This is a genomic window from Bordetella avium (assembly GCF_034424645.1).
Taxonomy (GTDB): Bacteria; Pseudomonadota; Gammaproteobacteria; order Burkholderiales; family Burkholderiaceae_B; genus Bordetella; species Bordetella avium.
Genome location: NZ_CP139969.1, coordinates 1948465 through 2177716, shown reverse-complemented (window position 1 = coordinate 2177716; position 229252 = coordinate 1948465). Strand labels below are relative to the sequence as shown.

The window sequence follows — 229252 nt, the reverse complement described above, 5'->3', positions numbered from 1 at the left end:
AGGAGGACAAGTACGCCGAGGTGAGCGAGGAAAACAAGAAAGAAATGCGTTCATTCCATGAAGGAATGCGCTTGAAGGACGAACGCTTTCTCGACTTTATCAAGGAGTTCGATTCTCCCTGGTCGGTAACCATGCAGACGATCTGGCCCAATATGATCGTTCAGCGCGAGATGAATACGCTGGGTGTACGCCATATCGTGCCGAATGGCCCCAACAGCATGATCATGATGTGGACCATGTTCGGCTACGAGGATGACACCGAAGAGATGACCCAGCACCGTCTGCGTCAGGGTAATTTGATGGGGCCGTCGGGCTTCCTCGGTCTGGAGGACAACGAGGCCATGAAATTCGTTCAGGAGGGCGTGCGCCGCTCAAGCAGCGACTTGAATGTGATCAAGCTCGATGCGGATACGGTCGGTACATCGAAGGGGCTTATTTCTGAGGCGGCCATTCGCGCGATGTATCAATACTACCGCCAGGAAATGGGCTTCTAAGCCAGGCGCGCGCACCCCTTTTTCACTGCTCCATGTTTTCACGAGAACTATGACTGCTGTCGTCCAATCTCTTTTCAGGCCCAGCCGCCTGCCCGCCGCGCGAGCCATTGCTTTGCGCGCCGAAATTGAACAGTTCAATGCTGAATACTGTGCCGTGCTCGACACGGGGAGTATTGAGCAGTGGCCGGAATTCTTTACCCCTGATGCCGTGTACCTCATCACGGCGCGCGAGAACGCCGAGCAGGGTCTGCCGGTCGGCCTCGTGTATGCACAGGGCCAGAACATGATGCACGACCGCGCGGTGGCGATAGGCCGAACGCAAATGTTTGCGCCACGCTACAGCCTGCACATGGTCACGAACACCTTGGTTACCCATGAATCCGAGGCTGGAGAAATCGAAGCGCAGGCGAACTTCGTGGTTTTCCAAACGCTTGTCGAAGGGGCGACCACGGTTCACATGGCGGGAACCTATTACGATCGCTTCGTCAAAGTGGGCGGCAAGCTGCTATTGAAGGAGCGCAAGGCCATCTATGACTCCAGCCTGATCGCAAACGACTTGGTTTACCCCCTGTAAGAACAGGGAAGTTTTCAAGTCATGGATAGCGCCAGCCCCTTTTCATGCCGCCTGTGGTAGGGCATGCGGGGCGGGATGGCGCTTCAGCGTCAAAGGGCGCGCATCGGACTGCCGTACTGATGATTTTCGTCGACAAGCCTGCCCATAAGGTCCATCAGCATGACTTGCTCGGCCGGTCGAAGCGGCGCCAGCAGTCTTTCTTGAGCGCGGGCCATGCCATCGCGCAGCGCCGCCACCACCGCAGATCCTTCGTCTGTGACGTAAAGCTGCCACATCCGCTTATCAGTGGGGTTGGGACGACGCTGTAAGAAACCCCGCTCTTCCAATCGCTTTGCCACATCGGCGGTTGTGGTTCTGTCCAGGCCTATCTCCTTGCCCAGGGAAGTCTGATCCAGGCCGGGCTGAGATTCGACGACAGAAAGAATGCCGAATTGAATAGGGGTGACCTTGCGGTTCTGGCACTCCTCAAAAAACATCGCTACATGTATTTGATGGAGGCGGCGGATCAGAAAGCCCGGACGCGAGGCAAGGCGGGTGAAGTCGTGATCGGCGTCACCTTTTGTAAGGGAAAAATTATCTGTGCTTGCAGTGCTGTTTTTTACAGAGTCACTGGAGGCATCTTTGAAACTCTCGGCAGCCGACATGACTATAAAACCTGGTTAGCTAGAAAACCATGAATAAAAGGCGTAATAGAAATCTTATTTATCTTAAAGATATTACACGGATGAGCGAAAAACACAAGCAATAGATATGCCTCAACGCATTCGCCTGATCCGCATTTTTGATGGGTTTTTGATTGCGTAAGAATGCGATAGATTGCCGATGGGTTCTAGCTATTCTTATGGATTTTTATGCTGAAAATTAGTGCTTAATATATTGAAATTTTATTGGAATTTATAATTAATTTTTATATAAAAATATGTCGTGTATTTGATCATAAAATGTGATACTTATTTCAATAAAATTATTATAGTTAATTCATTAATTTTATGAAAAATTACGGCGCGGAAATCTATTGTTTTTCCCGATTTTTTGCAGATCTGGAAGTTCAAGCTAGACAAGTCTGTGAAGGCGGTTTTTCTCGCGCCCAAAAAATAATTATTACGCCGTCAAAACGGCGTCTGAGCGAGCGCTGCGCTTTGACTGTTTCGCCGCAGCCCCGCTGCTGGAGCCAAAAGCCGTTGCGCAGCAGTTGGAGCCTGCGGTGACGGCCTGGGGTTTCGACTGCGCGCAGCTCGAGCGCTACGGCCAGGCCGCGCACCACGGCGACGCCAGTAGGGATGTGTTCTGGCAGGCCGCGTTTCCCTGGTGTGTGCACGCTATCGACCTGTCCGTCCCGCCTCTGAGCGATGCGGGGCATTCCGCAGATCAGAGAACTGCCCGGCGCCTAGACCTTGGGCCGCAGGGACGGCGCGGCGCTTTGATTGATCGCTTGCGCAAGCTCAGGGGAGTGAGCGGAGTTGTGGCAGAGGGATTGCCATGTTTATGCAGGCGTTCAGCCAGCGGTGTTGCCGCCTCTCGCCATCGCTTCCCCTTAGCTTGCCAGCCGTTCGAGCATCTCGGACGCAGTCTGTTTATCAGGAGTTCGCCTGCATTCGCAGGTCGAGCCGCGGCATTGCCGTTATTTCAAGGAGCACTCGCTTCCCGCCTTCAGCTCCGAAACCCCGGATATAAGGAAATTTGATCATGAGCGCCTCTAAGTATGCCCAGCGCGTATCCGCGCACAATGCTCAGAAGGGTATGACCCGAGAAGAAAGAAAAGTCATTCTGGCTTCGTCCTTCGGCGCGCTGATGGAGTGGTATGACTTCTATATCTATGCTGCTCTGGCGGCAGTATTCGGCACATTATTTTTCCCGTCTGGAAATAGCACGGTTGCCTTCCTGGCCAGTTTGGCTACTTTTGGCGCCGGATTTTTAATCCGGCCAGTTGGAGCGCTGCTGTTCGGCCGCCTGGGAGACGTGATCGGGCGTAAATACACCTTTCTGGTCACGATCCTGCTAATGGGCATTTCCACAGTGGGCGTGGGGCTGTTGCCTACCTTCGAACATATCGGCATTGCGGCAACGGTTGCGCTCGTCTGCCTGCGTCTGCTCCAGGGTCTGGCACTGGGAGGGGAAATCGGCGGCGCTCTTACCTACGTGGCAGAGCATTCGCCTCTGCGCCGCCGCGGCTTGTACACCAGTTCTATTCAAACCACTGCGACACTGGGCTTGCTGCTCTCGCTCATAATCGTTGCGGTAGTGAAGGTCTTCGTCACCGACGAGCAGTTTCTTTCCTGGGGCTGGCGCATTCCCTTCATCGTTTCCCTGTTGATGTTGGTCGTATCGGTATACATCCGCAGCAAATTGCATGAATCGCCGGTTTTTCTTGAGATGAAATCTCGCAAGTTGATTTCGAAGTCTCCTATCCGCGATAGCTTTCTGAAGTGGGACAACCTGCGCTATGTGCTGCTGCTGTTTGTGATCTGTGCAGGCTTGGGGGCCATCTTCGGGACAGGGCATTTTTATGTCATGTTTTTCCTGAACAAGACGCTGCACCTTCCCCAGTCGACCGTGCATTGGATTATGGGTGCGGTGCTGATCGTGGCAACGCCCTGCTATTTGCTGTTTGGCTGGCTCTCGGACCGTATCGGTCGCAAATACATTCTTGTCACGGCCTGCGTGTTGGCGGCGCTCACTATCATGCCGATCTTCAAGGCGCTGACCCATTACGCCACGCCGGAGCTAGAGAAATTTAATCGCTCCACGACGGTGAGTATTCGCGCTGACGACTGTCATTTTTCCTTGTTTACGGCTCCTGTTACGGCCTGCGACAAGATCAAGGGCTATCTCACCGACCTAGGGGTGAGCTATGACCTCAAGCTTCAGCCTGACGCCGCTGTGCCTATTGTTCGCGTAGGCAATGAGGAAGTCGCAGGATTTGACGCAGCGGCAATCAAAAAGATGCTTGTTGCCGCAGGTTGGCCGCAGCGGCCCGATTCGAACAGTATGAACTTGCCTGCTGTGATGGTATTGGTGTTTCTGCTGGTGTTTTATCTCACGATGATCTATGGCCCCATGGGAGCCATGATGGTGGAATTATTCCCGGCCCGCATTCGCTACACATCCTTGTCGCTCCCATTCAACCTGGGGGCGGGGTGGGTGGGGGGCATGCTGCCATTCACGGTTTCCGCCATCAATGTGGCGCAGGGCAATGTTTACGCGGGTCTGTGGTATCCCGTAGTGATCTGCGCGGTGGCGGCGGTCATAGGATTCGTATTTCTGCCTGAAACAAAGGACAGAAGTCTCGACCATTGAACGCAGAGGAGCGGCTGCTTCGGAGACGCCATCGGTCTTTCCGCGAGTAGAGGGATAAAGAATGGATAACATCGACGTTTTAGTTTTGAAAGCGTTGCGCGATTGGCGAGCTTCAGGGCAACACGCGCTGCTGGCGACCGTGGTTCGAACCTGGGGCTCGTCGCCCCGTCCGGTTGGCTCCATGATGGCTTTGCGCGAGGATGGCCGCAGCGTGGGTTCCGTCTCAGGGGGGTGCATCGAGGATGATCTGATAGCCACCTATGCCGGTGCGGCGAGCGCCGCCTGTCTCATCGACCAAGCCCCAACATTGCTTCGCTACGGCATTCATGCCGACGACGCTCACCGTTTCGGGCTTCCCTGCGGCGGGACCCTGGAGCTTCTGCTCGAGTTCAATCCTGGCGCCGAAGCATTGCGCCGGCTCGTCGACTTGCTGGAAAATGGCCGGGCAGTGCAGCGGGTTGTCGAATGCGCCACGGGATCTGTCCAGCTGCGGGATAATCACGACGCTCAGCCCTTTAGCTTTGACGGCCACACACTGTCCAACCCTTTGGGTCCCGGATACCGCATGCTGCTCATTGGCGCCGGCGCGCTGGCGGAGTATCTGTCTACCATGGCGCTGTTCAGCGGATTCGCCGTGACCGTCTGTGACCCGCGTCAGGAATACATGGCGGGGTGGTCTGTTGATCACGTGACGACCACCCATGAATGTCCCGACGATGCGGTGCTGCGGTTCAAGCCCGATGCGCGCAGTTGCATCATCGCACTCACTCACGATCCCAAACTCGACGACCTGGCGTTGCTCGAGGCATTGGCAACGCCTGCCTTCTATATCGGCGCTATAGGCAGCCGGCGCAATAATGCGGCACGACGTCAGCGCATGATCGACTATTTGGATCAAACCGAAGAAAGCCTGGCACGCTTGCGCGGCCCGATTGGCATTTACATCGGTAGCAAGACGCCAGCCGAGATTGCCGTGAGCGTCATGGCTGAAGTTATGGCCGTAAAGAATGGCCTCAGGCTGCCGCGCGAGATGGACGTGGCCTATGTAAAAAACCGGCATGGTGCCGACCCCGCCGACTCGTCCTGAGTGAGGGCAGAGCAGCGCGGTGATCAGGGCGGCGGGTAGGCGCAGGGGGAGGGGCCGCCAGGCCCCATTCGTCAGCGCGTGCGGGGCGCAGCAAGGGGTCCTTGGGCTGAGCACAGTGCAAGCGATGCCCAGCCGCCCTGACTGCGCGGCTCAACAGGCAGTCCGCCAGGCAAGCGTGCAGGAGGGCGCTCGCTCCGCGTCAGGATTTCAGTCAGGGAGTGCTCTTAGGGGACGGCGATGCGCGAGCTGGAGCGAGCGCCAGGCCTTCGTGTTGCGTCACCCGTTCCAGCGCCTCTTCGAACAGGGCGCGCGAGCGCGCCGCCAAAGCTTGCAGCTCGGCATGCAGCGCCGCGTCTTGGGGGCTGCTGAGCTGGCAACTGCCGCTATAGGCCTCGAAGCTGGACAGCAGCATCAGCAACTCGGCGATATGGCGCGGGCACTCGCAGGCCAGTGTCGAGGCCATGCCGGCGATGGCGGTTAGCTGCGCATCGTCGTAGCGGCGGGCGGGCGGCTGTGTCGATGCCGTGGTGGCCGCGTTCGCTGCAGTACGCGCCGCCGCCGGGGGCGCGAGGCCCGCCGTCGCGAGCCAGGCCCCCAGGCTCTCGTCATCCGGCGGTTCGCGCAGCAGCAACACCGCCTCTCGCGCCAGTGCGGCTTTCGCGGCGGCGTTGCCAAAGCGATAGACGGCGGCGACCGATGGCGCCTGCAGGGCGGTTTGGGCGGCCCGCAGTCCGTCCAGGTTTTCAGAGAGCAGGCCGGGCGTCTGCCAGACAAGCAGGTCGTAGGGGCGGGCCAAAGCCGATTGAGCGGCCTCCTGTAGCGACTCGTGCACCGCCAGCAGTTGCACAGGGCCCCCCAACTGGAGGGCTACTGCGGGACGAGCCAGCCGCGCCGCGAATGCGGGTCCTACGACCACCAGGCGCAGCGGTCTGCGTGCGCGCTGTGCCTTGCCAGCTGCCTCGCCCACGGTGTGCTGGGCGGCCAGCGCCTCTAGGGCTTCCAAACCCAAGGGGGCGAGTGAGCCGATGGCGTGGCCCTGCTGAGTCAGCGCACGCAGCAACTGCAGGCGCTGGATGTCGGCCGGGGTGTAGAGCCGGTGGCCGGATGGGGCAGTACGGGGCTGCACAGCCTGGTAGCGCTGTTCCCAAATGCGCAGGGTCGCGACCGGCATCTGCGCCAGACGGGCCGCTGCCCCGCTTCGGAAAAGAGTTTGCCCCTCGCGAGGGCCGGGGTCTGGCTGTAAAGACATTACGGGGCGTATATGAGTTTGAATTGAGTTGATTATTGTCAAAATAACAGAATTCGTCTTATTATGAGTTCAGTATGAGTTTGATTTAAGCCTTCATGCCAGAAATCCAATCCTTCCGCCCCAAGCTGTTCTATGACGGTGGCTGTCCGATCTGCTCACGCGAGGTCGCCCTCTACCGGAGCGGTCCCGGCGCCGAGCGCCTAGACTGGGTCGACCTGTCTCAGTGTGGCACGGCAGACCTGGGCCCCGGCCTGAGCCGGGAGGCAGCTTTGGGCCGATTGCATCTGCGGCTTGCTGACGGGAGGCTGTTGAGCGGCGCGGCGGCCTTCACTGCCCTGTGGACTTTGCTGCCGCGTTGGGCCTGGCTGGGGCGCAGCTTGTCCCCCGCCCCGATGCAATGGCTGCTGGAAGCCGCATACCGGCTGTTTCTGCGCCTGCGCCGGCTATGGCGGCGGCCGCTGCGGCCATGAGCCCGCCGCGCGGTCACCGAGGCAACAAGCAGTACTTGCCCAGCAAGCCCTGTGCCCATTGTCAGCGACCCATGACCTGGCGTCGCCGCTGGGCCCGGTGCTGGGAGCAGGTCTTGTACTGTTGCGAGGCCTGCCGGCGGGCCGGTCCGGCCAAGGGCCGCTCATGAGTCATTGCCGCCATTTGGTCCTCGTGCTGGGGGATCAACTCGATATCCAGGCCGCCGCTCTGGATGGTTTCGATCCGGAGCAGGACTGCGTCTGGATGGCCGAGGCCGCCGAGGAGTCTACTCATGTCTGGTCCAGCCAGCCGCGCATTGCGCTGTTTCTGGCGGCCATGCGGCATTTTGCCGCTGTCCTGCAATCGCACGGCTGGCCGCTGCGCTATCACCGACTGGACGACGATCCTGAACCTATCAGCCTGGCCGTCTCGCTGCGGGCGGCGCTATTGGCGCTGCGCCCCGAGCGCTTAGTGATGACCGCGCCGGGCGACTGGCGCGTCTTGCAGTCTCTGCGAGCGGTCGCCACCGACCTGGGGCTGCCGCTTGAGTTGCGCGAGGACCGGCATTTTTTCAGCACGGTGCGCGAGTTCCGCGCCCACGCCCGGACGCGCAAGTCGTTGCGCCTGGAGTTTTTCTATCGCGAGCTGCGTCAGCGCCACGGCGTGCTGATGGATGAGGGCAAACCCGTGGGCGGGCGCTGGAACCTCGATGCCGACAACCGTCAGGCCTTCGGCGCCGAGGGTCCGGGGCGTTTGCCTGCGCCGCCGCGCTTCGCGCCCGATGCGCTGACGCGCGAGGTGCTGGATCTGGTTGCGCGCCGTTTTGCCCAGCACCCTGGAAGCCTGGAGGCCTTTGCCTGGCCAGTGAACCGCGAGCAGGCCTTAGCGGCGCTGCGGCAGTTCATCGAGGAGCGCCTGCCGCTGTTCGGGCCCTATGAGGATGCGCTGTGGCCGGGCGAGCCCTGGCTGTACCACTCGCAGCTATCGGCCGCGCTCAATCTGAAGCTGCTTAGTGCGCGCGAAGTGGTGCAGGCCGCCGAACTTGCTTACCGGGCGGGACGCGTGCCGCTTCAAAGTGCCGAGGGCTTCATCCGCCAGATTCTGGGCTGGCGCGAATATGTGCGCGGCCTCTATTGGACCCAGATGCCGGGCTATCTTGAACGCAATGCGCTTGGCGCGGATGAGGCGCTCCCCGCCTGGTATTGGACCGGGCAGACGCAGATGGCTTGCCTGCGCGAGGTGCTGCACCAGACCCTGGCGCTGGGCTATGCCCATCATATTCAGCGGCTGATGGTGGCTGGCCTGTTCGCCTTGCTGCTGGGCGTGCGGCCGCAGCAGCTACATGCTTGGTATCTGGCCGTTTATGTCGATGCGGTCGAATGGGTGGAGCTGCCCAACACCCTGGGTATGAGTCAGTACGCCGATGGCGGCCTGATGGCTAGCAAACCCTATGTGGCTACAGGCAAGTACATCGAGCGCATGGGCGGGCCTTGCAAGGGCTGTCGCTATGACCCGGCGCAGCGTCTGGGCGAGCAGGCCTGCCCCTACACCACGCTGTACTGGGATTTTCTGATGCGCCACGAGAAGGCTTTGGCGAGCAATAGCCGCATGGCCATGCAGGTTCGGAATTTGCAGCGTTTGTCTGACGAGGAAGCCGCAGCGATCCGCGAGCGTTCGCAGGCGCTGCGATGGGCGGCGCAGCGGCAGGAGTTGTGATGCTGCCCAGCATGCCAAAAGATGACTTTCCGCCCACACGCGAGGCGGCCTTGGCGCGGGTCGCCGCCTTCGATCCGGCGGCCTATGCGCTCACGCGCAATCATCTGGACGGTGCCGTGTCGCGCCTCTCTCCTTATCTCACTCATGGCTTGCTCAGTCTGCCTGAGCTGCTTGGGCTTAACTTGCAGCGGGATACGCAGGGCTTTTTAAACGCCGTGCAGCACCGTTGGGTGATGGAGTTAGGATGGCGGGCCTATTTTCAGCATGTTTGGGATACCCGTGGTGACGATATTTTTGCGTCGCTTCGGCCGGGACCCCGCCCTGATGAAGCCTACGCGACTGAGATGCCGCCAGACATCTGTGAGGCTCGAACCGGCTTGCCAGTCATCGACCTGGCCGTGCGCACGCTGTATGCCAGCGGCTATCTGCATAATCATGCCCGTTTGTGGCTGGCCAGCTATGTCGTGCATGCGCGTCAGGTTCACTGGCGTTGCGCGGCGGACTGGTTGCTAGGCCATTTGCTCGACGGCGATTTGGGCAGCAACCACTTGAGCTGGCAATGGGTCGCCGGCACGGCCAGCGCCAAACCCTATCTGTTTAACGCTGAGAATGTGGCGCGCTTTGCGCCCGAAGCCTGGCACAGCCCGGGCACGCCGATCGACGCGCCCTACGAGCGCTTGGACGCGATGGCGCGAGGCCTAGCGCCCTGGACAGAGGCATCGGGGGGGGGCGGGAATGGCCCCCCCTGGCCTGACGGGCCATCCGCCGTGGCTGTGCAAGCCGCCACCGGCAGAGGTGGTGCGCGGCCGTTCGGTATGGCTGGTCCATCCCTGGGCTTTGGGAGAGTTGCCAGACGATATGCCGGCCGATCGCCTTTGCGTCGGCTGGTGGCCCCAGCCTTATCATCTGCGCTGGCCCTGGAGTGAGCGCCGCTGGCGCTTTGTGGCGACGCGCATGGGGGCTGTCGCCGCTTATGACTGTTATGGCGACGGAGCGTCCCTCCTGCGCCTGCTGCAAGGCGCGCGTGATATCCAGACGCTGTCCAACCCGCATGTGCGTCACCTATTGCCGGCGGCGGTGCGGCAGCGCCCCGCGCCCACGTTGTTTCCCGTCCTCGAGCAGTCCTGTCGCTCGTTCTCGGCTTGGTGGAAGCTCAGCACTCAGGGTATTCGCCGCACAGCCGATTTGCCCGGGCTGCGCGCCTGGCAGGAGGGTCTGCGGTGAGCACGTTGTCCAGCGTCGCCGATCTTCAGACGGTGCGCGCCCTCGCGAGAACGCTGCCACGCAGCACGGGTGTCTATCTGTATTTCGGGGAGGCGACGCTGCCGCTTTATATCGGCAAGAGTGTCGATATGCGAGGGCGCTTTCTGTCGCATCTGCGCACGCCTGCGGAGGCGGCCATGATGCGCCAGGTCCGGCGGGTCGATTGCATCGAGACGGCCGGCGAGTTGGGCGCCTTGCTACTCGAGGCCAGCCTGATCAAGCAGCGCATGCCGCTGTTCAATCAACGGTTGCGGCGCACCCGGCGCCTCCATGTTCTGCGCCTGGCGTCGCTGGCTTGCGGGGGATTGCAGCCACGCATCGAGGGGCTGACGGGTACGCCGCTTGAGTGCGAAGCTGCCCGCTTCGGCCTGTTCAAATCCAGGAGCGCCGCTGTAGAGCATCTACGGTCCTTGGCGCAGGCCCATGAACTTTGCCTGGGCCTCTTGGGCATCGAGCGCATGGGCTCAAGAGGATGCTTCGGGCTTCAGCTTGGCCGCTGCCGTGGAGCCTGTGTGGGACGCGAGCCGCGGCAAACACATGACCAACGTCTGCAAGAGGCGCTCGACGCTCTTCGTGTACATGCCTGGCCCTACGCCGGGCCTATCCGCATCGTCGAAAGAGCTGGCGACTGGGTGCAAAGCCACGAGGTGCATGACTGGCGCTATCTGCACACCGATTGCAGCCGCCAAGGCCGTATCGGCGCGGGTATTCAACAGTCCTTCGATGCCGATATCTATCGGCTGCTCGTTCGCCCTATCCTGGAGCAACAGGCCGACATCGTGCAGGTGGCGGGCGAGGCGCGCTCGCTGGCGCGTCTCATGACGAGAGGCGGGGAACAAGCCGGTGCGCTCGCAGAGGCCTAGGCCGACACGGCGAGGTTGCAGTATTGTCCTTTGAAATACAGCAAGGGTTGGGCGTTTACCGCGCTTTGCGGATTGATGGCCTTGACTTCGCCAATCACAATCATATGGTCGCCGGCGGCGTGTTCAGCATGGATTTCGCAGTCCAGCCAGTGCAGGCTGCCGGCAATAATGGGATTGCCCAGCGGCGATTTTCGCCAGTCGACGCCCTGCCATTTGTCCAGGCCCCGCCGAGCGAACTGCCTGGATATTTCGGCCTGCTCGCCAGACAGGATGTTGACGGCGAAGCGCCCAGCCTGGCGGATTTTTGGGTAGCTATGCGAGCCGGACATGACGCTGAATGACACCAGTGGCGGGTTCATCGATACGCTGTAGAACGACTGGCAGGTAAAGCCAACCGCCTCCTCATCGATGTGCGCGGTGATCACCGTGATGCCGGAGGCATAGTGTCCGAGCGCATCGCGAAAGTGCAAGGGCTCGATAGCAGTGCTAGGGAGTGAAGTCATAGAGTGTAAAGACTAGGCGCTGCTGAATCCGTTCTGCATCGCAAGCGAACTGAGCGCGAACCCACCGCGAGGGATGCTGATCGGTGGCGATCAGGGCAATGCCGGCGGTGTGTCCGTGAGGGTCGTGTCGGTCGTTGCAGGCCCCGGCGTGAGCGGAGCGCCAGGGCCCATGGCGCCGCGTCAGGCGGCGATCTCTTTCCGGACGATCTCAGCGCCCGCGCTCAAGGCGCTCAGCTTGCCTCTTGCGACGTTGCGGGGCAGGGGGGCCATGCCGCAGTTGGTGCTGGGGTAAAGCTTGTCGGCGTCGACAAATTGCAGGGCCTTGCGCAGGGTGTCGGCGACTTCTTCAGGGGTTTCCACGGTGTGGGTCGCCACGTCAATCGCGCCGACCATGACTTTTTTGCCCCGAATCAGCTCGATCAGATCCATAGGCACGCGGGAGTTCTGGCATTCCAGCGAGACGATATCGATCTTGGATTGTTGCAGCTTGGGAAAGGCCTCTTCGTATTGACGCCATTCCGAACCCAGCGTTTTCTTCCAATCGGTGTTGGCCTTGATGCCGTAGCCGTAGCAGATGTGCACGGCAGTTTCGCACTTGAGTCCTTCGATTGCCCGCTCCAGGGTGGCAACGCCCCAATCATTGACCTCATCAAAGAAAACATTGAATGCGGGCTCGTCGAATTGAATGATGTCAACGCCTGCGGCTTCCAGTTCTTTGGCTTCCTGGTTGAGGATCTTGGCGAATTCCCAGGCGAGTTTTTCACGGCTCTTGTAGTGGCTGTCATAGAGCGTGTCGATCATCGTCATGGGTCCAGGCAAGGCCCATTTGATGGCTTGCGTGGTTTGTTGACGCAGAAACCTGGCGTCTTCCACGAAGACCGGCTGTTCACGGGACACGGCGCCTACGACGGTCGGTACGCTGGCGTCGTAACGGTTGCGGATTCTGACGGTCTCGCGCTTGGCGAAATCAACGCCGCTGAGGTGTTCGATGAAGGTCGTGACAAAGTGTTGCCGGGTTTGCTCGCCGTCGCTGACGATGTCGATGCCCGCGTGCTGCTGCTCTTGCAATGAGAGGCGCAGGGCATCGTGTTTGCCTTCTGCGAGTCCGTCGCCTTCCAGCTTCCAGGGTGACCAAAGCGTCTCCGGCTGCGCGAGCCAGGAGGGTTTGGGCAGGCTGCCGGCGGTCGATGTGGGGAGCAATTTTTTCATAATAGCTAAGCTTTCCTGGCTGATCACAGAGCGTAGTTGGCGGACCATTGTTCAAGCATGACTTGGTGGGGTTTGATGAAGTGCTCTTCGACAAACTTTCCCTGCTCAACGGCCAGCCGGCTGCGCTCCTCCCGGTCATAGATAATTCGAGTCAGCGAGTAGTCCTGGTGTTTCAGGCTCGGCTGATAGGCGATTCCTGCTGCGGAATTCGCGTTGTAAATTTCAGGGCGGTAGATTTTCTGGAAGGTTTCCATCGTGCTGATGGTGCTGATCAGTTCAAGATTGGTGTAATCGCTGAGCAGGTCGCCGGAAAAATAGAAAGCCAGAGGGGCGACGCTGCCATGAGGCATGAAGTAGCGCACCTTCAGCCCCATCTTCTTGAAATACGCATCAGTCAGCGAGTATTCGTTTTGTTGATACTCATAGCCCAATACCGGGTGCTGATTGGCTGTCCGGTGATAGGTCTTGGTGTTGGAAACGCTCAGGCAGATGACAGGCGGCTTGCCGAAATGCTCTTTATAAGTGCTGGAGTGCACAAAGCACTTGAAAAGCTGGCCGTGCAGATCGCCGAAATTTTCCGGGATGCTGAAATCGGGCTTGTTTTTATTGTGCTCGAGCAGCAGCACACTGAAATCATAGTCGCGGACGTAGGATGAAAAGTTATTTCCTACAATCCCTTCGATACGCGCATTTTTCTGCCGATCGATGATGCTGGTTTTGAGTATTTCAATCAGGGGGAGTCCGCTGCCGCTATTGGCGGCAGCGACATTCATTGCAACGGAAATGATCTCAAGCTCGACAGCATAACGATCCCCTTTAGGGTTGTCCCAGTGCGCCAAGGCGTTGAAGCGATTATCTATCATCCTCAAGGTGTTGCGCAGGTTCTCCTGGCGGCTGCTGCCCCGGGCAAGGTTGGCGAAGTTGGTGGTGATGCGCGTGTTGTCAGAGGGACGATAGTCTTCGTCGAAACGAATGCTTTTAATGGAAAATTCAATATCTTTATTCATTTCGACCTGGCGTCCTGATTATGAATATAAATCTTTGGATTGTTTTTTGTGGTTTTTGGATTTTTAATTATTAATTCAAATTCTTATCGTAAAGTGGTGGCGGTTCGTATTCTATGATGAATCAATAAATTAAAAAAATGAATTGATTTCATTTAAGTATTAACGATGCTCATACTGGTGCGCGTGGCAGGCTTTGCCCCTGGAACCCGACGCTGCGGAATTGGCCGGTTTCATAGGGGGTATTCCAGGTTCGAAACCCTGTCCAGGCTTGGGGCGGGCTGCCGGGTCAAACCCGCTACCTCTGTCCTAGGGGCATGGGCGACGGCCTCTTAGCAGCCGCCGCGGGTGTCTAGCAGCGTGCTTACCAGCTGATGCGTAGCCCGATCTTGCCGTCCCACTGCTGGCTCTTGCCATTGAAGGTGCGTTGATAGCCTGCGTGGGTATAAATGGACAGGTTTTTAGTGATATTGCCGGTGAGACCGACCTTGGTTTCACCCCAGGCGCCGCCCAGATCGGTTCGGAACGGGATGTATCGGTCTCTGGCATGAAAGCGGGTTTGCGTATTTCCCATAAACTCATTGCCAATAGCCAGCCGAACCGTGGCAGTGAAGGTCAATGCAGGAGGCGGCGGCCTGGATATGACGAGGCCGGAGGCCGAATCCCGGTCGAGGCTGGCGTTAAAGCGCAGGGCACCGCCGCTGAGGTGGTGCGCGCCGCCAAGCAGCGGGCGCATCAGGATAGCTTCAGCGCCGTTTCTATTTCGCTTATTGATGTGTTGCCAAGATGACGGGCCGGTCTGGCTAGCTGTCTGCCCAAGGCGCGCTCAGTTCACTTTCCATGTCATGGCGCATCGGCTGCCGGGCGTAAAGCCATGCTTGGATTCTTCGCTCAGAATCGCAGCTAGTCTCGGGTCAAGCCCGTCGTCGGTCTCGATCTGGAATCCCAGGCGGGCGTAAAACGGAGCGTTCCATGGCAGGTCTATGAATGTCGTGAGCGTGACGCAGCGCAGTCGGTGTGCCCGGGCATAGTGCTGCGCAGCCTCGATAAGCCGCCGCCCCATGCCCTGCCCCTGCATGGCCTGCATGACGGATAGTTCATGGATATGCAGGTCATTTTTGTGGCGCTCGGCGCTGAGAAAACCCACCGGCCGATGAGCGGCATCAAGCGCCAGCCAGCAGGTCGAGCACGCGATGCGCCGCCTGTGCTGCTCAATCGACATGGGAGGAGAGTCCGCCAGCCAACTCAGTGTATCGATCGCGCGGAATGCCTGGGCCGCCGATATCTCGATGGCGGGTAGCAGCGGCGCCTCATGCGCAAGAGCAAGGCGGACGATTCCAGACACGGTCATAGGGCGGTGGCGTAGTCGATGGGCTTGCGAGCCAGGGCGCAGCGTAAGCAAGCGCTCAGGGTGCGAAGGGGGCGGCTCAGCCACTGCTGCGGCCCGTCCTTGACTGACAGGCGGGAGTGTGGCGACAGCCCGCACTCCTCGCCTGCACCCTGGTGCAGGCGAGACAGAATAAGCGCTGGAAGACGGCGCCGGGCTGCCGAGCTTGAGCCTGCGGGTGCTATTGCGCCCGTCCTGCCTCCTCAGGGCAAGACGGGCGAGTCGTGCAAGCGCAGGCGCTCAGCCAGGGCGCTTAGGCATCAGGGAAAGAAACTCGCGGCGCAAAGCCGGGTCTTCGAGGAAGCGGCCGCGCATCACGCTGCTCACCATGCGAGCGCCATCATCTTTGGTGCCTCGCCAGTGCATGCAGTAATGATCGGCTTCCATGACGACGGCAATGCCATCCGGGCCGATTTTTTCTTCGAGCAGGTCGGCAATTTGCTTGACCGCCTCTTCCTGGATTTGCGGCCGGGCCATGACCCAGTTGAGCAGCCGGGCATATTTGGACAGGCCGGGCAGATTCGAATTGGCATTCGGCAGAATGCCAATCCAGGCATGCCCCATGATGGGGCAGAGATGATGCGAGCAGGCGCTTCTTACCCGGAGCGGACCGATCAGTGTTAGCTCGTTCAGATGCCCGACATTCGGGAACTCTGTAATCGGCGGAGGTGGCTCATAACGTCCCGAAAACACTTCTTTGACAAACATTTTCGCCACGCGCTTCGCGGTTTCATGCGTGTTGTGGTCATTGTCGACGTCAATGACCAGGGCCCGCAGGGCGTTCTCGATATGAAGCGCGACTTCCTGTTGCAAACCGTCGGCCTCGCCTTCGCGCAGATGGGCGGCGATATTGTCGTTGGCACGAAAAGACACGCCGGCCTTGCGCAAGCGCTGTCTGATGACCTGTGACAGTGGCGTGCCTTCCCGGGTTTCTGCCGTGATGCCGGGTTGTGAATCGATAAGGGCGCCCATGAGCTACTCCTAAAAAAATGTCGCCGACATGTGCCGTTTTAGCCGCGGCCTTGCTTGATGTCAGAAAGGGACCAACCCTCGTGCTCAACCACGGCGGCCAGTGCATCTTCAAAAAGCGCCGCGGCTTGATTCGCCGCATCGCCAAGATAGTTGTGCAGTCGCGCATCAGCCGGTGAGCGAGCCTGACAGCCATCGCTGTAACGCTCGAACGCTGAAATTTGTAGCAGCAGCTCGGCCAGATGCCGGGGGCATTCGCAGGCCAGTGAGGTGGAATGGGAAGCCAAGCTTACCAGCGTCTCGTTGTCGAACCGGCGTGGTGACCGTAACCGGATCGGATCGCGGGTGGGGGCCGGGCTTGGATGGATGAGGCCCAGATACTCGGAAATGATGTCTTGCGCCTGTAGCAGGGCTTGGGGCGCCCGTTTCAGGTCGAGCTTCTCAATCCGTGCCAGCTTGCTTGCCTGTCGGCTGCCAAAGGCATAGACGACCAGCACTCGGGCGCAATCGGCGCGCCGCGCGGCAGCGGCGATTGCGAATACCGTGTCCTCGTGCAGGGCCTCAACGCGGACGATGAGGCAGTTGCTGGCGTCTCGGTCATTCGGCGCAGGAAAGCTGTCTTCAAGCGTAGTCAATGGGAAGCAGCTAAGACCGTCTGGCAGCTCGGGGAGCGCGTTGAGGTCGAATCCTATGAGGTATAGGTTCAGGCCTCGTGGCTTGTGTCGAGGCGCGGCTTCGGCGCTATTGAGCAATTGCTTAAGCTGATCGAGACCCAGATGCGCGATGGCGCTGATGGTGTGCCCCCGGTCTACCAGTGACTTGATGAGCCTCAGTCTTTGGACATCGGCCTCGGAGTACTGACGCTGGCCGGATGCGCTAGTGGGCGGGGACACCACGCCGTAGCGTTGCTCCCAGATGCGCAGGGTGGCCGCCGGCATATCGGCGAGTTTTGCCGCCTCGCCGCTGCGATAGCGTCGAACTGAATTCACAACGTCCTCCATGCTGAGCGGGCCATGTCGAAAAAGCGATTGTCGGCGCAATATTAACTCAAATATTTGTGTGAGTTAATAAAAATGACTCATAAAAAGGAGGAAAACTCAGATGAGTTGAAATATAAACTCAAAAAAGGGCTGGCGACAGCGTGAGGCACCTGGGCGGTACGCGGCTTTCTACCGCAGGGAGCGCAGTGGCCATGCTGCTTCCCTGCGAGGCCGTCTTGCCGAGTTTGGCGAGGGGGATTGCTACGCGGACGCGAGCATGCTGGGCCGCCAGGGCGTTTGCCCCGGGTCTGGCATGAGGGCTATGCTATATTTTGACCTAGGACAAATGCGGATGCTGGCGCTTTAGGCGTTCCCAGTGCTTTACCGCAGCAAGGTCTTCCCATGAGTTCAGCGTATTCGCCCTTCATGACACAACCTCTGCACGATTTGCATAACCGCTGGCCTCAGGCCGCGTCGGTGGACGACTTCCGTCACAATCTCGCGGCGGTGCAGGCGCGCATCGATGCCGCCTGCGCCCGCGTTGGGCGTAAGCCATCCGAGGTGCGTTTGCTGCCGGTCAGCAAAACCAAGCCTGAAGCCAGTTTGCGTCTGGCTTACGCTGCCGGCTGCCGCATGTTTGGCGAGAACAAAGTGCAGGAAGCCTATGGCAAGTGGGAGGGCATGCAAGATCTGCCTGATCTGGGCTGGTCGGTGATCGGCCACTTGCAAACCAATAAAGCCAAGCTGGTCGCGCGTTTCGCTGCGGAGTTCCAGGCCTTGGACAGCTTGCGGCTGGCCGAGGCGCTGGAGCGTCGTTTGCAAGCCGAGGGCCGCGCGCTCGATGTGTTTGTGCAGGTCAATACTTCCGGCGAGCCGAGCAAATATGGTTTGGCGCCGGCCGAGGTGGCGGGGTTTCTGCGGCAATTGAGCGCCTTCAGCGCGCTGCGCGTGCGCGGCTTGATGACCTTGGCGCTGTTTTCCGCCGAGGGGGAGCGGGTGCGGCAATGTTTTATGCAGTTGCGCGCTTTGCGCGAGCGGCTGCGTCAGCAGGCGCCTGGCGCCGTCAGCCTCGATGAGTTGTCCATGGGTATGTCGGGAGACTTTGAGATCGCCATCGAGGAAGGCGCTACCGTCGTGCGGGTGGGGCAGGCCATTTTCGGCGCCCGGGCCACGCCTGACGATTATTATTGGCCGGTCACGCCGCCGCAGGCGGATGACGGGCAAGCTTGAGCTGCCAGGGCATACACAGGACAGGGTCATGAGTTCCGGACAGGGATATGTCGCCAGCGGGCGGCCGTTGTTGTTTGATGTGGTGTCGGTGCAATCGCAGGTGGTTTATGGCCACGTCGGCAATAACGTGGCTGCTCCGGCCCTGCGCGCGCATGGTTTGCATCCGGGTATCGTGCCCACGGTGCTGCTGAGCAATACCCCGCACTATCCGACGCTGCATGGCGGCGCCTTGCCCCTGTCCTGGTTCGAGGGTTATTTGCAGGATTTGCAGGCCCGCGGGGCCCTACAGGCGCTGCGGGCGATTCTGGTCGGTTATCTGGGCAGCGCCGAGCAGGCTCGGGTTTTGGGGCGTTGGATTGCACGGATACGTGAAGTGCATCCTCAAGTGCTGGTCATTGTTGATCCCGTCATGGGTGACGATGATCATGGTTTGTATGTGACCGAAGGGCTGGCCGAAGCCAGCCGCGAGTGCCTGGTACCCCAGGCCCATGGCCTGACTCCGAACAGTTTCGAGCTTGGCTTGTTGACCGGTTGCGAGGTGGGCCGCGTGGATCAGGCCGTGGCGGCGGCTCGCCGCTTGTTGGCTCAGGGTTTGCGCTGGGTCGTGGTGACCAGTGCCGCGCAGCAGGACTGTCCGCCAGGTCAGGTGCAGCTTTTGGCCGTCACCGCCAGCCAGGCGCATCTCTTACGGCATCAGCGGGTGGATACGGCGCCCAAGGGCACCGGTGATCTGTTTTGCGCTGAATTGACGGCGCACCTGTTGGCTGGCGCCAGTCTGGAGCGGGCCGTCGAAGCAAGCAGCCGTTATCTGGTGCAGGCCCTGGCTTGTACCCGTCTGGCCGATAGCGCAGAACTGCTCATGCCGAGCCGCGATCCGGCCCAAGCCCAGGCTGTGCAGTGGATTCCGTTGGAGAATTGACGCGCCGTGTTCACGAGGCCTCATTGAGCAGGCCGCGTGCGGCAAGGCTGCGATGTAAATCTCTGGCCAGTTGTTCGCATTGCGCAGGCAGCAGCGTAGACAGCGTGATGCGCAAACCCTGTACCGGCGCTTGCACAGAGAACGCCTGCCCGTGGCGCAGCAGCCAACCCTGGCGGGCCAGGTCCTGGGCGACGTCCAGGTCTTGTGCCGGCAAGGGGACCCACAGGTTAAGGCCATCACCATGGGCGAGAAAGCTAATGCCTTGATTGCGCAAGGCGGCTTCAAGCGTTTGCCGCCGTTGCTGATAGTCGGCGCGCGCCGCGCTCAATTGGCGGATGCTTTCGGGATGTGTGAGGGCGGTTTCTGCCATGTCTTGTAGCAGATGGCTGACCCAGTTGGTCCCGCTGGCCAGGCGCAGCCGTAATTGCGCCGAGGTGGACGGATCGCTGGCGATGGCCGCCATGCGAAGGTCCGGGCCGAGCGCCTTGCTGAAAGAGCGTACCAGGGCCCAGCGGCCGGCCCGGCGTGGCAGCGCCGAGTAATAGGGGGATCGTGAGAGTAGTGCGAAGTGGTCGTCGATGATGAGCAGTACATCGGGATGGCGAGCGAGCAGCCGCGACACTTCACGGGCGCGTGACTCACTCATGCTGCAAGCGGTGGGGTTGTGGGCGCGCGGCGTGAGGATGACCGCCCGGGCGCCTTTGGCCAGCGCAGTTTGCAGCGCACTCGTGGCCATGCCTTGACGATCGACCGGCACGCTTAGCGCTTGAAGTCCGAGCGTACGCAAGGTGTTGATGCTGCTCAGAAAACAGGGGTTTTCAACGGCGACTTTGTCGCCAGCCACCAGGTAGGCGCCGAGCAGGCGCTCTATGGCGTCGACGGCGCCGTGAGCGAGGTCTATCTCGAAGTCGGGCGGACAGTCGGGGCTAAACCAGGTTTGAAGATAGTCACGCAGTCCGGGGTTGAGTGTGGCCTCCCCATAGAGGCGCGGCCGGTAAGCGGGCAGGGCGGCACGCGGGTCGGGCAGCCAGCAGGGATTGGGGTTGCCGCTGGCCAGATCGATGAGGGGGGAATCGGCCTGCGCGCCCTCTTGTTCGCCAGCGCTGCGGGCATCACGAATCAGCGTGCCCAGACGCCCCTGGGTCTGGGCGAGCCCGGCCAGGACCAGGCGCCGATAGGCTGCCGCCACGGTGTTGCGATTGACGCCGAGTGTGGCGGCCAGTTCGCGTACAGGGGGCAGAGAGGCGCCTGCTGGTAATCGACCGCTATGCGCCAGAGTGCGCACACAATCGAAGATCTCCGCTACGGTCTTGCCATGAAATGTCATATCGGCCCGGGCTTGTGGGTAACGCTTGGCAGGCCCGCGGCAGGGCGGGACCGTCAGCCGTGATTCTGCCATAGCGGCTTTTTTTATCGGCCAGCTCTGCGGCGTAGACGTTTTGCGCAGCACTTGCCCATCCGCTGATGCGATTCGAAAACCGCGAAAACCCCCAAGCCGCCGCTGCTTTCGCTTGTCTGTATTTCAGGCATGCAGATCGTATGAAGCCCAGAAGCGCTGATGCGGCCGCGATCGTTTGGCTCGCCGAGTATGAATAGCGGGTTCGGGTGGCGGTATCTGCCGCTCCTGGCCGCTGGCGCCGATCAGGCCTCGACTATTCAGGCCGGTTTTGAGGAAAAAGGATAGGTTTTAACAATATAATCATAAACATTGTTGGCTAATCAAAAATGGTAAAGCGCCTTCACTTCAGGCTGGACATCTTGGCGCTGGAAGGTGTCTTCAAGAAGGGGCGGGATGATTTGTCTCTCCGGGAAACGCTGGACAGAGCGCAGGTTCACCGCGAGCATCCCAAGGGCGCTTCTAAAGGCAGAACGGCAAATCGCCGCGCGCACGGGTAAGAGCGCTGCCGCGCTTGCCAGGCGCGCATCGTGTCCCCGATCCCATGAGTGCGCTGAGCACAAGTCCGAGCGGCTGAGTGTTGAATGCGCGCATGGCGACGCGGTTAGTTTTGTCTCCACGCTTGATGGCGTGACTCCCTATCTTTCTTGGCTCTCTTTCCGGACAGGCTATGCAGCGGTGTACCGGTATGGTGTGCTGAGAACCCAGTTGAAAGCAGGCGAACGCCTGCACGGCCCGCCGGTCCATGGCTTGTTGCTTGGGCCATCGTTGCACTCATCGCCTATCTGGTGCTGGCCCGGTAAGGATTGAATAAGAATGAAGTTTGAAGTTGAACGCCTGCTGGCGATGATTGAATACGCCAAGCAAACAGTCTTGATCAAAAAGACTCCGGCCCAGAACATAGCGCAGCACAAAGCGTTTGCGAGGCTCGAGGATCAGATCCTGGGGCTGCCCGGGGTCTCTTTCAATATGGCCTCGACCGACGATGACGACGAGCCCTGGCTCAGGGTCGAGCGTTTGCATGAGAGCATGCCGCCCATGCCGGCCAATCCGCATCTGGCGGCCTGGGTCGAGTTGGCGCGCAACCCCCTCACGGAGCCGGTGTTGAAGGCCGGGCTGGATGAGCAATACTTGATCGAGCAGGGGCTGCGCGAGCCGCCTGCGGCGCTTGTGCTGGCGGTGGAATCCACAGCGATCGCCAAGGCGGCGCCCAAGGCGCCGATCACGCTGGCGGAGTATGAGGATTGGCTGCAGGCCCAGGGTGAGCCGAGTCTGGCGGCCATGCTCAAGCAGTACCTCGCGGATGAGTGGCGAGCCTGGGCCAGGCAGGAAAAGGAAGTCCGCAAGAGCATCGCGCTTTACAAAGATATGTTCATGCTGTCGCAGACCCTGCAGGGGAATCTGCTCGATGCCTCGCTGGAGCTGGTGTGGGGCATAGGCATGGCGGTGCAGAAGCAGGATAGCGCCACGATTACCTATCCGCTGATCACCAAGGCGGTTGAGCTGAGCCTGGACGATCGTACGATGGCGCTGGAGGTCCGCCCTTGCGCTTCGGACCCGCGCCTGGAGTTGGAGCTGTTCGCCGCTCTGGACAACCCTGGCGTCGCGGCGTTGGAAGAGGTGGCCAAGGCCTATCTGACCGAAGGGGTCTTTATCCATCCGGGCAGTCCGGAAACCTTTGACGGTTTGCTGCGTTCTGCAACATCGATGTTGGATGCGACGGGTGCCTATCAGCCCGACTTGCCCGAAGCGCCCACTGACAGAAAGCTGCCGAAAGCCGGCCCGACTCTGGCGGTCACCGACACCTGGGCGCTCGTCGCCCGGCCGCGCGCCGCTAACCTGATGGTTCAGGATTTGAGCCGCTTTGCCAGAGTCTTGGAGAATGCGTCGGCGCCCCAAGCGCTGCCGGGAGCGTTGCGAGCGCTGTTCGTCGAACCTTCGAGCGAGCTAGAGGATGTCGAATTGCCCGCCTATCGCGGCCTGGCCGCTGTGTCGGGAAGCGGCGGGGAGGCCGGCCGCCGCCAGCCTGCTGAACTTTATTTTCCCAAGGCCTATAACGATGAGCAGGTGCAGATCGTGCAAATGCTCGACGTGCATGATGGCGTTGTCGTTCAGGGCCCGCCGGGTACGGGCAAGACGCACACCATTGCCAACGTCATTTGCCATTACCTGGCTTGCGGCAAGCGGGTGTTGGTGACCTCTATGAAGGACCCGGCGCTGGCCGTGCTTCAGGAGAAGCTGCCCGAGGCGATCCGGCCGCTGGCGATCAGCCTGCTCGCCAGCGAGGCCGATGGCATGCGCCAGTTTGATTCTGCGATCAGCAAAATCGCTGCCGAGGTCACTCGCATTGACCGGCATCAGTACAGGCAAGACATCGAAACCTATGACCGGGAAATCGATGCGACGCATGAGCGCCTGTCACGTATCGACCGTGATATTGCCAAATGGGCCCGTATCAATCTGGAAAAGCTCGATCTGGACGGGCAGTTGCTCAGTCCGCTCGAGGTGGCAGAGGAAGTGGCCAGATTCGGCGCGCAGGCAGATTGGTTTCCGGATGCGCTCACCATCGAGCCTGCTTGCGCGCCGGTGTTTGGCAACGATCTGGTGGCGGCGCTGCGTTCCGCCCGTTTGCGCTTAGGGAGCGATATTGGATACCTGGGGGCGCAGTTGGCCGATGAGGCCGCGTTTCCGGCGCCGGCGCGCTTGTATCAGGCCAATCAGGATCTGCGTTTGTACGCCGAATTAAAGGCCAAGGAAGCGGCAGGGGAGGTGCCCGCGCTGAGTGCCGGCTACAACATCGCTTTGGCGGAGACGACGCTCGGGCAACTGGGTGCTTTGCACCAGCGGTTGCGCGATATCGAGGACGAGTGCACACCCTGGGCCAAGGATCTTCAGACTTACCTGCGTAAACACCCGCGCAGCGACATGTTGGATCTGTTCATAAGCCTTCGCACCGACGTGCTGGCCGCTATCAGCGCGCACAAACAGTTTTTGATCCGGCCGGTTGCCTGCCCGGATGGGATGGAGGTCAATGTCGAGCTGTGCAAGGCCGTTGAGAACCTGGCGGCGGGCCGCAAAGCGTTTGGTCTGGCGGGTATGTTCGGCAAATCGGAAGAAAAGCGCCAGCTCGATGCTGTGACGGTGCTTGGCAGCAAACCCGGCAGCGAACAGGACTGGGTGTTGGTGAGGGCCCATCTGGCACACCTTACAGCGGTCAGAAAACTGCTGAGTCGCTGGAATACCCTGGCCCAGGAAATCCCATTGCCAAGCTGCAATCAGTTGGGCGGGATGGAGCGAGCGCTCGCGCTGATTGATAAGCTGCAAGAAAGCCGCGCCTTGGAGCGCAGCCTGATTGATGCCTTGCAGACGCTCATCCCCACCTGGGATAAGGCGGGCCAGCAGCCTTTGGCTTCGGACATGATCACAGAGGCCAGCGGCATTCTGCGGCAGCATTTGCTCAAGCACCGTCTCTCCGATGCCGCAAAGATCAAGGAAGCTCTGATCCAGGCGCTGGATGCTTGCACTGGCGAGGTGTCCGGGAGATTGCGTGATTTTGTGAATACGGAGTTCGGCTCGGCCACGCTGACGGATGCTGTGATGCAGCAGCGCTGGAGCGATCTGATGGCGCAGTTGCATCGAGCGCATGCTTTGGCGCAAGACCTGACGATGATTGCCGAGGCTACGGCCAAGATCGAGCAATGCGGCGCGCCACAGTGGGCCGCCAGGCTGCGTACCGAACCCGCAGCACCGACGCATGATGCGCTGCTGCCGGATGACTGGGCTGCCGTATGGCGTGTGCGCCGTCTGGCGAATTTCATTGAAAAGACGGATGGCCGTGCCGAACTCAAGCGTCTGAGCCTCTTGCGTGGCGAGCTGGAAAAAGACCTGTCCGCCCGCTACCAGCAGGCGGTCAGCGCCCGTACCTGGCTCAAGCTGACAGAGAGCGCGACGCCCGATGTGCGTTCGGCCCTAGAGGCCTACCGCAACGCAATCAAGAAGATCGGCAAAACCGGCACTGGGGTGCGCGCCGGGCGTTTCCGGCAGGATGCGCGTAACGCGGCCGCAGGGGCCAATAAGGCCATTCCTTGCTGGATCATGCCGCATTACCGTGTGTCGGAATCCTTGCCGGCGATTTTCGGTGATTTTGACCTGGTGATTATTGATGAGGCCTCCCAGTCTGACCTGAGCGCGCTGCCCGCTATCATGCGGGCCAAGAAGATTTTGGTGGTGGGCGACGACAAGCAGGTGTCGCCGGAAGGCGTCGGGCTGGAAGAGAGCAAAATCAAGGCGCTGCTTGAGCGTTTCCTGAGCAATCAGGTGAGAATTTTCGCTCCGCAAATGACACCGGATCGCTCGATCTATGACCTCTTTAAAGTGGTGTTTTCCAGCAGCGCGGTCATGTTGCGCGAGCATTTTCGCAGCGTAGCGCCTATCATCGAGTACTCCAAACGCGAGTTCTATGGCCACGAGTTGCGCCCTTTGCGCATGCCCACGCGGTCTGAGCGCTTGGACCCGCCTTTGATCGATGTCTATGTCGAGGACGGCGTCAAGCGGGGCGAGCTGAATGTGGCCGAAGCCAATTTCATCGTGGCCGAGATCAAGGCCATCGTCGCCAACCCGCAATTGGCCGGACGCACTATCGGCGTTGTCTCGCTCATCGGTAACAAACAGGCCCTGCATATCATGCAGCGCCTGACGGAGGAGCTGGGCGAAGAGGTGGTCACTCAGTATCAGATTACCTGCGGAGATGCGCGAAACTTCCAGGGCAAAGAACGCGACATCATGTTCCTGTCGATGATTGTCTCGCCCGATGATGCTCATCCTCAGACGCAGGTGGGCGCAGAGCAGCGCTTCAATGTGGCGGCCTCGCGGGCCCGCGACCGGATGTACCTGGTGCGCAGTGTGGAGCTGGACGATTTGCGGCCATCGGATGTGCTGCGGGCGCGGCTGATTCAGCACTTCCAGGCGCCATTTCTGCAAAACGAGCAGGACCTGGCCTCCCATCGTGAAAAATGCGAATCGGGCTTTGAACGCGAGGTTTACGACTTGCTCACTGAAAAGGGCTATCGCGTCATTCCTCAGGTGCCAGTGGGGGCTTATCGCATCGATATGGTGGTTGAGGGGGACAACGACAGCCGTCTGGCTATCGAGTGTGACGGTGACCGCTACCACGGCCCCGAGCAATGGGAGAGCGATATGCGCCGTCAACGCATTCTCGAGCGGGCGGGCTGGACGTTCTGGCGCTCGTTCGCCTCGACGTTCGTGAGGCATCGCGATGAGGTCGTTGCGGACCTGCTCGACACCCTGGCCCGTTTGGAGATTCACCCCAGTTGTGGCGATGGCGTCGTGCGCAGCATCCATACGGATCACCGTGTGGTTCAGGGGATGGCGGAACAAGGCGTTGAGCCTGGCACAGACGGTGATGCCGAGTTTGATGAGGCCTTGGCTTTACTGTCGGCTTGAGCTGTCCGCTATCCGCTGGTACGGCTCCCCCTGCGTTTCTGGCAGGGGGAGCCGCCCGCGTTTCACGCAAGGGCAGGTTTTCAGATCGCGGTTTGCGTGCGTATTGTGCCGTCGCACATCACGATGGTGAGCCGGTCGTTCCACCATTCGACCAGAAAGATCTCCTGTAGCTCCGATAGGCCGGCTTGCTGCAAATGCTGACGCAGCCAGTCATCGGATCTGTGTAGGTTCTTCAGCAGCTCTGAAAAGATCACTCCGTTCATGAGGATGATGGAGGCTGGCCGCGGACGGGCGTTTTCTTTCTCGACGATGGTGAGCTGCCCGCCCGGCTCGATCTGTAGGAAATCCACATTGGAGAACGAGAAATGACCGCTACTGCGCAACAGGCTGGCGATGCTGGGCAGGTCTATCTTGTTGCGTTTGTTGTTGATGACATCGACGCAGAACTTGCTGTCGGCAATCAGGGTGATGGGACTGCCCACAGCGAAGGCGCGGAAGAAATTCGTTTTGGCGATCAGATAGTTGAATAAATCGATGAGGCCGATGCCGATCAGCAGGCAAACGATATAGGTCACAAAAGAGATATCGCCGTTGTAGATGATGCCGCCGACAACGCCGCCCAGAATAAAATTGCCGACGAGGTCGATGGCGTTCATCTGCGAGAGTTTGGTTTTGCCGGTCAGGTTCATGTTGGTGACGATGATCAGCAGCCCCACCAGCAGCTTGAGCGCCAGAAAGAGATAATGTCCCAGCGAGTCAAAGGCATCGAACCAGTTCATGTGAGTCCTCAGGTTTGGGGGAGGCAATCAGGAACGCGCTTGCCTATGCTATCCACAAATGAACGAGGGCGCCCAGGATGAGCATTCACCCTGGGCTGGATGGTGAGATGGGCCATTTGCCGCGCAGACCGTCGGACGCAGATCGGCTTTGCTCTGGCGGCGCAGCGCAGGCTCCCCTTACCCGCGTTGTGGCGAGGGTGTCAGGCAGGGCGGGTGTGCGGTTTCTGCAAGAGCCAGTCGAGGACCTCGTCGCACAGATCGGGGATGTCGTGATAGGCGTCGGGCAGCAGCGAAACGTCGGCATGGGGTGCGAGTTTTCGCATGCGGCGCGCCGCTTGCGGGGCATTGATCAAGGCGTCCCTGCGGCCAAGAATGAGCCGCACAGGCATGCGCAGAGCCGCAAGCTGCCCGTCGCTAAGGCGCGGGATGCGCAAGGAGCGCGGCAACACCTCCTGGCGGATCAGGGTTAGCAAATTCAACAGCGGCCGCGCCTCATCGGGCGGCGGCGTGGTGCGCGGCCCGATGACCTTGGTCAGCAGCCTGTCGCGGCCCCAGCGGCCCAGCATGAGATAGGGCAGCGCCTTTAGAAAAAAAGCGCGCTGGCGGCCGATGCCGCAGGGGCTGATCAGTACTAGGCTGTCTACGCGGTCCGGGCGTCGCGCTGCGTAGTCTAGGCCAAGAAAGCCTCCTAGCGAGAGGCCTACGAAGTTGGCCGAGGCAAGCTGGAGCGCATCGAGCACATCATCCAGCCAGCGCGCCCAGGCATCCCCGGTGAGCGGGAGTTGCGTTTGCGCGCTCAGGCCGGGCTCGCCGACAAGGTCCACGACGTGGACCCGAAAGCGGCTTGACCATGTTCTGGCGTCAAACATCCAGCTCGCCGCATTACTGAGCGCGCCGTGCAGCAGGACAAGCGGTGGGGCGTCGAGCGGCCCGCAGCTGAGTACAAAGGTCGGGCCGGCGCAGGTGGGCAGATAGCGGCGCGTATTGGGTGTGGGCCAGTCAGCCAGCACGGCGCGATAAGCGCCCAACACCCGCTGGGTGGGCAAACCGGGAATGCGGCGGCTCATGACGGCGCCCTGTCATAAATCAGATGTTGAATGCCGGACAGCAGGGCGGCGGTGTCGGCGAGGCTGGCCTGCACGATGAGCTTGAGTTCGCCGCGCACCGGGTCCCAGGCGCTGTCGACACGCACCGGATCGTCGCCCGGCGCGCGCGCCGCCAGACGGGCGTGCAGGGATTGCGTGAGCGCTTGGGCGTATTCGGCGGTGCAGCCGGGCAGGTCCACGATACTGGTTACCCTTGGCGTGGCCGGGCCAGGGGTCTTGCCCAGAAAGGTATCGAGGTCATCGCCGGCGATGCGATAGGATTTGCCGATCCGTGTCGCCTTTAGGCGTTTTTCACGGATGTAGCGCAGCAGGGTTTTGGGATGAACGGCCAGACGCTGCGCGGCCTGTTCTACCGAGATAATCTCGCGGGTCATGAAGTTTCTTGGGTTAATTGCGCCGATTTATACCATAAACATGGCTTATAAAGAGCGATAAGGAGTACTAAGCACGCCGATCAGCGAGGCGCTGGCCCGTGCATCCCTTCAGGTTCGCGCGCTAGGCGGGGGCGGCAGGTCTCTCACCCCCATCGCTGCGGCTGGACCCTAATTGAGCAGGAGAGACGCTTAAGCGCTGGGTCCTGAACGCCGGGTATTTCTCAGCAGCCATAGCGCAAGCACAATGCTGACCGCACCGACGCCAGGCAGTCCGGCGAGCCAGCCTGCCTGAATAGCCAGGCCACCTGCGATGGCGCCGGCGGCCATGCCGAGCTGCAGAATGGACGAATAAAAGCTGAAGACGATGCTGGTGGATTGCGGGGCCAGGACGATGAGGCGCAGTTGTAGCGCAGGTCCGGACGACCAGGCGGCAATAGACCAGAGGATGAGCAGTGCGCACACCATCCCAGCGGTTTGCCCGAAGCACAGAAAACCCAGCAGCGTGAAGACATGGGCAATCAGGCCGCCGGTCAGTGTGGCGGCATAACCCGAGCGGTCGGCTACTCGGCCTCCCAGCTTGGAGCCCAGGATGCTGGCCAGGCCGCAGACCAGCAACATGATGCTGATCTGGCCATCCGTCATGTGCGTGATCCGTAGCAGGAAGGGGGAGATGTAGGAGTAGATGATGGAGAAAGCGCTGATCCAGAAAAACGTGATCAGGTAAATGCTTGAAACCTGCCGGTTTTTCAGCAGTTTGAGTTGTTGCGACAGCGGCATGGCTGCCTCGCCTTGGGTGGCCGGAATCGTGAAAGCCACCAAGACCAGCGATAGCAGCGTGAGCGCGCCTATTCCCCCAAATACCCAGCGCCAATCCGCCGTCGTGGAAACAAGCCGGCCCAGCGGCACGCCCACCACCAGGGCCGCACTAAAGCCGATGACGACCATCGCGATGGCGTTCCCCTTTTTGCCAGAGGGGGCGAGTGCGGCTGCCAAGGTCAGCAAGAGCACTTCCATCACGCCGCCGCTTAGCCCGCTGGCTGCCCGGGCGACGTTTAGCCATGTGTAGTGTGTCAGGCCCACCGTCGCCAGATTGACGAGGGCGAACACCAGCATGGCGCAGATCAGCACTTTCTTGCGGTCCGCCTGCGCCGTCATGGTGATGAGAACGGGTGTGCCGACCGCGAACGCGATGGAAAAAACGGTGATCAATTGTCCCACGACGGCAACCGGCAATTGCAGGTCGAGCGCGATCTGATCCAGGATGCCGGCGACGATGTATTCGGCCGTGCCGATCAGAAAACTGATGAAGGACAGTAGATAGATTTTTACTGAGTTCTGCATGGAAAGAAACGGCAAACTGCGGCATCGCCGATGGGCTGGCGCATTGTGTCGGCCTAAGGCCGAGAGGATATTAGGGCAGTCGGATTACAGCGAACGGATTGTGTCGGCGAGGTCGCGGCTAGCGCCGGGCGTCCGTTTGAAGTAGGTGAATTTGCCGATGCGCTGAGCCGTCAGGAAGCCGGCCTGTTCGAGCAGCTTCAAATGGCTGGACGCGGTGGGAGGCGATATGCCCAGGGCTTGGGCAAGATACAGACCACACACACCCGCTGCTTGGTCGTAGCAGCCCGGCCCGAAATGCCGACCCGGTTCAGCCAGCAGTTCCAGAATTTTCAGCCGTTTGGGGTTGGCCAGGGCGGTGAGTTTGGCAAGCAGCGCAGTCATAGTTAGAAGATTAGCAAATAAGCTAATTGTTTGCAGATAGCGCAGGCTGCGATGCGGGGCCGCTCGCGGCATGCAGCGCTTCGATGTGCCCTGGTCTCAATGCGTGCCGACGCTCCTTTTTTCCAGGAAGAGCAGCCAAAGACGCTGCGCCTTCTCCGAAGGGGTCGTATTGCATGACCTGCTCCTGGGGTTGCGCCGAGCCGGTGGCGCGCTTAAGAGCAAGCCGGGGCAGGCGGGTAAAATACAGCCCTTCGCCGGGCTTGCTGACGGAATTCGCGCCTGCCCGGCCTCTGGCCTGCGTCCCGCCGGCAGTCTCGCCGCCTAAGCGAGGGCGCGCCGCGACTGTTCATACCCCCTTTGCAAGGATCGTCATGTCCGCTCCCCGCCCGCCCGAAGTCTCCGGCGAGGCGGCGCCGCATTTGCGCCGCGTGTTGAAGCCGCGTCACCTCACCATGATCGCCATCGGCGGCGCCATCGGCACCGGGCTGTTCGTGGCCTCGGGGGCGACCATCGCCCAGGCTGGGCCTGGCGGCGCTTTGCTGACCTATCTCGTGATAGGCCTCATGGTGTATTTCATCATGACCAGTCTGGGCGAGTTGGCGGCCTTCATGCCGGTTTCCGGGTCATTCGCCACCTATGGCGCACGCTATGTAGACCGCGGTTTCGGTTTCGCCCTGGGATGGAATTTCTGGTTCAGTTGGGCCGTGGTGGTGGCCGTGGATCTGGTGGCCGCGCAACTGGTGATGGCCTATTGGTTGCCCGATGTGCCTGGGATCATCTGGAGCGGCGTGTTTTTGCTGCTCATGCTGGGTCTCAATGCGTTTTCGGCCAAAGGCTTTGGCGAAGGCGAATATTGGTTCTCCCTGATCAAGGTGATTGCCGTGCTGGCGTTTCTGGCGACGGGCGTGGCCATTCTGGCGGGGATCATCCATGGTGGGGACTCGCCGGGTCTTTCCAACTGGACCGTCGGTGACGCGCCTTTTGTGGGGGATTTCGCCACCCTGGTCGGCATTGCGATGGTGGTGGCCTATTCCTTCCAGGGTACTGAGCTGGTCGGCGTGGCGGCAGGCGAGTCGGAAAACCCTCGCCGCAACGTTCCCATTGCCATCCGGCAGGTGTTTTGGCGCATTCTTCTGTTTTATGTGCTGTCGATTGCCGTCATCGGCTGCCTGATTCCCTACACCGATCCGCAATTGCTGCGCAGCGATGTCAGCGATATTGCCGTCAGCCCCTTTACCTTGGTGTTCGAGCGGGCCGGCCTCCTTTCGGCCGCCTCGGTGATGAATGCCGTGATCCTCACGTCCGTCTTGTCCGCCGGCAACTCCGGCATGTATGCCGCCACCCGCATGCTGTTCAATATGGCGACCGAAGGTATGGCGCCCCGGCGCTTCGCGCGCCTAAGCCGCGGCGGTGTGCCGCGCTATGCGCTGGCGGCTACGACTGCGTTGGCGAGCCTTTGTTTGTTGAGTGCGGTCTACAGCCCGCAAAAAGTGTATATCTGGCTGCTTAACCTGGCCGGTATGACAGAGTTCATCGTCTGGCTGAGCATCGCAGTCAGCCACTATCGCTTCCGCAGAGGCTATGTGCTCCAGGGGCACGATCCGGCGCGACTGCCTTACAAGGCAGGTCTGTTTCCTTTCGGGCCTTTTTTCGCTTTTGGGCTATGTCTGGTGATCACGCTAGGGCAGAACTACGAGGCCTTCACCCATGACCGCATCGATTGGGGCGGGGCGTTTGCGACCTATCTGGGCATTCTGCTGTTTCTGGTGACCTGGGCCGCTTACCGCCTGATTCGGGGTTCGCGCTGGGTGCGTTATAGCGAGATGCGCTTTGACTACGCTGACGAGCCTGACGATCCAAAACCTTGAGGGCTCTTCACGACAGGCTCGCGGGCGCAGGGTGAGCGTGGACGACCCGGACGCTTTGTCCGGCGCTGGCGCTGTTAGCCTGCTTACCCTGGCGGTGGTTTGCTGCGGCGGTTGCCGAGCGTGAATGCCGGCAGGGGACGCACCTTTACCCTTGATCCCTATGGGGCTTGAGGGGGTATGGCCGATTCGGACGTTAAGATAGGGGATTACCCGCGCTGCCGACGCGGCGCCCGGGCTGTCCTTCACCTAGTCTGCTATCCCTATGTCTATTTCCCCAGGCATTTCCGGCGATGCCGCCGATGCCACCAGTGAACTGTCCCCTGCTCAAACCCGCCGCGCCCTCTTCGCACTGGGTGTGGGCGGTTTCGCCATCGGCACGGGCGAGTTCGTCATCATGGGCCTGTTGCCTAACGCCGCCACCGGTCTGGGCGTGTCCATTCCGCAGGCCGGCTATCTGATCAGCATTTACGCGCTGGGTGTGGTAATCGGGGCTCCCCTGCTTGCCGTGTTGGGCGCACGGCTGGCGCGTCGTAATTTCCTGATCGCTTTGATGCTGGTGTTCGCGTTCGGCAATTTTGTTAGTGCTATCGCGCCTAGCTTCGGCTCGATGGCCTGGGCGCGGTTCGCGACGGGCTTTCCTCATGGGACTTACTTCGGTGTGGCGGCGCTGGTCGCGGCCAGCCTCGTGCCGCTGTATCGGCGTGCGCAGGCGGTGGCCATGGTGTTGCTTGGCTTGACGATCGCCACGCTGGTAGGCGTGCCCATTGCGGCAGCCATCGGGCAGTGGCTGGGCTGGCGTTCGGCCTTTGCCATCGTGGGCGGGATAGGCTTGCTGACGGCATTGCTGGTCTGGCGATGGGTGCCTTATCTGCCGGGTGACAAGACCGCGAGCCCCATGCGCGAACTCAGTGCATTGCGCAACAAGCAGGTCATTCTGACCCTGGGTATCGGCGCGATCGGTTCGGGCGGTATTTTCTCCGTGTTCAGCTATATCAAGCCCACCATGATCGAGGTGGCGCATCTGCCCGAAGTGCTGGTGCCGGTCGTGCTGGCCTTATTCGGGGTAGGCATGGTCAGCGGTAATTTGCTGGGGTCGCGTTTCGCTGACCGTAATATGGAAAACACCATCCGCTACGTGCTGATCTGGGCCGCCGTGGTGATGGGGGCGTTTACGCTGACGTCGCACAGCGCCGTATTGGGTTCGCTCAATGTGCTCTTGATCGGCACGGCCGTTGCGCTGGGCGCCACCTTGCAAACGCGGCTGATGGACGTGGCTGGTGACGCCCAGACCCTGGCTGCCGCCTTGAATCATTCCGCCTTCAATGTGGCCAATGCCTTAGGCGCCTGGCTAGGCGGGGTGGCGATCGAAGCGGGCCTGGGCTGGTCGTCCACGGGCTGGGTGGGCGGCGTGCTGGCCTTGGCCGGCCTGGGCATCCATTATTGGGCTCTGGCCGATATGCGCAAGAAGACCTAAGTCGTCTCGCCAGCCTTAGCGTGGACTGACGGGGCCGCCCGCTTTCAACGAGAAGGCAGCGATGTGTTCGGAGCGGTGCTTCTCGGGCACTTGTCCCGCTTATCGATCGAGGGGGAAGGGCAGTTGGCTGGCCTTAAAGTGCAGCGTTCAGCGTATTGATAGCGGTCTGCGGAGGTTCGCTGTGCTCGAGCTGATTGGTCGATCTGGGTCTAGGCGCAGGGCAGCGCCTCCTTGATTGGGGGCTTGCAATAGCGCTGCCTATCGCCATTCATGTAAACGAAGAGGACCCCTTTGTTGCAGACGGGCGAATCCGGATGGGCGAGAGCAGGCTTACGGGCTTATTCTTCACAAAGTTAAGGTCTGTCCTTCTTGTTTATAGGACGGGTGGTAGGGGCGCACATCGCGGAAATTGGCTCTAATTTTCCCGGGCATTCTGTTATATGCGCCGCTTATCGATCCGCTCGGCAGGCGCGAACACCGAGACGTAAACCATTTCATGAGGGGCTGTCATGTCCGCCACCCTTTTTTACAAGCAAGCTGTGCCGATCAACCGTGATGCGCACCGCCATACGAAAATTCAAATCCAGCCTGGTCATTTTTCTTTCGCGCAGCAAACCAATGCGCTGCCGGTTTCGGCCAGCGAGTTCGTCGAGGCTGCGCGGCATTACCCAATTGTTTTTGTTGCCGATGAGGCGGGCGGCTTCAGTGCGGTCGCCGTGTTGGGTTTGCAGAATGGGCGCAATCTGTTCGTGACGCCGGAAGGAGAGTGGCGGGCCGACACCTACATACCGGCATTTGCGCGCCGTTATCCGTTTGTATTGGGCGCGACCGACGATGCCGGTCGTTTGGCGGTATGCCTCGACGCCAGCTATCCGGGCGTCAACGAGGCTGATGGCATCGCGCTATTTGAACAAGGCAAGGAGACGGCCTATCTGTCCCAGATGATGGAGTTTCTGGGTAATTATCAGGACGACATCGCCGCCACCGGGCGGATGGTGCAGCGTTTGAATGACCTGGGTTTGCTAGCAACCAAGACGCTCACGCTCTCGCGGCCCGAGGGTGATATTCAACTAGGCGGGTTCTGGACGGTAGACGACGATAAATTCGCCAAATTGGATGACGCGACCATTGTCGAGTTGCATCGCAGCGGGATCTTGCGTTTGCTTGAATGGCACCGGGCTTCGCTGCGTAATCTCGCGCAGCTGGCGGCCTTGTTTGAGGCAGGGCAAAAACGGTCTGCCTGAGGGTTTTCTGCGGTGTCTACGCGCTGGGCGCCAGCGCGCCTCCTGCGGCGTGGACTGTCGGCTGACTGTTCCGTTCACCGATCAAGGCGGCCTCTGCGCCTGCGCGTTTTCATCGATGTTGTGGTCGAATCCAGCGGCGGGTGCGCTGGAGGCTCGATGATCGAATCGCTGCGCACCAGCCCCGGGGTCAGCCACGACCGCTCAGGCAGGTCTGCAAGGCGCGGTTGTAGCTGTCCACCATGATTTGGGTGGTCCATGGGTTGGGGGTTGCGGGATCAAAGCCGCTCTCGTTCATGGCTTGGCGCTGGCAGTCCGCGCCAGGGGCGCGGCTGGCGAGGCCGACCGGCGCCAGATTTACCGAGGCTGGGTCCGTGGGGTCACTGCTCAAGGTGTTGGCGGAGGGCGGCCCGGCGGGCGCAGGCAGCGCAGGGTAGGCATAGGCCGGCTCATAGATAGGGCCATATTCAGGCGAGGGGCTTGAATTCGCTGACAGCAACAAGCCGGCGGTCACCAGGGCTAGCGCGCCGCCCACGATCCAGCGGTCGCTCGCTGACCAAGCGCTCGAATGGTGATGGCCGCTGCGATGGCCGTTGTAATAGCTAGGGTGGCCGCCGTGATAAGCCCAGCGAGGGCCGCCCGCCAGGGCAGGGGAAGTGGCGGTCATGGTGGCCAGAACCAGGGCGCCGCTCAGCTGCAAAAATCGGAATTTCATCGTCATGCTCCAGAGAGCCGGCCAGGGACGGCCGCTCCCAGGCGCTAATTTACTCTGGCGGCAAGGGGCGATGTGTAAGCAGAATTCAGGCAGGATGTCAGCGGGTTTCCCGCCGGTCACAGCGTTGCGACCACCACACCATCGGAATCGCGCTGAGCGCGAACAGCGCCATCATCGCAAATCCGCCCCATTGCACGGCGGGGTAGACCAGCCTGGCGGCATTGACACTGAAAAACATCAGTATGCCGCCCGACAGCATGCCATAGAGCGCGATGGCCGATGTCTGGTTGTGCGCGGGAACGCGGCGCGAGAGATAGGTCATGATGGCCGAATTGTTGCCGCCCAGCGTGAATGCCTGCAAGAGTTGAAAGGCCAGCAGCAGAGGCAGATCAATGAAAGCGGCCAAACCCAGCCAGCGCAGGGCCGTCATTGCCGCCGAAATCCAGATCAAGCGTTCGGGACCCAGCTTGGGCAGAATGCGTAGCGCCAGGAAAAAGAACGCAACCTCTGCACTGACGCCGACCGTCCATAGCAAACCGATGTCCGAGGTGGATAGACCTTGGTCCGTCCAGAACAGCGTGGCGTAGGAGTATAGAAAGCCATTGCTGGCCTGCGTCAATGAGGCGGCCAGAATACACAGCACCACAGGGCGGTCACGCAGCACCTGAAGCAAGGGCCATCCGGCGGTATCGGGCGGTCTGCGCGGCGCCACATTACCCACGCCCAGCGCGCCTAGGCAGAGCACGCAGGCCAGCGCCAGCGCCACGCTCATGATAATGATGGACAAGGGGCCGGTGCCGCGGATGATATAGCCGCCTGCCAAGGTGAAGGCAGCAAAACCGATGGAGCCCCAGACGCGCACCGTCGTATAGAGCGGGCGGCCGCCTTGCGTGGTGGCCAGGGCGATGCGGTCAAGCACGGGCTGCACAGCCGGCAGCAGTAGATTCACGCCCAGGGTGGTCCAGAACATCCAGCCGGGGGATTGTTGCCAGGGATAGAGGGCGAAGAGTAGTCCCGTCCCCACCAGGGGCAGCGCGATGAGAAGGCGCAGGCGCCCGGTCAGATCTGCAGCATGAGCGACGGCCGGCGCCGAGAGGATTTTGGGCAAAAAGGCCGTGGCAACGATCAAGCCGATCAGATTTTTGTCCAGCCCCTGGCTGGACAGCCACAGCGGGAGAAAGGGAATGCTGATACCCTGCAAGCCGTAAAACAGAAAATAGAAAGCGCGCAGCCAACCCAGCTTGTTGCCCACTTGAAGGACTCCCCCGATGCCGCGCGAGGCGCACAGCCGGGCGTGAGCATACTGCAATCCGCAAGCTCCTGTGGCTGCTTGGCTATCTCTTCTCGCGCGGCTGCGCGTTTTTTCCTTGCTTGGCTCTCATGTCTAAAGAATCCCCCGAACTGCAACTTCGCACCGCTGGCGAAGACGATGTGCCCTTTCTGCTTGATCTGCGCCGCCGCACCATGGAACCGCATCTGGTGCAGGATCACGTTCCCTTCGATGATGACATCCACATGCAGCGCATTCGCTATCACTGGGAGGACGCACGCATTGTGCTGATCGACCAGCAGCCTGCCGGTCTGTTCAAGGTGCATCTCGACGAAGAGGGCCTGTATGTGATCCAGATCCAGCTCGCGCCGGCCTGGCAGGGTCTCGGGCTGGGAGCGCGGCTGCTGAACACGGTGCTGGCGCGGGCCGACGCGCAGAAGCTGGCTGTACGGCTGGCGGTGCTCAAGAACAATCCGGCGCGGCGCTTGTATGAGCGTTTGGGTTTCCTTACTCAGGGGGAGAACGACATCGAATATCTGATGGTTCGCCAGCCGGCCAGCGCAGGCTGAGCCGGCATCGGCGCCATGCGAGCCCGCGCCAGGATTCAGAGCAGTTGCAGCGCCAGTTCGCCGCCGGCGAAGCTCGCCGTGATGCGATGGCCGGCGCCCGGGATATCAAAGGGTTGACACATCGCCCCGGTCGAGACGATGTCTCCCGCGCGCAGGGTGACGCCCCGCTCTGCGGCATGGGCGAACAAAGCCGTCAGGGATTGCACCGGATCTACGGCGTTGTCTCCGGACAGCGCTTGCGCCTTGATCTGCCCATCGACCAGCACGACTGCCGATTCTGTCACCCGCCGTATTGCATCCAGGTCCAGGCCATTACAGACCGCTTGACCGATGATCAGCGCCTCGAACCCGACATTGTCGGCCGTGAAGCTTGGCCAGCCCGCAGCCCGGCGGTCCCTGAAACGCGAGCGCACGACCTCGAAAGTCACGCAGCTGTGACGGATATCCTGTGCCTGCACCTGTCGGCCTTCGGCTGGCGCGATGTCTCGGGCGAGCACGAAAGCGATTTCGCATTCGATGGTCACGGGGTCGGCGGAAGGCAGCGTCAGGCTTGCGCCCGAGGCATGGCAGCGCCCACGCGCAATCTGGCCGACCAGCGGCCGGGGCAGGCCGGTGGCGCGCAGTTGCGCAGGACTGCCCACACCGAGTTTCCAGCCACCGCGTTCGTCGCCCGTTGCAGCAAACAAGGCGTCTTGCGCCTCATAACCCTGCTGCAAGGTCTCAGGCCGCAATGCTGCGGGCAGCTCGTCAAGCAGGGTGCCGTCCCGCCAGGTTTGCAGGAGAAGTCCGCTCGTCAAGGCCGGGTCAAATACACGGTTGCTCATACCAGGAAACACCTTAGTTGTAGGAAATGCGCCAATAGGCAGCGTAGGCGAAATCGCGCGTGCCGCGACCTGAACATCCTATTCGAAGGGGCTGCCCAGCGCATCCAGAACCTGAACTGTGGCTTCGACCACTTCCGGGCCGATGCCATCGCCGGGGATAAGGGTGGCGGGAATCTTTGTATTTGCGCGCATGCGACGCTTCTGTCAAAAGAGGGCGCTTGCAAGCTGAGATCTGGCCGATGCTGGTCTTGCCTATTTCGCCGTAACCCGGCTCCGGACAATGGCTTAAGTACTAAGATCCTAGCGCTTTAATGTTTTCTTCCACGGTACAGGCCCCAAGCCGGAACCCAGGGTTTTCCCTTGCCGGCTTTGCACTCTTTGGAGCGAGAATAAGGATAGACCTTGGTGCAAGCCGCTTGCGGGGAGGCGGATCGGTCGTCGACGAAGGGCCGGCTTGTATATCCCGGCGGTTGCTTTGCTCGCTGCGAGCATTGCGGGGTTCCGACGCCAATAAAGGAGGATGAGACCGCCAGCGTGCGGCGCAGGGGCTTTGGACAACCCTAGCCTTCAGCCCTATTCAGTCTGGGAAGTTTCTGCCGGAAGGCGGCGGCCCCCGACTATGGCTGGCAAAAAAAAACGGAGGCCTGAGCCTCCGCAAGAGAAATAGCGCCAATCTGCGAGGCGCGGCAGCAGGGCCAATCGAGCGACACGGGAACCGGCGAGAACCCGCAACGATGGTCAGGGCGCCTGCTGCGTTGCTAAATGTCTACGATTTCATCGTCGGCGCGCAGCAATTTCAATGATATAGGACAAATACTAATTTCGTCAGGACTTACGATTCATAAATTTCATTCTTACTCTCTCGTGCAAACGGGAAAAGTCTGTCCCTAATAATTGCATCGTTTGGCCGGTTATGCTTCATCCTATGAATATTGAGATTAATGAAGAGTTGCGGGTCTATATTGACCCGCTCAGTGCCGAAGAGTACGCCGCCCTGGAACGCAGCATTCTGACCGAGGGTTGCCGCGATGCCCTGGTGCTTTGGGGCAATGTCCTGGTCGATGGGCATAACCGTTATGAAATTTGCCGCAAGCACGGGATTGCGTTTCGCACCTTGCAAAACGAGCGATTTCAATCCATGGACGATGTCCGTCTTTGGATGATCGACAACCATCTAGGCCGTCGCAGTGTGTCCGACTACCAGCGCGGCGTGTTGGCCTTGCGCAAGAAACAGATTCTGCAATCGCGGGAGCAGTCGGTCCCGGCGGGCGAAGCCGCGCTGCCCGAGCCGCCCATGCCTAGCCGTCAGGAATTGGCTCGTGAAGCCCGCGTGAGCAGCAACACCCTGGCGCAGATCGAGCGCATCGAGCAGCGTGCGGTGCCTGCCCTAGTGAAGGCTGTGCGCTCGGGCGAAATTTCGATTAATGCGGCGGCGGCTGTCGCCAGTCTGCCCGAGACGCGCCAGCAGGCCGCCGCTCAGGGCGGCAAGCAGAATCTGCGTGAAGTGGCGCGCCAGGCCCGCATGGAGTTGCAGGCGGCCCGTTACGAGGCCAAGCTGCGCAAAGAGGCCGAATCGCCGCAAGCCGGCAATCAAACGCCGCCCTGGGAAGACCGGCCAGCCATTGAGGATTATCCGGCTGAGGTGGAACGCCTGACCGGCATCATCAAGCGCTTGACCGAAGAGCGCGACACGCTGAAAAAGAAGGTGATGCATCTGACGGTCGCGCTGGCGGAAGCCCGCCGCGAGCCAGACAGCCAGCCTTAGCCGCAGCGGATGGCGCTGATCTTGCCCTGCCCATCGACGATGATGTTCACGCGGCCAGGGTTGTATTCCAGTGTCATCACCTGTCCGGGCTTGAGCACGCGCACGGTGTCCGAACCGCTGCGCTTGCGGACATCGGCACTGCTTGAGTCCGTAAATGGCTGGCCGAGCCAAGATTGTGCCGATTGGGCATCGCAACTTGCACCACCAGACAGCGCGGAGTCTGAAGACAGGGCGTCTTGGGCTGGGGAGGCGGCCGGCTTGGCGGCGCAGCCGGCCAGACCAGCCAAGCTCAGGGCGAAGAGAAAGGGCAGCGATTTCCGGTTCATGAATGCTCCTTGGACGCGGACGAAACACCCATCATATCGCCTGAACGCCGCCCTGCGGGGCGCTCAGTGGCGTACGCGCCGCTCACGAACGGCGTGCGCCAGATCTTCCAACACCGGTTCGGTTTGCGTCCAGCCCAGGCAGGCATCGGTAATCGACACGCCGTGGGCCAGCGCCACGCCCGGTGTGAGGTCTTGGCGTCCAGGCTCTAGATTGCTTTCGAGCATCAGGCCGGTGATGCGTGTTTCGCCTTGGGCGATCTGCTTGGCGATGTCGCGCGCTACGTCGATCTGGCGCTCATGCGATTTGTTGGAATTGGCATGCGAGCAGTCAATCATGACCTGTTCGCGCAGCCCTGCGCGACGCAGCACTTCGCAACAGGCTTGCACGCTGGCCTGGTCGTAGTTGGGACCATTTTTGCCGCCGCGCAGAATGACGTGAGTATCGGCATTACCGCGCGTTTCGAAAATGGCGGCCATACCCATTTTGGTCATGCCCATGAAGGCATGCTTGGCGCCGGCAGCCACGATGGCGTCGGCGGCGATCTGCACGCCGCCATCCGTGCCGTTCTTGAAGCCCAGCGGGCTGCTCAGTCCCGATGCCAGCTGACGGTGGCTGGGGCTTTCGGTAGTGCGTGCGCCAATAGCGCCCCAGGCGATAAGGTCAGCGATGAATTGCGGGCTGAGCAAATCCAGAAATTCTGTGGCGATGGGCAGGCCCAGGCCTGAGATTTCCAAGAGCAGAGAGCGGGCACGCCGCAGGCCTTCATTGATGCGGAAACTGCCGTCCAGCCGCGGGTCGTTGATGTAGCCTTTCCAGCCCACCGTCGTGCGCGGCTTCTCGAAGTACACCCGCATCACGATGAGCAAATCGTCTTTCAGCGCCTCGGCGGCCGTTTTCAGCTGGCGGGCGTATGCCATCGCCTGTCCGTGGTCATGAATGGAGCAGGGCCCCACGACGACGATCAGGCGGTCATCGCGGCCATGCAGCACGTCGGCGATGCGAGCCCGGCTGGTCTCGACCAGATGCTGGACCTCGGGCGGCGTGGGCAACTCGTCGAGCAACAGGGCAGGGGATATCAGGGGACGCACTGCACCAATACGGGTGTCGTCGATGCGGGTGCTGTCCTGGGTGGCGTCGGCCTGACCGGTTTCCTGGTCATGCAAAGCGTCGTCGATGCGGGTCAAAGCAGTTCTCCGTGCGCGCTGGCGATAGACGACGATTATCGCACTTCGCCTGCCCCGCCGCCTCAGCGGCGTGCGTGCAGCGCCACCCCGCATAGCGAAGCAGGCCCTGCGAACGTGAGCGCGCGACCCGATCGCCTGGGGCCAGGACCATGCCCAGGCATACCGGGGCGCAACCAAGGAGATGGGATAGCTCGGGCATGATGGTCCTGCCGGCCCGGCGCCAGATTCAGTCAGCCACCGGTGTGCGCATCGTGACAAACTCTTCGGCGGCCGTCGGGTGCACGCCGATGGTGTCGTCGAAGACTCGTTTGGTGGCGCCTGCTTTGAGCGCCACGGCCAGACCCTGGATGATCTCCCCCGCATCCGGGCCAACCATGTGGCAGCCCAATACCCGATCCGTGTCGGCATCCACAACCAGCTTCATCAGCGTGCGCTCTTGCGAGTCCGTGAGCGTCAGCTTCATGGGCCGGAAACGGCTTTCGAAGCGTTTGACGCGATGACCGCGCTCGATGGCCTGCTCGGTGGTCAGGCCCACGGTGCCGATATTGGGCAGGCTGAACACGGCCGTCGGAATCAGGTCATAGTCGACCGGACGGTATTCCTCTGGTCGGAACAGGCGGCGCGCGACGGCCATGCCTTCGGCCAGCGCCACCGGCGTGAGCGGCACGCGGCCGATCACATCGCCCAGCGCCAGGATGGAGGGCTCGGCGGTTTCATACTGCTCGTTGACTTCGATATAGCCTTGATCATTCAGCCGAACCCGAGTGTTCTCCAGGCCCAGCTTGTCCAGCATGGCGCGGCGGCCCGTGGCGTAAAGCACGCAATCGGTTTCCAGGACGGAGCCATCTTTGAGCGTGACGGCCAGGCTGCGGTCGGCCAGTTGGTCGATGCCTGCGATTTCAGTATCAAAGCGCAGATTGATGTTCTTTTTCGATAGTTCCTCGCGCAAATGCTCGCGTACGCTTTGATCGAAACCACGCAGGAACAGCGCGCCGCGGTAGGCCAGGGTGGTGTCGGCGCCCAAGCCATTGAAAATCGAGGCGAATTCCAAGGCGATATAACCGCCGCCCACGACCAGGACACGGCGGGGGAGTTGCTTCAGGAAAAACACCTCATTAGAGGTGATGGCGTGTTCCTTGCCCGGGATGTCCGGCACGAAGGGCCAGCCGCCGGTCGCGATCAGGATGCGTTCGGCCGTGTGGCGCTTGCCGTTTATTTCGACGGTGTGCGGATCAAGCAGCCGGGCATGGCCCTCATGCAGCGTGACGCCGCTATTGACCAGCAAGTTGCGATAAATGCCGTTCAGGCGCTCGATCTCGCGATTCTTGTTCTGGATCAGGGTGTGCCAATCAAAGCTGGGGTGGCCCGGCGCCCAGCCAAAACCGCTGGACTGCTCGAAATCGTCGGCGAAATGGGCGCCGTAAACCAGCAGTTTCTTGGGCACACAGCCCACGTTCACGCAGGTGCCGCCGAGATAGCGGCTTTCCGCTACCGCCACGCGGGCGCCGAAGCCGGCCGCGAAACGTGCCGCGCGCACTCCGCCGGAGCCTGCGCCGATGACATAAAGATCGAAATCGTAAGCCATAGGTATCCTTGTTGCTATTGCCAGCGTCGCCAGCAGCTATTGCCTATTAAACCGCGTTCCGACTGCCCGTCGGATGAAATCCGCGGCTGAGAACCTGTCTTTGCCTTAGCGAGAGCTCAAATCCGACGCCTGGCCTCTTTGCTGAGCTGCGCCAGGCGCCGCGCAAGCGGATCGAACATCTCGGCGGCCGTATTGCCATATCCGAGGACCAAGCCTGTTTGCCGTGCCGTCAGGCCGAAGCTGGAAAGGGCCTGAGGCTGCATACCGTGAGCAGGCGCACTGGCGGCGATATGCTGATCATCATAGCCCTCGGGCAGGTGCAGGGTCAGATGCAGGCCGCACTGCCCGCCCAGAACCCTGTGTTCAATATCCAGGTGTCGGGTGAGGGCCGCCCGCAAGGCCTGCTGGCGTTCGCGGTAAAGCCGCCGCATGCGGCCCAAGTGGCGGCTGAATTCGCCGCTCTCGATGAAATCGGCCAGCGCCAACTGTTCATAACGGTGGCCGCCGCGCAGCAGTTCGGCGACCGCGACCTGGGTGGCATCCACCAGCCGTTCCGGCAGCACCACGAAGCCGATGCGCAATGACGGGAACATGGTTTTGCTGAAACTGCCGATGTAAACCACGGGTGAGTGCGGCGTCATGCCCTGCATGGCCGCAATAGGTTCGCCATGATGGCGGAACTCGCTGTCGTAGTCGTCTTCGATGATCCATGCGCGATGGCGCCGCGCCTGAGCAATCAGATCCAAACGCCGTGCAGCCGGCAGCACGCCGCCGCTGGGATATTGATGCGAGGGTGTGACGTAGATGAGGCGGGGCGGCGCCTCAGCCCAATCCTTTGCCTGTACATGCAGGCCCTCGGCATCGACCGGCTTGGGCCGCACATCCAGATCGCCCGCAAAAAAAGCGGTCTTGGCGCCCCGGTAGCCCGGATCTTCGATCCAGGCAATATCGCCCGGATCGGCCAGCAGCCGGACGCAAAGCGCTAATGCTTCCTGGGTGCCCTCGGTGATGATGACCTGCTCGGGCAGGCAGTGCACGCCCCGGGCAACCCCCAGATAGCGCGCGATGCTGGCCCGCAGCTCGGCCTCTCCTGCGGGTTCGCCATAGGCCAGGGCATCGCTGCCGCCGCGCCGGGTGGCGCGGTCCAGCGAGCGGCGCCAAGCGGCCAGCGGAAAATGCGATAGCGCCGGCTGGCCGGGGCGTAAGGCGAGATACGCCGCCGTGCTCCTCGGCGTGCGTAGCAGGCTGTCCAGCCGGCGGGCGAGCTGGGGTTTTTCCTGGGTGTCGCGGCGTTCTGCCGCGGGGCGCTGGCGTGATAAGGCCGCGACCCGCGTTCCCTGACGGTCGGCCAGTAGATAGCCTTCGGCCGCCAGATGTTCGTAGGCGATCGATACTGTGTTGCGCGAAATCGAGAGCGATTCGGCCAGGGTGCGTGAGGCGGGCAGCCGTGTGCCGGGCGCCAGTCGGCCCTCAAGAATGGCGCTTTTCAGGCGCTGCTGAAGTTGACGCTGCAAAGGCATTGCGCGGGCCGACAGCGGTGCGTCCAGAAGAACCAGGTGAGTGAGAGCGTCTTCCATGATGGCCAAGCGTGGCACCTATAAATTGACAAGATATGGTGCTTTCCATGATGCCACGAATCCGGCTAGAGTTGGCCATTCATGAGATTGCTGGCCGCCCGCCAACGGAGATAGGTATGACCTTGTTGAATCCTTATGAGCAACCCATCGGTGCACCCATGCCGGATTGGACGCCGCGCCTGCCGCCGCCGCGTACGCCCATCGACGGGCGCTTCTGCCGCCTGGAACCCCTGGATGCAGAGCTGCATGCGGAAGATCTGTACACGGCTTACCGCGCCGCGCCCGATGGCCGCGATTGGACCTATCTCGCAGTCGGGCCCTTTGACAGTCCGCAGCGCTACCGCGACTACTGCGAGCGGGCCTCGGCCAGCATCGACCCCTTGCATTTTGCCGTGATTGACCGTGCCAGCGGTCGCGCCGTGGGCACGCTTGCGCTGATGCGCATGGACCCGGTCAACGGGGTGATCGAAGTCGGGCATGTCACTTTCTCGCCCCTGCTCAAGCGCACGCCTATCTCTACCGAAGCGCAGTTTCTCTTGATGCGGCGTGTCTTCGACGAGCTGGGCTACCGGCGTTTCGAATGGAAGTGCGACAGCCTGAATGGCCCTTCGCGAGAGGCCGCCGCCCGCCTGGGTTTTCAGTTTGAGGGCATTTTTCGCCAGGCTGTCGTTTACAAAGGCCGTTCGCGGGATACCGCCTGGTTTTCCATCATCGATAGCGAATGGCCTGCCCTGCGCGCGGGTTTCGAGCGCTGGCTGTCGCCTGAAAATTTCGATGCAGAAGGGCGGCAGGTGGCCCGTTTGCAAAGCTTGCGGGGTAACAGGGCTTAAGGCAGTTCAGCCGGATGGTTATCCAGCGCTTGAGCAATCTGCTGGCGCAAATCCCATTCGGCCAGTTGCGCGCTGATGGGGCCGTAATAAGCGCCATCACGCGTCAGATACATGGCGGGCAGATGAAAAACCTCATAGCGCTCGACCAGCCCGCCGTTGCGCCCCGCATCCACCCAGAAAATACGTTCGACAGGCAGTTCGAAGTCCGGCAACTGCCGCCGCGCGGTACGGCAATTAGGGCAGGTCTCGCTATGAAATACGACCAAGGATAGCCCGGGCGCGTCCAGGAGCTGGCGGTCGGCGGTACTGTCGTTGATATCGATCTGATCCATGGCGGCGGCTGATCGTCAGCCGTGGCGAAAGGGTGGAGCATTGCATTATGGCACGCTGTCTGAGGTCTGCCCCTCAAGCCCGTAACACGGCCGATCGCGTTACAACCGCCCGTATCCGTTGGTAAATCCCTTTCGCCCGCTTGGATGCCTCGTCTCGCCCCAAGTATGATGGCGCCATTGCCCGGCCTCGTTCGCCGGGCCACGTTTTTTCGCGGCGCTCGCCGTCGCGGCGCAGCATTTACAGCTATTTCCAGGAGATACCCGAATGACGCAAGCTGCCGAGGCTACTCTGCCGCCTTTGAATGTTCCTTCCTATGTCAAACATGCCCGCCTGATCGATTGGGTGCAAGGCGTTGTGGCGCTGACCAAGCCTGAGCGCGTGGTCTGGTGCGACGGTTCCCAGGAGGAGGCGGACCGTCTGTGTGAGCAGATGGTGCAAGCCGGCACCATGCGCCGGCTGAATCCGGCCAAGCGTCCCAACTCTTACCTGGCCTGGTCCGACCCTTCGGATGTGGCGCGGGTCGAAGACCGCACCTTTATCTGTTCTCAGCGCGAAGAAGACGCAGGTCCGACCAATAACTGGGCTGCCCCAGCCGAGATGCGTAACACCCTGCAGGGCTTGTTCGACGGCGCCATGCGCGGCCGTACCCTGTACGTGGTGCCGTTCTCTATGGGTCCTTTGGGTTCTCCGATCGCGCACATCGGGGTGGAGCTCTCCGATAGCCCCTACGTTGCGGTCAACATGCGCATCATGACCCGCATGGGCCGCGCTGTATGGGACGTCCTGGGCGCCGACGGTGAGTTCGTGCCTTGCGTGCACAGCGTGGGGATGCCGCTGGCCGAAGGGCAGGCGGATGTCGCCTGGCCCTGCAACCCGGTCAAATACATTGTTCATTACCCCGAAACCCGCGAAATCTGGAGCTTTGGCTCGGGTTATGGCGGTAATGCATTGCTGGGCAAAAAATGCTTTGCCTTGCGTATTGCCTCGACGATGGGGCGCGATGAGGGTTGGCTTGCCGAGCACATGCTCATTTTGGGCGTCACGACGCCTAAAGGCCGTAAATTCCATGTGGCGGCGGCTTTCCCGTCGGCTTGCGGCAAGACCAATTTCGCCATGTTGATTCCGCCGTCTGGCATGGATGGCTGGAAAGTCAGCACCATCGGCGACGATATCGCCTGGATCAAGCCGGGCCAGGATGGCCGTTTGCGCGCTATCAATCCGGAAGCCGGGTATTTCGGCGTCGCGCCCGGCACCAGCGAGAAGACCAATCCCAATGCCATGGCGACGCTCAAGGCCAATGTGATTTTCACCAACGTTGCGCTGACGGATGACGGCGACGTGTGGTGGGAAGGCATGACCGACACGCCGCCCGCGCATCTGATCGATTGGCAGGGCAAGGACTGGACCCCCGAGATCGCGCGTGAGACCGGCCGCAAAGCGGCGCACCCCAACGCCCGTTTCACCGCCCCGGCCTCGCAGTGTCCCTCCATTGATCCCGAATGGGAGAACCCGCAAGGCGTAGCCATCGATGCCTTCATCTTCGGCGGGCGCCGTTCCACCACGGTTCCGCTGGTGACTGAGGCCCGCGATTGGGTCCAGGGCGTGTATATGGCCGCCACGATGGGCTCGGAAACCACGGCGGCGGCAGTCGGTCAGCAAGGCGTCGTGCGGCGTGATCCCTTCGCCATGCTGCCGTTCTGCGGTTACAACATGGCCGATTACTTCAATCACTGGCTTGCTGTGGGTCAGCGCCTGGCTGATGCGGGCGCGACTTTGCCGCGCATCTATTGCGTAAATTGGTTCCGTAAAGGCCCCAATGGCAAATTCGTCTGGCCAGGCTTCGGCGAAAACATGCGCGTACTGAAGTGGATGCTGGGCCGGCTCTCGGGCGAGGCGGGTGGTCAGGAGCAGGTCTTCGGTATTTCCCCTAGCTATGGCGACGTTGATTGGACGGGTCTGGAGTTCACGCCCGATCAATTCCAGCAAGTCATTTCGGTGGAGGCGCCGGCCTGGCGAGAAGAGCTGGCCTTGCATGGCGAACTGTTCGAACAGTTGGCCCAAGGGCTGCCGCCTGCCTTGTCCCGCGCCAAGGCGGACATCGAGCACCGTCTGGCTGCCGTCCAGGCATGACCTGTCTGCCCCCTGACGGCGGTTATTTCTGCCTGCGGGGGGTTGCGCCGGCCGGCTTTCAGCCGGCCAGCCTCGATGTGTCGCGGGGCGAGTGCATCGCCATTATGGGGGCCTCGGGCGCGGGCAAATCTCTCTATCTACGCCAAATCGCTGACCTCGACCCTGGGCAGGGCGAGATATGGCTCGACGGCGTGGCGCGCAGCAGTGTGCCGGGACCGGTCTGGAGACGCCGCGTGCGCTATTGCCAGGCCGAATCCGGCTGGTGGGATGACGCTGTGGCTGCGCATTTTCCTGAGGTGGCCACGCCTTTACTCGCCGAGCTGGGGTTGCGCCCGGATATTCTGGCTGCCTCTGTTCACGAATTGTCCACCGGCGAGCGCCAACGTCTGAGTCTCGTGCGGGCGCTGCTAGACCGACCGCAGGTGCTGTTGCTGGACGAGCCTACGGCTGCGCTGGACGAGACGGCGGGTGCACGGGTCGAGACGCTTGTTCAGCGCTTACAGAGCGAAGCTATGACGATTATTGTGGTGACACATAAGCCGGAGCAGGCCAGACGGCTCGCGACCCGGTGCTACCGGGTGCAAGATCACGCGATGACACGGCAATGGGCTCGCAAGCCGTGATGCAAGCCGTGATGCAAGCCGTGCTCGTCTTGAACCTCAGTGACCTTTTGACTGCGGCCTCGCTGGTCGCTATGAGCGCCGCCATCTCGATGGTAATGCGCTTGGGCATGGCGCGCAGCATCCTTTGGGCGGCGGCGCGCACGGTCCTGCAACTGCTTTTGGTCGGGTATATCCTGCGCAGGGTGTTTGCGCATGCCTCGCCCTGGATCACCACCGCCGTGGTGCTGGTGATGATGGCATTGGCGGCGCGCGAAGTTGCCGCCAGGCCTGCCGGGCGGCTCAGCGCGGCGGGCAATTTTCGTATCGGAGCGCTTGCCGTCATTAGCACGACGGCGGTGACGGCTTTGTTCATTCTCAGCACGGCATTACGGCCCGACCCCTGGTATGACCCACGCTATCTGATTGCTCTGGTCGGTATCGTGCTGGGTAGCGTGCTGAATGCCAGCAGTCTCGCGCTCGACAATATGTTGAAGGGCGTGCGCCGTGAGCGCGCTGCCATTGAGGCCCGTATCGCGCTGGGGGCGACACCTTGGGAGGCTTTTTCAGCGCTCATGCGAGAGTCCGTGCGCCGTGGCTTGGTGCCTGCCATCAATCAAATGGCCGCTGCTGGCGTCATTACTTTGCCCGGTATCATGACCGGACAGATTCTCGCTGGCATGGACCCGGTCCAAGCCGTGAAATACCAGATTCTCATCCTCTTTCTATTATGTGGCGCGAGCGGTCTGGCGGCGATTAGCGCGGCCTGGGCGGCCCTGCGCCACCTGACTGACGCGCGCGGCCGTCTGCGCCTGGACCGTTTGCATGACCATTGACGTTTCCGGATTTCGGGTGCAGGGGCTGGCGCCGGTGGCGCGCCCGGATGCCCGCATTCTGATTCTTGGCACGATGCCGGGTGTCGTGTCATTGGCTCGCGGTCAGTACTATGGCAACCCGCGCAATGCCTTCTGGGGCATTGCGGCAGCCCTGTTCGGAGTGGATGCCGCAGCCGATTATGATGCCCGGCTCCAGGCGCTGATGGCTGCGCGTGTTGCGCTATGGGATGTCCTGGCCGATTGCGAACGCCGCGGCAGCCTCGATTCGGCCATTGTCGCGTCCAGCGTGGCGCCCAATGACTTGCCGGGCTTTTTCGCCGCCCATCCTCAGCTGGAGGTGGTCGCCTTGAACGGAGCCAAGGCGGCCCAGCTTTACCGGCGGCATGTCGTCCACCCCGCCGGTTTGCGTCTGCTGGCGCTACCTTCGACCAGCCCTGCCCATGCCGCCCAGCGGTTTGAGGACAAATTGACCGCCTGGCGTCCGCTTATCTCCTGAGTCTGAGGCGGCAATCAAAGCCGAATGACAGCTTCCGTTTCTACACTGAGAAGAGAAAAGTCGCGGCGTCTGCCACATAGCGCGGCCCTGGCAGGCGGCGCTGGGATGCCGCGTCTGACCGGCGTTTCCAGACACCATCTCGGGGCGCCGTTTGGGAGACCTGCCTCATGACAGCTGTCTACATTGATAAGCGCTTTGATGTCACGACGCCGCTGTATTGTCGTCTGACCCCGCGAGAGTTCCAGGATCTGTTCGACTCCGAGCAAATCCGTTTTCATGGGCGGGCCACGGTATGGCCAGCCAGTCAGGCTGACGGTGGAGCCCGCATGGCCTGTGGCGTGCCGGTCCTGATTCCGCCGGTATGGCGCGAGCGGCTACAAACTCCCAGCCACGAAGCCGCCTGGGAAGATAGCCATGCCCTCATAGGCATGTTGCGCTGGTTTCTGAGTACGCCGCCTGAGCGCGAGCCTGCCAGCGTGGTCTTGCACTCCACGGTAGGGGCCGTCGCTCAGGCCGCCCAGGACAGTGACGGATTGCGTCTGGTCATCGCGCCGGTGCGTTATGTCATGCCCCCGATGCAACGGCCGGGCAGTATGCGTCTGCCGGACCTGTTCAGCGGCAAAGTACAGCGCCGCCGAGAGTGCGAGGCCCGCGTCGTCGCCATGCAAAACCGCAAGCCTCAGGGCCCTGAGGGCATTACCCGTGTAAGGCGGGTACCGGCTTTCGCGCTGGGCACCCTGGTGGGCGGTGTGGCCATGTCCTCCCTAGCGCCGCCCGAGGCCTGGGCGCTAGTCACGGAGCTGACGCAAACCCGCCTCGGCCTGCCGGTATCAACGCTGTACTGAGTGTCGGGCTGCGATGCATAGCACTAAGCGGGCACTCGGCAAGCGGGTCGCCCAGTCAGCACAAACCGCGGTATTTGCGTTCGACGCTTTAAATCCGGCTATGACTATGACGTGTCCTGCCTGCGGTCCGGCGGAATGAATCCACGACACCTGCGATCTACCCGCTACATACGAGGGGGGAACCACCGTTATTTCAGCGGTGATGGGCGATTTTTGCCCGGCATGCGGCGAGGCGGTTTTGGGAATGGACGAATCGCTACGCACCGCTGAATGGATATTGCAGCTCAATCAATCGGTGAATGCTTCCCTTCAAGCCTGTAAAAACAAAAAAGCCTTGGAACACGTTGTGTTTCCAAGGCTTTTTCGTCTGGAATTTGGTGGAGCGGAGGAGGATCGAACTCCCGACCTTCGCATTGCGAACGCGACGCTCTCCCAGCTGAGCTACCGCCCCAAATCAAGTCGCAAACTATACACGAAAACTTTATTTTTGTGTGCCGGTGCGCATCAGGGGCTGAGTTTCAACGTGGTGACGACAGGGGTGTGATCAGAGGGCTGTTCGTTGCCGCGCGGGCCTTTGTCGATGATGCAGGCTACGCAGGTTGGCTTGAGGGCGTCGGAGAGCAGGATGTGGTCGATGCGCAGGCCGGCATTGCGGCGAAAACCGAACATGCGGTAGTCCCACCAGCTAAAAGATTTTTCCGGTTGCGCAAAGAGGCGGAAGGCGTCGGTCAGGCCGAGGTCGAGCAAGGCCTGGAAGGCCTGGCGCTCCGGGGCCGAGACCAGGACCTGACCTTCCCATTTTTCGGGATTGTGTACGTCTTCGTCGGCAGGGGCGACGTTGTAGTCGCCAAGAATCGCTAGGCGCGGGTAAGTACGCAGTTCTTCTTCGAGCCAATGGCGCAGCGCGCCGAACCATTCGAGCTTGTAGGGGTATTTGTCGCTATCCAGGCTTTGGCCGTTGGGGCAGTAGGCGCTGATGACGCGCACGTCTCCAGCCGGGCTGGGCAGGGTGACGGCGATGACCCGCTGTTGCGGGTCTTCATAGCCTGGGATGTTGCGGGTGAGGGCAAAGCCGGGCTCGCGCGACAGAATAGCGACGCCGTTATAGGTTTTTTGACCGGCCCAGGCCGCGTGGTAGCCGATCTCGGTAAAGGCCTCCAGCGGAAATTTATCGTCGGCCAGTTTCAGTTCTTGCAGGCACAGGGCGTCTACGGGGTTGGCATTGAGCCAGTCTATGACTTGCGGCAGACGGACTTTGAGCGAGTTGACGTTCCAAGTGGCTAATTGCATGAATTCTGTAGATCGTTATTTGTTGCGGGTTTTCAAGGGAGTGTGGCTGGAACAATCGCTGTAGCTACTCATCTGGCTACTCGTTTTGGGCGTGGTAAGCATTGACCCCACCGATAAGTCCTGATGATACCCGCTCATGCCGTGTTCTTTCGCTGGATGTACCCGAGGCGCGGCGTTCTGGTTCGTTAGTGCTGCGGCGGATTCAAGCGCTTATAGGGCGGCGAGGGCAGGTCGGGGTGCTTGTTCTTGGTATTTTGGCGGGCGGCGGGGCAGACGAGGCTGTCCCTCGGCCTTTGGGCTTTCATGATTGTGCAGCGGACGCCGGCCATGAACTGAAGGGGTGCGGCGTAGCTTGCCGCAGCCCTATTATGAAAACGCCAGGCCGGCCTATTGCGCAGCGCGCAACAAGCGAAGACCATTGGCTACGACCAGCAGGCTGGCGCCGACATCGGCGAAGACGGCCATCCAAAGCGTGGCGTTGCCGGTGACCGCGAGCGTCAGGAATACGATTTTGATGCCCAGCGCCAGTACGATATTTTGCGTCAGCACGCGGTGGGTGGCGCGTGACAGGCGTACGAAAATGCCTATCTTGCGCAAGTCATCGTCCATGAGCGCGACGTCGGCAGTTTCGATGGCGGTGCCTGTGCCAGCCGCGCCCATGGCAAAGCCGATATCGGCCCGGGCTAGCGCAGGGGCGTCGTTGATGCCGTCTCCGACCATGCCGACCAGACCGCCCTGATTGGTTTTGGCGGCGACACGCGTCAATTTGTCTTCGGGCAGCAGATCGCCGTGCGCCTCATCGATGCCCGCCTGGGCCGCGACGGCCTGAGCCGCCCGGTTGTTGTCGCCGGTGAGCATCAGGGTCTGCACACCCAGGGCATGCAGATCTGTGATGGCGGCGGCGCTGCTGGGTTTAAGGGTGTCGGCGACGGCGGCCAGCAGCAGTATGCCTTGGCCATCGCTGAGCGCGTTGGCGGTTTTGCCGAGCTGTTCGTAGGCGTCGATGCTCGCCTCGATGTCCGGGGTCAGCACACCGAGTTCACGCATCAGACGGCGGTTGCCCAGGTGGTAGGTGGTGCCGTCAATCGTGCCCGCCACGCCACGGCCAGCCAGGGCGTGAAAGTCGTTCACGGTGAGGAAGTCCTGGCTTGCGCTGGCCTGGGCCATGGCGCGCGAAACAGGGTGGTCGGAGCGCGCCGCAAGGCTGGCGGCGACCTGTGCGCTGGGCTGGCCATTGGCCGCGATGGGTTCGAGCACGACGAGGTCGGTTTGCACCGGCTTACCCTGTGTCAGGGTGCCGGTTTTGTCCAGCGCCAGCCAGCGCAGTTTGCGGCCGTTTTCCAGGTAGACGCCGCCTTTGATGAGAATGCCGCGCCGGGCTGCTGCGGTCAGGCCGCTGACGACGCTCACGGGCGTAGAAATCACCAGCGCGCAGGGGCAGGCGATGATGAGCAGCGCCAGGGCGCGATAGATGGAGTCCATCCAGGTGTGACCTAGCGCCAGTGGCGGCACCACCGCAACCAGGATGGCCAGCAGTACGACAGCCGGGGTGTAGATGCGTGAGAAGCGGTCGATAAAACGCTGTGTTGGCGCCCGGGCGCCCTGGGCCTGTTCAACGGCGTGGATGATGCGGTCTAGCGTGGAGTTGCCGGCAGCGGCTGTGACGCGATAGTCGAATGCGCCCGAGGTGTTGATGGTTCCGGCGTAAACGGCATCCCCGATGGTTTTTTCCACCGGAAGGCTTTCGCCGGTGATGGGAGCCTGATCAATAGAGGAGCTGCCGTCGTAGATTTCGCCGTCGGCGGCGATGCGCTCTCCAGGACGCACTCGAATCGCGTCACCGATGCGCAATTGCGTGGCAGGCACGTCGCTCCAGCTACCATCGCTGTTTTGGCGATGCGCGGTTTGCGGCGCCAGATCCATGAGGCCGCGCACGGCCTTACGGGCACGGTCGAGCGCGCGGGCCTCGATCAGTTCCGCGACATTGAACAGAAACATCACCATCGCAGCTTCGGGCCATTGGCCGATGAGCACGGCGCCGGTGACGGCGATACTCATGAGGGCGTTGATGTTGAGATTGCCGTTGCGCAGAGCGATCCACCCCTTGCGGTAGGTGCTCAAACCGCAGGCGGCAATAGCGGCCAGCGAGAGCAGGGCGGTCAGCCAGGGGTGCTGGCCCGCAAAATGCGCGGCCTCGGAGAGACCGGCGAGGACCCCGCCCAAGGCCAGCAAGCGCCATCCGGCTTTCTGCGACGGCGGGGCGCTGGTCGTCGTTTCCGGGGTCATGCCCAGGCTGCGGATGGCATCCAGAATGCGTTCGAGCGTGCCGTCGCTATGCACGACGGTCAGCATGCGCTGCATAAGGTTGAATTCCATGGCCTGCACTTCTGCCATGCTCCCCAGCTTTTTGCGGATCAGTGTTTCCTCGGTCGGGCAGTCCATCTGGCCGATGCGCAGCCGCGTCAGCGTCTGTCCCGAGCCTGCGTTCAGCTGGCTGCCACTCTGCTTTGGCTGGCTTGCGGCCGACGCGCAGCAGCCATCACCATCATGGCTGTGCGCAGGCTCGTGCTCGTGTGCGTCGCCGCGCGCGTCCGGGCGTTGCCCAGGGGCGCAGCAGGTGCCGGGGGTGGAGAGCTGGTGCTTAGACATGTTTGGATGGTCCTGTTTTTGCCTGTCCCAGTTGCTTCTAGGATATATACCGCATTCCACACCCTGGAGTTACTATAGGGTCAAGCGATACTCAGGAGCCTGTCATGAAGATCGGTGAATTAGCCAAGGCGGCTGCCACGTCTGCGGAAACCGTGCGCTACTACGAGCGTGAGGGCTTGCTGCCTGCGCCGCAGCGGGGCTTGAATAACTACCGCAGTTACGGGCAAGTGCATCTGGAGCGCCTGCGCCTGATCCGCAATTGCCGGGCCCTGGACATGACTCAGGACGAGATCCGCGCGATTCTGAATCTGGCCGACCACCACCAGGCGGGTTGTGGGGCGCTCAATGCTTTGTTTGATGAGCACATTGCGCATGTGGATGCCCGTATTGCCGAATTGGCTCAACTGAAGCAGCAACTCACTGAGCTGCGGCAGCGCTGTGCATCGGCGCGACCTGACGTGGATGACTGCGGGATTCTGCACGGTTTGGCAGAAATGCAGCTTGAGGAGCGGCCCGAGCGTCAGACGCATCTGGGTTGATCCGACGAGCTGTTCTATCCTGATGTCTTACTCGGCCCTATAATAAGAATGTTTCTCATTAATTTCATCGGATCTCTCTGATGTCCAGGCGGCGCCGTTTTGCCGCTATTCGCTATTTACCTCCCAACATGACTGAATCCGCTAGCAATTCCGCCATTCATGCGCTTAATTCCCGCCGTTCCATGAAGTTTTTGCGTGCGCCTGCGCCCAAGCCAGAGGAATTGGGGCAAATTCTGCAGGCCGCCATGAGTGCGCCCGACCATGGGGCCTTGCGTCCCTGGCGTTTTGTCTTGATTCAGGGTGAGGCCATCGGTCGTTTTGCCGATGTGGCGCTAGATGCCGTCAAGCGCAGCGGGGACCCGCGCATGACGCCCGAGAAGGAAAAAGCGGTGCGCGCTTGGATGGCCGACGTGCCAGTGTTTCTGGCGCTGGCCGCCAAAATCGACCATAACTCCAAGGTGCGGGAAGAGGAACAGGTGCTGGCGGCTGGCGCGGCCGTCATGAATGTGCTGAACGCGACCCATATGTTGGGCTACGGCGCTTTCTGGAGTACCGGTCTGGGCACCTATGTCGAAGCGGTGCAGGAGATTCTGGGCCTGGACCCGCTGGAGTACCGCTTCCTGGGCTACCTCGCCATCGGCACGCCGGCCTGCGCGGTCCCGCAGGTGCAGCGCCCGGATTACCGTGACTACGTGACGACGTGGACGGGCGCCTAAAAAAACAGCCTCTGACTCAGGTCAGAGGCTGTTGCAGGCAAACCCTAGGCAGGGGTGCAGATCAGGCGGTTTCCTGGATGACGCGCTGAGCTTCCTCTCGCACCCGCTCCGGCGCCGTGCCGCCGGTGTGCTTGCGTGCCGCGACAGAGCCTTCCAGCGTTAGAACCTGGTGGATATCCGCCTCGATCGAGGGGTGATAAGCCTGTAGCTCGGCCAGGCTAAGGTCTGCCAGGTCGCAGCCGCGTTGCTCGCAGTCGCGCACGGCATGGGCGACGACTTCGTGTGCGTCGCGGAAAGGCAGGCCGCGCTTGACCAGGTAGTCAGCCAGATCGGTCGCGGTGGCAAAACCCTGCAGCGCTGCTGCGCGCATGTTGTCGGCTTTGACTTTGATGCCGCCCGCCATGTCGGCGAAGATCGTCAGCGTGTCGCGCAGGGTGTCAGCCGTGTCGAATAAACCTTCTTTGTCTTCCTGGTTGTCCTTGTTGTAGGCCAGGGGCTGGCCTTTCATCAGGGTCAGCAGGGCGACCAGGTGGCCGTTGACGCGGCCGGTTTTGCCGCGTGCCAGTTCGGGCACGTCCGGGTTCTTCTTTTGCGGCATGATCGAGCTGCCGGTGCAGAAGCGGTCAGCCAGGTCGATGAAGCCGACGCGCGGGCTCATCCATAGCACCAGTTCCTCGGACAGGCGCGAGACGTGCGTCATAATGAGGGAGGCTGCGGCGCAAAATTCGATGGCGAAATCGCGGTCGGAGACGGCATCTAGGGAATTGCGGCAGACGCCATCGAAGCCCAGGGTGCTTGCCACGCGTTCGCGGTCGATCGGGTAAGAGGTGCCAGCCAGGGCGGCGGCGCCCAAGGGCAGGCGGTTCACACGCTTGCGGCAATCGGCCAGACGTTCGGCGTCACGGCCAAACATTTCGGCATAGGCGAGCAGATGATGGCCGAAAGTGACGGGCTGGGCTACCTGGAGATGAGTGAAGCCGGGCATGATGGTGCCCGCATTGTCCAGAGCCACGGTGGCCAGAGCGTGGCGCAACTGGCGCAGCAAGTCGATCAGCAGGTCGATTTCGTCACGCAGCCATAGACGGATATCCGTGGCGACTTGATCATTGCGGGAGCGGCCGGTGTGCAGGCGCTTGCCGGCATCGCCGACAAGTTCGACCAGGCGCTTTTCAATGTTCAGGTGCACGTCCTCAAGGTCGAGCAGCCATTGGAAGCTGCCGGCATCGATTTCGCTGAGGATCTGCTGCATGCCGCGCTCGATGTCGGCCAGATCCTGGGCGGAGATGATGCCCTGGGCGGCCAGCATATCGGCATGGGCCAGCGACCCACGGATATCGTGGCGCGCTAGGCGCTTGTCGAAATCCACGGATGCGGTGTACCGCTTGACAAGATCGGAGACAGGTTCGGAGAAGCGTGCGGACCAAGCTTGCGCCTTATTGGCGAATTGGTCTTGTTGGGAGGGAGTGTTTGCCATGGTGGCTGGAATTATAGGGCCTGGACGGCGGGCTGGTGCGTTCGCGCCGCCAGCTTGTGATGTTGGATAATTGGGTCGGATGGATCATAAGCAGGGAGTTTTGACGATGGAGTGGCAGACGCTAGCGAATACCCTGGATCAGTACACCCCCACGCAGACCTGGGCGCAGACGCTGGTCGGCATCGGAGTGCTGGCGGTGGTGGCGCTGTTTACGCAGTGGGTGGTGGTGCGGCTCGTGCTGTATTTCGCTCATAAGTTGTTGCAGGCGGCCGGCCACCAAGACTGGGATGCGGCCTTGCGGCGCAGGCGGGCCTATCAGAACCTCTGGTATGCCGTGCCGTTTGCCGTGGTCTCGCTAGGGATTCAACTGGTGCCCCACGCCGAGCGCGTGGTCAGTGTGGTGGGGCGGCTGGCCCACGCGACCACCTGGGTGTTTGTGTTCATGGCGCTGAGCGGGGTGCTGAGCGCATGGCAGGACACCTATTCGGCCACGACGCGGGCCCAGACGCGTTCCATCAAGGGCTATATCCAAATCAGCAAACTGGTGTTGATGGCGATTGGCGTGGTGCTGGTGCTGTCCATCTTGATCGACCGCTCGCCGCTGTGGATGATTTCCGGTTTGGGCGCGCTGTCGGCGGTGCTGCTCTTGGTGTTCAAGGACACCTTGCTGTCCCTCGTTGCCAGCACGCAACTCACTTCGAACGATATGCTGCGCATCGGTGACTGGATCGAGATGCCTCAGGCCAATGCAGATGGCTTTGTCAAGGATATTGCCCTGCATACGGTCAAGGTGCAGAACTGGGATAACACCGTCACCACGGTGCCGACCTATAAGCTGTTTTCCGAGAGTTACCGTAATTACCGCCAGATGTTCGAATCGGGTGGGCGCCGTATCAAACGCACCTTGCGCATTGACGCGTCCTCGGTGCGTTTTCTTGATGCCCATGAGCGTAACCGCCTGATGCGGTTTTATCTTTTGCATGACTACCTGCATGCCAAGGAAACGGATCTGGAGCGCGCCAACCAGGAATTGGGCGAGTTGGCCGCGGTGCCGGCCAACCGCCGCCGCCTGACCAATATCGGTACATTCCGGGCTTACGCCCTGCGTTATTTGTGCCAGCATGCCGAAGTGCGGCAAGACATGGCCATGATGGTGCGCATGATGGAGCCGCAGGCCGAGGGCATTCCGATCGAAGTGTATTGCTTCTCTGCCCTCACAGCCTGGGTCGAGTATGAGCGCATACAGGGGGATATCTTCGATCATCTGCTGGCTATCCTGCCCGAATTAGGGCTGCGGCTTTATCAACAGCCTTCCGGTTCGGACCTGTCGGCTTTCGCGGTGCAGTTGCGTCAGGCCGCGCTGCATGAGGCCCAGTACGAGCAAAGCTTGCCGGCGCCGGATGAGCCCGTGCGTGACATGCGATAATTTGTCATTCTTTTCATTGCATTGGAATTGTCGTTCATGAGCGTCGTCCGGGTAGGAATCGCGCAAATTAATGCCTGCGTGGGCGACCTGGCGGGCAATGCCGCCAGGGTGCTGAAGGCGGCCCGTGAGGCCTATGGCCGGGGGGCGGATATTCTGCTCACACCGGAGTTGGTGTTGACGGGTTACCCGCCTGAAGATCTGCTGCTGAGGCCCTTGTTCATCGAACGCCAGCAAGCGGTCTTGGCGCAATTGGCCGCCGATCTGGCCGGCTTGCCTGGCCTGCATGTGCTGGTTGGCCATGTGGAGCGCCGCGAAGGCCATCTCTACAACGCGGCCTCCGTACTGTGTGAAGGCAGGGTGCTGGGCAGCTATCGCAAGCGTGAACTGCCGAATTATTCGGTCTTCGACGAACAACGCTATTTTTTGTCCGATACCCAGCCGCTGGTCTTTGAGGTCAAGGGGGTGCGCGTCGGCGTCAATATCTGTGAGGACATCTGGTTTGACCGTGCGCCGCAGGCTGCGGCCGATGCCGGGGCACAGGTCCTGCTGGTGCCCAACGCTTCACCCTACAACCTGGGTAAACCGACTGAACGCCTGACCGTGGCACGGCGTGTGGTCGCCGCTACCGGCTGCTCGCTGGTCTATGCCAATCTGGTTGGCGGGCAGGATGAGCTGGTGTTCGACGGCGCCTCCTTCGCGCTCGATCGTGAAGGCCGTCTGAGCGCTCGGCTGCCGGATTTCGCCGAAGGCTTGAGCCTGGTTGACGTGGATGCCCGGGGCGCGGTGGGCGCCTCTGCTGTCGTGGCGCCTTCACTCAGCGAGGAGGAGCAGGTCTGGAACGCCCTGGTTCTGGGTACGCGGGACTATCTGGGCAAGAATCGTTTTCCGGGCGCCATCATCGGCTTGTCGGGGGGCATTGATTCTGCTGTGGTGCTGGCGATTGCCGTCGATGCGGTGGGCGCCGACAATGTGCGCGCCGTGATGATGCCGTCGCGTTATACCGCCGATATTTCGCTGACGGATGCCCGCGATATGGCCCAGCGTCTGGGTGTGCGTTACGACGAGATCGTCATCGGCCCCATCGTGGACGCCTTTGAAACCGCGTTGGCCCCCCAGTTCGCCGGTCTGCCGGTGGATGCCACCGAAGAGAATATTCAGGCCCGGGCGCGCGGCACCTTGCTGATGGCGCTGTCGAACAAGACCGGTCAGCTCGTGCTCACGACGGGCAACAAATCGGAAATGAGCACGGGCTATTGCACACTGTATGGCGATATGGCGGGCGGCTTCGCCGTCATCAAGGATGTGCCCAAAACGCTGGTCTACCGTTTGGCCGTGTGGCGCAACACCAAGAGCGATATCATCCCCGAGCGCATCATCACGCGTCCGCCTTCGGCAGAACTGCGTCCCGACCAGACGGACCAGGACAGTCTGCCCTCCTATGATGTGCTGGATGGCATTGTGCTGCGCCATATGGAGCAAAATGCGTCCGCCGCGGATTTATTGGCTGAGGGTTATCCGCCTGCGGCGGTGGAGCAGGTCTTGCGGCTCATACGCATCAATGAATACAAGCGGCGTCAAGCACCACCCGGACCGCGCGTCACGGCCCGCGCGTTCGGGCGGGATTGGCGCTATCCTGTCACCAACGGATTCCGTGATGCCGTTTAAGGCCAGCGCACCCTACTATCTTCAGGATTGTGAACGTGAAACAAGTTACCGCCATCATTAAACCGTTCAAGCTGGACGAGGTTCGCGAGGCGCTGGCCGAGGTCGGTGTCAGCGGCCTGACGGTTACCGAGGTCAAGGGTTTTGGGCGTCAAAAAGGGCATACCGAGCTGTATCGCGGCGCAGAGTATGTCGTGGATTTTTTGCCCAAAATCCGTGTTGAGGTCGTACTGGCAGATGAGCTGGTTGAGCAGGCCATCGAAGCCATTTTGAAAGCCGCCCGCACGGGCAAGATCGGCGATGGCAAGATTTTTGTCATGCCGGTTGAGCAGGCCATCCGGATTCGCACGGGCGAATCCGGCGAAGAAGCCCTCTAGCCTATGCGGGCTTGCCCTCAATGGATGTAGCGCAGCGCCGCAAAAAAGCTGTGATCCGCCCAGCCGCGGCTCCAGTCGGCTTGATAGTTCAGGCCGACGCTCAAACCTGAGCCCATTTGGGCGTTGATGCCCAGGCTGGCGTTCCAGTGGGTGCGCCCCATATTCCATTGTGTGCTGCGCGCGTTTTCCAGGGCCAGCCCGCTGAAACCGCCGTCGGCGCGGGAGTCGCGGGTGCGCAAGTCCTGGCGTACTCCGCCCAAAGCCGCTAGACGCAGGGCCGTACCGCCTAGTTGGAGATCGTGTGTTGCCTTCAATTGCGCGTAGGCAGACAGTATCGTGACGCGCACCGCCTGGGCGCGCAGACCATAACCCATCGCGCCACCTTCCTGCAGCCCATTCTGGCGCTGATGGTTGATCAGCAGCCCGGTCTCAGGGGTGAGCGAGAAGCCGGAGGCAAACTGCCAAGATTTACCCAGCGCGAGGCCTGCCTGCCAGTTCTGGCCGCGAGCGGTGGCGCCCACGGCTTCAGGCGCGTCGCCTAGCCAGACGTTGCGTTGAACACGGTTGTCATAGATGGCTACGCCGCCCAGATATTTCAGGTAGGCGCCTGTGGGCAGTGCTTGGCGCAAGCCCAGCATGAGGCCATAGCTGTGGCCGCGTGAGCTGTCCTGCTGGGGCGCCTGGAAGTCTTCGGTCCAGCGGCGCTCGCCATAGTTCAAGGCAGCGGCTATATGCCAGTCTGCATTCAGCCGGTGTGAGAGGCCCAACATCAGTTCATTGCCAGACCACCGTCCGCTCAGGCCAGCGGGACGCCAGGTACTGCGTTTATGGCGATAGTCGAGCAACATGGCTTCATGGTCGATGGCCTGTGCGAAGGCGGTCAGGGATTGGTCCTGATCCAGGCTTTGCATCGCGGCGGTATTGGCATAGATGGCGCCGCCTAGCGAATACAGGCTGCGCTGCAATGCCGCCGCATCCTGGATATGCTGCATTTGGGCCGCGCCCTATATCATGACGGACATGTTGTCTTGCTCTTTGCTCAAGGGCGGCGTTGCGGTGTCGAGCTGCTGGAATACGCGGTCCAGCCTGCGCGCGGATGCTCTGATCTGCGGGGCTCGCGCGTCGTCCAGTGGCAGGGCATTGACCACGGGCACGGTTTCCAGCCGTTTGAGTTCTATTCCAGCGTCGTGATCGGTGTAAGAAAGCTGGCCCTCAAGCAGCAGCGATGGGTTGTACGTGAACTGATCAAAACGCCCAGTCAGGCGCTGAGCCTGCAAGAATATTTCACGTCTGCCGATTTGCGGTACATAGTTTTCGCGTATGCCCTGCACATGCAGACGGCCGGCGACATCGGCTGTGCCGCTGACAGTGAGTTGCGAGCCGATATCGGTTAGCAAGGCGCCCTGCGCCGTTTGATGGTAGTTGCCATTGATGCGCAAGCCGGGCCCGCTGCTGTAGAGCGCGCCGCTGTTGCTGACATCGCCCGTGACACCGCGCCCGGTCAGGGTGCCCTGGGAGCCGATCGTGATTGGCGAGGTGACGCTGCCGAGTATGTCGAGGGTGCCGCCGTTCACGACGCTCGCGCCGGTGTAGGTGTTGTGGCCGGCCAGGGTCAGCGTGCCCTGGCCCGAGAGGTTCAGCCCGCCCGCACCGGAAATATTGTTGCTGAAGATGTAGCGCGTCTGGGCGTTGCTCCCTAGTGCGGCGTCAAAATTGCCGAAGGCAAACTGCGCCGGGCCCTCCACGGCGCGGCCGATATTGAGGATGCCCCAGCCATAGGTGGCGTCCACCCCTGGATCGCCCACATCGGTGGCGGTGGTGAGCAGCGTCGTGCGCAGATTGTCGTTAGTCATCCAGGGGAATTTTTCGAGCAGCAGTGCCGCCGCACCCGTGACCTGTGGCGCCGAGAATGAGCTGCCATCCTTGTATTCAAAGGCTTCTTGCTTGCGGCCCTCGTCGATGAATGTTTCGACGGCGAGCATTTTTGAGTTTGCAGCCATGCACCATTGGGCGGCTTCGCCGCAGCGGTCGGCCCAGGTCTCTATCCTGCCGTGTTTGTCGACCGCTGCGACCGTGATGAACCCTTTACGCAGCTTGGGTTCGATCCGCGGGGTGAGCGATTCTGCCGAGGGTTGTGAGTAGCCGCGTCGGAGCAGCGCGTTGCCATTGCCGGCCGAAAACACGAGGAGGGCGCCATTGTCGACCGCCTGGAGCAAACTGCCGACAGTCGTGTTGGCTTTTGTTTCCGGTGTTGCATTGGTGTACTCCGTTCGATAGTGCCCCAGTTGGCGGATGCTGGGCGGCCCGGCGTCGCTTCCCAAGCTGTTATTGATGAGTTTGATGCCGCTGTTGCTCAAATTGCGCCAGGCTAGCTTCGAGTCCACTCGTGAGATCACCCCGCTGCTAGGGTTGGCGGTGACATTGCCGGAATACAGCGTTACTCCCGGTGCGATCCCGCCCAGATAGTGCTGGCTGGCGTCGGGTTGGCCGGCCAGTGTTTGCGCTACCCATCCGCCGTGTTTTCCCTGGCGTGCTTCGGAGGCTTCGTGGAGACCGCCGTTGTAAAAGTCGTATTTGTTTTCGTCGCGGATACGGATGAGCGGCGTGTCTTCTTTGATGCCTTCATCCACCACGGCAACCCTGATGTTGGCGCCAGTCAGACCCTCATCGCGTACGGGTTTGAGATTGACCAGGTCGTAAAACTGAGCTTGGTCGCCGCGGGTGGTCGCGGAATAGGTGGATTCGGCGGGCGCAACGTATTGCTCCAGGGGGGCGTGAGGCTGTTTGGCCAGGCACGGCTTTCCGGGCGGAGGACTGCGGCCACTGCCGGCTTACTGGGGCCAGGAGGGACGATCTCGGGTGGGGGAAGGGGGGGCGGTAAGTCGGGGACAGGCGGGAGCTCGGGCTCGACCGAGAGAGGCTCCGGCTTGACCGGATTCGCGCCTTGATCGGGCTTGGCAGGATCGGGGGCGGGTGGTACGGGTTTGACTGGCTGGGGGAGGGACTGGCTCGGGTTCAAGGGCTTCGGCGGGTTTGGGGGCAGGCGGTACGGCCTTTATCGGCTGGGAGGTTCCCGGATTGGGCTGGCCAGGCCTGGGGCCGACGGAAGGAGGTTTTGCTGCGCCGGTAGGGTCCGGTGTCGAGGCGCGGCCCCCACGCCCGCCGCCGCAGGCGGTAAGGGCAGCGCAGGACAGGGCGATCGCCGTCGAGCGCAAGGATCGGGCCGGCTTGTTGGTAGGTGGTGAGCAGGGCATGAGGGTCTGACCGACAGGATGAATCAACTTTCAACTCTTATCCTTTCGTCGTCGCTTGCTAGAACAAATCCTGAAATATCAGTCCATTCTTATAAGATTCGCGCGGGCGAATCCGGCGAAGAGGCACTCTGACTTTGCACCAATAAAAAGCGCCGCAAAGGCGGCGCATTGTGTTGATCAGAACGTGTAGCGCAGGTTGGCTACGACGCCATGCGTGGTCCAGTTTTGGCTCCACTCTCCCTGGTAGGCCAGGCCCAGAGACAGCGACTCGGTGGCAGCGGCTTGTATGCCGAGACCCATGCCCCAGCGCGTGCGTGCCAAATTCCATTGACCGCTCTTTGCCTGCGATATCGGCATGGTTGCGAACCCTCCGTTGGTGCGAAAATCCCGGTTGCGCAGGTCGTGGTGTACCTGGACGCTGGCGTCCAGGCGCAAGGGTACAGATCCGATTGCCGTGTGATGCGTGGCGTTCAGGCGTCCGATCAAGGACGGTAGCGTGACTTGACGGGGCCGGGCGCGCAAACCGTAACCTCGTCCGCCAGACTCCGTAAACCCCTGCTGCCTGGTGTGATTGATCATCACGCCGATTTCGGGTGTGATCTGCGAGTCGGTGCTTATTTTCCACTGCGTGCCGAGTATCGCCGCTGCTTGCAAGCTGTGGCCTTTCGCGTTGGCCCCGACGGCGTCGCCGTTGTCGTCAAACCAGATATGGCGATCGACGCGATTGTTATAGCTGTTCAGGCCTGCCAGGTATTTCACATACCCGTCCTCACCAAGCGCCTGACGCAGACCAAGCATCAGGCCGATGGTCGTGCCGCGGCTGCGGTCATGAGTGGGGGCTTGGAAGTCCTCCTGCCAGCGCCGGTCGGCCGTATTCAGTGCCGCCGCAATATTCCAGTCCTGGTTGAGACGGTGACTCAGGCCCAGCGTGACGGCGTTGTTCCCCTGTCTGCCGTCTAGACCCGAGGGGCGCCAGCGGATCTGCTGGTGTTGATATTGCGCGAAGCCACCTTGAGGCTTACTGCTCAGCTGTTTTCCGAAAGAATCCAGGGTTTGGTCCTGAGCAAGACTTTGCAAGGCTGCGGCGTTGGCATATACGGCACCAGATAGGGAGTAGAGGCTGCTCCGCAATTGCTCGGGGTCGGCGATGGCTTGCAACGCAGCCGTGCCAGCAAGCAACTCCTGGACTGCTGGCGATGGGAGGGAGCGAACGCCGAGTGGTGCGTCGGGCGCCACGGCTTTGTCCAGTTCGTCCATCACGCGGTCTACATTATGGGCGGCGGCAAGAATCGGGGCTTGCCGTGCGTCGGGTTCGGGAAGGTTACGGGCTGCGAGTACGGTTTCGACTTGCTCCAAGTCAATGTTTGCGCTGGTTTGGGTATAGCTGAGCATGCCTTTTAGCAGCAGGGTGTCCTCGTGGGTGAAGCTGTCGAATCGGCCCTCTACTTGGCGGGCCGTAAGAAGGGGTACGCTTTCCGATTTTTTGGGGACGTAACCATTGTTCACGCCCTGGATATGCAGGCGGCCAGCCAGCGTTGCATCGCCGCTGACCGTCATGAGCGAGCCGAGCGAGGCGAGTAGCGTGCCTTGGGCCGTTTGCTTGTAGTCGCCATTGACATGGAGCCCTGCTCCTGCGGAGTAGACCGCGCCGTTGTTGGTGACCGAGCCGGTTTGTCCTTTGCCGGTCAGCATGCCGCCGGGATTGATCTGTACCGGTGATGTGATGGTGTTCATCACATCAAGAATGCCGCCGTCGATAACCGTGGCGCCCGTATAGCTATTGACGCCCGCGAGGACGAGCGTGCCTTGCCCCGATACCTGCAAACCGCCGTCGCCGGAGATGTCGTTACCGAAGATATAGCGTTTGCCGGGATCGTTCAGTTTTGCCCTGAAGTCGCCGAAAGGGAATTGCGCGGGGCCTTCGACGGCGCGCCCGACATCGAGCACCCCCCAACCGTAGACGCCATCCACCCCTATTTCGCCACGGTCGGCGGCGGTGGTGAGCAGCGTGGTGCGCAAATTATCATTCGTCATCCATGGGTATTTCTCAAGCAGAAGGGCGGCGGCGCCGGTCACCTGCGGGGCGGCATAGGAACTGCCGCGCTGCACTTCGGCCTTGCGTGTGCCATCCGCAGTGGTCGAGATGATGTAGGCTTTACCGGGTGCGGTCAGGCACCAGTCTGCGGCTTGGCCACAGCGGTCGGCCCAAGTGGCGATGTCGCCGTTGGCTTCCACGGCCGCGACGGCGATCAGGCCCTGGCGCAGCTTCGGTTCGATGACAGGAAGCATGGCTTCCGCCGCAGGGTCAGACTGACCCGCGCCGAGAATGCCATTGCCCGCAGCGATGATGAAAAGTCCTCCCTGTTCGACACCTTGTAAGACTGCGCCGACAATTGTCTTTGGTTTGTTAGCGGGCGAGGCTTCGGTGTACGCCTTCCGGTATTCGTTCATCGTTTGAACCGTAGCATTGCCGGCATCGGTACCCAGGCTGTTGTTGAACAGTTTGATACCCCGGGCGGACATGTCGCGCCAGGCGGCGATCATCGCTGCGCGGGACAGGGTTAGCGAGTTTGGGCCTGTGCTGATGTTGGCGGAAACCAGGGTGGCGTTGGGGGCGACGCCGCCTAGATAATGTTTATTGTTGCCACGGAATACGAGGCCCTCCTCGACGACGAGGGTCGGGTCTGCCTTGGCTGCCAGAACTTGAGCAACGCCGGTGGCATGTTCGCCCTGCCGGTCCTTGTCGTAGGCCTGCTCAGCGCCAGTGGATGTGTAGTCCCGACTGGCCGCCCAATCAACCTTGAGTTCCACGTCAGGGTTATTTTTAATGCCGTTGTCGATCACGGCCACACGTACGCCCTGACCCGTCAGGCCTGCGTCTTGCGCGGGTTTGAGATCGATGCGGTTGAGATAGTGCGCCTGTGTGGGCTTGGGTTGAAGCGGCGAGACCCCGAAGCTGGCGTGTTCCGGCTTTCGATAGTTTTCCAGTGGTTGCATCGGCCGCGTGCCGTTCCAGTTGGCGCTGCGTAGGATCACCTCCCTGTCGAGCGGCGCCGGGTTCGCGGCTTCTTCCCCGTTGTCGGGGGCGCCGCCGGGAGGAATGTTCTCAATCGGAGCTTCTTCACGCTGCACAGGTGGGACGATTTCAACAGCGGGCAAGCCAGGTTTGTCGGCGGGCGGTGCAACAGGAGGCGGTGGGACGACTTTCGGCGGGGGGGCATTGGGCGCTTCAGCAGGAGGAGGCGCGGCTTGCGGCACTTCAGGCGGTAGTGCAAGGGCTGCGCTTTTCACGCTACTATCGCCACCCCCACCACCACCTCCTCCACCGCAAGCGGTAAGGACGGAACATGACAGGACGACAGCGGCCTGTCGCAAAGAAGTGGTTGATTTATTTTTAGTTGAGAGGGAATGCATGAGGGTATTTCGGTAGATACATAACTTTCCATTTTTATCCCTCCTCATTAATCCTCACCGGACCGCACTTCGAATATCAGATATTTCTTGCATTTCTGGTCGTCTGTAGGAGACTTGACAGGTTCAGGCACTGAGTAAAGATGGCGGCCGTGATGTCCTGTCGCGCATGTTCGCGGCGCTCCAGCATGCCAATGGCCCGTGCGGAGGGGCCGATGTCTTGCGGCAGGGGCAGTACGCGCAATTCCGGGCTGTCTAGCCAGTTCGAACCATTTAGCAGGGGCAGCAAGGTGACCCCCGTCTCCTGGCGCACCAGTTCGACCAGTGTTTCGATAGCATTGAGTTCCAGGAATTCGGTCACGGTCACGCCCAGGCGGCGCAGTACGCGGTCAATTTGCCGGCCGGTGCGTTGTGTCCGGTCAAAACGCAGAAAGGGGTTGGCGTCGAGCACCTGACGGGCCTCGTTGCCGCCTGCCGCATCCTGATGGGCAAGAACTACGAGCGGCTCTTCATATAAGGGCGTCCAACGTGTGGACGCCATTTTGCGGCCCGCTTCGACAATCAGGGCCGCGTCCAGCTCGCCAGCTTCGACCTTGCTCGCCAGTTCGCTGGCTTTGCCCGAGAACAACCTGACATCCAGGCCAGGATGGGCCCGCTTCATGCGGGTGACGACTTTCGATAGCGTGGCCATGCACGAGACGATGGCCCCGATGGACACGGCGCCAGCCAAGGCGTCGCTAGCGTTGCGGGGGGCTCGCAACTTATCGTAGCTGTCCAGCAAGTGCTTGATTTCCGGAAGTAATTCCCGCCCTGCTGCATTGAGGATGGCCAGGCGGCCGCTACGGTCGAAGAGTTCGCGCCCCAGCTCGGTTTCCAGGGACCGCATTTGGAAGCTGACCGCAGCCTGGGTGAGTGCGACTTGTTCAGCGGCTTCGGCAAACGTTCCGTGGTGCGCGACCGCCAGAAAGGTGCGCATGAAACGCAAAGTGCTCATAGACGCTCGATATATAAAAATATTTTTAATTACGGATCAAAAAATCAAATTGATTTAATCAAATCACAAGAGTAAGTTCAACGCTTTTGTTCTTCGGCCTGCCGTTCAGAGATCCGCCCATGAAATCGTTTGACTGGAATAATCCCTATCCCACTCAGCGCATTCCGCTGTTTGCGCGGAATGTGGTGTCAACCTCGCATCCGCTGGCTGCCCAGGCGGGTTTGCGTATGCTGCTCAAGGGAGGGAATGCGGTGGATGCGGCGATCGCCGCTGCGGCGACCATTACCTTGACCGAACCCGTGTCCAATGGCCTGGGCAGCGATTGTTTTGCCATTTTGTGGGACGGCAAGGCGCTGCATGGATTGAATTCCTCGGGCACAGCGCCGGCCGCCTGGAATGTCGAGTATTTCAAACGCAAATATGGCACGGGCCCTGACGGCCTGGCCAAGCAGCCCAAGCGCGGCTGGGACACGGTGACTGTGCCGGGCGCTGTCGCCGGTTGGGCCGCCTTGCATGAGCGTTTTGGCAAACTGCCGTTTGAGCAACTGTTTGAGCCGGCCATCGAAATCGCCGAGCGCGGTTATGTGGTGCCGCCTATCGTGGCGCGTAAATGGGCTGCTGCCGCGCAGGAGCTGCACGATCAACCCGGCTACGCCGAGACCTTTATGCCCGAGGGCCGCGCACCGGCTGTGGGCGAGCATTTCCGCTTCCCTCATGCGGCCCATACGCTTAAGCGTATTGCCGAGAGCCGTGGCCGCGATTTTTATGAAGGCGAGTTGGCCGAGCGCATCGCCGCTTTCAGCAAGGAATGCGGCGCCGCTTTGACCCTCGATGATTTGCGCAACTTCCGGCCGCAGTGGGTGAACCCGATCAGCAAGGCTTATCGGGGTTATGAACTCAATGAGATCCCGCCCAACGGCCAGGGCATTGCCGCGCTGATTGCGCTGGGTATTTGCGAGAAATTCGATCTGGCCAATATGCCGGTCGATTCGGTCCAATCCCAACATGTGCAGATCGAGGCCATGAAGCTGGCCTTTGCGGATCTTTACCGGTATGTGGCCGATCCGCGCAGCATGGAGGTCACGCCTGAGCAGATGCTGGATGACGCCTATTTGGCCAGCCGTGCCAAACTGATTCAGCTCGATCGCGCCACGCATTTCGGTGCCGGCCGCCCGCATGCTGGCGGCACGATCTACCTGACGGCGGCCGACGAGAGCGGCATGATGATTTCTTTCATCCAGTCCAACTATATGGGTTTCGGTTCTGGCGTGGTCGTGCCGGATACTGGCATCAGCCTGCAGAATCGCGGTGTGGGATTCTCGATGGACCCGGCGTCCGCCAATGTGGTCGAGGGCGGCAAGCGCCCGTTCCACACGATTATTCCGGGCTTCCTGACCCAGGGCGGGAAGCCGGTCATGAGTTTCGGCGTCATGGGCGGCGATATGCAGCCGCAAGGCCATTTGCAGACCATCATCCGCATGCTGGATTACCATCAAAACCCGCAAGCCGCCTGCTGCGCGCCGCGCTGGAAGGTCAACCGGGATTTCACGCTGGACCTCGAGTCCACCATGAATCCTGCCGTGGTGCAGGCCCTCAAGGATATGGGCCATTCATTGAAGTCGGTGAACGATCCCTATATGGACTTCGGCGCGGGTCAATTCATTTGGCGCATGCATGGCAGTGACAATGAGCTGGGCTATGTGTCTGCCAGCGATAGCCGGCGCGACGGCCAGGCCGTCGGGTTCTGATGTAGCCAAAGATATATTTGCAAGGGGAAAACTATGAAAATCTGGAAGAGGCCTTTGGGCCTGGCGCTTACGGCCGCAACCTTGTCGTTGGCCGGTACGGCCGTCCTCGCGCAGGATTTGCGTATCGGTTTGCAAGAAGATCCCGATGTTCTGGACCCGCATCGCGCCCGCACTTATGTCGGCCGGATTGTGTTTACGTCCTTGTGTGACAAGCTGGTTGACCTTGACGACAAGCTGTAGTTTGTTCCGCAGTTGGCGACATCCTGGTCCTGGAGCGATGACAACAAGGAGTTGACGTTCAAGTTGCGCGATGACGCCTTGTTTCATGACGGCACGAAGTTTGACGCGGCCGCGGCCAAAGCCAATCTGGAGCGCGCCATGACGCTGCAGGACAGCATGCGCAAGGGGGAACTGGCCTCGGTCGAGAAGGTGGATGCGCCTGATGCGCAGACCTTGGTGATTACGCTCAAAAAGCCGGACGCTACCTTGATTTCGCAGTTGTCCGATCGCGCGGGCATGATGCTGTCCCCGAAGAGTTTCGAAGCTGACGCGGCTGCCGTGGGCCGCAAGCCCATTTGTTCGGGACCCTACAAGTTTGTGGAGCGGGTGCAGAACGATCGCATCGTGCTGGAGAAGTTCGACAAGTATTACGACGCAAAGCACTACGCCTTCCCGCGCGTGGTGTTTCTGCCGATTCCTGACACGACGGTGCGCCTGTCCAATGTGCGCGCTGGCGGTCTGGATATCCTGGAACGCATGAATCCTTCGGATGCTCCGCAGGTCCGGCAGGATAAAAGCGTGCAGTTCCAATCGGTGTCGGGTTTGGGTTCGCAGCAGGTGTTCTATAACCTGAACAATGGCAAGCGGGCGCAGGCCAATCCTTTCCAGGACCCGCGTGTGCGTCAGGCTTTTGAGCTGTCTATCGACCGCGATGTGATTAACGACGTGGCCGGCGGCGGTATTTTCGAGCCGGCAGGGCAGCCTTTCCCGCCCGCGAGCCCTTACCACTCGAAGCAGTATCCGGCACCCAAGCGGGATGTGGCCAAGGCGCGCGCGCTGTTGAAAGAGGCAGGATTGAGCAAGGTGAAGGTGGAGTTTGCCTTCGGTAATAACACCACGACGGCGGCCATAGCCGAAATGATCCAGGCCATGTCGGCGGAGGCAGGTTTTGAATTGAATCTGCGTCCCACCGAATATGCGGCGCTGCTCAATGAGGCGCAGAGCGGCAATTTCGAGGTTATTATGCGCGGCTGGTCTGGCCGGGCCGATCCGGACGGCAATATCTACCAGTTTGTGACGTGCAAAGGCGCGCTGAACGACGGCCGTTATTGCAATACCGAGGTCGACAGGCTGTTGAACGAGGCTCGTACGGTCCCCGAAGAGAGCAAGCGTATCGCGCTGTATGACCAGGCTCAGGCCATCCTCGAAAAGGACAAACCCAGCTTCTATCTGTACTATCAGCCCTGGCCTTTTGTGTTGGCAAAAAATGTGCGCGGCTTCACGGCTCATCCTGATGGCATGATCCGCTTGAAGGGCGTCACGCTGGCGCAGAAGTGATTCCGCCTAGATGGGTGGGAATGGTTCGCCATTCCCGCCCGCGATGATTTTGTCTTTCTGTTTTCCTCCATGTTGAAACTGATACTGCGCCGCGTGGTCGTCGCGATTCCGACACTTATTCTGGTGTCGATAATCGTATTCATGCTGCAAAAAATCCTGCCAGGCGATCCTGTCCTGACACTGGCCGGCGAGGAACGCGATCCCGCCGTGCTGGACTATCTGCGCGATAAATATCGTTTGAATGATCCCTTGCCCATGCAGTACGTGGCATGGGTCGGGCAGGTTATCCAGGGTGATCTGGGTAAGTCGATGCGCACCGATGTTCCCGTCTTGACGCTGATAGGGCAAAAACTGCCGGTCACGCTGCAACTGGCGGCAATGGCGATGCTGTTCGCCATGATTATCGGCATACCGATGGGCATTATTGCCGCTGTGCGCAAGGGCACGGCCGTGGAGGCAGGCGCCAATGTGGCGGCCTTGTCGGGTATGTCCATTCCCAACTTCTGGCTTGGCATCATTCTCATCATGGTGGTGTCGGTGCAATGGAAGCTCCTGCCGGCTTCGGGTTATGTGTCGCCGACGGAAGACTTATGGTTGTCCATCAAGACCATGCTGATGCCGGCCTTCGTGTTGTCGACCGCCATCGCCGCCTATCTGATGCGGCATACCCGCTCGTCCATGCTGGAAGCCCTGAGCGCCGACTACGTCCGCACGGCGCGGGCCAAGGGCGTCTCGGCGCGCCAGGTCGTTCTGCGCCATGCTTTGCGCAACGCGCTGATGCCTATCGTGACGTTGGTCACGCTGCTGTTCGGCGAGTTGCTGGCCGGGGCTGTGCTGACCGAACAGGTCTTCACCATCCCGGGCTTTGGCAAATTGATTGTCGACGCGGTGTTCAACCGCGATTACGCCGTGGTGCAAGGGGTCGTGCTCTGCGTCGCGGTGGGCTTTATTTTCATGAATCTGTTGGCGGACGTGCTCTATGTCCTCGTCAACCCCCGTTTGAGGCATCAATGAGCGCGACCACTATCACGGCCGTTCCGCCCCGCGCCGGCAACCGCGCCTGGGCCAAATTCAAGCGCAACAAGGTCGCCGTGGTCGGCGCCGTTGTTGTGCTGTTCTTCGTGGTGTTGGCGGTGTTTGCGCCGCTGATCGCTAATCACGATCCTTTCCAGACCAGCTTCATGAATATCCGTAAGGCGCCTTCGGCGACGTATTGGATGGGGACTGATGAGCTGGGCCGCGACATCTTCAGCCGCCTGGTCTATGGCGCGCGCGCCTCGCTCATGGCGGGTATGGTGTCGGTGCTGATCGCTTTGGTGGTCGGCGTGCCCTTCGGGCTGGCAGCCGGTTACTTCGGTGGCTGGACGGATAGCATTATTTCGCGCGCCACGGAAGCGCTGCTGGCGATTCCCTTCCTGATTCTGGCTATTGCGCTGGCCGCTTTTCTAGGGCCCAGCCTGATCAATGCCATGATCGCCATCGGCGTATCCGCCGCGCCCAAGTTCATCCGTATCACGCGCGGGCAAGTGCTGGCGGTGCGCAACGAGGATTATGTTCAGAGCGCCCGCGCGCTGGGCGCCTCCGATCTGCGCATCATCGCCCGTCACGTGTTTCCGAACGTGCTGCCGCCTCTGATCGTGCAGGCCACCATCACCATCGCTACGGCCATCATCGCCGAAGCCAGCCTGTCTTTCCTGGGCCTGGGCTTGCAGCCGCCCAATCCTTCCTGGGGTTCGATGCTGAACACGGCCAAGAACTTCATGACTCAGGCGCCCTGGATGTCGATCTTCCCCGGGTCGGCCATCTTTTTGGCAGTGCTGGGCTTTAATCTGTTGGGCGACGGTCTGCGTGACGCCCTGGACCCGCGTCAGGACAAGTAAAGCATCATGATGGCAAGTATGGATAATCAACGCGTGGTGCAGGTCAATGATCTGACTGTGCGTTTCAATACGCCCACGCGCACCGTCGAGGCCGTTCGCAACGTGTCGTTTCACGTTGATCGCGGTGAAACACTGGCTATTGTGGGTGAATCGGGTTCGGGCAAATCCGTGACGTCCCTGGCGTTGATGCGCCTGGTGGAGTATGGCGGCGGCAAGATAGCTTCCGGCGATATGTTGCTGCGGCGCCGTAGCGGAGAGGTGCTGGACCTGGCCAATGCCGAAGAGCGGGTGCTGGAGAAAGTCCGTGGCGCCGATGTCGCCATGATCTTCCAGGAGCCCATGACCTCGCTGAACCCGAGCTTCACCGCAGGGTTCCAGATCGCCGAGGCCTTGCGCCTGCATCAGGGGCTGGATGCCGCCGCCGCTCGCGCCGAGACGCTGCGCATGCTTGAGCGCGTGCGCATCCCGGAGGCTCGCGCCATTCTGGATCGTTACCCGCATCAGCTCTCGGGCGGTATGCGCCAGCGTGTGATGATCGCCATGGCGCTGTCTTGCAAGCCGCAATTACTGATTGCCGATGAGCCGACCACGGCGCTGGATGTCACCATCCAGGCGCAGATCCTTCAATTGATTCGTCAATTGCAGGAGGAAATGGACATGGGCGTCATCTTCATCACGCACGATATGGGTGTGGTGGCCGAGGTCGCCGATCGTGTGCTCGTGATGTATCGCGGCGACAAGGTGGAAGAGGGAGGTTCTGACGAGATTTTCGCCAATCCGCGCCATGCCTATACGCGTGCGCTGCTGTCCGCCGTTCCCCGTCTGGGTGCGATGCAGGGCACCGATCTGCCCAGTCCTTTCCCGCTTTTGCGCGTAGAGGGCAATAAGCAGGTGGCCGAGTCAGAGCCGGTGGTAGACACCGTGCGCCGTGCCCAGGGGCCGGTGCTGAAGGTGCGCGATCTGGTCACCCGCTTTGATATTCGCGGTGGTGTATTCGGCGGCGTGCAAAAGCGGGTCCATGCCGTCGAGAAGGTCAGCTTTGACCTCTACCCCGGCGAAACGCTTTCGCTGGTGGGCGAGTCGGGCTGCGGCAAGACCACTACGGGGCGCTCCCTGCTGCAACTGGTCAAGAGCCAGGGAGGCAGTATCGAGTTTGACGGGCGCAACATCGGTTCGCTGCGCGGTGCCGCCATGCAGACGCTGCGCCAGCATATTCAGTTCATTTTCCAGGACCCCTTCGCTTCGCTGGACCCGCGCATGACGGTCGGCGATTCCATCATGGAGCCCCTGCTGATCCACAAGGCGGCGCGCGGCAAGGCAGCGCTGGACCGGGTGCGCTGGCTGATGGATAAATGCGGCTTGTCGCCTGAAATGATCGATCGCTATCCGCATGAGTTCTCGGGCGGTCAGCGGCAGCGGCTCTGTATCGCTCGTGCCCTGGCGCTCAATCCCAAGGTCGTGATCGCGGATGAGTCGGTCTCTGCGCTGGATGTGTCGATTCAGGCGCAGATCGTCAATCTGCTGCTGGATCTACAGCGCGAGTTGGGTGTGGCTTTTCTGTTTATCTCGCACGACATGGCGGTGGTCGAGCGTGTCAGTCACCGGGTGGCGGTGATGTATCTGGGGCAGATTGTCGAGATCGGGCCGCGCCGCGCGATCTTCGAGAACCCGCAGCATCCCTACACCAAGAAGCTGATGGCGGCGGTGCCCATCGCAGATCCGCAGCGCCGCCACCGGCAGCGCTCTCTTCTGGTGGATGAAATCCCCAGCCCCGTGCGGGCCGTGGGCGATGATCCGGTGGTGCAGCCTCTGGTCGAAGTCGGCCCGGGCCACTTTGTGGCCCGCCATTCGGTCGGCGTCTATTGAATCCCTCGAGCTTTGCCCGCAGGAGAGGCAAACAGCATAAGGACTGGCGGGTGCGCCAGTCCTTTTTTTTCAAACGCATCCGGCGCACGGGGTGGGGTAGGGCGGCCGAGCGCAGCGGGCGGATTCAACGGCGCTCCAGTGCCAGTCTCAGGCCGAAAGCGATAAAGACCGTACCGGTCGCCGCATCCAGGCCGCGCCCGACGGCAGACTGTGACAGCCAGCGCGCAAGCGGACGTGTGGCGGCAACCAGTGCCGCAAACCACGCCAGACCGACCAAGGCATGCAGCGCGGCCAGCAAGAGACTGAAGCCCAACACATTCACGTCCTGTGGAATGAATTGCGGCAGGAAGGTAATGTAAAACACCCCTACCTTGGGATTGAGCAGATTGGTCAGGCAGCCGCGCCGCAGCCAGCCCAGCGCAGATACATTGGCTCGCGTGTCACCTTGCTGGATATCCGGCCCGCCGCCGCCGGCACTACGCCGACTGCGCCACAGTAGGCCCGCGCCCAGATAGAACAGATAGGCTGCACCGGTCAGACGCAGGATGTCATAGGCCAATTGTGAAGCAGCCAGCAAGGCGCCCAGGCCGAAAGCGGCGGCAGCGCCCCAGGCCAGGCAACCCAGGCAAACGCCCAGGCCCGCCATAAGGGCGCGCCGCGGCCCTTCCGTGGCGGCGGTGCGCAACACCAAGGCGGTGTCCAGGCCTGGAGTAAGCGTCATGATAAGGGCGGCTATCGAAAAGGCGAGCAGGGCGGTGGTGGCGGTCATGGCAATAGCTGGACTAAAGCGCAGATGATACGCGCTCACGGTATCATTGCAGGTTTTGCCTAACTCGCCGGATGATTTTATGGCTCTGCGCGCAACGATTTACAAAGCCGATCTGAACATCGCCGATACGGATCGCCACTACTACGGCAGCCACGGGCTGACCGTGGCGCGGCACCCCTCGGAGACTGACGAGCGCATGATGGTGCGCATCGCGGCCTTCGCCATGCATGCCGACGAGACCCTGGCCTTCACCAAGGGCTTGAGCGACACCGATGAGCCCGATATCTGGTCCAAGGATCTTACGGGCGCAATCTCGCTCTGGATCGAGGTTGGCCAGCCCGAGGAGCGCCGCATTCTGCGCGCCTGCGGGCGTGCCGATCAGGTGGTGATTTATTGCTATGGCGGCCATGCTTCCCAGATCTGGTGGGAGGGGATACGCAACAAGGTGGATCGCGCCCGCAATCTGCGGGTGGTCAATCTGCCGGCTGCGCAGACGCAGGCGCTGGCCGCGCTGGCCGAACGCGGCATGCAGATCAATGTCAATATTTCCGACCATACGGTCTACGTATCGGCCGCTCAAGGCGAGGTGGCCCTGGAGCCTGAGGTCTGGCGCGAGACGCGCGCCTGAGCGCGTTTCAGCTAGTCGTTTCCGCAGCGTAATCGGAGCGGCATCCTTTGCCGGTCTGCTGGCTGAACTTGGCGGACAGGGCGGCGATCTGTTGATCGCTAGGATGCCGGCCGATTCAGGGTGGACCCGGTGCCTGCGCCGGCCGCTGCCTCCCGAGCAGGCTCAGGCGCGTCGGTCGTGAGCCTTGAGCGGTGGAATCGCGCGTCCCAAAGTCACTTTGCGCCAGAAATCGGGCAAAAAGCATTCGGCCACGAGTAAAGGCTGCCCGTGGCGCCAAAACACCGAGCGGCGTGCCCAGATCGCGCTGCCGTCATGGTTTGGCGGCAGAGCCATGCGGTAGAAGGGCAAAGGAGAGCTGAGACGCCGGCAGACAAAGGGAGAGCGGGTGACGCCCCGGTCGTGATAGAGCATGTCGGCCAGCGGACGAGTCAGCAAACGCCGCATGCCCTGCCAACTGCCATGCGAGGCGGCCAGCGGGGTGAGACTGCGTGCGGGCACGCTGTCGATGCCATCAACCGACATCAACACCTCCCGCACCCAGACCGGCGAGCCTGGCGCGATAAGCATGGCCCGCGCTTCGTCCAGGGAAGCCCCCTCGGCGTGTTCACTGACAACGCGCAGTTGCACTTTTCCGAGTTGGCGCAGGCCGGCGGTCAAGGCGCCAGGGCGGAATAGCCAATGGCGTTGCGTGGGCGAGAGCAGAGAGGGGGCGCGGATAAGCCAGCCGGCGGCCAGCGGAGCCTGATACTTGGTGGTCATGGCTGCGTATTATGCCAAGACCCCGCCGTCTGCGTCTTACAATACGCGTCATGGAAAAAGTACGTATCTCCAAGCTGATGTCCGAACAGGGACTCTGCTCGCGCCGTGAGGCGGACAGTTATATCGAACGCGGTTGGGTGCGCGTAGACGGCGAAGTGGTGTCCGAGTTGGGCGCCAAGGCCTATCCGCACCAGAAAATCACGCTGGAGCGCGCCGCGCGCGCCGCCCAGACCTCGCTCGCCACGATACTCATCAACAAGCCGGTGGGCTATGTGTCGGGACAGGCCGAAGACGGCTACAAACCCGCTGTCGCTTTGGTCGATGCGCGCAGCCAGTATGAGGGCGACCGCTCCGGACGGCGCTTTGACCGCGCCAATCTGCGCGGCCTGGCCGTTGCCGGCCGGCTCGATATTGATTCTCAGGGCCTGCTGGTGTTGACGCAGGACGGCCGGGTCGCCAAACAGCTTATTGGCGAAGACTCTCTGGTCGACAAAGAATATCTGGTGCGCGTCGAGGGGCGCTTGAGCGAACGCGGGCTGGCTTTACTCAATCATGGGCTGATGCTCGATGGCAAGCCGCTCAAGCCTGCCAATGTCTGCTGGCAGAACGAGGATCAACTGCGTTTCGTATTGCGTGAAGGCAAGAAGCGCCAGATCCGCCGCATGTGTGAATTGGTCGGCTTGCGCGTCGTGGGTTTGAAACGGGTGCGTATCGGCCGGGTGCGTCTGGGCGATCTGCCCGTGGGTCAATGGCGTTATCTGCGCGAAGACGAGCAATTCTGAGCGGCTCTCGTCTACGCAGGGCCATGCCTTACCGCTCCTCAGGCCAGATTTGGAAAAAGCCGGGCGCTATGTTTTTCGCCCACGCCCTGCTGGTTCAGGCGCTCCATCAGAAACTCGATGAAGATGCGCGTCTTGGCAGGCAGGAGCCGGGTATCCGTGACCGCATAAACGGGGAAAGGGCCGGCATGCCAGTCCGGCAGCACTTTTTCCAGTGACTCGCCGTCTTCGCAGTGTCTGGCCGCTAGAATGGCGATGCCTGCGCCCAGGCGCGCCAGGCTGCGCAGCATGGACACGCTATTTACCGAATAGCGCCTGCCGGGCGTGATCTCGAACTGCTGCTGCCCATTGGTCAGCGGCCAGCGGGTGACCCGGCCGGCATGACCCACACGGAACTCCAGGCATTCATGTTTGGCCAGATCATCCGGGTGCAGCGGCCGGCCATGCCGGTCTAGATAGTCCGGGCTTGCGTAGAGCCCGGCGGGCAGCATGCCCAATAGCCGTGCGATCTGCGTCGAGTCGGGCAGCTCGCCGATTTGGAGAGCGACGTCACAGGAGCGGAATACCCGCTCGGCATGTTCGGGGCTGGCAAGATCCAGATAAAAGTCCACCTCGGGATAGCGCCGTGAAAATTCCACGAAGGACTCGGCCATGAACTCGGTGCCGAAATCCGCCGGTAGATTGACGCGCAGTGGCCCGGAAGGTGTTTCAAGCAGTTTCTGCAATTCCTCGTGTGCGGCCTGCGCCTCGGTCACGATGCGCTGACATCGATCGAAATACAACTGGCCGGCAGCAGTCAGCTCTACCTTGCGCGTCGTGCGCGATAGCAATTGCAGTCCCACGGCCCGTTCTAGCTCGGAAACCTGGCGCGAAAGCGTCGATTTGGGGATGCCGAGATTATCTGCCGCGCGACTGAAATTGCGCGTTTTAGCCACCTCGACGAAGAGTTCCATGCCTTGGAGTCGATTGTTCATGAGTAGCAGGTTAATGGCGTTTCGGCGGGTTTATTGGCCCATAAATGGAACAATGTTTTCGTCATCTTAGTCTTTGTTTCTAAGACGGGATAACGGAGAATTGCCGTTTTTGCGTTGTAACAAACTGAGAGTGCCTGCGCCGGTCGGCCGCTGGGTAGCGCTTGGTTTCGGGAAGGGATCAGATGAAGAGTAAGACGCAGATTGGGCGCATCGTGTTTTCCACGGTGGCGCTTGCCCTTGCGCTGGCTGGTTGCGGTAAAGAGCAGGCCGCTCCTGCGCAGGGTAAACCGCAGGTAGGCGTGGTGACGCTCAAGCCTCAGGCGGTGGCGCTGTCTACGGAGTTGCCGGGCCGTACCTCGGCCTATCGCATCGCTGAAGTCCGGCCTCAGGTCAGCGGCATCGTGCAACAGCGCATGTTTACCGAAGGCCGCGAGGTGCGGGCGAATCAGCAGCTCTATCAAATCGATCCTTCGCTCTACCAAGCCAGTTACGACAGCGCCAAAGCGGCCTTGGCCCGTGCTCAGGCGCAGGCCCGCACGGCCGCACTGCTGGTTGATCGTTACAAACCGCTGGTGACAAGCCGCGCTGTCAGCCAACAAACCTATGACAATGCCGTGGCTGCCCGCGATCAGGCCAATGCCGATGTGTTAGCGGCCAAGGCGGCTTTGGAGACGGCCCGCATCAATTTGGTCTACACCAAAGTGCTGTCTCCCATCGGCGGCATTATTGGCCGTTCGCTCGTCACAGAGGGCGCGCTGGTCACCGCCAATCAGGCCGCGGCCATCGCCTCGGTGCAGCAGATTGACCCCATTTATGTGGATGTGACGCAATCCAGTGTTCAGTTGTTGCGCTTGAAGCAAGCGCTGGCCAGTGGACAGCTGCAACAGGCCGATGGCGCTCAGGCAGCCAAGGTCACGCTGGTGCTGGAGGATGGCAGCACTTATGCCGAACCGGGCAAGCTGGAATTTTCTGAGGTGACGGTCGATCCGAGCACGGGTTCGGTGACGCTGCGCGCCTTGTTCCCCAATCCCCGGCATCAGTTGCTGCCCGGTATGTTTGTGCGGGCGAATCTGGCGCAGGGCGTCGCCAACGAAGGGCTGCTGGTGCCCCAGCGCGGGGTGACCCGCAACCAGCGTGGTCTGCCGACGGCTTTGGTGGTCAATGCCGACAACAAGGTAGAGCTGCGAGAGTTGAGGACTGATCGTACCGTGGGCGATCACTGGCTGGTGACCCAGGGCCTGGCGGCAGGCGACCGCGTGATCGTGGAGGGCTTGCAGTCGGTGCGTCCGGGGGCCGAGGTTAACGCGAAAGAATTTCAGGCCAGCGCAGCCGCGCCGGCCGGGCAGAACGGCCAGTCGCCGGTGGGCAAGTAAGGGAGCCGGCGCATGGCAAAGTTTTTTATCGACAGGCCCGTCTTCGCCTGGGTGATCGCCGTCGTCCTGATGATGGCGGGCGGCTTGTCCATTTTGAGTCTGCCGGTAGCGCAATATCCGAATATTGCGCCACCCGCGATTGCCATCAACGTGACCTATCCGGGCGCTTCCGCGCAGACGGTGCAAGACACGGTGGTACAGGTGATCGAACAGCAGATGAATGGCATCGATAACCTGGAATATATTTCTTCGGAAAGCAACTCTGACGGCAGTGTGGCGATCACGCTCACCTTCCGCCAGGGCACCAATCCGGATACGGCCCAGGTGCAGGTGCAGAACAAGCTGTCGGTCGCTCAACCGCTTTTGCCGCAAGAGGTGCAGCAGCAGGGGATACGGGTTACCAAGGCGACCAAGAACTTCCTCATCGTTGCCGGCTTTGTGTCCTCGGATGGCAGCATGAGCAAGTCGGACCTCGCCGACTATGTGGCCTCTTATGTGCAGGACCCGATCAGCCGCACCCGGGGCGTGGGCGATTTCCAGCTCTTTGGCGCACCCTATGCCATGCGTGTCTGGCTCAGTCCCGAGAAGCTCAACAACTATAAGTTGTCGGCTTCCGACGTGACCAACGCCATCAAGGAGCAGAACGTTCAGGTGTCGTCCGGCCAGTTGGGCGGGCTGCCCGCCGCGCGCGGCCAGCAATTGAACGCCACCGTGATCGGCCCGACGCGTTTACAGACGCCCGAGGAATTCGGTGACATTTTGCTCAAGGTCAACACGGATGGGTCGCAGGTGCGCCTGCGTGATGTCGGCAAGATCGAGCTGGGTGAGCAGAGCTATGCTATTGATAGTTTCTATAACCGCAAGCCGGCCTCGGGTCTGGCGGTGAAGCTGGCGAGCGGCGCAAATGCCCTGGACACGGCCCAGGCCGTCCGCGACACCATCAACAGTCTGAAGCCCTACTTCCCGCCGGGCATGGAGGTCGTCTATCCCTACGACACGACGCCTTTCGTGAGCCTGTCCATCGAGGGCGTGATCCACACGCTTATCGAGGCCATCGTGCTCGTGTTCCTGGTGATGTATCTGTTTTTGCAGAACTTCCGCGCCACCTTGATCCCGACGCTGGCCGTACCGGTGGTCTTGCTGGGTACTTTCGCCGTGCTGGCGGCGTTCGGTTACTCGATCAACACCCTGACCATGTTCGGCATGGTGCTGGCCATCGGACTGCTGGTCGACGATGCGATTGTGGTGGTGGAAAACGTTGAGCGGGTCATGGCGGAGGAGGGCTTGTCGCCCAAGGCAGCCACTCGCAAGTCCATGGGCCAGATTACCGGCGCCTTGATCGGTATTGCGATGGTGTTGTCGGCGGTGTTCATCCCCATGGCCTTTTTCGGCGGCTCCACGGGCGTGATCTACCGTCAGTTCTCGATCACCATCGTATCGTCCATGGTGCTGTCGGTCGTAGTGGCCGTTGTGTTCACGCCAGCCTTGTGCGCGACGATGCTCAAGCCCATTCCCAAGGGTCATCATGGTACGAAGAAGGGCTTTTTCGGCTGGTTCAACCGAATGTTCGAACGCTCAACCGAGGGCTATGCCAACACCGTGAGCCGCACGATGACGCGCAGCAAACGTCTGCTGCTCATTTATCTGGCGCTGATTCTCGCCACGGGCTGGCTCTTCACGCGTATTCCGACGGCCTTTTTGCCGGGGGAGGATCAGGGCATTTTGTTCGCGCAGATTCAGACGCCTGCGGGCGCGACGGCCGAGCGCACCAAGGTCGTGATCAATGAGGCCGTGGACTATCTGCTCGACAAAGAAAAGGATTCGGTGGCATCGGTGTTTGCGGTGTCCGGCTTTTCTTTTGGCGGCAGGGGTCAGAACGCGGCAGTGCTGTTCATCAAGCTAAAGGACTGGAAGGAGCGCCAGTCGGCCGATCGCCGGGCGGCGGCGTTGGCCCAGCGCGCCAACGGCTACTTCTTTGGCAATATCCATGATGCTCAGGCCTTTGTGTTCGCGCCGCCTGCGGTCATGGAGTTGGGTAATGCCTCTGGCTTTGACTTTATGTTGCAGGATCGCGCCGGCATCGGCCACGAAAAACTGCTCGCGGCCCGCAATCAGTTGCTGGGAGAGGCGATGAAGAGCCCCTTGCTTGCTCGTGTGCGTCCGAACGGTATCGAAGACGCGCCTCAGTATCAGCTCGACATCGATCGCGAGAAGGCGCGCGCGCTGGGGGTGTCGATCGCCGATATCAACAGCACGCTGGCCACAGCCTGGGGCTCGTCGTATATCAACGACTTTATCGACCGTGGCCGGGTGAAGAAGGTGTTTGTGCAAGGCGAGGCCGACTCGCGCATGCTGCCTGAAGATCTGGATAAATGGTATGTGCGTAATAAGGCGGGCAATATGGTGCCGTTTTCGGCTTTCGCCAAGGCTGACTGGACTTATGGGCCTCAGAAGCTGAATCGTTATAACGGCGTGCCCGCTTTCAATATCCAGGGGGAAGCCGCAGCGGGGCGCAGTTCGGGCGAGGCCATGCGCGAAATGGAGCGTCTTGCCGCCAAGCTGCCCCCCGGGCGTGGGTTTCGAATGGACGGGCTTGTCGTTCGAAGAAAGGCGTTCGGGCGCCCAGGCTCCCGCACTTTATGCCATCTCGCTGATTGTGGTGTTCTTGTGTTTGGCCGCCCTCTATGAAAGCTGGAGTATTCCGACCGCAGTCATGCTGGTGGTGCCGCTGGGCGTGTTAGGCGCTTTGCTCGCCACCCTGATGCGCGGTTTGTCCAATGACGTGTATTTCCAGGTGGGGCTGCTGACGACGGTGGGGCTGGCGGCCAAGAACGCGATTCTGATCGTGGAGTTCGCCAAGGACTATTACGAGCAGGGCGCCAGCCTGGTCGAGGCTGCCGTACATGCTGCGCGGCAACGTTTGCGGCCGATTTTGATGACCTCGCTGGCTTTTGTTCTGGGCGTTGTGCCACTGGCGATTTCCAATGGCGCGGGCTCGGGCAGTCAGCACGCCATTGGTACCGGTGTGATTGGCGGCATGCTGTCGGGCACCTTTCTGGCGATTTTCTTCGTGCCGCTGTTCTTTGTGCTGGTGTTGCGTCTGTTCAAGGTTCGCCGCCGCGCTGAGATGCAGGCCGAGGAAAATGCCGCGCACTCTCATTCCCACGGAGATCAGTACTGATGATCCCGAACATGAAAACCTTGTTGACCCTGACGGCGCTGGCCAGCGCCCTGGCCGGTTGCTCACTGGCGCCCAAGTATGAACGCCCGGATGCGCCGGTGTCGGCCAGCTATCCGACCGGCCCCGCCTATGCCGCAACGCAGGCCGGGGCAGGTGAACTGGCCGCGGCCGACGTGGGTTGGCGTGATTTCTTCCAGGATTCGCTGTTGCAGTGGATTCTGACGCTGACGCTGGAGAATAACCGCGATCTGCGTGTGGCGGCGCTCAATGTGGAGGCGGCGCGCGCGCAATACCGTATCGAGCGCGCGGATCTCTTGCCGACCGTGGGCGCGGCGGGCACGGCGAATGTGCAGCGCACGCCAGCCAGCCTGACACAAAACGGCAGTCTGCAGATATCAAGGCAGTACCGGGTGGGGGCAGCGGTGTCGTCGTGGGAGCTGGACCTGTTCGGGCGGATTCAGAGCCTGACTGAGCAGGCATTGCAGACCTATCTGGCGCAGGATGAGACGCGCCAGGCTACGCAACTGACCCTGATCGCCGAAACGGCCAATGCCTATCTGACCTTATGCGCAGATCAAGAACTACTACAGCTTACCGAGCAAACACTGGCTTCGCAGCGGGCTTCCTACGACTTGACCAAACAGAGTTTCGATCAGGGTGTGGCCACCGAGCTGGATCTGAGCCAGGCTGAGGTATCTCTGCGCACCGCCGAACGCAATCGGGCCCAGTACCTGCGTCAGGTGGCACGGGATCGCAATGCCCTGACGCTCTTGGTTAGCCAGCCTTTGCCGGCGGACCTGATCACGCAACTGGATGCGATCAAACAATTGCCCGATGACGTCGTCATCGCCAATTTGCCGGCGGGATTACCTGCTGATCTGTTGGCGCGGCGTCCGGATATTCGTGCGGCGGAGCATCAGTTGCAGGGCGTCAATGCCAATATCGGCGCGGCGCGTGCGGCGTTTTTTCCCACGATCAGTCTGACCGGGTCGGCGGGTGTCGCCAGCGGCTCCCTGGGCAGCCTGTTCGATGCGGGTTCCGGCGCCTGGAGCTTCGCGCCACAGATTACGATGCCGATTTTTGCGGGCGGAGCGCTGCTGGCCAATCTGGATTTGGCGCAGGTGCGCAAGCGCATCGGCATCGCCAATTACGAGAAGGCGATTCAGATCGGCTTTCGCGAGGTGGCCGACGGCCTGGCCGGGCGCGTGACCCTGGATCAGCAGATCTTGGCGCAACGCCAACTGGTCGAGGCCAATCAACGGGCCTATACCTTGTCGGATCAACGCTTTCGCCAGGGGGTGGACAGCTATCTGAGTGTACTGGACTCGCAGCGCTCGCTTTACTCGTCTCAGCAGGCGCTGGTTGATACGCGACTCGCGCGTTTGGCCAACCTGATCGACCTGTATAAAGCGCTGGGCGGAGGCTGGACGGAGCGCAGCGTAGGGCAGGCCGGCAGGCAGTAGGCCGACTCGCCTCGCCACTGACCCTCCCTCATGGAGGGCGTGGCGGATGATAGACGAAGCTACAGAGAGGTACGGAAAAACGGAAAGCAGACAGCTGCTTATAGGACAGTAGTTCACTTCTCTTTAGAGTTAGGCCCGCTAACTGAAACAGTGGCATGTCTTTTAATAAGCCAAGAGAGGTTGATTGCTATGTCGAATCGTTTGTTTGCTTCCCTCATTGCCTGCACATCTTTTACGCTCATGGCGCCGTTCGCCCAGGCCCAATCGGGGGATTTTTACGTCGGTGCCCGTGTCGCGGGTGAATTCGAGCGCCTGAAAGATGTAAAAGGGCATTTCGGGGATGATGATGTCAAGATCGGTTCGAGCGACCGGGAGAACCATCTGTTAGGCGCCCTGGCCCTGGGTTACTACCTGACGCCAGAGTGGCGGGTGGAAGCTGAGCTGGGTTTGTCGGGCTCCCAGACTTACCGCTTCAAGCGGCAGATGATGGGCGAGGCCCTGGATCTCAAAACCCATGTCAGCTCACAGCGGCTCATGTTCAATGTCTACCGCGATATTCCGCTGGGTGACAAATTCTCGCTTTATGGCAGCGTGGGCCTGGGCTTGACCGCCAGTCGTATGAAGGCGGATTTCACCCAGACTTCGGCGGATAAAGAGCCGCAACATGGCAGTTTCGGGCGTCGTAGCCAAACGCTGTTCACGGCCAGTCTGGGCGTGGGCGCCTCGTATGCCCTGACCAAGGACATGAGTGTCGATCTGGGGTATCGCTATATCCGCATGGCGACAGCCAAAACGGGTGCGCTGGCCGAAGAGGGAGCGGAACCGGGCGCGCACTTGCACGCGCGTCCTGAGGCGCATGAAGTCTCTTTGGGTGTGCGCTACCGGTTCTGATGGATCAGGCGCGTTTCCTGGCGATCAGTCCGACGATGGCTAGTACCAGAATCGCGCCAACGACCGAGCCAATCCAGCCTGCGGGTTCGCCGGGCGCATACCATCCCAGCGATTGGCCCAGATAACCCGCCACCACAGAGCCCACGATGCCCAGCACGGCGGTCATGACGATTCCCATGCTCTGGTCGCCAGGCATCAGGGCGCGGGCAATCAAGCCCACGATAAAGCCGACGATGATCATGATGATGATGCTCATGCGCTTACTCCTTTGCAGAGGATGTTGAAGGGCATCATACCCATGCGCTCCGCCCGTCATGGTTTAAAACTTGTACGAAAAATGCTTACGGATTTCTCAGTTGCCCGTTAGTGTCAGCAGTTGTTGCAAGTCTTTTGAGATTGCTGACACGCTATCTGCCTTGCTGGCCAGCAGGCGGGCGCGGCCTTGCTTGTCGAAGATATACACCTCCTGACTGTGCGTAATGGCGTAGTGATCTGCGCCGGGCTGCGGCGTTTCAGCCTGATAGGCCACTTGGTAGCGCCGGGCCAGCTCCTCGATTTGTTTGTCCGTGCCGCTCAGACCGATGGTTGGCTTATTGAAGGTGTTCGCATAGGCCTGGACGATATCTGGCGTATCACGCTGCGGATCGAGGCTGACATAAACCAGACGCACATTTTTTGCCGCTTCGCCCAGATGTTTCAATACCGAGCTTAACTGCGTCAAGGTTTCGGGGCAGTTGTCCTGGCAGCCTACATAGCCGAAGAACATTAAGACGATTTTGCCCTTGAGTTCATCGCTGTTGAGGGTTTTACCGCCTGCTGCCGGCAGTTGAAATTTGAGATCGGGGAGATTGCTGGCATCTTGGAGCGCCCAGACTGGACGGTCACCACAGGCAGTTAAACAGCAGGACAGTAACAGCACGCTCCAGGCGCGGCCGGACAAGAATCTGAACAACATGGAGGGAGGCAAGCTTGATACAGGACTGGAAATCGCCCGAGATTCTAACGGGTTCAAGTATCCGGAGTCGAAAAAGGCTGCCTTAAGACTTAGCTGGAGCGCTTGCATCTGTTGATGACGCATTGCGGCGATGAGGACATCATGCTGCACAAGGTGGATGAACCCAAGCCCAAGCGCATTCGAACATGCGTTGGCCTTACCCTCATGAAGGTATTGTCGCTGCCAGAAGCGGGCTACCCCGCAACAGGCCTGCTACGGGCTTGTTGCGGGGTAGCAGCTATCGTTGCATTCCCGCTTGGCTGCTGATGTCCGGCTTGAATACCTGGGCCCGGGTTCAGGCGGCTTCAAGCATGCCGCTATGGCGCAACAAGGCGTCGATGCGCGGGGCGCGGCCCCGGAATGCCGCGAATGATTCTGCCGCCGGACGGGCGCCGCCCACGGCGAGAATTTCGCGGCGGAAACGCAGACCCGTTTCCGGATCAAGCGTGTCGCCGGCCTGAGCCGCCTCTTCGAAAGCCTCGTAAGCGTCGGCGGAAAGGACCTCTGCCCATTTGTAGCTGTAATAGCCCGCGCCATAGCCTCCGGCGAACAGATGGGAGAAGGCATGCGGGAAACGATGCCATGGCGGCGGGAAAAGCACGGCCACTTCAGCGCGAACGGTGTCCAGCAAGGCCATGACATCGCCGATGGGCATGCCCTTGGCCCGGTCGTGCATCAGGATATCGAACAGCGCAAATTCAATTTGCCGCACGGCCTGCATGCCACTCTGGAAATTGCGGGCCGCCAGCAGACGCTCGTAAAGGGCGCGAGGCAGTGGCTCGCCGCTGTCAACATGGGCCGACAGTTTTTGCACGACGGTCCATTCCCAGCAGAAGTTTTCCATGAACTGGGAGGGTAATTCGATGGCGTCCCATTCCACGCTGGCAAACGCCGCGGCCCCCGGTTCGTCAACCTCGGAGAGCAGGGCATGCAGGGCGTGTCCTGTTTCGTGGAAAAGGGTAATGACATCGTCATGGGTCAGCAAGGCGGCACGCTGTCCATTTGGGCGCGAGAAATTGCACGTCAGGTAAACCACGGGCGTTTGAACCTGACCGGCAATCAGGCGGCGGGCACGTTCGCTATCCACCCAGGCGCCGCTTTGTTTGCCAGAGCGGGCATAGAGGTCGAGGTAGAGATAGCCCAGGGTATGGCCAGACGCGGACTCCACTCGCACGCCCCGCACGTCCTTGTGCCAGGTGGATAGCTCGGCCTCGCGCAGGCGGACGTCGAACAGGGTCTCGATAACCTCGAACAAGCCGGTCAGCACACGGGGTTCGGTGAAGTACTGTTTGATTTCGTCTTCGGAATAGGCATAGCGCGTTTCGCGCAGTCGTTCCGATGCAAACGCCATGTCCCAGGGCTGAAGATCGGACAGCCCCAGTTCGGTTTGCGCGAAGGCGCGCAATTCGGCCAGATCGCGCTGTGCGTGCGGCTTGGCCCGGCGCGCCAGGTCGCGCAGAAAGCCGGTGACCTCGGCTGCGCTGCGCGCCATGCGGGTTTGCAGACGCAGTTGAGCAAAGCTGGAGAAACTGAGCAGGCTCGCTTCTTCAGCTCGTAGGTTCAATAGAGTTTCGATTAGCGACGAGTTGTCGAAGCGGCCATCGCCCTGTTCCGAAGCCACCGTGCCGTAGGCGCGATACAGCGTTTCGCGCAGCGCGCGGTCGCGGGCATATTGCATGACGGGCAGATAGCAGGGCATTTTGAGCGTCAGCAGATAACCCTCGCGACCCTGCGCGCGGGCAGCGTCTGCGGCTGCCTGCTTGACATCGTCCGGCAGGCCGTCGAGGCGGCTGGCGTTGTCCAGGTGCAATGACCAGGCGTCGATGGCGTCTAGCACGTTCTCGGAGAACTTCTGCGATGCCTGGGCTTCGCGATCGGAGATCTCGGCATAGCGTTCTCTTGCCTCGCCCTGGAGTTCGACACCGCTCAAGCGAAAGTCGCGCAGAGCGAGTTCCACCACGCGACGGCGCACGGGGCTCCATTGGGCAAAGTCGGGGGTTGCGGCCAGGCGCTGATACTGACGGTAAAGACCTTCGTGCAGGCCAACCCAGGTAGAGAACTCGGTCACCTTGGGCAGGGCGGCGTTATAGGCTTCACGCAGTTGCGGCGTATTGACCACGGCGTTCAGGTGGCCCGCAACCGACCAAGCGCGCCATAGCCGTTCGGTCTGGGTGTCCAGCGGTTCGACAACGGCTTCCCAGGTGGCGGGCAGAGCTGGTTGCGCGGCGGCCTCGACTGCTTCGCGCGCGAGCGCCAGCAGTTCGTCGATGGCAGGAAGGATGTGCTCGGGTTGAACGGCAGCGTAATCAATCAGTCCGGATACGGGGGCGAGCAGCGGGTTCTGAGTCATGGGCATCCGATAAAAATAGGGAAACGCCGCGCAGCGGCGAACGATGCTATCTATATAGGGAGTATGCGCCGGAATGCAAGACGCCTGCTTCGCATGAGACGATGCGAAGCAGGCGTCTTGTCGGGCAAAACGGCGGACTCAGGGGGTTAGCGTGCGTTCGGCCGCTTCCAGCGTGTTGACCATCAGCATGGCGATCGTCATGGGGCCGACGCCGCCGGGAACCGGCGTGATGGCGCCAGCGACTTGCTGCGCGCTGGCGAAGTCCACGTCGCCGCAGAGTTTGCCGTCATCGCCGCGGTTGATGCCGACGTCGATGACGACAGCGCCAGGCTTGATCATGTCGCCCGTGATCATGCGCGGGCGGCCTGTTGCCACCACGAGCACGTCGGCGCGGCGTGTCTGGGCGGCCAGGTCACGGGTCTTGGAGTTGCAGATCGTGACCGTTGCGCCTGCCGCCAGCAGCAGCATGGCCATCGGCTTGCCGACGATATTGCTGGCGCCCACCACGACCGCCTCGGCGCCGCGCAGCGTCACGCCCTCGGATTCCAACATTTTCATGACGCCATAGGGCGTGCAGGGGCGGAACAGCGGCTGTCCCGTCATGAGCAGGCCGGCGTTGCTGATATGAAAACCGTCAACGTCTTTCTCGGGTGCGATGGCTTCGATGACCTTGTGCGAGTCCAGGTGGGCAGGCAGGGGCAGTTGCACCAGGATGCCGTGAATGGACGGATCGCGGTTCAGGGCGTCGATGCGGGCGAGCAGGTCCGCCTCGCTGAGATCGGCCGGGTACTGCTCTTTGACGGAATGCAGGCCGGCCTTTTCGCAGGCGGCCACTTTGTTACGCACATACACTTGCGAGGCCGGATCTTCGCCCACGAGGACGACGGCCAGGCCCGGGCGCACGCCCTGGGCTGTGAGGGCGGCCGCGCGTTCGGCGACTTCTTCGCGGATGCGCTGCGACAGCGCGACGCCATCAATGATTCTAGCGGTCATGCGTGGGCCTCGGGTTTGGCCAAGGCGACTTTCATCAGGTCGGCTACGGTGGTCACTTCAAGTTTTTCCATGATGTTGGCGCGATGCGCTTCGACGGTCTTGATGCTGATGCCCAGATCGTCGGCGATCTGCTTGTTCAAGCGGCCGGCGACAATGCGCTCCAGCACCTGCTGCTCGCGCGCGGTCAGGCGCGCCAGCATGGCTTCGTGGTCTTTCTGGGCCTGATGCTTGGAGATCCGCTGCGCGGCTTGTTCCAGCATGCGCGCGACGGTCTCGCGCAGGTCAGATTCGTTAAAGGGCTTTTCAAGGAAGTCGATCGCACCTTTTTTCATCGTAGATACCGCCATTGGCACATCGCCGTGGCCGGTGATAAAGACGATGGGCATGGGCGAATTGCGCGCGATCAGTTGCTCCTGGAGTTCCAGGCCGCTCATGCCGGGCATGCGCACGTCAGCGATGAGCACACCAACATGGCTGGTGTCGTATTCGTCCAGAAAGGACTCGGCGCTGGCGAAAGCGCGCACGCGGTAACCGTTGGCTTCAAGCAGCCAGCGCAGGGAGTCGCGGACAGCTTCGTCGTCATCGACGATGTATACCGTGCTCGACAGGTGGGGGGTGTTCATGCGTGCAACTCCTCGGACTGGTCATGCTGGGCCGGCGTTTCGGGCGCGGCGCAGGGCAGGGTAAAGCGGAATATAGTCCCGCCAGCGGGGTTCGGATCGGCCCACAGACGACCGTGGTGCGATTCGATAATGGTACGGCAGATATTCAAGCCCATGCCCAAACCTTGGGACTTGGTGCTGAAGAAAGGTTCAAAGAGCCGCTCGGGCTCGGCGATGCCGTGGCCGCGGTCGACCACGGCCACCTCGATCTGGTTCTCCTGCGGAATGACCGCAACCTTGAGCTCGTCGGAGTCGCTGTTTTCCATCGCCTCCAGGCCGTTCTTCAACAGGTTGAGCAGAACCTGTTCGATCAGGATAGGGTCAGCAAGCACATCGGGCGCCGTCGACGGGACGTAGCGGTCGATACGGATGCGGCGCTTGCGCGCGTCAATTTCTGCGAAGCCGATGGCATTGTCGACGATGCGGCTGATGGGCACGCGCTGGCGGCGCGGTTCGCTGCGTTTGACGAATTCGCGGATGCGGCTGATGATTTTGCCCGCGCGTTCGGCCTGGGCGGCGGCTTTTTCCAGCGCGGGCAGCAGCATGTTGGGGCTGGTGTGACCCGCCTTGACCAGCGCCACGGCGCCCATGCTGTAGTTGGCGATGGCCGTCAGTGGCTGGTTCAGCTCGTGCGCCAGCGAAGACGCCATTTCTCCCATGGTGGTGAGACGGCTGGTGATCTGGATTTTTTCTTGCTGTAAACGCGAAGCCTCTTCGTGCGTGCGGCGTTCGGTGATGTCGCGGGCCACCTGCATGCGTACGCGGCGTCCGTCGGTCCAGGCGAGCATGCGGTGATGCACCTCGAACCAGCGCTGCACCGACTGCACGAACACCTCGACCGATTCATCGGTAAAACGGCCGCGGCGGCCCGCAAGCAGCTCGTCGTGGCCGCCAGTTTGCGCGCCGAATACACGGCGGTAGGTGCGGTTGGCGAACAGCAGTTCTAAGCCGTCATGCGTATCGGCCGTGACCGAGATCGCGTCGTCCAGGCCTTCGAGCACCGTCATGAAGCGTTCGTGCGCGGCGGTCAGGGCTTCGCGGATGCGCTTGGGCTCGGTGATGTCGGTCATGGAGGTCATCCAGCCGATCTGGGTCCCGTTGGGGTCGAGCAGCGGCGACACATACATGCGCGCCGTGAAACGCGAGCCATCGCGCCGCTGGGCTTCGACTTCCAGGCCGCTGGAGGGCGTTTTCCCCGACGTTAGAAGGTCTAGCGTGTGCTGATGCTGTTCATGGCGGCCCGGCACCCAATACGGGAAGGGCGGGCTGCGGCCGATGAGATCGGCCTCGTTCCAGCCTATCATGCGGCAGAAAGCCGGATTGACATAGGCAATTCGGCCTTTCATGTCGAGCACACGCATGCCGGTCGACATGGAGTTTTCCATGGCTCGGCGAAAGCCGGTTTCGGCAATCAGGGCGGCCTCGGCCGTTGAGCGAAAACGGGTGTAACGCCATAGCATCAGCAAGCTGATGATGATCACGCAGGACAGCGCCAACACAACCCATATTAGGCGCTGCTGGCGCAACTCCTGGTCGATGGTCACAAACATGACGCTATCGTCATGGATGCGCTGTAACCAGAAAAACATCCCCATGACACATATATAGAGCACCAGCACCAGAGCGGGCGTGACCCAGTACAGGCCGCGCCGACGTGAGCGGGCGTGGGCGTGAAAGGATTTCGGGATCGAAGACTTTGGTGTACTGGACATGGAGATGCGGGGCCTTCAGGCAGCGTATTTTAAGGGTAATGCGCCGCCCGTGCCGGCGCCTTGGCAGGGGTTTACCCCGTATCAGAGGGGGGTAGGCGGCATATTTTCATGCTGCACCGCACAAGTTATGGTGCTAAACCGCCTTTTTTGGACGTGGTTTTGCGAGTAAAACCGTCTAAGCTGCGCAGCGTCAAGGTGGTGTGCCTAGTGCTTCTGCGTTGATTGTGGTCGATCATGGTCGTACCGGCCAGACGGGGTTTCCGGCTGGGCTTCGCACAGTGGTTGGCTTGCGCGGCGCTCGGCTTGGGCTCGGCGTAGGAATTCAGAAAAACGTCAGATTTTCATATTGTGAAATGTCGTATCGCAACATGAAATTTTTCTTGCCCCAGGCTAAGCTAGCTACTTAGAATGCGCGCTTCGATGGTTGGCGACCGCCCTGGCGGCGTCGGCGTGCATCAACTTCTGTACCCCGCCTACAAGAATGCGGGGTGTGGTCCAAGAAACCCCATCAGGAGACACACGATGTCCTCTCCCGCTCAGGCCGGCGGCCTTTTGGCCGTCAACGACGAAGACACCCAAGAAACTCAGGAGTGGTTGGAAGCCCTGGCCGCGGTCCTTGACCGCGAAGGCCCGCAGCGCGCCCACTACCTGCTCGAGCGCCTGATTGATGAGGCCCGCCGCTCCGGCGCCCACATCCCGTTTTCGCCCAATACCGCCTATGTGAACACCATTCCGCCGGGCCTGGAGCCCACGCATCCGGGCAATCTCGAACTGGAAGCACGCATCCGCTCGTATGTGCGCTGGAACGCGATGGCGATGGTGGTCAAGGCCAATAAGCATAACCCGCCCGATGGCGGCGATCTCGGCGGCCATATCGCCTCCTTCGCTTCGCTGGCCACTATGATCGGCTGCGGTCAAAACCATTTCTGGCACGCCGAGAGCGAGGATCACGGCGGCGATCTGGTCTACTTCCAGGGTCACACTTCGCCCGGCATGTATGGCCGCGCCTATCTCGAAGGTCGCCTGACCGAAGATCAACTGAACCACTTCCGCCAGGAAGTCGACGGCAAGGGCCTGTCTTCCTATCCGCATCCGAAGCTGATGCCGGATTTCTGGCAGTTCCCGACGGTGTCCATGGGTCTGGGCCCGCTGATGGCCATTTATCAGGCCCGTTTCCTGAAGTATCTCCATGCCCGTGGCATTGCCGACACCAGCAAGCGCAAGGTCTGGGTATTCTGCGGTGACGGCGAAATGGACGAGCCCGAGTCGCTCGGTGCCATCGCCCTGGCGGCGCGTGAAAAGCTCGACAACCTGGTTTTCGTGATCAACTGCAATTTGCAGCGTCTGGACGGCCCGGTGCGTGGCAACGGCAAGATCATCCAGGAACTGGAAGGCGACTTCCGCGGTTCGGGCTGGAACGTGATCAAGCTGATCTGGGGCGGCTATTGGGATCCTCTCCTTGCCCATGACAAGGAAGGCATCCTGCGTAAGATCATGGAAGAAACCGTTGACGGCGAGTACCAGGCGTACAAAGCCAACGACGGCAAGTTCGTGCGCGAACATTTCTTCGGCAAGCACCCCAAGCTGCTGGAAGCCGTTGCCCGTATGAGCGACGAAGACATCTGGCGCCTGAACCGTGGCGGCCACGATCCGCACAAGGTTTACGCCGCCTTCGATGCGGCGAACAAGCATAAGGGTCAGCCGACCGTCATTCTGGCCAAGACCATCAAGGGTTATGGCATGGGCCAGGTGGGTCAGGCCAAGAACCCGACCCACCAGCAAAAGAAGCTGGAACTGGAATCGATCCGCGAATTCCGTGATCGTTTCGGCATTCCCATTGCTGATGATCAACTCGAAAAGCTGCCTTACTTCAAACCGGCCGAAGATTCGCCTGAAATGAAGTATCTGCACGAGCGCCGCAAGGCTTTGGGCGGCTACTTGCCCAAGCGCCGCCAGAAGGCCGATGAAGTGCTGAAGGTGCCCGCACTGGACGCATTCAAGGCGGTGCTTGAACCTACCGCCGAAGGCCGAGAGATTTCGACCACCCAGGCTTTTGTGCGCGTGCTGAACCAAGTGCTGCGCGACAAGCAGATCGGCCCGCGTGTCGTGCCCATCCTGGCTGATGAATCGCGCACTTTCGGCATGGAAGGCCTGTTCCGCCAGATTGGCATCTACGCGCCGGAAGGCCAGAAGTACACGCCGGTTGATAAAGACCAGGTCATGTACTACCGCGAAGCCTCCGACGGCCAGCTTTTGCAGGAAGGCATCAACGAAGCGGGTGCAATGAGCTCGTGGATCGCGGCGGCCACGTCGTACTCCACCAACAACCGCATCATGGTGCCGTTCTACATCTATTACTCGATGTTCGGCTTCCAGCGCGTGGGCGATCTGGCCTGGGCGGCGGGCGACATGCAGGCGCGCGGTTTCTTGCTGGGCGGCACGGCAGGGCGCACCACCTTGAACGGCGAAGGCTTGCAGCACGAGGATGGCCATAGCCATTTGCTGGCCTCGACCATTCCGAACTGTGTCTCTTATGACCCGACCTTCGCTCATGAGCTGGCTGTCATCATTCAGCACGGCATGAAGCGCATGGTCGAAGACCAGGAGAACGTGTATTACTACCTGACGGTGATGAACGAAAACTATCCCCAGCCGGGTTTGAAGGCGGGCGATGAGGAAGGCATCATCAAGGGGATGTACAAGCTGCAGTCCAAGGGCAAGGGCAAGGCCCGTGTGCAACTGATGGGCTCGGGCACCATTCTGCGCGAAGTCATGGCGGCGCAGGATCTGCTTGAGGCCGATTGGGGCGTGGCTTCCGATGTCTGGAGCGTGACCAGCTTTACCGAGCTGCGCCGCAATGGCCTGGATGTCGAGCGCTTTAATCTGCTGAACCCGGAGCAGCCGGCTCAGGTGGCCTATGTGACCGAGCAACTGTCTTCTACTGACGGTCCGATTATTGCGTCGACCGACTATATGAAGCTGTTCGCTGATCAAATTCGTCCCTTCGTGCCCAAGGGTCGCGAGTACAAGGTGTTGGGTACCGACGGTTTCGGTCGTTCGGATTTCCGCAGCAAACTGCGCGAGCACTTTGAAGTGGATCGCCACTTCGTGGTCTTGGCCGCGCTCAAGGCGCTGGCCGACGAAGGCAAGGTGCCGGTTGCCAAGGTCGCCGAGGCGATCAAGAAGTACGGCATCAACCCGAACAAGGCCAATCCGCAATACGCTTGAGGCGAGGGTAGACAAACATGAGCAATATCGTGGAAATCAAGGTTCCCGACATCGGTGACTTCAAAGAAGTGGAAGTGATCGAGGTGCTGGTGGCCCCCGGCGACACCATCAAGGCGGAACAAAGCCTGATTACCGTCGAATCCGACAAGGCTTCGATGGAAATCCCCGCTTCGCAGGGTGGCGTCGTGAAGTCGGTCAAGATCAAGGTGGGCGACAAGGTCGCCGAGGGTGCTGTCATTCTCGAGGTCGAGCCAGGCGCTGCCGAAGCGTCCGCGCCCAAGGCTGAAGCGCCTGCGCCCAAGGCCGAAGCCGCACCCCAAGCGGCAGCGGCGGCTCCGGCAGCCGCTGGCAACGGCGGCCCGATGGATATCGCCGTGCCGGATATCGGCGACTTCAAGGACGTCGAAGTCATCGAAGTGCTGGTGGCTGTTGGCGACACCATCAAGGCCGAACAAAGCCTGATTACCGTCGAGTCGGATAAGGCCTCGATGGAAATCCCCGCTTCGGCGGGCGGCGTGGTCAAGGCCATCAAGGTCAAGGTGGGCGAGCGTATCAACAAGGGCGACGTGATTCTGGTCGTGGAGGGCGCTGCTGCTGCTGCGCCTGCTGCTGCGCCGGCGGCTGCGGCCGCTGTTGCGGCGCCGGTGGCTACTGCGGCCGCCGTGTCTGCCCCGGCCCGTCCTTCGCCCACCCAGGCCTTGCAAGATCCTGACCTCAAGCCGGGTCAGTTGCCGCACGCTTCGCCGTCGGTGCGTAAGTTCGCCCGTGAGCTGGGTGTGAATCTGTCGCGCGTGTCGGGTAGTGGTCCCAAGGGTCGTATTCTGGCCGACGACGTGCGCGGCTTTGTCAAGAATGCGCTGTCGGCCGCCCCGGCCGCCAGCACGGCCGCCGGGTCGGCTGATGGCGCTGCGCTGGGCCTTTTGCCCTGGCCCAAGGTGGACTTCAGCAAGTTCGGCCCGGTGGACCCTAAGCCGCTGTCGCGTATCAAGAAGATTTCCGGTGCCAACCTGCATCGCAACTGGGTCATGATCCCCCACGTCACCAACAATGACGAAGCGGACATCACCGACCTCGAAGCCTTGCGCGTACAACTGAACAAAGAGAATGAGAAGTCGGGCGTCAAGGTTACGATGCTGGCTTTCGTGATCAAGGCGGTCGTGGCGGCATTGAAAAAATTCCCCGAGTTCAATGCCTCGCTGGACGGCGACACCCTCGTCTACAAGCAATACTTCCACATCGGCTTTGCAGCGGATACGCCGAATGGGCTGGTGGTGCCTGTCGTGCGCGACGCCGACAAAAAAGGCATTTTCGAACTGGCCCGCGAGACCTCCGAGCTGGCCAAGAAGGCCCGCGACGGCAAGATTTCGCCGGCCGACATGCAAGGGGGCTGCTTCTCGATTTCGTCGCTGGGCGGCATCGGCGGCACGCACTTCACGCCCATTATCAATGCGCCTGAAGTCGCCATTCTGGGTCTGTCGCGTTCGGCCCAGAAGCCGGTCTGGGACGGCAAGCAGTTCGTGCCGCGCCTGATGCTGCCGCTGTCGCTGTCCTATGACCACCGCGTCATCGACGGCGCCGCTGCGGCCCGCTTCAATGCTTACCTCGGCCAGCTTCTGGCCGATTTCCGCCGCATCGCGCTGTAAGCGCCGGGAGAGACGATGAGCAATCTCAAGGAAATCAAGGTACCGGACATCGGTGACTTCAAAGAGGTGGAAGTCATCGAAGTGCTGGTGGCCGTTGGCGACACCATCAAGGCCGACCAAAGCCTGATTACCGTCGAGTCCGACAAGGCCTCGATGGAAATCCCCGCCTCCGAGGGCGGCGTCGTGAAGTCGCTCAAGATCAAGGTGGGCGACAAGGTCGCTGAAGGCTCGGTCATCCTCGAAGTCGAGGCCGGCCAGGCCGCCGCTGCGGCCCCCAAGGCCGAGGCCCCAAAGACCGAAGCCCTGAAAACCGAAGCCCAGGCAGCAGCGCCCGCAGCGGCATCGTTTGGCGGTTCGGCCGATCTGGAGTGCGACGTGTTGGTGCTGGGCGCGGGCCCCGGCGGTTATTCGGCCGCTTTCCGTGCCGCCGATTTGGGTCTGTCTACGGTGCTGGTGGAGCGTTACGCCACCCTGGGCGGCGTGTGCCTGAACGTGGGTTGCATTCCGTCGAAGGCGCTCCTGCACAACGCGGCGGTTATCGATGAGGCGCGCGCGCTGGCTGCGCACGGCATCAGCTTTGGCGAGCCCAAGATCGAATTGGACAAGCTGCGTGGCTACAAAGAAAGCGTCGTCAACAAGCTGACCAGCGGTTTGGCTGGCATGGCTCGCGCGCGCAAGGTGACAGTCGTGACGGGTGTGGGCGAGTTTGCCGATCCTTACCATCTGACGGTCAAGGCCGCCGATGGCAAGACGCAGACCATCCGCTTCAAGAACGCCATCATCGCCGCAGGCAGTCAGTCGGTGAAACTGCCCTTCCTGCCTAAGGACGATCGCATCGTCGATTCGACGGGGGCTTTGGAACTGCGCGAGATCCCCAAGAAGATGTTGATCATCGGTGGCGGCATCATCGGCCTGGAAATGGGCACGGTCTATTCCACCTTGGGCGCCCGCCTGGATGTGGTGGAAATGCTCGATGGCCTGATGCAGGGCGCGGACCGAGATTTGGTCAAGGTATGGCAGAAGATGAATGCCGGCCGCTTCGACAACATTATGTTGAAGACCAAGACGGTGGGCGCCGAGGCGCGCGCCGACGGCATTTACGTGAGTTTTGAGGGCGAGGGCGCTCCGACAGCGCCGCAACGCTATGACCTGGTGTTGCAGGCCGTGGGCCGTAGCCCCAACGGCAAGAAGATCGCCGCCGACAAGGCGGGCGTGGCAGTGACCGACCGCGGCTTCATCGAAGTCGACAGCCAGATGCGCACCAATGTGCCGCACATCTTCGCCATCGGCGACATCGTCGGCCAGCCCATGTTGGCGCATAAGGCCGTGCACGAAGGCCATGTGGCGGCCGAAGTCGCCGCCGGCCAGAAGTCCTTCTTCGACGCCCGCGTCATTCCGTCGGTGGCTTACACCGATCCTGAAGTGGCCTGGGTGGGCCTGACAGAAGACGAGGCCAAAAAGCAGGGCATCAAGATCGAGAAGGGGGTCTTCCCCTGGGCAGCTTCGGGCCGCGCCATCGCCAATGGTCGCGATGAGGGCTTCACTAAGCTCATCTTCGACGCCGAGACCCATCGCATTCTGGGTGGGGGCATTGTTGGCACGCACGCCGGCGATCTGATCAGCGAAATCGCGCTGGCCGTTGAAATGGGCGCCGATGTGGTAGATATCGCCAAGACCATCCACCCCCACCCGACCCTGGGCGAATCTGTCGGCATGGCCGCCGAAGTCGCCGAAGGCGTGTGCACGGACTTGCCGCCGCAGCGTAAAAAGTAAGGCGCAAGCCTAAAAAGCAAGAAAGCCGCCCACGGGCGGCTTTCTTGCTTTTGGCGAGATGTTGAAGCGGGATTTTCTCCTGTAGTTCGCCGATTTCGGGCGGGCTGCTGCTACGCTCGCGCCGCATGCACTTTTTCATGACAGGAGGTGGACTTGAACACGCCACAATCAACCAAACTTCAGAACAAGCAGATTGAGGCGGATTACGACTCTCGTCCCTATGAGTCGAACGCGCATTTCTACACGGCACCTGGTCATATCCGGGCTGCCGCGCACCTATATGGCGTCGAGACGGTGCCCCTGGCTCGCGCACGGGTGCTGGAGTTGGGGTGCGCGGCGGGCGGCAATCTACTGCCTTTCGCGCTGATGTATCCCGAGGCCACGGTAGTCGGCGTCGATTTGTCCTCCGTGCAGGTGGCGCAGGGTCAGGAAGTGATCAATGACCTGGGCGTGAAGAATATGCAGTTGCACGCCATGAGCCTGACGGACATCACGCCGGCATTCGGGCAGTTCGATTACATCGTGGCGCATGGCGTGTTTAGCTGGGTGCCGCCCGATGTCAAGACGGCCATTCTGCGAATTTGCAATGAGAATCTGTCGCCTCAGGGTATTGCCTACGTTAGCTTTAATACCTATCCAGGCTGGAAGGCGGGGGATGTGGTGCGCGATGCTGTCTTGCTGGCCAGCCATGGCGCGCAGACTGAGCAAGAGCGTCTGGGACGAGCGAAAGCGATGTTCACGGTGTTGACCGATGGTCTGGCGCCCGGTAACGGTATGGGCAATGCGCTGCGCGCGCTCGTGGAACAGTTGCGCTCGCAATCCGATTACTACCTCTTGCATGAGCATCTGGCGCTGGTCAATACGCCTTGCTATCTGGTCGAATTCGCTGATGCCGCTGTGCAGGCCGGCCTGACCTATGTGGGTGACAGTGAGCCGAACACGGAACTGGCGGCTACCTATGGCCCCAATGTGCAATTGACGCAAAGCGTGATAGCGCTGGGTCAAAATAAAATCATGCGGCAGCAGTTTCTGGATTTTGCAGTGAGCCGCAGTTTCCGCAAGGCGTTGTTGGTGCATGGAGAACGCGGCACCACAGCTCTGCCCGATCTTGGCCGCCTGCGCGATCTGCGCTTCGCCGCGCCCTTTGTGGTGAAGCCGGCCCAGGATGGCCAGCCTGCCGGGTACACCTCGCGGCGTCAGCAGTTCATCAGCGGCGCCGAGCCGGGCATTGAACCCTTGGTCAAGGCGCTGGGTGAGGCTTGGCCGCGGAGTTTGGGATGGGAAGCGCTCGATCAGGCGTTGACCGAAAGGGTGGCGGATACGCAGGAGCGCCAGCGCGTACTGAGCAGCGCCATCCAAACCTTGTTTGCTCAGGGTGTGTTGCACTTGTCTTTGGGTGACGACCCCTACGAAGAAGCCGGTGCGGCCAGTCTGGTGCCGGGATTCGCCTATCTAGCCCGGCGCAACTGGGAGGGCCCGAGAGGCGTGGGTTGTTTCAATGCCTGGCATGAGACGCTGAGCCTGAGTCTCACGCCAGCGCAATACTGGATTGTGGAGGAGCTGGAGCGAGGCTTTGAACTTAAGCGCGTGGCCGCAGAGCTGAGCCAGGCCTTGCAGCGTGGTGATGTGCCGGGTAATGATGGTGTCTCGCGCAAGGGGCAGCGTAACTTGAGCGCCTTGGCAACGAACATGGTGCGAGAACTCACGCTTTTGCTGCGCCGTCGGGGCGTGGTGCTGGGCGATGCCTGAAGGCCTGATGCCGCGCCTGCTTGCCATGCCCGCGAGGGGCATGCTTTTTTCGCCCGACTGGAGGCCGCGAAGCGGTCCCCAGTCTCGCGCTGCATTAACGCAGCAGCGACAGCACCGTTTGCGGCACTTGGTTGGCCTGGGCCAGCACCGAGGTGCCGGCTTGTTGCAGGATCTGCGCCTTGGTCATGTTCGACACTTCGGTGGCGTAGTCGGCATCTTCGATGCGCGAACGAGCGGCCGACAGGTTGTTCACCGTGTTGTTCAGGTTGGCAATCGTCGATTCGAAGCGGTTCTGGATCGCGCCCAGGTCGCTGCGCAGGTTGTCGACGGTTTGCATGGCGCTGTCGATCGCGGCCAGCGGGCTCTCGGTTTGTGCTTTGGCGGCCTTGCTGAAGTCCACCGAGGCAATCGTGGCGGTGCCGTCGGTGGCGATCGCGATGTCTTCCTTCTTGATGGCGACGTACAACGAGTCGCCAGCGGCGACGCCCTTGCGGGAGGCGCCGGCGACTGCGTCGACCTTGGCCCACAGGTTGCCGTTCTTGTCGGTTACGATCGACACGTCGCCAGCTGCCGGAGCGGCGGTGCCCAAGTCAGTGGTGCCCGTGACGGCGGTGACGGTCGGGACCTTGGCGGCGGCGTTAGCGGTGCCGGTGAATGCAACGACGTCAGCGGCGACAGTGGCCTTGGCGTCTTGGGCGCTGTTCAGGGTCAGCGAGTCCAGCTTCAGGGTCTTGGCATCGATTTGCTTCAGATCGATTTCGATGGTTTCGCCGTCGTTGGCGCCAACCTGAATGGACAGCTTGCCTTCCTTGGCCAGGACCTTCACGCCGTTGAACTGGGTCTGCTCGGAGACGCGGGTGATTTCTTCCAGACGCTGGGTGACTTCAGCCTGGATCGAATCCAGATCGGTCTGCGAGTTCGTGCCGTTGGTGGCTTGAACCGTCAGTTGGCGGATGCGTTGCAGGTTGTTGTTGATTTCGTTCAGGGCGCCTTCGGTCGTTTGAGCGATCGAGATACCGTCGTTGGCGTTACGGGCAGCCTGGGTCAGACCCTTGACGTTGGCGGTGAAACGGTTGGCGATGGCCTGGCCGGCGGCATCATCCTTTGCGCTGTTGATACGCAGACCCGAGGACAGGCGCTCGATGGCCGAGCCCAGAGCGGATTGCGACTTGTTCAGGTTGTTTTGGGCAACCAGCGACAGGTAATTGGTATTGATAACAGCAGCCATGAGTAGCTCCCAAGAGAAAGGCTTCTTCAAACTGGGCAGCGGGGCCGCCCGTGATCGACGGGGATGTGTCCTTGCTTTGCATTGCACATCGCCCGTTGCCTGAATAACGTCCGTGGCTTTGGGATCTTTAGGGGTTTGTAGGGCAGTTACAAACTTTTTACAAAACCCCGGTGGCTGCGCGTCAGATCACATGCGACAGCAGTTGTGGCTCGGGCAGTTTGGCCCAGGCCATTTCTTGCAGATGACTGCGCAGGCGGGCGGTAGCCTGGGTGCGGAGTTGGCAAACCCGTGCTTCGGTCACATTAAGCACCGCGCCGATTTCCTTGAGATTCAGGCCCTGCTCGTAATAGAGCGACAGCAGCAATTGTTCGCGCTCGGGCAAGCGTTCGATGGCTTGAATCAGGCTGGCGCGCAGGTCGGCGGCGAGCAGGGCGTTCAGTGGATTGCCGCCGCCATCGCCCGCGCCTTCGTGCCAGTCGCCGTCGCCTTCGGCATCGATATTTTCGTAATGCAGGATCTGAATGCCCTGGGCATCCGACAGCATGGCTTGATATTCATCCAGCGGCAGGCCCAATTCTTGGGCGATTTCAATTTCCGTGGGCGGTCGCATCAGCACCTGCTCCTGGCGCTGGATGGCGGTTTCGATGCGGCGACTTTTGCTGCGCACACTGCGCGGCAGCCAGTCCTGGCTGCGCAACTCGTCCAGCATGGCGCCGCGTATGCGAGCCGTGGCATAGGTTTCGAATTGTGCGTCGGGGTTTTTCTGATAGCGGCGCACGGCATCGAGCAGGCCGATCATGCCGGCCTGTATCAGGTCGTCGAGCTGGACGCTGGCGGGCAGGCGAGCTAGCAGTTGCAGAGCCAGCTTGCGCACCAGCGGCGAGTATTGGACCAGGCTTTCTTCTGCGTTGGGCATTCAGATATAGGCGGCAGGTTGTTGCTGCAGGTCACATTGTTGCAATGTTGCAACGGCCGAAGTGAGTAAGCGAAGGCTTATCTCCAAGCCGAAATTGTCAATGAATTGCGGCTCGCCATTCGGGTAAGCACTCAGCGTTTTGAGCGTTTATTTACAGGTTTGCGATGTAATATCTGAAATAGCTGTAACAATTTCGGGAAAAATCATATAAGTCAGAAGAAATATCAATGATTATTCATTTTTGTCATAGAGAATCACATATGGCGTGTTAAATTTTCATCAAATTGCGATTAACTGATACATTTCGCATTATGACGAAAAATAGATCGCTGCACGGAGTTCGGGTGTGCGGAGGTCTGGCTACGCGCGTCGACTGTACCGAATCGTCCTAGTACTGGAGTAAGCCTTGAACACCACTGACAGCTCGTTACTCGCGGATATCCGCGAAGTCAACCTGTCGTACCTGTTGTTGGCGCAGCGTATGCTGCGTCAAGATCATGCCGCCTCGATGTTTCGCCTTGGTTTTAGTACCGAGGTGGCAGACATTCTGATGCGCCTTTCGCCCGCCCAATTGGTAAAGTTGGCCAGCTCGAGTTCTGTGCTGTGCCGGTTCCGTTTTGATGATTACGGGCTGTTGTCCGCCTTGACTCAGGACGTGCTGGGCGGCGCGCTGCAACAGGCTCACGCGACCATTTTGCTGGCTAAGCAGCCTGTTGAAGAGATTGCATGATGGCATTGCGAAGTGAGGGAGCGCCGTCATGGCGATAAAGAGCGTTGCGCAGGAAGCTGACGAGATCCTGCTCGCCAGCGCCATGATTACGCTGGGCGCAAGGCTGCAGGTCCTGGAAGCCGAAACCAATCTGAGTCATGACCGCCTGGCGCGACTCTATCGCGAGATTCGAGGTTGTTCCCCTCCCAAGGGCATGTTGCCTTTTTCGGTTGACTGGTTCATGACCTGGCTGCCGAATATCCATTCTTCGCTGTTCTATAACGTGTTTTCTTTTTTGAATACACGCACCAAGAGCAAGGGTGTACGCGCTGTTATCGACGCTTACCGCCTTTATGTCGAACATGCGGGTGTGGATACCTGCGGCGCGCCGGCGGCAGAGCCTGTGCTGAGTTTCACTCGGGCCTGGATGCTGGTGCGCTTTTTTGATAGCGGTATGCTGCAGTTGTCCGCCTGCCGTCAGTGCGGCGGTCATTTCATCGCCCACGCCCACGATCCACAGACCGACTTCGTGTGCGCCATCTGCCGCCCGCCACCCCGTGCCGGAAAGACAAGGGCAGCGGCGCGCGCACGCGCCGCGGGCCAAGCCTTGGCGCAATCCTGACGCGCATGGGCCTATACGGCCCGCAAACGGCAGCCTTAAGGGCGGCAAATACGTCAAAAGCCCCGAAATTCTCCCCGTAACCCGCGTTTTTGCGGAGGGGGGATCGGGCGATCATTGGCGTTGATTTTTAGATTCGACGGCAGAGGCCTGATATGTTGGTAGTGATCGGATATGCGGTGGTGATCGTCGCGGTGGTCGGCAGCTTCATCGGGCTGGGCGGCCATCTCGGCGCGCTTTACCAGCCCTTTGAGCTGACGCTGATCGCAGGCGCCGCATTGGGAGCATTTCTTGCCGGCAACAGCCGTAAGTCGCTGGTGCTGGTGCGCCAGGCAATTCCTCGCGCTTTCAAGAGCGCGCCTTACAGCAAAGACCTGTACATGGAGCTGATGGCGCTTCTGTATGTATTGCTGAACAAAGCGCGGCGCGAGGGCTTGATGGCGATCGAATCGCATATCGAAGATCCGTCGTCCAGCCCCATCTTCAACGAGTATCCGCGCATCATGAAGGACCCCAAATTGATGGAGTTCATCACGGATTATCTGCGCATCATGATTAGCGGCAATATGAGCTCGTTCGAGATCGAAACGCTGATGGACGAAGAAATCGAAACCTTTCGCCATGAGCGTGAGGTCCCCACCCATGCCTTGCAACAGGTGGCTGACGGCCTGCCTGCTTTTGGTATCGTGGCGGCCGTGCTGGGTGTGATCAAGGCGCTGGCGGCGGTCGATCAACCTCCCGCCGTGCTGGGCGATCTGATTTCCAAGGCGATGGTGGGCACTTTTCTGGGGGTGTTGCTGGCCTACGGCTTTGTGGCGCCGCTGGCTTCGCGCGTGGAGCGCCGCACGACGGAGTCCGTCAAAGTGCTGGAGTGCATCAAGGTGACTTTGCTGGCCAGCATGAACGGCTACCCGCCGCAACTGGCCGTGGAATTCGGCCGCAAAGTGTTGTTCTCGGCCGTGCGCCCGTCTTTTGGCGAGCTCGAAGAGCACGTGCGCCAGGCCAAGACGACGGCCACTGGCCGCGCCTGAAGCGGGAGTGTTTGAGCGATGAGCACGGTCAACAATCACCGGGTCGTGGTTCGCCGCAAGCGATCCAGCGCCAAGGCGCACCACGGCGGTAGCTGGAAGATCGCTTACGCGGATTTCATCACCGCGATGATGGCTTTCTTTTTGGTGATGTGGCTGGTCAGCATCGTGCCGCGCGAGGAGCTCAAGGGCATTGCGGATTATTTCCGCATGCCGTTGCGCGTGGCGCTGACCGGCGGGCCCAATTCTTCGGCCGAAACCAGCGCCATCCCGGGCGGCGGCTCGGACCCCCTGCGTAGCAAAGGCGAGGTGCGTCGCGCCGACGGCAACCGTGTAGAAGCGCAACCTGACGCCGATCGGCGTGACCGTCATCGCCTGGAGTCGCTCAAGCGCCGTCTTGAGGCAGTGATCGATAACAGCCCGGTGCTGAAAAATTTTCGTCCGCAGTTATTGATAGATCTGACGACGGAAGGCTTGCGGATACAGATCGTTGACAGCCAGAACCGCCCGATGTTCGCCACCGGCAGCGCCCAGGTGCAGCCCTATATGCGCGATATTCTGCGCGAACTGGGTCCCGTGCTCAACGACCTGCCTAATAAGGTCAGCATCTCTGGGCATACCGACGCTACTCAATACGCGCGCCGCGAGCGCGCCTATAGCAATTGGGAGTTGTCGACCGACCGCGCTAATGCGTCGCGCCAGGAATTGGTGGCAGGCGGCATGACAGAAGGCAAGGTAATGCGGATTCAAGGCCTGGCTTCGAGCATGAGTATCGTTAAAGATGATCCTTATGCTGCCGTTAACCGGCGTATCAGCCTGGTGGTGCTCAATGAAAAAACGCAGCGCCGCATCGAGGCTGAGAACGCGGCGGCCGCCGATGTGTCCTCTCGCGATGCGCAGGGTGTCGGGCAGGCCGTGACAGATCACAACAATAGCCAGGGGCGCACCTCGGCAGGAGTAACGAACGGGCATGACGGCAACGATTCTGGTAGCTGATGACTCCGCAACAATGCGGATGATCGTCAAAGCGGCCCTGACCTCCGCAGGCTGGCAGGTGCTGGCCGCGGCCAATGGCCAGGAGGCGCTGGCGCTCGCGCGCCAGCATGAGGTGGATCTGGTGGTCAGTGACTGGAATATGCCGGTCATGGGAGGCCTGGGGTTGATTCAGGGTTTGCGGCAGGAGCATGGGTACGAGGATGTGCCCGTGCTGGTGCTGACAACCGAGGATGACGGGGATAGCAAGACGGCCGCCCGCGACCTCGGCGTTTGCGGCTGGCTTCACAAGCCTCTCGACCCCGATACGCTGGTGGAATTGACCTCGGAACTGCTGGGCGAGCAGTCTCAGGATTAGACAAGTTCAGTTGTTTAGAAGGCATACCGTTCATGAGTTCAGGTCTGGACCTCAGCCAGTTCTACGAAACGTTCTTCGACGAAGCGGATGAGCTGCTCGCGCAAATGGAGCAGCTTTTGCTGGAGCTGGACGTCGGCGCGCCCGACATTGAACAGCTCAATGCGATTTTTCGCGCCGCGCACTCTATCAAGGGCGGGGCAGCCACGTTCGGCTGCTTTCAGAAGCTGGCCGAAACTACGCATTTGCTCGAAAACCTGTTGGATGCCATTCGTCGCGGCGAGATGTCGCTGCGTGCCGACATGGTGGACATTTTTCTGGAAACCAAAGACGTGCTCAAAAGCCAACTCGACGCCTACCGCGCTTCCGAGGAGCCCGATGACGCCGTGTTCGAACGAATCTGCGCTGTGTTGCGCCAGCTTGCCCTGGACGGTCGCGGCGAGCTTGCGCCCGCCGCCGCGCCAGCACCGGAGCCCGTGGCGGCGCCGCAGCCGCCGGCTGCGTCCGCGCAGAGCGGCGATCTGCCCTGGCGCTTGCATGTTCGCAAGATATCCGACAAGGATGCCGCCGCCATCCAGGAAGAGATGGGCAACCTGGGCAAGGTCCATGCGGCCGAGCGTCGGGAAGAGACCTTGACGGTTTGGGTCGAAACCACCTGCTCGGCGGCGGACATCGAGGCCGTGTGCTGCTTTATCATCGATGCCGATCAAATGGAGCTGCGCCGCGAGGGCGCACCGGACGTGGTCGCTGAATCCGCTCCAGCCGCCGTCAGCCTCGCCGCCGCCGTTGAAGCCAAACCGGCGGCCGCTCCCGTAGCGACGGCCGCCCCGAAGGCGGTTGCGCCGCATCATGCGGACAAGGAATCAACCTCGATCCGTGTCGGTGTCGAGAAGGTCGATCAGATCATCAATCTGGTGGGCGAACTGGTCATCACGCAGGCCATGCTGGCGCAGACGGCGTCAACGCTGGACCCGGTGCTGCATGACCGCTTGCTCAACGGCATGGAGCAGCTCGAACGCAACGCCCGAGATCTGCAAGAGGCGGTCATGTCCATCCGCATGATGCCGATGGACTATGTGTTTAGCCGTTTCCCGCGTTTGGTGCGAGATATCGCCGGCAAGATGGGCAAACAGATCGAGTTGCAGACTTTTGGCCGCGCCACCGAACTGGACAAGAGCCTGATCGAACGCATTATCGATCCGCTTACCCATCTGGTACGCAATAGCCTGGATCACGGCATAGAAACCCCCGAAAAACGGGTGGCGGCCGGCAAGGACCCAGTAGGCCAACTCGTGCTGTCGGCCCAGCACAATGGCGGCAACATCGTCATCGAGGTCAGCGACGATGGCGGGGGGTTGAGTCGCGAACGGATTCTTAAGAAAGCGATTTCGCAAGGACTGGCCGTCAATGAAAACTCACCCGATGAAGATATTTGGCAGCTGATTTTCGCGCCGGGCTTCTCGACAGCCGAGAAAGTCACGGACATCTCGGGCCGAGGGGTGGGCATGGATGTGGTGCGCCGCAATATCCAGGATATGGGCGGCCATGTGCAACTCTCCAGCCGGCAGGGCGCAGGCACGACGACCCGTATCGTGCTGCCGCTGACCCTGGCTATTCTGGACGGCATGTCGGTGCGTGTGGGTAGCGAGACCTTCATTCTGCCCCTGAATCATGTGACCGAGTCTTTGCAGCCGCAACAAGACCAGATCTATACCGTGGCGGGCAATGAGCGCGTGATGCATGTGCGCGGCGAATACCTGCCCTTGGTAGAGATGCACCGCGTGTTCTCCGTGGGTGCCGCCCAGACGGACCCTACGCAGGCCATTGCCGTCATCATGCAGGCCGAGGACCGCCGTTTTGCGCTGTTGGTCGATCATCTCGTTGGCCAGCATCAGGTGGTGGTGAAAAATCTGGAATCCAATTACCGCAAGGTGCCGGGCATTTCGGCGGCCACTATTCTGGGCGACGGCAGCGTCGCGCTGATCGTTGATGTTTTCGCCCTGGCCCGCTCCAACCGCGAACGCTGGGCCCAGCCCGAAGCCATTCTGAATTGACGGAGAGCCTATCATGGCAGCCAATCCCCACAACGCACACAACCGCCGCGCCGAAGGCATCGGTAGCGAATTTCTGGTGTTTACGCTGGGTGCCGAAGAGTACGGCATCGATATCCTGAAGGTGCAGGAAATCCGCGGCTATGACGCCGGAGGCGTGACACGCATCGCCAACGTGCCGCCCTTCATCAAGGGCGTGACCAATCTGCGCGGCATCATCGTTCCCATCGTCGATCTGCGCATCAAGTTCAACCTGGGCAGCGTCGAATACAACGAGCAGACCGTTGTCATCATCCTCAACCTTGAGCGCCGTGTGGTCGGCATCGTGGTGGATGGTGTATCGGATGTCTTGATGCTTAACACCGCCCAGATCCGCCCGGTGCCGGAGTTCGGCGCCACGCTGTCCACCGAGTACCTGACCGGATTGGGCACCGTGGATGAGCGCATGCTCATTTTGGTCGACATCGAGAAACTGATGACCAGCGACGAAATGGCGCTGGTCGAGAAAGTCGCTTCCTAGCGCCGTGGCCCAGGGGCGCAGCCGAACTGCGCCGCCTGAGTGCGAATAAGGAGTTTTATGCGCAATTTCCTGGCTAATCTGTCGATACGCAGCAGCCTGCTGGGCGTGCTGGCCTTCTTCTCACTGATGTTGGTGGTGGGCGCAGCCCTGGGCGTGCTGTCTTTACGTATCAGCAACGGCACGCTGGCGGATATGCGGGAGGTGCAGGCGATCGCAGACTCGGTGGGCCGTATGTCGGCCGCTGCGAAAGACACGGCGGATGGCCTGGGCCGTGTCGGTGTCGCCCAGTACGGCGAAATCGTGCGCGGCATCGGCCAGCCGATGTTGCTCCAACAGGGGCTGAGCCAGGAGGCTGCCGGGCTGTTGCAGCGCGCTAAGGCCGCACTCAATCGGGCGCAAGCCGAGTTGGACCATTTCAAGGGTTTGCCGCGCCTGGAAGGCGCAGCACAGAGCTTGCAGGGGGTCGAGACCGCCTATGTCGAATTGCAGAATCAGCTATTTCTGCCCATGATTGCGGCGCTGGATCGCGCCGATCTGGCTAGCTATCAGCAGCTTGCGGCCAGTCGTCAGGATGCGCTCGAGGCAGGCTTTACCCAGGCGATCCAGGCCTTTGATTTCTGGCGCGCCAGCGAGTTTTTGCAGGCCTATGATGTGGCCGAGAAACGCTACCAGTTTGTATTGCTCGCTGTGAGTGTGGGCGGGATGATGGCGGTATTGCTCGTGTTCATGACCTATGTCTTTCTGCGCCGGCGTGTCTTGCGTCCTCTGCTCGAAGCGGGCGCGCACTTTGACAAGATTGCGACGGGGGATCTGACGTTACGGGTGGAGGCGCGCAGCGATAACGAGATTGGTCAGTTGTTCGCGGCGCTCAAGCGCATGCAGGAGAGCCTGACGCGCACGGTGTCGACGGTGCGCCGAGGGGTGGACGAGATCAACGTCGGCGCGGGCGAGATATCGGCGGGCAACACGGATTTGTCGAGCCGCACGGAAGAGCAGGCGGCGTCGTTGGAAGAGACGGCGGCGTCGATGGAAGAGCTGGCTTCGACGGTCAAGCAGAACGCGGACAATGCGCGTCAGGCGAATCAACTGGCGGCGAGCGCGTCGGATGTGGCCGAGCGTGGTGGTTCGGCGGTGTCGGAGGTGGTGCAGACGATGCAGGGGATATCGGCGAGTTCGCGCAAGATATCCGAGATTGTGTCGGTGATTGACGGGATTGCTTTCCAGACGAATATTTTGGCCTTGAATGCGGCGGTGGAAGCGGCGCGCGCGGGGGAGCAGGGCAAGGGTTTCGCGGTGGTGGCGGGTGAAGTGCGTTCGCTGGCGCAGCGCAGCGCCCAGGCGGCCAAGGAGATCAAGGGCTTGATCGAGGATTCTGTTGGTAAGGTGACGGCGGGTTCGCAGCAGGTGGAGCGAGCGGGCGCGACGATGCAGGAGATTGTGGCGTCGGTCAAGCGAGTGACGGACATTATGGGCGAGATCTCGGCGGCCTCGGACGAGCAATCCAGCGGTATCGAGCAGGTCAACCGTGCGGTGACGCAGATGGACGAGGTGACGCAGCAGAATGCGGCGCTGGTCGAAGAGTCGGCGGCGGCGGCGGCCTCGCTGCAAGAGCAGGCCCAGCGTTTGGCCGAAGCGGTCGCCGTGTTCAAGATCAATGCGGGCGAGGTCATCGATGAGGTCTCGGCTGCCCGTCTCGCGAGCCGTTCCCGCGCGCAGCAGGACGCGCTGGTGCTGGAGCACTGAGGCCGGCGTGAGCACTGTAGCCAATAATGCCGCCTTCGGCGCCGAACGCCAATTCGAATTCCGTGACACGGATTTTGCCCGCGTGCGCAGCATGATCCATGCGCGCGCCGGAATCTCTCTGGGCGCGCACAAGCGCGAAATGGCATACAGCCGCCTTGCGCGGCGTTTGCGCGCGTTGGGCGCGCACGATTTCACGGCCTATTTGGATGACCTGGAGCGAGACGCCAGCGCGCCCGAGTGGGAAGATTTCGTCAATGCCTTGACGACCAATCTAACGGCGTTTTTCCGTGAGGCCCACCATTTCCCTATCTTGGCTGAGTTCGCCCGCGGTCGGCCAGGTCCGGTGTCGGTATGGTGTTGTGCCGCCTCGACGGGCGAAGAGCCATATTCCATCGCTATTACGCTGGCCGAGGCCTTGGGCAGCAAGGCGGGCAATAGCCGCGTGTACGCCACCGACATCGACACCAATTGCTTGAATCGGGCCAGCAGCGCGATTTACGCCTGGGAGCGGGTGGCCAAGATAAGCGAAGAGCGGCTGCGGCGCTACTTTCTGCGAGGAAAGGGGAGCCATGAAGGGCAGGTGAAAGTGCGTCCCGAGCTAAGCGCCATGGTTGAGTTCGCCTCCTTGAATCTGCTGGCCTCGTCTTGGCCCATTCAGGAGAAATTCGACGCGATCTTTTGCCGCAACGTCATGATTTATTTCGATAAGCCGACGCAGGCAAAAATCCTGCGGCGTTTTGCGCCTTTGCTCAAGCCCGGTGGCTTGCTCTTCGCCGGTCATTCTGAGAATTTCACTTATATCAGCCAGGATTTCCGTCTGCGCGGCCAGACGGTATATGAATGCGCGGCCTGATAGGCAACGGTCCGTCATGAAAAAGATAAGAGTACTCTGCGTGGATGATTCGGCTCTGGTGCGCGGCCTGATGACAGAGATCATCAACAGCCACCCCGATATGGAGGTGGTGGCCACCGCGCCAGACCCCTTGGTCGCGCGCGAACTGATCAAGCAGCACAACCCCGATGTGCTGACGCTGGATGTGGAAATGCCGCGCATGGACGGTCTGGATTTCCTCGAAAAGCTGATGCGTCTGCGCCCTATGCCGGTCGTTATGGTGTCGTCGCTGACAGAGCGCGGTGGTGAAATCACCATGCGGGCGCTGGAGTTGGGTGCAATCGACTTCGTGACCAAGCCGCGTCTGGGTATCCGTGATGGTCTGCTGGACTATTCCGAACTGATTGCAGACAAGATACGCGCCGCGTCGCGAGCCCGTCTGCGCGGGCCGGCTCCGGTGGCTGCCGCTGCGCTGCCCGCCCGTTTGCGCAGCCCCTTGAACAGTTCGGAAAAACTGGTCATTCTGGGCGCCTCCACGGGCGGAACCGAAGCCATCCGCGAGGTATTGCTGCCCTTGCCGCCGGATAGCCCGGCCATCTTGATCACACAGCATATGCCCGCCGGTTTCACACGTTCGTTCGCGCAGCGCCTGGATACCCTGTGCGCCGTGACCGTGCGAGAGGCCACCCACGGCGAACGGGTATTGCCTGGCCATGTCTATCTGGCGCCGGGCGGAGAGCAGCATATGAAGCTGGGCCGCAGCGGCGCGAACTATGTCATCGAGTTGGAAGCCGGCGAGCCAGTCAATCGTCACCGCCCTTCGGTGGATGTCTTGTTCCACTCCGCCGCGCAGGCCGCGGGCCGAAATGCGATCGGCGTCTTGCTGACCGGAATGGGCAAGGACGGCGCGGCAGGTTTGCTGGCCATGAAACGCGCAGGCGCTTACACCCTAGCGCAGGACGAGGCCTCCTGTGTGGTGTTCGGCATGCCGCGCGAGGCAATTCTTCTTGGTGCGGCCGACGAGGTCGTACCCTTGCCGGCGATGAGTGAGCGGATTCTCATGCGCGCGGGTGACCGCGGACATCGCGTCTGAAGCACGCGCGATCGCAGCAAAAAAACGATCCTATTGGAGTTGAAATGGTAGATAAGGGAATAAAAATTCTGGTCGTGGACGATTTCCCCACGATGCGCCGCATTATCCGCAACCTGCTCAAGGAGCTGGGTTTCGAGAATGTGGATGAAGCGGAAGATGGCGCCATCGGGCTGGAGAAGCTGCGTAACGGCGGTTTCCAGTTCGTGGTTTCGGACTGGAATATGCCCAATCTCGATGGCCTGGAAATGCTCAAGCAGATCCGTGCCGATGCTGCCTTGGCTTCTTTGCCCGTGCTTATGGTGACGGCCGAAGCCAAGAAAGAAAATATCGTTGCCGCCGCTCAGGCTGGCGCTAGCGGCTACGTGGTTAAGCCTTTCACAGCGGCAACGCTGGAAGAAAAGCTCAACAAAATCTTCGAGAAACTTGCCGGCTGAGGTGTTTCATGACCGAGACGACAGGCTTGCAACAAGAACCTGACCTGATCCATCGGATTGCTTCGCTGACTCGCATGCTGCGCGACAGCATGCGGGAACTGGGCTTGGATCAAGCGATCAAGGATGCCGCCGAGGCCATCCCCGACGCCCGCGACCGTTTGCGCTACGTGGCGCAGATGACCGAGCAAGCGGCCAACCGCGTGTTGACGGCCACCGAGGCGGCGGGTCCGGCACAGGATGCGATGGCCCGTTCTGCCAAGGCGCTCGACGCCCGCTGGCAGCAATGGTTCGATCAGCCGCTGGAAATGCCGCAGGCGCGTGAACTCGTCCAGGACACCCGCGCGTTCCTGGCCGATGTGCCGGAGCGTGCCCAGTTTACGCAAAGCAAGCTGATGGAAATCGTTATGGCGCAGGATTTCCAGGATCTGACGGGCCAGGTCATCATGCGCATGATGGACGTAGTGGGCGCGATCGAGCGCGAACTGTTGCAGGTACTGCTCGACAGCGTGCCGCAAGAGCGTCGCGACGAAGCGCAAAGCTTATTGAACGGTCCCCAGATCAACCCCCAGGGCAAGACCGATGTCGTCACCAGTCAGGACCAGGTGGACGATTTGCTGGCCAGTCTCGGCTTTTGAGGCAGGCCGAGCGCGGCTGTTGAGCGGACCCCGTGGGTCCGGCAGGCGGAGGAATAGGGCGGTTTTCGCCCCGTTTCTTGCGTGATCGCGCGGCCTGCCATCCCCCTAGAATTTCGCCGGACAATCTGCAAATGCGCGGCTAGCCTCTGCGCACACTATGGCCGACGATAGCGATCTCGAAAAGACAGAAGCCGCCTCACCCCGGCGCCTGGAAAAGGCGCGCGAGGAGGGGCAAATCGCGCGTTCGCGCGAGCTGACGACTTTTTTGATGCTGGCCGCTGGTGTCGGCGGTTTGTGGCTGGTCGGCCCCTCGCTGTATCGCGGCCTGTCTGGCGTGATGCGCGACGGCATGGGTTTCGATCCGCGCATCACTCACGATACGACGGCGATGGTCAATCAGGCCGTGATCGGTTTTGGCCAGGCTATCTGGGCCATCTTGCCGGTTTTCGGCATTCTTGTTGTCGCGGCTCTGCTGGGTAGCGTCATGCTCGGCGGCCTGGTGTTTTCGGGCAAGCCGCTGGAGTTCAAGGCCTCGAAGCTCAACCCGCTGTCGGGGCTGAAACGGATTTTTTCCTCGCAGACCCTGGTCGAGTTGATCAAGGCTAGCGCCAAGGCTTTGCTGGTGGGTGGGGTGGCGGGCTGGGTGATTTGGCGCTACCACGACGAGATGTTGGGCCTAATGCATGTGCCGCCACCGGCCGCCTTGGCGTCCGCGTTGAAGCTCGTCGTGCTGTGCTGCGCCTTTATTGTCAGTTCATTGATGTTGGTGGTGCTGATCGATGTCCCCTGGCAGATCTGGTCCCATTTGAAAAAGCTGCGCATGTCTAAAGAGGATGTGCGTCAGGAACACAAGGAAAGCGAGGGCGACCCGCATATCAAGGCGCGTATCCGCCAGCAGCAGCGCGCGGCGGCGCGCCGCCGCATGATGTCGCAGGTGCCCCGCGCCGACGTGGTGGTCACCAACCCTACGCATTATGCCGTGGCGTTGAGCTACGACGAAAGCGGCGGTGGCGCACCCACGGTAATCGCCAAGGGTACTGGGTTGGTGGCGGCTCGGATACGCGAGCTGGCCGCGGAACATCGCATTCCCACATTGGAGGCGCCGCCCCTGGCGCGCGCATTGCATCAACACGTTGAGCTGGGACATGAAATCCCGGCCGCGCTCTATACCGCAGTAGCGGAAGTATTGGCGTGGGTTTTCCAGTTGCGCAGTTGGCGCTCAGGCTGGGGCGCGGAGCCGATGGCTCCGACGGCTCTGCCCGTGCCTACCGAGCTGGACCCAGCGCCACAAGGAGTCTAAGGAATGGGCGGCCTGCTCACGCTCTTGAAAAACAACGGCGCGAATAATGCGCGCATGCTCGCCGGCCCGGTGCTGATTGTGCTCGTGCTGGGCATGATGGTGCTGCCGCTGCCCACCTTCCTGCTGGACTTGCTGTTCACGTTCAACATCGCCTTATCCATCATGATTCTGCTGGTGGCGATGTTCACGCGCAAACCGCTGGACTTCGCCGCTTTTCCTTCCGTGCTGCTGTTCGCCACACTGTTGCGCCTGTCGCTCAATGTGGCTTCTACCCGTGTGGTGTTACTCAATGGCCACTTGGGGCCGGATGCTGCCGGCAAGGTAATCGAAGCCTTCGGGCATTTCCTGGTGGGCGGCAACTTCGCGGTCGGCATCATCATTTTTGTCATTCTGACCATCATCAACTTCATCGTTATCACCAAGGGCGCCGGTCGGATCGCCGAAGTGGGCGCGCGTTTCACGCTGGACGCCATGCCCGGCAAGCAGATGGCGATCGATGCCGACCTGAATGCGGGCCTGATCGGCGAAGATGAGGCGCGTCGGCGCCGCGCCGAGGTGGCTCAGGAGTCAGATTTTTATGGTTCCATGGATGGCGCAAGCAAGTTCGTGCGCGGCGATGCGGTGGCTGGCTTGCTCATCATGGTGATCAATGTGCTGGGCGGTCTGGTCGTCGGTGTGGCGCAGCACGATATGTCCATGGCCGAATCCGCACGCGTATACACGCTGCTGACTATCGGTGACGGCCTGGTCGCGCAGATTCCGGCGCTGGTGATTTCGACCGCCGCCGGCGTGGTGGTGTCGCGTGTGGCGACCGATCAGGACGTTGGCCAGCAGATCATGGGCCAACTGTTCTCCAATCCGCACGTGATGTATTTGACGGCGATCATCATCGGCGTGATGGGTCTCATCCCCAATATGCCGCATCTGGCCTTTCTGACGCTGGCAGCCATGCTGGCCGGCCTCGGTTACAGCTTGACCAAACGCGAAGCGGCGCGCAAGTTGCAGCAGGTGGAAGCGCAACCGGAGGCCATGGCTCAGGCACAGGCCGCGGCGGCCGAGGCCACTTGGGATGATGTCACGATGGTCGATCAACTGGGATTGGAGGTGGGTTACCGCCTCATTCCGCTGGTGGACCATGCTCAGAACGGAGAGCTGCTGCATCGTATCCGCAGCTTGCGTAAAAAGTTTGCCCAGGACGTGGGTTTTCTGCCGCCGGTGGTGCATATCCGCGACAATCTCGAACTCAAGCCGAATGATTACCGCATTCTGTTGTCTGGCGTGGAAATCGGCCGTGGCGCCGCCATGCCCGGCCAGTGGCTGGCTATTGATCCGGGTGGCGTATCCGCGCCTGTCAAGGGCACGCCCACGACAGATCCGGCCTTTGGTCTGCCCGCGGTATGGATCGACAACGCTCAGCGGGATCAAGCCCAGGTGTCAGGCTATACCGTGGTGGACGCCAGTACCGTCGTCGCCACCCATCTGAATCACCTCATGCACCGCCACGGCTCCAATCTGCTGGGCCGCCAAGAGGTTCAGCAATTGCTTGATCGTCTGGGCCGCGATTCGCCCAAACTCGTCGAAGACCTTGTGCCCAAGACCGTTTCGCTCACCACGTTGCAGAAGGTATTGCAGGGTCTGCTTTCCGAAGAAGTGCCTATCCGCGATATGCGCACGATTATCGACACCGTAGCCGAGCATGCGCCCCGCCTTGCCGCGCAGGCCGGCAATGTGGGCGGTCAGCCTGATGTGTCCGAACTCATTGCGTTGACGCGCCGTTCTTTGGGTCGCGCCATCACGCAGCAATGGTTCCCAGGCGATGGCGAGCTGCGCGTGATCGGTTTGGATGCCAAGCTGGAACGTGTGTTGTCACAGGCGATGGCGACAAGTGGCGGTCTGGAGCCCGGTTTGGCTGAAACCCTGTTGCATGAGACCCAGGCTGCGGTGATGCGCCAGGAAGGACAGGGCAACGCGCCCGTGTTGTTGGTGTCGCCGCCTTTGCGCGCGCCCTTGTCGCGATTCCTGCGGCATCATCTGCCGCAACTGGGTGTGCTGTCCAACGCCGAAATTCCGGATGAGCGCGTTGTCCGCGTGACGGCGCTGATCGGGGGAGGTAAAGAGTGAAGATTCATCGCTTTATCGGGGCCAGCACTCGGGATGTGATGCGCCAGGTGCGCGAATTGTTGGGTGAGGACGCCTTGATTGTGTCCAACCGCAGCACGGTGGAGGGCATTGAGGTATTGGCGGCGTTGGAAAGCGATGTCGATACGGCTGCGGCTTCCGCGCCCGCCGCGGGCACCGAAGCGATCGCGCCGCGTCCCGCTGCGCCGGTGGCGCCTGCGGTCAGCACCCGGCCCGATAGCTATCTTGCCACGCGATCGAGTGCGGCTTACGGGGCGGCGATGTCGGCTACCGATGATATGCCCAAAGGGGCGCCGCCGCTGGCTTCGTCATCCGCCGTTCCGGCGGCATCGCGGCCTGTCGTCCCGCCGCAGCCCTCCATGGCGCAGATGCCCGACGCGCCTATGCGCGGTGGGGTGTTTCCGCCCAGCGACACGCCCAGTGTTCAGGCTGCTATCGAGGCCTTGCGCGGCGCGCTCGAGAGCCGCATGGACGGTTTGCTTTGGGGCGCAGGCAAACCCACTCGCGAGCCCGTTAACGCCAGTCTGTTCCGATCGCTGCTCGAGGCGGGCTTCAGCATGCCTCTGGTGCGCGCGCTGCTTGAACGGCTGCCGCCCGAGATCGATGCGGCGCGAGCCCGCGACTGGGCGCGTAACGAAGTCCTGACGCATTTGCCGGTGCTGCGTGACGAAAATGCCTTTCTGGCGGCGGGCGGTGTGTTGGCGCTGCTGGGCCCGACCGGGGTAGGCAAGACGACGACGCTGGCCAAGCTGGCTGCACGCTGTGTGGCCCGTGAGGGCCGCGATCAAGTGGCCATGCTGACGACCGACAACTTCCGGATCGGCGCGCTGGAGCAGTTGCAGATCTATGGTCGCCTGATGGGCGTGCCGGCGCGCTCGGTGCGTGACGCAGCCGAGCTGCGGGACGCCTTGGCCGAGCTGGGCAGCCGCAAAATCATCCTGATCGATACGACAGGTATCAGCCAGCGCGACCGCAATGTGGCCGAACAGGCTGCACTGCTGTGTGGCGGTGGGCGGCAGGTGCGCCGTCTCTTGGTGCTCAATGCCGCCAGCCAGGGCGACACCCTGGACGAGGTGGCACACGCTTATCGTCATGGTGTGGGCGAGGACGTGGTAGGTTGCATCATTACCAAGCTGGATGAGGCGACGCGTCTGGGACCGGCGCTGGATACAGCGATTCGCCATCGTCTGCCCATCCATTACATTTCCAATGGTCAGAAGGTGCCCGAAAATCTGGTGCCTGCCCAGGCTCAGCCTCTGGTTGACCACGCTTTGGCCTGCCTTGATCATGCGCGCGCCCTGTATGCGCCGAGCGAAGCCGATCTGGCGGCATTATGGCAAAACGGGGGTAAAGATCCCGAGCGCCAGCGCCGTCTGTTGGCGACAGCCATGCACCCTGCCGGCAATGAGGCCGGCGTGGCCGAAGCCCTGGACTGGCTGGGCAGCGATCCAGCCTGCAAGCAGGGGCGGGTTTTGTGGCGTGCCATTTCGCGCGCGCCGGCGGCCGAGGCTGCGAGGGCGCAGGCTGTCGCCATGTTGCGCCGCGAGTTTCCTGCGCAGTGCAGCCGTTATCTCTTGGCGGTGCATGGCAAGAGCGCGCTCAAAGGTGAGGGCTTGCCGGGCGGTGTACTCCACGCCACTCTGATGATGAGTGATCGCGGTACGGCCTTGGCCGCACCTGCCCAGCACCTGATGTTGCCGCACGGTGATCTGAGTACGCTGGGCCCGGTTTCGGGGCAGGCGCCCCTGCCGGCTGAAGCCATGCTGGCGCGTGCGGCTTGGTTGCGCGAGGAGTTAGGGGTGCTGCCGCAGGTACAGGTGTTTGAGATGGGCGCCGCCGGTCTGGCGCAGGCGTTCTCGGAGACCGAGGCCTTATGGTTGGCTCGATGCGCTGGCAGCCAGCGTGTGCGGCACGATGACTGCCCGACGATTCTCAGCGCTGTCGCTCGCAATCTCGGTTACGTGCCGGCGGGGCAATTGCCGGGCGGCGATGCGCTGTGGGCCTGCGGCACGGAGCTTAATCTGGCCGCCAAGGGGCATGAGGCGCGGACATTGCGCATGATAGGCGCTCGTGTGATCGATGCGCAAAGCGGCGAAGTGCGGGCTCAGTACTTCGGGCTGACCAATCTCACAGCTGCTCAGGCGGATGCGGCGACGGTCGCATCCTGGCTTGCCCTGCATGAGCGCTCCAAGACAGTATTCCGTTATATGGCCCATGCTTGGGCTGCCTTGCCTGCGCCGCATGGCGTTGAAGCGATGCGGGCGCAGGCCCTGTTGGCGGGGCAGCTTGCCGCTGCCTGCTGGCAACTGAGCCATGCGGAGCAAGCGCGCGCGTCCCTTGCGGGTCTGATCGGTCCGGCCGAACGCAATATGCCCAGCCGGCTGTTGCCGGTGGCTTTGCTAAAGATGTTTGCCTTGCTGGAAATGGCGGAGTAGGGCGGTCAGCGGTAGTGGGCCGCCGCCCCGCGGCGCGGCGAGATCAGCTTGCGACAATCGCCCGGCTGCCGCCGCCCAGACGGCGGCCGCGCCCGGTGGCGTCGTAGGTTGCGGCGCCGCCCAGGCGGCGCAGCGCTTCGATTGTCTGTGTGGTGTAGCGCAAATTGACTTCCAGCAGCACGGCATTGTGCTGATTGGCTTCGCGCGCCTGGCTCGCATGGTTTTGCAGCGTTTGCCACGAATCGGCCAGCTCGGGGAACTGTTCAACGGCGGTTTGCGTGCCGGCGTGGCCGGCCTCCAAGCCCAGGCCGGCAAGCACCTGGTCGCGTTCCTGGCTGGCGGCCACTAGCTGATCAGCGAGGGCCTCTTTACGTTCGGCTGCTTCTTTCAGGCTTTGTACGGCCTTGCGATCCAGCAAAGCCTCGCTCTCTGCCTGCAAAGCGCTGATGAATTGCAGAATGAGCGCGGTTTCCGTCTCGATGCAGGTTCTCAGCGCGGCGGCAGCGTCGCTCACTTGGTCAGCTCCTTGGCGCTGGCGATCAGGCTGTCGGCGATGCGGGAGGGGTCGATGCGCAACTGGCCGGCGGCGATCGCGGCTCGGATGGCGGCGACGCGCTCGACGTCGATATCGCTACCGCCCTCTTGCAAGGCCAACAGTTGGCGGGAAGCGCCGCTCAGCGCAACCTGCGAGCTGCTCGCATTGCCATTGCCCGAGCCGTAGGCCTGGGCCAGGGCGTTGTCGGGGCGCTGCGCAGTGTTTGCGGCAACCGGACGGGCGAGGGTGGTATTGATCTTCAAGATATTCTCCGCTCGGCGAGCGATGGGCTGGGATTTCGGAGCCTGCGCTGCCTTGTCATGCACAGGTAACGGCCGCAGGTCGGCAAACTTTAGGGGCCGTCGCAGGTTTTTAGATTTGTAACATATTTACAACTGTAGCTCCACCTGTCCACCCGGCTGAAGCACGCCGCTTACCACCTGCCCCGACTGGGTGCGCACCTGTATGGTCGCGCCCGGCGCTCCATCCTCCAGAGCCTGTCCTTCACTGCTGACGACAAAACCATTGCCCCGCGCGATGATGCGCACGTTCTGGCCGCGACTGATCGAGGCAGCGTCGCGCAAGGCAGAGCCCCGGATCGGCTGACCGATATTGATTCGATGGCGCGCCTGCATGCCGACAATGCTGCGGGCATCCGTCATGGCCCCAGGGGGCAGATTCATCAGATCGCCTTCGCGGCTGTCGAGATCTTCACTAGTAATGGCTTGCCCGGCAGGAATCTGGCGGCTGGCGACATAGTAGATGCCGGGCACGTTGAGGTTGGCCTGTACATAGACAGTCCAGTTCTGGGGCGCGCTACAGCGCACGCCGACGATGACCCTGGGGCGCAGACGCGCCGCGGCCGGCATGAACGGCACCAGCGCATCACAGGCGGGCAGGCGATCATTCTTGACCGGGTCCATCGTGATAGTGGCCTGACTGGACAGCGGGGCTACCTGGGCTCTCAGAAAATCTTCAGCCGCCCGCGAAATGTGTTCCGGGGTTTCCGTGGCCTGGGCGCGCGCCGCCCCAGCGGGCAGACCGAAGAGGGTGCACAGCAGCAGGGCGAGAGTGTGGACAAAGCGCATGGTGTGCAGATTGTAGAAACTGCGCTCCTTCTGCCAATACGGGAATTGCATTGGAAATAGCGGTTTGTTTCCCTGATTGTCTTGCCGTCACCCCCCCTAAGATGCCGTCATGCTCAAAGGTCTAACCGTTTCTTCGGTGCGACCTGAACCCACTCTGAAGGCGCGACCCATGCTAGACCGGCTCAATGAGGATTTCCGCTTCTTCCAGCAAGCAATTTCGTTGCGTGCGCAACGTCAGGAAGTGCTGTCATCCAACATCGCCAATGCCGATACGCCTAACTACAAGGCGAGGGATTTCGATTTCAAGACCGCGATGCAGAATGCGCTCGACGGGCGCATGCAACTGCCCGATACACAGTTGCACCTGACTTCGGCGCGTCATATCCCGGCCAAAGCCGTCAGCAGCGGACCGGCCGAGCTGCAATATCGCCTGCCTTATCAAGCCAGCCTGGACGGCAATACGGTCGATATGGATATCGAGCGCGTGCAGTTTGCCGACAACACGCTGCATTACCAAAGCAGCTTGCAGATGCTGTCTGGCCGTATCCGCACGCTGCAATCTGCGATCTCAGAATAAACAACAAGGACCTCCGGCCCATGTCTTTGCTCAGCATTTTTGAAATATCCGGTTCGGCGTTGGCGGCGCAGTCGCAGCGCCTGAATGTGGCGGCCAGCAATCTGGCCAACGCCGATAGCGTCGCCGGCCCGGATGGTCAGCCCTATCGCGCCCGTCAGGTGGTTTTCCAGATGAATCCCGCCCTGGGTCAAGCTGCAGGCCAGGAAATCGGTGGCGTCAAAGTGGCTGCAGTGGTGGAGGATGCTTCGCCGTTGAAGATGGTCTTTGACCCCAAGAACCCGATGGCTGATGCCCAGGGTTATGTGGCGATGCCCAATGTGGACCCGGTGGCCGAGACGGTGAATATGATTGCGGCCTCACGCTCCTATCAGGCCAACATCGAAGTCCTGAACACGGCCAAGCAACTGATGCAGCGCACTCTTACCATCGGCCAGAGCTGATCGAAAATACGATGACTACCGTCAACGGCACCAGTAATGCCAAGACCCCTGAAGTGGGCAATGCTTCGGCCAATGCGGCCAAAAGCATACAGGACCAGTTTCTCAAGCTGCTGGTGACGCAGCTGAAGAATCAAGACCCCCTGAATCCGATGCAAAACGCCGAGTTGACCTCTCAGCTGGCGCAGATCTCGACGGTCGAAGGGATCACCAATTTGAATAAGACCTTGCTGTCCATCAGCGGCCAGATCGACGTTTCGCAGTCCATGAACGCCGCCGCCTTGATTGGTAAAGCGGTGCTGGTGCCGGGTGACAAGGTTTCCTTGGGCACTGACGTCAATGACCCGACCCATAGGGTCGCTACGCCGGTGGGTTACGACGTGCCCTCAGACGCGGCCAAGCTCACGCTCAAGATCATGGACGCAGCGGGCAATGTGTTGCGTACGGTGGAGGTGCAGGACGTCAAGACGGGCGTGTACACCTACGACTGGGATGGCAACACCGATGACGGTGCCCCGGTCAAGGATGGCGCCTATGTGGCGAAGGTCACCGCTTATGACGCGGACAACAAGGAAGTCAAAGCCGAGATTTTGAGCTACGGCCTGGTCAAGGGCGTGGACTACACCACCGACGGCGTGCGTCTGGATCTGGGCATTACCGGCGGCAAGGTCAGCCTGCTGGATATTCGCAAGATATTGAATGGTTGATGCGCCACGGCGCGCCTTTAAATGAAACTGGCGCACGCCTGCGGCGGCGCTTCCCTAACCTGGATTGATGGGATAAAGACATGGGCTTCGGACAAGGACTAAGCGGCCTGCAGGCCGCTTCGCAGAACCTGGACGTCATCGGTAACAACATCGCCAACTCGGGCACGATCGGCTTTAAATCCGGTTCGACCTCGTTTGCAGACGTGTACGCCAACTCGCGCGTGGGTCTGGGTGTGAAGGTCGCCGCCGTGAACCAGCGTTTCACCGCCGGCACGGTATCGGGCACCGGCGGCGAATACGACATCGCCATTGACGGCGCGAAAGGATTCTTCCGGGTAACGGATGCCAGTGACAATATTGTCTATACGCGCAGCGGCGAGTTCGGCATCGACAAGAATTTCTTTATCACCAATGCAATGGGCTATCGCCTGACCGGCTATCCGGTGGGCGGCATAGGCACCAATCTCGTGCCGCTCCAAGTGCCGCAGGCCAATATCGCGCCTCAGGAAACGAACGCCGCAAGCATTCAGACCAATTTGAACGCCAATGCGAAGATTGTGCCGGCCGCGCCGGCCTTCGACCCCGCGAACCAGGACACCTATACCGATCTGGTGCCCACGACGATTTATGACTCGCTGGGTAACTCGCACCAAATGGTGCAGTATTTTGTCAAGCGCGCACCCGTCAACGGCGAGAGCGTGTACGACATCTATTACACCGTCGATGGCAAGCCCGCGACGGTGGACGGCGGCCAGCCCAGTTCTAGGCTGACCTTCAACAGCGCTGGCGTGCTGACCGGAGGCCAGCCCAATCGTGATATCGAGATCACGGGTCTGGGAAGCACCACATCGCCCGCTCGTGACATCACCGTCCGGATGAACTATCAGAACGTTACTCATTTCGGTAGCGACTTCGGCCCCAAGGTGACGGCCAATGGCTATTCCAGTGGCGAGTTCTCCGGTATTTCCATTGAGAAGAACGGCACCATTATGGCCAAGTACACCAATGGTGAATCGCAGGCCGTGGGCACCATCGCTTTGGCGAATTTCAATAATGTGGGCGGACTCAAGCCGGTGGGCGACAGCTCCTGGGTCGAGACCGGCGAATCGGGCCAGGCCATCATGGGCCAGCCGGGGACGAATGGTCTGGCCACGCTGTTCGGCCAGGCGCTGGAGCAGTCCAACGTTGGAATGAGCCAGGAGTTGGTCAACATGATCGTCGCCCAGCGTACCTATCAGGCCAATGCCCAGACTATCAAGACCCAGGATGAAGTCCTGCAGGTTTTGATCAATATGCGTTGATGCAGGCTGAAGCGTAATGGATCGCGTTATTTACACCGCCATGAACGGCGCCGCCCGCACCGCAGAGCATCAGTCGGTGTTGAGCAACAACCTGGCCAATGTCAGCACACCGGGTTTCCGCGAGCAATTGGCGATGTACCGTTCGGTGCCCGTCAACGACGGCACATCCCTGCCTACCCGGGTCGCCACGGCCGCGACCACGCCCGGCAGCAATTTTGCAATGGGCGTGATGCAGAGCACGGGCCGAGAGTTGGATGTGGCGCTGTCCTCGGGGCAGGGCTGGTTCGCGATCCAGACGCCGCAAGGCGAGGCATACACCCGTGCCGGCAGCCTGCAGGTGGGTGTCAACGGCTTGTTGCAGACTGCCGCTGGCCAGCCGGTGCTGTCGGATCAGAATGTGTTGATCGACATACCGGATCAGGCCGCGCTCACGATCGCCAGCGACGGCACCATCACGGCTTTGGGAGCGGGTGATCCGCCCAACAACGTCCTGAACATGGGCCGCCTGAAGATGGTCAACGCACCGCAATCGCAATTGCTGCGCGGGGATGATGGCCTGTTCCGCATGCCGGCGCAGGCCAATGGGCAGCCGGCCGCGCTGCTGCCCGCAGATCCTGGCCAACGCCTCATCGCTGGCGTGGTCGAAGGCAGCAATGTGAGTGCATCGGGCGCCATGGTGGCCATGATCGAAAATGCCCGTCGCTTCGAAATGCAGATGCAGGTGGTGAGCGAGGCCAATAGGAACGCCGAGCGCGCCAACAGCCTGCTGTCTTCGACGACCTGAATTCAAATTGTCAACGCGCCGCATGTCGGCGTCTGGAGTTTTCATCATGATGCGTTCGTTGTGGATTGCGAAAACCGGCCTAGAAAGTCAGCAGACTTCGATGGACGTGATTTCGCACAACCTTGCCAACGTGCAGACCAATGGTTTCAAACGCGAACGCGCGGTGTTTCAGGATCTGATGTATCAGACCCTGCGCCAGCCCGGCGCACAGGTGGGCGACGCCAATCAATTGCCCACCGGCCTGCAACTGGGCACCGGCGCCAGGGTGGCCGCCACGCAACGGCTGCACAGCGCCGGCAACTTGAACAACACCGGCGCTGAAATGGATGTTGCTATCCAAGGCCGGGGGTTTTTCCAGGTGGACTTGCCCGATGGCACGCAGGCTTACACCCGCGATGGCGGCCTGGGCATGGACCAGAATGGCCAGCTCACCACAATGGGCGGTTATGTCATTCAGCCGCCGATCAATGTGCCGGACAATGCCCTGTCCATGGCCATCAATAAAGAAGGCGTGGTGTCTGTCACGCTGCCCGGTAATGCGGGCGTCAATGTGCAGATCGGCCAGTTGCAGGTGGCAACTTTCATTAATCCGGCCGGTTTGCAAAGCGTGGGTGAAAACCTTTATCTGGAAACCGACGCTTCGGGCCCCGCCAACCTGCTGCAGCCCGGCGCCGATGGCGCGGGCAGCATCATGCAGAACTATGTCGAAACCTCCAACGTCAACGTGGCCGAAGAGCTGGTGAACATGATCACCGCGCAGCGCGCCTACGAAATGAACAGTAAGGCCGTCAAGACCTCGGATGAAATGCTGGCTCGCCTGACCCAACTGTGATGCTGAAAACCGTTGCCCGCTTGATATCCGGCCTGCTGCTGATTCTGTCGGCCGGCTGTGCCCTGATTCCGCCCGAGCCGGTTGTGATTGGCCCGACGACGGCGGCGCCGCCCATGCCCGCTGCGCCTGCCGGCCGCCCCAACGGGTCGATCTATCAGCCCACGGCCTACGGCAACTATCCTTTGTTCGAGGATCGCCGTCCGCGCAATGTCGGGGATATCGTCACCGTGATGCTGGAAGAAAAGACCAATGCCGCCAAAGGCGTGGCCACCAACACCAGTCGCAGCGGCGGCGCCAAGCTGGGTGTGGCCGCTGCGCCCAAGTTCATGGATGGCGTGGTCAACAGTAAGCTCGATACTGATATCACGGGTGACAACACCGCCAAGGGCACGGGCAACAGTAGCGCCAACAATAGTTTTACGGGTTCCATCACCACGACGGTGGTGGGTGTGCTGCCTAATGGCAATTTGCAGATCGCCGGCGAGAAGCAGATCGCCATCAACCGGGGCAGCGAGTATGTGCGGCTGTCCGGCGTGGTCGATCCGCGGTCCATTACAGGCACCAATAGCGTTTCCTCGACCCGTGTGGCCGATGCCCGCATCGAGTACCGCAGCAAAGGCGTGATGGACGAGGTCCAGACCATGGGCTGGTTGCAACGCTTTTTCCTGATCGCTTCGCCGTTCTGATCTCATGACACAACGCCCTTTCTCCCTGCTTTCCCACCTGGGTCGGATTTGCCTGGCCGCGGCCATGCTCGCGGCTTTGCCCGCGCAGGCGGCCGAACGGCTCAAAGACCTGGCGACCTTTCAAGGCGTGCGAGGTAACCAGCTGATCGGCTATGGGTTGGTCGTGGGCCTGGATGGCACCGGCGATCAAGTGCGTCAGACGCCGTTCACGCAGCAAAGCTTGACCAATATGCTGTCGCAACTGGGTATTACCGTGCCCGCCGGCAGCAATATGCAATTGAAGAACGTGGCCGCTGTCATGGTGACGGCCACCTTGCCGGCTTTTGCGCGGCCTGGCCAGACGGTCGATGTCGTCGTGTCTTCGATGGGTAATGCCAAGAGTCTGCGCGGCGGCACCCTGCTCATGACGCCGCTCAAAGGTGCTGACAATAGCGTGTATGCCATTGCCCAGGGCAATGTGCTGGTGGGCGGGGCAGGGGCCTCGGCGGGTGGTTCCAGCGTGCAGATCAATACGCTTAATGGCGGGCGCATTTCCGCCGGCGCTATTGTCGAGCGTCCGGTCCCGACCTCCTTCGCGCAAGACGGGCTGGTCTATCTGGAAATGAACAATAGCGATTTCGGGACCACGCAGAACGCGGCCAACGCGATCAACCGTCAGTTTGGCGCCGGCACCGCCATGGTGATGGACGCCCGCGTCTTGCAGTTGCGCGGTCCGCTTGATCCAAGCCAGATGCCAGCCTTTCTGTCGCAGATCGAAAATCTGCCTGTCACGCTCGCGCCGGCGGTGGCTAAGGTCATCATCAATGCCCGCACCGGTTCAGTCGTGATGAATCGCACCGTGACCATCGAAGAGGCAGCCGTGGCGCATGGCAATCTGTCGGTCATCATCAACCGCCAGAATCAGGTTTTCCAGCCCGATACACCGTTCACCGACGGCCAGACCGTGGTGGCGCCCAATACCCAGATCGAAGTTCGCCAAGAGGGCGGCGCGCTGCAACGGGTTCGCACCAGCGCCAATCTGGCCGATGTGGTCAAGGCGCTCAACGCCTTGGGTGCGACGCCGCAGGATTTGCTGGCTATTTTGCAGGCTATGAAGGCGGCGGGCGCGCTGCGCGCCGAATTGGAAATCATCTGATGGCGCTTACTTCTAACCTTGCGGGTGCTCAGCCCCAGGATTCGGTATTTGATTTGGGCCGCCTGGGCAATTTGAAGCGGAGTGTTGGCCAGAATCCGGCCGACGCCGCGCAGCAGAAAGAGGTGGCTCAGCAGTTCGAGGCGCTGTTTTTGCAAATGATGCTCAAGCGCATGCGCGAGGCTACGCCGAAAGACGGGCTGTTTGACTCTCAGCAAACGGAAATGCTGCAGTCTATGTCCGATGAGCAAATGGCCCTGCAGCTAGCCAAGCCTGGTGTGGGCCTGGCCGATGCGCTGCTCAAGCAGATGCAACAGCAAAACCCGACGCCTGCGCAGGCGGGCGATGAGGCCACGGCCAATACGGTGGCGGGCAAGCCGCCTCGGCTCATGCGGGATCAGTACGGGCGCTACGCGCAGCAGCCCGAAGGCGGCGTTGCTGCGCTGTTGAATGTGTTGCGGAATAACCGCCCCGTGGATCGCGCTTTCGCGGCCGCCGAAGGCGCGCCAGACCACGTGGTGGACTTCGTCTCACGCATGTCGCGCGCCGCCAATGCGGTTGCCGCCGAAAGCGGCGTTCCTGCCCGCTTGATTCTGGGTCAGGCAGCCTTGGAGTCCGGTTGGGGCAAGCGCGAGATTCGTCAGCCCGACGGGAGCACGAGCTACAACCTGTTTGGCATCAAGGCAGGTGCAGGCTGGAAGGGCAGGGTCGTCCATGTGCTGACCACGGAGTATGTGGACGGCGTGCCGCAAAAGGTGAGCCAACCCTTCCGGGCCTATAACTCCTACGAAGAATCATTCGCCGACTATGCCCGTCTGGTGGGCGGCAGTGCGCGCTACGAAACTGTGGCGCAGGCAAGCAATGAAACGGAAGCGGCGCATCGTATTCAGCGCTCAGGCTACGCAACGGACCCGCGCTACGCGGAAAAACTGATCAAGATCATGAGTCAGTTGCGGGCTTCGGTGGCGCAGGCCGATTTTTCCGGCAGTCCCTAAATTGCAGCGGTAGGCTGCCGTTAAGGGAGTATCCGAACCCTCATTGAGCCGAGAGCGGCATATACCGGGGAAAGCATGAATCTGTATAACTTGGCGCTGACGGGTCTGAATGCCTCCCAGGCCGGCCTGTCAGTCACAAGCCACAACATCAATAATGCCGCTACCGACGGCTATAGCCGCCAACGTGTGGTGACTTCCACCGCTGGGGCATCCGCGACCAGTCAGGGTTATTTCGGCCGGGGTGTGCAGGTCGACACCGTCAAGCGCCAGTTCGACGGCTTTCTGTACAAGCAGCTCGTCGGCGCGTCGGGCAGCGCCGCGCAGTTGAGCACGCAGCTCGATCAGATGACGGCGGTCAACAATCTCTTCGCCGATCGTACGGTCGGGGTCAGCGCCGCCTTGTCGGGCATGTTCAGCAGCCTGAACTCGGCGGCGAGCGCACCGGCTGATCCGGCGGTGCGGCAAGATCTGACCGGCAAGACCAATAGTCTGGTGGCTCAGATCAACGGGGCCTACCAGCAGCTGCAGAACCAGCGCGACGGTTTGAACACCCAGATTTCCACGACGGTGACCCAGGTGAACAGCTACCTGGAACGCATCAATGACTTGAATCAGCAAATCACTATTGCGCGTGGCAAGAGCGGCCAATCCCCCAATGATTTGATGGATCAGCGCGACCAGGCTCTAGCGGATCTGAATGAGCTGGTGGGCGTGCGCTGGTATGAGCAGGGCGACTCGATCAATATTTCCTTGCAGTCGGGTCAGACCTTACTGGCTGGCCGCACCATCTATCCGCTGGCCGCCGTCAATTCGGCTGCCGATCCGACCCGTGTTGCTTTGGCATACTCCATGCCGGATGGCAATGGCGGTACGCAGACGATTGAGTTGAAAGACGAGCAGATCAATGGCGGCAAGTTGGGCGGTTTGCTGAGTTTTCGCAATTCGGCGCTGGACGCGGTGCAGGATCAACTGGGTCAATTGGCGATCGGTCTGGCGCTGGCGTTCAATGAGCAGAATGCCAAGGGCAAGGATCTGAGTGGCCAGGACGGCGCGGATGTATTCGCGCTGAAGGCGCCATCGGCATTGCCGAACGCTAAGAATGCCGGTACGGGCGATATCAGCTCGCGCTATGTGAAGGCCTCCGACATCAAGCCCGGCGGTTACAAGATCGAGTTTGATGCGGCCGCGAATAGCTATACGGTGACGCGCCTGTCAGATAACAGCAATGTCGCTTACACCACTGATGTGAACACGGGAGAACTGATGTTCGACGGTGTGGCGATCCAGATGGCGGGTGTGCCGGCCGATGGCGACACCTGGCAATTTCAGCCGACCCGCGACGCCGCGCGCGACCTTTCTGTAGTCCTGAGCGACCCCAATAAATGGGCCTTGGCCGATGCTGCGGGCGGTACTTCCAACGGCCAGAATGGCCTGGAATTCGCCAAGCTGCAAACCGCGAAGGTATTGAACAACGGCACCACCAGCCTGGGCGAGCAGTTTTCGCGGTTAGTCAACAATGTGGGCGTGCAAACGCAACAGGTGAAAACCGCCAAAACAGCCGCCGACAATCTGGTCAAACAGCAGGCGACGGCGTACTCCTCGGTGTCGGGCGTCAATATGAATGAGGAATACGTCAGTCTGGCGGTATACCAGGAGCAATACCAGGCAAGCGCCAAGGTGCTGAATGTGGCTGGCGTGTTGTTCGATACCTTGTTGGGCCTGCGTTGAGCCCTGGAGCGAGATGATGCGTCTTAGTACTTCAATGATCTATCAAAACGGGCTCAATGGCATACTCAATCAAGAGGCCGCCTTGTCCCGCCTGCAAGAACAGCTCGCCAGTGGCAAGCGCGTATTGACGCCTGGCGACGATCCGCTGGCCGCCTCCTTGGCCGTGAACGTCGCGCAGACGGCCAGTATGAACAAAAACTACAGCGCTAATCGCGCGACGCTCAAGCAATCTCTGGGCGCGGAAGAAAATGCGCTGTCGTCTGCCGTGACAACGCTGCAAGATGTGATGAAGCGGGTGGTCGAGGCCGGTAACGGCACCATGAGCGATGCCGATCGCCAGACCTTATCCAATGTGCTCAAAGGCGCGCGCGACCAGTTGCTGAGCCTGGCCAATTCTACCGACGGGAATGGTCAATATCTGTTTTCTGGCTATCAGGGCAATACTCAGCCCTTTGTCATCGATGCTAGCGGCAATGTCAGCTACAACGGCGACAAGGGCCAGCGCATGGTGCAGGCAGATCAGAGCCGTCAGTTGGCTGGCAGCGATATCGGTACCGATATTTTTGGCCGAGCCGTTCCGGGCACGCTGAGCTATATCGCGTCGGCTGGCGCGGCCAATAAGGGGACCGGCCAATTCAGCACCGTTTCCCTCAAGAGCCCGGGCGCCGGTAATTTTGTGGGGGCCGATTTCAGCATCAGCTTCGCCAATAATGCGACGACGGGCAAACTTGAGTACACCGTCACGAGCAGTTCGCCGGCGTTCACGCCGATTACGGCGGAGTACCAAGAGGGCGCCAACATTGACATGGGCGGGGTGTCCTTGAGCATCAAGGGCAAGCCGCAAGCCGGTGACGCTTTTCAGGTGGAGATGCCGTCCAGCAAGAATATGGACATGTTCGGCACCTTGAACGACCTGATCCAGACGCTGGAAAATCCGATCTCCGGCAGTGATGTGCAAAGCGTCGAGTTGGTGAATAAATTGGCCACGGCCAACAAAAGCCTGTCGCTGGGCCTGGACAACATCCTGACCGTGCGCGCCTCTGTCGGCTCACGCCTGAATGAACTCGATGCGTTGGATGCGACAGGTACGCTCAACGCGCTGTCTTACACCAAGCAGTTGTCGGACCTGGAAGAGACCGACGTGTATTCGACCACGACGGAGCTGTTGTTGCGTCAGGTGGCCTTGCAAGCGGCTTCGGGTTCGTTCTCGAAGATTATTGGTTCCAGTCTGTTCTCCACTAACAGATAAGTCAGCGTTCCCTAGCTGCTGCATCAGAGTCCTGCGCGCTCCCTCAGTGGAGCGCGATTTCGATAAATAACGGAATAAGCATGTTTTCGAATTTGAAAGTCCGTACCTGCATGGCCATCGTGCTGGGACTGTTCTTTGTGGCGATGCTCGCCTCGACCGTCATGAGCTGGTTCGCGCTGCAATCGAGCAATCAACGCCTGGAGCAAGTCAACGATATCTTCTCGGATCAGGTTATGACGAGCTATGCGGGCTATACCCAGGCTTTACGCGCCCGCATCCAGCTGAGTAACGCCATCGCCGAGCTGCAAGATGGCCGTCTGCGCCAATCGGAAGAGCAGGCCAAGCAGGGGCTGCTTTCGCTGAACGAGGCCGTCAAGCGTTTCGAGGCCTTCAGCAAAGTAGTGAAGACGCCTGATGTGCAGGAAAAGGTGGCACCAATGGAGGCCGCCTTCAAGATTTATGTTGAAGCCCTGCGCAGGGCGCATGACGCTGTCGAGCGCCAATCCATCCCGGATTTCACGCAAATCATCAAAGTCTCGAGTGCGCAGAATGCCGAGTTCAACACTACGATGCAGGCATACTTGACCTATATCGATGCGGTAACCGATGTGTATGTGGATGAAGCCCAAGCAGCTTATGACCAGTCCAAGATCGTTGCTCTGTTGATGAGCGCCTTGGCCGTCTTGTTGGTGGTGGGCGGCGGGGTATTTCTTTCGCGCAGCGTGTTGCGCCCCTTGAAAGAGGCAGGCGCGCACTTTGACAAGATTGCGACGGGGGATCTGACGTTACGGGTGGAGGCGCGCAGCGATAACGAGATTGGTCAGTTGTTCGCGGCGCTCAAGCGCATGCAGGAGAGCCTGACGCGCACGGTGTCGACGGTGCGCCGAGGGGTGGACGAGATCAACGTCGGCGCGAGCGAGATATCGGCGGGCAACACGGATTTGTCGAGCCGCACGGAAGAGCAGGCGGCGTCGTTGGAAGAGACGGCGGCGTCGATGGAAGAGTTGGCTTCGACGGTCAAGCAGAACGCGGACAATGCGCGTCAGGCGAATCAACTGGCGGCGAGCGCGTCGGATGTGGCCGAGCGTGGTGGTTCGGCGGTGTCGGAGGTGGTGCAGACGATGCAGGGGATATCGGCGAGTTCGCGCAAGATATCCGAGATTGTGTCGGTGATTGACGGGATTGCTTTCCAGACGAATATTTTGGCCTTGAATGCGGCGGTGGAAGCGGCGCGCGCGGGCGAGCAGGGCAAGGGTTTCGCGGTGGTGGCGGGTGAAGTGCGCTCGCTAGCGCAACGCAGCGCCCAGGCGGCCAAGGAGATCAAGGGCTTGATCGAGGATTCTGTTGGTAAGGTGACGGCGGGTTCGCAGCAGGTGGAGCGAGCGGGCGCGACGATGCAGGAGATTGTGGCGTCGGTCAAGCGAGTGACGGACATCATGGGCGAGATCTCGGCGGCCTCGGACGAGCAGTCCAGCGGTATCGAGCAGGTCAACCGTGCGGTGACGCAGATGGACGAGGTGACGCAGCAGAATGCGGCGCTGGTCGAAGAGTCGGCGGCGGCGGCGGTCTCGCTGCAAGAGCAGGCTCAGCGTTTGGCCGAAGCGGTCGCCGTGTTCAAGGTTAATGCGGGCGAGGTCATCGACATGCCCGCGCGCCAAATCGCGCGCCAAAACCCGGCGCCGCGCGTGCAGGCTCCCGAAGCGCCAGCAGCCGAGAGTGCAGCGGCCCCGCGCCTGCGCGCGGTGGCCAAACCGGCTGCCGAAGGCGCTAGCGCACGCCGTGCTGCTCGCCGAACTGCCCCGCTCAGTCCCGCTGCAAGCAGCCCGGCGAGCGGTCAAAACACAGAACAGGTTCGGCCCGGGCCGGCACGCAAGCCGGCGGATGATGATTGGGAGTCTTTCTGACCAACAGCAGGAATGGTAAGCCGGTTTTCCTTGACTGCGGCCTTGTGCCGCGTCAAGGCCAGAAATCGGCGAGGCCTGGATTCAGGGTAAGGACTCCGTTATAAATGTTAGTAAATCTGAGAATTCGTACGGGGCTGTTGCTGGCCTTATTCGTCCTGGCCCTGATGGGCGCTCTGTCGATTGCGCTGGGCTGGAATGCCGCCCAACAGGCCGATCGGGCCCTGGACAGACTGGATAGCTTAAGTGTCCAACAGAATGTATTGATCAAGGACGCTTACAGCCAGATGCTGCGCGCGACCGTGCGCGCCGACGTGGCGGCAAGCGAACTCGCCAGGGGAGACAGCAAGGCCGCCGAGCAACACATCACCTTGCTGCGTGGGCTCCAGGTGGATGCCGCGCGCAAGATTCAAGCCTTCCAGGATATTCCCAAGCTCAATGACGAAGGCCGGGTCATGCAGGCCGAGCTCGTCGGCGCTTTCAAAGCCTTTGAAAAGGCCCTGAACGAAACGCTTGCGGCCCTGGGGCGGGGAGATACTGCAGCCTATCTGGACATCAAAAATCAGCGCTCGGCTACGGCTAGCGCCGCCTTTGCTGCCAAGCAACAGGAGTTTTCCCAGCACATCGAGCACATGAGCGCGCAGACGCTGGCCGATTTCCGTCTCACCTCGCGCAACATGACTTGGATCTACGCCCTGATGGGCGTGTTGACGCTGATTATTCTGGGTGGCGCCTTCGTTTATCTGACGCGTACCATCGTCAAGCCTCTGCGCCGCCTGGACGAACAATTCGCGCGCATCGCCAATGGCGACCTGAGTTCGCGCGTGGAGGCGCGCAGCACGAATGAGATCGGTCAGTTGTTTACGGCGGTCAAGCGCATGCAGGAAAGCCTGACTCTCACGGTATCGACCGTGCGCCGGGGGGTCGATGAAATCAACGTAGCCGCTAGCGAAATTGCCGCTGGCAATACCGATTTGTCCAGCCGCACCGAGCAGCAGGCCGCCTCGCTGGAGGAAACGGCGGCGTCGATGGAACAACTGGCTTCTACCGTAAAGCAGAACGCCGATAACGCGCGTCAGGCCAACCACCTGGCCTCGAGTGCCTCGGACGTGGCCGAGCGCGGCGGTGCCGTGGTCACCGAGGTCGTTGAGACCATGGAAGGTATTTCTGCCAGCTCGCGCCAAATCGCCGAGATTGTGTCGGTGATCGATAGCATCGCCTTTCAGACGAATATTCTGGCCTTGAATGCCGCAGTCGAGGCAGCTCGGGCCGGCGAGCAGGGCAAGGGTTTTGCCGTCGTGGCCGCCGAGGTTCGGACGCTGGCGCAGCGCAGTGCGCAGGCGGCCAAGGAAATTAAAACGCTGATCGACGATTCGGTCGGCAAGGTGGCGGCAGGATCGCAGCAGGTCGGGCGCGCGGGCGCGACCATGCAGGAGATCGTGGCCTCGGTTAAGCGCGTGACAGACATCATGGGCGAAATCTCCGCCGCCTCGCAGGAGCAGTCCAGCGGTATCGAGCAGGTCAATCAGGCGGTGTCGCAGATGGACGAAGCCACTCAGCAAAACGCTGCGCTGGTTGAGCAGGCAGCGGCCGCAGCCGGCTCCTTGCAGGATCAAGCGCAACAACTTGCGCATGCGGTTGCGATGTTCAAGCTTAGCGCAGGACATAGCGACGCTTCGCCACAAGACCTGAGCACGCGGGCCAGGCCGGTGTTGACGCCGGTGGCGGAGGCGCAGCGCCTAGCTCCTGCCAGGCTGGCGCCATCCGCAGCCAGCCCGCGCCGCCGCTCAAGGGCTGCACCTCAGCCTGCAACAGGCAGCACGGCGGACGAGGATTGGCAATCGTTTTAAATCAAGCGGCCTTCGGGCCGGCTAAGAGGCTATGGTCCTCGGGAGTCGAATCACCGTGTTCAAACAACTGATGTCCTGGTGCGCCGCTGCGCTACTGTTGGCCGGCTGTGCCGCCTCCGGGCATAACTTCAACGCGAGCAAGCTGTCCACGCTGACACCAGGGCAGAGCACGATGGAGGACACGGTGCGTGCCTTGGGCGCCTTGCCTGATCAGATATACGCGCATCCCTATGGCGGCAGCGTTGCAATGTGGCGCTTCATGATTACCTTCGTGCCAGAAGGTTTCTACAGCCGCAAGGAAGTCCGCTTGCAGTTTGGTCCGGATGGCCGGCTCGTGAGGATGCTGGACAGCACCAATATCCTGCTCGAACCCTGGGAGCGTGAAAAACTCCTGGGGCCGGCCCCTGCCGCGCCCGTGTTGGCGCCCGCCGTGGAGGCTGTGCCGGCCGTCGAGCTCATTGTGATTCCCGGGCCGGGAGAGGGTAAAGCCCAGTAAGTCAGAAAAACCAAGCAGACAGACCGCAAAGGTCAGCCATCGCGGTAATTAAGCCCAAAAGGCAGCGCGATGGCGCACCTATTTTTATCGCTTTATCAAAGGGGGAAGTTAATGGAAACGAGTTTCGAATCCGGAGCCAAGCCAATCAAGACAAAGAAGCGTGGCCGGGCTTCCAAACAGAAGCAAAAACGTTCATTTTCCTTGCGTAATGCGCATGTCGGCACCTTGCTGGTTTGTCTGTTGTTTTTTTTCGTCTTGCTGATTGCGGCGCTAGGCGGTTTATCGGCATATTTTTTGCAGCAGAACTATAAGGCAATCGAGCAGATCAATGATCTGACTGATCGCGCCAAACAGGTCGAGATTATCAATAGCGATATGCTGCGCGCGCGCGTGGGGTTGATGGTGGCCGCCCGGCATTTGCAGGAATCGGGCTGGGGCAATGGCAGCAGCTCCGGACAGGAGGCAGTTCAGGCGCTCAAGGCGGCGACCGAATTGCTTACCGGGGTGCGCAGCCGCTTCGGCGAGTTCCAGAAAAACATGCTGGACGACGATGAGGGCCGGCAACTGTCCATGAACCTCGTGCGCCGTTACCGCTCTTACATCGATGATGGTGTCGACACCATGGTGGAGGCCTTGCGCAGCGAGGACTTTTCCACCTTCTACATGGTCAATAACGAGTATGGCACGCCGCGCAGCGCCTCTTTCATTGATGCCATCAATGCCTTCTCCAAATATATTTCGGTCCAGCAGCAGGAAACCGTTGATTATGCGCATCAAAGCTTTGAGCGCGCCATCGTGGCCGTTGTGGCGGCAGTGGTGTTGGCGCTGTTGCTAATGGGGGTTTCGCGCCTCGTTTTCGGTCGTCTTGTGGTGCGTCCTCTGCTCGAAGCGGGCGCGCACTTTGACAAGATTGCGACGGGGGATCTGACGTTACGGGTGGAGGCGCGCAGCGATAACGAGATTGGTCAGTTGTTCGCGGCGCTCAAGCGCATGCAGGAGAGCCTGACGCGCACGGTGTCGACGGTGCGCCGAGGGGTGGACGAGATCAACGTCGGCGCGGGCGAGATATCGGCGGGCAACACGGATTTGTCGAGCCGCACGGAAGAGCAGGCGGCGTCGTTGGAAGAGACGGCGGCGTCGATGGAAGAGCTGGCTTCGACGGTCAAGCAGAACGCGGACAATGCGCGTCAGGCGAATCAACTGGCGGCGAGCGCGTCGGATGTGGCCGAGCGTGGTGGTTCGGCGGTGTCGGAGGTGGTGCAGACGATGCAGGGGATATCGGCGAGTTCGCGCAAGATATCCGAGATTGTGTCGGTGATTGACGGGATTGCTTTCCAGACGAATATTTTGGCCTTGAATGCGGCGGTGGAAGCGGCGCGCGCGGGGGAGCAGGGCAAGGGTTTCGCGGTGGTGGCGGGTGAAGTGCGTTCGCTGGCGCAGCGCAGCGCCCAGGCGGCCAAGGAGATCAAGGGCTTGATCGAGGATTCTGTTGGTAAGGTGACGGCGGGTTCGCAGCAGGTGGAGCGAGCGGGCGCGACGATGCAGGAGATTGTGGCGTCGGTCAAGCGAGTGACGGACATTATGGGCGAGATCTCGGCGGCCTCGGACGAGCAATCCAGCGGTATCGAGCAGGTCAACCGTGCGGTGACGCAGATGGACGAGGTGACGCAGCAGAATGCGGCGCTGGTCGAAGAGTCGGCGGCGGCGGCGGCTTCGCTGCAAGAGCAGGCCCAGCGTTTGGCCGAAGCGGTCGCCGTGTTCAAGATCAATGCGGGTGAGGTCATCGACGTGGCGGCCCCATCCCTAAGCGCTTCATACCAGGCGCCGCGCGTCGCTCGGGCCTGACAGGGGGCCCATCAACCCGGACCCGGCCTTGTGGCCGGGTTAGGTCTGCTAGGCCCAAACGGGGAGCATGCGGACCTACAAAATAAAACAGCAGGAGACTGGCAGTGCGCGTCAACCTTCCTATTTCTGATGTCGAGCTCCGGCTGCGCGAAGATCAATATCTGATCTCACGCACAGACGTGAAGGGTCGCATCATTTACGCCAACCCGGCCTTTGTCGAGGTGAGCGGCTTTGAGCGCGAAGAGTTGCTGGGTAAGGCCCACAATATCGTCCGTCACCCCGATATGCCGCCGCAGGCCTATGAAGACCTCTGGCGTACGCTGGAGGCGGGTAAGTCTTGGCTGGGCGTAGTCAAGAACCGGCGCAAGGATGGTGGCTATTACTGGGTGCTGGCCAATGCCACGCCTATCTTCGAGGATGTAGAGGTGGTTGCCTATTCGTCGGTACGGGTGTGCCCCACGGACGAGCAGATCGCCGAGGCCGAGGAGCGCTACGCCGAATTGCGAGAAGGACGCGCGCGAGGTTGGCGTATCCAGGGTGGCCAGATTGTGCCCACGGGCTGGCGTGCGGTGCTGCACACACTGGCCTACCCCCTGCGTCGAGGCGCTTCACCCCAAATGCTGCGCACCGCCTTGTTATCCAGCGCGCTTTTCGGCGGACTGGCCGCTTGGGTCCTGGCGTCGCAATGGGCATCGCTGAGCAGGCTTCACGCGGGTCTGGGGGTGACAGGGGCGGTGTTGGGCGTGTTGGCAATCTGCTGTGCCCAATGGCGGGCGTCACGCAATGTGCTCATCCCCATGCGCGAAGCGGCCGATATGGCTCGGCAGGTGGCGGCAGGTAATCTGACTAGCCAGATTTTCGCGGACACCAAGGACGAGGTGGGCAATCTGGCTTTTTCGCTGGATGTCATGCGTAAAAGTCTGGTGGGTATTGCCTGTGATGTCTACGAGGGCATTGCAGGCACGACCCGGGCGGCCGTGGGAATCTCGCAAGGTAATCAGGAGCTTGCTCGCCGCACGGGTGACCAGAGCGCATCGTTGCAAAACACCGCGACCAGTATGCAGGAACTGACATCGACCGTGCGTCAGAACGCGGACAACGCGCGTCAGGCCAATGCCCTGGCGGCCAGCAGCATGGATGTGGCACGGCGGGGTGGCCAAGCCGTGGGTCAGGTTGTGCATACCATGCACAATATCTCCGACAGCTCGCGCCGCATTGCCGACATCGTTAGCATTATTGAAGGCATTGCCTTCCAGACCAATATTCTGGCCTTGAACGCGGCCGTTGAAGCGGCCAGGGCAGGCGAATCGGGCAAGGGCTTCGCCGTGGTCGCGGGCGAGGTGCGCAGCCTGGCGCAAAAGAGCGCGCAGGCCGCACGCGAGATCAAGGGTTTGATCGAGGAATCTGTCCAGCGCGTCACCGCAGGCTCGGCTCAGGCGGAACAGGCCGGCGACACCATGAATGAAATTGTGGATGCCGTGCGCCGCGTGACGGACATTATTGGCGAGATTTCCGTGGCCTCGCAGCAGCAGGCCAGCGGCATCGAGCAGGTTGAGCAGGCCGTCGCGCAGATGGACAGCATGACCGAACAGAATAGCGGCCTGGTCCAGCAATTGGGCACGGCGGTCGCGCAATTGGGCGGCCAGTCCGTCGCCTTGCGCGAGACCATTCAGGTGTTTCGTTTGAGCCGTGGTCAGGGGCATCTGGCGCTGCGCGCAGAAGACCGCTAAGCGCCTGCCCGTATGAGTCGCCGTCTGCTCCAGCAGCCTAGGGCTGTTTGGGCAGATGGGCCGGCTTTATGCGGCCGATAAGGGACCGACATCTGGGTTTTGCCGGATAAACATGCCGATGCAAGCTTAAGGCCGTTGGCCGGCAAACCCTTGGGCTACATCGCTCATGGTCTGTAAGCCGCGTTCGAATAGCTGTTCCAGGAATGGGCCGGAGTGCGGCAGCACCACCGACAGCACTAGCAGGCCTATCGTCAGCATGATGGGAAAACCCACGGCGAACACGGTCAACTGCGGCGCAGCGCGATTGAGGATGCCCATGGCCAGGTTGATGGTCAGCAGGGCGCATACCAGGGGCAAGGCCAGCAGCAGACCCGAAATGAATACCGTGCCTCCCCATTGCACCAGGACGCCCAGGCCATTGCGGTCCAGTACGGCTGGCGTCAGCGGCAGAATGTCGAAGCTGCGCACCAGCGCCGCCAACATGAGCAGATGGCCATCGAGCGCGAGGAAGATCAGCATTGCCAGAATATTCATGAAGCGCGATAGCACCGCCGTGTTGGCGCCCGTGCCGGGATCGAAAAAGGAGGCGAAAGACAGACCCATTTGCAGGCCGATGTACTCGCCCGCGGTTTGCACCGCGGAAAACACCACGCGCATCGTAAAGCCCAGGGCCACACCGATCAGCACCTGTTGCGCCAGCAGCAGCAGGCCTTCGTAGCTGCTGGGAGAAACGCTCGGCATGGGCGGCAGGCCGGGCGCAATCGCTGCAGCCAGCATGAAAGCCAGGCCTATCTTGACCTTGACAGGGATGGTGGACTCGGAGAACAGCGGGGCCGAACCCACCAGAGCCAGAATGCGTATGAACGGCCAGAGGAACTGCCCCATCCAGCCATTGAGCTGTTCAATGGTGAAGCTGAACACGGCCTTTAGGAAACCAGCATGGGTATGTTGCTGATCAACTGCCGGATGTAATCCACCAGCAACTCGATCAACCAGGGTCCGAGCAGCACCAGCACACCGCACATGGCAAGCAGCTTGGGGATGAAGGACAGGGTCATTTCATTGATCTGCGTGGCCGCCTGAAAGACACTGATGACCAGACCCACGACCAGCGTCACCAGCAATAGGGGGCCGGCCAGGACCAGCGCGATTTTCATGGCTTGGTAGGCCATGGTCATGACGGCTTCTGCGGTCATTGCCTATGCCCTCCCGGTTATTGGTAGAAGCTCTTGGCCAGCGAGCCGAGCAATAGATTCCATCCGTCGGCCAGCACAAAAAGCATGAGCTTGAAGGGCAAGGACACGGTGACGGGCGGCACCATCATCATACCCAGCGCCATCAGCACACTGGCGACGACCAGATCGATGATGAGAAAGGGGATGAATATGGTGAAGCCGATCTGAAAAGCGGTCTTCAGTTCGCTGGTGATGAAGGCCGGGATCAAAATCCGCATCGGCACTTTCGACGGGTCTTCGATCTTGGGTATATTGGCCAGATTGGCGAATAGCGCCAAATCGTTTTCGCGCGTCTGGTGCAGCATAAAAGTGTGTAATGGCGCACCGGCGCGCTCGAGCGCGGTTTCGAACGGTATGCTGCCCGCGCTCAGCGGCTGATAGGCCTCGGTGTAGATTTTGTCAAACACCGGGGACATCGTGTAGAAGGTCAGGAATAGGGCAATGCCTACCAGTACATGGTTAGGCGGCGACATGGCCGTCCCCATCGCGCTGCGCAACAGGCCCAGCACGATAATGATGCGCGTGAAGCCCGTCATCATCAAAAGGGCCGCCGGCAGGAAGGACAGCGAGGTCATCAGCAGCAGGGTTTGCATGCTGAGCGAATACGTCTGTGAACCGTTCACGCCAGGCGTGGTGGTCAAGGCGGGCAGGGTGGCCTGGGCGATGGCTCCGCTGGGCATTACCGCCAACGAGACAAGGGTCGCGAGCCCCAGGAGAGGCAGGGTTCGACTTAGGGTGGGCTTCATGACGGGCACTCAGTGGCGCTTTAGCGCCTGGCCGAGTTTATGCGCAAAGTTGACCGGCTCGACCTGGGGTGTTTGTCCGGCCGGCAGGGTGTGCAGCGTGGTGATCTGTCCAGGGCTGACGCCCAGCACCAGCCAGGTATTCTCGACTTCGATGATAACGACGCTTTGGCGCGGTCCCAGGGGGTGCGCGGCCACTTGACGCAGCAGCGTCCCTGCGCCGCGCTGGCCTAGGCCGGCGCGGCGCGCGAGCCAGCCGGCGGCCAGAATGGCCGCCAGGACTAGCATCAGGCCTATCACCACGCGCAGGAGACTGGCGTCGTTCATGGCGCTTCAGCGGCGATTGTTGAGACGGTTGATGCGCTCTGACGGAGTGATGATGTCAGTCAAGCGGATGCCGTATTTCTCTTCCACCACTACTACTTCACCCTGAGCGATCAGATAGCCATTGACGAAGATGTCCATCGGCTCGCCGGCGAGGCCGTCCAGTTCGACGACCGAGCCTTGGCCTAGTTGCAACAGATTCTTGATGGTCAGACGCGTGCGGCCCAATTCCACTGTCAGTTGGACCGGCACGTCCATGACGAGGTCGATGTCTGCGCCAGCGGCGTTGTCCTTGCCGGTCAGCGGCTTGAATACGGTTTGCGCGGCGGATTGCACCGCGGGCGCCGGTGTGGCGGGCTGGGGGGCCGCGGCGCTTTGCTCAGCCATGGCGCTTGCCCAATCGTCCTGCCCGCGCAGACCGTCGGCCTGGGTCGGGGGAACGCTACGTGATTGTTCTGCGAGCGCATCGGCCCAGTCGTCGGCGGCGCTGGCGCCCGGCTGGTCGGGCCGCTCGTTCGTGTCAGTCATGGTCGGGGGCCTCGTTAAAATCGTCTTGATTAAGCATGTTTTGCACGCGCAAGGCGTACTTGCCGTTGAAAACGCCGTAGCTGCATTCCATCAGCGGTACGCCGTCCACATGGGCGGTAATGGATTCCGGAACGTCAACGGGCAGCACATCGCCCACTTTGAGGTTCATCAGGCCGCGGATAGAGGAGGGGATGCGGGCGAACTCAGCCACCAGATCGATGTCGGCGCTGCGCACCTGGCGCGAAAGCTGCTGCGACCAACGCTGATCGACCTCCTCCAGCGCCGAATCCTGCAAAGGCCGCGTGAGCAGGTCGCGCACCGGCTCGATCATGGAGTAGGGCAGGCAGATATTCAAATCGCCGCCTGTCGCACCGAACTCGATATGGAAGGACGAAACCACCACGACCTCGTTGTTGCCCGTAATGCTGGCAAACTTGGTGTGCATCTCGGAACGCACGTAATCGAATTCGATGGGATAGACCGGGTCCCAGGATTTGCCGTAGCTCTCCAGGGTCAGGTTGAGCAGACGGCGGATAATGCGCTGTTCCGTCGTGGTGAAGTCGCGTCCTTCCACGCGGGTGTGGTAGCGTCCGTCGCCGCCAAACAGGCTGTCGATCACCAGAAACACCAGGCTCGGGTCATAGGTGAACAGCGCCGTGCCGCGCAGCGGCTTCATCTGAATCATGTTCAGATTGCTCGGTACCGGCAGATTGCGCTCGAAATCGGCGTACTTGATGATTTTGATCGAGCCGACGGTGATGTCCGCGCTGCGCCGCATGAAGTTCAAGAGCACATGGCGCATGTTGCGCGCAAAGCGTTCATTGATCAGCTCTAGCGTCTGCATGCGGCGGCGCACGACGCGATCGGGTGAACTCAGGTCGTAGGCGCGCGCGCCATTGTCCTCACTCGAACTCGACTGCTTCGCGTCGCTTTCACCGGTAACGCCGGCCAGGAGCGCGTCAACTTCATCCTGCGAAAGAAATGCCTCGTAGGCCATGCTTATTGCACCACGAAGGCCGTGAAAAGCACGTCGGTCACGTTTTGACCGTCGGGCAGCGGAGAAAAGGGTCTATTGATGGCTGCCATCAAAGATTTCGCCATATTTTGCTTGCCATCGACGGTTTGCACGCTTTGCGGCGTTTGCGAGGACAGGACCATCAGCAGGCGATTACGCACCTCGGGCATATAGCGGTCTATGCGCTGGCGTGTTTGATCATCGCCGGCACGCAGCGTGATGCCGACGTGCATGATGCGCTCGGAATCGGCGTCATTCAGCGTGACGGTAAATGGCTCCAGGGGGATGAAGATCGGTGGCGGCACGACGGCGGGCGGCGTAGCGGGCGCGACGTTGGCGCCAATGAGCCCCCCGCTCGCACCAACGAGACCGCCGTTGGTGCCAACGAGCCCCCCGCTCGCACCAACGAGACCGCCGTTGGTGCCAACGAGCCCCCCGTTCGCGCCAACGAGACCGCCGGCCTGTCCCACCCCCAGTTGCACTGCGGCCTGCTGCTGCTGTTGTTGATAACGCGACATGAAATACCAGGTGCCTGCCACGCTGGCCACGACCACGAGCAGGAGAAGTAGTAACGCCACCAGGAGACGCAGGAATTTGCCTGAGCCGCCGCTGGCGTTGCTGACAGGCAAGACCGGAGATTTGGAAGTGGCCATCGTGATAAGGAGGGTTCAGCCGTGATGCGGGTTTATGGGGATGGCAGGATTCTGCCCCAACTTTCGTACGCCCAGGCAGGAGAAAAACAGGGCGAAAGCGGGGTATCTCAGCCTATTGCTGCATTGCATGGGCCATGTTTCAGGCGAAGGTGTTGACCAGCCCGTCATGCGCCGGCGCGCGGGCTATGCCTGTCGCGTCGGTCTCATGTTGCGGCTGTGCGCCGGCGTCATCCGGGTCAGAGCGCGAACCGCCCTGCTGTCCCTGCGATTGACCGCCGCCGGTCATCGCCTGCTGGCCTTGCTCGCCGACATTGGCCTGGCCTAGTGAAATGCCGGCTTGCGAGAGGGCTTGCTGTAACTGCGGCAGCGCGGATTCCACGGCCTGCCGGACTGCGGCGTGCGCCGAGGTGAAGTTGGCATTAGCGATGCCGTCGTTGATACTGAGCGTGATGCGCAGCGGGCCGAGATCGGGCGGGTCCAGGCGCAGTTCGGCAGTATGCGTGCCCTGAGCCAGGTTCTGGCTGAAGCTGATCACCTGGCGGCTCAGCTCCTGGCCCCATTGCGTGGCGCCGACAGGGCTTGCGATGTGCGGCCCCAGCAGGGCTGGTGTTGCATCGCTCGCTAGTTGCCGCGCCAGAGATTGAGGCTGGGCCATGATGGCGGCAGAGAAGGCCTCGTGCGCCAAAGGCTCGGCCGGTGCAGCCTTGGCGGCCATCGGCAGTTCGGGGACCGGCATGCGTGGAGCAATCGGGGCGGCGGGCTGAGGCGCGGGCTCTGAAGCGCTTGTCGTCTGGGTGATTTCAGGCAAGGCGGCGCGCGCAGCGGGCCTTGTTACGGTCGGGGCTGTTTCGGCCGCCTTGAGGACGGGGGCTTCTTCAGCTCGCGCGGCAAGGGGCAACACCGTCTCGGGCGGCGGCTCGACGGGTTTGCCTGCACGGGTTGCGACCCATTCGACAGCCGCATCCGCCGCAGCGTTGGCCGGGTTGTTGATGGGCTTGAGCGCAGCATTGGCGGCGGCCACGCGGGCCTGGACTTCGGCGACCTGCGCGGCAATTTCAAGCGCCTGCTGAGGCAGCGTTGGCGCCACAGGCGGCGGCAAGGCGGCCTGGGCCTGAGTCAGCGCCAGCGCGGCGGCCGCTTCGGCCAGACGCGGATCAGCGGACGGGTCCGGCGCCGCGGCAGGCTGAGTCAGAGTCGTCTCGGGGCCCAAGGCTTGAATCGCATCCATGGCCGTGCCCTTGCCGTCATCGTTGGCGGGGGTATCCGTTTTGCTGCCGGATGCCGCCGGTTTGGCGGGCTTATCGGGCGTTTTTGCCGCAGGTTTGTTGGCGGCTGGTGCGTTGTCGGTCTGCTGCTTGGCCAATGTCTCGGCGAAGGAGCCGGCGCTGTCGCTGGAGGACGCTACGGTCTGCTGCGAGACAGTGTTTGTGACGTTCGCAAGAGGCAGGTTGATGATTGCTGAACTCGGCATAGCGGCGTTCCGTGGATTACAGGCTGGCCCGGCGGCTAGCCAGGCGAGCAGAGATTTCGTCATTAGCGCGCTGTTCGCGGCGCGTCTCGATCAGGGCCCGGCTGCGCGCATCGCGCTGCGCCAGCGTGTCAAAGGAATTGAGCTTGCGTTTCTGCTGCTGCCAATGCAGGCGCCCCTGCATCAATTGCATGTTTGCGCTGTGCAATACATTGGCCTGCTGGCTGATGGCGTCATCCAGGGTGCCGATGAAGCGCTGGTAATTGTGGCAGTCGGCGGCCGGCATGCCGGCCACCATCGCATCCTGAAGGCGTTTCAGGTAGTCGTGGCGATACTCATAAAGCATATTGAGCTGCTGCTCGGCATTGGCGCGCTGGGCGCTCAAACGTCCCAGTTCGCGTGCGGCGTCATCCGTGCTTTCCTTTGCAAGGCCGATCAGCATGTCCAGCGGCAATTGACTAGGCACGGACATCTCCCATGGGGAAGGTCGCGCGCAGAATTTCTACGGCATCGCCATAACTGATGTTCTCGCCGATTTCCTGTTGCAAGAAAGCCTCCAGGCGTGGGTAACGGGCGATGGCTTCGTCCAGTTGTGGATCGGCCCCAGGGACATAGGCCCCCACGGAAATCAGATCGCGATTGCGTTGGTAGCGCGAAAGCATTTGCTTGAAGCGGCGCACCAAATTGAATTGCTGCGGCGTGATCAGCGAAGTCATGGCTCGCGATATCGAGGCTTCGATATCGATAGCGGGGTAGTGTCCGGCCTCGGCCAGTGTGCGCGACAGCACGACATGGCCGTCGAGGATGGCGCGGGCCGAGTCCGCGATCGGGTCTTGTTGGTCATCGCCTTCCGCCAATACGGTGTAGAAGGCGGTAATCGAGCCCGCGCGGCCGTTGGGGCCGGGTGCGCCCATGCCGGTGCGCTCCACCAGCATCGGCAGTTTGGCGAACACCGAGGGCGGGTAGCCTTTGGTGGCGGGAGGCTCACCGATAGCCAGCGCGATTTCACGCTGCGCCATCGCGTAACGGGTCAGCGAATCCATGATCAGCAGCACATCCAGCCCCTGGTCGCGGAAGTGTTCCGCCAGCCGGGTCGCGTAAGCCGCGCCTTGCAGGCGCAGCAGCGGAGACACATCGGCTGGCGCGGCGACAACCACTGAGCGAGCCAGACCCTCCGGGCCGAGATTGTGCTCGATGAACTCTTTGACTTCCCGGCCGCGCTCGCCGATCAGGCCAACCACGATGATGTCGGCGCGCGTGTAGCGCGCCATCATGCCTAGCAGCACGCTCTTGCCCACGCCGGAGCCGGCGAACAGACCCATGCGCTGGCCCCGGCCCACGGTGAGCAGGCCATTGATGGCGCGTACGCCGACATCCAGCACCGAGTCGATCGGCGCGCGAGAAAGCGGATTGATGGGTTGCGCTGCCAGCGGCGCCAGCTCGGCGCCGGTCAGCGGGCCCAGGTCATCGAGAGGGCGGCCCGCGCCATCCACGACGCGGCCCAACAGTGCGTTGCCCACCGGCAAGTGCCGCCCCAGTTGCGGCTTGGCATTACCATTGAGTTCGGCCTTGCGCGGTAAGGGCACAGACCGTTGCACCACCGGCTCGGCGGGCATGACGCGCGCGCCGGGCGGCAGACCGGAAATATCGGCTTGCGGCATCAAATAGAGTGTTTGGCCATCAAAGCCGACCACTTCGGCGTCCGCCCACAGATCATGTCCGCGTGCGATTTCAATGCGGCAGGCCGCACCGACGGGAAGGCGCAGGCCTGTGGCGTGCAGCACCAGACCTGTGGCGCGCGTGATGCGCCCGGTTGACAGCGCCGGTTCGGTCGAAGCAGCGCGGATCGAGCCGATCTTTAGCTGCGTCTGCCAGCGGTCGATAACCGGCGTGCTCACGCGCTGTCCTCCCAGGGGGTATTGCGCCCGAGCGAGGCGGCTACGCGGCGCCAGCGGGTTTGGAGCGTGGCGTCGATATCGCCGTAGGGCGTCTCCGCACGGCAGCCGCCCCGGTGGATGGATTCGTCGGCGAGTACTCGCCAGTTGGCGTCGCGCAATTCGTCGGCCAAATGCACGCGCACCAGTTCGAGATCGTCGGGGTGCACCCATAGACGCAGCACGCCGCCTTGGCCCTGCGTAGGCGTTTGCAGTACTTCGCGCACGGCGTGCAACATGGCGGCCGGCTGCTCTGCCAGGGTCGTACGCAGAATTTGGCCAGCGATATCCAGGGCCAGGGTCACCAAACCCTGGCCCATTTTTTCTTCCAACTGCGCCAGGGAGCTTGCGCAAGCCGAGCTCAACGCCGCCAACTGCATCCCTTCCAGGCGAGCCTGCTCGCGACCTTCCGCCAGCCCTGCGGCATAGCCGGCCGCGTGACCGGCCTGTTCGCCTTGAGCATGGCCGGCAGCCAGGCCGGCGGCGTAGCCGGCCTCTTGCCCCTGCGCATAACCCTCTTCGCGCCCTTGCGCCAGGGCCTGGGCGCGCCATTGACGTTTCAGCTCTTCCGGGTCCGGGCCGGGGTCCACTGGCGGCGCTGCGGCAGCTATGGGTTCCGGCTCGTCGAACGACGCCATCTGCCAGCGGCGCCAGGCGTCGTTGGTCAGCGCGTCGAAGGCCGAGGTGTCAGACATAGGCATCGTCACCCTGGCCGCCCAGCGTGATTTGGCCGCTCTCGGCCAGGCGGCGGGCAATTTGCAGAATCTTCTTCTGCTCGCCTTCCACCTTGGACATGCGTACCGGGCCTTGCGCTTCCAGGTCCTCGCGCAGCGTTTCGGCAGCGCGGCTGGACATGTTGCGCAGGAACTTGCTGCGCAGATCTTCGGGGGCACCCTTGAGCGCAACCATGAGGGTGTCGTTCTCGACTTCCTTGAGAATGAGCTGGATGCCACGGTCTTCGACATCGATGAGGTTGTCGAACACGAACATCTCATCCACGATCTTCTGCGCCAGATCGGCATCGCGCTCGCGCAGGCTGTCGACCACGGCTTCTTCCTCGGTCGAGTTCATCATGTTCAGGATCTCGGCCGCCGTGCGTACGCCGCCCATCTTGCTGCGTTTGGCGCCCTGGCCTGCCAGCACGGAGTTCAACACTTCAGTCAACTCTGACAGGGCGGCGGGCTGCACGCCACCGAAGGTGGCGATACGCAGCATCACATCATTGCGCATGCGCTCGGTCAGCATGCTCAGCACGGCTGCCGCACGGTCGCGCTCGAGGTGAACCAGAATGGTGGCGATGATCTGCGGATGCTCGCCGCCGATGAGTTCGGCCACGGTATGGGGATCGAGCCAGTTCAGGGCGTCGATGCCGCTGCCGCTGTCGCCTGCTTCGAGAATGTCTTCGATCAGGCCGGCCGCGCGGTCGCTGCCTAGGGCCTTGGTCAGCACAGTGCGGATATAGTCGTCCGAACCCAGCGTCACCGCGATGAACTGATCGGCCTCCTGGCGGAACTCTTCCAGCACACCGGCCACATCGCCGCGCGTCACCTGCTTGAGCGTGGCCATCGTCGCGCCGACCTGCTGCACTTCGCGTGCGGTCAGGTATTTGAATACTTCGGCGGCGGCGTCTTCGCCTAGCGACATCAAGAGCACCGCGCTGCGGGTCAAGCCATCGAGCGGCTTATTGGCTTCATTTTTCATCTTTCGTCATCCAGGCACGCAGCACCATGGCAACGGCGCGCGGATCTTTGGTTGCCATATCCCGGGCGCGCTGCAGATTGTCTTCATAGCGATTGACCTCTTTGGCGCGCGCGGCGGCCACCGCTTCGCGCTCGATCTCCGCACGTTCGGCGGCCACGGCCTCGGGGTCGATCTGCGGGTACAGGTATTCCGACACGATGGGGCGAATCCGACGGTAGGCCCAGAAGGCGATCAGCAAGCCGAATACCCAGCCCAGCGCCGTCTTGATCGTGGCGATCAAGTCGGGGTCGCGCCACAGCGGGACGGTCGGCGGCGCGTCATTGAACTGACTGTTGACGAGGTTCAAAGAATCGCCTCGCGCTTCCGAATAGCCCATGGCTTCGCGCACCAGCGTGGTCAGTTTGCTCAACTCTTCAGGAGGCAGCGCCTGCGGGTCGCCGTCCTTATTGGGCAGATGATTGACCACGACGGCAACAGATAAACGCTTGACCTGACCCACGGGTTGTTTGACGTGGCTGATGGTCCGATCCACCTCATAATTGATGGTGGCATCGCGACGTTCATTACCGGATATCTGCGCTGCCTGTTGTGGCGCAGCGGGCTGCGCTTGCGGCTGGGCTGGGGCAGGCGGATTGGTCAGCGGCGCCTGCGTGGCGGCTGGGGGCTGGTTGCTCAGCGCGCCAGGCACGCCTGCGGCCGGGCTTGCGTTGGTTTGACGCGAGTCGCTCGTTTGCTGGCTGCGCACGGCGGCCTGGCCCGGCTCCTGGTTGGGGCGATAGATCTCGGAAGTCTCTTCGCGGCGGGCGAAGTCCACTTCGACGCTGGCCTGGGCGTGGACATTGCCGGGGCCGACCAGAGGATTCAGGATGGTGAGAATGCGTTCGACAGTACGCTGCTCGTATTCACGTGCAAAACGCATTTGGTCTGCATCCAGGCCACGGCCTTCGCCGGCCGGGGCAGAGAGCAGACGGCCGTTTTGGTCCACGATGGAGACATTGTCGGCGCTGAGGTCAGGCACGCTGGACGCTACCAGCCAGGCAATGGCGGATACCTGGGCTTCGGCGAGGCTGCGGCCCGGATAAAGCGTTAGCAGGACAGATGCCGTCGGCGGTTGACGGTCGCGCACAAACAGCGATTGGCGGGGCAAGGCCAGATGTACGCGAGCATGCTGCACCGTATGCATGGCTTCGATGGACCGGGCCAGCTCACCCTCCAGGGCGCGCTGATAATTAACCTGCTCGGCGAACTGGCTAGCGCCAAACCGCGCATTGTCCATGAGTTCAAAGCCTACCGATCCGCCTCGGGGTAGCCCCTGGCCGGCCAGCTGCATGCGCAGATCGTAGACACGGTTGCCCGGCACCAGGATTGCGCCGCCGTTGTCGCTAAAGCGATAGGGCACGTTCATCTGGGTCAAGGCGGTGACGATGGCGCCGCCGTCACGGTCATCCAGATTGGAGAACAGCACCTTGTAGTCCGGCTCACGGCTCCAGAGGGCCAAGGCGACAATAAGCGCTACCACGGCCGCCGCAGCGCCCAGCAGCACCGGCTTGGGCAGGGAGCGCAGTTTTTCCAGAAATGGGAATCTGGTCAGCAAGGACGTACTCAGAGTGGCTTGCTGATTCATTGGCGGCTCCCGCAGGCTTCGCGGAGCGGATGGGAGGACAACATGGGCTGAGTTTGCACACTTAGGCTATGGGAGGCGGGATTATGGCTGCGCTGCTTGCAATCCCAATCGATGAAAACGAGTGTTTTTTGGCGTTATTTATCCCCTATGTGCGGCCGGCGCAGCCACGCCGGGAAATGCGCGACTTTTTGGCGCTTTTTAGGCGAAATGGCGCCAAGCCCGGCCTGCTAGCCTGTCGCATCCATAATGAGCAAGGATTGAAAATGGCGGTTTCCGGCATCTCCGGCGTCGAAAGCATGTTGCAGCAGATGCGCGCCGTGGTGCGCGCGGCGCAGAATCAGGCCGCCACCCCGACTGATCTATCTCCATCTGCTGCGTCCGGCAGCTTCGCGGCCGAATTGCAGAATTCCATCCGCAAAATTTCCAATGCGCAGAATGCCGCCGGCAATCAGGCCAAGGCATTCGAGATGGGCGTGCCCGAGGTGTCGCTCAATGACGTAATGATCGACCTGCAGAAAGCCAGCCTGGGCTTCCAAAGCGCTGTGCAAGTGCGCAACCGCCTGGTTGCCGCCTATAAAGAAATCTCGTCGATGTCGATCTGAGCGAGGCTTAGGCCGTTGCAGAGTAGGGCGTATCCCGGCGAAGCTGCGCCGGGAACTCCGATACCATGCTCACGCTATCGTCGGAAAAACTAAGCACAATAGGGCGGTTGGTCTGGAATTGCAGCCGCGTGTCGTCTGGCAGGCTAATCAGCAATTCCACTGCCAGGTTGCCCGTCAGCAGATGCATGCCGCCCGGTTGGAGACGTGTTTGTTCCAGATCTCGCGGGCGCCAGAAGAAAATGCCTGCTTGCCAGTCACATCCCATCAGCTTGAGCGGCCATAGCCGGCCCTGGCCATCGCGCGCCTGGGCTTCGTGCCCAGGCTGAATGGCGGCTTTCAGAATACTCGCGATCTCCGTTGCATCATTCAGCAATTCCGTATGGGCCAAGCTCGGACGGCGCTGCGGCATGGCGGACCTACTCTGCAGCCTGTTCAGGCATGCCGCGCGCTTCCACGCGGTAAAGCCAGGCCAGCAGTTCCGCCACGGCGGTGTAGAGGGCGGGCGGAATATGCGAATCCAGATCCACCTGCATCAGCAGACCCACCAGCTCGGGCGATTCATGCACGTAGAGATCGTGCTCTCTGGCTGTTCGCACAATGGTCTCGGCCATCTGGCCATAGCCTTTGGCCACGACGCGCGGTGCGCCATCTGCCTCATCGTAGCTGATGGCGACGGCAGTATTGCGGAGGGCATCGGTTGTGGGAGGCATAGCTCGACTCAGAAAAAATCAGGCAGTTGAAACACCACGGGTTCCATCGCTTGTACTGTCAGGTTGCTGAGCGTGAGGCCGGCATGGCTGAGCTGCTGGCGCAGGCCATCGGAGGCCTGCCCCAGCTCCTGCGCGCTTTGCGGCGCGGTCAGTTGCAATACCAACTGGTCGCCGGCCAACGAGAGGCGGGCCTCGATCTGTCCCAGACGGGGCAGATGCAGTGTCAAACGGGTCGCCCAATGGCTGTCCGGATCTTCCTGGGCCTCGCCATAGGGGTCGCGGCGGACCTCCCATTCCATGTCGGCGCCTGGCCAAGGCTCGCCTTGCCATTGAATGACATGGTTGGCCAGAACCTCCAATTGTTGGCGCACCAGGCTGTTGGTATCGGGATGAATGCCGCCGATCGGCGTTCCGGGCGCCGGAGGAGGCCCGATATCGGCTTGCGAGCTCAGGGTCAGCACGGCCGACGAGGTCGGCGACGTGGCGGGCGGCGTATTCGATTGTGTCGTCGCGGCATGGGCGGGCAGCGAAGGCGGCGTCGGTGCGACCTGCGGGGCGCGCGGCAGGCCTGCCTGGGGCTCGGCGCGCAGTGACTCTGGCGTGCGCTGCCCATAGGCCATATCGGTCAAATGCGACTCATAAAACAGGCCGCTGTTTTGCAGGCCAGTACGCAGCGCCTGGGCCAGTAGTGCGGCAGAGGGGCGGGCGGCGGCTTGGATGTTCTGAGCGGCTTCGCTTTGCGTCGTTTGAGCGGCCTGTCTGGCTGCATTTGTCGCGGGCTCGCCGTTCTGCGTTACGGGCGCGGCCTTGGGCGCTAGGCCCGGCTTGCCGGCCGTGATATCAGGCCTGCCTGGCAGATTAGGCTGGGCGTCTGGCGTCTGGCTTGCAGCGGCTGCCGTGGGAGGCTCGCTCCATAGCGGTGCGCGTCCTTGTACCGGCGGCGCATCCGGGTATTGCGCCAGCAGAGAAAGAATCATGCGGGCGGTGCTGCCCAGCGTGGTCGGAGCCGATGGCGTTGTGTCGGCGCGCGTGACCATGCCGCGCGCTGCCAGCGCCAGCGCGGCAGCGGTCTTGGCGTCAACCAGGGCTGCTTGCCCACTGCGGGCGCTCACGCCCTCTTGAGGCAGACGGCGAGTGGCGCTTTCGGATTGGCCGGGCCTTGCGGCTTCGCCAGGCTGCGCGACGGCGTCAGGGCGCGCGCCGGTCAGCAGATTGGCGTGTGCCGCCATCGTGGTGCCGAGCACCGCGTCCAGGCGTTGCACGAGCACATTACCCAGGGCGGGCGGACCGATGCTCATGGTTTAGCCGCCCTTGCCGCCATAGGTTGCAAGAAGGGACTGCTGGCGCTTCATGCGGCCCAGCAGGTCGCTCAGGCGGGCCAGTTGCGGCATGGCGAGATCGCGCACCCCTGCATCGTTATCCAGAATACGCACCAATAGATCGTGTTTTATGGTGCGTCCGGCCTCCTCCAGAGGGGAGGAATCGGGCTCCAAGGTCCGCAGCTGTTCGACCAGGTCAACATATTGGCGTCCAAGCTCCAGTACATGGGTCCAATCGGCGTCCTGGGCCGCTGCCAGCATATCGCTGGTTACGGCTGCGATGTCCTGATAGAGATCGAGAACGGGGGCTTGCTGCATGAGAGCCATCATGAAAATCTCGCTGGCGGAAAAAAAGCAAAAAAACGCGGCGTTCAGGCAGGAACGCTATTGGTCCCTGGGTCGACCGAAGTTTCCCAAGTCGAGGCGAGATCTTCGAGCAGTTTGTCGGCAACGTCGAGCTGGGTGGCATCGGCGTGCAGATTGGCCTTGAGTAGCGTGCGAGTGATGAAGTCATAGAGATCCGCGAGGTTGTTGGCAACTTCGCCTCCGGCCTCGCGATTCAAGCCCATCTTCAGCCCTTCATCGACGATGCGCGTCGCCTTGGAGATGGCCTGGCCCCGCTCTGCGACGCGGCCGGCCTCCAGGTGCAGGCGAGCCTGCGCGATCGCGGCGCGCGCGCCACGGTACAAAAGTGTAATCAGGCGCTCAGGAGCAGCGCTCATCACTTCGGTTTCCAGGCCGATATCCTGATAGGATCGGATAGCGTTGTAGCCCGTCGGGCGGCGCGCGGCGTAAGTCATGAGTTAAGCATCGCTATTTGGTGGATAGGCTGGCGAACTGCTGGCTAAGGTAGTTGCTCGTGACCTTGAGCTGCGACACCAGGGCGTCGAGCTTGACGAATTGATTGCGGTAGTTAGCCATGGTCGCCTCGATCTGCGTCGAGGTGGATTCATATTGCTTCTTCAGGCTTGCAATGGTTTTTTCCAGACCATCGGTTTGGCTTTTGATCGTGCCGCTGTCGCCCAAAATTTTGTCTGTCGCAGCGCTGACTCGGGCAGCCAGGCCATTGTCCTTGCTGGTGAAAACGCGCATCGCGTCCGCGGGATTCTCATTCAGGGCTTTGATGAGCTTGTCGTTGTCGAGCTTGAGTGCGCCCGTCTTGGGGTCGGAAGTGATGCCCAACTGGCCTAGGGTCTGCACCGAGCCTTCACCGGTCACCACGCGCAGCGCCGCAGCGATCGATGATTGAATGCTGCGCGTCGCACCGTCGCCGGTGAGTGCGCTCTGCGTCTGTTTATCGACGTTGAAGGCGGTCAGGTCGGCAATGGTTGTTTGCAGCGAGTTATAGGCCGTCACAAAGGCCTGCACCAGCGGGGTGATCTTGCTGTTGTCCTGGGCAATGGTCACGGTGCTGCCCGCGCCATTTTCCGGTGTCACGGCCGTCAGTGTCAGCGTGACGCCGTCAATGGCGGTGGTCACAGCATTGGTCTGGCTCACCACGGGAATGCCGTTGATGCTCAGCTCGGCGTTTTTGCCGGCGACCATTTGCTTCATGCTGCTGGTGTCCGGTGCGGAGGCGTCATAATTCAAAGCGCTGGCTAGCTCATTATTGCCCGTAACGGCAATCTTGGTGACAGCCGCCTTTTCACCTTCGCTCTTGGAGGTGACCATCAGGTAGTACTTGCCTTGACCATCGTTGACGATCGTGGCGCTCAGGCCGAGCGCATCGTCACCATTGATGCTTTTGGCGATGCCTCCGAGCGAAGTATCCGAGCCTAGCGTAAGGTTTTTTTCCTTGCCGTCGACCGTAAAGGTGATGACGCCGCCTGTACCCATATTGTCGATGCGGCTGTTGAAGGCCTGCGACTGCAACGATTGGGCGGTCGCCAGCTTGCTGACCTTGATGTTATAGGTGCCCGCCATTGCGCCGTTGGCGGTCGCTACCGCCACGCCGTCATTACCCGTGACCTTGGTGGTCAAGGTCGAGGTGCTGCCCATGTCGCCCAGATTGGCGGCAGCCTTTTGCAGCGCTTCGACAGCGCTCTGTATCTTGCCGAAGGCCGAAACACGGGTTTGATAGCTCGACTGCTGATTGGTAATCAGCTTTAAGCGGCGCTCTTCGGCCTCCTGTAGCTTATCCAGTGTTTCCTGCAGGGGCAGGCCGGACGAGCCGAGCGACGAAATGGTGGCCATGGGGATACTCCTTGCTAGCGAAGCGATTCTGTCAAAGATTGATGCGACCTTAAGCCCAGGGCAAAGGCATAAGGTCGGGCTATTTCGTTGTTTATCTGTATTTGCACCAAATTGGTGCAAATACAGATAGCGGTTAAGCCGTGGTCTTTACGGCGTTACCCTGTAGTTTCACGATCATTTTTGCGATCCGGATAACGGCGTCCGAGGGGATGGTGCGCAGCACCTCGCCGCTCTCGGAGTCTCTCACTGACACCACGATCTTCTGCAAATCGGGGTCCATTTCAAACTTGAGTTCGGTTGACCAGGCCTGCAACTGCGAATTGATTTCGTCCAAGGCAGTGTCCGTCGAGGCGTGCTGCCCGGCATGGCGGGGGTCGGGAGATCCGTTGTTGTTAGCGCCCTGGCCCTCGCTGGACGCGGCGACGGGGGTAGATAAGGCGCCCGGCTCGGCCGGAGGAAGCACAACGGGTGACGTCGGAACGTGCAAAGCGGGGCTGACGGGGCTGACGGCCATGATCACTCCAGCAAGCGGTAGCGGCGAAAAATGGGGGAGGGGACGCCGCCGTAACCCGGAGGCGCATGATGGGCAGTGCAAACTTCTTTAGCTGCATAACGGCAGAGCAGCGGGTAACTTTAGGCCTATCTTGATCGATTCCTGCCCCGTGGCGAGCGTCCTGACGTTCGCCTGTGCCCCCTGGGGGTAAACGCTTAGGCGTCCCTGCTAAAATGAGGGCTGTCTTACTCCTGTGCCCGCCATGCCTTCTCGTCCCGACGCCACAGCCGGCCTTGCCGACTGGTTGCAATACCTAGAGTCCCTGCATTCCAAGGCCATTGATCTGGGGCTGGAGCGCGTCAAGGCCGTTGCCGGCCGCCTCGATCTGCAACTGAATGCCGTCACTTTCACGGTGGGCGGCACCAATGGCAAGGGCTCTACCTGCGCCATGCTGGAGGCCACGCTTCTGGCGGCAGGCTACCGGGTCGGTCTTTACACCTCGCCCCACCTGATCGATTTCAATGAGCGCGCTCGCGTCAATGGCGAAATCGTCAGCGACGCCGCACTGCTCGAGCAGTTCCAGGCCATCGAAGCGGCGCGAGGCGACACGAGCCTGACCTATTTCGAGTTCACCACGCTGGCCATCCTGCGTCTGTTTGCGCAAGCCTCGCTCGATGCCGTAGTGCTCGAGGTGGGTCTGGGCGGGCGCCTGGATGCCGTCAACATTATTGATGCCGACTGCGCCATCGTCACCAGCGTTGACCTCGATCATATGGATTACCTGGGCGATACCCGCGAGAAAATCGGCTTCGAAAAAGCCCATATTTTCCGTTCTGGCCGCCCCGCTATTTGCAGCGACCCCGTACCGCCGCAAAGCTTGATTGACTACGCTGAGGCTATCGGCGCCGATCTCTGGCTGTTCGGGCGCGATTTCAATTACTCGGGCGATCGCCAGCAGTGGAGCTATGGTGGGCGTGAGGTGCGCCGAAATTCTCTGGCCTATCCGGCTTTGCGTGGCGCCAATCAATTACTCAATGCCTCGGCTGCCCTGGCCGCGCTCGAATCGGTTCGCCAGCGCCTGCCGGTGCCTCAACAGGCGGTGCGTCTGGGCCTTTTGCAAGCCTCTCTTCCTGGCCGCTTCCAAATTTTGCCAGGTCAGCCCATCATTATTCTCGATGTCGCACACAACCCGCATGCGGCGGCGGTCCTGGCGCAAAACCTGGATAACATGGGTTTTCACCCGTATACCCATGCGGTGTTCGGCATGCTCAATGACAAAGATCTTCCAGGCGTGATCGCCAAGATCGGCAGTCGTATCGACCACTGGTATTGCGCTGGCCTGCCTGGCCCGCGAGGCAGTGACGGCGCCAGTCTGGCGCAGCGCGTCGAACAGGCTTTGCCGCCATCGCCCGCCGGGGTCGATGCGCCAACCGTAACAGGCTATGACGACTCGGCGCAGGCCTTTGCCGCCGCGCGCGAAAAGGCGGGGGAGGGTGATAGAATCGTTGTGTTTGGGTCTTTCTTGACGGTAGCCGGCGTGTTGCAGGCATTGGGCCGCAAGGCATAGACAGCAGCCATGCCACGACACCATCGCCAACCGCGAAGGCCTGCCGTCAGCAACCAAGGGCATGTGCAAGGCGTTGCCGCCTCGCCGGCCGCCAGGATGTGAGTTTCATGGGTTTGTTCACACGCAAAGATTCTGCCTCCGAATCCTCGCCGTCGCGGCCGCGTCCGTCGGTCTCCAGCGAGGCCCAGGCGGCCGAGTTGCGAGGCCGTGCCCGGCGACGGCTTGCCGGCGCTATCGCCTTGGTGCTGGCCGCCGTCATCGTGCTACCCATGGTGCTCGACTCCGAACCTGTCCCCGTGTCGGATAACATTCCGGTGCGCATCCCGGACCGTAACGCACCGTTCCAACCCAATCTTTCCGAGCCTGCCCCGAGTGCGGCTGCGCCTGCCAGCGCGGCTCCTCCCGATATCGCCGCCAGCACCGAGCCCACCGCGCCGTCGCAAGCCCCTGCTGTGGCCACGCAGCCTCCCGTGACGGTGCCGCCTCCGGTCGCGGCCACCACGCCGCCGCCCGCAGTCAAACCGGACGAGCCACCTCGGCTTGTTGAAAAACCTCAACCCATCAAGCCGGTCGAAAAGCCCAAGCCCGATACCACTCGCTCTGATGATGGCGCGCGTGCGCTTGCGCTGCTCGAGGGGCGCTCACCCGCGCCGGCTGCGGCAGCAGCCAAGCCGGCAGCTAAGTCCGCCGCCAATGGTAATTTCGTGCTGCAGGTGGCGTCGTACACCACCCAGGCCGATGCGCAGGAGCGGCGCGGCAAGCTGCATCAGGCCGGCGTGACCAACGCTTTCGTCGAAGCCGCGAACATCAATGGTAAACAGCAGTACCGCTTACGGGTCGGGCCCTTCCCGTCGCGTGAGGCGGCTCAAGCAGCCCAGGCGCGCTTGCGCACTCTGGGTTATGACAACGGTTTTATCGCTGCGCAGTGACTGGTTTCGACTTCGTCGTGATGGCGATTCTGGCCGTGTCGGGCGTTCTCGGCCTGGTGCGCGGCCTCTTGAAAGAAATGCTCTCGCTGGTGGCCTACCTGCTTGCTTTCGCCGCAGCCATCTGGTGGGGCCCGACCGTTTATACCTGGCTGCAACCCTATATAGATACCGAAGTGCTGCGCATGGGGGTCGCCTACGCGGCGGTGTTCATCGTCGTATTGCTGGCGGTAGGCTTGGTCAATATGACCCTGTCCGCCCTGATCCGCACTACCGGCCTGTCGCCGGCGGATCACGGCTTGGGCGCCGTGTTCGGATTGGCGCGGGGTCTGCTCATTATTGTGGTGCTGGTCGCGTTGGCGGGCTACACGCCGTTGCCTCAAGAAAACTGGTGGAAACACGCCATGTTTTCGCAATCCGCCACCCAGGCCGTCCTGCATATCAAAGCCGCCTTGCCGCCGTCGCTGGCCCAATGGCTGCCTTATTGAATTACTGAGTGTTTTACGTTTTATCTCTACTAGGAACTCACCATGTGTGGAATCGTCGGGGTCATCGGGCGCGGGCCGGTCAACCAGCTGCTCTATGACAGCCTGCTGTTGCTGCAGCACCGCGGCCAGGACGCCGCGGGCATCGCAACGATGCACGGCAATCAGTTCAACATGTACAAGGCCCATGGTCTTGTTCGCGACGTTTTTCGCACGCGAAACATGCGGGCGCTGCCGGGTACCAGCGGCGTGGGGCAGGTGCGCTACCCCACAGCGGGCTCCAGCGCCAGTGAAGAAGAGGCTCAGCCCTTCTATGTGAACGCACCCTTTGGCATCATGTTCGCGCACAACGGCAACCTGACCAACTGGCGCGAGCTGCGCGAGTCGCTCTACCGTGTCGATCGGCGTCACATCAACACCAATTCCGACTCCGAAGTCTTGCTCAACGTGCTGGCGCACGAGCTGCAATCGGCCGCCAGCGGTGTTTCCCTCGATGACGATGCGATCTTCCGCGCTGTGTCGGCGGTCCACAATCGTGTGCGCGGCGCTTATGCTGTGGTGGCTCAGATATCCGGCTATGGTCTGCTGGCTTTTCGCGATCCGCACGGCATCCGCCCTTTGTGCATCGGCCGCCAGGACACCGAAGAAGGCGTAGAGTGGATGGTCGCCTCCGAGTCCGTCGCGCTCGATGGCAGCGGTTTTAGTTTTGTGCGCGATGTTCAGCCTGGCGAAGCCGTGTTCATCGACCTCGACGGCCGCCTGTACAGCCGTCAGTGCGCCGAGAACGCCGAACTTGTGCCCTGCATTTTCGAGTACGTATACTTTGCCCGCCCGGACTCTCTGATAGACGGCGTGTCGGTCTACGATGCCCGGCTGCGCATGGGTGAGTACCTGGCCGACAAGGTCGCGCGCAATATGCGTTTGGGCGACATCGATGTGGTCATGCCCATCCCGGATTCTTCGCGCCCGGCCGCCATGCAGTTGGCTGCCCGCCTGAATCTCGATTATCGCGAAGGCCTCATCAAAAACCGCTATGTGGGCCGCACTTTCATCATGCCGGGTCAGGCCGTGCGCCGGAAATCGGTGCGTCAGAAGCTCAATGCCATCGGTATGGAGTTCAAGGGCAAGAATGTGCTGCTGGTGGACGACTCCATCGTGCGCGGAACAACCAGCCGTGAAATCGTCGACATGGCTCGCGCGGCGGGCGCCAACAAGGTGTATTTCGCGTCCGCTGCGCCTCCGGTGCGCTTTCCCAATGTGTATGGCATCGACATGCCGACCCAGAAGGAACTCATCGCCACCGGTCGCACCGATGACGAAATCGCCCGCGCCATTGGCGCCGATGCGCTGGTCTACCAAGACCTGAACGATATGCAGCAGGCCGTGCGCGATATCAATCCGGCGCTGCGCCGTTTCGAAGCATCCTGCTTTGATGGTCAGTACATTACTGGCGACATCACGGCGGAATATCTGGACCGCCTGGGGCAATCGCGTGAAACGCCGGCCGATGAAAATGAAGCTGGCGGCATGCGCTTCAATATGGGCCACGTGGCAAGCGACGCCTAAAGGCCGTTCCCCTGCGCCTTCCGCGCAGGGGAACGCACCCTTGCCATCAAGACAGGCGCTGGTACAGCGCCTCGATCGACCGCTGCTGCATTGCCTCATACAGCGCGATCTCGTCCAGCACCTTTGCGCCCAGATCCGTTTCGAAAGCCGATTGCGCGGCATTGGCGGCGTAGCTGCGCTGCTCCGCATCGCCCAGATTTGACTGGAAAATACCGGCGGCGCTTACGGGAAGAAAATCCTCGTAGACGATAGGATAGGCCTGCACATAGCCTGCGGTCAGCAAGGCTTGCAGGTCCAGGCCCGATACTTGCCCTGCGGCGGCTTCTCCTTTGGCCGTCAGCGTATAGCTGAAGAAAGCCAGTCCCTGCTCATGGATGGTTTCCAAGTCATCGGGGAAATCCTGGAACGATTCCGCAAGACGGCTTTCGTAGTCCGTGCCGGCCGCGCGCGCTCGGGCCAGCAATTCGTCATAGCGCTGCCGGCCTTTGCGGGTGAGCGCCATGCCGCGCTGTTCGATCTCGCCAAAACGGGCGGTGTGCGTGCCGCTGGCATCCAGAAAACCGATGTTTTCTTCCAGCGCTTTAAAGCTGGTCTGGCGCAAGAGCAAAGGATGGCGGCGGCGCGGCGGGCCTTCGATCACTTCTTTGGCGGCAATCCCGCGCCTGGGCATTTCATGCTGCGCGGCGTCGATATCCAACGTGCGGGGGGTAAGGTGGTTGATATGCGGGCCGCGGAAGCAGACCACATCAGCGACCAGCCTGTGCATGCCGAGCAGGTCGCGGTAAGTCTGGGCCGTGACCGTCGCCTGTGCCTGCCAGCGGAAGGTATTGAGCGTTTCCGCCACAAACTCGTCAGCGTCTGCGCTGCTCAAGCCGCTGTCGCGTTCGGCCTGCTCCAGCAGTTCCCGCGCACGAACCGAGAAAATCTCGCGTTCGGCCAGAATCCCTTGCGCCGTCGCGCGCAGTACCGGGTCTTCGATCAGCTCCAGGCGCAAGAGCGAGGTGAAAACCCGGAAGGGGTTGTGACGCAGGGCCGCCTCATGCACGGGACGAAACGCCGTGGAGTGCACGGGCACTCCGGCCACAGAGAGATCGTAATAACCTACAGGCGCCATGCCCATCACGGCGAATACACGCCGGATCATCGCCAGTTCCCGGGCGGTGCCCAGACGTATTGCGCCATGGCGTTCTGCGTTAAGCCGTTGCAACTCACCGCTTGCCTGCATCTGCGCGCGCAGCTCGGGCTGCGCATCTAGGACACGGGTATTGATGTCGGCAACCAGTTCCAGCAAGGTGCCGTATTGCGGGACCTCATCGCGGTACATCTGCGACATTGCCTCGGCAAAGCGGCTGCGGATTTCATCGCTGGACACAAAGAGAGGATGGGACATGGGCTTCCTGGGAAAGACGGTCTCTGACCGACCGATATCATGCCGAATCAGCATGGTGTTTAGGTAAGGCGGGGATTCTGTTGCGAGCTTTCCTCGAGGTCAAACGATGTTTATGCTTGAGGTCATTCCAAATTAGAATGACAGCATGTCTTTTTCTCGTCGCTTCCTTCCTCCCATGTCCGGTTTGTGCGCTTTCGAGGCGGCGGCCCGGCATCTGAGCTTTACCGCCGCTGCCGCCGAATTGAATCTGACCCAAAGCGCGGTCAGTCGGCAGATCCGGGCGCTGGAGGACATGCTGGGTGCGCCACTGTTCACCCGTGAGCGCCAGCAGGTGACGCTCACCGCAGCAGGGGAGGGCTACGCGTTACAGGTGCGCCAGGCTTTGCAACAGATCGCCCAGGCCACCTTGGGCTTTTGTGCCAACCCGGCAGGCGGCACCCTCAGTCTCGCCATCCTCCCCACCTTCGGCACGCGCTGGCTGGCGCCCCGCCTGCCGGGTTTTTTGCAGTCTCATCCAGGCATCACCATCAACCTGACTACACGGCTGGCACCCTTTGATTTCCAGGCCGATACACTGGACGCCGCCATCCATTTCGGCCAGCCCAACTGGGGCGGTGCGGAGCTTGAGCAGCTGATGTGTGAAACCGTAGTGCCCGCTTGCAGCAAGGCGCTACGGGCACAGTACGGCTTTGCTGCGCCTGCCGACCTGTTGAACGCGCCCTTGTTATTGCTCGTATCCAGGCCCGATGCCTGGGAGCGCTGGTTTCAGGCCCATGGCTTCACGCGCCAACGTGCTGGCGGCATGTTGGTGGATCAGTTCGCCATCGCAGCCCAGGCGGCCATTGCCGGCCTGGGGGTGGCCCTGCTGCCGCGCTTTCTCATCGAGGAAGAGCTGGCGCGTGGCGAACTGGTGGAAGCGGTCGATGCGCCGATAGAAAGCGCCGAGCGCTATTACCTGGCCTGGCCTCCGGGGCGGAGCAACCATCCGCCGCTACAGGCTTTTCGGCAGTGGATCAAGACCCAGGCGGCGCAATACGCGCCTGCCTGAAGGGGCGGTGTTTGCAGCTTGTTGCGGCCTTGGATGCACCTGTAGCCGCAAACAGAGTTCGGTCGGCAATGCATTCGGCTCGGCGGGGCAGAGCGCTCATGAAGATGTCGCCGATCACAGCAAACCGAATTATTTCTGCATAGCTGGTCGGACCCTGGCGCTCAGTGGCGTTTGAAGAGCGCAAACAGCGCCAGAATCAACAGGATCACGAACAGCGCGAGGCTCCAGATTGCGTATTCGATGCCCAGCACACTAACCATGGCGTCCATGCAGGTGGCGAAAATCCCGAAAACGGAGGGCACAGCGGCATCCAGTCCGGTGCCGTTGACGAAACGGTCGGCAAAGGTTTGGTCGCAGGACAGCATCTTGGCCGCCACACTGTATTGATACCAGGCCGCCGCTATGCCGCAGGCCGACAAGATGGCGGCCAGCAAGGCGCCCACACGCGCTAGCGCCGGAGAGCCGACGGCAGCAAAAAGGGCGATCAGTCCCATGGCAAGGTAAATCATGCGTTGCATGACGCACCAGGCGCAAGGCGCCATGTCAAAAGCGTATTGCGATATCAAGGCCAGGCCGACCGCGCCGAAGCAGAACAGGGCGATCAACAGCAGCAGGCGCCGGCGGGCGGTGGAGGCGGGTGGGGTCATTATTTGGATGGTCCTAGAAGTAGGGCGCTGTAATAGCCAGCGCAGATTGGTCAGGCAGGTCGGATAAAAATTCTCGAACGCGTCCCTGGAAACCGCCGGCGCAAGGCATGCCGCAGCGAAAAACCGCAAAAAATCCGGCGAGCCGTTCAGGCGTCATCTCTTGGCCGACCTTATTCCCCGGCCAGGGCATCCAGCACAGCATGTTCAAACTGCATCTGAGTGCGCGGGCGTTCAAGCACGGCGCCGGAAATGATGAACACGTCCTCGACCCGGTCGCCCAGCGTCATGATCTTGGCCATGATGAGATTGACGCCGTTTTCCGCCATGACGCGGGCGAGCGCGTGCAGCAGGCCAGGGCGGTCGGTCGCGGTGACAGACAAACGCCACGACTGACTGCGCTCGTCGGGATGCAATTCCGCCTGAGGCATGACAGGAAACACCCGCGAGACCCGGGATTGCCGGTTGCGATGGAAAACGCGCACATCCGCAAGCCGTGCTCCGCCTTGGGCCTGACGCAGCCTTTCGGCCAGTTCGTGTTCGACCAGTGCCGCCTGGGCGCGCAGATCTGCCAGCGGCTCGGCGGGCAGCACAATAAAACTGTCCAATGCCCAGCCCTGCCGGGTGGTGTGGATGCGTGCATCCTGAATACTGAAGGCCTTGCCATCGAAGTAGGCGCAGGTATTCATGAACAGATCGGGCGTATCACGGGTGTAGACCATGATTTGCAAGCCCGAACCTTCTTCGGTGGGGCGCACTTTGACCACCGGCTTGTCGGGCTGAACCTGATAGTAAAGGTGGCGCGTGTGCCAGGCGATTTCCGAGGCGTCGTGACGCAGGAAATACGCCACATCAAGCTGTTGCCAGAAAGCATCGCGGGCATCGTCGCGCAACCCTGCCAGGCGTAGCAGTCTTGCTGCCTCTTCCTTGCGTTCGGCCAGCACGGTGCGCGTATCCTGAGCGCCGCCCAGCGCGGCCAGCGTCAGGCGATAAAGATCCTCCAGCAGCTTGCCCTTCCAGGCATTCCAGACCTTGGGGCTGGTTCCTCGGATATCGGCCACGGTCAGCAAATACAGTGCGTTCAGATGCCGCTCGTCCTTGACCTGACGGGCAAACTCATTGATGACCTCGGGGTCGGAGAGGTCGCGTTTTTGTGCCACGGCAGACATCAGCAGGTGCTGGCGCACTAAAAACTCCACCAACTCGGCGTCTTCAGGCGCCAGGCCGTGCTCTTGAGCAAAGCGGCGCGCGTCGCGCGCACCCAGCTCAGAGTGATCGCCGCCGCGACCTTTGGCAATGTCATGAAACAAAGCAGCGACGTAGAGCAGCCAGTGGCGATCCAGCCCTGCCATCACCTGGCTGGCCAGCGGGTACTCCGAGGCATGCTCGGGCATCGTGAAACGCCGCAAATTCCGAATAACGGCCAGGGTATGCTGATCGACCGTATAGACATGGAATAGATCATGCTGCATTTGCCCGACGATGCGCCGGAATACCGGCAGATAGCGCGGCAGGATATTCAGCATGGTCATGCGCCGCAGCTCGTGAACGATGCCGCGAGGCTGTTGCAGAATTTGCAGGAATAGTTTCCGGTTTACCGGGTTGCGGCGGAACTGCGCGTCGATGCGATGTCTGGAATGCCAGATTGCGCGCAGCGTGCGCGCCGACATTCCGCTCAAGCCCGGATGTTGCTGCATCACCAGAAAAGCGCGCAGCAGCAGGGTGGGGTTACGCTCGAAACAGTCCTCGCGAATGATGTCCAGGCGGCCGTGCAGGCTGCGGAACTCTTCATCGATAGCGCGGGCATCGCTCTCAGGACGGGGGAACAGGCGCTCTTCGATATTCTGTATCAGAATCACATTGAGCTGCGTCACCAGGCGCGCGGCCCAGTAATAGCGTTGCATCAGCAATTCGCTGGCGCGCCGTGTCGTCGTGGTTGCGATGCCGTATACCTCGGCCAGTGTTGGCTGCAGGTCAAATAGCAGGCGGTCCTCGCGGCGGCGGGTCAGCAGATGCAGCTCAATACGCAAGCGCTTGAAGGCCTGCTCCGCACGGCGCAAATCTCGCGCCTCAGGGGCCGTCAGCAGCCCGGCCTGCGCCACGGCGCGCCAATTGCGGCCAAAACCGGCTGCGCGAGCCATCCATAAAATCACCTGCAGGTCACGCAGGCCGCCCGGCGATTCTTTGCTGTTGGGCTCCAGGGCGTAGGGCGTGTCCTGATACCGCGCATGGCGTTGCTGCATCTCCACCCGTTTGGCCCGAAAAAAAGCGCGGGCGTCCAGGCGCGCCGTCATGGCGGTCTCGAACTGCTTCATCAGGCTGCGGCTGCCGGCGAGCCAGCGCGACTCCAACAAGGCGGTCTCGACCGTGATGTCGGCGCTGGCCTCGGTTTCGCATTCGGCCAGCGTACGCACGCTATGCCCCGGCTCCAGGCCCAGGTCCCACAGCGACGCCACCAGTGTCTCGATGGCGCTCTCGTCGGGGCCGTCAGGCGCACGCGGCAGCAGAATCAGCAGATCCACATCAGAGTGCGGATACAGCTCGCCCCGGCCATACCCGCCTACCGCTGCCAATGTGGCGCCCGCAGGCAGCGGGCAGAGCTTGAGTAAGTCACGCAGCGCCTGATCGACGATGCGGCGTAACTCGGATAACAGGGGGTCGGGGCGGAGGTGCTGGCGAAAATCCGCAATCGCCGCCGCCCGCGCGGCCTGCATGCGTTCCTTGATAGGGTGAAGATCAGTGGGATTCATGCAGGAGCGGACGGGATAAGAGGGTCAGATTGCCGGAACGATGACGGTATCGGGCACGAAGGCCGGCGGGCGCGGCATGCCCGGCGAGACGGTCAGCACTTCGCAGCCGCTATCGGTTACGCAAATGGCGTGCTCCCATTGCGCCGACAGGCTGTGATCGCGCGTCACGACCGTCCAGCCGTCGGCCAGCTGGCGGATCTCGCGGCGGCCCGCGTTGATCATGGGCTCGATCGTGAAGAGCATGCCGGTTTGCAGTTTCACGCCCGAACCCGGCTTGCCATAGTGCAAGACCTGCGGATCTTCATGGAAGCGCTGGCCGATGCCATGGCCGCAAAACTCGCGCACTACGGAAAAGCCCTGGGCTTCGGCGTGCTTCTGAATGGCGTGGCCGACATCGCCCAAGGTTGCGCCGTTACGCACGGCCGCGATGCCTTTCCACATGCATTCGAAGGTCACTTCCGTCAGGCGGCGCGCCAGAATGCTGGGCTCGCCCACGTAATACATGCGGCTCGTGTCGCCGAACCAGCCGTCCTTGATAATCGTGACGTCGATATTGAGCACGTCACCATTTTTCAGGGCTTTTTCTCCGGGGATGCCGTGGCAGACCTGGTGATTGACGGACGTGCAGATAGCGCCGGGAAAGGGGGGGTAGCCGGGCGGCGCATAGCCCACCGTGGCCGACTTCACTTTCAGCTCTTCAGTCAGGTATTGCAGCGCAATCCTGTCGAGTTCTCCGGTGGTCACGCCCGGTTTTACGAATGGGGTGATGTAGTCGAGAATTCTGGCGGCGTCCTGGCAGGCGGCGCGCATCTTGGCCAGATCGGCCGGGTCGGTAACTATGCCCATGTATCAGCTTGAGTATCGGCTTGGAAAAATAGTAGAATTATAGGCTTACCAGGAAAACGGTGGCAGCCAGATCAGTTCGACGCTATATATTGCACTGAAATAGGGTGTGAAATCGGGTGCATCGCGATGGTTGCGTGGTTTTCGTGCGGCATTTTTGCTAAATGCTGAAAAGTCGGGTCAGGATGTTCGTCGTTGCGAAGGAACGGCAGGACTGAGCGGGCCGGGCGGATCGGGTCAGGCAGAAAGCGGCACCGAAAATCGAGGCAAAACCGGAGTCGATGCGAACCGGAGCGAGTGTGTCTGTAAGCCGGCCGTGGGCCAGGTAAGAGCAAGAAAGGTAAGAAAGTAAGTGCAAGAAGAGTAAGTGCAAGAAGCAAAACCGGGTGCAATGAGGGGGTGAGAACGCTCTCATAGGGATTCGGTCACGTTTTTGAGCGGCGGTGCAGGCATGGTGTGGGCATCTGGCTTAAGTTCTCGCAGATCCGCAAGGGTCTGGCTGGAGAAATGCCCCAGGTCCTGATTCCTGTATGCCGGATTCCGCCGCCTACAAAACGTCTCGAATCAGCCGTGGCCTGTTGCCATGATGGCCGTCTGGGTTTGTCGTGAACACCTCAAGAGCGATCCCTCAGGGTGTGAGCACGATCGGTCGGCCCGTTTTTTGCAGAATGATCCCGACAGGCAAGGTTGTCTGCGGGAAATCGCGCGTTTAGCCACCCAGGGTGCCGGATAGATCCGGTGCAGGCCAGACGCAAGACCCAACCCTCGGAGATATTATGTCCCTCATGCGCGAAATGCTGGAAGCCGGTGTCCACTTTGGTCACCAGACCCGTTACTGGAACCCGAAGATGGCCCCTTACATCTTCGGTCATCGCAACAAGATTCACATCATCAACCTCGAGCAGACCGTCGCCAAGTACCAAGAAGCGACCAAGTTCGTCAAGCAACTGGCTGCTCGTGGTGGCAACATTCTGTTCGTCGGCACCAAGCGCGCCGCCCGTGAGCTGGTGGCTGCTGAAGCCGAGCGTTGCGGCATGCCCTTCGTCGATGCCCGCTGGCTCGGCGGCATGCTGACCAACTTCAAGACGGTCAAGAGTTCGATCAAGCGCCTGAAAGAAATGGAAGTCATGGTTGCCGACGGTAGCGTCGAGCGCCTGACCAAGAAAGAAGGCCTGCTGTTCCAACGCGAACTCGACAAGCTGAACAAGGCCATCGGCGGCATCAAGGACATGAACGGTCTGCCCGATGCCCTGTTCGTGATCGACGTCGGTTACCACAAGATCGCTGTGGCTGAAGCCCGCACCCTGGGCATCCCGGTTGTGGCCGTGGTTGACACCAACCATTCGCCCGACGGCGTGGATTACATCATCCCCGGCAACGACGACTCGGCCCGCGCCATCGCTCTGTACGCCAAGGGTATCGCTGACGCCGTGCTGGAAGGCCGCGAACAAAACCTCAACGGTCTGGTCGAAGAGATCGTCGAAGGCGAGGAAGAGTTCGTCGAAGTTCAAGACGGCCAGGCTTGATGATCTGCCGGATGAAATATCCGGCGTCGATCATGCCGAGGCGGGCTCCCGCCTCTTGCCCGCCAGCGGCTTTGGCCGCCATGCGGGTGTCACAATGAATCAAACCTGTGCCCCGGTTCTTCCGGGGCATGTCATAGCGAATTGGAGCAAACATGGCTGAAATTACCGCCGCCCTGGTCAAGGAACTGCGCGAGAAGACCGACGCACCCATGATGGAGTGCAAAAAGGCCTTGACCGAAGCCGAAGGTGACCTGGCCCGCGCCGAGGAAATCCTGCGCGTCAAGCTGGGCAACAAGGCCAGCAAGGCCGCTTCCCGCGTGACGGCTGAAGGCCTGATCGGTCTGTTCATCGCCGCCGATGGCAAGCAAGGCGCCGTCATCGAAGTCAATTGCGAAACCGACTTCGTGGCCAAGAACCCGGACTTCATCGACTTCGTCAACAAGCTGGCTGGCCTGGTCGCCGCCCAGAATCCTGCTGACGTCGCTGCGCTGTCCGAACTGGCTTTCGGCGAAGGCACGGTTGAAACCACCCGTACCGCCCTGGTCGGCAAGATCGGCGAAAACATCTCGATCCGCCGCTTCCAGCGCATCGCCACCCCGAACGCCCTGGCCAGCTATGTCCATGGCGGCCGTATCGGCGTTCTGGTCGAGTTCGCTGGTGCCGAAGAAGTCGGCAAGGATCTGGCCATGCACATCGCGGCCACCAAGCCCAAGGCGCTGAATGCCGACGGCGTCGCCGCCGCTGACATCGCTGCCGAGCGCTCGGTTGCCGAGCAGAAGGCTGCCGAGTCGGGCAAGCCGGCGGATATCGCAGCCAAGATGGTTGAGGGTTCGGTGCAGAAGTTCCTGAAAGAAGTCACGCTGTTGTCGCAGCCCTTCGTCAAGAACGACAAGCAAACGGTTGAACAGATGCTCAAGGAAAAGGGCGCCTCGATCAGCCAATTCGTTCTTTACGTCGTTGGTGAAGGCATCGAAAAGAAGACCACCGATTTTGCCGCTGAAGTTGCCGCCGCCGCCGCTGGCCACGCCTGAAGCTGAATAAATCGTGCTGTGGCCGGAGCCGCCTTTCGGGCGGCCGGCCTTAAAGGCCGGCGCGGAGGGGGCCATAATCCTCTGCGGCCGGCCTATTTCTTGTCTTACACTTTCGTCGGATCGTTTCTCGGGATATCACCTATGAGCAGCAGATCATATAAACGGGTTCTTCTCAAACTTTCCGGCGAGGCGCTGATGGGCGATGATGCTTTTGGCATCAACCGTTCCACCATCGTCCGCATGACCGATGAGATCGCCGAAGTCGCCGCCATGGGCGTCGAGCTTGCCATTGTCATCGGTGGTGGCAACATCTTCCGTGGGGTCGCCCCGGGTGCGCAAGGCATGGACCGCGCAACCGCCGACTACATGGGCATGATGGCCACGATCATGAACGCGCTTGCGCTGCAAGATGCGTTGAAGCACAAGGGCCTGGACACCCGCGTGCAATCGGCCTTGAACATCGATCAGGTCGTTGAACCCTATATTCGTCCCAAGACGCTGCGCTACCTCGAAGAGGGCAAGGTCGTCATTTTCGCCGCTGGCACCGGCAACCCTTTCTTCACGACGGACACGGCTGCGGCCCTGCGCGGCGCGGAGATCGGCGCGGAAATCGTGCTGAAGGCCACCAAGGTTGACGGCATTTACAGCGCGGACCCCAACAAAGATCCCACCGCCACGCGCTATGCGCGTATCAGCTTCGACGAAGCCATTGTGCGTCGCCTCGAAGTCATGGACGCCACGGCCTTCGCGCTGTGCCGTGATCAGAAATTGCCCATCAAGGTGTTCTCGATCAACAAATCCGGCGCACTCAAGCGTGTGGTCGGAGGCGAAGACGAAGGCACCCTGGTGCACGTTTAATAAGGAAACGCTATGAGCGTCGCAGATATTCGTAATTCGGCCGAGTCCAGGATGAGCAAGTCGCTTGACACGCTCAAGATCAACCTGTCGAAGATTCGTACCGGCCGCGCCCACGCGGGCATTCTCGACCACGTCCAGGTGGAGTACTACGGTTCGCCGGTTCCGGTGGGCCAGGTCGCCAACCTGAATCTGGTTGACGCGCGCACCATCAGCGTTCAGCCCTATGAAAAGCACATGGCTGGTCCGATCGAGCGCGCCATCCGTGACTCCGATCTGGGTCTGAATCCGGTCTCGCTGGGGGATACCATCCGCGTGCCGATGCCTGCCCTGACCGAAGAGCGCCGCCGCGATCTGACCAAGGTCGTGCGCAGCGAGGGCGAAGATGCCAAGGTTGCCGTGCGCAACCTGCGTCGTGAAGCGAACGAAGCGCTGAAGAAACTGGTCAAGGACAAGATCATTTCCGAAGACGACGAACGTCGTGGCCAGGACGAAGTGCAAAAGCTGACGGACCGCGCCGTGGCTGACATCGACAAGATGGTTACTCAGAAAGAAGCGGAAATCATGACCGTCTAAAGAAGAACCGCCGTACGCGCATTTGCGCTGCGGCGGCTTTTCAAGGACGATAACGCTTTACGCCGCCACCGCCGCGCCGCTGCCCTCACGAGGAGCAGCCACAGTGTGTCTGGGGCGGCTTTGTTTTTTCGTGGCTGTGGCGCCCTCTGGGCCTGCGCCGCCGCCAATCTTCCACGTCGTCAGACGGCGTGAGGCATATTACATGGCAACCAGTTCCACCCAGGCGATTCCCGAAACCGGCGCGATTCCTCAGCACGTCGCTATCATCATGGACGGCAATGGCCGTTGGGCGACACGCCGCCATCTGCCGCGCACCGCCGGGCATGCTAAAGGGGTGAGGGCCGTGCGCCGCGTGGTTGAAGCCTGTGGCCGCCACGGGGTGCGCTACCTGACGCTGTTTGCCTTCAGCTCCGAGAACTGGCGCCGGCCGGCGGATGAAGTCTCGCTATTGATGCGTTTGTTCGTTCAGGCGCTGGAGCGCGAGGTCGGCAAACTCCAAGAGCAGGGTGTTCGCCTGCATGTCGTCGGCGATCTTTCGGCGTTCGAACCCCGCTTGCAAGAACTCATTCAGGCCGCACAGGATCGCACGCGTCACAATGACCGGCTGCACCTGACCATCGCGGCGAATTATGGCGGCCGTTGGGACGTCTTGCAGGCCACGCGCGCCATGCTCCAGGCCGAGCCCGACCTCGTTGGCCGTTTGCAAGACATCGATGAGTCGCGAATGGCGCAGTATCTGTCCATGGCCTGGGCGCCCGAGCCGGATCTTTTTATCCGCACGGGCGGCGAGCAGCGCATTTCCAATTTTCTGATCTGGCAGCTTGCCTACACCGAGCTGTACTTCAGCGACGCCTATTGGCCAGATTTCGGCGCCGAGCAGCTTGAAGCGGCCTTTGACTGGTATCGCGGGCGCGAGCGCCGTTTCGGACGCACCAGCGCGCAACTCGCGCGCTGATACGCCACAACTTCATTCTGGGAGACGCTTCATGCTGGGTCAGCGTATCGTTACCGCCGTGGTGCTTCTCGTCGTGCTGGCCGCCACGCTGGCCAGCGCCAATCCCTGGTGGTTTGTGGCCTTGTTGGCATTGGGTGCCTCTTGCGCGGCCTGGGAGTGGCTGCGCCTAACGCTGCCACCAAGCGCTCGTTTTGTCGCGCTCGGTGTGCCGGCCCTGTTGCTGCTCGCCATGCTGTGGCTGGCCCATCTCTGGCTGCAAGGGCAGGGGGGAGCCGTGACCGGCTGGATCGTGCACGGTTTGACGCCAGCCGTGGCGGCTATCTGGATCTTCGGTGCTTTCGTCGCGGTCTGCCGCGGTCGCTCAGACGCCAATCCGGTCAGTTCCGTCTGGTCGGTATTTGCGGTGTTTGCGGTGCTGGCCGCCTGGTCCGCGCTGGCGCTTTTCTTTGTTCTGAAAGGCGCGGTTTATGTGGTCTCGCTGCTGGCCCTGGTATGGGTGGCGGACATCGCCGCCTATTTTGCGGGGCGCGCCTGGGGAAAGCGCAAGCTTGCGCCGCGGGTCAGTCCCGGTAAAACCGTGGCCGGTGCGGTGGCCGGCGTGGCGGGCGCCGTGATCTGGACGATTGGCAGCGGTTTTTACCCGGGCACTTTCGGTCAGGATTTGTTAGCCAGGGGGCTGTTCGTCGCGATTCCGGCCGCCGCATTGTTGGGAATTCTTTCTATCGTGGGTGACTTGTTCGAGTCCTTGCTAAAGCGCCGTGCCGGCCGTAAGGATTCCAGCAATCTCTTGCCGGGTCATGGCGGCGTCTATGATCGCATCGATGCCGTACTGCCTGTCGCGCCGGTCGCCCTGCTCATGTCTGGAGTGCTGTTTTGAGCGGTTTTCAACGCATCGCGGTTTTAGGGTCAACGGGTTCTATCGGCGACAGCACGCTGGACGTCATCGCGCGCTACCCCGAGCGTTTCGGCGTTTATGCGCTTTCGGCCTTCAGCCGCATGGACAAACTGGCGGCTCAGGCGCTGGCGACCGGCGCCGCCGTGGTTGTCGTGCCCGATAACAATGCTGCCACGCGCTTTCGCCAGGCCTGGAGCCCTTCACGTGCGCTGCCAGAAATCCGGGTCGGCGCGCAGGCCTTGGCGGATACTGCGGCCGATGCCGGCTGCGACACTGTCATGGCGGCCATCGTCGGCATTGCAGGCCTGCCCGCCGCTCTGGCGGCGGCCCAGTCCGGCAAGCGCGTTCTGTTGGCCAACAAAGAGGCTTTGGTTGCTGCCGGATCGATATTCATGAGCGCCGTGCGCCAATCTGGCGCCGAGCTGTTGCCCATCGATAGCGAGCACAATGCTATTTTTCAGTGCCTGCCGCAGGGCGAGCGCGCTGGAGCGCCCAGCACACCGGCCAAAACCGTGCGCAAGCTCATCCTGACCGCCTCTGGCGGGCCGTTTCGCCGTCACAGCCCGGAAGACCTTCAAGATGTCACGCCGGATCAGGCCTGCGCCCATCCCAACTGGAGCATGGGTCGCAAGATTTCCGTCGATTCGGCAACCATGCTCAACAAGGGCCTAGAGGTTATCGAAGCGCACTGGCTCTTCGCGATGCCTGCAGATCGCATAGAGGTGCTGATCCACCCCCAAAGCGTTGTGCATTCGCTGGTGGAATATGACGACGGATCAGTGCTGGCCCAGATGGGTCAGCCTGATATGCGCACTCCGATTTCCTATGGCCTGGGTTTTCCCGAGCGCTTGGACGCAGGCGTCAGTCCCTTGGATCTGGCCAAATGGGGCAGGTTGGACTTCGAAACCCCCGATCTCGAGCGATTTCCCTGTCTGCGGCTTTCTTACGAAGCCTTGCGGGCCGGGCAGGCGGCTTGCGTTGCGCTGAATGCGGCCAACGAGATCGCCGTGGCAGCCTTCCTGGAAGGGCGTTTGCCTTATCCCTGGATTGCCCGGGTCATCGACGCAGCGCTCGAGTGGCAGGCGGGCCGCCCTTCTGTTACGCTTGACCACTTGACAGATGTGCTTGCCCTTGACGCTCAAGTTCGCGCCTACGCAGGCAACCTGGGTCTGGCCTGATGTTAGCCCGACGCGGCCCGTCAAGACACATTTCCTGCCGGGCGCTGAAGCCCGGTCAAGCATAGGTTCGCCTTCATGATTTTTACCCTGCTCGCTTTTGTTGTAGCGCTGGGCATCCTGATTACTTTCCACGAACTTGGGCACTATTGGGTGGCGCGTTTGTGCGGCGTGCGGGTGCTGCGCTTCTCGGTGGGCTTCGGGCGCGTTTTGCTGCGCCGCCAGGACAGGCATGGAACGGAGTGGGCCATCTCTGCCATACCGCTTGGCGGCTATGTCAAGATGCAGGACGATCCGTTGCCCGGCGCCACCCCGGCGCAGGCTGCTGAGGCATTCAATACGCAGCCAGTCGGACGGCGTTTCGCCATCGTAGCGGCTGGCCCGGTATTCAATCTTATTCTGGCGGTGGCGCTGTATGCCGGCCTGAACATGGTGGGCACGCAGGTGCCTGCGCCGATTCTCGGCCAGCCCGCCGCCAATACGGCCGCCGCTGCGGCAGGTGTCGAGGCCGGTGACCGAATCGAGGCCGTGGATGGCAGAGACGTCAACTCCTGGACCGACGCACGCTGGCGTTTGTTTGATCGCTTGTCTGCCGGCGGTCCGGTGCAAATCGAAGTCCGTGACGATAAGGGCGCGGTGCGTGAGTTGACCCTGTCCCTGCCGGCCAGCGAGCGTGTCGATCCTTCCGAAGCCGATCCCGTGCAGATTGCCGGCTTGCGCCTGCAGTCCGCCCGTCCCTTGGTGCGCGGCGTGGTAGCCGGCAGTGTCGGCCAAGAGGCGGGCTTGCGTGAAGGTGATCTCATCCTGAGCGCTGGCGGGTTGCCCATGCCTGATGCCAGCGTGCTGGTGCGCACGATTCAAGAGCATGCGGGCAAACCCCTGGCGCTCGTTCTGCAGCGTGACGGTGTGCCGCTGGATATCACGCTCGTTCCTCGGGCCGAAACCGTGCAAGGGCAGGTGATCGGCCGCATCGGTGTGCAACTGGGCGGCGATGTGCCGATGGTGCTTGAGCGTTTCGGTCTGGGCGAGAGCCTTTGGCGCGGCGCGCAGCGCACCTGGGATACGGCCTGGCTGTCCTTGCGCATGATGGGCCGCATGGTGCTGGGCGAAGTGTCCTGGCGCAATATCAGCGGGCCGGTCACGATAGCCGACTACGCGGGTCAGACCGCCCGTATAGGCCTGGAAGCCTATATTGCCTACCTGGCTTTGATCAGCATCAGCCTGGGCGTACTCAATCTACTGCCAATACCCATGCTGGACGGCGGTCATCTGCTGTACTATCTCGTCGAAATTATCAGAGGCCGTCCGGTGCCAGATCGCTGGATCGATCTCGGACAGCGTGCCGGTATCGGCTTGTTGGCGGGCCTTATGGGATTGGCCTTGTTCAACGATTTCGCACGCCTATTCACTTAAGCGTTAATCGAATAAAATCCCCCGCCATTTGCACGACCAAGGATAGCAAAGGATGTCTTTTCGCCGGATGAATAATCACCAGAGGGGCGCAATGCAAGAAAGGCATACGCAACGGCAGGTGCTCAAGCGCGCCAAATTGCCCAGCCTGATCGCCGCGCTGCTTTTGCCGGCGCTGGCCCATGCTTTTGATCCCTTCGTCGTGCGCGATATCCGCGTCGAAGGCATCCAGCGCACTGACGCGGGCACTGTTTTCGGCTATCTGCCGGTCAAAGTTGGCGAGAAGTTCACTGACGCCGATGCTACCGAAGCGATCCGCCGTCTGTACGCTACGGGTTTTTTCAGCGATGTGCAGATCCGCACCGAGAACAACGTCGTGGTGGTGTCGGTGCAGGAGCGCCCGACGATTGCCTCGATCAGCTTCAACGGCATGCGTGAGTTCGACTCCAAGAACATCATCAAGTCCTTGTCGCAGGTCGGTTTCGGCGAGGGCCGCATTTTCGATCAGTCGATGCTGGAGCGCGCCCAGTACGAACTCAAAGAGCAGTATCTGAGCAAAGGCAAGTACGGCGTTGAAGTCACCGCGACCGTCACCCCTTTGCCGCGTAATCGCGTGGGGGTCAGCTTCGAAGTGTTCGAAGGCGAAGTCGCCAAAATCCGCGAAATCCGGGTTGTCGGCAATAAGGCCTTCTCGGAGAGTGACCTGCTGGATCAGTTCAGTCTGACCACGCCGGGCTGGCTGACCTGGTATACCAACACCGATAAATACTCGCGCGAAAAGCTCGAAGGCGATATCGAGCGTCTGCGCTCTTTTTATCTGGATCGCGGTTATCTCGAGTTTTCGGTCGAGCCGCCGCAAGTCACGATTTCGCCCGATCGCAAAGACATCTTTATTACGGTCACGATTCACGAAGGCGAGCCTTACAAGGTGCGTAGCGTCAAGCTGGCCGGTAGTCTGCTGGGACTGGATGGCGAGATCGAGAAGCTTATTCAGCTCAAGCCGAACCAGACTTTCTCGGCCGCCGAGGCCAATAATTCGGCCAAAGCCATCACGGACTATTTGGGCGAACTGGGTTATGCCTTCGCCAACGTGAACCCTAACCCTCAGCTCGATCGCGAAAAGCACGAAGCCGACGTTACCTTCTACATCGATCCGAGCCGCCGCGTTTATGTGCGCCGCATCCAGATTGGCGGCAACACCCGCACCCGCGATGAGGTCGTGCGCCGTGAAGTCCGTCAGCAGGAATCTGCCTGGTACGACGCTTCGGATATCAAGGTTTCGCGTGACCGTATCGACCGTTTGGGCTATTTCAATGAGGTCAACGTCAAGACCGATCCGGTTCCGGGCTCCCCCGACCAGGTTGATGTCAATGTTGATGTCAAGGAAAAGCCCACCGGCATGATCAACCTCGGCGTGGGCTACGGCTCTTCCGAGAAGGCGATTCTGTCGGCCGGCATCAGTGAAGACAACGTGTTCGGCAGCGGCACCAATTTGTCCTTGCAGGTCAATACCAGCAAGACCAACCGCGCGGCGGTGCTCTCGCATACGGACCCGTACTTCACCAAAGAAGGCATCAGCCGCACGACGTCGCTGTATTACCGCTTGACCGAACCCTGGAACAATAACGACGGTGACTACCGCGTGAAGTCCATGGGCCTGGGCATGAATTTCGGTGTGCCGATTTCCGAGTATGACCGAATTTTCCTGGGCGCCAATTTCGAGCGCAACCAGATCAAACTGTTCAATAACTCGCCGCTGGCCTATCGTCAGTTCGTAAACCAGTATAGCGACACGACCAACGCTATCATCTTTAATACCGGCTGGTCGAAAGACACTCGAGACAGCGCACTGGCTCCGACCAAGGGTTCGTATACCCGCCTCAAGGGTGACGTCTCTACGATGGACCTGAAGTACTACCTGCTGTCCGCGCAGCAGCAGTACTACGTGCCCTTGGGTCGTGACTACACCCTGGCCTTGAACGGTATGGTCGACTATGGTCATTCGTATGGCGGTAAAGACTATCCGATCATCAAGAATGTCTACGGTGGCGGTATCGGCACCGTGCGCGGCTACGACGGCGCGTCGCTGGGCCCGCGCGATACGCTCACTGGCGATTATCTGGGCGGTACGCGCCGCATTGTGGCCAATGCGCAGCTCTACCTCCCGTTCCCGGGCGCTAACAAAGATCGCACCCTGCGTTGGTTCGTGTTTACCGATGCGGGTCAGGTGGCTGCGAGCAGCGGGCTGTCGTGCACGGCCGGCAAGCCTAGCGATCCGGTGCAAGATCCTTGCGGCTGGCGTTATTCGGCGGGTATCGGTCTGTCCTGGCAATCGCCGCTCGGCCCCTTGCAGTTGTCCTACGCCCGCCCGCTTAATTCCAAGCCGGGTGACGACACGCAAAGTTTCCAGTTCCAGATCGGAACGGGATTTTGATGATCTGAGTCAAAGATTCATATAAAGGCTCGATTAATATTCGGCGGTTTACCTGATTATTTTTCAGGTTCGCCCTATTATTTGTAACGGCTGAAACACAGGGGAGCGGCCTCAGGCTCGCGCCCCTGCGGTTTAGTGGCACAATATTGACTTTGCCCTTTACCTTCCAAAAGGTGAGATTTTCATGATGTCTGATTTCGCACTCAATACTTCCGGCCGCCGCGCTGGCAAACTGGCGACCACCGTGGCGCTGGCGGGTGCACTGCTGTTTGGCTCGGCGGCGGTGACGACGGCTCAAGCCCAAAGCACCAAGATCGGCTTCGTGAATACGGAGCGGATTCTGCGTGAATCGGGCCCTGCCAAGGCTGCGCAAAACAAAATTGAAGCGGAATTCAAGCGCCGCGACGACGAACTTCAGCGCCTGAACACGCAATTGCGCACTCAGGCCGAAAAATTCGATAAGGACGCACCCGTTCTGTCGGAGTCTGATCGCATCAAACGTCAGCGCGAGCTGTCCAACCTGGACATGGATTTGCAGCGCAAGCGCCGCGAATTCCAGGAAGACTTCAACCGCCGCCGCAATGAAGAGTTCTCCGGCATCGTGACCAAGGCCAATGACGCCATCAAGCGCATCGCCGAGAAGGACAACTATGACCTGATCGTCCAGGATGCCGTCACGGTCAACCCGCGCATCGATATCACCGACAAGGTGATCGAGGCTCTGGGCCGCTGATAGCTCATGCCTGTTCTGCTGGATTCCTCCCGCGCGCCGCGTCTGGATGCGCTGTTATCCAAGGGCAACACGCAAGGGCTGGAATGCCAGATCGATAGCCCGACCGGTGATCTCCCTCTGATTGCCGGCATCGGCACACTGGCCTCTGCGGGTGCGCAGGAAATTGCGTTTCTTTCCAACCCGCGCTACCAGAGCCAGGTCGCAAGCACAGCCGCCGCCGCCGTCATTGTCACGCTCGACGTGGCCCAGGCCTTGCGCGCGCAGGGTTCGACCCTGGTGTTCGTGGTGTGCAGGCATCCCTATCTGCTGTATGCGCGGCTGGCGCAATGGTTCGATGCTGAGCGGCGTGGCTTGCCGCCTGCGGGCGTGCATCCTAGTGCGGTTGTCGCGCCCGACGCCGTGATCGAAGAGGGCGCAAGTGTCGGGCCCCAATGCGTTGTCGATTCTGGCGCGCGCATTGGCCGCGGCGCTTCGCTCGGACCTGGCTGTATTGTTGGCCAGGGCAGCACGGTCGGCGCAAACAGCCGCCTCCATGCCCGCGTGACGCTCTACGACGGTGTGCACGTCGGTGCGCGCGCCATTATCCATAGTGGTGCGGTGCTTGGCGCGGACGGTTTTGGGTTTGCGCCCGATCCGACGCTGGGTAAGGGCGCGTGGGGCAAGATTCCTCAATTGGGCGGTGTCACGGTAGGAAATGACGTCGAAATCGGCGCCAACACCACCATAGATCGGGGCGCGATCGAAAATACCATCATCGGCGATGGCGTGAAACTCGATAACCTGATCATGATCGCGCACAACGTGCGCATCGGCGCGCATACCGCTGTAGCGGCTTGCGTGGGTATCGCAGGCTCCACCGTGATCGGCGAACGCTGCATCGTGGGCGGCGCAGCCATGTTTTCGGGCCATTTGAGCATCTGCGACGATGTCACGATTTCTGGGGGAACCCCGGTTACGTCCAGCATCACCAAGCCGGGCCGTTATACCGGTGTGTATCCTTATTCAGAACATGGTGAGTGGCAACGCAATGCTGCCGTGATACAACAATTGGCCTTATTACGCCGCCGGGTACGAGCCCTCGAAAAGGCCTGACACCGGGCGGCGAGTGTATTTTTGCGAGGCCGTCCGCGGGCGGCCTCGCGCCATCTATCCATATTGCAGGAACAAAAGTCATGGAACTCGACATCAAGGGGATTATGGAGCGTCTGCCGCATCGTTATCCGATGCTGCTGATCGACCGAGTCTTGGAAATGGTCCCGGGTAAATCCATCGTGGCCGTCAAGAATGTGTCGATCAACGAACCTTTCTTCAACGGCCATTTTCCTCACCATCCCGTGATGCCGGGCGTGCTGATCGTTGAAGCCATGGCGCAAGCCTCCGCCCTGTTTTCTTTTACCGATGACAATGGCGGTTTGAAAGCTGACGCCGGTAAGACGGCGTATTATCTGGTGGGTATCGATGGCGCACGTTTTCGCCGCCCGGTCGTGCCGGGTGACCAACTGCGTATCGAAGTGGAGGCTGAGCGCCTGAGCCGCACGATCTGCAAATACCAGGGCCGCGCCCTGGTGGATGGGCAGCTAGTGGCCGAAGCCAAACTGATGTGCGCCATTCGCAGCCTGGAAGAGTAAATGTCCGCAAACATTCATCCCACCGCCGTAGTCGATCCGGCTGCCCGTATCGATAGCACGGTCACGATTGGTCCTTATAGTGTCGTGGGTCCCGATGTCGAGATCGGCGCGGGCACGCAAGTCGGACCGCATTGCGTAATCGATGGCGTCACGACCATCGGGCGGGATAATCGTTTCTACCGTTTCTGCTCCATCGGCGGCATGCCGCAGGATAAGAAGTACGCGGGCGAGCCTACTCGGCTGGTTATTGGCGACCGCAATACGGTACGCGAGTTCACGACCTTCAATACGGGTACGGTGCAAGATGGCGGCCTGACCACGATCGGAAACGATAATTGGATCATGGCCTACGTGCACGTTGCGCACGACTGCCATATCGGCAATAACACCATTCTGGCCAACTCGGTTCAGTTGGGTGGTCATGTCCACGTGGGGGATTGGGCCATTGTGGGCGGGTTGACCGGCGTGCACCAATTTTCCAAGATCGGCGCTCACAGCATGACTGGCGGCAACAGTTCGCTGATGCAGGACACGCCGCCCTATGTATTGAGCGCAGGCAATCCCTGCCGGCCAGTAGGGATCAATGTCGAAGGTCTGAAGCGTAGGGGGTTTTCGCCGGCCAGCATTTCGGCGCTGCGCGAGGCCTACAAGATTCTTTATCGCCGGGGTTTGGCGCTGGAAGAGGCGCGGGCTGAGCTGCGTGCGCGCCAACAGGCTGAACCCGAAGCCGCGGAAGCCTTGCAGGTCATGCTCGACTTCCTGGACGTCTCCAGCCGCGGCATCATCCGCCCATGAGTCTTTCGATCGGCATGGTGGCTGGCGAGCCCTCGGGCGACTTGCTGGCCGGGCGCATCATCGGGGGCTTGCGTGCGGGGGCCCCCGATGTGCATTGCGCGGGTATCGGCGGGCCGCAAATGCAGGCTCAGGGCTTCGAGGCCTGGCATCCGATGCATGCCTTGACGGTGTTTGGCTACATCGATGCGCTCAAACGCATTCCCAGCCTGCTTTCGATTTACGGGCAAACCAAACAGCGTATGCTGGCCGAGCGGCCTGCGGCCTTTGTCGGCATCGACGCCCCTGACTTCAATCTGCGGCTAGAGTTGCAATTGCGTCAGGCAGGGATTCCGACGGTGCATTTCGTGGGGCCGTCGATCTGGGCCTGGCGCTACGAGCGTATCCACAAGATTCGCGCTGCGGTATCGCATATGCTGGTGCTCTTTCCGTTTGAGGAAGAGATTTATCAAAAGGAAGGTATACCGGTCACCTATGTGGGCCACCCCCTGGCTGGTGTGATTCCAATGCGGCCGGATCGTGCTGCCGCTCGCTTGCGTCTGAATCTGGATGTCGGTGAGCGAGTGCTGGCGATTCTGCCTGGCAGCCGCTCTTCCGAAATCCGTACCCTGGCGCCGCGCTTTCTACAGGCTGCGCAGCTGCTACAGGCCCGTGATCCCGCTCTATGTTGCGTGGTGCCCATGGTCAACCCGCAGCGCCGCGCCGAGTTCGAGCAGATTCTGGCGCAGTATCCCGTCCAGGGATTGCGCTGCATCACTGCCGAGGACGTGCAAGGCAACGGCGCTACGCCGGTTGCCTGGAGCGTCATGGAGGCTGCCGATGCGGTGCTGGTGGCCAGCGGTACTGCCACCCTGGAAACGGCACTCTATAAACGCCCGATGGTGATTTCTTATGTGCTGACTCCCTGGATGCGCCGCATCATGGCCTGGAAGTCGGGTCAGCAACGGCCTTATTTGCCTTGGGTGGGCTTGCCGAATGTATTGTTGAAAGATTTTGCGGTGCCGGAACTCCTGCAAGATGATGCGACGCCGGAAAAGCTTGCCGAAGCGGCTTGGACGGCCCTGACCGACAAGGACAACGCGGCACGTATCGAGGCCCGCTTTACGGCGATGCACGAGGAGCTTTTGCGTGATACGCCGGCGTTGGCCGCCAAAGCCATTCTGGAGGTGGCGCATGGCGCAGGCTGACCTTTTTGGTGATGCGGCCTACCCGGACCAGGGTGTGGCGGGCGTGGACGAGGCGGGCAGGGGGCCGTTGGCCGGTGCTGTGTATGCGGCTGCGGTCATCCTCGACCCACAACGCCCCATTGACGGCCTGGCGGACTCGAAGGTTCTCAAGGCAGAGCGACGCGAGAGGCTGGCCGAGCAGATCAAGGCCCAGGCTCTGAGCTGGTGCATCGCCTGCGCCAGCACCGATGAGATCGACAGCATGAATATTCTGCGCGCCACCTTGCTGGCCATGCAGCGTGCCGTAGAGGGGCTGAATCAACTGCCCAGCCTTGCACTGGTTGACGGCAATCAGGCTCCACGTCTGCGCTGTGCCGTACAGACGATTATCAAGGGTGACGCCTTGGTGCCTGCCATTTCGGCGGCGTCCATTCTGGCCAAAACCGCCCGTGATGCCGAGCTCCAGCGCTTGCACGCCCTTTATCCGCAGTACGGTTTTGACCAGCACAAGGGGTATGGCACGGCATTGCATCTGGCACGGCTGCGTGAATATGGGCCCTGTCCGGAGCATCGGCGCAGTTTCGCGCCTATCAAGGCTTTTGGCATTTCCGCATGAAACTTATTTCTTCGCGCGACAATCCGACCGTCAAGACGCTACACCGCCTGCTCGACCAGGCAGGGCGGCGGGGTGCGCCGCTGTTGCTCGAAGGCGTGCATCTGTGTGAGGCCTGGTTGCAGCGCCATGGTCTGCCCGAACAGGCCGTATTCGATTACGAGCGGCTGGATCGGCCCGAGTTGGCCCATCTCGCTCGCGAGGTGTCCGAGGCGCGCTGTATTGCCCTGGAGTCGCGCCTGATGCGCGGTCTGGCTAGCGTGGAAAGCGATCAAGGGGTAGCTTTTGTCGTGCGAGCGCCGCAGCTCTCCCTGCCCGAGCGTGTCGGGACCAACTGCGTGTTGCTCGATCGTATCCAGGACCCAGGTAATGTCGGGACTTTGTTGCGCACCTGCGCGGCGGCGGGTATCCGGCAGGCCTTTTTGGCTACCGGCACTGCGGCGGCCTGGTCGCCCAAGGTCTTGCGTAGCGGGCAGGGCGCTCATTTCGCGATGGATATTCACGAACACGTCGATCTGCACGCGCTGTCGGCGCGTCTCGATGTGCCGCTGGCCGTGACGACACTGGATGACGCGATAAGTTTGTACGACACGGCTTTGCCGGCCTCGCTGGCCTGGGTGTTCGGCCACGAAGGGCAGGGTGTTGACCCGGCTTTGCAGGCGCAGGCAGCCCTGCGTTTGCGGATCCCGCACGACATGCAGGCGGTTGAGTCGCTTAACGTGGGCGCGGCAGCGGCCATCTGTCTCTTTGAACAGCGCCGTCAGCGAATTTAATGTCCTTCCTGCTCCCTGAAAGGGCCGGCTTTCGTTATGCTGGTCTGCCTTCTGGAGCGTGGTGCATGAATCTTTTGTTCCGATCACTGTTCTTGGCTGCGCTGCTGACGCTGGCCGCTTGCGCCAACTATGAGCGTGCCGCCATGGTGCGGGTAGATGCCGGACAGGGCGACCGCATGGTGGTTTTGCCGCGTGACGTAGCGGTCGAGCTATCAGGCGACCCAGGCCGCGTTCTGCCTCAGGATTCACGCTGGCGGCGCATTGGGGCCATTGCGCAGGGTGATGTCTATCGCCGTTTGGATGGCCGTTTCGCCGTGCGTAGCGAAGGCCGTGAGCGGGAGGCTTATTTGGTTGAGTCAGGGGGCCGGCTGATCGGTTTTTATCTGCCGGCCGAAGGCTGGTTCGTGAAATCCGCCACGTTCCAGCGCATGCCTACCTGGCGCTGAGGAGCGGTCAGCGGCCGAGCCCCACCTCCTGAAGCACGGTGGTGGCGATTTCCTCAATGGACTTGGTCGTCGTCGAGAGCCAGGAAATGCCGGCGCGACGCATCATGCGTTCCGCCTCGGCCACTTCGTAACGGCATTGTTCTATCGTGGCGTAGCGGCTGTTCGGGCGCCGTTCGTTGCGCACTTCGGACAGGCGCTCCGGCTGAATCGACAGGCCGAACAACTTGTCGCGATAGGGAGCGATGGTCTTGGGCAGGCTGCTGCGTTCGAAATCATCCGGCGTCAGCGGGAAGTTGGCCGCCTTGATCGCGTATTGCATGGCCAGGTACAGGCTCGTCGGGGTTTTGCCGCAGCGAGATACGCCCACCAGAATCACATCAGCCTGATCGAGCTGATTCACGAACTGGCCATCATCGTGCGCCAGACTGAAGTTGATGGCGTCGATCCGGTTGCGGTATTTCTCGGAATCTGCCTGCATATGCGAACGCCCGATCGAAGGGCTGGACTTCAAGCCCAGCGCCTGCTCGATATGGCTCACGAAGGTGCCGAACAAGTCCAGAAAAACGCCATTGGCCTGGCGCACGCGCGCGAGAATCTCGGGGTTGACCAGCGTGCTGAATACAATCGGCGGCACGCCGGTGTCAGCGGCATTCTTATTGATGCGCTCGGCCGTTTCCTCAGCCTTTTGCAAGGTGTCGATAAAAGGTAGCCGAATCGGTTTGAAATCGACCTGATCGAATTGCGAAAGTACGGATTGGCTGAAAGTTTCCGCGGTGATGCCGGTGCTATCAGAGACGATGTAAACAGTGCGGGCTATCGAACTTGCGCTCATATATGTAAAAAATTCCAAGCAGTGAAAGGCCAGGGCGGACCCTAGCGGGTACAATCAGACCGCTGAAAAGTCACCCCAAGGGCGTCAAGGCCAGTTTGGCCAGTGCAGATTCTGTCCTGACCAAACTCGCTTTATTTCCATTGTAAAAGGTGACTTCAATGTCGTATGTCGTTAGTTTCGAGCAGCTCCGCATGTCGGATGTGGACTCGGTAGGAGGCAAGAACGCATCGTTGGGCGAAATGATCAGTCAGTTGTCTGGCGCGGGTGTCCGTGTGCCGGGCGGCTTCGCCACGACCGCCCAGGCCTTCCGTGACTTTTTGACCGCATCGGGCCTGGACAAGCGTATCGCAGATCGCCTGAGTACGCTCAACCCTGAAGACGTGCGTGAACTGGCCGTTGCCGGCGCCGAGATCCGTCAATGGATCGTCGAGGCGCCATTTTCGCCCGAGTTCGAAAAATCCATCCGCGAATCCTTCGCCAAGCTGGACGCTGACGGCAAGGGCTCGTTTGCCGTGCGCTCTTCCGCTACCGCCGAAGACCTGCCAGACGCCTCTTTCGCGGGCCAACAGGAAACTTTCCTGAATGTGGTGGGCATCGACGATGTGCTGGACAAGATCCGCCACGTCTTCGCCTCGCTCTACAACGACCGCGCCATTTCCTATCGCGTGCACAAGGGCTATGCCCACGCCGAAGTCGCCCTGTCTGCCGGCGTGCAGCGCATGGTGCGCTCCGATAAAGGCAGCGCGGGCGTGATGTTCACCATTGACACCGAATCGGGCTTCGAAGAAGTGGTCTTCATCACTTCCTCTTATGGCCTGGGTGAGACCGTGGTGCAGGGCGCCGTCAACCCTGACGAATTCTACGTGTTCAAGCACGCGCTGGACGCAGGGCACTATCCCATTCTCAGCCGCCGTATCGGCTCCAAACTGATCAAGATGGAGTTCGACCCCGAGCGCACCGAAGGCCGCGCCGTGCGTACCGTGGACGTGCCCGTCTCCGAGCGCAACCGCTATTCCCTGACCGATGATGAGATCATCGAACTCGCCCGTTACGCCGTCATCATCGAAAAGCACTACCAGCGCCCGATGGACATCGAGTGGGGCCGTGATGGCGTGGATGGCAAGATCTACATTCTGCAAGCCCGCCCCGAGACGGTGAAATCGCAGCAGGTCGACAACGATGTGCAGCAGCGCTATCGCCTGAAGGCGACCGGCCGCGTCATCACCACCGGCCGCGCTATCGGCCAGAAGATCGGCGCAGGCCCCGTGCGCATCGTCGCTGACGTCTCCGAGATGGACAAGGTTCAGCCGGGCGATGTGCTGGTCACCGACATGACCGACCCTAACTGGGAGCCGGTCATGAAGCGCGCCTCGGCTATCGTCACCAACCGTGGCGGCCGCACCTGCCACGCAGCCATCATTGCGCGCGAATTGGGTATTCCGGCGGTTGTCGGTTGCGGCGATGCGACGGATATCCTTAAGGAAGGCCAGCCGGTTACCGTGTCTTGCGCCGAAGGCGATGAAGGCCGCATTTACGACGGCCTGATCGAAACGGAAGTCGAAGAAGTGCGCCGCGGCGCGATGCCTCCTATCGATCTGAAGATCATGATGAATGTGGGCAATCCCCAGCTTGCCTTCGACTTCGCGCAGATTCCGAACTCTGGCGTCGGTCTTGCCCGTCTCGAGTTCATCATCAACAACAATATCGGGATTCATCCCAAGGCGGTGCTCGATTATCCCAATGTGGATGGCGAACTGAAAAAGGCCGTCGAATCCGCAGCCCGTGGTCATGCCAGCCCGCGCTCCTTTTTTGTCGATAAGCTTGCCGAGGGCGTGGCCACGATCGGTGCGGCTTTCTGGCCCAAGTCGGTCATCGTTCGTATGTCCGATTTCAAGTCCAACGAGTACCGTAAGCTGGTGGGCGGTTCGCGCTACGAGCCCGAGGAAGAGAACCCCATGCTGGGTTTCCGTGGTGCTTCGCGCTACATCTCCGAAGATTTCGCCGAGTGCTTCCGTATGGAATGCGAGGCCCTCAAAAAGGTCCGCGACGAGATGGGCCTGACCAATGTGGAAATCATGGTGCCCTTCGTGCGCACCGTGGGTCAGGCGCGCAAGGTGGTCGAGTTGCTGGCCGCCAACGGGCTCAAGCGCGGCGAGAACGGCCTGCGCCTCATCATGATGTGCGAAGTGCCTTCCAACGCCATTTTGGCAGAGCAGTTCCTGGAGTACTTTGATGGCTTCTCGATCGGCTCCAATGACATGACCCAGCTCACCCTGGGCCTGGATCGCGATTCCGGCATGGAGCTGCTGGCTGCCGACTTCGACGAGCGCGACGACGCTGTCAAGTTCATGCTGAGCCGCGCCATCCAGGCTTGCCTGTCGGCCAACAAGTATGTCGGCATCTGCGGGCAGGGTCCCAGCGATCATCCGGACTTCGCGCAGTGGCTCAAGGACGAGGGCATTCTCTCCATGTCTCTGAACCCGGACACGGTGGTCGATACCTGGCAGCGTCTGGCCAAGGGCTGATCCTCGTCCCTCGGGAGCCTGGCTCCTGCACCTAAAAAGGCGGCCTGCGGGCCGCCTTTTTGCTGTCTGCCCCCTCGTCTGAGCGGCACCAATTTTTTCTCCGCCATAAATTTCAGAGAGCCTCCCCTGTTCCAAGGGGATGAGGCAGGCTGCGAGCCAGGCTGATTCCAGATGGAAAGGAAATCACTGTTGCCAGCCGGGAATCCGTACAATCGTAACCATCGTTGGACAAGAGGGGGGACGAGCATGTGGATTTGGTTTGGTCTGGCTGCGCTAGCCTTGATAGGCGAAGTGGCCTCAGGCACTTTCTATCTGCTGCTGGTGGCCCTGGGGTTGGCGTCGGCCGGCCTGGCTGCCTGGGCGGGTTTCGGCCTGGAATGGCAGTTAATCGTATGCGCAGTCTTCGCATTGCTGGGCCTGTTGTTGCTGCGTCGTCGAGGCGTTTTGAAAAAGCGCGAGCTCAATGCCAGCCGTAATGCCGATGTCAATCTGGATATCGGCCAGACGGTTATGGTGGAGTCCTGGTCTGCGGATAACAGCACGCGGGTGCAATACCGGGGAGCGTCGTGGCAAGCCAGGCTGGCTTCGGGACAGACCGCCGGGCCTGGGCGTCACGTCATCACGGAAATTCGCGGCGCGGTATTGATACTGGCGCCGAAACCCGAAACGGCCCGCTGACCGTAGCGGCCAGTTTTTTTCACAGGAGGAATCATGCCGTTCAATGCATCGACCACGGTATTGGTGGTCATTGTCGTACTGGCGTTGCTGGTCGTTATCAAAGCGATCGCTATCGTGCCGCAGCAACACGCTTGGGTGGTGGAGCGTTTGGGCAAGTTTGACCGGGTGCTTTCGCCAGGAGCGGGTTTTGTCATTCCCTTCATCGAGCGGGTCGCCTATAAGCACTCGCTGAAGGAAATCCCTTTGGATGTGCCCAGCCAGGTTTGCATCACGCGTGACAACACGCAGTTGCAGGTCGATGGCGTGCTGTATTTTCAGGTTACCGATCCCATGCGGGCCTCTTACGGTTCGTCCAACTATATTTCCGCCATCACGCAGCTATCGCAAACGACTTTGCGTTCGGTGATTGGCAAGCTTGAACTGGACCGGACCTTTGAAGAGCGTGATTTCATCAATACGACCATCGTCGCCTCGTTGGACGAAGCCGCACTCAACTGGGGCGTGAAGGTGTTGCGCTATGAGATCAAGGATTTGACTCCGCCCAACGAAATTTTGCGCGCCATGCAGGCGCAGATCACGGCAGAACGTGAAAAACGCGCCCTGATCGCTGCGTCAGAGGGCCGCCGCCAGGAGCAGATCAATATCGCTACCGGCGAGCGCGAGGCGGCTATCGCCCGTTCCGAAGGCGAGAAGCAAGCCCAGATCAACAAGGCCCAGGGTGAGGCCGCCGCCGTGGTGGCGATTGCGGAAGCGACGGCCAAGGCCCTGACTCAAGTGGGCGAGGCGGTACGGCAACCCGGCGGCATGGAGGCGGTCAATCTCAAGGTGGCTGAGCGTTATGTGGAGGCCTTCGGCGCCGTAGCCAAGGAGGGCAACACCCTCATTCTGCCGTCCAATCTCTCGGATGTCGGCGGTTTGGTGGCTTCTGCCATGACGATTGTGAAAGCGACACGCTCCTGATCCCTTGTCGTCCAAGCGTGACGCGCCAGGCTGATGACCATGCTTGCTCCTGTTAATCTGCTGTTGATCACCGCGCTGGCAGCCCTCATCGGGCTGTGCGTGCTCGGCTCTCTTTGGCGCAGCGGCCTGCCAGGCATACGCGAGGCAATGGCGGCCAATGTGGTCACCATCGTTGCCATGCTGCTTCTGGCGCAGCAAGACAGCCTCCCGCCCTGGCTGGGCATCTTGTTGCCGAACACGCTGTTTGCAGCGGGGGGCTCGCTGTTTGTTGTAGCAGTGCGGCGCTTTTTTGAGCAGCCGGTCTATTGGCGTTCGATGTTGACTGCGATCGGCGCGCTCCTGCTGGCGCTGGTGTATTACACCTACATTGATTGGAATGTCGACCGGCGTATCGCGCTGGCCTCGGCGCTGTATGCCGTGCTCCTGGGGGGCATTGTGGTATCGGTCTGGAGCTCGCGCCGGCACCGTTTTGGCTATAGCCAGGGATTCATGTTGTGTCTGGCGCTGCTGGCGACCATCGGCCATGTGACGCGGGCGGTGCTTTACACCTGGTGGATCGATTTTACGCCTGGTCTGCTGGCGCCCACTTATTGGAATATCGTGTTCTTGTCGCTGGGCGTTGTGATCATGCCGAGCTTGACCTTGGGCATGATCATGATGTTGCACGATCGCATGTTGCGCGAACGCGAACGTGAAGCCAATACCGACTTCTTGACCGGCGTGCTTTCGCGCAAGGCCTGGTGGGGCGCCGCGTCGCGGCTGGCCGCAGGCGCCCGAGGCCGGCCGATTGCCGTGCTATTGCTGGATATTGATCATTTCAAACGGGTCAATGATCGCCTGGGACACGCGGCAGGTGATGTGGTGCTACGCCACTTCGCTGCGGTGGCAGGGGCAGCGCTACGCCCTGGAGACCCGCTGGGCCGTTTGGGCGGCGAAGAGTTTATTGCGGCGCTTCCGGGCGCCAGCATGGACGAAGCCCAGGCGCTGGCCACCCGCATGCTGGCCGCTTTGAGGGCTATGCCTTGCCAGTTCGGCGATCATCCGGTCGGCTACACTTTCAGCGGCGGGGTGACGGTCTGGGATGGGACGGAGCCCTTGCATAATGCAATGGAACGCGCCGATCGGGCGATGTATCAGGCCAAGAAAAACGGGCGCAGCCGGGTGGAGCTTTGCGCCTGAGGCGGGTCGCGCCATAGCGCGCGGCTTAATCGCTGCGACGGCGGGTATCGTGTTTCATCACTCGCTCGCGTTCACGCAGCCAGTCCTTTTCGCGCGAAGTGTCCCGCTTGTCATAGAGTTTCTTGCCCCGGCCTAGCGCAAAGTCCAATTTGACGCGGCCGTTTTTATAGTGCAGGTTAAGGGGTACCAGCGTGAAGCCGCGCTGTTCTACCTTGCCAATAAGTTTGTGAATTTCTTCGGCCTTGAGCAGCAACTTGCGCGTGCGCATGGCATCCGGGTGGATGTGGGTCGAGGCGGTGGGCAGAGGACTCACGTGCATGCCGAGCAGAAAGAGCTCGCCGTCACGCACGATGACATAACTCTCTTTGAGCTGGACGCGCCCGGCACGAATGGACTTGACCTCCCAGCCCTGCAAAACGAGGCCCGCTTCGTAGCGGTCTTCGATGAAATAGTCGTGAGAGGCCTTGCGATTATCGATGATGCTCATAGACGCAATGTATGGGGCGCGCGATGCCGGTAAAATCCGATCATTCTAGCGATTTACGATTAGTGATGCACAAAGTACAACGCTCCGTCCTGGTACCTCACAGCGCAGCACAGATGTTCGATCTGGTGGCCGATGTCGAGAAGTATCCTGAATTCATGCCCTGGTGCGGGGGCACCGAGGTGCAGTCACGCGATGAGCGCGGCATGCAGGCCTCGGTATTGATCAGCTTCGCGGGCATGAAGCAGCGTTTTACCACACGCAACACCCACGATTACCCGCAACGCATCGATTTAGAGCTGGTCGATGGGCCTTTTTCCAGTCTGGTCGGACATTGGGTCTTTCAACCACTGGCCGAAGATGCATGCAAAGTGTTGTTCACGCTTGAATATGCTTTTTCGAACCGGGCGCTCGAAATGGTGGTGGGGCCGGTGTTCAACAGGATCGCCGCCAGTTTCATCGAGTCGTTCACGAAGCGGGCGCAGCAGGTTTATGGCGAATGAACTGCGCGTGACGGTGTGCTTTGCACGGCAGGATGAGGCCTGGCTGCGTGAGCTGCTGCTGCCAGCAGGTGCGACCGTGGCTGATGCGCTGGCCGCCAGCGGCTTCGCTCAGCTTTTTCCGGGCATCGATGTGTGGCAGGCGGGCGTCGGCATCTACGGCCAACGGCGTGAGGCTCACACGCTGCTGGCAGACGGTGACCGTGTCGAGATTTATCGCGCGCTGACCTTCGATCCTAAAGAGTCGCGCCGCCGCCGGGTAGCGCATCGCCGCAACCATATTGCAGCATCTGGCGGACGGGTGCGCCCCGCAGGTCTGCTCTGACTCTCCGGACTGACGCGCTGAGGCTGGCGCTCAGGAAATAAGGCCTCACAATGTCGCTGCCGAGACAAGTTTGACAGCCGCTTTAGGCTAAGCTCAAGCCCTGATTTACGTTTACGTTAACGTCATGCAAAATGACGGTTAGTCATACCGAAGCAAGGTCGGTAAACGCTACTAACAATCAGGAGACAGGCCGTGGATCTCGAACTCACTGAAGAGCAGCGCGCCTTTGCGCAGGCCGCCCGCGACTACGCCCAGGGAGAGCTGGCGCCTCATGCCGCGCGCTGGGATGCACAGGGCATATTCCCCCGAGAGGCTTTCGCCAGGGCGGGAGAGCTGGGCTTTTGTGCGATCTATGCCAGCGAAGCCATTGGAGGCCTGGGTTTGCCCCGTCTGGATGCGACCCTGGTATTCGAAGAGATGGCGGCGGTGGACCCGTCCACCACCGCCTTTCTGACCATACACAATATGGCGACCTGGATGATTGGCCAGTGGGGCAGCGCCAACGTGCAAGCAGAGTGGGGCGGGCAACTGGCCAGCGGCGAGAAACTGGCCTCTTATTGCCTGACTGAGCCTAATGCGGGTTCCGATGCCGGTTCGCTGGTCACACGGGCCGAACGGGATGGCGACGATTTTCTTATCAGCGGCGCCAAGGCCTTTATCTCAGGTGGCGGTGACACTGACTTGTTAATCGTCATGGCGCGCACGGGCGGCCCTGGACCGGCCGGGGTGTCGGCGTTTGCGGTACCCGCCCATGCGTCCGGGATCAGCTATGGCCGCAAAGAAGAAAAAATGGGTTGGAACAGCCAATCCACCCGTCCGATCAGCTTTGAAAATGTGCGGGTGCCCGCCGATTCGATGCTGGGCTCGGAAGGCGAGGGCTTCAAAATTGCCATGAAGGGACTGGACGGCGGGAGGATCAATATCGGCACCTGCTCGGTGGGCGCAGCCCAGGGTGCGCTGGATGCCGCCCGGCGTTATATGCATGAGCGGCGTCAGTTCAACCGGCGTCTGGCCGAGTTCCAGGCACTGCAATTCAAGCTGGCCGATATGGCCACGCATCTGGTGGCAGCCCGCCAGATGGTGCGACTGGCGGCTTGCAAGCTCGATGGCGGATCGCCCGACGCGGGCACGTATTGTGCGATGGCCAAGCGTTTTGCGACGGATACGGGGTTCCAGATTTGTCTGGATGCGCAGCAGATACACGGCGGCTATGGTTATCTGCGGGACTATCCTCTGGAGCGTCTGGTGCGCGATACTCGCGTACACCAGATTCTGGAAGGCACCAACGAGATCATGAGGGTGATCGTGGCCCGCCAGTTGCTCGACAAGGGAGCGGATATCCGATGAATGACGCCGTGTTGTTTGAAGAGCGGATTGCAGACAATGGATCACGGCTGGGCGTGGCGACGCTGAATGCCCCGCAGACACTCAATGGGCTGTCCTTGGGCATGGTCGATCTTCTGAATGCGCGTCTGAACGCCTGGGCGCAGAACCCTGCTGTGGCGCTGGTGGTGTTGCAAGGCGCCGGCGGCAAGGCGTTTTGCGCGGGCGGTGACCTGCATGGTCTGTATGCCAGCATGCGCGAACACCGGGGGCAGGGTGCCTGGGCCAATAGCTACGCGCGTGACTTTTTCGAGCGTGAGTACCGGCTCGATTTCCGTATTCATACCTACCCTAAGCCCATTCTTTGCTGGGGGCACGGCATAGTGATGGGCGGCGGTGTGGGCCTGATGATGGGGGCCAGCCACCGTGTTGTGAGCGAAACCACGCGGATCGCCATGCCGGAGATATCTATCGGCCTATTCCCAGACGTGGGAGGCACTTGGTTGCTCAACCGCATGCCAGGCCGCACAGGGCTTTTTCTCGGCCTGACCGGCGCCAATCTGAACACTTCCGATGCTTTTTTCGCCGGCATGGCGGATTTTCGCCTAGACTCGAGGGACTGGCCTCGGTTTTGCGAAGCCTTGCTGCATCAGCCTTGGGCTAGTCAGCCTGGGGGGCCTGGCACGGGTAATCTGGCGCCGCGTTCCATCAATGACGGCTTGTTGCGTCAGACGCTGTTGGCCCATGAGCCCAAGACGCCGCTGGAGCCAGGCCCGCTACGCCAGCATGCATTTCAGATTAACAACCTGTGCAGCGGCAATCGGCTAGACGAGGTCTACGATGATCTGGCCAGTTTTCAGCATCATGCGGACCCCTGGTTGGCGCGAGCCGCCCATACCCTGCTCGCAGGATCGCCGGGTTCGCTCCGGCTTACGTTCACGTTGTTGCAGCGCAACCGTCTGCGTTCCTTGGCCGATGTGTTTCGTGCCGAATACGTGGCCGCGCTGGGCTGCGCGGCGCAGGGCGACTTCGAGGAAGGCATACGCGCCTTACTCATCGACAAAGACAAGCGACCACGTTGGCGGCCCGCCACGCTCGCCGAGGCGGATGAAGCCTGGGTACTGCGTTTTCTGAATGAGCCATGGCCGCAGACAACGGCGCATCCCTTGGCGGATCTGGGTCAGAGCCTCTGACATCACCGCCGGCTCGCGATTGATCATCACGACACCCTAAGGCAGGAGACAGGCAATATGAGTAGTATCGCATTCATCGGTTTGGGCAATATGGGCGCGCCGATGGCGCTCAATCTGGTCAAGGCGGGCCACTCGCTCGTGGTGTTCGATCTGCTTGCTGACGCGGTACAGCGACTGACCGAGGCCGGGGCACGGGCTGCCACCAGCGCCAGCGCGGCGGTCGACGGCGCGGATATTGTCATTACCATGCTGCCTGCGAGCAAGCACGTCGAACATCTGTATCTTGAGCAGGATCTGCTGGGCAAGATCAAGGCGGGCGCCCTGGTGATCGACTGCAGCACCATCGCGCCGGATTCAGCCCGCAAGGTCGCCGCCGCCGCCACCGCCCGGGGGTTGGAGATGATTGACGCGCCCGTGTCCGGCGGGACGGGCGGCGCAGTGGCAGGCACGCTGACCTTTATCGTTGGCGGCGCAGCCCTGGAGCGCGCCCGTCCGGTGCTCGAAAAAATGGGCAAGAACATTTTTCACGCCGGCGAGGCGGGGTCGGGTCAGGTCGCCAAGATATGCAATAACATGCTCTTGGGCATCCTGATGGCGGGCACCTCGGAAGCCTTGGCCCTGGGTGTCGCCAACGGGCTGGACCCCAAGGTGCTCTCTGACATCATTGCCAAGAGCTCCGGGCGCAACTGGGCGACTGAGCTGTACAACCCCTGGCCGGGCGTCATGCCGCATGCGCCGGCTTCTCATGGCTACGCAGGCGGCTTTGGCGTGGACCTGATGCTCAAGGATCTGGGATTGGCGGCCGAAGCCGCCCTGGGTTCGCGCTCGTCCATCCCTTTGGGCGAACTGGCGCGCAATCTGTACAGCCTGCATAGCAATGGCGGCAGCGGCCGGCTGGACTTCTCCAGCATTGTCAATTTGTACGCTAACGACAACGATTGAGGTGCTGCGCGTAGGCCGGCGACTCCAAAGGCGGCCTATACTCCGATTGCCCATTTTGAGGAGCCGGCATGCCTACCGCAGAACATCATCGTATCTTTCGCGCCAACTGGCTGCGCGCCGCCGTCTTGGGCGCCAATGATGGCATCGTCTCCACAGCCAGTCTGATCACCGGAGTGGCGGCAGCCCAAACCACCCACGAGATTGTGTTGACCTCGGGCGTTGCCGCACTGGTGGCAGGGGCGCTGTCAATGGCGGCGGGCGAATATGTGTCGGTACATTCGCAAGCTGATATCGAGGCGGCCGATCTGCGCATCGAGCAAAGTGCCCTGAAAACTAATTCGGCCCAGGAATTGCAAGAGCTGACCGATATCTATACCCAGCGCGGCGTGGCGCCTGAAATCGCCCGCACCGTGGCGGAACAGTTGACCCGTCATGATGCGTTGGACGCACATGCGCGGGATGAACTGGGTATTTCCGCCTATAACCGGGCCCAGCCCGTGCAAGCGGCTGTCGCATCGGCGGCGTCGTTCGCCGGAGGGGCTGCGCTGCCGCTCGCGGTTGCCGCGCTCACGCCTATTACGAGCTTGATTCCCGCCGTGATCGTCGCGTCGGTGATCAGTCTCGGCATACTGGGCGCCATCGCGGCCCGCGCGGGCGGCGCCCCGATGGGCCTGGCGGCTTTGCGCGTCACGGTGCTGGGGGCCGCCGCCATGGCCTTGACGGCGGGCGTGGGGGCTTTGTTTAACGTGGCGGTCTGAGCCGCCCGTGTTTTATGCCTGGATGGGGTAAGGAAGATCACGCAGCGTGATGGCTGGGCCGTCCGGCGCACCCACACGCAATTGGTCGGCGGGCAGGGCGGCTAGCGTGGTTTCAAACAACAGCGAGGCATGGTCGCCGTCGCGGGCAGCGTCAACGATGCGGCCGACCGGCTCGTCCGGCTGGCTCGCATCATAGATGTCGAGCCCTGCCGCCGGCACGGGCAAGGCGCTGACGCCATGCGCCATGCGGCGCTTGACCGTGCCGCGGTAATGGCTGCGCGCCACGACTTCCTGACCTGGATAGCAGCCCTTGGTAAAGCTCACGCCGCCGATTAGTTCGAGATTGACGGTTTGCGGGATGAACAGATCTTGCGTGGCCTTGGCGATCCAGGGCAGGCCGGCGGCGAGATCGGCGGCCCGCCAGCTCTCTTCGTCGGCCTCGCTCAGCAAGGCGCGCAGCGCCTGGCCCTGCATTTGGCCTGCGCCGGCAACCCACCACCAGCGCAGGTTGTTGCCGGGTGCAGCAATCCAGGTGCCGCTGGACAAGTCGGCGCGGGCCCAGGCGGTGGAGGGCAGTGCGCCGCCCGCCGCCGTGCCGAGGGCATCGAGGTGATCCGGCCCGGCCGAGACACCAGCAACCGACAGGTCGGTCAGGCTGATCTTGAGCTTGGCGCGCAGTACAAACATGGACAGCCGTTTAACGAGCGCCTCGGCCAGGTCCGCACGCACGAGGGCGTGAACCGACTCAGGGCTGGCGCGCCATATGAGCAGCGTGGCCAGCAGCCGCCCCTTGGCCGTGCAATAGCCGGCCAGGCGGGCGCCATCGGCCGCAAGGCCGTTGACGTCTTGGGTGAGTTGCCCATGCAGAAAGCCTAAGGCATCGGGGCCGGCGGCGCTGATGACGCGCAGGCCGGGCAGGGCGGCGAAGCGGGGCGAACCTTCAGGACGGGGGGCGATCGAATCAGGGTGCATGACAGCGGCAAATTGGCCAAGTTGTGCAAACCCCTCATGATACTCGTGCGCCGACGCCGGGCCTATCGAGGCTAGGCGGACGGCAGGGGCGGCGCGGCCCGCCATGATCTATTAAACTGCGCACTCTTATGAAAAAACGCATTGCTTTCTATTTTCTGCTGTTGCTGCTTCTTGCGGTGCTTGCCGCCGCCGGGGCAGCAGCGAGCGCCTGGTACTGGGCGCAGCAACCCATCAAGTTGCAGGCGGACCGGGTGGATTTCGTGGTCGATCCGGGAGCCACGCCCCGGGCGATTGCGCGTACCCTGAACGCGGCCGGTGTGCCGGTCTGGGAGCCGGGCTTTGTCTGGATGGCGCGGCTGTCTGACATGGATAAGCTGATCAAAGCCGGCGGCTACCAGGCCATTAACGGCGACAGCCCCTGGATGCTGCTGCAAAGGATGGCGCGCGGGGATATGTCACAGCGGCAAATCACCTTTGTCGAGGGCTGGACTTACCGCCAGATACGTGCGGCTTTGCGTGAGAACCCCGATGTGAAGCAAACACTGGGCGAAACGAGCGACGAAGCGCTGATGGACCGGCTGGGCTCGGCCATCAAGCAGCCGGAGGGCCTATTCTTTCCGGATACCTATGTTTTCACGCCAGGCAGCTCGGATTACGATATTTTGCGCCGTGCTTACGAGGAAGGGCAGCGTGTGCTGGCCGCCACCTGGGAGCGGCGCGACCCGGATCTGCCTATGGCAACGCCCTATGAAGCCTTGATCATGGCCTCCATCATTGAAAAAGAGACCGGGCACGGACCGGAGCGGGCGCGCATTTCTGGGGTATTCGCGAATCGTCTGCGCCTGGGTATGTTGCTGCAAACCGATCCCACCGTGATCTATGGGATGGGCGATGCGTATCAGGGCCGTATCCGCCGCCGCGATCTGCAAACGGACACGCCCTGGAATACCTACACTCGGGCAGGTTTGCCGCCCACGCCTATTGCCTCGGCCGGCCGTGCTGCGCTGTTGGCGGCGGTGCAGCCGGAAAAGCATAAATTTCTTTATTTTGTTTCCCGCGGGAATGGCACCAGCGAATTCGCCGCCAATCTGTCGGAACATAATCGCAACGTCTCCCGTTTCATTCTTGGGCAAGGGCAGAATCCATGACCATGTCGCCGACTGGTGCCGTCTATCCCGGCCGTTTCATTACCCTCGAAGGGGTGGATGGCGCGGGAAAGAGCACCCACACCACCTGGCTGGTGGACACCTTGCAAGAGCGTGGCTTCGATGTCGTGTCCACGCGCGAGCCTGGCGGCACGCCGCTAGGGGAGCGACTGCGTGAGCTGCTATTGACTCAGGACATGGGGCTGGACACGGAAACGCTGCTGATGTTTGCCGCCCGCAGCGAGCACTTGCAGCATGTCATTGTGCCGGCGCTTGCCCGAGGCGCCTGGGTGGTTTGCGACCGCTACACCGATGCCACCTACGCTTATCAGGGAGGCGGACGCGGTTTGGGTGCCGCACGTGTGGCCCTGCTCGAACAATGGTTGCAACCCCCTCTGCGGCCTGACCTTACCTGGCTGTTCGATGTGCCGCTTGCCGTGGCGCGCGCCCGCATGGCGGGGGAACGGCAGCTTGACCGTTTCGAACAGGAAGCCGAGGCCTTTTTCGAGCGCACGCGTACGGCCTACCATGCGCGCGCTGCAGCTGAGCCTGGACGCATGCATATCATCGATGCGAGCCGTCCGCTGGACGAGGTTCGCCGCGCCCTGGAGCAGGATCTGCTGCAATTTCTGGCGAACACATGAGCCTGGCGCAATTTGCTCCCTGGCATCTCGAAACGGCGCGGGCCTGGCTGGGGCAGCGTGAACGTTTTGCCCATGCCTGGCTGATCCATGGTTCGGCCGGGATAGGCAAGCTGGATTTTGCAGCGGCAGCCGCAGCCAGCCTGCTTTGCGAGTCTCCGCACGCAGGACTGGCCTGCGGCGCTTGCCCGGCCTGCGCCTGGGTATCTTCGGGGAATCACCCCGATCTGCGCCGTGTGCGTCCGGATGCGCTGGCCCTGGAAGAGGGCGCCGAAGACGCGGAAAGCGGCGAAGAAGACAGCGCGACCGCCGCCAAGAAAACACCGTCCAAAGATATCCGTATCGACCAGGTCCGGGCGCTGGAGTCCTGGTTCAATACGGCAACCCACCGAGGCGGCTGGCGGGTGGCGTTGGTATATCCGGCGCATGCGCTCAATGCCGTATCGGCCAACGCACTCTTGAAAGTCCTGGAAGAGCCTCCCGCGCACACCGTGTTTCTGCTGGTGGCGGATGCCCCCGACCGCCTGTTGCCCACGCTGCTGTCCCGCTGCCGCCGTCTGCCTCTGGCCATGCCGGACGCGCAGACCGCCCGGCGCTGGCTCGAGGAGCAAGGCGTGAACCAGGCCCAGGATTGGCTGGCGGCCGCCGGAGGCGCTCCGCTGGCGGCGCGGCGTCTGGCGGCGCACTCCGACACGCCGGTGCCCGTTTGGCTGCGTAGCCTGATCGACAGCCTTGCGCCGGGCCGTATGGCCGATGTGGGCGCCTTGGCCGAGTCGCTGGAGAAGCTGCCGGCCGCTGAATGGCTGGACACATTACAGCGTTTTTTCACCGACCTGAATCTGGCCGCGCATGGCGCCGCACCCCGTTACTTTCCCAGCCTGGCGAGCGGGATGGCCACTATCGCTTCCCATTCCCAGCCAGCGCACCTCGCCGAAACGGGCCGTTGGCTGACTCGCCAGCGCGCCCTGGCGGGCCACCCTCTGAACGCCAAGTTGTTTGCCCATGCAGCATTGCAACGCGTGGTGCTATCCTGCCAGCCATAAAGCCGGCCCCGATTTTTTCCCCGCTTATGTACGTAGACTCTCATTGCCATTTGAATTTCCCCGAGCTTGCTGCTGATCTTCCCGCCGTGCTGGACCGCATGGCGGCGAATCAGGTGACGCACGCATTGGTCGTGAGCGTGAACATGCCTGAATGGCCCGGCCTGATGGAATTGGTACGCCCGCATCGCAATTTGTGGGCATCCGTGGGAGTGCATCCGGATTACGAAGATACGCCCGACCCCTCGGCCGAAACGCTCGTGCAACTGGCGCAGGACCCCAAAGTGGTCGCCATCGGTGAGACCGGGTTGGACTACTATCGCTTGAGCGAACCCCTGGATTGGCAGCGTGAGCGTTTTCGCCGGCATATCCGCGCCGCGCGCGACGCGGGGCTGCCGCTCATCATCCATACCCGCAATTCGGCCGCCGACACGGTGCGCATCCTCGAGGAGGAGGGCGCTCACGAAGTCGGCGGCGTGATGCATTGTTTTACCGAAACCTGGGAAATCGCTCAGGCGGCGATGGACTTGAACTTCCATATTTCGCTCTCGGGCATCGTGACCTTCAAGAATGCAGGGGTCGTTCATGAAGTGGGCCGCAATATGCCGCTGGACCGGCTTTTGATCGAAACCGACGCGCCCTATCTGGCACCGGTGCCCTATCGGGGCAAGCTCAATGACCCGTCCAAGGTGATCCATGTGGCGGAAAAGATCGCAGAATTGCAGGGCATCAGCGCGGCCGAGGTGGCGCGCGCATCAACTGAAAATTTCTTCAAACTTTTCAGTAAGATAGAGCGATAATTTAGTGCGTTAGTTTAACTTTATGCCCCGGGGAGCTGAACATGAAGGCAGGGAACTGGATGGCGGCGCTGGTACTGACGGCCCCCATGCTGACGGTCTCGGCGCAGGCCGCTAAGGCCGAAGCGCCGGGCAACTGGTGGTTTTATGTTCACAACGACCGTCCCGCCGATCTGCGGGCGCTGTTGGCCCAGGGCGCAGACCCCAATGTGCGCTTTACGAATGGTCAGCCTGCCATTATGCGGGCCGTGGTCGATGGCGCCTGGGGCGTGTTCGATGTGCTGGCCGCGAATCCCCGCACGGATGTCAATATCGAGAACCCGGCAGGCGAAACGCCGCTGATGTATCTGGCCGTGGCGGGCCAGACCGAGCGGGCGAAAGCGCTCATCGCCCGTGGCGCCCAGGTCAACCGTCTGGGATGGACGCCGCTGCACTATGCAGCGTCGAAAGGCCAGGTCGATACGGCCCGGCTGCTGCTGAACAAGGGCGCCTTGGTCAATGCGCCATCGTCCGAGGGGCGCACGCCACTTATGATGGCCGCCTATTCGGGCAATCGGGACATGGTGCAACTTCTGCTCGATGCTGGCGCAGATCCGACTTCGCGCGATCTCAAGGACCAGAGCGCTGCGGACTGGGCCCAGGCCGGTAAATGGGGAGCGTTGTCAGAGGAACTGCAACGGGTTGCCGACAGTGCCTGGCGCAAACGCGAGGCGCAGCGGGGACAGCCCTCCCGCGAGCCGGCCGCTGCTGTGGCGCCTGCCCCGACTCCTGCCGTGCCCCTGCCGCCACCCGCTTCGAACACCGTACAGGGTGTGTCCGGCCTGCGTCTGAACGGCTACGATTGACTGTGAGCTTGCCATAGCGGCGCCGGACGCTAAGCCTGAGCTTGGGCTGCTGAAATGCGCGGCCCATAGCACTTGGGTAGCTTGACCGACGCCTGTTGCCCTTATCGCGGCTGGGGGCGGGCTTTGATCGCGAGTTTGAAGGAAGCGCGCGCCGATGACGTCGGCGTGGCATTCGCTGCTGCCTAGCGGCCGCCCTATAGACGCAAGCGCTGGTAGGCGCCATTGCGACGCCTTGTGTAGCCGAGGGCCAGCTAAGGCGTCTATTGCCTAATCTGGCCGTTTGAATGGGAAGGCGGGCAGGGCGGCGCTGCCTGACGACTTCAAGCCAAAGGCTTGAGGCCAACGATGTAAGGCGGCGCATTGCCGCGCGCTGGCGCGCGGATTTTCAGCATGGAGCCGCCCGGTGTGAACTCGAATTCCTGGAGTGGAACTTCAAACCACTGGTGAAAGCTGGTGCGCTGAAACTCTGGCACCCATACCTTGGCCCGGCGCTCGTCGCACTCGAATTCGACTTCGGTGCTTTCGATGATCAAGGGACGCGCCGGCCCTAGCCGATAGCTGGCGTAGACCAGGGCGCGCTGTGCCGTTCCGGTTTGCCATTCCAGGCCGATAAGCGCCATGAAATGCTTGATCGCCTCAGCGTCGTAAAGAGATTTGGGCGAGCGGCCATCGCCTTTGCCCGCCGGTTTTTGCTTGTTTCTGCTCATAGACGCAACTTTACCTGAGCGCGCGTCAGACTGCTGCATCCGCTTGAGCCGCAATGTCCAGCTGCGCAACAATGTGCGAGAGAAGGTCAGTCTGATCCGTAAGGGACAGGGGAGGGGGGGGGTAGGAAAGGCCGGTCGCCCTGCATCCGGTATGCCGGCGGATAGCGGCACGCTAGGAAACAAACGCGATAGAGTATCGCGATCCAGTATGGTTAAGGCCAGCGTTCTAGTATGGCGGTTATGCCGGGATCAGTATGAAATGCAAGGCGGAATGGACTGCCCGGAGACGGCTTTTCGACATCGGGTGGGCGTGTCGCCAGACAAGCTCGCGTGGCAACAGATGGCAAGCTGGCTGTGGGGACCCCAACAGACCGAGCGCCTGCGTGGACGTCGGCATGCCCCAAGGGATGCCCGCAGCCCATCAGGGTAGGATGACATCTGCCGGATGGTGAATGCCGCGGCTCCAAAATACGCATAATGAATATTATGTAAAGTACGAAAAACGGTCTGCACCGTAGCGAGGCACTATCGCCCGGCCGTCTCTATTGCAGACACCCCCCATCTGTCCTGAATCACGATCTGCATTCCTGCTAATGGCGTTCTCGGCTTCGGTTTATCGAGGACGCCCCCCTGCCAAGCTCTGCGGCGGCCGCGGCAGGATAGACAACGGGGTCTATGAGGCTCAAGCCTGCCTCATGATGCACAGGTGTTGACGGTTCTTGACTGTCTTAGCGTCTCTGCCCGGCCGCCCTCATGGGGATTGCGCGCACATCCAAGAAGCCGAGAACGGCTGGCCGTACCGGCTTATCGATGCGCCGCTTTGCGAACATCCTGTTCCAACATTGCGCGACGGCTCCGCCGAGTAAGAACGCTTCGGCCCTTCCCTCGGCGGGCACTTTACCCAGCCAGAGTGGGATCCACCATGTATTTTGTATGCAACATTATGTAGATAGAACGCATTGCGCTTATCTTGAAAATTATTCACATTATCTATTCACGCTTCCATTTTGTTTTTTCATTGAATGAAAATAAAGAAAATAATCTGGAGAGAAATTTGTTATCTGACAAAAACTAAAGCATTTAAGTTGTAGGCATGTTACATAGTTGTCATAAAGGTAAATTGTCATTCATTTGCGTGTTGTGATATACGTTATATTCTGTAATTTATACAGTTTGATACATTGCTTGAGCGAGGACAGCAACAATGTAACGGCTTTATCCTCATGTTAGCGTTGCAAAGAACACAATTGATTACATCTCAGCCTATCAATTGGCTGGTGTTTTCCAAGGTTTGACTATATGTTTTAGAACAAGAATTTTCATTCGCTTATTCATTGAAATAAGCGCCTACTGCACTGGTAGGCCAGAGTCTTGCGCGACAATTCCCGAATAATTTTTGACTAGTACGAGGAACTGAAATGCGAGATGTGACCGAGATTTTTTGAAACCAAAGATTCGGCGGCACACCCTTCCCGATAGCGAAAGAGTCTGCCATTCGCCCTACCCGCTCCAGCCTTGCGCTGGCGCGCCCAGGTCCTTAACGTTTACGTCACCGAACAAACCGATGATCTAGCCGCTGCAGCTGGCGCGGCATTGGATGTTTCCGCCCGGTTTCTCGTCACATTCCAGTATTTCTCCAGAGTGACCGCCATGAAAATTCGTATCATTCTCGCCGATGACCACCCAGCCCTGCTGGCGGGTATCCAACATCAATTCAGCAATTTTCCGACGCTTGAGGTGGTCGGGCTTGCTCGTGAATCGGGCGAACTCATCAGCCTATTGGAGAAGGTGCCCTGCGATGTTGTCGTGACGGATTACGCCATGCCGGGCGGAAGGTTTAGCGATGGCATGGCCTTGATCCTGTATTTGCGCCGCACCTATCCCAACATCAAGCTGATTGTTTTCACGGCGATGGATAATGGTGCGATCAGCCAAGAGTTGGCCAAGCTGGGTGTGCACGCCGTGTTGAACAAGGTGAACGACACCAACCATCTGGTATCGGCCATTCACGCCGCGTACGCGGGCTCGACCTATGACCGGCCGAATCAGGCCCGTACAGCACGCCCCGAAGCTGAGCAAAGTGAGTTCAAGCCGCTGTCCCGGCGCGAGCTGGAAGTCATCCGGCTATATATTTCGGGCCTTTCTGTGCAAGAGATCGCGGATCAACTACACCGGACCAAGCAGACCATCAGCTCGCAGAAATCGAGCGCCATGCGCAAACTGGATATCACCAGGGACGCGGATCTGTTCCGCTTTGCTTATGAGATCAGTGCGGCCTCGCAAGAGGACATCTCATCTTCCCTGCTTCAAAGACCTGGCCTCGAGTCGGCAGTGCCAACCGCCTAGGCTCCGCGCGATCCCTATTCGAGACGGCCATCTTGTGGGGGTGGATCGCGGATGGGTGATCGAGCAAGGCTCCGTGCTGTTCGGGTAGTCTGACGATCGCCTCGCTCTATCGTATGAGCATTGCGCCGCTTACGGCGTTAAGACGACGTCAAGCTGACGCGACCTCTCGCTTTCCTGCGCTTTTGGGTGAGATGCCGGCCTCTCTTACCTGGAGGCCGGCGTCGATGGGGCTTGCGCCTCATCTGCCTCCCTTGAGTGTAGGCAGGGAGCCCTCCCCCGTCTATGCCCTCCGTCGGCTGTCACAACAGCCAACCCGCCTGCAGGGCTTCGGGCCTATACTTTAGCGCTGCTGGCCTTCGACCTCGCCCGAGAAAGGCCGGGACTACCCGGCTTTACGAAAGGCCAACACGGCGTTATTGCCGCCCATGCCGAAGGCGTTGCTCAGCGCGACGTTCAAAGACGGCAGCGCGCGGCCCCCTTCGCTGATGTAGTCCAGATTGCATTGTTCATCGCCTGGCTCGAAGAAGAGCGTCGGTGGCACAACACCGCGCTGCACCGCCAGGGCAGTTACCGCAGCTTCAATCGCACCCGCAGCCCCGATGGCATGCCCGAGGGCGCCCTTGATGCTGCTGACGGGCAATTGCTCCGCGTGCGCCCCGAACACCTGCCGGATGGCGGCAGTCTCGATGCGGTCACCGACCAGTGTTCCGGTGGCGTGCGCATTCAGATAACCCACCGCTTCGGGCGCCAGTCCCGCGTCGGCCAGACAGCGCGACATCGCAAGCGCCTGTCCTTGCGGGTCCGGTCGCAGAGGATGTGTGCCATCATTGCTGACGCCATAGCCGCACAGTTCGGCCAAGGGCTGGGCGCCGCGCGCGGCCGCATGCTCGGCCGATTCGAGCATCAGCCAGGCTGCGCCTTCGGCTAGCGCAATGCCGGTGCGCCCGAGGCTGAAAGGACGGCACACCCCCTGCCCTTCGGCTGGTGTCGCCAAGACATGCAACTGCTTCCAACCGGAAAACACGACAGGGGTCAGCATCGCTTCCGCACCGCCCGCGATGGCCACATCGAGATAGCCGTCCCGGATGCGACGAAAGGCTTCACCGATTGCAACCGCACCTGCTGAACAGGCGGTGCGCATAGGTCTGCGCTTCTTGTTGAGATTTGAGTTGCTGGGCCAGATAGGCGGCCGAAGCATTGGGCATGGTGGCGGGAACGATCAGCACGGGTCGTTTAGGAACGATGCCGTAATAGGCCTCAACGCCCTCACAGAGGATGGACACACCACCGATGCCCGTGCCGAAAAACACGCCGCAGCATGATTGTTGCTGCGTATTCAGCGCCGCCTGCTGCAAGGCTTCGGTAGCCGCATGCTGGGCCATGACCGTCACGCGGTCCATGGCGCGCACCTGACTGGGGTGTAGGCCGGCAGAGATGTCCGCCCGAACGAAACCGACCGGATGATCAATATCTTCTTGCGGATGCCGGCCTACCCCGCACCGGCCGTCCACCAAGGCCTCGAACGTTGCGGCGGCAGTGTCTCCCAAAGCGGTGACCATGCCGATCGCCGTAATCACAACAGATCTGCGTTCCATGCGTCGCGGCCTCTCGTCAGGGCGTCGTATTGTTTTCGTTTCTCGTGGCGGCCGCAAGCCGCGCCCGCCTGCGTGCTTCGTGATCATCCGTGGCGGCCTGGCCCTTGGCGCGCCTCGCCACCACTTCATGCATATAGCTGACCAGAGCGCTGAGATTGGCCGGGAACACCGCAGTGATCTCCGTCGTGTTGTTTGCCGGATCGCTAGGCAGCATTTCGTCGGTGGCGATGTGAAACTCGGTTTCAACCTCGAGCAGAATTTCCAGAATGGCGAGCGAATCGAACTGCGTGATGACGGTGGTGAAAGGCTGGTCATCTAGCAGCGGCTCAGGCTCGCAGCGGCAGACACCGGCGATGATTTTCGCCAGCTTGCCGCGCAGCACAGCGTCTTCGGGGAGTACGGGATCGATCGGCAGATTTTGCATCATGGCTTGCGTGGGCAGGAATGGTGACATGGCCGCTCGGCGTCGGTGCGGGCACGCTAGACGCAAAGCCGTTTCTTATCTCGTGTCGTGATCCTACCGCATCCGCTTCAAAACAGGGACATTCCCTATCCTCTAGTTGTAGGTGAAGGTCAAGGTGGCAATGGCATTGACCGTGCCTGCCTTGAGCGTAGAACTTTCACTGAGCCGCTTCAGGCGGGCCGCGAAACCAAAGTTCCAGCTTTTGGTAAAGCTGTCGCCGCTGGCCGAACTACCCATTGAATCGTCGCGTTGCCCAAATATCGGCGTGATATAAGTCCTGTTGCTCGGCTCGATATAGAACAACTCGACGCCCACCCCCTGGGCGGCGCCCGTGCCCGTGTCGAGATTGGCCAGTGTGCCGGGGACGCCTGCCACGGTGTTCGCCGTTGAGATGGTGATGCCGGGCGCCGAAGAGCTGCTGGCCGCGCAATCCACTGTCAATTGGAGTTCGCTCGTCGGGCCAACACCGTTGGATTGCAGGTCGGTGAGCGGGACATCAGGCAGCGTCATGGTGGCAACGCCGCCGCCTCGAATCTGGCAAGTGGGCGCAGTCACAATGACATTGGAGGCCAGTTGCACGCTGTACAAGGCGGCCGGCGTCACCCCACCCCCTATGAGCGTAGATCTTCCGCCTATCGTGGCGGCAAGAATATTGCCGGCCTTGATGGGTTCGCCTGTGGCGATGAAGTCGATCCGGGCGTACAACACTTCGCCGGTATCACTTCTGCTGAATGGCGCAACCAGCACGCCGGAGGCGAAAGGGTTGGGGATGGTTTGCTGGCCTAGCGGGGAGCTTCCCGTTTCGGAGTAATAGTAGTACACCCTATAGCCGATGCCCGGCACACCGGTTTCGTAAGTGTGGTCCAGGCCCGATACCGCAGGGTGCCCGCCAAACTCGCTGAACATTTCTACGACGCCCAGTTTGCAGCCATACACCGCAGCGGCCTGACCTTGCGCCGACCCCGTGTAAAAGGGCAAGGTTTTGATTGCTGAGAAGAGCAACTCGCCGCGCGCATAGTCTCTGACTGGGGCGAATGTCGTGCGCTCAGACGTGACTTTGTGCTGCTGCGCCGCTGAGTTGTAGGCATCGTAGCGGTTGCCGCGAGGAGTGGTCCCACCATTGTTAATCGAGCACCCTCCTGGCCCATTTTCATCCGCAGCGGCCGCCGCGCGCATATCCAAGGGCCCGGCATGAGCCGGGTCACCCGGTAAAAAAGCGACAATCGGCGCCAGGCTCAAGCTCATTAGGCAGGCGCGACTCAGCGCCTGGATGTACGAGGTCATCCGCATACAAGCTCCTTGGCGAGCGGTGTGCCAGAGGTCTTTTCCTGCGCGCTATCAATCTGGAAGGCGCAGTCGGTTGAGTTGGTCTTGACCGTAAAGCGCGCCGCGCCCGTGATGCCGGATAGCCATACGCGGCCGACCGGACCCACGATCCCGCGCTGCTGTCCGTCCGCGTCAAAAATCGAGGAACCGAAAGGTAGAAAACTCCCGTCCGCACGACGCAGCACCAGAAAGACGGTGCGGCCGATTTCGGTATCGAACTTGGCCACGACAATGGCCCCCCTTGTCGGCACCACATTTTGCACGTTCTGCTTGAGCGTGGCGTCAGGATCATCATCGCCCGCAGCCAAGGCGATGCGGTTCTCCCGGAACGGCGAGGCATAGGGTACGAGAGCGCGTCCCTGGCTGTTGGTGCGCACGCCGGGATAGGAAGCCACCGTCGCCCCGGCCGCGCCCGGCGCGTCCACGATAACGGCGGTTTCGCCGATGGACTGACCCACCAAGGGCCCCTTGTCGTCAATCACCAGCGCGCCGGAGATATCGACACTGCTGTTGGAGCTGTTGCGCGAATAACCGTGGTTTACGTTGATCACGGCCAAGGGCGCGGAATAGCCGAGCGATGCATAGCCGTGCGACCCACGATTACCCTCAGCGTTACCTCCCGAACTGAGGCCGGTTTGCAAAGCATAGGTCAGGGAGGTGTCGTCGGTGAGCGAGCCGCTGAGGCTCACGTCATTGCTCGTGCCCTGATCGTTGCCGTGGCTGATGCTATATCCTGCGGAATGCCGGCCGCCCAAAGGAATGGTGAGGGACAGCATGACCGTGTTGCTGCGCTCACCCCAGGCGCTGCGGTTAATCCCGTAGTTGATGGCGTAGCCCACGCGGCCGACATAGCTCGAGAAGCTCAACTGGCTGAACGTGGAATTGTACGGCGCATTGCGATAGGTAACGCCGTAGTAATTAAAGGAGATCGATGCCCGGTTGGCGATGCGCTGCGAGAGCGAAAGCTGGTACTCGTGCTGACGCGTGTAGAGATTGCTATAGACTTGGCCGGTGTAGCGGTCATAGCGGTAACCTTTGTTGTATTCGCGGTCACGCACGGCGTCTTCGAGGCTGCGAAAGCCCGAGGAGTTATAGCGATAGCCGGCCAGGGTGAAGTCGGTGCCGATTTCAGCGAAAGACTTGGCATACTGCAGCCGCAGGGCGTGTCCAGTTTGCCGCTTGCCCTGCGCGTCCTCCGAACGGGATAGCGTGTCGTCGAACGAAATGGCGCCCAGATAAGCCATGTTGAAGGCAATACCCAGGGAGCCCGCTTGATAGCCTTGCTGCGCGGCCATCGCACCGCCATAGGCTGTCATGCCCAGCGGCAAGCCATAGGCCAGCGTGAATTGCCCGACATAGGGACGCGAGGTGTTGTAGTTATGCCGGTACTGGCCCGCGCCGAAGTTGTAGTTCCATACGCCCTCTCGCATCATCACGGGCAAGGCGGCGAAGGGTTGGAAATAACGTGTCGTGCGCCCGCCGATTTCTTCGATCTCGACCTCCAGGTCTCCGCCACCCGGCGTCGAATAGAGGTCATCGATCACGAAGGGGCCGGCTGGCACGAAGGTGCTGTAAAGCACCACGCCATTTTGGCGTATGGTGACTTTGGAATTGCCCTGTGCAATACCGCGCACCACGGGCGCGTAACCGCGTAGGCTATCGGGCAGCATGCCATCATCGGACTGCAGCTGCACGCCACGCAGGCGTACCGCGTTGAAAACGCGCCCCGAGGTGCTGCTATCCCCCAGGCGCATCAGCCCACGCCATGCGGGAAGGCCGCGCTGGGCATAAAAGTCATTCCAGTTCCAGTCAGTGTTTCCGGCATTGCGGTAGTAGCTGCCGTTGGCGCGAAAACGCCATTCCCCCAGATTGAAGCCATTGCGCACACTCAAAAAGGTGGTGGTGTTTCTATCGTTACCGTAATCGCCCGAATAACGCGTCTGCCCATAGGAGAGGCGGTAGCTGGTCCAGAAGGCGGTCGTACCGTCGTCCCATAAAGAGCGGTCCACCACGCCGCGCGCACGGCGCTTGAGCATGGCTTGCGGGATGTAGAGATTGAGCAGGTTGGTATCGGGGTTGTACTGGGCGATGGCGCCAGGCAAAGCGGCGAGCGCGCCACAGGCAGGCAGGTCCGGGTTCAGTAGCGCCGGCAGCGCCTGAACATTCACCCCGATTTCTTCCAGAAAGGGGACGGGCAGGCAGGGCTGCGCATCCAGTTTGCCCTCGACGCGTTCGAAATCGACCTCCCGCCTGCCTATCGGCAGCTCATTAAGCCGCATCATGACGTCATGAGGGCCTGCGACAACGCGGTTTGACTTAGCGAATACGGATAGATCCACCGGCGGCTGACCCGGGCTGCGATGCAAGAAACGGCTGTCGAACACGGCTTCTTCTTGTGCAAGCGCAGCCGCAGCCGGCGTCAGCGCCAGCACCAACGCCGCGCTGCCGTTGCGAAGAAGGTGGCGAAGTGGTTTCACGGCTTGCTCGCCGGAGTCGCCTTCATACTGCCCCCCTGCTCTACCGTGATGCCCGACCAATCATCGACAGCGCCGAAATTATTGACGACCTGGGCGCCCACTTTGAATGCGCTAGATGCGGGGCATTTGCTCAGCGGAACCCGCGTCGTGGTCAGCGGTTGCGCAATGACACCGAGGCCGTAGCCCTCTTTTTCCGTAGGCACATGAATGCGCGAGAAGTTGACGGTGTAAGCCGAGGAGTTTGCGATGTGAAGATTGCAAGCCTTGCCCTCTTGACTCCAGCTCCAGGCCAGCATGTCCTTACCCCGCGGCAGATCTTTGATGGCGGTGGGGCGATAGAACAGCTTGATGCGCGTGCGGGTGGCAAGGGTCAGTGAGTTGGTGTTCGCCGCGCCTTGCTGCGGGATTTCGAGCACATTGATCCAGTACTGCGATTCGCGATCTTTGGGCAAACCGTCGGCCACGCGGGTAATGCTGAGGTTGCGCTCGACTCCGCCATCAAAACGGCCAAGCGGCGGCGTGATGAAGAAAGGCGTTTCCATCTTCTCGCCGTCGGCGTCTATCCAGGCCTGCACCACCACAGGGTCCGTGCCGACATTCTTTGCGCCGACAACCGCGTTACGGCTCGATTCGTTCAGGATGACGCGGGTGCTGCCGAGTTGGATGGAGGCTGAGGCGCTGGCGCTGACCAGCAGCGCGGCCGCGAGCACAAGGCTATTTCTTTTCATCATTACGGCATCCGGAGGAATTAGGCCAAACTGCAAAAGAGAAAGCATCGGACAAGCGCCGCGCAGGCATCAGGACCAACTGACGGTCACTGTGGCAACGGCGTTGGCAGTCCCGGGGCGCAGCGGCTCGCCGGGCACTCGCACATAGCGGGCGGAAAACAAATAGGTATTCTTGTTGGCGGACAGGTTGAGCGGGTAGCTTTCAGAGCCGTCAAAGCGAACCGCTTGACCTTTACCCGTATGGCTGTCGTCATTGCGCGTGACGGAGATGGCGATGCCCACTGCGGCGTTCGCGTCGTTGCTCAAGGCCAGTCCTTGCGCATTGGGGATCTGCGGCACGCTCTGGCCCTCGAAGCTCAGCGTCACGGACTGCAAGACTGCCAGATCGCAGCCGCCGACGGTCATGGTGAAGTCTTTGGCATAGCTCGTACCCATATTGCCCCCCAGGTCGAACTCGCTCACGGGCACATTACCTTGTATCATGAAAAACGCAATCATCAAGACACTGGTCGCTGCAAGCCTCGCCGTTATGGCTGGCGGCGCCATGGCAGACACTGGCAAGATCGCCTTTCAGGGCGTGATCACACAAGGCGCTTGCACGCTGGGCGCAGGTCAGCAGGGTACGAATATGGTTGTCGATATGCCGCAGGTGCCCGCGAACAAGTTCACGGCTGCCGGTGACCGCTCTCCCGCCGCTGACTTCAGCATCACGCTGCTGGATTGCGACGTCACCACCCTCAACACGGCTGCATTCAGCTTCCGTCCGGATGCCGGCTCGGTGGTGGGGACCGGTTTGCTGAGCCTGGAAAATGCCGGTGGCGCGCAAAACATCGCCATCCGTCTTGAAGACGATGCCGGCACACAGATCCTGTTTGGCGGCGCGGCCAAGTCCTTTACGCTGGTGAAGGGTAACAACGTCCTCAACTTCAAGGCTTACTTCGAGGCCACCGCTACGGGGGTCACGGCAGGCAATGCGCGAGCCCGCGCCTTCTTCGACGTCACCTACTCGTAAACCGCGAGGGGATGGGCTGTTCTCCATCCCCTCTATTCCTTCAGAGCTCATAGGCTGGGCGCCTTTTTGCCCGGCCAGGGCTATCCGTGCCTTGCGCGATAGCCCAGCCACCAGGAAGAGATTTCTTATGGCGCGCCAATTCACCGCACTCTTGGCCCTTGGCTTGTTGGTCTTGGGTGAGCCGCAGGCCGATACCCTGACCATCAAAGGGCGGGTCACGACGCCGCCGTGCACGCTGTCGAATGTCACGGTGCCCTTTGGTACTCTTGGTTAAATAAAAAATTGGGTCGTTAATATTTTGAATTAATAATTTCCTTAATCCCAAAAAAGTAAGAATTAATGGATTTTATTGAAACAATAATATTTCCGATTATCCAATTTGCAGGCCAGAAAAAAGCCTTGCTAACCGCACGTCCAAGCAAGTTTGAATTCTTGCTCAGGCCTTTCTGGTACTTAATATCTGCCACCATCCAACCGACCACTGCGGCGACGCCGCGAGCAAACCGCGGAGATCTGCGCATCAGTGCCAGACAGGGCAGCGCCCATGCGCGATAGCCCTGATACGTCACTGCGGAAAATCGTGCTGCGCAATAGCTGGCGTCATGAACCCAATCCTGATGGGAAATGAGATCCTGGCGGCGCAACTCGTTGCATACAATTTTATTTTCGTAGTCAGCCCAGATTCCAAGTTTGCTCATAAATCAGTTGTCCGTTTTTGAGCCAAGAAACTTTCTCGCTTATAAGAATATTTCTCTGGTGAATCTGAACAAATAGTACTAGACAGAAATGGGTGCCATGTTGATTTTTCGCAACCTCAAATTTGACCCTATTTTTTTATAAACGACTACGGAAATGTATTTTCAGAAATAAAAAAATGGCGGGCTTAGGGGCGTGACAAAAAATGCTCGGCGCTGCATAGAAGGCAAGCTGACGCCTCCTGACGGATAGGCTGTGATCCGAAGCCGGGGCCGGATTAGCGGCGGCGATATCTGAAGCGCTGTGCCATGCCGTAAAGGCAGATCAGCATGCCGATGAAGGGCAAACCGATGCTTAGCGTCGACGCAAGCAGTTCAATCCACCAAGTTGCCAAGGCGATGCCAAGCACCAGCAAAGCGCCCAAGACCCCGGCGAAAGGCTTTTTCCCCTCCCTGATGCGTAAACAAGCATGGCAAACGAAGATCGTCAGCCAGACGAGTAAGAGACAACACACGGCAATGGCCGTGGTGATGTAAAAAAAAGTGTTGGGAAAGCACAGCAGACCAGCATAGACCAGCATCGCTGCGGCCAGGGTGGTTGCGACAGCCCTGCGCGGAATCCCTGACGGAATCCGAGCCAGACCGGCCAAGGCGGGCTGGGCGCGGCCTAGGCTGAAAACCATGCGCGAGGCGCAATACATTAAGCTGTTTGCGACCGAGACCATGGTCAGCACGATCAGCAGATTCATCATGAGCGCCACGGCCGGAATGCCAGGTTTGCGCAGTACAGAAAACAGCGGTTGTGCACCCCAGGGCAGTACTTCCTGGTACTCAAGCGCGGCAGCGGCCAGGGCAAGGAGGGTAATCAGGCCAATCAGCAGCCAGCCCACAAGGCGTATTTGGCGACTTACGTGGGGCGCCCTGCTTTCTGCCGCCGCGATGGCGATGGATTCGAGCCCGACATAGCCCAAAACGGCAAGGACGAAAGCTTGTCCCACCGCAGGCCAGGGTATGGGCGGCGGTGCGCCCGTGGCAGGCGGCGGCGTGGCACTGAGCGCATAAAACAAGGCCAGGCCCGAAAACACCAACAGCGCCCCAACTTTGATTGCGGACAGGAACACTTCGGTTCTGGCGAAGCCGAGCACCGAGCCCATATTGAGTCCGGCCAGCAAAACCAGCACCAGTAGCGGCGCGGCGTCTTTCGGCACACCGGGCAGCAGTAAGTGCATGACGGGTGAAATCAGGGCGACTTCCGTGCCCAGCAGCATCACGATCGCAGCGATATAGGCACATCGGACGACGAAACCCGTTCCGGGACCGAGATAGTGTTCGGCCCAAGAAGCGAAGGCCCCTGGCGCGGGATGGGCGGCCGTCAGCGCAGCCAGGCAGCGCATCAACAACAGCGCGGCCAGTCCGGCTCCGAGGTAGGCGATCAGCGCATAAGCCCCAGCCTCGCGCATCGGCAGCGTGCTGACCACGATCAGCCCGTAGCTGAGCACCACGCCAAATGCCACCGAGGACATCTGCCAAGGGCCAAGCACGGCGGGCAAGCCTGCTTCGCGCGCGCGGATGGACGCGAAATCGCTCATGGAAAACGCTGTGCTGGTATTGACCACGCCACCGTCTATCTCCTGTCAGAACGGGCTTTGGCGCTTTACTGTAAAAGGACTCGGCCTCCACGTACTTCGAACTCGTTCATATCTGGTGGCGCAGCACTCAAGCCCGGTTTTGCTCCAGCGTCACCTGCGCCAGACGCGCCAGTGTTTCGATACGCAGGCGGCGGCGTTGATCGTCGGGGTCGTTCGCCAGCTCGATAATATGCCCCAGCAGGCTAGACACATCCGGTGAACCCATGCTGACGATCGCCTCCATCGCTTCACAAAGCGCCAAAAGGCCAGCCGTGTTGGCGGCAATACCTGTCGCCTGCAAGCCCTTGGAGAGTTCTGCGCATTGCTCGGCCAGCGTTTGAAGCTGAAAGACACCGAAAGCGCCCCGCAAGGAGTGCAGCTCCGCGAGCAGAACGTCAATATCGTCGTTCTTCCACGCCTGCCGCAGGACGGTCAGCGAACTCTCACTTGAGGCAAGAAATATCTTCCAGATGGGATCGGGCAGGGCTTTATCGGTTCGCCGCCGGCGCGGCGCAACGGGTTCACGATGCAGGCGGGTCACGCCGCTGACTTCGGACAGTGTGTGCCCGAGGTCTTCAAGCGATAAGGGCTTGTCCAATACGCGAACCATGCCGCAGGCAGCGCAGCGCTCACAGGTCTGCGGATTGACGTCGGCTGTCACCGCGACGATAGGTAGTGCGGGATAGCGCGTGCCCACCTGGGCCGCCAGCTCATAACCTGACATCTCAGGCATCGACAAATCCGTCAGCAACACATCGTAGCTTTCCTGTTCAAGCCAGGAGAGCGCCTCGTGCCCGCCGCAGGCGACGCGGGCATCGCAACCCAGCATGTTGAGCTGATCTTGGAACAAGCGCTGATTGAGCGGGTTGTCTTCGACAACCAATACCCGAAGCCGCTTCTGAAGCACTTTTCCGGGTTCGGCCGGCGCTGCCAGCGCGTGCCCGCGCAGAACATGATTGAGTGCGACCTCCAAGCTGGCCAGCCCATAGGTCGTGACGCTGAGGATGCGGCCCGCCGCCGCTGGGCGCGCCGGGGCATCCTGGGAACAGTCCAGCACCCAGCGCGCGTCTTCTACGATGCGGTTTTCGTCATCGGGATGCCAGGTGTCGCGCGAGCCCCACAGTACCAGCACGGCGGCCTGTTGCAGTGCCGCATCATTGATTTGCGCCGGATGGGCGTAGGCATTAGGCGCCAGGCCCCAGGCGGACAGCGCGTAAATCAGATAGTTGCGTTGAGCATCATCGGCGGCGACCAGCAGCACGTGCTCACGTGCGAAAGACGGCAGTTGTGCAGGCGGCAGATCGCGGTCTAGGGGCAGGCGCAAGGTAAAACAACTGCCCTGCCCGGCCTTGCTGGTCACAGATAGCGTGCCCCCCATTGCTTGCGAAAGCCGCGAACACAGCGCCAGGCCCAGGCCTGTGCCGCCGAAACGTCGGTTGATGGTGATGTCTGCTTGGGTGAAGGCCTGAAAGAGCATGGACATCTGTTCGGGCGACATGCCGATGCCACTGTCTTCGACGGTGAGAACGAGTTGCGGCGGCGTCGCATCCTGCGTCATCCTTAGCGTCACCTTGCCTGCTGCAGTGAACTTCACGGCGTTTGACAGCAGATTATTGATGACCTGCGCCACCCGGGTCGGATCGCCGCGCATGGGTTGGGTGGTGTGCAGACCGAATTCGCCCCCCAGAACCAGCCCTTTGGCGCGTGCCGTGGTGCTAAACATGATCAGGGCGCGCGCAGCGATGTCCTGGATATCGTATTCGAGATGTTCCAGACGCAGTTCGCCCGCCTCAATCTTTGAGAAGTCCAGCACATCGCTGACGATGCTGAGCAGGCTATCTGACGCGCTACGGATGGTGTCGACATGCGCGCGTTGGGCAGAGTCCAATGCGCTATGCGAGAGTAGTTCCAGATTGCCATGAATGGCATTGAGCGGCGTGCGTATTTCGTGGCTCATGGCTGCCAGGAAAGCCGATTTGGCAGCATTGGCCGAATCGGCCGCATGCCGGGCCTCCTGCGAAACCCGCTCCATTTGTTTTTCGAGCGTAACGTCGGTAAAGGCTGCTACCAGGACATCGACGCCCTCGTAGCGGGCGCGAGCCATCCGGACGGACAAGTCCCGATGGCTGCCGTCTATCGTCGGGAACCTCAGATCCAGTTGCAAAGCTCCTGGATAGTCATGCGGCGCAGGCTGGTTCTCGTGCAGCAGAAACTGGGCGGCGAGCTCTCCCGAAAGCCCTTGCCGCGAAGTTAGTAGCTGGGCATCGGCATCCATCATGGCGGGACTGCGCAACAAGGGCTTGCCGCTATGGATGGCGATCAGGCCCAGGCCTACCGGGGCGGTATCGACCAGGGTACGGCCCAGATGCTCGTTTTCGAACACGCGCTGTGACTGCGCGATGGCCGGAATGAACACTCGCCACTTGAGCAACAGCAGGAAACTCCAGCAGGTCACGATGATGAGGCCCGCCGCCGCCACCGAGGTCATAAGCTGAGGGCCGATAGCGCTGGCGATATTACGCCAGGACTGGGTGTAAACGAGGGTCCAGTGCGAGGAACCCAGCGTCCAGGCCGCCAAGACTTCGCCTTCGCGATAGGCCAGTTGAGCGCTTGTGCCCAGGCCATTGGCGACGGCTTGCTCGATGACGAGGAGGTTTTCGGGCAAGCCGCCTTTGCGGCAGGACAGCACCGGACGCTGGCCCGCATCGAATATCAGGCAGGTGCCATCGGGGCCGTCGTGCGGCAGGGTGGCTGCGAGGGTCGCCAGCGGTAGCTCGAAAACGGCCGTCGCCAGCGTGTTCCCGTCGCCCCCCCTGATGTCAGCGGCGATTCGGATGGCGCGCTGGCCGGTCAGCGGACTGTCATAGGGAGGCAGCCAATGTAGCGTCGGCAAGCCCGGCACGGCCTCGTGCCGCAGGCTGCTCGGCGGGTTGGCCAGTTGCTCGGCCAGAGAGGCCGTGCTCTCCAGCATCTCCCGACGCGACTCCACGAGACGGCTCATCCAGGGTACGTTCTGCCAGGGCGAGGCCGACAGCACCATCAGCTTTCTGTCACGGCTGACGAGATAGGCGATGGACTCTCTGCTGATGCGGGCCGCCATGATGGCGTTGACGGCGACCATCTCGCGCGCCAGTTGCAAATATTGCGCTGCGGGTGTTTCCGAACCATTGGCGCGCAACACGAACAGCGGCGGCAACAGCCGGCCCTGAGATAGCTGCAAGACATGACCCGAAGTCAGGTCGGGATGCAGCTCGACATTGAACGCATCGCTGTCCAGGGCCGCGAGCTGCATACCGCTTACCGTGTCGCGCAGCGTGGCTGCGGTCCGCGCAATGAGATCTTGCGCCCGGCGCACGTCAGCAGACATTTCTTCGCGCGTACTGGCAATGTAGGAGCTGACGGAGGCGCCCACTTGCAAGAGACTGGCGCCCAGCACCAGAATCGTAATCGCCGTACCGCCTCCTACAATCAGAAGCTGCTGATACCAACGCAAGCGGCTCAGAATATTGTCTCGCAAGGCCCTGTTCCAATAATGGTTGTTCTGGATTGAACTTGCTTGCCGGCGCGCCAACCATCAGGCCGGGCGGGGCCGCTGGAACAGCAATGTGCAACAAACAAGCAAGCAAGCAAGCAAGACAAGTCTGGCGGGCTCGGCGTCTTTCCGGCAATGGCCCAGGATGACGCCAGAGGCAAACGTCGCAGGCTCGGCGATTCGGCCAGATAGGCTAGGGCTTCTATGCCGATGTTCTGCGATTTTTTATTGAGACCGGCTTGAATCGCAGGCAATGACTGCTGTGTTCAGCCGCATGAGAAACACACTGCGCAATTCCGCCGGCCATTCAATAGCGCCTCCTGCCTCAGGAGGCTGCGCCTGCCGCCACTTCCCGCAGGCAAGCCATCGCCAGGCGCACCGCTTGCGACATAAAGGCATCCCGCGACCAATACATGGCGACAGAGCCAAACCCTGATAGCCGGATGGGCAGAATGCGGATCGCATTGAGCTGAGTGAGCCGCAGCGCGGCGCGATGCGAGGCCACGCCTATCATGTCGCTGTTGTTGAGCAGCGTGAGGTTGGCCGTGACTGAATTGCTTTCGATGACATCTGGCGGCAAGGTCTGCCCAGCCTCATCCAATGCATTATCGAGCGCATTGCGCACCGGTGTGCCTTTGGGCCACACGATCCAGCGATAGGCGCGCACCCCCTCCCAATCTGGCGCCAAGCCATGCAGCAGCGGATGCCGCGGCCGCACGACCAGATGGATATGGTCGACGAAAAGCGTTTCCATCTCGAGCATTGGATCGCGAAACTCCGGGTCAGCACGGCCGACCACGAGATCTAGATCGCCCTGCGCCAATTGCTGGGTGAGGCGATCGGTAGTGCCTTCGACCAGGCTTACCCTGGCGCGGGGCATGCGCTCCAGCATGCGCATCATCGCCAGCGGCGCGGTGTCAGAGGCGGCTACGCCGCTAGCGCCGATGACCACACGGCCGCTTCCTCCCTCACGCAAGGCCTCCATATCTTTATTGGCGCGATCGAGTTGCGAATCGATGCGCTGGGCGTGGGCGATGAGCACTTCGCCATAGGGCGTGGGCACCAGCCCGCGCGCGTGGCGTTCAAACAGCGGCAGGCCGATATCGTCTTCGAGATCTTTCAGCCATTTGGAGAGCCCAGGCTGGGTGGTGTTGAGCACCACCGCCGAATGGCTGAGGTTATGCGTTTGCGCCAGGCTGAGCAGCATTCTGATGTGTCGGCGGCGCAGCTTATGAGTCCAGTCCATATCTTGTCTTAGGTATATGTTTTAGCGTATGGACAATAACAAAATTTCATTTTGTTTTGCATATCTGTAGCGTCACAATGCTTGCCATACCGGATGTGACACGTCCGAAATAAGCCGGAATACCGGCGCTAGGAGACAAAAATGGCCGAGGACATTGCTCAGTCACGCCAGGACTATTACGCACGGATTGCCAAGCGGCATCTCAGCCCGCTGTGGGAGTCCTTGCATACGCTGGTGCCGCCCACGCCGGCGCCGCGCTGCCTGCCTTTTCTGTGGAAGTACGACGAACTCAGAGCCGACATCATGGCATCGGGCGAGTTGATCAGCGCTGAGGAGGCCGTAAGGCGCGTGCTGATTCTGGAGAACCCTTGCTTGCAAGGTCAGGCCAGCATTACGCAAACCCTGTATGCCGGCTTGCAGCTCATCCTGCCCGGCGAAATTGCGCCCAGTCACCGCCACACCCAATCGGCGCTGCGTTTCATTGTCGAAGGCCGCGGCGCTTATACGGCAGTCAATGGCGAACGTACGACCATGCATCCGGGCGACTTCATCATCACGCCCTCCTGGACCTGGCATGACCACGGTAACGCCGAGTCCGTGGACGGCGGCGAGCCCGTCGTTTGGCTGGACGGACTGGATATTCCGCTGATTCGGGCCCTGGACGCGGGTTTCGCTGAGAACTATCCGGCCGCGACCCAGGTGCTCACGCGGGCGGAAGGCGACAGCATGGCGCGCTATGGCTACAACATGCTGCCCGTGCGCCATGATGCGCCTGCCGTCGGCGCCTCTCCCCTATTTAACTATCCCTATTCGCGCAGCCGCGAGACCCTGGACCAGCTTTACCGCCACGGCGAGCTAGACCCCTGGGATGGCGTCAAGCTGCGCTATGTGAATCCGGCCACGGGCGGCGCTGCCATCCCGACGATGGCGACGTTCATGCAATTGCTGCCGGCAGGTTTTCAGGGGCGCACCTATCGCAGCACCGATTCGACCGTGTACAGCGTGGTCGAGGGTCGGGGCAGCGCAAGAATAGGCGAGCAGGAATTCGCCTTCGGGCCGCGCGATGTCTTCGTGGCGCCTTCCTGGCTGCCGGTGCAATTGGCGGCGCTGCACGATACGGTGATTTTCAGCTATTCCGACCGCCCGGTACAGGCCGCCCTCGGTCTTTGGCGCGAGTCCCGCGAAGGCTGACCTTCAGGCGCCACCTGCTGGTGGTATTCCGCTGCTCTCTTGTAAGGATTTATTCATGGCTTATGGTGTTTGCCCCGCCGGCTGTGGTGGGTATCCCCGTTATCGGCAGTGCCGATCAGTTTCCTGTGCGCCGCGTGTACTGCGTGGGCCGCAACTATGCCGCTCATGCCCGGGAGATGGGTTTCGATCCCGATCGCGAGCCGCCCTTTTTTTTCTGCAAGCCCGCCGATGCGGTCGTGCCGGTCGCCCAGGACGAGACGCTGGTACTACCCTACCCCGCCGAAACCACCAACTATCACTATGAGATCGAATTGGTGGCGGCCATTGGCCAAGGCGGTGCGAACATTCCCGTTGAAACTGCGTTGGAGCATGTTTGGGGCTATGCCGTAGGCCTGGACATGACCCGCCGCGATCTGCAAATGAAAATGCGTGAAGCGGGCCGCCCCTGGGAGCTGGGCAAGGCATTTGATCAGAGCGCGCCTATCGGCCCGCTCTACCCGGCGGCCCAGGCTGGCGACGTTCAACGCGCCAATTTGTGGCTGAAGGTCGACGGCCAGACCCGGCAGCAGAGCAGCACCGACAAGCTGATCTGGTCGGTAGCCGAGACCATCGCCTATCTGTCACGTTATTTCCGCCTGGAGGCGGGCGACCTGATTTTCACGGGTACTCCCGAAGGCGTGGGGCCGGTAAATGCCGGTCAAGTGATGGAAGGCGGGGTGGACGGGCTAGGTGCTCTCAAGGTGCGGGTGACGGCATGATCCGCCTTTATAACTTTTTCAACAGCTCCACCTCTTACCGTGTGCGCATCGCACTGGCGCTCAAGGGGCTGCCTTATGAATACCTGGCGGTGAATCTGCGCAAGCAGGAACAGCGCGCGCCGGCATTCACGGCCTTGAACCCGTCGTCTGGCGTGCCTCTGCTGATCGACGGCGAGGTGCAGTTGTCGCAATCACTAGCCATCCTCGATTACCTCGAGGCCAAGTATCCGGAGCCGCGCCTGTTGCCCGCCGATCCGCTGACCCGGGCACGGGTGCTGGAACTGGCTCAAGGCATCGCCTGCGACATCCACCCGGTCAACAATATGCGTGTGCTGCGTTACCTGCAACAAGAACTGGGTGCGACCGACGCGCAAAAGAATGCCTGGTACGCCCACTGGATGGCAGAAGGATTGTGCGCCGCCGAAATGCTGCTGCAACGCCATGGCCATGGCAGCTATTGCTTCGGAGAGACGCCCACGCTGGCCGATTGCTGCCTCGTACCCCAGGTTGCGAATGCGGCGCGCATGAATTGCGAGCTTGCGCCCTACCCGCGCGTGATGCAGGTCTATGAACACTGCCAGGCTCAGGACGCGTTTCAGGCCGCCGCCCCGGCCCGGCAGCCCGATTTCATCCAGTAAGCGCGAAGGCGGATCATGCAAGAACCGAATACCCAGGGCGGCCCGCGGCGCGAGTACACCGATGCCGCTCACCCTCCCCTGCTCGCCAATGAGCAAACGTATTTCAACACCGCGAAAAATCTGGGAGACGGCCATGACTAAGATCGATGTGCGCGGCCTGGCTGGCGCGCTTGCTCTGTCGTTCGCCGCGCTGGCTCCCGCCGCCCATGCCGATAATTGGCCTGCGCAGCCGCTCAAGGCCATCGTCCCCTTCGTGCCCGGTTCCAGCCCCGACCAGGTCGCCCGCATCGTGTCGGAGAAAGCCGGCTCCATCCTGGGTCAGACTATCGTGGTTGATAACCAACCCGGCGCCGGCGGCAATATCGGCACCGAGGCCATCGCCAAGGCCCAACCCGATGGCTACACCTTTGGCGTCTCGATTACCGGCCCGCTGGTCAGTAACACGCTGTTGTTCGACAAACTGCCCTACGACCCGGCGACGGACCTCTCACCTTTGACTCTCGCGGTCCATCAGCCCAGTGTGCTGGTCGTACCGGCCAGTTCCGGCATCGCCAACATCGGCCAATTGCTAGAAGCACTCAAGCGCAAGCCCGGCAACGTCAATTTCGCCTCACCGGGTGCGGGTAAGGTATCGCATCTAGCAGTCGAACTGCTGCTGCAACAGATCGGCGCCCAGGCCACCCATGTCCCCTACCCGTCTTTGCCGGCGGCGTTGAGCTCGCTGCTCTCGGGCGACACGCAATTCGGCGCACTGCCTCCTATTGCCGTCATGCCGATGGTGAAAGACGGCCGCTTGAACGCCCTGGCGCTCACCTCGTCCAAACGCTCTTCAGTGCTGCCCGAAATTCCCACGCTGGCGGAAGTCGGGGTGCCGGGCATCGAAGGCTCGGCCTGGATCGGCTTTGTTATTGCGTCCACGGTACCGGCCGACATCCAGAAGAAGATCTCTGACGCGCTGATCGAAGCGATCCGCGATCCGGAAGTGACCCAGCGCCTGCAAGCCCAATTGATGGACCCGGTCGGCAGCAAGCCGGCCGAATTCCGTGTCTATATGGATGAAGAGCGCAAGCGTTGGGAGCCCCTTATTACCAAACTGGGTCTCAAGGGCCAGTGAAGTTGTCCGCCCGCGCCACGGGCCATACCGCGCTGCAAATGCATTTGCGCCGACAAGCCGCCTTCCTGGGCGGCTAGGACTAAGCGAGAGAGACAAGACATGAATGCAATATCTCCCAAGGCTAGGCCGTCTGCCATCGTGGTGGGCGGCGGCATCGGCGGCCTGGCGGCCGCGCTGGCCCTGACACGTCAGGGCATCCAGGTCCAACTACTGGAACAGGCGGCCCAGATCGGTGAAATCGGCGCCGGCATTCAACTCGGGCCGAACGCCTTTAACGCGCTCGATGCGCTGGGTGTTGGCGACACCGCGCGGCAGAAAGCGGTATTTACCGATCACATCATCATGATGGATGCCGTCGATAACACCGAGGTCGTGCGTATCGAGACTGGCCAGGCGTTTCGCGATCGTTTCAACGCGCCCTATGCGGTGATTCATCGCGCGGACATTCACGGCGCCATTCTCGAGGGGGTCAAAAATGATCCGCTTATTTCTTTCCACACGGCCACCCAGATTGCCGCCCTCGAGCAGGGTGAGGGTTATGCCGAGGTCCGCGACACCCAAGGCCGACGCTACCGCGCCGATATCGTGGTCGGCTGCGATGGCGTCAAATCGGTAGTCCGGCAGCACCTCATCGGCGACGCCGCTCGCGTCACCGGCCATGTGGTCTACCGCGCCGTCGTAGAGCGCGACAACATGCCCGAAGACCTGCGCATCAATGCTCCGGTCCTGTGGGCCGGCCCGCGTTGCCACCTGGTTCACTATCCGCTGCGGGGCGGCGAACAGTACAACCTGGTGGTCACCTTTCACAGCCGCGAGGAGGAAGAGTGGGGGGTGCGCGACGGCAGCAAGGCCGAGGTGCTGTCATATTTCGAAGGGATTCACGCTCGCCCGCGCCAACTGCTGGATCGCCCGACCTCCTGGCGCCGCTGGGCCACTGCGGATCGCGAGCCGGTCGCACAATGGAGCGTTGAGCGCGCCACCGTATTGGGCGATGCCGCGCATCCCATGTCGCAATACATGGCCCAAGGCGCGTGCATGGCGCTCGAAGATGCCGTGACCCTCGGGCTGGCCGTCGAGCAGTGCCCGGGCGATCTGCCAGCCGCGCTTAAACGCTATGCCGCTTTGCGTATTCCGCGCAGTGCGCGCGTGGTGTGGTCCACCCGCGAAATGGGCCGCATCTACCACGCGAAGGGCGTGGAGCGGGTCGTACGTAACGCGCTTTGGAAAAATCATGCCCAAACACGTTTTTATGACAGCCTGGAGTGGCTGTACGGCTGGAACGAGGCCAATGCGATGCAAGGCCCACAGCTCTGATCCGCAGGGAGGAAAACGCTTTTCGGACGCCGCGGCGCGGGTTACGATCTCGCGCATGTCTATCCACTTCAACGGCCGCGCCCTGGCGGTCGTTATTCTGCTCTCGGCCGCCTTGGTCGTGCTCGCCACGGCTGATCGCGGCGGGATAGCCCGCTTTTTGAGCGATGCGCTGGCTGTGGTGTGGGTGTACTTCGCGCTCAAGACTTTTGTGCGTGCCCATGCCCTCACGCTGGCTGGCCTGGTGTTCGGCATGGGGGTGTTCATCGAAATGGGCCAATACCTGACCGGCTTATGGGGATGGCGTTTGCCCAACCCGGTGCTGCGCGCCGTGGTGGGCAGTGCCGCGAGTTGGGCCGATGTGCTGGCCTACGCCGTGGGCTGGTTGATGGTGGTCATGGTCGAGCTGCTTGCGCGATGGCTCCTCAGAACCCCCTTTCTGAACTCGGGCCGCCGCAGATCCTGACCCGGCGGCGGCAGCCTCTGTCGCCTGGCTATCTGAATTTGCTGCGTAAAGCGGGGGATCGCTGCGTTACGGCAAGGATACTGGAGAGCCGCCTGGCTCGCGCCAGGACGCTATTGCTGATCGGCCGCGAGGATCTCCGGAACGCCAGACGGTGTGACGGCGCGAGCGAGTTCGAGCTGATTGTCGGGCCCACGCTAAACTCGGTGCTCAAGAGGCCAGCCGGGCGACCTGAGGCTCGAACGTCCAGGCCGGTGCCGGCCGCCCGACAAGATAACCCTGTAGGACATCACAGCCCAGTTCCGTCAGTTTTTGGCGTTGAGCCTCGGTCTCGACCCCCTCGGCCACCACGGTCAGGCGCAAGGCGCGCGCCATCGCCAGAATGGCCGTGACCACCGATGTTTCCCCGCTCGCGGTTCCCAGCCCATGAATCAGGCTGCGGTCGATCTTCAGTTCGCTGGCGGGAAAGCGCCGCAGATAGGGCAAACTGGAATAACCCGTGCCGAAATCACCGATAGACAGGCCAATGCCCATGGCATGCAAGCGCTGCATAATTTTTACAGATTGCGCAGCGTGTTTCATCGCCGTGGTCTCGGCGACTTCCAGTATCAGGCGATTCGCTTGCAGATTGTGCCGCTTGAGCACGATAGCCAGGCTGTCCGCCAAATGCGGCTGTTGAAACTGCACCTCGGGGATATTGATGGCTACGGTTGGGATAGCGGCATCCACCTTGTCCCAATCTGCCAGTTGCCGGCAGACCTCGTCGAGCATCCAGACCTGCAAGGGCAAAATCATATGGTTCTGATCGGCGACAGGAATGAACTCATCCGGCGCGACATAGCCCAGCGCCTTGTTCTGCCAGCGTAACAAAGCCTCTACGCCGACTCGCTTGCCGGTCGCCGCATCGATCTTGGCCTGGTAGAACAAACGCAGCTCATCCTTGTCGATAGCAGAACGTAATTGTTCCAGCACGCGCACGGGCCGGTCACTCGCCATATTCATCCTCGGCGTAAAACAGGCACTGCGTTCACGGCCAAGCTGTTTGGCATGGGCTTTGGCCGCCTCGGCCTTGGCGATAAGGGTGGGCGGGTCCAGACCGTCTTGCGGATAAAGGGCAATACCCATGCTGGCGGAAAGGCGCAGCTCCTGGCCGCCTACGTATAAAGGCTCACGCAAACTGGCCAGATACGAGGCCGCCACGGCTGTCGTATTCAACGATGGCGGCAGTACGGCGGCGACTACGAAGACATCGCCGCCTAAGCGGGCAAGTTGATCATGCGGCCCACAGACGGACTGCAAGCGCTGTGCAGTCTGCTTAAGCACCTCGTCACCCACCTGATGACCGAAGGCCTCATTGATGGCGCGAAAAGCGTCCACATCGATGACCAGCAGGGCCAGTTTCCTGCCCTCGGCGCGGCCCTGAGCGATCGTTGTCGCCAATTGTTCATCAAAGATATGGCGTTTGGGCACACCTGTGACGCTGTCGTAAGCGCTGAGATAAGACAGCTGTTCCTGGGCTTCTCTCAGGGACAGTTTCAAGGCTGTCGATTGCGCCATGCTTTTTGCATAGCTCGCTGAAAGGCGAATCGCACCCAGGGATAGCGCCGCCGTGAGCACCACGAGGGCTAGCGTCAAGGCCTCGCCGCTGACGGTCAGCGCTTCAGGCCTCAGCGAGGGCGGCATTGTCGAAACCGTGCCGCTGTAATACATGATGCTAAGCCCGAGACCGAGGAGCAGCGCTTGCCAGAAACTCGGCACGGTCGCGGGCAATTCGCGTAAACGATCACCGCAATAGATGAACAGCCCTGCCGTGCCGATTCCGGCCGTAAAAGACAGCACGACCAGCGCCCAGACGAGGTCTGCGGCAGCCGAAGGACGCACCGCTTCCATGCCTATGTAGGGCATGATGGTCAAGCCGGCGCCGACCATGATCGCGCCCAAGCCACGTTCCCAGAGGGCCAGGCCTGGCCTGGCCATCAACCAAATGGCCAGGGCTGAAAAAGCAATGGCGAACAGCAGGGAGATCAGGGTGATGAGGTTCGCATAGCCCCGGGGTAGCGGCAGCCCGAAGGCCAGCATGCCGATGAAATGCGTGGCCCATAGGCCTAAGCCCGCGATACCGGCCCCCGCCCAGAACCAGCTCGATCCGACACCATCGCGCCGGACGCCGACGCGTGCCGCAATGTGCAACACGGTATAGGAAGCCAATACCGCAAGAACAAACGACAGCAGAACGAGCACGGATTGGGAGCCGATCTGTGACATAGCCTTGAACGCGCCGATCATGAGGAAGAAAACTGCCTGTCCAGATTAGGGCTAGCAATAAGGCTAGGCAATACGAACAAAAATGAAATATCGGGAAAATTAGTGCGACTTTTGTGAGTTTTATGGGCTTAGGGCTGCTGAGGCGCTTCGTCATCCGCAGGGGAATCCGCCCCTGCAGCCCGTGCCTCATCCGCTTCCAGTCTGAGGCGGGAGGCGGCCAGCAGGCTGGCGATCTGACTATCTTTGACCGCTAACTGCGCGCGCAATTGCGCCGCACTGGTTTCCAGATCGACGTTGCGCTGCATCAGGGCCTCGCGCTGCAGCGCCGCCGCCTGGCTGTCCGCCGCCAGCCTTGCCTCCCATTGCAACTGGGCTGCCCGCGCCTCGGCCTCGTTGCTGGCCAGCAGCGCTGCCGTGCGGCGGGCCTCGTCTCGGGCCGTTTGCAGTTGCGCGGCCAGTTCGGCCTCGCGCGTTGCGGCTGCCCGGTCCGCCAGCTCGCGCTCTTCTTGTTGGCGCCGTACGGTCTGACGCTGTGCATCCAGCTCTGTCAGCCAGCGCCGCTCATGGCTGGCATGACGCGCTTCTGCCTGCGCTAGATCGTCACGGAAGGCCTGTTGTGCGGCGGCGAGGTGTTCGCGCCCCTCCCGTTCGGCCGAGTGCGCGGCATGTTGCGCCGCTTGTGTGGCCGCCTGAGCCTGCTCGGTCGCCTGACGCTGCGCGTGCAGTTCGGCCTCGGTTTGCGTCAGCCGCAGTTGTAAAGCCTGCACCCGCTCTTCGGCGGCCGCGGCTTGGGCGCGGGCCGCCAGCACCGCCGCTTCGAGATCGGCCTCACGCTGCGCCAGCCGCAGCTGCGCCTCGGCCAACGCTTCGCGCTCGCCTTCTAGCCTTTCCTGCTCTGCCCGAGCCATGGCCTCGGCTTGCGCAGCCTGGCGCGCCGTGGCCTGCCTGGCCGCTTCGAGAGCAGCCTCCCATAGGCGCGCAGCCGCCTCAGCCACGATATCCGGCGCCGTTTCGACCGTGGCGTCCAGGCGGGCGCCCAAGTCGCGAAACCAGTTTTTCAAGAGCGGGCCAACGGTGTTGGGCGAACCACGCCCCAGGTGCAACCTCACGCGCTCGATGGTGGGCTGCTCGCCGGCCCGCAACAACGCGTCCGCCGCCGCCGATACGTCTTCTTGCTGCACGCCTAAGGCCATGAGGGCTTTCCTTTACTTATGCACGATATTCCCGTGCCTGATTTCCAGTTAACGCGGATAATAGATGTTTATCCGCGCTAATACTAGGCAATATGTATTATTAAATACATCATACATATGAATTACAACAAAACCAAGCAAAAGTCGCTGATCCCTGCGGAAAACAGCCCTCCCGCCTCGCCAGAAAATGCGCTCGGACTTCAGCTGGAGCAACTGGGCGCCAGCGCTGACTCGCTGCGCGCCTTGCTGCGCGAAGGCAGTTCGCCCAATACGCAGGCGGCCTATCGCGCCGCCATTCGGTATTGGGCGGCCTGGCATAGCCTGCGCCTGGGCCGGCCTTTTGCCCTGCCCCTGCCCATTTCGGCCGTGCTGCAATTCATTGCCGACCATCTGGAACACAGCACAGGCAGCGGGCTGGCGCACGACCTGCCCGCCGACATTGATCAGCAATTGGTGGCAATGGGCGTGA

206 protein-coding genes, 1 tRNA gene and 5 pseudogenes (2 of these 212 running past the window's edge) are annotated in these 229252 nt (G+C 61.2%); 125 read left to right on the top strand and 87 right to left on the bottom strand.

Annotation, left to right across the window (positions count from 1 at the left end):
- Positions 1-494 carry the end of an aromatic ring-hydroxylating dioxygenase subunit alpha gene (locus U0029_RS10150; RefSeq protein WP_012417255.1) on the top strand. It extends 796 nt beyond the left edge of the window, so only the last 494 of its 1290 coding nucleotides appear in the window; its start codon lies beyond the left edge, outside the window; the stop codon is at positions 492-494.
- A 49-nt stretch (positions 495-543) separates the two neighbouring features.
- The gene (locus U0029_RS10145) at positions 544-1068 is read left to right on the top strand and encodes an aromatic-ring-hydroxylating dioxygenase subunit beta (protein WP_012417256.1); all 525 of its coding nucleotides are present in this window, start codon (positions 544-546) and stop codon (positions 1066-1068) included.
- Positions 1069-1157: 89 nt separating this feature from the next.
- Here the strand turns inward: U0029_RS10145 and U0029_RS10140 are convergent, their stop codons facing one another.
- Complete coding sequence (locus tag U0029_RS10140; RefSeq protein WP_012417257.1) at positions 1158-1712, bottom strand: MarR family winged helix-turn-helix transcriptional regulator; 555 nt, start codon at positions 1710-1712, stop codon at positions 1158-1160.
- Positions 1713-2754: 1042 nt separating this feature from the next.
- Here U0029_RS10140 and U0029_RS10135 point away from each other — a divergent pair.
- Together U0029_RS10135 and U0029_RS10130 are read left to right on the top strand one after the other, a co-directional pair.
- The gene (locus U0029_RS10135; protein WP_115600714.1) at positions 2755-4365 is read left to right on the top strand and encodes an MFS transporter; all 1611 of its coding nucleotides are present in this window, start codon (positions 2755-2757) and stop codon (positions 4363-4365) included.
- A gap of 61 nt (positions 4366-4426) precedes the next feature.
- Positions 4427-5452, top strand: coding sequence for an XdhC family protein (locus tag U0029_RS10130; protein ID WP_012417259.1), 1026 nt, complete (start codon positions 4427-4429; stop codon positions 5450-5452).
- Positions 5453-5663: 211 nt separating this feature from the next.
- Here the strand turns inward: U0029_RS10130 and U0029_RS10125 are convergent, their stop codons facing one another.
- Positions 5664-6623 carry a MerR family transcriptional regulator gene (locus U0029_RS10125; RefSeq protein ID WP_162790382.1) on the bottom strand — a complete coding sequence of 320 codons (960 nt, stop codon included), beginning with the start codon at positions 6621-6623 and terminating at the stop codon, positions 5664-5666.
- A 173-nt stretch (positions 6624-6796) separates the two neighbouring features.
- Here U0029_RS10125 and U0029_RS10120 point away from each other — a divergent pair, with 173 nt between their 5' ends.
- The 6 genes from U0029_RS10120 to U0029_RS10095 are packed head-to-tail and all read left to right on the top strand — an operon-like array spanning position 6797 to position 11011.
- Positions 6797-7171, top strand: a complete 375-nt coding sequence (locus U0029_RS10120; RefSeq protein WP_012417261.1) for a thiol-disulfide oxidoreductase DCC family protein — start codon at positions 6797-6799, stop codon at positions 7169-7171.
- Complete coding sequence (locus U0029_RS10115; RefSeq protein ID WP_305954671.1) at positions 7099-7338, top strand: DUF2256 domain-containing protein; 240 nt, start codon at positions 7099-7101, stop codon at positions 7336-7338. The genes U0029_RS10120 and U0029_RS10115 overlap by 73 nt, the downstream gene beginning before the upstream one ends.
- Positions 7335-8885: a cryptochrome/photolyase family protein gene (locus U0029_RS10110; protein WP_114852607.1), complete on the top strand. Its 1551-nt coding sequence runs from the start codon at positions 7335-7337 to the stop codon at positions 8883-8885. The genes U0029_RS10115 and U0029_RS10110 overlap by 4 nt, the downstream gene beginning before the upstream one ends.
- A gap of 11 nt (positions 8886-8896) precedes the next feature.
- Positions 8897-9811, top strand: a complete 915-nt coding sequence (locus U0029_RS10105) for an FAD-binding domain-containing protein (RefSeq protein ID WP_236824218.1) — start codon at positions 8897-8899, stop codon at positions 9809-9811.
- Between the two features lie 28 nt (positions 9812-9839).
- Entirely contained in the window at positions 9840-10109 is a 270-nt protein-coding gene (locus U0029_RS10100; protein WP_236824219.1) for a hypothetical protein, read from the top strand.
- Positions 10106-11011: an endonuclease gene (locus U0029_RS10095; protein WP_114852606.1), complete on the top strand. Its 906-nt coding sequence runs from the start codon at positions 10106-10108 to the stop codon at positions 11009-11011. Before U0029_RS10100 ends, U0029_RS10095 begins: the two co-directional genes overlap by 4 nt.
- Here U0029_RS10095 and U0029_RS10090 read toward each other — a convergent pair.
- From U0029_RS10090 to U0029_RS10060, 7 genes are all read right to left on the bottom strand, one after another.
- Complete coding sequence (locus U0029_RS10090; protein ID WP_012417265.1) at positions 11008-11514, bottom strand: flavin reductase family protein; 507 nt, start codon at positions 11512-11514, stop codon at positions 11008-11010. The two genes, U0029_RS10095 and U0029_RS10090, sit on opposite strands and share 4 nt — an antisense overlap.
- Positions 11515-11694: 180 nt before the next feature.
- Positions 11695-12723, bottom strand: coding sequence for a methionine synthase (locus tag U0029_RS10085; RefSeq protein ID WP_114852605.1), 1029 nt, complete (start codon positions 12721-12723; stop codon positions 11695-11697).
- Positions 12724-12746: 23 nt separating this feature from the next.
- Positions 12747-13730 carry a DUF1852 domain-containing protein gene (locus U0029_RS10080; protein ID WP_114852604.1) on the bottom strand — a complete coding sequence of 328 codons (984 nt, stop codon included), beginning with the start codon at positions 13728-13730 and terminating at the stop codon, positions 12747-12749.
- A gap of 361 nt (positions 13731-14091) precedes the next feature.
- Entirely contained in the window at positions 14092-14463 is a 372-nt protein-coding gene (locus tag U0029_RS10075) for an autotransporter outer membrane beta-barrel domain-containing protein (RefSeq protein ID WP_114852603.1), read from the bottom strand.
- A gap of 90 nt (positions 14464-14553) precedes the next feature.
- Positions 14554-15078: a GNAT family N-acetyltransferase gene (locus U0029_RS10070; protein ID WP_012417269.1), complete on the bottom strand. Its 525-nt coding sequence runs from the start codon at positions 15076-15078 to the stop codon at positions 14554-14556.
- A 276-nt stretch (positions 15079-15354) separates the two neighbouring features.
- Positions 15355-16086 carry a GTP cyclohydrolase I gene (folE, locus tag U0029_RS10065; RefSeq protein WP_012417270.1) on the bottom strand — a complete coding sequence of 244 codons (732 nt, stop codon included), beginning with the start codon at positions 16084-16086 and terminating at the stop codon, positions 15355-15357.
- Between the two features lie 38 nt (positions 16087-16124).
- On the bottom strand, positions 16125-17072 hold the full coding sequence (locus U0029_RS10060) for a MerR family transcriptional regulator (protein WP_162790381.1): 948 nt from the start codon (positions 17070-17072) through the stop codon (positions 16125-16127).
- A 393-nt stretch (positions 17073-17465) separates the two neighbouring features.
- Between U0029_RS10060 and U0029_RS10055 the strand changes: the two genes are divergently transcribed.
- Entirely contained in the window at positions 17466-18293 is an 828-nt protein-coding gene (locus U0029_RS10055) for a YggS family pyridoxal phosphate-dependent enzyme (protein WP_012417272.1), read from the top strand.
- A 28-nt stretch (positions 18294-18321) separates the two neighbouring features.
- Complete coding sequence (pdxK, locus tag U0029_RS10050) at positions 18322-19212, top strand: pyridoxine/pyridoxal/pyridoxamine kinase (RefSeq protein ID WP_012417273.1); 891 nt, start codon at positions 18322-18324, stop codon at positions 19210-19212.
- Between the two features lie 10 nt (positions 19213-19222).
- On the opposite strand, the gene ptsJ is transcribed toward pdxK, so the two are convergent.
- The gene (gene ptsJ / locus U0029_RS10045) at positions 19223-20539 is read right to left on the bottom strand and encodes a MocR-like B6 salvage transcription factor PtsJ (RefSeq protein WP_012417274.1); all 1317 of its coding nucleotides are present in this window, start codon (positions 20537-20539) and stop codon (positions 19223-19225) included.
- Positions 20540-21424: 885 nt separating this feature from the next.
- Between ptsJ and U0029_RS10040 the strand changes: the two genes are divergently transcribed.
- Entirely contained in the window at positions 21425-26071 is a 4647-nt protein-coding gene (locus U0029_RS10040) for an AAA domain-containing protein (RefSeq protein WP_114852601.1), read from the top strand.
- Positions 26072-26151: 80 nt separating this feature from the next.
- On the opposite strand, the gene U0029_RS10035 is transcribed toward U0029_RS10040, so the two are convergent.
- From U0029_RS10035 to U0029_RS10015, 5 genes are all read right to left on the bottom strand, one after another.
- Positions 26152-26850 carry a DUF421 domain-containing protein gene (locus tag U0029_RS10035; protein ID WP_114852600.1) on the bottom strand — a complete coding sequence of 233 codons (699 nt, stop codon included), beginning with the start codon at positions 26848-26850 and terminating at the stop codon, positions 26152-26154.
- Between the two features lie 200 nt (positions 26851-27050).
- Positions 27051-27917: an alpha/beta fold hydrolase gene (locus U0029_RS10030; RefSeq protein ID WP_012417277.1), complete on the bottom strand. Its 867-nt coding sequence runs from the start codon at positions 27915-27917 to the stop codon at positions 27051-27053.
- Positions 27914-28330 carry a helix-turn-helix domain-containing protein gene (locus tag U0029_RS10025; RefSeq protein WP_012417278.1) on the bottom strand — a complete coding sequence of 139 codons (417 nt, stop codon included), beginning with the start codon at positions 28328-28330 and terminating at the stop codon, positions 27914-27916. Before U0029_RS10025 ends, U0029_RS10030 begins: the two co-directional genes overlap by 4 nt.
- Positions 28331-28519: 189 nt before the next feature.
- Positions 28520-29671, bottom strand: a complete 1152-nt coding sequence (locus U0029_RS10020) for an MFS transporter (protein WP_236824220.1) — start codon at positions 29669-29671, stop codon at positions 28520-28522.
- Between the two features lie 84 nt (positions 29672-29755).
- Positions 29756-30052 (bottom strand): ArsR/SmtB family transcription factor, encoded by a 297-nt coding sequence (locus U0029_RS10015; protein WP_039052007.1) that lies wholly within the window; start codon positions 30050-30052, stop codon positions 29756-29758.
- A 371-nt stretch (positions 30053-30423) separates the two neighbouring features.
- On the opposite strand from U0029_RS10015, the gene U0029_RS10010 reads away from it, so the two are divergent.
- From U0029_RS10010 to U0029_RS10000, 3 genes are all read left to right on the top strand, one after another.
- Entirely contained in the window at positions 30424-31920 is a 1497-nt protein-coding gene (locus tag U0029_RS10010; RefSeq protein ID WP_012417281.1) for an amino acid permease, read from the top strand.
- 262 nt (positions 31921-32182) lie between these two features.
- Complete coding sequence (locus U0029_RS10005; protein WP_114852598.1) at positions 32183-33394, top strand: MFS transporter; 1212 nt, start codon at positions 32183-32185, stop codon at positions 33392-33394.
- Positions 33395-33903: 509 nt separating this feature from the next.
- Positions 33904-34638, top strand: a complete 735-nt coding sequence (locus tag U0029_RS10000) for a SapC family protein (RefSeq protein WP_114852597.1) — start codon at positions 33904-33906, stop codon at positions 34636-34638.
- A gap of 187 nt (positions 34639-34825) precedes the next feature.
- On the opposite strand, the gene U0029_RS09995 is transcribed toward U0029_RS10000, so the two are convergent.
- Both U0029_RS09995 and U0029_RS09990 read right to left on the bottom strand, forming a co-directional pair.
- On the bottom strand, positions 34826-35350 hold the full coding sequence (locus U0029_RS09995) for a hypothetical protein (protein ID WP_012417284.1): 525 nt from the start codon (positions 35348-35350) through the stop codon (positions 34826-34828).
- Positions 35351-35447: 97 nt separating this feature from the next.
- Positions 35448-36659, bottom strand: coding sequence for an MFS transporter (locus tag U0029_RS09990; RefSeq protein ID WP_231838648.1), 1212 nt, complete (start codon positions 36657-36659; stop codon positions 35448-35450).
- Positions 36660-36730: 71 nt separating this feature from the next.
- Between U0029_RS09990 and U0029_RS09985 the strand changes: the two genes are divergently transcribed.
- Positions 36731-37189 (top strand): GNAT family N-acetyltransferase, encoded by a 459-nt coding sequence (locus tag U0029_RS09985; RefSeq protein ID WP_012417286.1) that lies wholly within the window; start codon positions 36731-36733, stop codon positions 37187-37189.
- Between the two features lie 35 nt (positions 37190-37224).
- Here U0029_RS09985 and U0029_RS09980 read toward each other — a convergent pair whose 3' ends face one another.
- Entirely contained in the window at positions 37225-38013 is a 789-nt protein-coding gene (locus U0029_RS09980; protein WP_012417287.1) for a 2-keto-4-pentenoate hydratase, read from the bottom strand.
- A gap of 84 nt (positions 38014-38097) precedes the next feature.
- Positions 38098-38205: pseudogene (locus U0029_RS09975) on the bottom strand (NAD-dependent isocitrate dehydrogenase); the annotation flags it as partial.
- A 721-nt stretch (positions 38206-38926) separates the two neighbouring features.
- On the opposite strand from U0029_RS09975, the gene U0029_RS09970 reads away from it, so the two are divergent.
- Positions 38927-39778: a ParB N-terminal domain-containing protein gene (locus U0029_RS09970; RefSeq protein WP_012417289.1), complete on the top strand. Its 852-nt coding sequence runs from the start codon at positions 38927-38929 to the stop codon at positions 39776-39778.
- Here U0029_RS09970 and U0029_RS09965 read toward each other — a convergent pair.
- From U0029_RS09965 to pdxR, 4 genes are all read right to left on the bottom strand, one after another.
- Positions 39775-40104 carry an I78 family peptidase inhibitor gene (locus U0029_RS09965; RefSeq protein WP_012417290.1) on the bottom strand — a complete coding sequence of 110 codons (330 nt, stop codon included), beginning with the start codon at positions 40102-40104 and terminating at the stop codon, positions 39775-39777. The genes U0029_RS09970 and U0029_RS09965 overlap by 4 nt on opposite strands.
- A 63-nt stretch (positions 40105-40167) precedes the next feature.
- Positions 40168-41289, bottom strand: coding sequence for a 3-deoxy-7-phosphoheptulonate synthase (locus tag U0029_RS09960; RefSeq protein WP_114852596.1), 1122 nt, complete (start codon positions 41287-41289; stop codon positions 40168-40170).
- Between the two features lie 226 nt (positions 41290-41515).
- A complete protein-coding gene (gene gorA, locus U0029_RS09955; protein WP_114852595.1) occupies positions 41516-42874 on the bottom strand; it encodes a glutathione-disulfide reductase in 1359 nt (452 codons plus the stop codon).
- 116 nt (positions 42875-42990) lie between these two features.
- Positions 42991-44451 (bottom strand): MocR-like pyridoxine biosynthesis transcription factor PdxR, encoded by a 1461-nt coding sequence (gene pdxR / locus U0029_RS09950; RefSeq protein WP_012417294.1) that lies wholly within the window; start codon positions 44449-44451, stop codon positions 42991-42993.
- A gap of 116 nt (positions 44452-44567) precedes the next feature.
- Between pdxR and U0029_RS09945 the strand changes: the two are divergent.
- Positions 44568-45278: pseudogene (locus U0029_RS09945) on the top strand (GNAT family N-acetyltransferase); the annotation flags it as partial.
- Here U0029_RS09945 and U0029_RS09940 read toward each other — a convergent pair.
- Entirely contained in the window at positions 45278-45613 is a 336-nt protein-coding gene (locus tag U0029_RS09940; protein WP_114852593.1) for a thioredoxin family protein, read from the bottom strand. The pseudogene U0029_RS09945 and the gene U0029_RS09940 overlap by 1 nt on opposite strands.
- Before the next feature lie 265 nt (positions 45614-45878).
- Between U0029_RS09940 and U0029_RS09935 the strand changes: the two genes are divergently transcribed.
- The 6 genes and pseudogenes from U0029_RS09935 to U0029_RS17280 form a co-directional block, all read left to right on the top strand.
- Positions 45879-47744 carry a phosphoenolpyruvate carboxykinase (GTP) gene (locus U0029_RS09935; RefSeq protein ID WP_114852592.1) on the top strand — a complete coding sequence of 622 codons (1866 nt, stop codon included), beginning with the start codon at positions 45879-45881 and terminating at the stop codon, positions 47742-47744.
- Positions 47741-48367, top strand: coding sequence for an ABC transporter ATP-binding protein (locus U0029_RS09930; protein WP_169507412.1), 627 nt, complete (start codon positions 47741-47743; stop codon positions 48365-48367). Before U0029_RS09935 ends, U0029_RS09930 begins: the two co-directional genes overlap by 4 nt.
- The gene (locus U0029_RS09925) at positions 48349-49179 is read left to right on the top strand and encodes an ABC transporter permease (RefSeq protein WP_249037546.1); all 831 of its coding nucleotides are present in this window, start codon (positions 48349-48351) and stop codon (positions 49177-49179) included. The genes U0029_RS09930 and U0029_RS09925 overlap by 19 nt, the downstream gene beginning before the upstream one ends.
- Positions 49169-49675 (top strand): DNA-deoxyinosine glycosylase, encoded by a 507-nt coding sequence (locus tag U0029_RS09920; protein WP_012417300.1) that lies wholly within the window; start codon positions 49169-49171, stop codon positions 49673-49675. The genes U0029_RS09925 and U0029_RS09920 overlap by 11 nt, the downstream gene beginning before the upstream one ends.
- 167 nt (positions 49676-49842) lie before the next feature.
- Positions 49843-50520, top strand: coding sequence for a hypothetical protein (locus U0029_RS09915; RefSeq protein WP_114852591.1), 678 nt, complete (start codon positions 49843-49845; stop codon positions 50518-50520).
- Between the two features lie 139 nt (positions 50521-50659).
- Positions 50660-50779: pseudogene (locus tag U0029_RS17280) on the top strand (type II toxin-antitoxin system MqsA family antitoxin); the annotation flags it as partial.
- 116 nt (positions 50780-50895) lie between these two features.
- Here the strand turns inward: U0029_RS17280 and U0029_RS09910 are convergent.
- The 3 genes from U0029_RS09910 to U0029_RS09900 all read right to left on the bottom strand — a co-directional run bounded on the left by U0029_RS09910 (position 50896) and on the right by U0029_RS09900 (position 54459).
- A tRNA-Ala gene (locus tag U0029_RS09910) sits at positions 50896-50971 on the bottom strand.
- Positions 50972-51024: 53 nt separating this feature from the next.
- A complete protein-coding gene (gene xth, locus U0029_RS09905) occupies positions 51025-51810 on the bottom strand; it encodes an exodeoxyribonuclease III (protein WP_012417302.1) in 786 nt (261 codons plus the stop codon).
- Between the two features lie 387 nt (positions 51811-52197).
- On the bottom strand, positions 52198-54459 hold the full coding sequence (locus tag U0029_RS09900; protein WP_012417303.1) for a heavy metal translocating P-type ATPase: 2262 nt from the start codon (positions 54457-54459) through the stop codon (positions 52198-52200).
- A gap of 104 nt (positions 54460-54563) precedes the next feature.
- Here U0029_RS09900 and cadR point away from each other — a divergent pair, with 104 nt between their 5' ends.
- On the top strand, positions 54564-54998 hold the full coding sequence (gene cadR, locus U0029_RS09895; protein ID WP_012417304.1) for a Cd(II)/Pb(II)-responsive transcriptional regulator: 435 nt from the start codon (positions 54564-54566) through the stop codon (positions 54996-54998).
- A gap of 128 nt (positions 54999-55126) precedes the next feature.
- Positions 55127-55714: a nitroreductase family protein gene (locus U0029_RS09890; protein ID WP_012417305.1), complete on the top strand. Its 588-nt coding sequence runs from the start codon at positions 55127-55129 to the stop codon at positions 55712-55714.
- Between the two features lie 61 nt (positions 55715-55775).
- On the opposite strand, the gene argH is transcribed toward U0029_RS09890, so the two are convergent.
- On the bottom strand, positions 55776-57188 hold the full coding sequence (argH, locus tag U0029_RS09885; RefSeq protein ID WP_012417306.1) for an argininosuccinate lyase: 1413 nt from the start codon (positions 57186-57188) through the stop codon (positions 55776-55778).
- Between the two features lie 106 nt (positions 57189-57294).
- Between argH and U0029_RS09880 the strand changes: the two genes are divergently transcribed.
- From U0029_RS09880 to U0029_RS09870, 3 genes are read left to right on the top strand one after another with little or no spacing between them, the layout of a single operon-like run.
- Positions 57295-58614: a mechanosensitive ion channel family protein gene (locus tag U0029_RS09880; protein WP_114852590.1), complete on the top strand. Its 1320-nt coding sequence runs from the start codon at positions 57295-57297 to the stop codon at positions 58612-58614.
- A 36-nt stretch (positions 58615-58650) separates the two neighbouring features.
- The gene (locus U0029_RS09875) at positions 58651-60279 is read left to right on the top strand and encodes an NAD+ synthase (protein WP_012417308.1); all 1629 of its coding nucleotides are present in this window, start codon (positions 58651-58653) and stop codon (positions 60277-60279) included.
- A 35-nt stretch (positions 60280-60314) separates the two neighbouring features.
- Positions 60315-60653: a P-II family nitrogen regulator gene (locus U0029_RS09870; RefSeq protein WP_039052011.1), complete on the top strand. Its 339-nt coding sequence runs from the start codon at positions 60315-60317 to the stop codon at positions 60651-60653.
- A 17-nt stretch (positions 60654-60670) separates the two neighbouring features.
- On the opposite strand, the gene U0029_RS09865 is transcribed toward U0029_RS09870, so the two are convergent.
- From U0029_RS09865 to U0029_RS09850, 4 genes are all read right to left on the bottom strand, one after another.
- Entirely contained in the window at positions 60671-61645 is a 975-nt protein-coding gene (locus U0029_RS09865) for an autotransporter outer membrane beta-barrel domain-containing protein (RefSeq protein ID WP_114852589.1), read from the bottom strand.
- Between the two features lie 12 nt (positions 61646-61657).
- Entirely contained in the window at positions 61658-63283 is a 1626-nt protein-coding gene (locus tag U0029_RS09860; protein ID WP_147294803.1) for a S8 family serine peptidase, read from the bottom strand.
- Between the two features lie 801 nt (positions 63284-64084).
- Entirely contained in the window at positions 64085-67198 is a 3114-nt protein-coding gene (locus U0029_RS09855) for a S8 family serine peptidase (protein ID WP_147294802.1), read from the bottom strand.
- 199 nt (positions 67199-67397) lie between these two features.
- Positions 67398-68312, bottom strand: coding sequence for a LysR substrate-binding domain-containing protein (locus tag U0029_RS09850; protein WP_012417311.1), 915 nt, complete (start codon positions 68310-68312; stop codon positions 67398-67400).
- Between the two features lie 119 nt (positions 68313-68431).
- On the opposite strand from U0029_RS09850, the gene U0029_RS09845 reads away from it, so the two are divergent.
- The 5 genes and pseudogenes from U0029_RS09845 to U0029_RS09825 all read left to right on the top strand — a co-directional run bounded on the left by U0029_RS09845 (position 68432) and on the right by U0029_RS09825 (position 75363).
- Complete coding sequence (locus U0029_RS09845) at positions 68432-70060, top strand: gamma-glutamyltransferase family protein (protein ID WP_114852823.1); 1629 nt, start codon at positions 68432-68434, stop codon at positions 70058-70060.
- Positions 70061-70093: 33 nt separating this feature from the next.
- A pseudogene (locus tag U0029_RS09840) lies at positions 70094-71617 on the top strand (ABC transporter substrate-binding protein).
- Positions 71618-71686: 69 nt separating this feature from the next.
- Positions 71687-72631: an ABC transporter permease gene (locus tag U0029_RS09835; RefSeq protein ID WP_114852804.1), complete on the top strand. Its 945-nt coding sequence runs from the start codon at positions 71687-71689 to the stop codon at positions 72629-72631.
- Positions 72628-73497 carry an ABC transporter permease gene (locus U0029_RS09830; RefSeq protein WP_114852805.1) on the top strand — a complete coding sequence of 290 codons (870 nt, stop codon included), beginning with the start codon at positions 72628-72630 and terminating at the stop codon, positions 73495-73497. Before U0029_RS09835 ends, U0029_RS09830 begins: the two co-directional genes overlap by 4 nt.
- Before the next feature lie 18 nt (positions 73498-73515).
- Positions 73516-75363, top strand: coding sequence for a dipeptide ABC transporter ATP-binding protein (locus U0029_RS09825; protein ID WP_114852806.1), 1848 nt, complete (start codon positions 73516-73518; stop codon positions 75361-75363).
- A gap of 124 nt (positions 75364-75487) precedes the next feature.
- Here U0029_RS09825 and U0029_RS09820 read toward each other — a convergent pair whose 3' ends face one another.
- Positions 75488-76132, bottom strand: coding sequence for a LysE family translocator (locus U0029_RS09820; protein WP_114852807.1), 645 nt, complete (start codon positions 76130-76132; stop codon positions 75488-75490).
- Between the two features lie 79 nt (positions 76133-76211).
- On the opposite strand from U0029_RS09820, the gene U0029_RS09815 reads away from it, so the two are divergent.
- Positions 76212-76760: a YaeQ family protein gene (locus U0029_RS09815; RefSeq protein WP_012417318.1), complete on the top strand. Its 549-nt coding sequence runs from the start codon at positions 76212-76214 to the stop codon at positions 76758-76760.
- A 162-nt stretch (positions 76761-76922) separates the two neighbouring features.
- Here the strand turns inward: U0029_RS09815 and U0029_RS09810 are convergent, their stop codons facing one another.
- A complete protein-coding gene (locus tag U0029_RS09810; protein ID WP_012417319.1) occupies positions 76923-77519 on the bottom strand; it encodes a chorismate--pyruvate lyase family protein in 597 nt (198 codons plus the stop codon).
- Positions 77520-77569: 50 nt separating this feature from the next.
- On the opposite strand from U0029_RS09810, the gene U0029_RS09805 reads away from it, so the two are divergent.
- Positions 77570-78301: a pseudouridine synthase gene (locus U0029_RS09805; RefSeq protein WP_012417320.1), complete on the top strand. Its 732-nt coding sequence runs from the start codon at positions 77570-77572 to the stop codon at positions 78299-78301.
- A 38-nt stretch (positions 78302-78339) separates the two neighbouring features.
- On the opposite strand, the gene U0029_RS09800 is transcribed toward U0029_RS09805, so the two are convergent.
- The gene (locus U0029_RS09800) at positions 78340-79251 is read right to left on the bottom strand and encodes a LysR family transcriptional regulator (protein ID WP_012417321.1); all 912 of its coding nucleotides are present in this window, start codon (positions 79249-79251) and stop codon (positions 78340-78342) included.
- Positions 79252-79454: 203 nt separating this feature from the next.
- On the opposite strand from U0029_RS09800, the gene U0029_RS09795 reads away from it, so the two are divergent.
- The 4 genes and pseudogenes from U0029_RS09795 to U0029_RS09780 all read left to right on the top strand — a co-directional run bounded on the left by U0029_RS09795 (position 79455) and on the right by U0029_RS09780 (position 86180).
- Positions 79455-80645, top strand: a complete 1191-nt coding sequence (locus U0029_RS09795; protein ID WP_114852808.1) for an efflux RND transporter periplasmic adaptor subunit — start codon at positions 79455-79457, stop codon at positions 80643-80645.
- A gap of 12 nt (positions 80646-80657) precedes the next feature.
- Positions 80658-83826, top strand: a pseudogene (locus U0029_RS09790) (efflux RND transporter permease subunit).
- On the top strand, positions 83826-85289 hold the full coding sequence (locus U0029_RS09785) for an efflux transporter outer membrane subunit (protein ID WP_114852809.1): 1464 nt from the start codon (positions 83826-83828) through the stop codon (positions 85287-85289). The pseudogene U0029_RS09790 and the gene U0029_RS09785 overlap by 1 nt, the downstream one beginning before the upstream one ends.
- A 189-nt stretch (positions 85290-85478) precedes the next feature.
- On the top strand, positions 85479-86180 hold the full coding sequence (locus U0029_RS09780; RefSeq protein ID WP_162790401.1) for an outer membrane protein: 702 nt from the start codon (positions 85479-85481) through the stop codon (positions 86178-86180).
- Between the two features lie 4 nt (positions 86181-86184).
- On the opposite strand, the gene U0029_RS09775 is transcribed toward U0029_RS09780, so the two are convergent.
- The 6 genes from U0029_RS09775 to U0029_RS09750 all read right to left on the bottom strand — a co-directional run bounded on the left by U0029_RS09775 (position 86185) and on the right by U0029_RS09750 (position 92891).
- Positions 86185-86436 (bottom strand): GlsB/YeaQ/YmgE family stress response membrane protein, encoded by a 252-nt coding sequence (locus U0029_RS09775; RefSeq protein WP_114852811.1) that lies wholly within the window; start codon positions 86434-86436, stop codon positions 86185-86187.
- 96 nt (positions 86437-86532) lie between these two features.
- A complete protein-coding gene (locus U0029_RS09770) occupies positions 86533-87135 on the bottom strand; it encodes an SCO family protein (RefSeq protein WP_114852812.1) in 603 nt (200 codons plus the stop codon).
- Between the two features lie 334 nt (positions 87136-87469).
- On the bottom strand, positions 87470-89524 hold the full coding sequence (locus tag U0029_RS09765; RefSeq protein ID WP_012417328.1) for a M3 family metallopeptidase: 2055 nt from the start codon (positions 89522-89524) through the stop codon (positions 87470-87472).
- A 138-nt stretch (positions 89525-89662) separates the two neighbouring features.
- Positions 89663-90517, bottom strand: a complete 855-nt coding sequence (folD, locus tag U0029_RS09760) for a bifunctional methylenetetrahydrofolate dehydrogenase/methenyltetrahydrofolate cyclohydrolase FolD (RefSeq protein ID WP_114852813.1) — start codon at positions 90515-90517, stop codon at positions 89663-89665.
- Complete coding sequence (locus tag U0029_RS09755) at positions 90514-91140, bottom strand: response regulator transcription factor (RefSeq protein WP_012417330.1); 627 nt, start codon at positions 91138-91140, stop codon at positions 90514-90516. The genes folD and U0029_RS09755 overlap by 4 nt, the downstream gene beginning before the upstream one ends.
- On the bottom strand, positions 91137-92891 hold the full coding sequence (locus U0029_RS09750) for a PAS domain-containing sensor histidine kinase (protein WP_114852814.1): 1755 nt from the start codon (positions 92889-92891) through the stop codon (positions 91137-91139). Before U0029_RS09750 ends, U0029_RS09755 begins: the two co-directional genes overlap by 4 nt.
- 522 nt (positions 92892-93413) lie before the next feature.
- Between U0029_RS09750 and aceE the strand changes: the two genes are divergently transcribed.
- From aceE to U0029_RS09730, 4 genes are all read left to right on the top strand, one after another.
- Complete coding sequence (aceE, locus tag U0029_RS09745; protein WP_114852815.1) at positions 93414-96119, top strand: pyruvate dehydrogenase (acetyl-transferring), homodimeric type; 2706 nt, start codon at positions 93414-93416, stop codon at positions 96117-96119.
- A 17-nt stretch (positions 96120-96136) separates the two neighbouring features.
- Positions 96137-97762, top strand: coding sequence for a dihydrolipoyllysine-residue acetyltransferase (gene aceF / locus U0029_RS09740; RefSeq protein WP_114852816.1), 1626 nt, complete (start codon positions 96137-96139; stop codon positions 97760-97762).
- 15 nt (positions 97763-97777) lie between these two features.
- Positions 97778-99535 (top strand): dihydrolipoyl dehydrogenase, encoded by a 1758-nt coding sequence (gene lpdA, locus U0029_RS09735; protein WP_114852817.1) that lies wholly within the window; start codon positions 97778-97780, stop codon positions 99533-99535.
- 153 nt (positions 99536-99688) lie between these two features.
- Entirely contained in the window at positions 99689-101284 is a 1596-nt protein-coding gene (locus U0029_RS09730; RefSeq protein WP_162790402.1) for a methyltransferase regulatory domain-containing protein, read from the top strand.
- Between the two features lie 94 nt (positions 101285-101378).
- On the opposite strand, the gene U0029_RS09725 is transcribed toward U0029_RS09730, so the two are convergent.
- Complete coding sequence (locus U0029_RS09725) at positions 101379-102512, bottom strand: flagellin FliC (RefSeq protein WP_012417337.1); 1134 nt, start codon at positions 102510-102512, stop codon at positions 101379-101381.
- A 181-nt stretch (positions 102513-102693) separates the two neighbouring features.
- A complete protein-coding gene (locus U0029_RS09720; RefSeq protein ID WP_012417338.1) occupies positions 102694-103428 on the bottom strand; it encodes an RNA polymerase sigma factor FliA in 735 nt (244 codons plus the stop codon).
- A 406-nt stretch (positions 103429-103834) separates the two neighbouring features.
- Here U0029_RS09720 and flhD point away from each other — a divergent pair, with 406 nt between their 5' ends.
- From flhD to flhF, 15 genes are all read left to right on the top strand, one after another.
- Positions 103835-104158 carry a flagellar transcriptional regulator FlhD gene (flhD, locus tag U0029_RS09715; RefSeq protein WP_012417339.1) on the top strand — a complete coding sequence of 108 codons (324 nt, stop codon included), beginning with the start codon at positions 103835-103837 and terminating at the stop codon, positions 104156-104158.
- A 28-nt stretch (positions 104159-104186) separates the two neighbouring features.
- Positions 104187-104759 carry a flagellar transcriptional regulator FlhC gene (flhC, locus tag U0029_RS09710; RefSeq protein ID WP_012417340.1) on the top strand — a complete coding sequence of 191 codons (573 nt, stop codon included), beginning with the start codon at positions 104187-104189 and terminating at the stop codon, positions 104757-104759.
- A gap of 152 nt (positions 104760-104911) precedes the next feature.
- A complete protein-coding gene (motA, locus tag U0029_RS09705) occupies positions 104912-105787 on the top strand; it encodes a flagellar motor stator protein MotA (protein WP_114852819.1) in 876 nt (291 codons plus the stop codon).
- Positions 105788-105805: 18 nt separating this feature from the next.
- Entirely contained in the window at positions 105806-106780 is a 975-nt protein-coding gene (motB, locus tag U0029_RS09700; RefSeq protein ID WP_114852820.1) for a flagellar motor protein MotB, read from the top strand.
- The gene (locus U0029_RS09695; RefSeq protein ID WP_012417343.1) at positions 106755-107135 is read left to right on the top strand and encodes a response regulator; all 381 of its coding nucleotides are present in this window, start codon (positions 106755-106757) and stop codon (positions 107133-107135) included. Before motB ends, U0029_RS09695 begins: the two co-directional genes overlap by 26 nt.
- Positions 107136-107167: 32 nt before the next feature.
- Positions 107168-109186 carry a chemotaxis protein CheA gene (cheA, locus tag U0029_RS09690; protein ID WP_114852821.1) on the top strand — a complete coding sequence of 673 codons (2019 nt, stop codon included), beginning with the start codon at positions 107168-107170 and terminating at the stop codon, positions 109184-109186.
- A 13-nt stretch (positions 109187-109199) separates the two neighbouring features.
- Positions 109200-109703: a chemotaxis protein CheW gene (gene cheW, locus U0029_RS09685; RefSeq protein WP_114852822.1), complete on the top strand. Its 504-nt coding sequence runs from the start codon at positions 109200-109202 to the stop codon at positions 109701-109703.
- Positions 109704-109760: 57 nt separating this feature from the next.
- Positions 109761-111446, top strand: a complete 1686-nt coding sequence (locus tag U0029_RS09680; RefSeq protein ID WP_115600713.1) for a methyl-accepting chemotaxis protein — start codon at positions 109761-109763, stop codon at positions 111444-111446.
- Between the two features lie 91 nt (positions 111447-111537).
- Positions 111538-112299 (top strand): CheR family methyltransferase, encoded by a 762-nt coding sequence (locus U0029_RS09675; protein WP_231838732.1) that lies wholly within the window; start codon positions 111538-111540, stop codon positions 112297-112299.
- Between the two features lie 16 nt (positions 112300-112315).
- Positions 112316-113371, top strand: a complete 1056-nt coding sequence (locus U0029_RS09670) for a protein-glutamate methylesterase/protein-glutamine glutaminase (protein WP_114852863.1) — start codon at positions 112316-112318, stop codon at positions 113369-113371.
- Positions 113372-113415: 44 nt separating this feature from the next.
- Positions 113416-113805: a chemotaxis response regulator CheY gene (gene cheY, locus U0029_RS09665; protein WP_012417349.1), complete on the top strand. Its 390-nt coding sequence runs from the start codon at positions 113416-113418 to the stop codon at positions 113803-113805.
- Between the two features lie 8 nt (positions 113806-113813).
- Positions 113814-114440 carry a protein phosphatase CheZ gene (gene cheZ / locus U0029_RS09660; protein WP_012417350.1) on the top strand — a complete coding sequence of 209 codons (627 nt, stop codon included), beginning with the start codon at positions 113814-113816 and terminating at the stop codon, positions 114438-114440.
- Between the two features lie 157 nt (positions 114441-114597).
- A complete protein-coding gene (flhB, locus tag U0029_RS09655) occupies positions 114598-115740 on the top strand; it encodes a flagellar biosynthesis protein FlhB (RefSeq protein WP_012417351.1) in 1143 nt (380 codons plus the stop codon).
- Positions 115741-115743: 3 nt separating this feature from the next.
- Entirely contained in the window at positions 115744-117861 is a 2118-nt protein-coding gene (flhA, locus tag U0029_RS09650; protein ID WP_012417352.1) for a flagellar biosynthesis protein FlhA, read from the top strand.
- Positions 117858-120314 (top strand): flagellar biosynthesis protein FlhF, encoded by a 2457-nt coding sequence (flhF, locus tag U0029_RS09645; RefSeq protein WP_114852862.1) that lies wholly within the window; start codon positions 117858-117860, stop codon positions 120312-120314. Before flhA ends, flhF begins: the two co-directional genes overlap by 4 nt.
- A gap of 43 nt (positions 120315-120357) precedes the next feature.
- Here flhF and U0029_RS09640 read toward each other — a convergent pair whose 3' ends face one another.
- The 3 genes from U0029_RS09640 to flgA form a co-directional block, all read right to left on the bottom strand.
- Complete coding sequence (locus tag U0029_RS09640) at positions 120358-120828, bottom strand: flagella synthesis protein FlgN (RefSeq protein WP_039052126.1); 471 nt, start codon at positions 120826-120828, stop codon at positions 120358-120360.
- Positions 120825-121112 (bottom strand): flagellar biosynthesis anti-sigma factor FlgM, encoded by a 288-nt coding sequence (gene flgM / locus U0029_RS09635; RefSeq protein ID WP_012417355.1) that lies wholly within the window; start codon positions 121110-121112, stop codon positions 120825-120827. Before flgM ends, U0029_RS09640 begins: the two co-directional genes overlap by 4 nt.
- A gap of 126 nt (positions 121113-121238) precedes the next feature.
- Entirely contained in the window at positions 121239-121988 is a 750-nt protein-coding gene (gene flgA / locus U0029_RS09630; RefSeq protein WP_114852861.1) for a flagellar basal body P-ring formation chaperone FlgA, read from the bottom strand.
- Positions 121989-122106: 118 nt separating this feature from the next.
- On the opposite strand from flgA, the gene flgB reads away from it, so the two are divergent.
- The 16 genes from flgB (at position 122107) to U0029_RS09550 (ending at position 140187) form a co-directional block, all read left to right on the top strand.
- Positions 122107-122514, top strand: coding sequence for a flagellar basal body rod protein FlgB (gene flgB / locus U0029_RS09625; protein WP_012417357.1), 408 nt, complete (start codon positions 122107-122109; stop codon positions 122512-122514).
- 20 nt (positions 122515-122534) lie between these two features.
- A complete protein-coding gene (gene flgC / locus U0029_RS09620) occupies positions 122535-122954 on the top strand; it encodes a flagellar basal body rod protein FlgC (protein WP_012417358.1) in 420 nt (139 codons plus the stop codon).
- Positions 122955-122965: 11 nt separating this feature from the next.
- Positions 122966-123658, top strand: coding sequence for a flagellar hook assembly protein FlgD (locus tag U0029_RS09615; protein WP_012417359.1), 693 nt, complete (start codon positions 122966-122968; stop codon positions 123656-123658).
- Between the two features lie 80 nt (positions 123659-123738).
- The gene (gene flgE, locus U0029_RS09610; RefSeq protein WP_114852860.1) at positions 123739-124959 is read left to right on the top strand and encodes a flagellar hook protein FlgE; all 1221 of its coding nucleotides are present in this window, start codon (positions 123739-123741) and stop codon (positions 124957-124959) included.
- A 16-nt stretch (positions 124960-124975) separates the two neighbouring features.
- On the top strand, positions 124976-125743 hold the full coding sequence (locus U0029_RS09605; RefSeq protein WP_114852859.1) for a flagellar basal body rod protein FlgF: 768 nt from the start codon (positions 124976-124978) through the stop codon (positions 125741-125743).
- 46 nt (positions 125744-125789) lie between these two features.
- Positions 125790-126575: a flagellar basal-body rod protein FlgG gene (flgG, locus tag U0029_RS09600; RefSeq protein WP_012417362.1), complete on the top strand. Its 786-nt coding sequence runs from the start codon at positions 125790-125792 to the stop codon at positions 126573-126575.
- On the top strand, positions 126575-127261 hold the full coding sequence (locus U0029_RS09595; RefSeq protein ID WP_114852858.1) for a flagellar basal body L-ring protein FlgH: 687 nt from the start codon (positions 126575-126577) through the stop codon (positions 127259-127261). The genes flgG and U0029_RS09595 overlap by 1 nt, the downstream gene beginning before the upstream one ends.
- Positions 127262-127265: 4 nt before the next feature.
- On the top strand, positions 127266-128396 hold the full coding sequence (locus tag U0029_RS09590; RefSeq protein ID WP_012417364.1) for a flagellar basal body P-ring protein FlgI: 1131 nt from the start codon (positions 127266-127268) through the stop codon (positions 128394-128396).
- The gene (gene flgJ, locus U0029_RS09585; RefSeq protein ID WP_114852857.1) at positions 128396-129388 is read left to right on the top strand and encodes a flagellar assembly peptidoglycan hydrolase FlgJ; all 993 of its coding nucleotides are present in this window, start codon (positions 128396-128398) and stop codon (positions 129386-129388) included. Before U0029_RS09590 ends, flgJ begins: the two co-directional genes overlap by 1 nt.
- A gap of 75 nt (positions 129389-129463) precedes the next feature.
- Positions 129464-131116 (top strand): flagellar hook-associated protein FlgK, encoded by a 1653-nt coding sequence (gene flgK / locus U0029_RS09580; RefSeq protein WP_114852856.1) that lies wholly within the window; start codon positions 129464-129466, stop codon positions 131114-131116.
- A gap of 16 nt (positions 131117-131132) precedes the next feature.
- Complete coding sequence (gene flgL, locus U0029_RS09575; RefSeq protein ID WP_114852864.1) at positions 131133-132365, top strand: flagellar hook-associated protein FlgL; 1233 nt, start codon at positions 131133-131135, stop codon at positions 132363-132365.
- An 80-nt stretch (positions 132366-132445) separates the two neighbouring features.
- Positions 132446-134269: a methyl-accepting chemotaxis protein gene (locus U0029_RS09570; RefSeq protein WP_115600712.1), complete on the top strand. Its 1824-nt coding sequence runs from the start codon at positions 132446-132448 to the stop codon at positions 134267-134269.
- 104 nt (positions 134270-134373) lie between these two features.
- On the top strand, positions 134374-136116 hold the full coding sequence (locus U0029_RS09565) for a methyl-accepting chemotaxis protein (RefSeq protein ID WP_012417369.1): 1743 nt from the start codon (positions 134374-134376) through the stop codon (positions 136114-136116).
- Between the two features lie 31 nt (positions 136117-136147).
- Positions 136148-136612, top strand: coding sequence for a hypothetical protein (locus U0029_RS09560; RefSeq protein WP_012417370.1), 465 nt, complete (start codon positions 136148-136150; stop codon positions 136610-136612).
- A gap of 111 nt (positions 136613-136723) precedes the next feature.
- Positions 136724-138457 (top strand): methyl-accepting chemotaxis protein, encoded by a 1734-nt coding sequence (locus U0029_RS09555; protein ID WP_147294801.1) that lies wholly within the window; start codon positions 136724-136726, stop codon positions 138455-138457.
- Positions 138458-138561: 104 nt separating this feature from the next.
- Positions 138562-140187: a methyl-accepting chemotaxis protein gene (locus tag U0029_RS09550; RefSeq protein WP_114852542.1), complete on the top strand. Its 1626-nt coding sequence runs from the start codon at positions 138562-138564 to the stop codon at positions 140185-140187.
- Positions 140188-140313: 126 nt separating this feature from the next.
- Here the strand turns inward: U0029_RS09550 and fliR are convergent, their stop codons facing one another.
- From fliR to fliF, 13 genes are all read right to left on the bottom strand, one after another.
- Complete coding sequence (gene fliR, locus U0029_RS09545) at positions 140314-141108, bottom strand: flagellar biosynthetic protein FliR (protein WP_039051751.1); 795 nt, start codon at positions 141106-141108, stop codon at positions 140314-140316.
- Positions 141109-141113: 5 nt separating this feature from the next.
- Positions 141114-141383 (bottom strand): flagellar biosynthesis protein FliQ, encoded by a 270-nt coding sequence (gene fliQ / locus U0029_RS09540; RefSeq protein ID WP_012417374.1) that lies wholly within the window; start codon positions 141381-141383, stop codon positions 141114-141116.
- A 17-nt stretch (positions 141384-141400) separates the two neighbouring features.
- Positions 141401-142168, bottom strand: coding sequence for a flagellar type III secretion system pore protein FliP (gene fliP, locus U0029_RS09535; RefSeq protein ID WP_114852541.1), 768 nt, complete (start codon positions 142166-142168; stop codon positions 141401-141403).
- Positions 142169-142177: 9 nt separating this feature from the next.
- On the bottom strand, positions 142178-142492 hold the full coding sequence (fliO, locus tag U0029_RS09530) for a flagellar biosynthetic protein FliO (protein WP_114852540.1): 315 nt from the start codon (positions 142490-142492) through the stop codon (positions 142178-142180).
- Between the two features lie 6 nt (positions 142493-142498).
- Positions 142499-143017 carry a flagellar motor switch protein FliN gene (gene fliN, locus U0029_RS09525; RefSeq protein ID WP_012417377.1) on the bottom strand — a complete coding sequence of 173 codons (519 nt, stop codon included), beginning with the start codon at positions 143015-143017 and terminating at the stop codon, positions 142499-142501.
- Complete coding sequence (gene fliM / locus U0029_RS09520; protein ID WP_012417378.1) at positions 143010-144014, bottom strand: flagellar motor switch protein FliM; 1005 nt, start codon at positions 144012-144014, stop codon at positions 143010-143012. Before fliM ends, fliN begins: the two co-directional genes overlap by 8 nt.
- A gap of 2 nt (positions 144015-144016) precedes the next feature.
- A complete protein-coding gene (locus U0029_RS09515; protein WP_114852539.1) occupies positions 144017-144685 on the bottom strand; it encodes a flagellar basal body-associated FliL family protein in 669 nt (222 codons plus the stop codon).
- A 139-nt stretch (positions 144686-144824) separates the two neighbouring features.
- Positions 144825-146156, bottom strand: a complete 1332-nt coding sequence (locus U0029_RS09510; protein WP_162790377.1) for a flagellar hook-length control protein FliK — start codon at positions 146154-146156, stop codon at positions 144825-144827.
- A 16-nt stretch (positions 146157-146172) separates the two neighbouring features.
- Positions 146173-146619, bottom strand: coding sequence for a flagellar export protein FliJ (gene fliJ / locus U0029_RS09505; RefSeq protein ID WP_114852551.1), 447 nt, complete (start codon positions 146617-146619; stop codon positions 146173-146175).
- Complete coding sequence (fliI, locus tag U0029_RS09500) at positions 146612-148066, bottom strand: flagellar protein export ATPase FliI (protein WP_039051777.1); 1455 nt, start codon at positions 148064-148066, stop codon at positions 146612-146614. The genes fliJ and fliI overlap by 8 nt, the downstream gene beginning before the upstream one ends.
- Positions 148048-148782, bottom strand: coding sequence for a flagellar assembly protein FliH (gene fliH / locus U0029_RS09495; protein WP_114852537.1), 735 nt, complete (start codon positions 148780-148782; stop codon positions 148048-148050). The genes fliI and fliH overlap by 19 nt, the downstream gene beginning before the upstream one ends.
- A complete protein-coding gene (gene fliG, locus U0029_RS09490; protein ID WP_012417384.1) occupies positions 148775-149788 on the bottom strand; it encodes a flagellar motor switch protein FliG in 1014 nt (337 codons plus the stop codon). Before fliG ends, fliH begins: the two co-directional genes overlap by 8 nt.
- Positions 149778-151412, bottom strand: a complete 1635-nt coding sequence (fliF, locus tag U0029_RS09485; protein ID WP_114852536.1) for a flagellar basal-body MS-ring/collar protein FliF — start codon at positions 151410-151412, stop codon at positions 149778-149780. The genes fliG and fliF overlap by 11 nt, the downstream gene beginning before the upstream one ends.
- 263 nt (positions 151413-151675) lie before the next feature.
- Between fliF and fliE the strand changes: the two genes are divergently transcribed.
- Positions 151676-152014: a flagellar hook-basal body complex protein FliE gene (fliE, locus tag U0029_RS09480; RefSeq protein WP_012417386.1), complete on the top strand. Its 339-nt coding sequence runs from the start codon at positions 151676-151678 to the stop codon at positions 152012-152014.
- A gap of 7 nt (positions 152015-152021) precedes the next feature.
- Here the strand turns inward: fliE and U0029_RS09475 are convergent, their stop codons facing one another.
- From U0029_RS09475 to U0029_RS09445, 7 genes are all read right to left on the bottom strand, one after another.
- Positions 152022-152423: a hypothetical protein gene (locus tag U0029_RS09475; protein WP_012417387.1), complete on the bottom strand. Its 402-nt coding sequence runs from the start codon at positions 152421-152423 to the stop codon at positions 152022-152024.
- Between the two features lie 7 nt (positions 152424-152430).
- The gene (locus U0029_RS09470; RefSeq protein WP_012417388.1) at positions 152431-152724 is read right to left on the bottom strand and encodes an EscU/YscU/HrcU family type III secretion system export apparatus switch protein; all 294 of its coding nucleotides are present in this window, start codon (positions 152722-152724) and stop codon (positions 152431-152433) included.
- An 8-nt stretch (positions 152725-152732) separates the two neighbouring features.
- Positions 152733-154022 carry a flagellar hook-length control protein FliK gene (locus U0029_RS09465; RefSeq protein WP_114852535.1) on the bottom strand — a complete coding sequence of 430 codons (1290 nt, stop codon included), beginning with the start codon at positions 154020-154022 and terminating at the stop codon, positions 152733-152735.
- 3 nt (positions 154023-154025) lie between these two features.
- Positions 154026-154373, bottom strand: a complete 348-nt coding sequence (locus U0029_RS09460) for a flagellar protein FliT (protein ID WP_012417390.1) — start codon at positions 154371-154373, stop codon at positions 154026-154028.
- Positions 154374-154414: 41 nt separating this feature from the next.
- On the bottom strand, positions 154415-154843 hold the full coding sequence (gene fliS / locus U0029_RS09455) for a flagellar export chaperone FliS (protein WP_114852534.1): 429 nt from the start codon (positions 154841-154843) through the stop codon (positions 154415-154417).
- 13 nt (positions 154844-154856) lie between these two features.
- Entirely contained in the window at positions 154857-156236 is a 1380-nt protein-coding gene (gene fliD / locus U0029_RS09450) for a flagellar filament capping protein FliD (RefSeq protein WP_114852533.1), read from the bottom strand.
- Positions 156237-156369: 133 nt separating this feature from the next.
- On the bottom strand, positions 156370-156750 hold the full coding sequence (locus tag U0029_RS09445) for a flagellar protein FlaG (RefSeq protein ID WP_012417393.1): 381 nt from the start codon (positions 156748-156750) through the stop codon (positions 156370-156372).
- Positions 156751-156991: 241 nt separating this feature from the next.
- Between U0029_RS09445 and folC the strand changes: the two genes are divergently transcribed.
- The 4 genes from folC to purF all read left to right on the top strand — a co-directional run bounded on the left by folC (position 156992) and on the right by purF (position 161273).
- Positions 156992-158296 carry a bifunctional tetrahydrofolate synthase/dihydrofolate synthase gene (folC, locus tag U0029_RS09440; RefSeq protein ID WP_114852532.1) on the top strand — a complete coding sequence of 435 codons (1305 nt, stop codon included), beginning with the start codon at positions 156992-156994 and terminating at the stop codon, positions 158294-158296.
- 107 nt (positions 158297-158403) lie between these two features.
- Complete coding sequence (locus U0029_RS09435) at positions 158404-159225, top strand: SPOR domain-containing protein (protein WP_114852531.1); 822 nt, start codon at positions 158404-158406, stop codon at positions 159223-159225.
- Positions 159222-159710, top strand: a complete 489-nt coding sequence (locus U0029_RS09430) for a CvpA family protein (RefSeq protein WP_114852530.1) — start codon at positions 159222-159224, stop codon at positions 159708-159710. The genes U0029_RS09435 and U0029_RS09430 overlap by 4 nt, the downstream gene beginning before the upstream one ends.
- 42 nt (positions 159711-159752) lie before the next feature.
- On the top strand, positions 159753-161273 hold the full coding sequence (purF, locus tag U0029_RS09425; protein WP_114852529.1) for an amidophosphoribosyltransferase: 1521 nt from the start codon (positions 159753-159755) through the stop codon (positions 161271-161273).
- Between the two features lie 46 nt (positions 161274-161319).
- On the opposite strand, the gene hglS is transcribed toward purF, so the two are convergent.
- Positions 161320-162663: a 2-oxoadipate dioxygenase/decarboxylase HglS gene (gene hglS / locus U0029_RS09420; protein WP_114852528.1), complete on the bottom strand. Its 1344-nt coding sequence runs from the start codon at positions 162661-162663 to the stop codon at positions 161320-161322.
- A 145-nt stretch (positions 162664-162808) separates the two neighbouring features.
- Here hglS and gcvA point away from each other — a divergent pair, with 145 nt between their 5' ends.
- Entirely contained in the window at positions 162809-163711 is a 903-nt protein-coding gene (gcvA, locus tag U0029_RS09415) for a transcriptional regulator GcvA (RefSeq protein ID WP_114852527.1), read from the top strand.
- Between the two features lie 161 nt (positions 163712-163872).
- Here the strand turns inward: gcvA and U0029_RS09410 are convergent, their stop codons facing one another.
- The 3 genes from U0029_RS09410 to map form a co-directional block, all read right to left on the bottom strand.
- Positions 163873-164358, bottom strand: coding sequence for a disulfide bond formation protein B (locus U0029_RS09410; protein WP_114852526.1), 486 nt, complete (start codon positions 164356-164358; stop codon positions 163873-163875).
- A 170-nt stretch (positions 164359-164528) separates the two neighbouring features.
- Positions 164529-167105 (bottom strand): [protein-PII] uridylyltransferase, encoded by a 2577-nt coding sequence (locus tag U0029_RS09405; protein ID WP_012417401.1) that lies wholly within the window; start codon positions 167103-167105, stop codon positions 164529-164531.
- A gap of 24 nt (positions 167106-167129) precedes the next feature.
- Entirely contained in the window at positions 167130-167951 is an 822-nt protein-coding gene (gene map / locus U0029_RS09400; RefSeq protein WP_114852525.1) for a type I methionyl aminopeptidase, read from the bottom strand.
- 773 nt (positions 167952-168724) lie between these two features.
- Between map and rpsB the strand changes: the two genes are divergently transcribed.
- The 17 genes from rpsB to U0029_RS09315 all read left to right on the top strand — a co-directional run bounded on the left by rpsB (position 168725) and on the right by U0029_RS09315 (position 184956).
- The gene (gene rpsB / locus U0029_RS09395) at positions 168725-169474 is read left to right on the top strand and encodes a 30S ribosomal protein S2 (protein WP_114852524.1); all 750 of its coding nucleotides are present in this window, start codon (positions 168725-168727) and stop codon (positions 169472-169474) included.
- A gap of 152 nt (positions 169475-169626) precedes the next feature.
- Positions 169627-170505, top strand: coding sequence for a translation elongation factor Ts (tsf, locus tag U0029_RS09390; RefSeq protein ID WP_012417404.1), 879 nt, complete (start codon positions 169627-169629; stop codon positions 170503-170505).
- 141 nt (positions 170506-170646) lie between these two features.
- On the top strand, positions 170647-171363 hold the full coding sequence (gene pyrH / locus U0029_RS09385; protein WP_039051757.1) for a UMP kinase: 717 nt from the start codon (positions 170647-170649) through the stop codon (positions 171361-171363).
- 12 nt (positions 171364-171375) lie between these two features.
- The gene (frr, locus tag U0029_RS09380; RefSeq protein ID WP_114852523.1) at positions 171376-171936 is read left to right on the top strand and encodes a ribosome recycling factor; all 561 of its coding nucleotides are present in this window, start codon (positions 171376-171378) and stop codon (positions 171934-171936) included.
- A gap of 202 nt (positions 171937-172138) precedes the next feature.
- On the top strand, positions 172139-172891 hold the full coding sequence (gene uppS / locus U0029_RS09375) for a polyprenyl diphosphate synthase (protein WP_012417407.1): 753 nt from the start codon (positions 172139-172141) through the stop codon (positions 172889-172891).
- Between the two features lie 31 nt (positions 172892-172922).
- Positions 172923-173768: a phosphatidate cytidylyltransferase gene (locus tag U0029_RS09370; RefSeq protein WP_012417408.1), complete on the top strand. Its 846-nt coding sequence runs from the start codon at positions 172923-172925 to the stop codon at positions 173766-173768.
- Positions 173765-174964: a 1-deoxy-D-xylulose-5-phosphate reductoisomerase gene (locus U0029_RS09365; protein WP_012417409.1), complete on the top strand. Its 1200-nt coding sequence runs from the start codon at positions 173765-173767 to the stop codon at positions 174962-174964. Before U0029_RS09370 ends, U0029_RS09365 begins: the two co-directional genes overlap by 4 nt.
- A gap of 75 nt (positions 174965-175039) precedes the next feature.
- On the top strand, positions 175040-176374 hold the full coding sequence (gene rseP / locus U0029_RS09360; RefSeq protein ID WP_039051758.1) for an RIP metalloprotease RseP: 1335 nt from the start codon (positions 175040-175042) through the stop codon (positions 176372-176374).
- Positions 176375-176426: 52 nt separating this feature from the next.
- Positions 176427-178805, top strand: a complete 2379-nt coding sequence (bamA, locus tag U0029_RS09355) for an outer membrane protein assembly factor BamA (RefSeq protein WP_114852522.1) — start codon at positions 176427-176429, stop codon at positions 178803-178805.
- A gap of 184 nt (positions 178806-178989) precedes the next feature.
- The gene (locus U0029_RS09350; protein WP_114852521.1) at positions 178990-179538 is read left to right on the top strand and encodes an OmpH family outer membrane protein; all 549 of its coding nucleotides are present in this window, start codon (positions 178990-178992) and stop codon (positions 179536-179538) included.
- A gap of 6 nt (positions 179539-179544) precedes the next feature.
- Positions 179545-180630: a UDP-3-O-(3-hydroxymyristoyl)glucosamine N-acyltransferase gene (gene lpxD, locus U0029_RS09345; RefSeq protein WP_012417413.1), complete on the top strand. Its 1086-nt coding sequence runs from the start codon at positions 179545-179547 to the stop codon at positions 180628-180630.
- 80 nt (positions 180631-180710) lie between these two features.
- Positions 180711-181166, top strand: a complete 456-nt coding sequence (gene fabZ, locus U0029_RS09340) for a 3-hydroxyacyl-ACP dehydratase FabZ (protein ID WP_012417414.1) — start codon at positions 180711-180713, stop codon at positions 181164-181166.
- Complete coding sequence (gene lpxA, locus U0029_RS09335) at positions 181167-181961, top strand: acyl-ACP--UDP-N-acetylglucosamine O-acyltransferase (protein ID WP_012417415.1); 795 nt, start codon at positions 181167-181169, stop codon at positions 181959-181961.
- A complete protein-coding gene (lpxB, locus tag U0029_RS09330; RefSeq protein ID WP_012417416.1) occupies positions 181958-183145 on the top strand; it encodes a lipid-A-disaccharide synthase in 1188 nt (395 codons plus the stop codon). The genes lpxA and lpxB overlap by 4 nt, the downstream gene beginning before the upstream one ends.
- Positions 183132-183740 (top strand): ribonuclease HII, encoded by a 609-nt coding sequence (gene rnhB, locus U0029_RS09325; RefSeq protein WP_012417417.1) that lies wholly within the window; start codon positions 183132-183134, stop codon positions 183738-183740. The genes lpxB and rnhB overlap by 14 nt, the downstream gene beginning before the upstream one ends.
- Positions 183737-184510 (top strand): TrmH family RNA methyltransferase, encoded by a 774-nt coding sequence (locus tag U0029_RS09320; protein ID WP_114852520.1) that lies wholly within the window; start codon positions 183737-183739, stop codon positions 184508-184510. The genes rnhB and U0029_RS09320 overlap by 4 nt, the downstream gene beginning before the upstream one ends.
- Positions 184511-184575: 65 nt before the next feature.
- Positions 184576-184956, top strand: a complete 381-nt coding sequence (locus U0029_RS09315; RefSeq protein WP_039051760.1) for a hypothetical protein — start codon at positions 184576-184578, stop codon at positions 184954-184956.
- A gap of 7 nt (positions 184957-184963) precedes the next feature.
- Here the strand turns inward: U0029_RS09315 and ppsR are convergent, their stop codons facing one another.
- Positions 184964-185788 carry a posphoenolpyruvate synthetase regulatory kinase/phosphorylase PpsR gene (gene ppsR, locus U0029_RS09310; RefSeq protein ID WP_012417420.1) on the bottom strand — a complete coding sequence of 275 codons (825 nt, stop codon included), beginning with the start codon at positions 185786-185788 and terminating at the stop codon, positions 184964-184966.
- Between the two features lie 158 nt (positions 185789-185946).
- On the opposite strand from ppsR, the gene ppsA reads away from it, so the two are divergent.
- From ppsA to U0029_RS09290, 4 genes are all read left to right on the top strand, one after another.
- On the top strand, positions 185947-188313 hold the full coding sequence (gene ppsA / locus U0029_RS09305) for a phosphoenolpyruvate synthase (protein ID WP_012417421.1): 2367 nt from the start codon (positions 185947-185949) through the stop codon (positions 188311-188313).
- Positions 188314-188559: 246 nt separating this feature from the next.
- Positions 188560-188991 (top strand): NfeD family protein, encoded by a 432-nt coding sequence (locus tag U0029_RS09300; protein ID WP_012417422.1) that lies wholly within the window; start codon positions 188560-188562, stop codon positions 188989-188991.
- Between the two features lie 33 nt (positions 188992-189024).
- Entirely contained in the window at positions 189025-189951 is a 927-nt protein-coding gene (locus U0029_RS09295) for an SPFH domain-containing protein (RefSeq protein ID WP_012417423.1), read from the top strand.
- A gap of 39 nt (positions 189952-189990) precedes the next feature.
- A complete protein-coding gene (locus U0029_RS09290) occupies positions 189991-191130 on the top strand; it encodes a GGDEF domain-containing protein (protein WP_169507416.1) in 1140 nt (379 codons plus the stop codon).
- Between the two features lie 25 nt (positions 191131-191155).
- On the opposite strand, the gene smpB is transcribed toward U0029_RS09290, so the two are convergent.
- Complete coding sequence (gene smpB / locus U0029_RS09285; RefSeq protein WP_012417425.1) at positions 191156-191617, bottom strand: SsrA-binding protein SmpB; 462 nt, start codon at positions 191615-191617, stop codon at positions 191156-191158.
- Positions 191618-191682: 65 nt separating this feature from the next.
- Here smpB and U0029_RS09280 point away from each other — a divergent pair, with 65 nt between their 5' ends.
- The 6 genes from U0029_RS09280 to U0029_RS09255 all read left to right on the top strand — a co-directional run bounded on the left by U0029_RS09280 (position 191683) and on the right by U0029_RS09255 (position 196655).
- Positions 191683-192117 (top strand): type II toxin-antitoxin system RatA family toxin, encoded by a 435-nt coding sequence (locus U0029_RS09280; protein WP_012417426.1) that lies wholly within the window; start codon positions 191683-191685, stop codon positions 192115-192117.
- On the top strand, positions 192107-192439 hold the full coding sequence (locus tag U0029_RS09275) for an RnfH family protein (protein WP_012417427.1): 333 nt from the start codon (positions 192107-192109) through the stop codon (positions 192437-192439). Before U0029_RS09280 ends, U0029_RS09275 begins: the two co-directional genes overlap by 11 nt.
- Before the next feature lie 192 nt (positions 192440-192631).
- The gene (locus U0029_RS09270) at positions 192632-193786 is read left to right on the top strand and encodes an acyl-CoA dehydrogenase family protein (RefSeq protein ID WP_039051761.1); all 1155 of its coding nucleotides are present in this window, start codon (positions 192632-192634) and stop codon (positions 193784-193786) included.
- Positions 193783-194955: an enoyl-CoA hydratase/isomerase family protein gene (locus U0029_RS09265; protein WP_039051762.1), complete on the top strand. Its 1173-nt coding sequence runs from the start codon at positions 193783-193785 to the stop codon at positions 194953-194955. The genes U0029_RS09270 and U0029_RS09265 overlap by 4 nt, the downstream gene beginning before the upstream one ends.
- A gap of 57 nt (positions 194956-195012) precedes the next feature.
- Positions 195013-195897, top strand: coding sequence for a 3-hydroxyisobutyrate dehydrogenase (mmsB, locus tag U0029_RS09260; RefSeq protein WP_012417430.1), 885 nt, complete (start codon positions 195013-195015; stop codon positions 195895-195897).
- A 68-nt stretch (positions 195898-195965) separates the two neighbouring features.
- Positions 195966-196655 carry a VIT1/CCC1 transporter family protein gene (locus U0029_RS09255; protein WP_012417431.1) on the top strand — a complete coding sequence of 230 codons (690 nt, stop codon included), beginning with the start codon at positions 195966-195968 and terminating at the stop codon, positions 196653-196655.
- A gap of 12 nt (positions 196656-196667) precedes the next feature.
- Here U0029_RS09255 and ygfZ read toward each other — a convergent pair whose 3' ends face one another.
- Complete coding sequence (gene ygfZ, locus U0029_RS09250) at positions 196668-197627, bottom strand: CAF17-like 4Fe-4S cluster assembly/insertion protein YgfZ (RefSeq protein ID WP_012417432.1); 960 nt, start codon at positions 197625-197627, stop codon at positions 196668-196670.
- 128 nt (positions 197628-197755) lie between these two features.
- Here ygfZ and mltG point away from each other — a divergent pair, with 128 nt between their 5' ends.
- From mltG to U0029_RS09225, 5 genes are read left to right on the top strand one after another with little or no spacing between them, the layout of a single operon-like run.
- A complete protein-coding gene (gene mltG, locus U0029_RS09245; RefSeq protein ID WP_012417433.1) occupies positions 197756-198775 on the top strand; it encodes an endolytic transglycosylase MltG in 1020 nt (339 codons plus the stop codon).
- Positions 198772-199416, top strand: coding sequence for a dTMP kinase (gene tmk, locus U0029_RS09240; protein WP_012417434.1), 645 nt, complete (start codon positions 198772-198774; stop codon positions 199414-199416). The genes mltG and tmk overlap by 4 nt, the downstream gene beginning before the upstream one ends.
- Entirely contained in the window at positions 199413-200456 is a 1044-nt protein-coding gene (gene holB / locus U0029_RS09235) for a DNA polymerase III subunit delta' (RefSeq protein ID WP_114852519.1), read from the top strand. The genes tmk and holB overlap by 4 nt, the downstream gene beginning before the upstream one ends.
- A 26-nt stretch (positions 200457-200482) precedes the next feature.
- On the top strand, positions 200483-201253 hold the full coding sequence (locus U0029_RS09230) for a TatD family hydrolase (RefSeq protein ID WP_012417436.1): 771 nt from the start codon (positions 200483-200485) through the stop codon (positions 201251-201253).
- A 41-nt stretch (positions 201254-201294) separates the two neighbouring features.
- The gene (locus U0029_RS09225; RefSeq protein ID WP_012417437.1) at positions 201295-202095 is read left to right on the top strand and encodes an ankyrin repeat domain-containing protein; all 801 of its coding nucleotides are present in this window, start codon (positions 201295-201297) and stop codon (positions 202093-202095) included.
- Positions 202096-202415: 320 nt separating this feature from the next.
- Here the strand turns inward: U0029_RS09225 and U0029_RS09220 are convergent, their stop codons facing one another.
- Positions 202416-202802, bottom strand: a complete 387-nt coding sequence (locus U0029_RS09220; protein WP_231838652.1) for a hypothetical protein — start codon at positions 202800-202802, stop codon at positions 202416-202418.
- Positions 202803-204317: 1515 nt separating this feature from the next.
- On the opposite strand from U0029_RS09220, the gene U0029_RS09215 reads away from it, so the two are divergent.
- The gene (locus U0029_RS09215; RefSeq protein ID WP_249037545.1) at positions 204318-205148 is read left to right on the top strand and encodes a response regulator transcription factor; all 831 of its coding nucleotides are present in this window, start codon (positions 204318-204320) and stop codon (positions 205146-205148) included.
- 382 nt (positions 205149-205530) lie between these two features.
- Here the strand turns inward: U0029_RS09215 and U0029_RS09210 are convergent, their stop codons facing one another.
- From U0029_RS09210 to U0029_RS09180, 7 genes are all read right to left on the bottom strand, one after another.
- Positions 205531-206289 carry a beta-ketoacyl-[acyl-carrier-protein] synthase family protein gene (locus U0029_RS09210; protein WP_250646822.1) on the bottom strand — a complete coding sequence of 253 codons (759 nt, stop codon included), beginning with the start codon at positions 206287-206289 and terminating at the stop codon, positions 205531-205533.
- Entirely contained in the window at positions 206249-206743 is a 495-nt protein-coding gene (locus U0029_RS09205) for a beta-ketoacyl synthase N-terminal-like domain-containing protein (RefSeq protein WP_250646823.1), read from the bottom strand. The genes U0029_RS09210 and U0029_RS09205 overlap by 41 nt, the downstream gene beginning before the upstream one ends.
- 16 nt (positions 206744-206759) lie before the next feature.
- The gene (locus U0029_RS09200; protein ID WP_012417441.1) at positions 206760-207197 is read right to left on the bottom strand and encodes an acyl carrier protein; all 438 of its coding nucleotides are present in this window, start codon (positions 207195-207197) and stop codon (positions 206760-206762) included.
- A 102-nt stretch (positions 207198-207299) separates the two neighbouring features.
- Positions 207300-208496, bottom strand: coding sequence for a fimbrial protein (locus tag U0029_RS09195; RefSeq protein WP_039051763.1), 1197 nt, complete (start codon positions 208494-208496; stop codon positions 207300-207302).
- A complete protein-coding gene (locus tag U0029_RS09190; RefSeq protein ID WP_231838656.1) occupies positions 208487-211009 on the bottom strand; it encodes a fimbria/pilus outer membrane usher protein in 2523 nt (840 codons plus the stop codon). The genes U0029_RS09195 and U0029_RS09190 overlap by 10 nt, the downstream gene beginning before the upstream one ends.
- The gene (locus tag U0029_RS09185; protein ID WP_236824222.1) at positions 211006-211740 is read right to left on the bottom strand and encodes a fimbrial biogenesis chaperone; all 735 of its coding nucleotides are present in this window, start codon (positions 211738-211740) and stop codon (positions 211006-211008) included. The genes U0029_RS09190 and U0029_RS09185 overlap by 4 nt, the downstream gene beginning before the upstream one ends.
- Before the next feature lie 66 nt (positions 211741-211806).
- Positions 211807-212220: a fimbrial protein gene (locus U0029_RS09180; RefSeq protein WP_162790375.1), complete on the bottom strand. Its 414-nt coding sequence runs from the start codon at positions 212218-212220 to the stop codon at positions 211807-211809.
- Between U0029_RS09180 and U0029_RS09175 the strand changes: the two genes are divergently transcribed.
- Entirely contained in the window at positions 212219-212749 is a 531-nt protein-coding gene (locus U0029_RS09175) for a fimbrial protein (RefSeq protein WP_012417446.1), read from the top strand. The genes U0029_RS09180 and U0029_RS09175 overlap by 2 nt on opposite strands.
- A gap of 127 nt (positions 212750-212876) precedes the next feature.
- On the top strand, positions 212877-213023 hold the full coding sequence (locus U0029_RS09170; protein WP_162790374.1) for a hypothetical protein: 147 nt from the start codon (positions 212877-212879) through the stop codon (positions 213021-213023).
- Positions 213024-213039: 16 nt separating this feature from the next.
- On the opposite strand, the gene U0029_RS09165 is transcribed toward U0029_RS09170, so the two are convergent.
- From U0029_RS09165 to U0029_RS09150, 4 genes are all read right to left on the bottom strand, one after another.
- Positions 213040-213447, bottom strand: coding sequence for a hypothetical protein (locus U0029_RS09165; protein ID WP_012417447.1), 408 nt, complete (start codon positions 213445-213447; stop codon positions 213040-213042).
- 275 nt (positions 213448-213722) lie between these two features.
- Positions 213723-215033 (bottom strand): amino acid permease, encoded by a 1311-nt coding sequence (locus tag U0029_RS09160; protein ID WP_039051764.1) that lies wholly within the window; start codon positions 215031-215033, stop codon positions 213723-213725.
- Between the two features lie 127 nt (positions 215034-215160).
- On the bottom strand, positions 215161-218589 hold the full coding sequence (locus U0029_RS09155; protein WP_012417449.1) for a hybrid sensor histidine kinase/response regulator: 3429 nt from the start codon (positions 218587-218589) through the stop codon (positions 215161-215163).
- A 340-nt stretch (positions 218590-218929) separates the two neighbouring features.
- On the bottom strand, positions 218930-219850 hold the full coding sequence (locus tag U0029_RS09150) for a LysR family transcriptional regulator (RefSeq protein WP_012417450.1): 921 nt from the start codon (positions 219848-219850) through the stop codon (positions 218930-218932).
- 141 nt (positions 219851-219991) lie between these two features.
- Between U0029_RS09150 and gtdA the strand changes: the two genes are divergently transcribed.
- The 7 genes from gtdA to U0029_RS09115 all read left to right on the top strand — a co-directional run bounded on the left by gtdA (position 219992) and on the right by U0029_RS09115 (position 225328).
- On the top strand, positions 219992-221041 hold the full coding sequence (gene gtdA / locus U0029_RS09145; RefSeq protein WP_114852516.1) for a gentisate 1,2-dioxygenase: 1050 nt from the start codon (positions 219992-219994) through the stop codon (positions 221039-221041).
- Positions 221042-221103: 62 nt separating this feature from the next.
- A complete protein-coding gene (locus U0029_RS09140; protein ID WP_114852515.1) occupies positions 221104-221799 on the top strand; it encodes a fumarylacetoacetate hydrolase family protein in 696 nt (231 codons plus the stop codon).
- Positions 221799-222437, top strand: a complete 639-nt coding sequence (gene maiA / locus U0029_RS09135) for a maleylacetoacetate isomerase (protein WP_039051788.1) — start codon at positions 221799-221801, stop codon at positions 222435-222437. The genes U0029_RS09140 and maiA overlap by 1 nt, the downstream gene beginning before the upstream one ends.
- A 15-nt stretch (positions 222438-222452) precedes the next feature.
- The gene (locus U0029_RS09130) at positions 222453-222578 is read left to right on the top strand and encodes a hypothetical protein (RefSeq protein WP_012417454.1); all 126 of its coding nucleotides are present in this window, start codon (positions 222453-222455) and stop codon (positions 222576-222578) included.
- Positions 222571-223551: a Bug family tripartite tricarboxylate transporter substrate binding protein gene (locus U0029_RS09125; RefSeq protein WP_114852514.1), complete on the top strand. Its 981-nt coding sequence runs from the start codon at positions 222571-222573 to the stop codon at positions 223549-223551. Before U0029_RS09130 ends, U0029_RS09125 begins: the two co-directional genes overlap by 8 nt.
- A 99-nt stretch (positions 223552-223650) precedes the next feature.
- Positions 223651-224865 (top strand): 3-hydroxybenzoate 6-monooxygenase, encoded by a 1215-nt coding sequence (locus U0029_RS09120; RefSeq protein WP_012417456.1) that lies wholly within the window; start codon positions 223651-223653, stop codon positions 224863-224865.
- Positions 224866-224920: 55 nt separating this feature from the next.
- A complete protein-coding gene (locus U0029_RS09115) occupies positions 224921-225328 on the top strand; it encodes a ribosomal maturation YjgA family protein (RefSeq protein ID WP_012417457.1) in 408 nt (135 codons plus the stop codon).
- A 207-nt stretch (positions 225329-225535) separates the two neighbouring features.
- On the opposite strand, the gene U0029_RS09110 is transcribed toward U0029_RS09115, so the two are convergent.
- Both U0029_RS09110 and U0029_RS09105 read right to left on the bottom strand, forming a co-directional pair.
- A complete protein-coding gene (locus U0029_RS09110; protein WP_114852513.1) occupies positions 225536-227611 on the bottom strand; it encodes a putative bifunctional diguanylate cyclase/phosphodiesterase in 2076 nt (691 codons plus the stop codon).
- 107 nt (positions 227612-227718) lie between these two features.
- Positions 227719-228783: a DNA-binding protein gene (locus tag U0029_RS09105; RefSeq protein WP_114852512.1), complete on the bottom strand. Its 1065-nt coding sequence runs from the start codon at positions 228781-228783 to the stop codon at positions 227719-227721.
- Positions 228784-228900: 117 nt separating this feature from the next.
- On the opposite strand from U0029_RS09105, the gene U0029_RS09100 reads away from it, so the two are divergent.
- On the top strand, positions 228901-229252 hold the 5' portion of the coding sequence (locus U0029_RS09100; RefSeq protein ID WP_370510828.1) for a site-specific integrase. The gene runs 761 nt beyond the window's last position; only the first 352 of its 1113 coding nucleotides appear in the window; the start codon lies at positions 228901-228903; its stop codon lies off the right edge, out of view.

Excerpts from the sequence above, each read along its gene's own strand:
- U0029_RS10145 (WP_012417256.1), top strand. The coding sequence starts at position 544 with ATGACTGCTGTCGTCCAATCTCTTTTCAGGCCCAGCCGCCTGCCCGCC.
- U0029_RS10140 (WP_012417257.1), bottom strand. The coding sequence starts at position 1,712 with ATGTCGGCTGCCGAGAGTTTCAAAGATGCCTCCAGTGACTCTGTAAAA.
- U0029_RS10135 (WP_115600714.1), top strand. The coding sequence starts at position 2,755 with ATGAGCGCCTCTAAGTATGCCCAGCGCGTATCCGCGCACAATGCTCAG.
- U0029_RS10130 (WP_012417259.1), top strand. The coding sequence starts at position 4,427 with ATGGATAACATCGACGTTTTAGTTTTGAAAGCGTTGCGCGATTGGCGA.
- U0029_RS10125 (WP_162790382.1), bottom strand. The coding sequence starts at position 6,623 with ATGCCGGTCGCGACCCTGCGCATTTGGGAACAGCGCTACCAGGCTGTG.
- U0029_RS10120 (WP_012417261.1), top strand. The coding sequence starts at position 6,797 with ATGCCAGAAATCCAATCCTTCCGCCCCAAGCTGTTCTATGACGGTGGC.
- U0029_RS10115 (WP_305954671.1), top strand. The coding sequence starts at position 7,099 with ATGGCTGCTGGAAGCCGCATACCGGCTGTTTCTGCGCCTGCGCCGGCT.
- U0029_RS10110 (WP_114852607.1), top strand. The coding sequence starts at position 7,335 with ATGAGTCATTGCCGCCATTTGGTCCTCGTGCTGGGGGATCAACTCGAT.
- U0029_RS10105 (WP_236824218.1), top strand. The coding sequence starts at position 8,897 with ATGCCAAAAGATGACTTTCCGCCCACACGCGAGGCGGCCTTGGCGCGG.
- U0029_RS10100 (WP_236824219.1), top strand. The coding sequence starts at position 9,840 with ATGGGGGCTGTCGCCGCTTATGACTGTTATGGCGACGGAGCGTCCCTC.
- U0029_RS10090 (WP_012417265.1), bottom strand. The coding sequence starts at position 11,514 with ATGACTTCACTCCCTAGCACTGCTATCGAGCCCTTGCACTTTCGCGAT.
- U0029_RS10085 (WP_114852605.1), bottom strand. The coding sequence starts at position 12,723 with ATGAAAAAATTGCTCCCCACATCGACCGCCGGCAGCCTGCCCAAACCC.
- U0029_RS10080 (WP_114852604.1), bottom strand. The coding sequence starts at position 13,730 with ATGAATAAAGATATTGAATTTTCCATTAAAAGCATTCGTTTCGACGAA.
- U0029_RS10075 (WP_114852603.1), bottom strand. The coding sequence starts at position 14,463 with ATGCGCCCGCTGCTTGGCGGCGCGCACCACCTCAGCGGCGGTGCCCTG.
- U0029_RS10070 (WP_012417269.1), bottom strand. The coding sequence starts at position 15,078 with ATGACCGTGTCTGGAATCGTCCGCCTTGCTCTTGCGCATGAGGCGCCG.
- folE (WP_012417270.1), bottom strand. The coding sequence starts at position 16,086 with ATGGGCGCCCTTATCGATTCACAACCCGGCATCACGGCAGAAACCCGG.
- U0029_RS10055 (WP_012417272.1), top strand. The coding sequence starts at position 17,466 with ATGAGTTCAGCGTATTCGCCCTTCATGACACAACCTCTGCACGATTTG.
- pdxK (WP_012417273.1), top strand. The coding sequence starts at position 18,322 with ATGAGTTCCGGACAGGGATATGTCGCCAGCGGGCGGCCGTTGTTGTTT.
- ptsJ (WP_012417274.1), bottom strand. The coding sequence starts at position 20,539 with ATGACATTTCATGGCAAGACCGTAGCGGAGATCTTCGATTGTGTGCGC.
- U0029_RS10040 (WP_114852601.1), top strand. The coding sequence starts at position 21,425 with ATGAAGTTTGAAGTTGAACGCCTGCTGGCGATGATTGAATACGCCAAG.
- U0029_RS10035 (WP_114852600.1), bottom strand. The coding sequence starts at position 26,850 with ATGAACTGGTTCGATGCCTTTGACTCGCTGGGACATTATCTCTTTCTG.
- U0029_RS10030 (WP_012417277.1), bottom strand. The coding sequence starts at position 27,917 with ATGAGCCGCCGCATTCCCGGTTTGCCCACCCAGCGGGTGTTGGGCGCT.
- U0029_RS10025 (WP_012417278.1), bottom strand. The coding sequence starts at position 28,330 with ATGACCCGCGAGATTATCTCGGTAGAACAGGCCGCGCAGCGTCTGGCC.
- U0029_RS10020 (WP_236824220.1), bottom strand. The coding sequence starts at position 29,671 with ATGCAGAACTCAGTAAAAATCTATCTACTGTCCTTCATCAGTTTTCTG.
- U0029_RS10015 (WP_039052007.1), bottom strand. The coding sequence starts at position 30,052 with ATGACTGCGCTGCTTGCCAAACTCACCGCCCTGGCCAACCCCAAACGG.
- U0029_RS10010 (WP_012417281.1), top strand. The coding sequence starts at position 30,424 with ATGTCCGCTCCCCGCCCGCCCGAAGTCTCCGGCGAGGCGGCGCCGCAT.
- U0029_RS10005 (WP_114852598.1), top strand. The coding sequence starts at position 32,183 with ATGTCTATTTCCCCAGGCATTTCCGGCGATGCCGCCGATGCCACCAGT.
- U0029_RS10000 (WP_114852597.1), top strand. The coding sequence starts at position 33,904 with ATGTCCGCCACCCTTTTTTACAAGCAAGCTGTGCCGATCAACCGTGAT.
- U0029_RS09995 (WP_012417284.1), bottom strand. The coding sequence starts at position 35,350 with ATGAAATTCCGATTTTTGCAGCTGAGCGGCGCCCTGGTTCTGGCCACC.
- U0029_RS09985 (WP_012417286.1), top strand. The coding sequence starts at position 36,731 with ATGTCTAAAGAATCCCCCGAACTGCAACTTCGCACCGCTGGCGAAGAC.
- U0029_RS09980 (WP_012417287.1), bottom strand. The coding sequence starts at position 38,013 with ATGAGCAACCGTGTATTTGACCCGGCCTTGACGAGCGGACTTCTCCTG.
- U0029_RS09970 (WP_012417289.1), top strand. The coding sequence starts at position 38,927 with ATGCTTCATCCTATGAATATTGAGATTAATGAAGAGTTGCGGGTCTAT.
- U0029_RS09965 (WP_012417290.1), bottom strand. The coding sequence starts at position 40,104 with ATGAACCGGAAATCGCTGCCCTTTCTCTTCGCCCTGAGCTTGGCTGGT.
- gorA (WP_114852595.1), bottom strand. The coding sequence starts at position 42,874 with ATGGCTTACGATTTCGATCTTTATGTCATCGGCGCAGGCTCCGGCGGA.
- pdxR (WP_012417294.1), bottom strand. The coding sequence starts at position 44,451 with ATGGAAGACGCTCTCACTCACCTGGTTCTTCTGGACGCACCGCTGTCG.
- U0029_RS09940 (WP_114852593.1), bottom strand. The coding sequence starts at position 45,613 with ATGGATCAGATCGATATCAACGACAGTACCGCCGACCGCCAGCTCCTG.
- U0029_RS09935 (WP_114852592.1), top strand. The coding sequence starts at position 45,879 with ATGACGCAAGCTGCCGAGGCTACTCTGCCGCCTTTGAATGTTCCTTCC.
- U0029_RS09930 (WP_169507412.1), top strand. The coding sequence starts at position 47,741 with ATGACCTGTCTGCCCCCTGACGGCGGTTATTTCTGCCTGCGGGGGGTT.
- U0029_RS09925 (WP_249037546.1), top strand. The coding sequence starts at position 48,349 with ATGGGCTCGCAAGCCGTGATGCAAGCCGTGATGCAAGCCGTGCTCGTC.
- U0029_RS09920 (WP_012417300.1), top strand. The coding sequence starts at position 49,169 with ATGACCATTGACGTTTCCGGATTTCGGGTGCAGGGGCTGGCGCCGGTG.
- U0029_RS09915 (WP_114852591.1), top strand. The coding sequence starts at position 49,843 with ATGACAGCTGTCTACATTGATAAGCGCTTTGATGTCACGACGCCGCTG.
- xth (WP_012417302.1), bottom strand. The coding sequence starts at position 51,810 with ATGCAATTAGCCACTTGGAACGTCAACTCGCTCAAAGTCCGTCTGCCG.
- U0029_RS09900 (WP_012417303.1), bottom strand. The coding sequence starts at position 54,459 with ATGTCTAAGCACCAGCTCTCCACCCCCGGCACCTGCTGCGCCCCTGGG.
- cadR (WP_012417304.1), top strand. The coding sequence starts at position 54,564 with ATGAAGATCGGTGAATTAGCCAAGGCGGCTGCCACGTCTGCGGAAACC.
- U0029_RS09890 (WP_012417305.1), top strand. The coding sequence starts at position 55,127 with ATGACTGAATCCGCTAGCAATTCCGCCATTCATGCGCTTAATTCCCGC.
- argH (WP_012417306.1), bottom strand. The coding sequence starts at position 57,188 with ATGGCAAACACTCCCTCCCAACAAGACCAATTCGCCAATAAGGCGCAA.
- U0029_RS09880 (WP_114852590.1), top strand. The coding sequence starts at position 57,295 with ATGGAGTGGCAGACGCTAGCGAATACCCTGGATCAGTACACCCCCACG.
- U0029_RS09875 (WP_012417308.1), top strand. The coding sequence starts at position 58,651 with ATGAGCGTCGTCCGGGTAGGAATCGCGCAAATTAATGCCTGCGTGGGC.
- U0029_RS09865 (WP_114852589.1), bottom strand. The coding sequence starts at position 61,645 with ATGCAGCATATCCAGGATGCGGCGGCATTGCAGCGCAGCCTGTATTCG.
- U0029_RS09850 (WP_012417311.1), bottom strand. The coding sequence starts at position 68,312 with ATGAGCACTTTGCGTTTCATGCGCACCTTTCTGGCGGTCGCGCACCAC.
- U0029_RS09845 (WP_114852823.1), top strand. The coding sequence starts at position 68,432 with ATGAAATCGTTTGACTGGAATAATCCCTATCCCACTCAGCGCATTCCG.
- U0029_RS09835 (WP_114852804.1), top strand. The coding sequence starts at position 71,687 with ATGTTGAAACTGATACTGCGCCGCGTGGTCGTCGCGATTCCGACACTT.
- U0029_RS09830 (WP_114852805.1), top strand. The coding sequence starts at position 72,628 with ATGAGCGCGACCACTATCACGGCCGTTCCGCCCCGCGCCGGCAACCGC.
- U0029_RS09825 (WP_114852806.1), top strand. The coding sequence starts at position 73,516 with ATGGATAATCAACGCGTGGTGCAGGTCAATGATCTGACTGTGCGTTTC.
- U0029_RS09820 (WP_114852807.1), bottom strand. The coding sequence starts at position 76,132 with ATGACCGCCACCACCGCCCTGCTCGCCTTTTCGATAGCCGCCCTTATC.
- U0029_RS09815 (WP_012417318.1), top strand. The coding sequence starts at position 76,212 with ATGGCTCTGCGCGCAACGATTTACAAAGCCGATCTGAACATCGCCGAT.
- U0029_RS09810 (WP_012417319.1), bottom strand. The coding sequence starts at position 77,519 with ATGACCACCAAGTATCAGGCTCCGCTGGCCGCCGGCTGGCTTATCCGC.
- U0029_RS09805 (WP_012417320.1), top strand. The coding sequence starts at position 77,570 with ATGGAAAAAGTACGTATCTCCAAGCTGATGTCCGAACAGGGACTCTGC.
- U0029_RS09800 (WP_012417321.1), bottom strand. The coding sequence starts at position 79,251 with ATGGAACTCTTCGTCGAGGTGGCTAAAACGCGCAATTTCAGTCGCGCG.
- U0029_RS09795 (WP_114852808.1), top strand. The coding sequence starts at position 79,455 with ATGAAGAGTAAGACGCAGATTGGGCGCATCGTGTTTTCCACGGTGGCG.
- U0029_RS09785 (WP_114852809.1), top strand. The coding sequence starts at position 83,826 with ATGATCCCGAACATGAAAACCTTGTTGACCCTGACGGCGCTGGCCAGC.
- U0029_RS09780 (WP_162790401.1), top strand. The coding sequence starts at position 85,479 with ATGTCGAATCGTTTGTTTGCTTCCCTCATTGCCTGCACATCTTTTACG.
- U0029_RS09775 (WP_114852811.1), bottom strand. The coding sequence starts at position 86,436 with ATGAGCATCATCATCATGATCATCGTCGGCTTTATCGTGGGCTTGATT.
- U0029_RS09770 (WP_114852812.1), bottom strand. The coding sequence starts at position 87,135 with ATGTTGTTCAGATTCTTGTCCGGCCGCGCCTGGAGCGTGCTGTTACTG.
- U0029_RS09765 (WP_012417328.1), bottom strand. The coding sequence starts at position 89,524 with ATGACTCAGAACCCGCTGCTCGCCCCCGTATCCGGACTGATTGATTAC.
- folD (WP_114852813.1), bottom strand. The coding sequence starts at position 90,517 with ATGACCGCTAGAATCATTGATGGCGTCGCGCTGTCGCAGCGCATCCGC.
- U0029_RS09755 (WP_012417330.1), bottom strand. The coding sequence starts at position 91,140 with ATGAACACCCCCCACCTGTCGAGCACGGTATACATCGTCGATGACGAC.
- U0029_RS09750 (WP_114852814.1), bottom strand. The coding sequence starts at position 92,891 with ATGTCCAGTACACCAAAGTCTTCGATCCCGAAATCCTTTCACGCCCAC.
- aceE (WP_114852815.1), top strand. The coding sequence starts at position 93,414 with ATGTCCTCTCCCGCTCAGGCCGGCGGCCTTTTGGCCGTCAACGACGAA.
- aceF (WP_114852816.1), top strand. The coding sequence starts at position 96,137 with ATGAGCAATATCGTGGAAATCAAGGTTCCCGACATCGGTGACTTCAAA.
- lpdA (WP_114852817.1), top strand. The coding sequence starts at position 97,778 with ATGAGCAATCTCAAGGAAATCAAGGTACCGGACATCGGTGACTTCAAA.
- U0029_RS09725 (WP_012417337.1), bottom strand. The coding sequence starts at position 102,512 with ATGGCTGCTGTTATCAATACCAATTACCTGTCGCTGGTTGCCCAAAAC.
- U0029_RS09720 (WP_012417338.1), bottom strand. The coding sequence starts at position 103,428 with ATGCCCAACGCAGAAGAAAGCCTGGTCCAATACTCGCCGCTGGTGCGC.
- flhC (WP_012417340.1), top strand. The coding sequence starts at position 104,187 with ATGGCGATAAAGAGCGTTGCGCAGGAAGCTGACGAGATCCTGCTCGCC.
- motA (WP_114852819.1), top strand. The coding sequence starts at position 104,912 with ATGTTGGTAGTGATCGGATATGCGGTGGTGATCGTCGCGGTGGTCGGC.
- motB (WP_114852820.1), top strand. The coding sequence starts at position 105,806 with ATGAGCACGGTCAACAATCACCGGGTCGTGGTTCGCCGCAAGCGATCC.
- U0029_RS09695 (WP_012417343.1), top strand. The coding sequence starts at position 106,755 with ATGACGGCAACGATTCTGGTAGCTGATGACTCCGCAACAATGCGGATG.
- cheA (WP_114852821.1), top strand. The coding sequence starts at position 107,168 with ATGAGTTCAGGTCTGGACCTCAGCCAGTTCTACGAAACGTTCTTCGAC.
- cheW (WP_114852822.1), top strand. The coding sequence starts at position 109,200 with ATGGCAGCCAATCCCCACAACGCACACAACCGCCGCGCCGAAGGCATC.
- U0029_RS09680 (WP_115600713.1), top strand. The coding sequence starts at position 109,761 with ATGCGCAATTTCCTGGCTAATCTGTCGATACGCAGCAGCCTGCTGGGC.
- U0029_RS09675 (WP_231838732.1), top strand. The coding sequence starts at position 111,538 with ATGATCCATGCGCGCGCCGGAATCTCTCTGGGCGCGCACAAGCGCGAA.
- U0029_RS09670 (WP_114852863.1), top strand. The coding sequence starts at position 112,316 with ATGAAAAAGATAAGAGTACTCTGCGTGGATGATTCGGCTCTGGTGCGC.
- cheY (WP_012417349.1), top strand. The coding sequence starts at position 113,416 with ATGGTAGATAAGGGAATAAAAATTCTGGTCGTGGACGATTTCCCCACG.
- cheZ (WP_012417350.1), top strand. The coding sequence starts at position 113,814 with ATGACCGAGACGACAGGCTTGCAACAAGAACCTGACCTGATCCATCGG.
- flhB (WP_012417351.1), top strand. The coding sequence starts at position 114,598 with ATGGCCGACGATAGCGATCTCGAAAAGACAGAAGCCGCCTCACCCCGG.
- flhA (WP_012417352.1), top strand. The coding sequence starts at position 115,744 with ATGGGCGGCCTGCTCACGCTCTTGAAAAACAACGGCGCGAATAATGCG.
- flgA (WP_114852861.1), bottom strand. The coding sequence starts at position 121,988 with ATGCAATTCCCGTATTGGCAGAAGGAGCGCAGTTTCTACAATCTGCAC.
- flgB (WP_012417357.1), top strand. The coding sequence starts at position 122,107 with ATGCTAGACCGGCTCAATGAGGATTTCCGCTTCTTCCAGCAAGCAATT.
- flgC (WP_012417358.1), top strand. The coding sequence starts at position 122,535 with ATGTCTTTGCTCAGCATTTTTGAAATATCCGGTTCGGCGTTGGCGGCG.
- U0029_RS09615 (WP_012417359.1), top strand. The coding sequence starts at position 122,966 with ATGACTACCGTCAACGGCACCAGTAATGCCAAGACCCCTGAAGTGGGC.
- flgE (WP_114852860.1), top strand. The coding sequence starts at position 123,739 with ATGGGCTTCGGACAAGGACTAAGCGGCCTGCAGGCCGCTTCGCAGAAC.
- U0029_RS09605 (WP_114852859.1), top strand. The coding sequence starts at position 124,976 with ATGGATCGCGTTATTTACACCGCCATGAACGGCGCCGCCCGCACCGCA.
- flgG (WP_012417362.1), top strand. The coding sequence starts at position 125,790 with ATGATGCGTTCGTTGTGGATTGCGAAAACCGGCCTAGAAAGTCAGCAG.
- U0029_RS09595 (WP_114852858.1), top strand. The coding sequence starts at position 126,575 with ATGCTGAAAACCGTTGCCCGCTTGATATCCGGCCTGCTGCTGATTCTG.
- U0029_RS09590 (WP_012417364.1), top strand. The coding sequence starts at position 127,266 with ATGACACAACGCCCTTTCTCCCTGCTTTCCCACCTGGGTCGGATTTGC.
- flgJ (WP_114852857.1), top strand. The coding sequence starts at position 128,396 with ATGGCGCTTACTTCTAACCTTGCGGGTGCTCAGCCCCAGGATTCGGTA.
- flgK (WP_114852856.1), top strand. The coding sequence starts at position 129,464 with ATGAATCTGTATAACTTGGCGCTGACGGGTCTGAATGCCTCCCAGGCC.
- flgL (WP_114852864.1), top strand. The coding sequence starts at position 131,133 with ATGCGTCTTAGTACTTCAATGATCTATCAAAACGGGCTCAATGGCATA.
- U0029_RS09570 (WP_115600712.1), top strand. The coding sequence starts at position 132,446 with ATGTTTTCGAATTTGAAAGTCCGTACCTGCATGGCCATCGTGCTGGGA.
- U0029_RS09565 (WP_012417369.1), top strand. The coding sequence starts at position 134,374 with ATGTTAGTAAATCTGAGAATTCGTACGGGGCTGTTGCTGGCCTTATTC.
- U0029_RS09560 (WP_012417370.1), top strand. The coding sequence starts at position 136,148 with ATGGTCCTCGGGAGTCGAATCACCGTGTTCAAACAACTGATGTCCTGG.
- U0029_RS09555 (WP_147294801.1), top strand. The coding sequence starts at position 136,724 with ATGGAAACGAGTTTCGAATCCGGAGCCAAGCCAATCAAGACAAAGAAG.
- fliQ (WP_012417374.1), bottom strand. The coding sequence starts at position 141,383 with ATGACCGCAGAAGCCGTCATGACCATGGCCTACCAAGCCATGAAAATC.
- fliP (WP_114852541.1), bottom strand. The coding sequence starts at position 142,168 with ATGAAGCCCACCCTAAGTCGAACCCTGCCTCTCCTGGGGCTCGCGACC.
- fliO (WP_114852540.1), bottom strand. The coding sequence starts at position 142,492 with ATGAACGACGCCAGTCTCCTGCGCGTGGTGATAGGCCTGATGCTAGTC.
- fliN (WP_012417377.1), bottom strand. The coding sequence starts at position 143,017 with ATGACTGACACGAACGAGCGGCCCGACCAGCCGGGCGCCAGCGCCGCC.
- fliM (WP_012417378.1), bottom strand. The coding sequence starts at position 144,014 with ATGGCCTACGAGGCATTTCTTTCGCAGGATGAAGTTGACGCGCTCCTG.
- U0029_RS09515 (WP_114852539.1), bottom strand. The coding sequence starts at position 144,685 with ATGGCCACTTCCAAATCTCCGGTCTTGCCTGTCAGCAACGCCAGCGGC.
- U0029_RS09510 (WP_162790377.1), bottom strand. The coding sequence starts at position 146,156 with ATGCCGAGTTCAGCAATCATCAACCTGCCTCTTGCGAACGTCACAAAC.
- fliH (WP_114852537.1), bottom strand. The coding sequence starts at position 148,782 with ATGTCTGACACCTCGGCCTTCGACGCGCTGACCAACGACGCCTGGCGC.
- fliG (WP_012417384.1), bottom strand. The coding sequence starts at position 149,788 with ATGAAAAATGAAGCCAATAAGCCGCTCGATGGCTTGACCCGCAGCGCG.
- fliF (WP_114852536.1), bottom strand. The coding sequence starts at position 151,412 with ATGAATCAGCAAGCCACTCTGAGTACGTCCTTGCTGACCAGATTCCCA.
- fliE (WP_012417386.1), top strand. The coding sequence starts at position 151,676 with ATGGCGGTTTCCGGCATCTCCGGCGTCGAAAGCATGTTGCAGCAGATG.
- U0029_RS09475 (WP_012417387.1), bottom strand. The coding sequence starts at position 152,423 with ATGCCGCAGCGCCGTCCGAGCTTGGCCCATACGGAATTGCTGAATGAT.
- U0029_RS09470 (WP_012417388.1), bottom strand. The coding sequence starts at position 152,724 with ATGCCTCCCACAACCGATGCCCTCCGCAATACTGCCGTCGCCATCAGC.
- U0029_RS09465 (WP_114852535.1), bottom strand. The coding sequence starts at position 154,022 with ATGAGCATCGGTCCGCCCGCCCTGGGTAATGTGCTCGTGCAACGCCTG.
- U0029_RS09460 (WP_012417390.1), bottom strand. The coding sequence starts at position 154,373 with ATGATGGCTCTCATGCAGCAAGCCCCCGTTCTCGATCTCTATCAGGAC.
- fliS (WP_114852534.1), bottom strand. The coding sequence starts at position 154,843 with ATGACTTACGCCGCGCGCCGCCCGACGGGCTACAACGCTATCCGATCC.
- fliD (WP_114852533.1), bottom strand. The coding sequence starts at position 156,236 with ATGGCCACCATTTCGTCGCTCGGCTCGTCCGGCCTGCCCCTGCAGGAA.
- U0029_RS09445 (WP_012417393.1), bottom strand. The coding sequence starts at position 156,750 with ATGGCCGTCAGCCCCGTCAGCCCCGCTTTGCACGTTCCGACGTCACCC.
- folC (WP_114852532.1), top strand. The coding sequence starts at position 156,992 with ATGCCTTCTCGTCCCGACGCCACAGCCGGCCTTGCCGACTGGTTGCAA.
- U0029_RS09435 (WP_114852531.1), top strand. The coding sequence starts at position 158,404 with ATGGGTTTGTTCACACGCAAAGATTCTGCCTCCGAATCCTCGCCGTCG.
- purF (WP_114852529.1), top strand. The coding sequence starts at position 159,753 with ATGTGTGGAATCGTCGGGGTCATCGGGCGCGGGCCGGTCAACCAGCTG.
- hglS (WP_114852528.1), bottom strand. The coding sequence starts at position 162,663 with ATGTCCCATCCTCTCTTTGTGTCCAGCGATGAAATCCGCAGCCGCTTT.
- gcvA (WP_114852527.1), top strand. The coding sequence starts at position 162,809 with ATGTCTTTTTCTCGTCGCTTCCTTCCTCCCATGTCCGGTTTGTGCGCT.
- U0029_RS09410 (WP_114852526.1), bottom strand. The coding sequence starts at position 164,358 with ATGACCCCACCCGCCTCCACCGCCCGCCGGCGCCTGCTGCTGTTGATC.
- U0029_RS09405 (WP_012417401.1), bottom strand. The coding sequence starts at position 167,105 with ATGAATCCCACTGATCTTCACCCTATCAAGGAACGCATGCAGGCCGCG.
- map (WP_114852525.1), bottom strand. The coding sequence starts at position 167,951 with ATGGGCATAGTTACCGACCCGGCCGATCTGGCCAAGATGCGCGCCGCC.
- rpsB (WP_114852524.1), top strand. The coding sequence starts at position 168,725 with ATGTCCCTCATGCGCGAAATGCTGGAAGCCGGTGTCCACTTTGGTCAC.
- tsf (WP_012417404.1), top strand. The coding sequence starts at position 169,627 with ATGGCTGAAATTACCGCCGCCCTGGTCAAGGAACTGCGCGAGAAGACC.
- pyrH (WP_039051757.1), top strand. The coding sequence starts at position 170,647 with ATGAGCAGCAGATCATATAAACGGGTTCTTCTCAAACTTTCCGGCGAG.
- frr (WP_114852523.1), top strand. The coding sequence starts at position 171,376 with ATGAGCGTCGCAGATATTCGTAATTCGGCCGAGTCCAGGATGAGCAAG.
- uppS (WP_012417407.1), top strand. The coding sequence starts at position 172,139 with ATGGCAACCAGTTCCACCCAGGCGATTCCCGAAACCGGCGCGATTCCT.
- U0029_RS09370 (WP_012417408.1), top strand. The coding sequence starts at position 172,923 with ATGCTGGGTCAGCGTATCGTTACCGCCGTGGTGCTTCTCGTCGTGCTG.
- rseP (WP_039051758.1), top strand. The coding sequence starts at position 175,040 with ATGATTTTTACCCTGCTCGCTTTTGTTGTAGCGCTGGGCATCCTGATT.
- bamA (WP_114852522.1), top strand. The coding sequence starts at position 176,427 with ATGTCTTTTCGCCGGATGAATAATCACCAGAGGGGCGCAATGCAAGAA.
- U0029_RS09350 (WP_114852521.1), top strand. The coding sequence starts at position 178,990 with ATGATGTCTGATTTCGCACTCAATACTTCCGGCCGCCGCGCTGGCAAA.
- lpxD (WP_012417413.1), top strand. The coding sequence starts at position 179,545 with ATGCCTGTTCTGCTGGATTCCTCCCGCGCGCCGCGTCTGGATGCGCTG.
- fabZ (WP_012417414.1), top strand. The coding sequence starts at position 180,711 with ATGGAACTCGACATCAAGGGGATTATGGAGCGTCTGCCGCATCGTTAT.
- lpxA (WP_012417415.1), top strand. The coding sequence starts at position 181,167 with ATGTCCGCAAACATTCATCCCACCGCCGTAGTCGATCCGGCTGCCCGT.
- lpxB (WP_012417416.1), top strand. The coding sequence starts at position 181,958 with ATGAGTCTTTCGATCGGCATGGTGGCTGGCGAGCCCTCGGGCGACTTG.
- rnhB (WP_012417417.1), top strand. The coding sequence starts at position 183,132 with ATGGCGCAGGCTGACCTTTTTGGTGATGCGGCCTACCCGGACCAGGGT.
- U0029_RS09320 (WP_114852520.1), top strand. The coding sequence starts at position 183,737 with ATGAAACTTATTTCTTCGCGCGACAATCCGACCGTCAAGACGCTACAC.
- U0029_RS09315 (WP_039051760.1), top strand. The coding sequence starts at position 184,576 with ATGAATCTTTTGTTCCGATCACTGTTCTTGGCTGCGCTGCTGACGCTG.
- ppsR (WP_012417420.1), bottom strand. The coding sequence starts at position 185,788 with ATGAGCGCAAGTTCGATAGCCCGCACTGTTTACATCGTCTCTGATAGC.
- ppsA (WP_012417421.1), top strand. The coding sequence starts at position 185,947 with ATGTCGTATGTCGTTAGTTTCGAGCAGCTCCGCATGTCGGATGTGGAC.
- U0029_RS09300 (WP_012417422.1), top strand. The coding sequence starts at position 188,560 with ATGTGGATTTGGTTTGGTCTGGCTGCGCTAGCCTTGATAGGCGAAGTG.
- U0029_RS09295 (WP_012417423.1), top strand. The coding sequence starts at position 189,025 with ATGCCGTTCAATGCATCGACCACGGTATTGGTGGTCATTGTCGTACTG.
- U0029_RS09290 (WP_169507416.1), top strand. The coding sequence starts at position 189,991 with ATGCTTGCTCCTGTTAATCTGCTGTTGATCACCGCGCTGGCAGCCCTC.
- smpB (WP_012417425.1), bottom strand. The coding sequence starts at position 191,617 with ATGAGCATCATCGATAATCGCAAGGCCTCTCACGACTATTTCATCGAA.
- U0029_RS09280 (WP_012417426.1), top strand. The coding sequence starts at position 191,683 with ATGCACAAAGTACAACGCTCCGTCCTGGTACCTCACAGCGCAGCACAG.
- U0029_RS09275 (WP_012417427.1), top strand. The coding sequence starts at position 192,107 with ATGGCGAATGAACTGCGCGTGACGGTGTGCTTTGCACGGCAGGATGAG.
- U0029_RS09265 (WP_039051762.1), top strand. The coding sequence starts at position 193,783 with ATGAATGACGCCGTGTTGTTTGAAGAGCGGATTGCAGACAATGGATCA.
- mmsB (WP_012417430.1), top strand. The coding sequence starts at position 195,013 with ATGAGTAGTATCGCATTCATCGGTTTGGGCAATATGGGCGCGCCGATG.
- U0029_RS09255 (WP_012417431.1), top strand. The coding sequence starts at position 195,966 with ATGCCTACCGCAGAACATCATCGTATCTTTCGCGCCAACTGGCTGCGC.
- ygfZ (WP_012417432.1), bottom strand. The coding sequence starts at position 197,627 with ATGCACCCTGATTCGATCGCCCCCCGTCCTGAAGGTTCGCCCCGCTTC.
- mltG (WP_012417433.1), top strand. The coding sequence starts at position 197,756 with ATGAAAAAACGCATTGCTTTCTATTTTCTGCTGTTGCTGCTTCTTGCG.
- tmk (WP_012417434.1), top strand. The coding sequence starts at position 198,772 with ATGACCATGTCGCCGACTGGTGCCGTCTATCCCGGCCGTTTCATTACC.
- holB (WP_114852519.1), top strand. The coding sequence starts at position 199,413 with ATGAGCCTGGCGCAATTTGCTCCCTGGCATCTCGAAACGGCGCGGGCC.
- U0029_RS09230 (WP_012417436.1), top strand. The coding sequence starts at position 200,483 with ATGTACGTAGACTCTCATTGCCATTTGAATTTCCCCGAGCTTGCTGCT.
- U0029_RS09225 (WP_012417437.1), top strand. The coding sequence starts at position 201,295 with ATGAAGGCAGGGAACTGGATGGCGGCGCTGGTACTGACGGCCCCCATG.
- U0029_RS09220 (WP_231838652.1), bottom strand. The coding sequence starts at position 202,802 with ATGAGCAGAAACAAGCAAAAACCGGCGGGCAAAGGCGATGGCCGCTCG.
- U0029_RS09210 (WP_250646822.1), bottom strand. The coding sequence starts at position 206,289 with ATGCGCACCGCCTGTTCAGCAGGTGCGGTTGCAATCGGTGAAGCCTTT.
- U0029_RS09205 (WP_250646823.1), bottom strand. The coding sequence starts at position 206,743 with ATGGAACGCAGATCTGTTGTGATTACGGCGATCGGCATGGTCACCGCT.
- U0029_RS09200 (WP_012417441.1), bottom strand. The coding sequence starts at position 207,197 with ATGTCACCATTCCTGCCCACGCAAGCCATGATGCAAAATCTGCCGATC.
- U0029_RS09195 (WP_039051763.1), bottom strand. The coding sequence starts at position 208,496 with ATGCGGATGACCTCGTACATCCAGGCGCTGAGTCGCGCCTGCCTAATG.
- U0029_RS09185 (WP_236824222.1), bottom strand. The coding sequence starts at position 211,740 with ATGATGAAAAGAAATAGCCTTGTGCTCGCGGCCGCGCTGCTGGTCAGC.
- U0029_RS09175 (WP_012417446.1), top strand. The coding sequence starts at position 212,219 with ATGAAAAACGCAATCATCAAGACACTGGTCGCTGCAAGCCTCGCCGTT.
- U0029_RS09180 (WP_162790375.1), bottom strand. The coding sequence starts at position 212,220 with ATGATACAAGGTAATGTGCCCGTGAGCGAGTTCGACCTGGGGGGCAAT.
- U0029_RS09170 (WP_162790374.1), top strand. The coding sequence starts at position 212,877 with ATGGCGCGCCAATTCACCGCACTCTTGGCCCTTGGCTTGTTGGTCTTG.
- U0029_RS09165 (WP_012417447.1), bottom strand. The coding sequence starts at position 213,447 with ATGAGCAAACTTGGAATCTGGGCTGACTACGAAAATAAAATTGTATGC.
- U0029_RS09160 (WP_039051764.1), bottom strand. The coding sequence starts at position 215,033 with ATGAGCGATTTCGCGTCCATCCGCGCGCGCGAAGCAGGCTTGCCCGCC.
- U0029_RS09150 (WP_012417450.1), bottom strand. The coding sequence starts at position 219,850 with ATGGACTGGACTCATAAGCTGCGCCGCCGACACATCAGAATGCTGCTC.
- gtdA (WP_114852516.1), top strand. The coding sequence starts at position 219,992 with ATGGCCGAGGACATTGCTCAGTCACGCCAGGACTATTACGCACGGATT.
- U0029_RS09140 (WP_114852515.1), top strand. The coding sequence starts at position 221,104 with ATGGTGTTTGCCCCGCCGGCTGTGGTGGGTATCCCCGTTATCGGCAGT.
- U0029_RS09130 (WP_012417454.1), top strand. The coding sequence starts at position 222,453 with ATGCAAGAACCGAATACCCAGGGCGGCCCGCGGCGCGAGTACACCGAT.
- U0029_RS09125 (WP_114852514.1), top strand. The coding sequence starts at position 222,571 with ATGACTAAGATCGATGTGCGCGGCCTGGCTGGCGCGCTTGCTCTGTCG.
- U0029_RS09120 (WP_012417456.1), top strand. The coding sequence starts at position 223,651 with ATGAATGCAATATCTCCCAAGGCTAGGCCGTCTGCCATCGTGGTGGGC.
- U0029_RS09115 (WP_012417457.1), top strand. The coding sequence starts at position 224,921 with ATGTCTATCCACTTCAACGGCCGCGCCCTGGCGGTCGTTATTCTGCTC.
- U0029_RS09110 (WP_114852513.1), bottom strand. The coding sequence starts at position 227,611 with ATGATCGGCGCGTTCAAGGCTATGTCACAGATCGGCTCCCAATCCGTG.
- U0029_RS09105 (WP_114852512.1), bottom strand. The coding sequence starts at position 228,783 with ATGGCCTTAGGCGTGCAGCAAGAAGACGTATCGGCGGCGGCGGACGCG.